Below are 224,214 nucleotides of genomic sequence, written 5' to 3'. Positions count from 1 at the left end.
GACTGACACGTTTCTCGTGCTCAAGCCTGTTGAAGAGAGAGCCGCCCCGGACAGGGCGGAGCTCTTGAAGGCGCTGCGCAACGTGCTCGCCGACTTTCCGGGCATCTCGCTCAGCTTCACCCAACCCATCGACATGCGGGTGCAGGAGATGATCAGCGGCGTGCGTGGCGATGTCGCTGTGAAGGTCTTCGGTAGCGACGTCGGCCGGCTCAACGAGATTGCGACGAAACTGTCCGAGATCCTCACCAGCATCGAGGGTGCGGAAGACGTCTACACGACGCTCAACGAGGGTGCGCAATACTACACGGTCGTCGTGAACCGGATGGAGGCCGGCCGTCTCGGTCTGACGGTGGACACCATTGCCAATGCGCTGCGGACTCAGATCGAGGGGCGGACGATCGGCACCGCGCTCGAGGAGGGCCGTCGCACGCCCATTCTGGTCCGGGGAAGCGAGACGACGCGGGAGGCGCCCACATTGCTCGCGAGCCTGCCACTCACGCTCGCCTCCGGGCAGCACGTCGCGCTGTCCCAGGTCGCGCGCATCCAGCGCGTCGACGGCCCGGTGAAGATCGACCGCGAGGACGGCAACCGGATGAGCGTCGTTCGCGCCAATGTGCGCGGCCGCGACATGGTCGGCTTCGTCGAGGCGGCCCAACGGAAGGTCGCCGCCGACCTTTCGCTGCCGAAGGGCTATCGGCTCACCTGGGGCGGACAGTTCGAAAACCAGCAACGCGCTGCCGCGCGCCTTTCGATTGTCGTGCCCGTCGCCATCGGTCTCATCTTCGTGTTGCTGTTCACGACCTTCGCTTCCGTCCGGCAGGCCTTGCTCGTGCTCGTGAACATCCCGTTCGCGCTGATCGGAGGCGTGTTTGCCCTCGTCTCGACCGGCGAATATCTGTCGGTTCCGGCCTCTGTCGGATTCATCGCCCTGCTCGGAATCGCGGTCCTGAACGGCGTCGTGCTGGTTTCGTATTTCAATCAGTTGAGGGCGCATGGCGTCGGCGAGGACCAGATCGTGGTCGACGGTGCCAGGCGGCGGCTCCGCCCGGTGCTGATGACCGCCAGCATCACCGCATTGGGCCTGATCCCGCTCTTGTTCGCTTCCGGTCCGGGATCGGAGATCCAGCGGCCGCTGGCGATCGTGGTGATCGGAGGATTGCTGTCGTCCACGCTGCTTACGCTCATCCTGCTCCCCATCCTCTATCGCCGGTTCGGCGGCACTGTGAAGGAGTCAAAATGACCAGCGAATATGTGTGCCTGTCGTTGATCCTGGCGCGAAAGCTGCGCGAGGAGCTGCTCGACTTTCTCAGCGAGCAGCCGGGCCAGACGTCCGGCTTCACGGTCTCCGATGCCGCGGGACACGGCTCAGGCGTGCAGTTGCCGACGGCCGCCGAACGCGTAAAGGGCCACGCCGATCAGGTGCATGTCCAGATCGTTCTGCCAGGAGCGGACGCCAGGCGCCTGGTCGATCAGCTCCGTCATTCGTTCGCGGGCTGCAATCTCGTATATTGGATTGCTCCGGTGGCCGAGTTCGGAACCATCGCGTAGTCCGGAGCAACCTCTACCCCGCCGCTTCATCAAACTGCGTGCTGGCTCCGAGCCATTGCTCTTCCGCGCGCCTTCGACAGCTGCCCGGCCGCTGGCCGTTTGTCACGCACGTCATAGGGATCAACCGGACTTGATCTGGATCATGGAGCTTGGCCGTCCGGCAGTGCAGGCTGGGATGGTCCCGCCAGATAAGGGACCGCTTTGACGACAAGAACTCCAGAGGATCATCCAGGGACCATTGATGTGAGCAACCTCGCCAAGATTGAACGCGATCCGAACTACCAGGAGCTCGTGCGCCGACGTTCGTCGCTGGGCTGGATGCTGTCGGCGGTTATGCTTGTTGTCTATTTCGGCTTCATCCTGCTGGTCGCCTACGCTCCCAAGTTCCTCGGGATACCGCTGGGCAGCGGCGTGACGACGATCGGCATTCCAATCGGACTGTCCGTCATCGTGCTCGCCTTCCTGCTGACGGGTATCTATGTCCGCCAGGCGAATTCCAGTTACGACGTGCTCATCCGCAAGATTGTCGAGGAGAACCGCTCGTGAAGAAATTCTCATGGCTCCTGGCGATCCTGCTCGCAGGCCTGCCCACCATCGCGCTCGCCGCAGGCAGCATCGACGGCGGCGTTAAGCAGGCGACCAACTGGTCGGCGATCGGTATGTTCGTCGGGTTCGTTGGCCTGACGCTCGTCATCACCTATTGGGCCGCCAAGAGGACCGCATCGGCCGCGGATTTCTACTCGGCCGGCGGCGGAATTACGGGCTTCCAGAACGGACTTGCGATCGCAGGCGACTACATGTCGGCGGCATCCTTTCTCGGCATATCGGGCCTCGTCTATACTTCGGGCTACGACGGCTTGATCTACTCCGTCGGCTGGCTGGTGGGATGGCCGATCGTCACCTTTCTGATCGCCGAACAATTGCGCAACCTCGGAAAGTTCACCTTTGCCGACGTGACCTCGTTTCGGCTCGGGCAGACCGAGATCCGTATCCTGGCGGCGTGCGGCTCGCTGGTGACGGTTGCGTTCTATCTCATCGCGCAGATGGTCGGTGCCGGTAAGCTGATCCAGCTGTTGTTCGGTCTCGACTACTGGATCGCGGTCGTCCTGGTTGGCGGCCTGATGATGATCTACGTGACGTTCGGCGGGATGAAGGCGACGACCTGGGTGCAGATCATCAAGGCGGTGCTGTTGCTCTCAGGCGCAACGTTCATGGCCGGAGCCGTCCTCTACAAGTACGGGTTCAGCCCGGAAGCGCTGTTCACCAAGGCAACAGAGGTGCATCCCAAGAAACTCGCGATCATGGAGCCCGGCAGCCTGATTTCCAATCCGCTCTCGGCCATCTCGCTCGGCCTGGCGCTGATGTTCGGAACGGCGGGCCTGCCTCACATCCTGATGCGCTTCTTCACCGTGAAGGACGCTCAGGCGGCCCGCAAGTCCGTGTTCTACGCCACGGGTTTCATCGGCTATTTCTACATCCTGACCTTCATCATCGGCTTTGGCGCGATCACGCTGGTTTCGACCGACGCGATGTTTCTCGATGGGAGCATTCTCGAGAAGACCAAGAGCGGAATCGCGGCGATCAAGGGCGGCTCCAACATGGCGGCGATTCATCTCGCGAACGCCGTCGGCGGCAATCTGTTCCTTGGCTTCATTTCGGCCGTTGCCTTTGCCACGATCCTGGCCGTCGTGTCAGGCTTGGCTCTGGCCGGGGCATCATCCATCAGCCACGATCTCTACGGCATGGTGATCAAGGGCGGCAACGCAAACGAGCAGGACGAGATCCGGGTCTCGAAGATTGCGACACTGGTGCTCGGCGTGCTTGCGATCTTCCTGGGCATCGTGTTCGAGAACCAGAACGTCGCCTTCATGGTGGGCCTTGCTTTCGCCATCGCGGCATCCTGCAATTTCCCCGTGCTGGTGATGTCGATCTTCTGGAAAGGCCTGACGACGCGGGGAGCCGTGTTCGGCGGCTTCCTTGGCCTGTTCAGCGCGGTTGTGGGCGTGGTCCTCTCGCCGGCAGTCTGGGAGGCGACGCTTGGCTTTGCCAAGGGGTCGGCTCCCATCAAGCTGGACAATCCGGCGCTGTTCTCGATGGCGCTCGCCTTTGCGGGGATCTGGCTGGTCTCGATCCTGGACCGCAGCAAGCGTGCCGCGGCCGATCGCGATGGCTTTGACGCGCAATATGTCCGATCGCAGACCGGTATCGGTGCTGCTTCGGCCACGGCTCACTAGGCGAGGATCTGCGGGACGTCGCTTCGGTACCGACCGGCTCATTTGGGCCGGCCGGTGCTGCGCTTTCGATGATCAGTCGTCGGATCCTCGGATGGTCCGTATCTTCGAAAGGCCGAAATGCCCAAGGCGTTCGATATCACCAACCCGCCGTTCGATCGTCTGATGCCGGGCGAGGCCGAGACGTTGCGGGCCGCGCTGGACATCGGGTACTTCAGTCCGGGCGAAGCGATCATCGGGCGGGACGCCCCGGCGGAGGCGCTCTATGTCGTGATCAAGGGCATCGTCGAGGAGCGGAACGAAGCCGACCTGCTGGCATTGCTCGGTCCCAAGGACACGTTCGACAGTCGCGCGCTCGTTCACGACCATAGCGGCCACCAGTTCATCGCCCGCGACGAGACGCTTTGCTACGTGATCCCCCGGAAGGTCGCGCTCGGTCTGATCAAGGCGAACCCGCGCTTTGCGGCTTTTTTCTACCGGGAGATATCCCAGAAGCTGGACGAACTCGCCAACGACGAGGAGACGGGACGTTACGGCTCGTTGATGCACGCCAAGGTCGGCGAACTGTTCCTGCATCCGCCGGTGTTTCTGGCTGCCAGTGATACGATCGAGGCCGCCGGGCATCTGATGCGCGAGATCAACAGCAATGCGCTGTTTGTCCGGGACGGTGAGCGGATCGGCATCGTGACCGGCATGAACCTGTCCAAAGCGGTGGTGCTGCGGCGCCAGTCCATCCAGACGCCGGTCGGCGAGCTCGCGAATTTCGACATCGTGTCGCTGCGCCGTGACGATTTCGTCTCCTCGGCCCTCCTGCTCATGACCAAGCACAACAAGCGGCGGCTTGCCGTGCGCGACGGCGAAGAGCTCGTCGGAATTCTGGAGGAGATCGATCTGCTGGGGTTCTTGGCGGGAAGCGCTCAAGTCATTGCCGGCCGCATCGATCGAGCCTCGAGTCAGCAGGACCTCGCCACCGCGGCGCGGGAGATCGAGACGCAAACGCGCGTGCTGCGACGGCAAGGGGTCAAGGTAGAGGTCATTGCGGAGATCGTCTCCGACCTCAATCGACGCCTGCTGTCTCGATTGTTCGAAATGGTCGCGCCGGCCGAGCTGCGCACCAGCAGCTGCCTGATCGTGATGGGAAGCGAAGGGCGGGGCGAGCAGACCATCCGTACCGACCAGGACAACGGCCTTATCCTCGCAGGTCCGATGCAGGGCGAAATCCTGGAGGCGTTCCGTCAGGAATTCTTCGTCGCTCTGCAGAGCTTCGGCTTTCCGCCCTGTCCGGGCGATATCATGGTGCGCAATCCGCTATGGTCCCGGCCGCTTTCGGAGTATCGCGCGGATTTGCGCCGCTGGATCGTGCTTCCCGATCAGGCCGGGCACATGAATGTGGCCATCGTCTACGATGCGCAGGCGATCGCGGGCAATGAGCAGCTCCTGAACGACGCCAAGACGGCGCTGATCGACATGACCCGGGGCGAGCAGGCGTTCATGGCACACTTCGCGCGCGCCGTTGACGCGTTCGAAACGCCGATCGGCCTCTTCAACAACCTGATCACGTCGGAGGGCACCGGCGATGCGCTGGATCTCAAGAAGGGCGGCATCTTTCCCATCGTGCACGGCGTTCGCAGCCTGGCGCTCGAGCAGGGCCTGCGCGAGACCTCCACCGACAAGCGGATTTCCCGGCTCTGTGATCTCGGCGTGCTGCAACGGGACTTTGGACGCGACTTGAAACAAGCCTTCCGATTCCTGCTGATGCTTCGGCTCGACGGGCAACTGGCCGCATCCGCGGGCGCATCGGGAACTCTGGTAAGACCGGCGCACTTGTCCAGCATGGAACGTCATCTATTGCGTGACGCGCTCCAGGTGGTGAAGAAGTTTCGGGAAATTGTCGGTCATCATTTCAAGCTCGGCATGTTCTAGAATGCTGCCCCGTGCGATCAAACGACTGTTGCACCAGGCGACCCTGAGCGATCAATCGTATCGCTTCATGTTCGATCGCGCTCCGGACGACGAGTTTGTCGTCATCGATTGCGAGACCACCGGTCTGAATGTGCGAACGGACAACGTCGTCGCCATTGCCGCAATCAAGATCCGCGGCAACCGGATTTTGACCAGCGCGCGCTTCGAAGCCATCGTCCATCCCGACAGCGAACTGGAGGCGGAGGCGATCAAGATTCACCGCTTGCGCCGGTCCGACGTCGAAGCGTCGCCGATCGTCTGGAAGGTGCTGCCAGGCTTTCTGCATTTCATCGGGCCGCGCCCGCTGATCGGCTATTATGTCGACTTCGACATCGCCATGCTGGACAAGTACATCCTGCCGCTGGTGGGAATCGAACTGCCCAACGAACGCATCGAAGTGTCGCGGCTTTACTACGAACGCAAATACGGCAACGCGCCGCCGAATACCGAGGTCGATCTGTCGTTCGCCGCGATCCTCCACGACCTCTGCATTCCGCCTCTTGGGCAGCACGATGCTTTCAACGACGCATTGATGACTGCAATGATGTTCCTGCAGTTGCGCGACTTGAGCAGGCGCGGCGTCCGTATCGCGCGCCAACGTGCCAGCCCCGTTTTCAATCAGTTCGGGGGATAACCGGGCCCGGCGCAGCGGAGCAGATTGTCCAGTGGCCACAGATGGAAACGTGCAGGTATTTTAATACCTGTACTGTGCATGGGGTTGTTCTTCAGATTTTGATGGAGCCTTGGCCGGCCGAGCCCGGACCGACGTTCCGCGGTCGCAAGACTAGCCCGCGGCCTCGTCGAATTGTGTGCTCGCCTCGAGCCACTGCTCTTCCGCGCGCGCCAGCGCATCCGCTGCGTTTGCGCGCGCCTTCGACAGCTGCGCGGCCTGCTTGGGATCGCGGGTAAAGATGTCGGGCAGGGCGAGCGCCGTGTCGATCTTGGTGATGATGTCGCTGACGCGGGCGATCTCGGCTTCGGCTTCGGTAATGCGCTTCCTGAGCGAGCCGCGATTGTCCGACTTCGGGCGCTGCGGCTTCTCGGCTGCCGTACTGCGCTCGCGCGGGGCAGGTTCGCTGTTGCGCGCCGACAGGACCAGGCGGCGGTATTCGTCAAGGTCGCCGTCGTAATTGGTGACGGTGCGGTCGGCGACGATCCAGAGCCGGTCGGCGCAGGCCTCGATCAGATAGCGGTCATGCGAGACCATGATCACCGCGCCGGGGAATTCGTTGATGGCTTCCGCAAGCGCAGCGCGGCTGTCGATGTCGAGATGGTTGGTCGGCTCGTCCAGGATGATCATGTTGGGGCCGAAGAAGGTCGCAATGCCGAGCAACAGCCGCGCCTTCTCGCCGCCCGACAGTTTTGCCACCTTGGTGTCGGCCGCCTTGCCGGAGAAGCCGATCGCGCCGGCGCGTGCCCGCACTTTCGCTTCCGGCGCATCGCCCATCAGCTTGCGGACGTGATCGTAGGCGGAGGCGTCCTCGTTCAGCTCGTCGAGCTGATGCTGCGCGAAATAGGCGATCGAGAGCTTGTCGGCGCGCGTGACCTTGCCCGAGAACGGCGCGAGGCGGCCGGCGAGCAGCTTCACCAGCGTCGACTTGCCGTTGCCGTTGGCGCCGAGAAGGGCGATGCGGTCGTCATTGTCGATGCGCAAGGTGACGCGGCCGAGCACCGGCGTCGCCGGATCGTAGCCGACCGAGGCGTTGTCGACGGCGATGATCGGCGGCGACAGGATTTTTTCCGGCGCGGGGAAGCTGATCTCGCGCACGTCTTCGGTGACCAGCGCGGTGATCGGCTTCAGCCGCTCCAGCATCTTGACGCGTGATTGGGCCTGGCGCGCTTTCGAGGCCTTGGCCTTGAAGCGGTCGACGAAGGCTTGCAGGCGGGCGCGTTCGGCCTCCTGGCGCTTGACCGCCTTCGCATCGAGCAGCTCGCGCGCGGCGCGCTGCTCCTCGAAGGAGGAGTAGGTGCCCTTGTAGAGCGTGAGCTTGCCGCGCTCCAGATGCAGGATCTGGTCGACCGAGCTTTCGAGGAGGTCGCGGTCGTGGCTGATCACGATCACCGTGCGCGGATAGTGCGCCAAGTGGTCTTCCAGCCACAGCGTGCCTTCGAGATCGAGATAGTTGGTGGGCTCGTCGAGCAGCAACAGGTCGGGGGCCGCGAACAGCGTCGCGGCGAGCGCGACGCGCATGCGCCAGCCGCCGGAAAACTCGGCGCAGGGACGGAGCTGATCGGCGGCGGAGAAGCCGAGGCCGGACAGGATCGCGGCGGCGCGGCTCGGCGCCGAATGCGCGTCGATGTCGACCAGCCGGGTCTGGATCTCGGCGATCCGGTGCGGATCGGTGGCGCTCTCGGCTTCGTGAAGCAGCGCGTCGCGTTCCAGATCGGCCTTGAGCACGACGGAGATCAGGCTCTCGGGGCCGTTCGGTGCCTCCTGCGCGAGGCTGCCCACGCGCCAGCGTGGGGGCAGGGTCACCGCGCCGTGCTCGGCCGCGAGCTCGCCGCGGATCACCTTGAACAGCGTCGACTTGCCGGTGCCGTTGCGTCCGACCATGCCGACGCGCGATCCGGGCGTGATCTGCACGGAACTCTGGTCAATCAAAAGGCGTCCGGCGAGGCGGATGGAAAGGTCGGTGATGGATAGCATGCGGCCTTGTCACCGCAGCCGGGATCAAACGCAACCCGTTTTTGCGCAGCCCGTTCTATGTCTACGGCCTGTCAGTGAGCGCCGCCTTCGCGGTCGCGCTTCTTCAGCTCGTCGAGGAGCTGTTCGAGATGCGTGGGCAGCCGGGGGTCGGGGCGGAGTCTCTGCTGAAGCCGTTCCCCCACGGCATCGCAAATCGAGCGGCTGGTGCGCCGGTCGATTTGTTCGCTGTCATTGGCGAAAGGGCCCGTCATCACGAGGTTCCATGTTGCAGAGTAACGACACGGTACCAAGTCGTTGGCCTCCAAATGGTTTCGCCGGTCGTGGGGAATGCCGGACATTCTCGTGAAAATTGTATGAATTCGTCGTGCCTGCTCAAATGCGAGGCCCCGGCGGGGGGATCGCCGGGGCCTCTCTTGGAAGGTGCCGTGGGGGGCCGGCACCCTGAGTTAAGGTGCTGTCGGGCTCAGTAGCAGCGGTTGATCAGCCGCCAGCGGGGTCCCCAGGGGGTCGGGACCAGCCGGCGCACATAGCAGCCGCCATAACCGTAGGAGACGGGGGCATAGAAGCGCGGGCCGCCCCAGCCATAGCCGTGATGCCAGCCGCCGCCGTGCCAGCCCCAGCCGCCGCCATGCCAGTGAGCAGAGGCCGAGGTCGGTGCCAGCGCGGCACCCAGCGCGACCGCAGCGACAGCGGCAAGCGAAAGTTTCCTCAACATGGTGATCTCCTCAAAACTGCCGGCGCGGGGTATCGCGTCGATGGAAAGGCCGCCGAAACGGTCTGCCTGATGATCAGGCTTTGGTTTCGATAGACCCAACCTTACGCCGGCGAAGCTGAACCAAAGCCTGAATGGGGGCTTCAGATTGGGTTCATCTCGATGAAATCTCGGTAATCCATCGCTGGATCCGCCGGGGCGGCCTGCGGCGAAGCGCCCGGGAGGCGGGTTTTGGCGATCGCTTGCCGTCTGGCGAAGGCGCCGATATAAGCCCCGCAACTCCGAACCACCGCATTTCTTCTCAAGGACAAGATCATGGCCATCGAACGCACTTTCTCGATCATCAAGCCCGATGCGACCGCGCGTAACCTGACCGGTGCGGTTAACGCCGTGATCGAGAAGGCGGGCCTGCGAATCGTCGCGCAGAAGCGCATCCGCATGACCAAGGAACAGGCCGAGACCTTCTATGCCGTCCACAAGGCGCGTCCGTTCTTCGGCGAGCTCGTCGAGTTCATGACCTCGGGCCCGGTGGTCGTCCAGGTGCTCGAAGGCGAGAACGCCGTCGCCAAGTACCGCGACGCGATGGGCGCGACCGATCCGTCAAAGGCGGCCGAAGGCACCATTCGCAAGCTCTACGCAAAGTCGATCGGCGAGAACTCCGCACACGGTTCGGATGCACCGGAGACCGCCGCGATCGAGATCGCGCAGTTCTTCTCGGGCAACGAGATCGTCGGCTGATCATTCAGCCGATAAGTTAAAGCGACGGGGCGAAAGGACTCATTGTGAACTGGCTCTGGCAGATCTTCGATCCCGCTACGATCGGGGCATTCTTCACCCAGTTCCGCAATGAGATGGCCGAGCCGACCTTCTGGATTGCGGTCGGCAAGATCATCTGGATCAACATCCTGCTCTCCGGCGACAACGCGCTGGTGATCGCGCTCGCCTGCCGCGGCCTCAAGCCGCGGCACCGTCTGTGGGGCATGATCCTGGGCGCCGGCGCGGCGGTGCTGCTGCGGATCATCTTCACCGGCATCGTCGCAAGCCTGATGGAGCTGCCGTATCTCAAGCTCGTCGGTGGTCTCGCGCTGATCGTGATCGCGGCCAAGCTCCTGGTGCCTGAAAACGAGGACGAGGACGGCGTCGAGTCGGCCTCGCATCTATGGCAGGCGGTGCAGATCGTCGTCGTCGCCGACATCGTCATGAGCCTGGACAACGTCATTGCGGTCGCCGCCGCGGCCAATGGCAGCGTGCCGCTGTTGATCCTCGGCCTTGCCATCAGCGTTCCCCTGATCGTCGCCGGTGCGGCGCTGATCATGGCGCTGCTCGCCAAGCTCCCGGTCCTGGTGTGGGCTGGTGCCGCGCTGCTCGGCTGGATCGCGGGCGAGGTGATCGCGACCGATCCCGGCGTCGCACCGAAGCTGCACACGCTGTTCGACGGTCCGTTCGGTGCCTCGCTGGACAACATGCTCGGTGCACTGCGCATCCCGGCCCAATTCGGCCATGGCGGTGGAGGCGGCGAATATTTCTGCGCGGCGCTCGGCGTCATCGTCGTGCTGGTCGCCGGCACCATCTGGCGCCGGCGCAGCCTGAGCCAGGCGGCGCTGGAATCCTCCGAGCGCCACGCCAAGGCGTCGGCAGAGTAAACTTTTCCGAGGGACGCATATCTCACCTCTCCCGCAGGGAGAGGTGAACTACCGACGCACGATCGAGCCGGCCCGGTTGACCAGGCGGGCGAGCTGGCGGAAGCGGCTACCGACGCGGTCGGCGACGATGTCGCCGAGACGATGCTCGAACACCAGCATCAATTTGCGGCCCTGGCTGCGGAAATGCGTGGCGGGCAGCACGCCCGGCCGCGCCGCCGAGATCAGATGCGCGACGCGGAATGCCGCGCCGAGCAGGCGGGCGCGGTCGAGCTGGGCCGGCGTCAGCAACTCCTGCATGGTGGCCGGCGGTTGGTTTTCCTCGCTCAGGCCCGCATAGCGATAGAACACGGACAGGCCCACGAAGGCGCGCTCGGTGTGGGTGATCGCGCCGAAATTGCCGTTGACGACGAGGCTCAGCGTCTGCTCGCCGCGGTGATCGGGATGCACGCGCCAGCCGATGTCGGAGAGCAGGCACGCGGTGTGGCGCAAGCGGCGGTCTTCTTCCGTCTCGCGCAGCTTCACGACGCGCGCCAGGCGATCGGTCCAGGCGATCAGCTCGCGGGCGTGCTTGGCCGAGCGCGACAGCAGCTGGTTGAGCTCTTCGGCTGCGCAGATCAGCCCGTCCTTGTTGCGCTCGGTTTCCGTCAGCTTCTCGTGCAGCAGGCCTTCGCGTACGCCGAAGGTCGAGAACACGATGGTCTTGGGCTTTGCCACGCGGATGATGTGCTCGAGCACCAGCGCCGCGTAGGTGAGGAGCGGGCGCCGCGCATCGGCAACGATCTCGATATCGGCGAGCATGTCGGCGGCCGCCAGACGGCGAAGGCGACGCGAAAAGTCGAGCGCCTCGGCTGCGGAGATGGAATAGCCGTGCATCACCTGGAGCGGATAGCCGCTCTGGATGATGTGGATGCGCGCGAGCGCGCGCCAGGTGCCGCCGACGGCGTAGAATGTACGGCCGCTCCCCGCCTTGAGCTGCGGCACCTCGTCGAGCTCCTCGCGCACGATACGGTCGGCGCGCTTGAGCGATTTGTGGGCGAGGTCCTGGAGCGCGAGCCCGCCGAGCGGCAGCGTCACGCCGCTGCGCACGCTGTTCCTGCGCACGTCGATCAGTTCGAGCGAGCCGCCGCCGAGGTCGCCGACGATGCCGTCGGGGTGGTGGATGCCGGAAATCACGCCGAGCGCCGACAGCCGCGCCTCGCGCGGGCCCGACAGGATCTCGATCTTCACTGCGCAGATGCGCTCGGCCTTGGCGATGAAGTCGGGGCCGTTGGAGGCATCGCGGCAGGCGGCGGTCGCGATCGCGAACACGCGTCCGACCTGCATCACGCGGCACAGCGCGCGGAATCGCTTCAGCGAGGTCAGCGCCTTGTCGACGGCGTCGGGCGCGAGCAGGCCCGTGCTTTGCACCTCGCGCCCGAGGCCGCACAGCGTCTTCTCGTTGAAGATCGGAATGAGGCTCCGCGCCAGTCCCTCGTAGACGACGAGGCGGACCGAGTTGGAACCGATGTCGATGACCGCGACGCTCGAGCCGCGCTTGCGCGGCCGAGTCACGTCGACGCCCGATCAGGATGGATGGCGTTCGTTCCGGCGCGTGAGACGACGCGGCGAGGATTCCTTGAGCGACTTTCCACGGCCAGACAGACTCGGATTTGTCATGAAGTAGTTGTGGACGTTGAAAGGCTCCTCGCCCTTCGCGGTCTTCATACGCGTTGAGGACCCATCCGGCAACAATTGCCAGCTCTGCTCATTGTCCTTGAGATTCGCGACCATGATCTGTTCGAGAACCTGCTGATGCACCGTGGGATTTTGCAGCGGACACAGCACCTCGACGCGGCGGTCGAGGTTGCGCGGCATCATGTCGGCCGAGGAGATATACACAGCCGCTTTCGTGCTCGGCAGCCCCTGGCCCATGCCGAAGCAGTAGATTCGGCCGTGTTCCAGGAAGCGCCCGATGATCGACTTGACGCGGATGTTCTCCGACAGGCCAGGGATACCGGGCCTGAGGCAACAGATACCGCGCACCACGAGTTCGACCTGAACGCCGGCCTGTGAGGCCTCATACAGCGCGTCGATGATGTCTGGGTCGACCAGCGCATTCATCTTCATCCAGACCGCGCCGGGGCGGCCGTGCCGCGCATGCGCGGTCTCGCCCTGGATGTGCTCGATGATGCGCTTGCGCAGGGTCAGCGGCGACACCGCCATCTTTTCCAGATCGCTCGGCGCGGCATAGCCGGTGATGAAGTTGAAGACGCGCGCGGCGTCGCGGCCGATGGTCGGCTCGGAGGTGAAGTAGGAGAGGTCGGTGTAGATGCGCGCGGTGACCGGGTGGTAGTTGCCGGTGCCGGTGTGGACGTAGGTCGTGAGGCTGCCGCCCTCGCGGCGCACCACCATCGAGAGTTTTGCGTGCGTCTTCAGTTCGAGGAAGCCATAGACGACCTGCACGCCTGCGCGCTCGAGGTCGCGCGCCCAGCGGATGTTGGCCTCCTCGTCGAAGCGCGCCTTGAGCTCGATCAGCGCGGTGACGGACTTGCCGGCCTCGGCGGCTTCGGCGAGCGCGCGCACGATCGGCGAGTTATTGGAGGTGCGGTAGAGCGTCTGCTTGATCGCGACGACATCGGGGTCGCGCGTTGCCTGCTGGAGGAACTGCACCACCACGTCGAAGGATTCGTAGGGGTGATGGACGACAAGGTCCTTCTGCCGGATCGCGGCAAAGATGTCGCCGCCATGCTCGCGCACGCGCTCGGGATGGCGCGGCACGTAAGGCGTGAATTCGAGGTCGGGCCGGTCGAGGCGGGTGAGCTGCGAGAGCTCATTCATGGCGAGCACGCCGTCGACCAGGAATACTTCGTCGTCGGCGGCGGAGAGGGCATGCTGCACGAAGTTGCGCAGCTGCTCCGGCATCTTGGCGTCGATCTCGAGCCGGATCACCGATCCGCGGCGGCGGCGCTTCAGCGCGGTCTCGAACAGGCGGACGAGATCCTCGGCCTCTTCCTCGATTTCGAGCTCGGAGTCGCGGAGGATGCGGAAGGCGCCCTGGCCATGCAGATTGTAGCCGGGGAACAGTCGGTTGATGAACAGGGCGGTCGCCTGCTCCAGCGAGATCAGCCGCATCGTGCCCTCGGACGGCAGGCGGATGAAGCGGTCGATCTTGCCGGGCATGCGGATCAGCGCGTTCATCTGCTTGCCGTCGGCGGCGCGCGTGAGCTGGAGCGCGATGGTGAAACCGAGGCTCGGGATGAACGGGAAGGGATGGGCCGGGTCGATCGCGAGCGGCGTCAGCAGCGGGAACACGTTGTTGAGGAAGTAGTCCTCGATCCAGGTCCGCTCCGCCTTGGTGACCTCCTTGCCGTCCACCAGCACGATGCCGACATCGGCCAGCGTGGCGCGCAGGTCGCGCCAGATCGCCTGCTGGTCTGAAGCAAGCTGGGAGACCGTGCGGTTGATCAGCGCGAGCTGCTCGGACGGCGTCAGGCCGTCGGGGCTACGCTCGGCAATGCCCTCGCGCACCTGGGCCTTGATGCCGGCGACGCGGACCATGAAGAATTCGTCGAGGTTGTTCGCGGAAATCGACAGGAATCGCACCCGCTCCAGCACGGGATGGCTGGGATTGACCGATTCCTCCAGGACGCGGCGGTTGAAATGCAGCCAGGACAGCTCGCGGTTGATGAATCGCTCGGGGCTCGAGGCGATCGCCGGCAGGCTTTCCGTCTCCGGGACTTTTTCTTTTATTTCAACAGCTTGCGCGGAGTCCATGAGAAGTCGGTCCATCCAGTTTGCCCCAATTTGCGACTGACGCGCAAAACCGCCGGGAGCATGTGTTAGGGCGATGACGTTTCGATGACATTGATGTTCCGCCGTTCCGCGCCGTCAAGCGGCGTTGGGGCGGGGTCAGGCGTCGCGGAGCAGCTCGGCGGCCAACGCCCGGGTCACGGGGCGGCCGAGCCGCAGAGCCTCGCTGTCGAGCAGTTCGACGGCCTGCCGGGCGGCGGCCGAGGATCGCTCCAGGCGGGTGGCGAGGTAGCTGACCACGCTCTCGTCCACGGTGAGCTGGCGGTCGGCACAGAATTTGACGATCAGGCCGCGGAAGAGCTGGTCGTCGGGGGGCAGCAGCATAACCACCGGCACGGCGCGCAGCCGCGAGCGCAGGTCGTTGAGCTCGATGTCCAGCGCAGCCGGCACATCGCGCCCCGTGAACAGGACGTAGGCGCCGTCCTCACGGGCGAGGTTCATCAGGTGGAAGAGGGCGCGCTCGTCAAAATCCTTGGCCTTGAGATCCTCGACCACCAGCGCGCCGGTGGCGAGCGCGCCGGGAACGCCTGCGGCGGACAACGCATTGGCCGTGGTCGAGCGGGCGCCGGCTTCCTCGGCCCAGATCGCGGCGAGATGGCTCTTGCCGCTGCCTTCGGGGCCGGCCAGCCACATGATCCGGTTCGGCCATTCCGGCCAGCCGTCGATCAAGGCGAGGCCGGCAGCGTTGGCGGGGCCTTCGAGGAAATTGTCCCGACTGAGGCTCTCCGCGTGTGGCAGCGAGAACGCCAATTGTCGGGGGTGAACGCGGCCTGCCACGCTTGCTTTGCTCCATGCCGGACGGCCGGCTTCGCTTGAAAGATTCGACTTGATCGGGCGTGAGTTGGCCTTTTGCGGGGCCGGTTCGCGCTCATTTGGCCTCGATCGTGCTCATGTGCCGCACCCACTCGACGAGATAGAGCGACACGGAGGAGAGCGTGAAGATCGTGACGAGGCCCATCAGGATAATATCATAGGGCGCCGGCTTGAAACCGAAGGCAAGCGCGGCCAGCACCAGCGCTGCGAATGCCACCTGGGCGACCGTGTTGAGCTTCGACACTTTCGACGGCTTCATCTCGACGGGCCGGTCGAACAGCCAGGACACGATCACGGCGGCGACAATCATGATGTCGCGGGATACCACCAGGATCACGATCCAGCGCGGAATCGCGCCCCAGATGCCGAGCGACATATAGATCGAGACCAGCAGCGCCTTGTCCGCGAGCGGATCGAGCAAGGCCCCGAGCTCGCTTGCCATGTTGAAGCGCTTGGCGAGGAAGCCGTCCACGGCATCGCTGATCCCGGCGATCAGGAAGACGGCGAACGCCACCTCCATTTGGCTCGACACGATGGCCCAGACGATGATCGGGACCAGCATGATGCGGCCCAAAGTGATGATGTTCGGAATACTCACGCGGCGCTTCCCGGCACCCGGCCTGACCTCGAATCCGCCCCGTTTGAAGGCTGAACCCGTTGATATCTACATAGTATGGCGCCGAGCGCCATGCGAGCCATTGCGCGTCCCCGGAATTCGACGTAACCAGCCGCAACCCCACTGGAAATCGGGCATGACCGACCGCAAAAACGGCCTCACCTACGCCGATTCAGGCGTCGATATCGACGCGGGCAACCGCCTAGTCGATCTGATCAAGCCGATGGTGCGCGCCACCGCGCGGCCCGGCGCCGACGCCGAGATCGGCGGCTTCGGCGGCCTGTTCGACCTCAAGGCGGCCGGTTTCAGGGATCCCGTCCTGGTCGCCGCCACCGACGGCGTCGGAACCAAGGTCAAGATCGCGATCGAAACCGGCCTGCATGGCGGCATCGGCATCGATCTGGTCGCCATGAGCGTCAACGACCTCGTGGTGCAGGGCGCCGAGCCGCTGTTCTTCCTCGACTATTTCGCCTGCGGCAAGCTCGATCCGGAGGCGACCGCCTCGATCGTCGCCGGCGTCGCCGATGGCTGCCGGGAATCCGGCTGTGCCCTGATCGGCGGCGAGACCGCCGAGATGCCAGGCCTCTACAAGGACGGCGACTATGACCTCGGCGGCTTTGCAGTCGGCGCCGCCGAGCGCGGTACGCTGTTGCCGCGCAAGGACATCGCCGCCGGAGACGCCGTGATCGGTCTTGCCTCGTCGGGCGTGCACTCCAACGGCTTCTCGCTGGTGCGCAAGATCGTCGAGCAGTCCGGCCTCGGCTTCGAGGCGCCGGCGCCGTTCGCGCCTGTCATGACGCTCGGCGGCGCGCTGCTGACGCCGACGAAGCTCTACGTCAAATCCTGCCTGCGCGCGATCCGAGAGACCGGCGCGGTGAAGGGGCTCGCCCACATCACCGGCGGCGGCTTCACCGACAACATTCCGCGCGTGCTGCCCAAGAACCTTGGCGTCGGCATCGATCTGGCGCGGCTGCCCGTGCTACCGGTGTTCAAATGGCTGGCCGCGCTGGCCGGGATCGCCGAGCTCGAAATGCTGCGCACCTTCAACTGCGGCATCGGCATGATCGCGATCGTCGAGCCGGACAAGGTCGACCGGGTCGTGCAGGTCTTCACCGAAGCAGGCGAGAGCGTGGCGCAGCTCGGCACCGTGATCCCCGCCGAGGGCGAGCATCGCGTCGTCTACAATGGCCATCTCGATCTGGCGCCGTGATGAAGCGCCGCGTCGCCATTCTGATTTCCGGCCGCGGCTCCAACATGGTCGCGCTGATCAAGGCAGCCAGCGCGCGGGATTTTCCGGCGGAAATTTCCCTCGTCATCTCGAACAAGGCCGATGCACCGGGGCTCGAACGGGCCAGGGCGAGCGGCGTGAACACGCTGGTGATCGAGAGCAAGCCGTTCGGCAAGGATCGCGCCGGCTTCGAGGCGGTGCTGCAGGCCGCGCTCGATCAGCACGGCATCGAGCTGATCTGTCTTGGCGGCTTCATGCGCCTGTTCACGGCCGAATTCACCAAGGCCTGGTACGGGCGGATGCTCAACATCCATCCCTCGCTGCTGCCGTCCTTCCCCGGCCTCGACCCGCACGGTCAGGCCCTGCGCGCCGGCGTGAAACTGTCTGGCGCGACGGTGCACTTCGTGATCCCCGAGACCGATGCCGGCCCGATCGTGATGCAGGGCGCGGTTCCCGTCAGCGACCACGATACAGCGGACACGCTGTCGGAACGCATCCTCGAAGTCGAGCACCGCATCTATCCGGCCGCGCTGCGGCTATTGGCGACCGGCAAGGTCCAGATCGAGGGCGATGTCTGCAAGACGGCGGGCAGCGGACCGTCGGAGAATTTCCTGGTTTCGCCCGTGGCGAGCTGAGGCGCCGTCGCGTTTCGTCGTCACAAACAAAATCCCCCGGCAGAGCCGGGGGCATCGTCGTGATGTCTCGCGTGTGGAACGAGAGATCAGGAGACCTTGAGGTTCTCCGCGGATGATTTTCCGCGGTTCTCCACGAGGTCGTATTCAACCACCTGGTTTTCGTTGAGGGTGGAGAGTCCAGCACGCTCGACGGCGGAGATGTGGACGAACACGTCCTTGTCGCTGCCGTTCGGTTTGATGAACCCATAGCCCTTGGTCGGGTTGAACCACTTGACGGTGCCCTTTTGTGGCATCGTTCGTCTCCTCCGCTAGATACAAAAAAGACGCGGCCGCTTTTCGCGTGCCACGCCACAAACGGGCTTCCGGAAGTCTGTTCGAGTCTTGAGTCTCAATGTCGCGAAACGCACAGCCGAGCGCCAATTCCGATTGTGTCGGATATTGCAACACGAAAATCGCGCGTTAGCAAGCCATGCGCGAATTTCAAGGCCGGGCCGGGAGTGCCCGTCTGCAATTTCCGACCTGTGGCCGCGGAACCACAATCGGGAGCAATCACCCCCGTCTCAAGGCGCCAGCCGGTTGACCCTCCGTAACAGTTCGGCGCAAATCGCAGCATGCGTGCGCCGCTCGTGTTGCATTTTTGCGCGCCGCCATTTGCTTCGGGATTTGTCGTCATGCGCTGCACATCGCAGCCCTCCGGGACACGGCAGACGATCGGGCTGAACCGCGTCCGCCGGGGCGCGGCAGCGATCGCGATGTTGGTTGCGCTCGTCGTGGCGATTTTGGCGGCGACGCCCGGCTACGCGCAGACCCCGACGCCAACGCCGACCCCAACCCCAACGCCCACGCCGTCGCCGACGCCAATTCCGATGCCTACCTCGACCAATTACGACCAGTCGGTCGGTAACAGCACGCTCAATCTCGGGTCGGGGTTTCTGGAGCGGCTCGGCAACCAGGCGTCGGGTGGTTTCAACCGGGCGTTCCGGACCAATCCGGGCGGCGGCGGCGCGTCCGCAAGCACGGAAGATCCCCGTTACCGCACCTGGTTCGAGGGCTACGGTATTTCGGTCCGCACCGACGCGCAGGGGGATTTCGTCGGCGACAAGCGCAAGACGTTTGGCGGCGTCGCCGGCTTCGGCGCGCGACTCGCGCCTGGCGTCAATCTCGGCTTCTCCGTCGATCAGAGCCACACCGATATCGACGTGCCGCTCGCGCTCCAGTCGGCGACGCTCGATTTGACCCAGGTCGGTTTCAACGGCTCGATCGACAAAGGCCCGTGGACCTGGGCGTTCGCGGTGGTGCACGGTTTCGGCAAGGTCCGTTCCAGCAGGGATACCGGCTTTGGCGTTGCCTCCGCCGGCTATCGCGCCGCGGTCGACGGCGCACTGACCGAGATCAGCTACTACTGGACCAAGGATCAGATGCGCGTCGTGCCCAAGGGTGCGCTCGAATATGTCCGCGCCACCAGTGCGGCATTCCAGGAGGCTGGCGGCCTCGATCCGCTCAACGTCGGCTCGACGGCGCTCTCGCGCGCGCGTGTCATGATCGGGGCCGAGGTCGGGCGCTACTTCATCTTCGACCAGAAGATTCTGGATCTCTCAGCGTACGGCAAGTTCGTTGACAATTTTTACCAGAACCTCGGCTCGGTCCAGGTCAGCCTCGGGACCCAGAGCATCGTCGTCCCCGGCATCGGTGAGAGCCGCTACGGCATGGATGCCGGCGCCTCAGCCTCGCTCAGCCTGACCAACACCGCGCGGCTCTACGTCAATTACGACGGCAAGTTCCGCAACGAGCTCACCTCGCACCAGGGCACGGTCGGCTTCGAGTATCGGTGGTGAGGCACAGCTCGCCTGCGCCTATGTCGGCGTCGTCGCGACATAGCCTTTCAATCCAAAGCCTTCGCGCGCGGCCGTCATCATCGGCACCAGCGCATTCGGATGGATGAATTCGTCGCGGAAGCAGGGATAAGTCTTGGGGTCGAAGATCTTCTTCAGCCAGTCGACCACGATCTTGTGGCGCTCGGAATCGCGAAACTCCTTGTGATAGGTGAGCCATAGGTCGGCGTGGTGGCTCACGCCGAGATCGACGGCAATGAACGGTGCGCCGAGCGCGATCGACACCGTCGGCAGGAAGCCGATGCCGGCGCCGCGCTCAACCGCATAGAGTACGCCGACCGAGGAGTTGGTCTTGATTCCGACGATGCCCTCGAGCGTCTCCAGCCCGAGCACGCGGGCATAGGCGGTGTCGTCGACCTGCGGAGCACTCTGCTTGATGATGCGGTGGTTCTTCAATTCGGCGAGCGTCGCCGGCAGGCCGTAGAGGCTTTCGTACTCCTTGGAGACGAAGGGATAAATGTGCAGACGGCCGAGCTTTGCGACGATCAGATCGGGGTTGGTCGGCGGCTCGAGCTGGATCGCGATATCGGACTCGAGCCGCGCGACGTCGGCCTGCTCCATCGCGCAGCGCAGATCGACGGTGATCTTGCGATAGGTTTTCTGGAAATCGATCAGCCGCGGCAGGATCCAGAAATTGCCGGGACCTTCCGTCACTGCGACGCGCACGGTGCCCGACGTGTCGTTCGACGAGCGCGAGGCGCGCCGGAAGACGTTGAAGGCATGACGCTCCATATGCGCGACGTCGGCAATCATTGCCGTGCCTTCGTCGCTGAGCGTGAGCCCGCTCTGGTCGCGCAGGAACAGCTTGCAGTCGATGCTCTCTTCGAGCCGGTCGATCCGGCGCATCAGCGTCGTCGAGGTGAGGCCGAGCTCTTCGGCGGCGTTGCGGAAACTTTTATATTTTGCGCACGCTAGAAATAGCTTCAAATCGTCCCAGGACGCGTCCAGGGCTTCTTCACGGTGCTGCGTCATCGCAGCACCCCGGTGCAATAACTGCTGCATACTCCTGGTCCCCAACCGCTAAGCTCGACATAGCGGGGCACGAAAGCCGCAGACGATAGAAGGGCGATCAGGCTATGGAAAGGGGCTCCTTTGCCGCAAGGCATGATTTCGACGCGCTGCCGCTCAGTCCGGATGTCGACGTCCGTTGCGCGCAATTTTCTGAAATTGCGGCACTTTCCGAGATGGCGCGCCGGCTGGTGCCCGGCGTGCAGCTCGGAACCGCGGAGCTTGCAAAATACTTCACCTTCGATCCTCAGAGCATCCTGACGTTCAGCCGGAACGGCAAGCTGCTCGGTGGCATGGCCTTCCTGTTCCTGAGCGACCGCGGGCACGATGCCTTGTTGCTCGACGAGATTTGCCTCACCGCGCCGGAGACGCACTATCTGGCTTCCGCGAAGGAGGAGGTTGCTGCCATCTACATCTGGGCGGTCGCGGCGACGGGCCGTGGCATCGCTGGTCTCGGCAAGGCCGCGGCGCACCTCCGACAGCCAAGATTTCGCGGCGCGGATTGCTATGCGCAGCCTTCAACCGTGGCCGGACGCGACATCATGAGGGCGACCGGCTTCGAGCCTGTCCCGAGTTTCCAACCCGACCTGTGGTGCTACGAGCGCCCATGGCACCGGCGGCCGATGCGCATGCCGGGCGCGATCATCCAAGCAAGGAGTTTTGCAGATGCACGGCACTAGGATTCCCCCGGCGAAGCCCGACTCCCGCGCCATCACCATCCGCCTTGCGCGCAATCCCAACGATCTCATGCTGGTCACCGCCATCCGCTCGGCGGTCTATCTCGCCGAGCAGGATTGTCCGTTCGAGGAGGAGTTCGACGGCAACGACATGGTAGCCGCGCATTTCATCGGCTTTGTCGGCAGCGAGCCTGCGGGCTGCCTGCGGGTGCGCTTCTTCGGCGATTTCGCCAAGGTCGAGCGGCTCGCGGTGCGACACCAATATCGGCGATCGCGCGTCTCGTTCAAGCTGGTGCAGGCGAGCGTCGACTATGTGAAGCGCAAAGGGTTTCGCAAGATCTACGGCCAGGCGCAGGACCGGCTGGTCGATTTCTGGGCCCATTTCGGCGCCAAGCCGCTCGGCCACAATCGCAAGATCACCTTCTCGGATTTTTCCTACACGGAAATGCTGCTGGAGATCGAGCCGGGTCCGGACGCCATCACGCTGGACAGCGATCCCTATGTCATCATCCGTCCCGAGGGCGATTGGGACCGGCCGGGCGTGCTTGACGCCTCGGCGGGGCGGGCGGTGACCTCGCCGCTGCGGGATCTCGCGCTCGCCGATCACTGAAACTGGTGCAGCTCTGCGCAAGATAATGCTGACTTCCAACACCGATGATCCGCCGATCCTGGTTTGTGCGGATCTCCAGGTCGAATATCTGACCCCAGGGCGTCGCCACGTCATCCTCGACGGCGAGGCGGCCACTGCGCGCTGCCTGGAACTCCTGATGCTGTGGCGCGACAATCTCTGGCCCGTGATGCATCTGAAGCGTATCGCCCAGGCGGCCTGGTTCAATCCGGCATCCAGGCTGACCGATTGGATCGCCGAGACCAAGCCGCGGCCCGGCGAGATGACGTTCGAGCACCCGCTGCCCTCGGCCTACAGCTCGGCGCGGTTTGTGGACTACATGTCCAATATCCGCAATGTGCGCTGCGTCTTGGTCGGCTTCTCCCTGGACGAGACCATCCTCGCCACCGCCGTTGACGGGTTTCACCGCAGCCATCGTTATCAGGTGGTGGCCGACGCCGTGGCCTGCCGCCAGCCGGGCGCGGGCGATGCCGCCGCCTACAAGCATGCGGTAGTGAATGTCATCGGTAACTTTGCTACGATCCAGTCCAGCGCCGAACTGATCAGAACCAGCGGCGCCGTTGCGGTATAGGCGGCCGCGATCGGCGGATGGATGGGGTGGGACATTGTCACGGGGAGACGAGCTCAAGGAGCTGGCAAGCGACCTGTCGCGTGCCGTCGAGACGGCGCGCCGCGTCGGCTTGCCCACGACCGTCTATCTGCTCTCGATGGCGCTCGTGGAGGTGCGGGAAGCCGCTGCTGCCGCCGACGATGGTGATGATGATGACAGCGCGGCCTGAGAGCTGTTCCGTGTGCGGCTTTGTGCAACGCTGCTGAGCGCCTGCTGCCGACGAATTGGCGTTGCAAGTTCTGCGTTGTCGCAATAGCCAAGAGATGACGCTGGCCGCGCCGGCGATGTGACGACCTTGAGGATCTTTCGCAAATGTCCATGCTGCCGAATTCGCAAGAGGCCCGGGATGTGGCCTACCAGCTCCATCCCTACACCAACGCGCGCGCCCATCAGCAGGCCGGTCCCCTGGTGATCGAGCGCGGCGAGGGCCCTTACGTCTTCGACGCATCGGGCAAGCGCTATTTCGAGGCGATGGCCGGCCTGTGGAGCGTCGGGCTCGGCTTCAATGAGAAGCGCCTGGTCGAGGCTGCGCACAAGCAGATGCTGGCGCTGCCGTTCTACCACACGTTCTCCGCCAAATCGCATGGGCCCTCGATCGATCTCGCCGAGAAGCTGGTGGCGCTCGCGCCGGTGCCGATGAGCAAGGTGTTCTTCACCAATTCCGGCTCGGAGGCGAACGACACCGTCCTGAAGCTGATCGCCTATCGCTCCAATGCGCTCGGCCAGCCGCAGCGCAAGAAGGTGATCAGCCGGATGCGCGCCTATCACGGCGTCACCATCGCGTCGGCCAGCCTCACGGGCCTGCCGAACAACCACCGCTCGTTCGACCTGCCGCTGCCGAACATCCTGCACACGGGCTCGCCGCACTTCTACAAGGACGGCGCGCCGGGCGAGAGCGAGGAGGCGTTTGCCACGCGCCGGGCCGAGGAGCTCGACGCGCTGATCCAGAAGGAAGGGCCGGATACGATCGCAGCCTTCTTCGGCGAGCCGGTGATGGGAGCGGGCGGCGTCATCGTGCCGCCGGCGACCTATTGGGACAAGATCCAGGCGGTCCTGAAGAAGTACGACATCCTGCTGGTCGCCGACGAGGTGATCTGCGGCTTCGGCCGCACCGGCAAGATGTTCGGCTGCGAGACCTATGGCATCAAGCCGGACGCGATCGTTGTCTCCAAGCAGATCACCTCGAGCTATTTCCCGCTGTCGGCGATCCTGATGAACGACCGCATGTTCGAGCCGATCGCGGATGAGAGCAACAAGATCGGCGTGCTCGGCCACGGTTTCACCGCGGGCGGCCATCCGGTCGGCTCGGCGATTGCGCTGGAGAACCTTAAGATCATCGAGGAACGCGGCCTGGTCGCGCATGCCGCCGAGCTTGGCGGCTACATGCAGGGCAAGCTGCGTGAGCTTGCCGGCCACCCGCTGGTCGGCGAGGTCCGCGGCGTCGGCATGATCGCGGCGCTCGAGCTGGTGCTCGACAAGCAGCGCAAGACGGCAGCGGCGACACCCGGCGCCGTCGGCGGCATTGCCAGCCGCATGCTCCAGGAACGCGGTGTGATCTCCCGCAACATGCTCGATGCCATCGCCATCTGCCCGCCGCTGATCGTCAACAAGACCCAGATCGACGAGCTGGTGGCGGCGATATCGGGCGTGCTGGAGGATATGAAGGCGGAGGTGGCGAAGCTGACGCCGGCGTAAGGTCGAGCGTTTCAGTGTGGCCGGAGCAGCCGACCACATTCACCGGTGTCGTCCTGGCGAAAGCCAGGACCCATACCGCGTGATCCATCGATTTGTGGCGGTTGGAGCACCGAACGCAGAGTCTTCGCCAAACTCCGCCATGGAGTAATGGGTCCTGGCTTTCGCCAGGACGACGACGGAGGGAGAGCGGGGCGCGCTTACGCCCGCTCGACCCCGATCACGCGACCCTTCTCGATCGCCAGCGCCAGCTCGCCGCGTTTCAGCTTCAGCGCGGCATCGCCGAACAGCTCGCGGCGCCAGCCGCGCAGGGCGGGGACGTCGGCCTCGTCACTGGCTGCGATCTCCTCGAGATCGTCGACAGTCGCGATCACCTTGCTTGCGACCGCATGGCGCTCCGCAGTCATCCGCAGCAGGACCTTCAAAAGCTCGACGATGGCCGCGCCGTTGGAATTGTTGCGCGGCTTCTCCAGCTTCGGCAGCGTCGAGAAATCCCGCGCCAGGCCGCGCTCGACCGCGGCGACGATGTCCGCGCCCCATTTGGATTTCTCGAACCCCTTCGGCACCGAGCGCAGATGGGCGAGCTTTTCCAGCGTGTTGGGCGCATGGGTGGCGATGTCGCTGACGGCCTCGTCGCGCAGCACGCGGCCGCGCGGCACGTCGCGGCTTTGCGCCTCCTGCTCGCGCCAGGCCGCGACCTCCATCAGCACCGCGAGGTCCTTCGGCTTGCGCACCCGCGTCTTCAGCCGCTCCCAGGCGCGCTCGGGGTGGAAGTCGTAGGTGCGGGGCGAGGTCAGGACCTCCATCTCGATGGAGACCCATTCGCTGCGGCGGCGCTTCTTCAGGTCGGCATCGAGCGCCGCGAATACGTCGCGCAGATGGGTGACGTCGGACACCGCGTAGTGCATCTGCTCCTTGGTCAGCGGGCGGCGCGACCAGTCGGTGAAGCGGTGGGTCTTGTCCGGGCGGTGGCCGGTGACCTTCTCGACCAGCTGGTCGTAGGCGATGCTGTCGCCATAGCCGAGCACCATGGCCGCGACCTGGGTGTCGAACACCGGATGCGGGATGATGTTGGCCTGGTGCCAGATGATCTCGATGTCCTGCCGGGCGGCGTGGAACACCTTCAGCACGGCCTCGTTGCCCATCAGCTCGAAGAACGGCTTGAGGTCGATGCCCACGGCCAGGGTGTCGATGACGATCGCTTCCTCGGGGCTGGCCATCTGCACCACGCACAGCAGCGGGTAATAGGTGGTCTCGCGCAGGAACTCGGTATCGACAGTAATGACGGGGTGCTTGGCCAGTCGGCTGCAGGCAGCCGCAAGGTCAGCGGTGGTGGTAATCAAATCCATGAACGGCCCATGACACTTGATATCAGCCGTTCTGCCGAAAGCGCTGTGATGTCAAGGGGCTCGAAGCGAATTCGAGCCTTGCAATTGGGCCGGAATCGCTCCTTCCGACGAAATTCCTATTCGTAACGGACCCTTTGCGAGGGTTTTCGGGCGCAGGGCAGCGCCACCACGACTACGCACATGGCGACCAGCGCCAGTCCCAGGAACTCGAAAACCAACAGATCCACGGCAAAATCCCCCGACAGAACGTTAGACTTGTCGGGAGCGTGTTGACGGTCTGTTAATTCCAATGGTTACCGGCGGTGCGGGCGGCCGGATGGTGGACAGCGGGTTAATGGCGCGGACGACCACCATCACGGCATCAGTTTCGGCAAGGCGGCGGCGAGGGCGTCCACGGCGGCGCGGACCTTGAGCGGCATCCGCGGCGAACGTGGCCACAGGGCGTGGCAGTCGTACAGGAATTCCGGCTGGCCCCCGAAGAGACCGACCAGCGCGCCGTTGTTGAGGCGTTCGCGGACCAGCCAGCAGGGTAGCCAGGCGAGTCCCATGCCCTGTGCCGCGGCGTCCGCGATCGCCTCGAGATCGTCGAGCCTGAGCCTGCCGGCGGGCATGATCTCGCGCGGAGGCTGACCGTCCCGCGGAAACAGCCAAGGCCGGACCCGCCCGGAGCGGCGATAGATGATCGCCTGGTGGGCGGCGAGATCGTCGATCGATTTCGGTTTGCCATGGGCGCGCAAATAGGATCGCGCGCCGCACACCACCATTCGCTGGCGAGCGATGCGCCGCGTAATCAGGCCGGACTGGTTATCGAGATCACCGGTCCGGATCGCAAGATCGTAGCCGCCCTCGACGATGTCAGCGATCGGGTCGCCGAAGGAGAGGTCGAGCTCGAGATGCGAATGTTTGCGCGCCAGCTTCATCAACAAGGGCGCGATGCAGTGCCGCCCCAGCAGCGCGGGCATTGTCACGCGCAGCCTGCCGCGCGGCTCGGACAATTCGTCGGCAACTACGGCGTCAGCCGCTTCAGCCGCGCTGAGCACGGCACGGCAGCGCTCGTAATAGGCTTGCCCTGCGTCGGTCAGGCTCTGGCGCCGCGTGGTACGGTTGAGGAGGCGGGCGCCGAGGCGCTGTTCGAGGAAGCGCACATGCTTGCCGACCATCGGCCCCGACATCTCCAGCGCGTCGGCGGCGGCTGCGAACGAGCCGAGATCGACGGCCTTGACGAACACGGCCATGCTGGTCAGGCGGTCCATATTGAAAACTCCTGGTTTCGACTGTTCGCTTGTTTGGGTGATTTATCCGCTTCCACGGGACCGCCATAGCTCCATTCAGTTCAACTGATTTGGAGTATATCCCATGACCCGCATCGTTCGCTTTCACCGGCACGGCGGTCCCGAAGTGCTGTGCATCGAGACCGCCAGCGTTCCACTGCCGGCAAAGGGCGAGGTTCAGATCCGGGTCAGGGCGCTCGGTCTCAACCGCGCGGAGGCGCTGCTGCGGAGGGGCACGTATATCGAGGCCGCGAAATTTCCGTCCGGCCTGGGTCTGGAGGCGGCCGGCATCGTCGAGGCGGTCGGCGAGGGCGTGGCCGGCTTTGCGCCTGATGACACCGTGAGCATCGTGCCGCCGCTGTCGATGGTGCGATGGCCGGCCTATGCCGAGCTCGCGACGTTTCCGGCCGAGCTCGTCGTGAAGCATCCGCCCGAGCTTGGCTTCGAGGTCGCGGCTGCGATGTGGATGCAATATCTGACGGCCTACGGCGCGCTGGTCGATATCGCCGGACTTGGGCGCGGGGACGTCGTCGCCATCACGGCGGCATCGAGCAGCGTCGGGCTTGCGGCCATTCAGATCGCGAACCGGATCGGCGCTGTCCCGGTTGCACTAACGCGGACCTCGACCAAGCGGCGCGCCTTGCGCGATGCCGGCGCCGCGCACGTGATCGCCTCGGACGAGGAGGACATCGGAGCGCGGCTCGCGGAGATCGCCGGTTCAAACGGCGTCCGCGTGGTGTTTGACGCCGTCGGCGGTCCCGCATTCGAGCCGCTGACCGCGGCGATGTCGCCGGGCGGCATTCTGATCGAGTATGGAGGGCTGAGCCCCGAGCCGACGCCGTTCCCGCTCTTCAACGTGTTGACCAAGAGTCTGGTCCTGCGCGGCTACCTCGTGCACGAGATCATCCGCGATCCCGTGCGCCTTGCGAAGGCCAAGGCATTCATTCTTGATGGGCTGTCGGACGGCACGCTGAAGCCGATCATCGCCAGGACATTCCGGTTCGAGGAGATCGTCGAGGCGCATCGCTTCCTGGAGTCGAACGATCAGTTCGGCAAGATCGTGGTGACGATCTAAACGCGCGCATCTCGCGAAACGCATTCGGCGCCCCGCATGACGGAGCGCCGAACTTCGTTTGGACGTTAGCGTCGGCCTTACGGCAGCTTCAGCGACGTCTCGGCATTGTAGGGCTTCAGCGTCTCATCCGCGGCCTTCTGGGCGGCGGCGAGCGCCTCCTTCGGCTGCTTCTTGCCGTTCAGGACCAGCATCACCTCGTCCTCCAGCGTCTTGCGGACCGGGACGGTCTTGTAGGTCGCGAACCAGGGCTTTGCGACGTCGAGCTGCTCGACGGCGGTCTTGGCGTCCGGGTTCTTGTTCAGGAAGTCGACCATGTCAGGCGTCTTGTAGGCGGCCATGTTGGGGGCGAAATAGCCGGTGGCGCGGCTCCACCAGGCGCTCTTCTCGGGTGAGGTCATCCACTTGATCAGCGTCCAGGCCGCCTTCTGCTTGTCGGCTTCGAGACCGGACGGAACGATCAGCGAGGCGCCGCCGATCGGCACGGCGTTGCGGACGTTGCGCGGGATGAAAGCGACCTTGTAGTTGAACTTGGCGTTGTCGCGCACATAGGTCAGCGAGCCCGTGGACAGCATCATCATCGCGGCGTTGCCGGAGATGAAGGAGGTGCTGACGGCAGGACCGGGCGTCGCCCCAGGCGCGTGGACCTTGTGCTTGTAGACGAGGTCGTTCCACCAGGTCAGCGCGCCGAGCATCGAGGGCGTGTCGTAATAGACCTCGCCGCCGAACTCCTCGTTGTAGTAGCGCCCGCCATTGGTCATGGTGAGCGTTTCCATCATCCAGCCGCAATAGTCATAGGCGCAGGGGATTGCGATGCCCCATTGGGTCACCTTGTCGCCCTCGCGCTTGGTGAGCTTCTTGGCCCAGTCGGTCAGCTCCGCCCAGGTCTGCGGCGGCTTGTTCGGATCAAGGCCCGCTTCCTTGGCCTTGTCGGCGTTGATGTAGAGCAGCGGCGTCGAATTGTGGAAAGGCACGCCATAGACCGAGCGGTTGATCACCGCGTTGCCCTGCAGTGCCGGGAAGAACTGGCCGAGGAACTGGTCCTTGGTCTTGCCGTCGGCGGCGATCAGGCCGTCGAGATTGGTGAGCTCGTTCTCGATCTGCATGTCGAGCAGGAAGTTCGCCGACATGATCACGGCGGACGGCGGCTTGCCGGCCTTGATGGCCGCGCGCGTCTTGATCAGCGTGTCGTCATAGGAGCCGGTGTAGACCGCGGTCGCCTTGACCTCGGGATGGGTCTCGTTGAACTCCTTGATCAAGGTGCCCATGTCGCGGGCGAGCTTGCCGTCGACGGGGACGGGGAAGAACAGGTCGATCTCGGTCAGACCTTCGCCGGCGAGCGCGGGAAAGGCGAGGGCGCCTGCCATAGTGCCTGCCATGGCGAGGCCGAGCATGAGCCTGCGGGAAAACAGCATCGGAAAATCTCCTATTTGATGCCTGAGGTGACGAAAGAGCTGATGAAGCGCCTCTGGAAGATCAGGAAGGTGACGAGCAGCGGCGCGATTACCATCAGTGTACCGGCGGCGATGGTGCCCCAGGCCTGGGTGCCTTCGGCCGTTGCGGTGAAGACGGAGAGGCCGACGGTGAGCGGCCGCTTGTCCGGCGAATTGATCACCATCAGCGGCCACAGGAAGTCGTTCCAGTGGCTGGTGACCGAGATGATGGCGAAGGCGGAGAAGCTCGGCATCGACAGCGGCACGTAGATGTGGCGAATGCGCTGGAACAGGCTGGCGCCGTCGATCAGCGCGGCATCTTCCAGCTCGGTCGGGATCGCCTCGAACGCCTGCCGCATCAGGAAGGTGCCGAAGGCGGAGGCGAAGAACGGCATCATCACGCCGGTGAGCGTGTCATAGAGGCCGAGCTGCGCCACGAGCGTCAGGTTCGGCACGATCAAGAGCACCGGCACCAGCATCAGCTGCATCAGGAACAGATAGAAGATCAGCGTCTTGCCGGCGAAGGCGAGGCGCGCAAAGGCAAAGCCCGCCAGCGTGATCGTGACGAGCTGCACCAGCAGGATGCCGGTGCAGATGATCGTGGTGTTGAGGGCGTAGCGCGGGAAATCGCCGATCTCCCAGGCATCCCTGACATTGTCGAGCGTCGGCTTCAGGCTCGGCATCAGCTCGGCCATGGCGTTGATGCCGTCCGAGGCGGGGCGCAGTGTCGCAACGCCCATCCAGAGGAAGGGGATGAGCCAGATGATCGCGAGCAGCACGGTCAGCACGAAGCCGAGCTTCGGCGTGATCTCGCGGCGCGTGGCGAGCGGGGCGTCCTTGAGCAGCCAGTCGATCAGCTTCACGGCCCGCCCTCCCGGTTCGCCATCGTCCGGAACGAGAGCGCGGTGAGGCCCATCAGCACGGCGAGCGTCAGCAGCGTGGCCGCCGAGGCCTTGCCGATGTCGTAGTGCTCGACGGCCTGCTGGTAGATGTAGAACAGCACGAGATTGGTCGCGTTGGACGGTCCGCCCTTGGTCATGACGAAGACGTGGTCGACCTGTGTCACCGCATTGAGCGTTGCGATGACAGTGACGAACAGGAAGGTTGGCTTGAGCTCCGGCAGGATGATGTGGCGCAGGCGCTGGTACGGACCGGCGCCGTCCAGATGGGCGGCTTCCATCACGTCCTCAGGCACCGCTTGGAGGCCGGCGAGGAAGAACAGCATGTAGTAGCCGGCGTTCTTCCAGATGGTGATGACCATGATGGCGTAAAGCGCGATGTCGGAATCGCCGAGCCAGTTCGGCAGCACCGGCAGCAGGCGGCCGATGTAATAGTCGAGCAGGCCGACATTCGGCAGGAAGATGAACAGGAACAGCGCGGATGCCGCGACCATCGGGATCAGCACCGGCAGGAACAGCGCGGCACGCAGCACGCTGTTGAAGGCATTGGTGCGCGACAGCGCCAGCGCAAACAAGAGCGCCAGGCCGATGCTGGGGATCGCCGTGCCGACGGCGTAGACGAGATTGTTGACGATCGCCCCGGTGAAGGCGGGATCGGCGAGCACCGCGTTGATGTTCTCAAACCCGACGAAGCGGACCGGCGCCTTGGGCGTGGCGCGCTGATACAGCGCGTCGATCATCACGCGTCCCATCGCGCCGTAGGTGAACAGCGCGAGGAAGATCAGCGAGGGCAGCAGCAGGAGATAGGCCGGCAGCGAGGTTTTGAAGCGGGCGGAGAACCGCCTCAGGAGAAGCAGGCGCGGCGGCGCAGTTGCCGCGACCGGGAGAGTCGCGGGTTCAGCGAGGCTCATCTCACCGCGCCGGGATGTTGAGCGCATAGCCGCGGCCGTCCACTCCTGCCGGTGGCTCGAAGGGGAAGCGCAGACTTTCGTCGAGGAAGTCGTGGCTGTGCACGACCAGGTTCTCGCCGTCGATCAGCACCACGCCATAGGCCGGCGGCTCGTGGCTGGCGAGATGCTCGGCGGCGGCAGCGTCAAGCTCGAACCAGACCTGGTGGTTGGTGCCGCGCAGCGTCGAGAACGGAATCTTGCCGTAGCTGCCGAAGATCGGCCGGTGGACATGGCCGAAGAAGAGGTGGCGGATGCGCGAGCGATAGGGAGCGATGACTTCCGCGAATTCGGGGCTCTGCTTCAGCGATATCTCGTCCATCGCGTGGACGCCGACCGGGAAGGGCGGATGGTGCATGAAGACGACGAACGGCATGTCGGCCGGTGCGGCGGCCAGCGTGCTTGCGAGCCAGCCGAGACGCTTGGCGCACATTTCGCCGGCGTGGCTGGTCTCGTCCAGCGTATCCAGGAAGACGAACAGGCCGTGCTCGGTGATGCGCGTGCCCTGCACGAAGCCGTTGGAATCGCGCGGTGCGGCCTTCAGGCCGTCGAGGCAAGCTACGCGTTTGTCGTGGTTGCCGACCATGGCGATGTACGGGATTTTCAGCGCAGCCATCGCGTCAGCGAAATTGGCGTAGGATTCAGGCTCGCCCCAATGGGTGAGGTCGCCGGTCACGACGGCAAATGCGGCGTCGGACTGGTGCTTGTTGATGTCGGCGATCGCCGCGTCCAGCCGGGCGCGCGGATCGAGCCCATAGAGCTTCAGCCCGGGGTTCGCGAGATGCGTGTCGGTGATGTGAATGAATTTGAAGGGCATGGCGCGCTTTGTCGGGACTTGTTGGAGGATGGGCGCCTCCGGCAAGATGGCGCTGACAGGCCGTTAGAGCGCGAGTGTTTCAGTTTGATGACAGCGGTTCCCGCGGGCAGGACGTGTCCACAACGTCCACCGGAGAGGAATGGATTCGCACAAGGCGCAATCCATGCCGTGAATCAATTAGAGATGGTGATGCGGGGCGTGCGAGCTTTCACGTCCCGCAGAACGTCTGCAACACCCGCTGGTCCGGTAGCGGCGGATCGGCATAAGCCGCATAGTCCGGCTGGTCCTCGTACGGCTTGGCCAGCACCTTCACCAATTCCTCGAACAGCGCGTAGTTGTCATCGTTGACCGCGGCCTGGATCACGGCCTCGACGCGGTGGTTGCGCGGGATGAAGAGCGGGTTGACGGCGTTCATGGCGGTCTGCCGCTCGGCGGCGGATTGCGGCTCGGCCGCGAGACGCTCGCGCCAGCGCCGGGCCCATTCATCGAAGGCTGCGGGGTCCATGAACTCTGCGCGGGCGTCGTCCGCGGCCGGATCGCCTGCGGCGTCACCCAGCCTGCGGAAGGTCAGGGTGAAGTCGGCCTGGTTCTTCGCCATGGCGTCGAGCAGGTCCTGGATCAGGGCCTCGTCGCCGTCGCGCTCCGTGAACAGGCCGACCTTCTTGCGCAGGCCCGCCTGATAGGCCTTGCTGAATGTCTCGGGGAATGCGCCGAGAATGTCCTGTGCCTGCTCGACCGCCTTCTCCTGCTCTTCGCCGAACAGCGGCAGCAGGCACTCGGCCAGCCGGGTCAGATTCCACAGCGCGATGCGCGGCTGGTTGGCGTAGGCGTAGCGGCCCATCTCGTCGATCGAGGAGAAGACCTGCGCGGGATTGTAGGCATCCATGAAGGCGCAGGGGCCGTAATCGATGGTCTCGCCCGAGATCGAAGAATTGTCGGTGTTCATCACGCCGTGGATGAAGCCGACCAGCAGCCAGCGCGCGACGAGCTCGGCCTGGCGCGCGACGACGCCGGCAAGCAGCGCGTGATAGGGCCGCTCGGTACCGAGCAGCTCGGGATAGTGACGGGCGATGACGTGATCGGCGAGCCGGCGGATCGCGTCGGTATCGCGGCGGACGGCAAAGAACTGGAAGGTGCCGACGCGGATGTGGCTCGCGGCGACGCGGGTCAGCACCGCGCCAGGCAGCGCGGTCTCGCGGATGACGTGCTCGCCGGTGACGACGGCGGCAAGCGAGCGTGTGGTCGGAATGCCCAACGCGTACATCGCTTCGCTGACGATGTATTCGCGCAAGACGGGCCCGAGCGCAGCGCGGCCGTCGCCGCGGCGGGAGAACGGGGTGGGACCGCTTCCCTTGAGCTGGATGTCGCGGCGGACGCCGTCCCGGTCGATGACCTCGCCGAGCAGGATCGCCCGGCCGTCGCCGAGCTGGGGCACGAACTGCCCGAATTGGTGGCCGGCATAGGCCATGGCGATGGGGTCGGCTCCATCAGGAACCGTCTTGCCCGCCAGGATCTCGGCGCCCTCAGGGGTCTCCAGCATATTCGGGTCGAGGCCGAGCTGGACCGCCAGCGGCCGGTTCAGCTTGATGAGCCGGGGGGCTGCGACCGGGGTCGGCGCGACCCGGGCAAAGAAGCTGTCCGGCAGCGCCGAATAGGAGTTCTGGAAGGGGAAATGGACGGTCATGGAGGTAAAGATAGGCGGGGAACGCCTGATGGCAAAGGCTTGAGCCCAGATCGGCCAAAAATGGGCCTTCCGGGCCCCAAACAGGCCGTTCCCTTGGTTGCCGCCTTGGGCCTCGTCGGGTAAACCCTGCCGCAACTTTCGGACCGGCCACCTCAGTCGTCCGATTCGCTTCCTCAGACATCAATTTGGGACGACCATGCATCGCTACCGGTCACATACATGCGGCGCGCTCCGCGAGAGCAACATCGGCGAGACGATCCGCCTCTCGGGCTGGGTCCATCGCGTTCGCGACCATGGCGGCGTGCTGTTCATCGACCTGCGCGACCATTACGGCCTGACCCAGTGCGTGGTCGACCCGGACTCGCCAGCGTTCTCGCTGGCCGAAAAGCTGCGCTCGGAATTCGTGATCAAGATGGACGGCAAGGTCCGCCGCCGCCCTGAAGGCACCGACAACGACGATTTGCCGACCGGCAAGATCGAGATCTACGTCAGCGAGATCGAGGTGCTGGGTCCGGCTGGCGACCTGCCGCTGCCGGTGTTCGGCGACCAGGAATATCCTGAGGATATCAGGCTCAAATATCGCTTCCTGGATCTGCGTCGCGAAAAACTGCACCAGAACATCATGACGCGCGTCGAAATCATCAAGTCGATGCGTCGGCGCATGGAGGGGCAGGGCTTCTTCGAGTTCAACACCCCGATCCTGACCGCGTCCTCGCCGGAAGGCGCGCGCGACTTCCTGGTGCCCTCGCGCATCCATCCCGGCAAGTTCTACGCGCTGCCGCAGGCGCCGCAGCAGTACAAGCAATTGCTGATGATGTCGGGCTTCGACCGCTACTTCCAGATCGCGCCGTGCTTCCGCGACGAGGACCCGCGCGCCGACCGCTTGCCGGGCGAGTTCTACCAGCTCGACGTCGAGATGAGCTTTGTCACGCAGGAAGACGTGTTCGCGGCGATGGAGCCTGTCATCACCGGCGTGTTCGAGGAGTTCGCCAAGGGCAAGCCGGTTAGCAAGAACTGGCGCCGCATCCCGTTCGCCGAGGCGCTGCGCAAATACGGCAGCGACAAGCCGGACCTGCGCAACCCCATCGAGATGCAGGACGTCTCCGAACACTTCCGCGGCTCCGGCTTCAAGGTGTTCGCGCGCATGCTCGAAGACCCCAAGAACCAGGTCTGGGCGATCCCGGCGCCGGGCGGCGGCAGCCGCGCCTTCTGCGACCGCATGAATTCGTGGGCGCAAGGTGAAGGCCAGCCCGGTCTCGGCTACATCATGTGGCGCGAGGGCGGCGAGGGTGCTGGTCCCTTGGCGAACAACATCGGGCCTGAGCGCACCGCTGCGATCCGCGCGCAGATCGGCGTCAAAGAAGGCGATGCCGCCTTCTTCGTCGCCGGCGATCCCGACAAGTTCTGGAAGTTCTCAGGCCTTGCCCGCAACAAGGTCGGCGAGGAATTGAACCTCACCGACAAGGAGCGGTTCGAGCTCGCCTGGATCGTCGATTTCCCGATGTACGAGTACAACGAGGACGACAAGAAGGTCGACTTCTCGCACAACCCGTTCTCGATGCCGCAGGGCGGCCTCGAGGCGCTGAAGGGCCAGGATCCGCTGACCATCAAGGCGTTCCAGTACGACATCACCTGCAATGGCTACGAGATCGCCTCGGGCGGCATCCGCAACCACGTGCCGGAAGCGATGGTGAAGGCGTTCGAGATCGCCGGCTATGGCGAGCAGGAAGTGGTTGACCGCTTCGGCGGCATGTACCGCGCGTTCCAGTACGGCGCGCCGCCGCATGGCGGCATGGCCGCGGGCGTCGACCGCATCGTGATGCTGCTGTGCGGCACCACCAATTTGCGCGAGATCTCGCTGTTCCCGATGAACCAGCAGGCCATGGACCTCCTGATGGGCGCACCGTCGGAAGCCACCACCAAGCAGCTCCGCGAGCTGCATGTGCGAGTGAACCTGCCGCAGAAGTGAATGCGTACCCCGGACGCAGCGCAGCGCTTCTTCAGCGGTGCGCTGAAGAGCCGGGGCCCAGACTTCACGGACGGTGACCCTGGGTCCCGGCTCTGCGTCGCGTCATTTCATGCCGCGCCGCGTCCGGGACACGAGACCGCCGAGCGAACGCTCGGCCTACAGCCCCGTCGACGCCTCGATGCGGAATTGTGCCAGCGCGACGATCGGCTCGCTGTTCAGGGCGCCGAGCAGCTGAAGCATCGGCACCTTGCCGAGCGGCGTCAGCTTGATGGTGAGCGTTTGCCCTGACGTCTCGACGAAGCCGGCGATGGCATCGACCGCGGTCTTGGCATCGGGATTGGCGGCCGCGATCTTCTCGCCCTGTGCCCGGATCATCTCGACGATGGCGCCGCGCGCCGCGTCGCGGCTGACATTCTGCATGCGGGAGAACTGCGCCACGAGCAGATCGACGACGCCGCTGTCGCGCAGGGAGAGCTCGATCGCGCCGGCTTCGATCTGCCCGGCCTGGCTCATGGCTTGCACCGGGTCGGCCGTGAACACGCCGCGCGGCACGTTGGCGAGTGCGAGGCGGGCCTGCGCCTTGGCGAGGTTGCCGAGGTCGATGGTGGCCGGCGCGAGCGCCAGCGCGCCCGAGGACTCCGTCCAGGCCGCGCCGAGATCGAGGTTGATTGCCAGTTTGTCGATGCCGGCCATCGTCAACGGCAGCTGAGCGGGATTGGTCGGATCAGTCGGGGCGACCATTTTCACGACCAGACTGACCTTGCTCGGGATCGACCCGACCAGCTGGCCCCAGTTCAGGCTGATCGTGTCGATGGTGACGAGCTGCCGCGTGTTCTTGTAGGGCGAGACCACGCCCTTGATCTCGGCGCCTTCGAGCACCCGGAACAGGCCCAGCATCTGATCGGGCGAGGGCGCCTGCCCGGGAGTGGTAAGGCTCGCGGCCCAACGAAACAGGTTCGCCAGGCTGAGCGATTTGAGCGCGAAGCGCTCCATCTTCACTTGCCCTTGCGGCGTCGGCGCATCCAGGCCTTCGAGCGCGAACTCGCCCTCCTGGTATCTGATCGCCCTGAGCCGGGGCGTTCCTTGCGGGGTCGTCATCGACACGGTGCCGATCTCGATCTTGCCGACGCGAAGCCCGTCATAGAGGCCGGCGAGCTTCTCCATCATCTCGCGCGATTGCGCCGGGGTCGGCTGAACGGAGCCGTCCGTCGGCAGCAGTGCCAGAATCTCGGCCGGCCGGAATTTGGACGGCTGGACCGCGATATCGGCGATCGCGATGCCATCGACCTGCATCCGCACGCCCTGCGTCGACGTCGCCACATAAGTGCCGCTCGACATGTGTCCGTAAACGCGATGGTAGCTGTCGTCGTTCGCCTTCTGCGGATCGAGGGCGGCGGCGATTGCGGTCGAGTCGAAATCATTGATGATGAGGTCGGACATCTCGCCGGTCAGCTTGTCCGCCTTGCCGGCCTGCTCCACGTTGATCGTGAAGGTGGCGCGATCGGCCTTCATCGCGTCGATCTTGCCCTTGCCGAGCTTCTGGATCGCGAGACCCGAATAGACGATCTCGCCGCTGCCGGCGGCGCCTTTGCCGGCATCGAAGGCGATGGTGAGGGTCGGGGCCGTGATTGAAGACGCGGTCACGCTCGCATACTGATCGAGCACAAATCGGTACAAATCGATCAGGGAGCCTGACGCCGGCGCATTCTGGGCGCGAGCAGGGCCCGCGTAATCCCGCATGATCAATTGCGGGACCTTGTAGGAGGCTTTCAGCTTCCCGGGGCCGACTTCGTCCAGCGCGACCTCGAAACCGGAGATCTCGATGCTGTCGGCTGCAAAGCGGGTCTCATCGGTCTGGCGGAGGCCCACGCCCTTGATGCCGGTGATCTTGACGTGCGCCTGTGGCTGCCCGGCGGGATCGACTGCGATGTCCTCGATGGTCAGCGTCCGGCTCGTCACGTCGAACGCCACCTTGCCGTGGCTTGCCTTGCCGCCCTGGCTGCGGATCCGGTCGAAGACGGCCTCGATCTCCGCGGTGGCGCGATGTCTGGCATAGAGGTTGAAGCCGAACCATCCGCCCGCGGCGAGCACGGCGAGTGCGATCAGGCCGATCAGGATCCGCTTCATTCTCAGCTCCAGTTGCTCGTTTTGCACTGCGCAACCTGCCATATTCGCAAAGCGCGGGGCGGTCCAGGGAAAGCTATGGTTTTCAAATATTTGACCGTGCGGCCTGTTGATGGGGGCGGAATCGGATGTTGCCACCGGGGCGCCGGCCGTGCTTCATCCCGTTTCCATGACCCGGAATACCGCGACCCGCGACAGACCGGTCAGGACAACGTAGTTTGAGGCCGGTAACGCGAGGCAAGAGACCGCATGTCGTCCTATTCTGATGACCTCCACCAGGCGGCGCTCGCCTATCATCGTCTGCCGCGCCCCGGCAAGCTCGAGATCCAGGCGACCAAGCCGCTTGCCAACCAGCGCGACCTCGCGCTTGCCTATTCTCCGGGCGTTGCGGCTGCCTGCACCGAGATCGCCAAGAACCCGGCCGAGGCGGCGACGCTGACCACCCGCGCCAACCTGGTCGCCGTGGTCTCGAACGGCACCGCGGTGCTCGGCCTCGGCAATATCGGCCCGCTGGCCTCCAAGCCCGTGATGGAGGGCAAGGCGGTCCTGTTCAAGAAGTTTGCCGGCATCGACGTGTTCGATATCGAGATCGCCGCCGACACCATCGACCGGGTGGTCGAGACCGTGGCGGCGCTCGAGCCGACTTTCGGCGGCATCAATCTCGAGGACATCCGCGGGCCGGAGTGCTTCGAGATCGAGGCGCGGCTGAAGGAGCGCATGAAGATCCCGGTCTTCCATGACGACCAGCACGGCACCGCCATCATCGTCGCCGCCGCCATCACCAACGGCCTCAGGCTGAACGGCAAGAAGCTGTCGGACGTCAAGATCGTGGCGTCAGGGGCAGGTGCTGCCGCGATTGCGACGCTCAATCTTCTGGTGTCGATGGGCGCGCAGCGCAAGAACATCTGGGTCTGCGACATCGACGGCCTCGTGCATGAGGGCCGCAACACCTCGATGGACCGCTGGAAGGCGGTCTATGCGCAGAAGACCGACAAGCGCACGCTCGCCGACGTCATCGGCGGCGCGGACATCTTCATCGGGCTGTCGGCACCGGGCGTCCTCAAGCCTGAGATGGCCAAGGCGATGAGCGACAAGCCGCTCATCATGGCGCTCGCCAATCCGACGCCCGAAATCATGCCGGAGGAAGCGCGGAAGGTGCGCCCCGACGCCATGATCTGCACCGGCCGCTCGGACTATCCGAACCAGGTCAACAACGTCCTGTGCTTTCCCTTCATCTTCCGCGGCGCGCTCGACGTCGGTGCCAGCGCCATCAACGAGGAGATGAAGCACGCCGCGGTCGAAGCCATCGCGCAGCTCGCGCGCGAGGCGCCGTCGGATGCGGTGGCGCAAGGGGTCGACACCGGCGAGATGGGAGGCTTCGGTCCGGGCTCGCTGATTCCGAGCCCGTTCGATCCACGGCTGATCCTGCGCGTGGCGCCGGCGGTTGCGAAGGCCGCGATCGAGTCGGGCGTCGCGACGCGCCCCATCACCAATTTCGACGAATATGCCGCGCAGCTCATGCGCTTCGCCTTCCGCTCCGGCCTCGTCATGAAGCCGATGTTCGCCAAGGCCAAGACCCAGCCGGTGCGCGTGATCTATGCCGAAGGCGAGGACGAGCGCGTGTTGCGCGCCACGCAGGTGGTGCTGGAGGAGAAGCTGGCGACGCCGATCCTGGTCGGTCGTCCGTCCGTGGTGGAGGCGCGCATCAAGCGCTTCGGCCTGTCGATCAAGGCCGGCAAGGATTTCGACCTCGTCAACCCCGAGGACGATCCGCGCTACCGATCCTACGTGCAGTCCTATGTCGAGGTCGCCGGCCGCCGCGGCGTGACGCCGGATGCGGCGCGCACGGTGGTACGCACCAACAACACGGTCATCGCCGCGCTCGCGGTGACGCGCGGGGAGGCGGATGCCATGCTCTGCGGCGTCGAGGGCCGCTACATGAGCCATCTGCGCCATGTCCGCGAGATCGTCGGCTTCTCGGCAGGGATCAGCGACTATGCGGCGCTGGCGCTGCTGATCACCAGCAAGGGCGCGTTCTTCATCGCCGATACGCAGGTTCGCCCCAATCCGAGCGCGGAAGAACTCGCCGAGATCGCCTCGCTCGCGGCGGTCCACGTCCAGCGCTTCAACATCAAGCCGAAGATCGCCTTCGTTTCGCATTCCGATTTCGGCAGCTACGACACCGAGTCCTCGCGCAAGATGCGCCGGGCGACCCAGCTTCTGAAGGAGAAGCATCCGGAGATCGAGGCCGACGGCGAGATGCAGGGCGACACGGCACTTTCGGCCGCTGCGCGCAAGATGGTGCTGCCGCACTCCAACCTCGAGGGCGAGGCCAACATCATGATCATGCCGACGCTCGACACCGCCAACGTCGCCTATCAGATGATCAAGTCGCTCGCGGATGCACTGCCCGTCGGCCCGATCCTGATCGGCCCGGCGCGCCCGGCGCATATCCTCACCCCCTCGGTGACCGCGCGCGGCATCCTCAACATGACTGCGGTCGCCGTCGTGGAAGCGCAGGAGCGCGCGGCGCGGCAGCAGCCGACGTTGTTTACCTGAGGCGGGACCTCTTCGCCTCTCCCCGCTTGCGGGGAGAGGCCGGATCGCATCGTCAGATGCGATCCGGGTGAGGGGGACTCTCCGCGAGTCCAATTCTCACCGCCCCCGTGGAGGCTCCCCTCACCCCAACCCTCTCAGCGCGAGCGAAGCTCGTCGCGGCCCCGCATCCGCCTTCGCCAAGGCTTCGGCGGACAAGAGCGGGGCGAGGGAGCACACCTCCGGCGCATCCGCCCTTCAATCTTTTCAAAACAGTTCTCCATTTCCCCGTTTGTAAACCGGCCAACGACTCTTCATAATCGCTCAGGACTTTCGTCCAAGTTCCGATCTTAGAAAGCCTGAGCCAAGAGGCCGATCATGCCAGCGTTCGTGACTTTCGGGCGAATTCTGTTCGCCGTGCTGTTCATCTACACGGGCGCGACGAAACTGTTCGCCATCCAGGCGACCGCCGATTTCATTGCCACCAAGGTCGTGGTGCCTGACATCATCGCGCCTTACGCCAAGCAGATCGAGACGGCGACCGCCATGACGACGCCGCAGCTGCTGGCGATCGCGGTCGGCGCGCTCGAGATCATCGCCGGCTTGATGATCGCGCTGAACTTCGGGGCGCGGTTCTTCGCCATGCTGCTGATCGTCTACGTCGCGGTCGCTACCGTGCTGTTCTACGACTTCTGGAATCTGGCGGCGCCCGACAACGCAAAGATGCTGGTCGATGCGCTGAAGAATCTCTCGATCATCGGTGCGCTCTGCATGATCATCGGCTATGGCCGCGCCACGCGGCCGGTCGAGGCGGCTTACGGGGACGTGTAGGGCGTTTTTGCAGGGAGCGTTGTTGCAGTGCACCTACACCCGACGCCACGGTGTCACCGTGACGTCATGCGCCGCGTCAAGCACATAGGGCGCGCCCGGCTTCATCCCGTGTGACGCCAGCACCTCGTGCGGGGTCCGCTCGGGCACGCCGACAAAACAACCTTCGCCGCCGGGCAGGCGCAGATGCGGGGCTTCCGACAGCCAGAACGTGTCGTAACGATCCATGAACATGTCGAAGACGACGGGACCGCCGATGACCGCGACCATGCCGGAGGCGACATCGGCGAAGGCGCAGGCCTCCTCGAAGCTGGCGTGATCAGGATTCCACAATGTCGCGTTCGGCATCTCCGGATCGACGGTGAGGGCCTTGATCTTGCGGGTCGTGATCAGCCGCTTGCGCTTCGGAGAGTTCGGCTGCTGCTCATGTGAGTGCCGGCCGTGCACGATCAGCGCGGCGCGATCGAGCGCCTGCTCGAAGAACAGCTTGTCGCCTTCGAACTTCAGGCTGTCAGGCATGATATGGCTCGCGTCGGCGAGCATGCCGTCCGCGGAGACGATGACGTAGCCTTCGATACGGAAAGACAATTGCCGGCTATTCCGAAACGGTCGTCACCACGGAATTGACCGGGCGCTGGCTCACCGTCGGCAGCTTGACGTCCTTGAGCAGCTCCTGGTCGTATTCGGGCAGCGAAGACGCCGGGAACTTGGCGCGCATCGCCACCACCTTGTAGCCGCCTGCCTTCAGGCGCTTGAGGAGCTCGGGCAGGGCTTCTGCCGTATGCTTCTGGAAGTCGTGCATCAGGACGATGCCCTTGCCCTTGCTGTCGAGCTTCTTCATCACGGTCTCGATCACCTTCTCGGGCTTCGAGGCCTTGAAGTCGAAGGAGTCGATGTCGCAGGAGAAGATCGCCGTGTTGCGGTTGCCGAGATAGGTGACCATCTCCGGCGGATGCTGGAGCGCCGGGAAGCGGAAGAACGGCGAGGGCGAGATGCCGCCGAGCGCCCACTTTACCGCCGAAAGGCCCTTCTCGATTTCTTCCTTGCGCTGCGCTTCCGTGAGCTTCTTGTTGTTGAGATTGGCGTGCGACCAAGTGTGGGTGCCCACGGTGTGGCCCGCCGCGTAGACCTGCTTCAGGATCTCCGGCTCGTAGGTCGCGTGCTTGCCGATCGAGAAGAAGATGCCGGTGGTGCATTCATCGGCGAGCGCCTTCAGCACGGCGGGCGTGTTCTTCGGCCAGGGGCCGTCGTCGAAGGTCAACACCACCTCCTTGTCGCGCAGGAAGTCGAGCTCCTTGAAGTGCTCGAAGCCGAAGCCTGGACCGCCTGTCGTGTCGATCTCGACGGTGCGGGCGACCCCGAGCGCGTCGGGTGTGTTGCAGGCCGCGCGTGCGGGCTGCGGCGCCTGCTTGGGCGGTGGCGGATTGACGAAGCCCGCTGGCGCGGCAGCCGCTGCGGGGGCCGGTGCTGCGGCGGGCGCCGCCGCGGCCGGCGTCGCCGCCGTTGCGGCGGCGGGCTTCGCGGCCGGGGCCTGCGACCATGCCGCGCCGGTCATGCCTAAAGACATCGCGCTTGCCAAAATCAGTCCTGCCGCCACACGCATGGTGTTGTCCTCGAGATTGATCCCGTTGTTCCGCCGTGGCTTTTCGCCTCCGGCAAAACCATCCTGCCCCAAACGATCTTAGCCTAGATGGTGGGCCATCGCCATTGCAACGGCTGTTTGGCATCCCGCCACAATTGTGCCCAACCGGATGGGGCGCGTTGCATCAAGTGTCGGCCAGCGTCTTGGCAATCGCCGTCTTGATTCGCGTATCGGTCGGCTCGATGTTGGAGGCAAACACCTCGGCGATATAGCCGTCACGCCCGATCAGGTATTTGTGGAAGTTCCAACGCGGAACATCCTTCGGGCGCGCGTCGGCCGCCCATTTGTAGAACGGATGCGCCCTCGCGCCGATCACTGTGGCCTTGGCCGCGATCGGGAAGGTAACGCCGTATTGGTGGTGCGCGGTCTCCGTGATCTCGCTCGTTCCGCCCGGCTCCTGGCCGCCGAAATCGTTGGAGGGCACGCCGATCACGGTGAGCCCGCGCTCGCCAAACTCGCTCCAGAGCTCTTGCAGCCCCGCGTATTGGGGCGTGTAGCCGCAGAGCGAGGCGGTGTTGACCACCAGCAGCGGTTTGCCGGTGAAAGCGGCGAGGCGGATGTCGTCGCCGGACAACGCGGGAAAGGAGAAGGCGTAGGCCGAGATCCGGCTCATGCCGCCACCGGCGACCGCGCGCGTCACCGGCGCGACGGCGCCTGCAAGCGCCGCGATGAGCATGGTCCTTCGGTTCATCATGACGGCGTCCCCCGAAATGATCCGGGATGCATGTTACTCCGCCGCTGCGATCGGCCTCGTCAACACCGCGTTATCGGGAGCGGCGAAGCGCCTGGAGCCATTTCCGTTCCGATGGATCGGGCGCTCGAAAACGCTCTAGTAGAGCCGGACGATGAAATCAGTGCCTTCGCCGGTTTCGCCCTGGTTGATGCCCTGGTCGGAGACGATGACCGAGCCGCCCGAGGTCAGCATCTCGTTGATCTTCGCCATGGTGTCGGCGGGGATCGCGATGCGGTCGAGCGCCTCAGCCGGGGTGTCCGGCGTGACCACCGGCTTTGCGGCGACGGGGATCACGGCGGCGCCACGCTGGCGGCGCGTCACGCGGCTGTCATCCTCGCGCGCGGCGGCGCGAGCGGAGACCGGCAGCGACACCACCGACCAATGCAATGCATTGGCGTCGGTCTTGTCGACTTCGGCGGTGAAGACGTGCGTGCCGAGCGGCCGGTCGCTCGCGGCGATCGTGACCGGCACCTCGAACAGCGGCGCGAAATTCTGCCGCACGTAGAGCTTGGAATCCTTGCGGCTGATGAAGACGGCGATCTGGCCGGCCCGCTTGGGCGCTTCCGGCTTCGCACCCGGCGCAGGATCGGCAACGCGGCTCTCGTCCTTCTTGGCGTCCGGCGCGGGTGCCGTAGTCGTCACGGCGGCATCAGGCTTCCTTGCGGCGTCGGCCGCGTCAGTCTTGACGGGCTCGGACTTGACGGCCTCGACCTTGTCGGCGGGCCTGTCGTCGGAGGCCGTGGTCGCTTTGGGTGCCTCGGCGGAATCGGTCGGCTTCGCATCAGCGTTTGCCGGCCTGGCCGCGTCAGACGCTTCGGCGGATTTCGTTGCGTCAAGCTTGTCGGCCGGTGCGGCCGCTTCCGCGCGGGCCGGCGCATTGCCCGTCGTCATGTCCGACATCACGGTGTGGCCGACCGACGAGCGCAGCTCGAGCACGCTCTCGGCGCTGGCGGTCTTGGTCTCGGGCGGTTTGGCTTCAGTGGTCTTGGTTGGTGCGCCCTTGTCGGCCTTGTCGCCGATGTTGGTCTGAGGCTCGACGTTGGCCGCGGGCTGCGGCGGCACGCGCACGGAGGCGAGCAGCGGGTGCTGGAAGCTGTGCGGCGTCATCTCGCCGGGCGAGACGATGACGCGTGCACCCATCTTGGTCCAATTCCACATCTTCACCGCGAACGCCATCGGCATGCGGATGCAGCCATGCGAGGCCGGATAACCCGGCAGCACGCCGGCATGCATGGCGACACCGGACCAGGTGATCCGCTGCATGTACGGCATCGGCGCGCCGCTATAGATGTTGGAGTGGTGGAATTTGTGCTTCTGGATGACGCTGAACACACCCATCGGCGTCGAGTGGCCCTTCATGCCTGTCGACACCGGGGATTCCGCGAACACGCCGTTGGTGTCGTAGACCGTCACCTTCTGCCGGTCGATCGAGACGACGATGACGAGCGGCCCTTGCGGCTTGGTGCCGACTTCCTTCTCGGCAACCGCGTCCTTCTTGCCGGCCGCGCCGCGCTTCTGCGGCTTCTGGCGCGGGACTTCGAGATGCCGATCCTGACGGGAGGCGTAGGACCCGTCGGAATAATCCGTCCAGTAGTAAAATGCTGCGTCCGCCTGGCTTGCCGTACCGATCGCACCAGCCGTCGCCAAAATGGCGACCTGCCACAGCCGCGCCGGCTTGGCAGAAGAACCGGACCCCTTCACGCTATTCATCCTCGAATCCATAATCCAAATCAGACATTAGTCTCGTAGAGGGGATACGCGTTCACCAGCAAGGCAGTTCTGCCATCAGCTACATTTGTCCAAGACGTAGCAAAAAAGCCTCACGGAGCGGTAAACGGCGGCCGCCCCTCGCGGCCAGTCGCCTTCCTGTCTGGCTGTCTCATCCCTACATTGCGGGTACTTGTTACCGGAGAACTTCATGTCATCTCGTTTCCCCGGTCTTTCGGGCATCCGCTTGAAAGGCCTTGCTTTATTCCTCCTGGCTCTGGTCGTGCCGGTGGCTTCCGCCCAAGCTGCAGACGAGCCGGATCTGATCTTCCGCCGCTCGACCGTCTTCAAATGGGTCAGCCCGAATGACAAGCTCGCGACCTACGGCCTCGATGATCCCGAGGTGGAAGGTGTCGCCTGTCACTTCACCGTGCCGGAGAAGGGTGGTTTCAAGGGCTGGCTCGGCCTTGCCGAGGAGGTCTCGGACATCTCGCTCGCCTGCCGCCAGGTCGGGCCCATCAAGTTCAAGGACAAGATGGAACAAGGCGACGACATGTTCCGCAGGCGACGCTCGCTGTTCTTCAAGAAGATGCAGATCGTGCGCGGCTGCGACGCCAAGCGCAACGTGCTGGTCTACATGGTCTATTCGGACAAGCTGATCGAGGGATCGCCGAAGAACTCGACCTCGACCGTGCCGATCATGCCGTGGGGACCGGCGGACGCCAACGTCCAGAAGTGCGGCGAATTCTTCACTCAGTGACGCCGTTTGCGTTCACTCAGTGACGCGTTTGCGTTCACTCGGTGGCGACAGCACGGCTGACGCGCGGTTTTGCGAGATGCGAGCCGGTCAGCCGCACGAACATCTGCGGCGCGGCCTCAAAGCCGCGGCTCGATTGCAGCGCCATTTCGCTCGTCGAAGTGACGGGGCCGCGAACAGGTCGTTGATCTCCGCGGTCCGTCCGCTGCTCCGCCTCGCGCGTCGTTGCGCGTTTTCCCGCCATCATGATGGCCATCCCTCACGTGATCGCGCCCGGTGATCCGGGCGTCTCGGTTTCGATGGCTTGGGTCGCAGGCGAAGCGCCCCCGGTTCGACAGGGCCCAACCTTCGTTTGGCTTCTCTTCAGCAGAAAAACGTAAAATGCGTATGAAGCGTGCAAGGCGCGCGCGTGACAGCGCGCCCCCGGCGCATGTTCGTGCTGGAACAAGGACTTGCCGGGTTACGTTGAGTTGCGGCGCAACCTGACTGAAATGATTGGCATTTTCCGAGAATTGTTTCGTCGCATCGGACCGGACGAAACAATTCTCACGGAGATGAAACCATTTTCCGCCTTTGGCGCATCACGCGCGAAACCACCCATGGTTATCAGCTTCACAACGACGGCGGTGCACCGCCGGCGACGGAATTGAGGGACAAGACCATGCGCGCGCTCAGCTTCATCCTTGCTTTCGGTTTTGTCCTCGCCGGTTCCTCGTTCGCAGGCGCGCCAGACGGCAATCTGCCGGGTATCGGCACCTTCCAGTACAGCGGCTCGCCGGTCATTACCCCGGCGCCGCAGCCGATCGTGGTCGCCGCGCGCTTCTGATCGCCAACAAGAAAATCAGCCGTTAAAGGCCATCATGAATCTTCGCATTTGCGCCGCAGCGCTCATTTCCCTTCTGACGATCAGTTCCGTCCAGGCGCAAGTGCGCTCTCCCTCCAGATTGCCTGATCCCCGCACCGAGTTCGTGCGGCAGTGCGCGCCGCGCATGCTCGGGCGCTGGGAGCATCCGGAGGAAGTCTGCGGCTGTCTGCATGACCATGCCGCCGCGGTCGTCGAGGACCGCGATTTGCGCGAGGCGCTGCTGCGCGGCATCAGCGAGACCGGCGTTCCGACGATCGAGACCGATTGGGTGCCGACGTCCAAGCAGGGCGAGATCGGCCCGACCTTCACCAAGATCGCCAAGCCCACCTTGCAGTGTATGTTCGATCCGGCGAAGTAGCCTCTCCGATTATCATTTCGATTTCGGCCCGTGCCGCGGCACGCAGGAACTCGTTTGCGCGATCCCCTTGTCGGTCATCTTCGCGCCGCGGACCTCCTTGACCTGTCCGGCCGGGCAGGTTCCGTCATCCACCAGCACGCGTTGGCCAAGTTTCAGATCCACGATGTCCTGCTCGCGCCCGACGGTGCCTGCGCGCGCCGTCGAGGCAAGCGCGATGGCGATCAGGAGCGAGAGGCAGGCTGCGCGGCGGAGTGACATGATGAGGGCTCCCGGAATCGATGCCGCAATGTAGGGAGCGGTCGCCGATTCTGATAGCAAAGCTTCGTCACGCGCGCCGGGCCGATCTGCTCACGCGCAACGCCGCACGCGATTCCCGCGCGAGCCGTTCCGCGGATGCCACGAGCTTCGGAACCGCATGCCCGGAAAATCCCAGCACGAAGCCGGGCAGGGGGCGTGTGCGTGAATAGGTGTCGGCCAACAGCCAGCCTTCGGCGCCGGCGGCCAGCTTCGCCTCGGCCGCGACCGACAGATCGACCGACGGATCGAACCTTGCGACAAGATGCAGGCCCTGCGACGGCACCGGCACGGACAGCACACCATCGGATCTGGTCTCCAGCGTCTCGGCCAGCGCATCGCGAGCCTCGCGATAGAGCTTTCGCACCCGCTTCAGGTTCGCCGCAAAGGCGCCGGAGTTGAGCATGTCGGCCACCGCGCCTTCCATCAGCGTGCCGGGAAAGCGGTCGAGCGCGGTGCGCGCGGCCGTCACGTCGGCGATCAGACGCTCGGGCAGGGCGCAATAGCCGATGCGCAGGCCCGGAAACAGCGTCTTGGCGAACGTGCCCATGTAGATCACGCGCTGGAGATGATCGATGCCGGCAAGCGACATCAGCGGCGCGCCGTCATAGCGGAACTCGCTGTCGTAATCGTCCTCCAGCACGAAGGCGCCGGCCTGCTTGGCCCAGTCGAGCAGTTCGAGCCGGCGCGGCATCGACATCTGCACGCCCAGCGGAAACTGGTGCGACGGCGTCACATAGGCCGCGCGCGCGGACGGCGCCGCCGTGCGGCCCTTGGCGATGCGCATCCCGTGCTCGTCGACGGGGACGGGCACGGCGCGATAACCGCAATGCGCGATGGTCTTGCGCGCGGCGGGGTAACCTGGGTCCTCGCACCAGACCTGGTCGCCCGCCTTCAGGATCGCACTCAGCACGATGCGCAGGGCATGCAGCGTGCCCGACGTCAGCATGATCTGGTCGGGGTCGCAGCGCAGGCCGCGCGCCGACAATAGACGATCGGCGATCGCCGCACGCAGCTCGCGGCTGCCGCGGGGATCGCCATAGTGAAGATGCTCGGACCCGAACGCGCGCATGCGCCGGCCGACAAAGGCGCGGAAGCGCTGCACGGCGCGTTCGTCGATATGGGTGCAGCCGAGCGAGAACGCGCCTTGCTGCGGTGCTTCGACGATCACCTTCGGCTTCTTAGGCTCGGCGGCGCGCGCTGGAATCCGCGCGGCGACGAAGGTGCCGGAGCCGACGGTGGCATCGGCAAAGCCGTCGGCGATCAGGCGTTCATAGGCGGTGACGACGGCGTTGCGTCGGAAGCCCGTTTGCTTGGCCAATGTGCGCGACGGCGGCAGCGGCTCGCCGGGCTTGACGAGGCCGGAGACGATCATCTCGCACAGCGCCTGGTAGAGCCTGTGCGCCGCCGATGCGCCGGCGGTGATGTGCGCCCCGGTGAGGTCGAGCGGCAGTTCGGGCTTCGACGGAGAAGGGGGCTTGGCGGGCGAGGGCGAATTGGTCGAGATTTTTTGCATGGAATTGGCACTATCGCAGACCAAATCGGCCGCTACAACTGCCCTGGAACTGTTCCATTCCCGACAGGAGCGGCCGTGAGCCAGACCGAGACTTCAAATTCCTATCCGACCTCAGCGCGCAACCAGGTGAAGCGTCGTCACGACCGCGGCTTCTACGATCACGACACGGTTCATCGCATCCTGGATTCCTCGATGCTCTGTCATGTGTCCTATGTCATCGACGGCCAGCCCTATTGCACGCCGACCTTCTTCTGGCGCGAGGGGACGAAGCTCTATTGGCACGGCTCGAGCGCCAGCCGCATGCTGCGCAACCAGACCAGGGGCGAGCGCGTCTGCCTCACGGTCGCCCATCTCGACAGCCTCGTGCTGGCGCGCTGCGGCTTCAACCACTCCGCCGACTATCGCGCGGTGATGGCGTTCGGCACCGCCTATCTCGTCACCGACCCCGAGGAGAAGGAGCGGGCGGTAATCGCCATGGTCGACCGATTTTTCCCGGACCGCACAGCGAGCCTGCGGGCGAGCAACACGCAGGAGATCAAGGCGACCTCCTTCATCGCCATGGAGATCGAGGAGGCCTCGGCAAAAATCCGCGCCAAGGGTGTTGCGGACGACGACGAGGACTATGCGTTGCCGATCTACGCCGAGCGCATTCCCGTGCGCACCGTGCTCGGCGCGCCGGAGCCGTGTCCGCGCCTGCTCGAGGGTGTGACGCGCCCCGCGACGCTCGATGGCTATTCGGAAGGCCGCCTGCTCGAAGATGCATTGCGGGATGCATATTTTGTGGAGTACCCGAACGGCTGAAATCGGCTAGCTTGCGCGCTCCTTGGGACCATTCGAATGCCTGGAGTTGCCTGATGAATGCCGAAACGCAGCAGAGGATTGTTGACGCCGTCGATGCCGGCTTCGAAGCCCAGCTTGCGACCACCCGTGATTTCGTTGCGATCCCCTCGACCCGCGGGGCCGAGGGGCCGTGCCAGGACATGATCGGCGACCTCCTGCGCGCGCGCGGCTACGAGGTCGACGACTGGCACATCAATGTCGACGATTTGAAGGATCTGCGCGGCTTCGGTCCGATCGAGCATGATTTTTCCAAGGCGCGCTCGGTGGTGGGCACCTACCGTCCGCAAACGGGCGGCGGCAAATCGCTGATCCTCCAGGGCCACTGCGACGTCGTGCCGGCGGGTCCGCTGGAGTTGTGGGACACACCACCGTTTTCGCCTGTCATCAAGGACGGCAAGATGTTCGGCCGCGGCGCCTGCGACATGAAGTCGGGCACGATCGGCGCGCTCTATGCACTCGATGCCATCAAGGCCGCCGGCCTCAAGCCGACGGGGCGGATCCACTTCCAGTCCGTCATCGAGGAGGAGAGCACCGGTGTCGGCGCGCTCTCGACGCTCCAGCGCGGCTATCGCGCGGACGCCTGCTTCATTCCGGAGCCGACCGGCGGCAAGATGGTGCGCTCGCAGGTCGGCGTGATCTGGTTTCGCCTGCGCGTGAAGGGCCATCCGACCCATGTCGCGTTCGCCGGCTCCGGCTCCAATGCGATCATGGCGGCCTATCATCTGGTCCATGCGCTGCAAAAGCTCGAGATCGAATGGAACGAGCGGGCCAAGGCCGATCGCCATTTTGGGACGATCAACCATCCCATTAACTTCAACCCCGGCATCATCAAGGGCGGCGACTGGGCCTCCAGCGTCCCGGCCTGGTGCGACGTCGATTGCCGCATCGCGATCCTGCCGGGCTGGTCGGTGGCCGATCACCAGAAGGAGATCATGGCCTGCGTCACTGCTGCCTCGCGCAACCACCGCTTCCTCGCCAACAACCCGCCGGAGGTCGAATGGTCGGGCTTTTTGTCGGAAGGCTATGAGCTGACCGACGCGGCAGCGCCCGAGGCGGCATTCGGCAAGGCCTTCAACAAGGTCTATGGCGGCGCAGTCGAGGACCTCGTCTTCACCGCGCTCACCGACACCCGCTTCTACGGCCTCAATCACGGTATCCCGAGCCTCTGCTTCGGCGCCAGCGGCGGCGAGATGCACGGCTTCAACGAATACGTTGATCTGGAGTCGCTGAAGAAGACGACCAAGGCCATGGCGCTGTTCATCGCGGAGTGGTGCGGGGTGGAGAAGGCGTAGGTCACTCTCCGACGTCATTGCGAACAAAACGTTTGGTCATTCCGGGGCGCCTAAAGGGCGAACCCGGAATCTCGAGGTTCCGGGTTCGATGCTTTGCATCGCCCCGGAATGACGAGTGGAGAGGCTAGCGGTGCCTCATCCAGATACTTTAAGCTTAAAATAAAGACTAGGATGCGGCCGTTCCCGGTGGCAGACTGGCGGCCGCCTTGAGTCCGTCGAGGGAGTAACGATGCGCGATTGGGACGACGCTTACGCCAATTCGGCCCATATCCCGGGCTCGGACAAGATGCCGGCGCAGTGGGCGGAGCGGGCGGCGGCCTACCGCGCCGGGCTGAAGGAGTTTCGCGCCGACATCACCTATGGCGCCGGTGAACGCCAGCGCTTCGACCTGGTCCTGCCCGACGGCGACAGCAAGGGCCTCGTCGTCTTCGTCCATGGCGGCTACTGGATGCGCTTCGACAAGTCGGCGTGGACCGATCTTGCCGAAGGCGCGCGGCACCAGGGCTGGACCGTGGCGCTGCCGAGCTACACGCTGACGCCGGCTGCGCGCGTCTCCGACATCACCGCTGAGATCACCGCCGCGATTGCGACAGCGGCCTCGCTTGTCGCAGGTCCCATCCGCCTTGCCGGCCACTCGGCCGGCGGCCATCTCGTCACGCGCATGCTGTGCGATGACAGCCGGCTGGAGCCCGCCGTCTACAACCGCATTGCCGGCACGCTCTCGATCAGCGGGCTGCACGACTTGCGTCCGCTGCTCAAGACCAAGATGAACGAGACGCTGCGCATGACCATGGAGGAGGCGACGCTCGAAAGCGCGGCGCTGCATCTGCCGCGCGGGCATTCGCCTGTGACCGCCTGGGTCGGCGGCGGCGAGCGGCCCGAATTCATCCGCCAGTCCGATCTACTGGCCAATGTCTGGACCGGCTTCGACGTGCCGACGCGCCTCGTCGTCGAGCCGGCGCTGAACCATTTCACCGTGATCGACGGGCTCAAGGATCCGTCGTCGCAGATTACCGCGCGCCTGATCGGCCTCGACTGAGCCGGGCCGGAATGATCGATCGGGAGGGCCAGCCATGACGTCCAGCGATTACGATCCTGCAAGCGAAGGCGCCGAGACCGACTTCTCCCGGCGCATGTCCTATGGCGATTATCTGGCGCTGGATGCGATCCTCGGCGCGCAGCATCCGCTGTCGGAAGCGCATGACGAGATGCTGTTCATCATCCAGCATCAGACCACGGAGCTGTGGATGCGGCTCGCCATTCACGAGCTCAGCGCCGCGCGCCGTGCCATCGCCAGGGACGAGGTGCAGCCCGCGATGAAGATGCTGGCGCGGATGTCGCGCATCTTCGAGCAGCTCAATAACGCCTGGGACGTGCTGCGCACGATGACGCCGAGCGAATACACGCGCTTCCGCTCGCAGCTCGGCCAGTCCTCGGGCTTCCAGTCGCGGCAGTACCGGCTGATCGAATATCTGCTTGGCAACCGCAACCACGCCATGCTGAAGCCGCACGCGCACGATGCCGAGGTGACGAAGCTACTCGAGGCCGAGCTCGCGACGCCGAGCCTCTATGACGAGGTGCTGCGGCTGGCCGACCGCAACGGACTCACGATGCCGGCCGCGGTACTGTCGCGCGACGTCCGCGAGACCCACAGCTTCAACGAGGGCGTGCTGCAGGCCTGGCGTGTCGTCTATGAAGCGCCGGAGACGCACTGGATGCTGTACGAGCTCGCCGAGAAGCTGGTCGACTTCGAGGACTATTTCCGGCGCTGGCGCTTCAACCACGTGACGACGGTCGAGCGGGTCATCGGCTTCAAGCGCGGCACCGGCGGCACCGGCGGCGTCAGCTATCTCAAGCGCATGCTGGAGGTCGAGCTGTTCCCCGAACTTTGGCGCGTCCGCACCATCCTCTAGAGATGTCCATGACCAAGTCGAAGCTTCGCGTCTATGACGACACCAGGGCGATGTTCCATCTGCCTGACGGCGTGATCTATCTCGACGGCAATTCACTCGGCGCGCTGCCGCTGGGCGTTGCCGAGCGCGTCAGCCGCGTCATCACCACCGAGTGGGGCGACGAGCTGATCCGAGCCTGGAACACCGCGGGCTGGTATGCCCAGCCGCGCCATGTCGGCGATCGCATCGCCCGGCTGATCGGCGCGGAAGCCGGCTCCGTGATGGTCGGCGACACGCTGTCGCTGAAGGTCTACCAGGCGCTTGCGGCCGCGCTCGACATGAGCGCATCGCGCAAGGTCGTCCTGTCCGACACCGGCAATTTCCCGACCGACCTTTACATGGCCGAAGGCCTGATCGCGACGCTCGGGCGCGGGCATCAATTGCGACTGGTCGCGCCGGAGGAGATCGAGGCTGCGTTGTCGGAGGAGATCGCGGTCCTCTACGTCACCGAGGTCGATTACCGCACCGGCCGCCGGCACGACATGGCGAAGCTGACGGCGAAAGCCCATGCGCTCGGCATCGTCACGGTCTGGGATCTCGCCCATTCGGCCGGCGCACTGCCGGTCGATCTTGCAGGGTCAGGTGCCGATTTCGCCGCGGGGTGCACCTACAAATACATCAACGCCGGCCCCGGCGCGCCAGCCTTCCTTTACGTCGCGCCGCGCCACGCCGACAGTGCGCGCGCCGCGCTGTCGGGCTGGATGGGCCACGCGAAGCCGTTCGCGTTTGAACTCGCCTATGTCGCCGCCGGCGGCATCGAGCGCATGCGCGTCGGCACCCCGCCGGTGCTGGCGATGGCGGCGCTGGAGGCTTCGCTCGACATATGGGACCGCGTCGATATCGCCGAGGTCCGCGCGCGCTCGCTGGCACTCGGCGATCTCCTGATCGCGGAAGTCGGGCGCCGCTGTCCGTCCCTAGAGCTGGTGACCCCGCGCGCGCATGAGCGCCGCGGCTCGCAAGTTTCCTTCGCCTTCGATGGCGGCTACGCCGCCATGCAGGCCCTGATCGCCCGCGGCGTCATCGGCGATTTCCGCGCTCCCGACATCATGCGCTTCGGCATCACGCCGCTGTATATCGGCGAGAGCGAAGTGATGAGGGCGGCTGAGATCATCGAGGAGGTGATCGCAGGCGAGGTATGGCGCCGGCCGGAATATCAGGTCGTGAACGCGGTGACGTGAGGACGGTGCCCGCCCATCCGTCATCGCGAGGAGCCCTTGCGACGAAGCAATCCAGGATCCTTCCGCAGAGACGCTCTGGATTGCTTCGCTTCGCTCGCAATGACGCAGGAGAGATCAGGAGCGCTCGCCCCACAGCGCCTGCACGATCGCATCGAGCCCGTCGGTGAGCGCGGCCGGCCCCGGCTGGAGAATGATCGGTGACTTAATCTCGACGATGCGGTTGTCCCGCACGGCCGGAATTTCATCCCACCCCTCGCGCGCGCGGATGCGGGCAGGCACAACCTTCTTGCCGCACCATGATGCGAGGATCACGTCGGGGGCGGCCTGACGCACGTCGTCCGCCGAGACGATCCGATCCTTGGCCGCCTGCCGATGCCGTAGCTCCGGAAACACGTCCGCGCCGCCGGCGATCTCGATCAGCTCGGACACCCAGCCGATGCCTGATATCAACGGGTCGTCCCACTCCTCGAAATAGACCTTTGGCTGCGGCGAGGGACGGGGCGTTGCGGCGATCGCGGCGAGACGTAGCTCGAATCCTTGGGCGAGTTCCTGGGCGCGCTTGGCGGCGCCGACCAGCGCGCCCAGCGTCCGGATCATCGCCATGATTCCCGCAACGTCGCGCTGGTTGAAGACGTGGATGTCGAGGCCGGCGCGCACGAGATCGGCGACGATGCCGGCCTGGAGATCGGAGAAGGCGAGCACGAGATCCGGTTCCAGCGCCAGAACCTTCGGGATGTCCGCCGACACGAAGGCCGATACCCGCGGCTTCTCGCGCCGCACTTGCGGCGGGCGCACGGCGTAGCCGGAGACGCCGACGATGCGGTCCTGCTCGCCGAGCAGATAGAGCGTTTCGACCGTCTCTTCGGTCAGGCAGACGATGCGGCGGGGAGGGAAGTGACGCATGGGAGCAGCATATGCACAAATGCGGGCGCCGATGTCAGCATGGCCATGACCTCGGACGTCATTGCTTTGCCGCGCGAAGCAATTCACGCTGGGACAACAACGAATTGGGAGGAAGTCCGATGACGCCGCTCGAGAAACTTAAAGCGATGAAGATGCCGTTCGCCGAGCTCAAGGGCGTCGAATTCGTCGAGGCCGAGAAGGACCGCGTGGTGGCGCGGATGACCGTCCGCCCCGATCTCTGCACCCTCCACCACACCATCCACGGCGGTGCGGTGATGGCGCTGGCCGATTCCGTCGGCGCGGCGGCGACCGTCATCAACCTGCCCGAGGACGCCAAGGGGACGACCACGCTGGAGAGCAAGACCAATTTCATCGGGGGCGCCAAGGAGGGAACCACGCTCATCGCCACCGCCACCCCCGTCCACCGGGGCCGGCGGACCCAGGTCTGGACCACCCGTTTGGAAACCGAGGACGGCAAGCTGGTCGCGGTGGTGACCCAGACGCAGCTGGTCCTCGTATAACTACGGACCTTTGATTTTGTTAACGAAATAGTCGCTCCCGATGCCCTTAACTTGGGCAGGTTCCAGTCTTGAAAATTATGGTGCGATGCACAACATAGGGAGCCTAGGGATTCGAACGCCTCCTCGAGGGACACCAAGAGGAGTTTTGACGTGGTACTTGAAGAGACGCTCCGCACCGCCCCAGGCTATGTGCGGACCCTGATCCAGCAGGAAGAATTGCCGCTGCTGCGCGACCATCTGCTGAGGCTCGATGCCGAAAGCCGGCATGATCGTTTCAACGGTTTTCTCGACGACAGCTTCATCGAGCGTTACGCCGCCCGCTGTGCCGAAGACGGCACCGTGATCGTCGCCTATATCGTCGACGGCGTGGTCCGCGGTGCGGCCGAGCTGCATCCGCCGGAGCACGATTCGCTGCCCGAAGTCGCCTTCAGCGTGGAGGCCTCCGCACGCCGCCAGGGCGTCGGCACCGTGCTGTTCCGCCGCCTGATCGCGGAAGCGCGCTGGAGAGGCTACAAGCGCCTGCGCATCACCACCGGCGCGGAGAATCACGCGATGCGGGCGCTCGCCAGGAAGTTCGGCGCCCATCTCGCCTTCCACCATGGCGAATCGACCGGCACGATCGATCTCGCCAAGACGCCGGAAGCCGAGCTGGCCGACCTCGCGGCCGCGCCGTTCACGGCCGGGCGCGCGCTTCTCAGCTTCAACTCGACCTGCTGGAAGATCATCTCCAGCATGTACGGCAATCGCGCCGCCTGAATCAAAAAGCGGACCGGCAAAACCGGTCCGCTCTTGTATTGGGGAGCGTGGATGGGGCGCTCAGGTGCCGGTGCGTGTACCGGTGCCGAAGCGGCGGACGACGCGGCGCTCGACCACCACCGAGCGCTGTGCGCCCTGTTCGCCGGCGATCACGCGCGTGGCGGTGATGCGGCTGTTGGTGCGGGCCTGCTTCTTCACCTCGGCCTGGACGACATCGAGCGGCATCCCCATCAGAGCTGCGGCGATCTCGGCCTGCTGCTCCTGGTCGTCGGTGATGCCGACGGCGGCGAAGATCGCCTCGTCCAGGGTGGGCGGATCGTGACGCACGCGCCGCGTGCCGTACTTGGTATTCCAGTCTGCGCTCATGGGGGCCTCGTTTCGATCCGGGATACCTAGTGCCGCCTATGTTGCATTGCAATATGAATTTGGTGTGGCAGCTCAGCTATTCACGGCTTGCATCGATCCCGTGTCAGGACGGTGACGGAGCACCGGCGTCGATCTCGATCCGTTGCTGCGGCCAGCGCTTCAGCGCGGAGTGTCCGGCGGCGGTCAGCCCGTAGATTCCCCGCTCGGTGCGTTCGAACCAGCCATACACATTGTTAAGCAAGATCTTGCCGGCATCCGGACAGCGCTCGCGCAGCTCGCCCACGCGCCGTGGGCCGTCGGCGAGCGCCGCGGCGCAGGCCAGTGCCTGCTGCCGATAGGCGGTCATGATCGGCGCGCGGGTGCTGCCGCCGAGCGCCGGATCGCCCTGGCGGCGCTGATGCTCGGCAACGAGGCGCGAGCGCTTCTTCGGCTCGCGTCGCGGCGCCGCGGTCGGCGGCTTCACCAGCACCTCGACCTGGCCGCGGTCGGTGACCCCCAGCATACCGAAGCCGAGGCGGCGGCAGAGATTGCGATAGCGCGAGTCGCTCTCGCGGCCCTTGCCGCGCACCGACATCTTTGCCGCAATCCAGACCTCGTCGCTGGCCGGCGCGCGGTCGACCGCCTGGAGGATCAGCTCGAGATTGAAGGCAAGCTTGAGCTCGCCGATCACCACCACCGGCGGGTCGCCGGCGCTGAGGCCGACCAGATCGCAGCCGCCGATCTCGCCCTTGACCGTGAAGCCGAGCTCTTCGAGGAAGCGTTTGACGGGCAGGTAGAGCGCGGTTTCCACAGGTGTTCCGATCGGAGAATCAATTGTGGACAGTCTAGAGCGTTCAGGGCTCCGATTGAATCAGAGCCGGCACTCATCAGACGACCGGATCGGACTTCGACTACACCCGCCCGCCCACCGGGATCAGCGCGCCGGTGACGCCGCTCGCGGCGTCGCTGGCGAGGAACAGGATGACCTCGGCAAGCTCCTGCGGCGTCACCCATTTGGTGAAGTCCGCCTTCGGCATGTCGGCGCGGTTGGCCGTGGTGTCGATGATCGACGGCAGCACCGCGTTCACCGTCACCTTGCCCTTCCACTCGCTGGCCAGCGCCTCGGTGAGGCGATGCACGCCGGCTTTCGACGCCGCATAGGGACCCATGCCATTGCCGGCCTGGAGCGCGCCCATGGCGCCGATGTTGATGATGCGTCCGGCGCTGGATGCGGCGAGATGCGGCAGCGCCGCGCGGGAGGCGTTGAGCGCGGTCAGCACGTTGAGTGCATACATGCGCTGCCACGTCTTGGTGTCGCCGTCGCCGACGGTCTCGAAGGCAAAGCCGCCGGCGATGTTGATCAGCGCATCGAGCCGGCCAAAGTGCTTCGCGGCAGCATCAACCGCGGTCTTCGCCTGCGCCGCGTCGGACAGATCGACGCCGCCGATCTCGATGCGCTCGGGCGTCGCTGGTACTTGCGAGGGCGCGTAATCGATGCCGGCGATCCGTGCGCCGCGAGACTGCGCGATCTCCGCAACCACTTTACCGAGAGCGCCGAGCGCGCCGGTGACGATCAGAACCTTGCCTTGCATTGTCGTTCTCCCGGCGCGGCCGCCTACGATTGCAGATAGCGCGCCTTCAGTGCGGTCCGCTCTGCTGTGCCGACCTTGAGCCCGTCGCGCAAGTAGGTTTCGAGGTCGCCATAGTCGCTGCCGACGGCTTCGAAAGCCGCCGCAAGGTACGAGGCCTCGACGGAGCCGATCGCGTCGAGCACGTCGGCGGGAAGATCGGAGGCGTTTGACGCATCGCGCCGGTAGTGCCGGTTGGTCAGGAGGTAGTCCTCGGCAATGACGTCGTCGGAAACGCCGAGCGCATGCAGGATCAGCGCGCTGGCAAAGCCGGTGCGGTCCTTGCCGGCGGTGCAGTGGATCACGAGCGGGGCGCGGTCTTCCAGCAGATGGCCGAACAGCGCGCGAAAGCTGTGCGTGTTGTAGCGGACATAGTTGCGATAGGACTCGCGCATCAGCTCCAGCGCAACCGGCGCCGTCAATGTGCCCCGGGCGAGCTCGGCGCGCAGCGCGGCAACAACCGTCGGCTCGATCGGCAGCGAGTGCACGGTGATCTCGTTCACGACGCAGACACCGGCCGCGCGCTCCTCCAGCCCGCGAAAGTCGAACGCGCTCCTGACGCCGAGCGCGCGGACGATTTCGATGTCATCGGCGGTGAGCTGACCGAGATGGTTGGAGCGGAAGATGTGCCGCCAGCGCGTGGTGCGGCCATCGATGGTCGGATAGCCACCAAGATCGCGGAAATTGCTGGCGCCTTGCAAGGCGAGGTGGCGGGCAGGGGGCTCTGACATCGGATATGCTTTTGTTATGTTGCCGGCGGATCATTACAGGGGGCGATCATGAACCGGCACAAGGCCATTGTCTTGGCGAGCACCATGCTGGCGAGCGGAATCTTCGGCATGCGGCTGGCCGGTGCACAGACGTTCCAGACCTACCGCTGCGCCGATGGTACGCAGTTCATCGTCGGGTTTTATGACGCGGACAAGCGCGCCTTCCTCCAGATCGACGGCGAACCCGTCACGCTCGCCAAGCGGCTGACGGTCTCGGGCGCACGCTATTCGGGGGCGGGGGTCACGCTGAGGATAGGCAAGACGGGAGCGACCACCGTCAAGCATCTGAAGCGGCCGGTCACGGCCTGCGCAATGGTCGAAAAGCCCGGGCTCTAGCCGCGCTGCCATCAAGAATCAAAAAGGGTCGAAACCTCATTGTTTCGACCCTCTTCAAACTGCTGCCGGTCGCTCCAGGGAGCGTCGCGGGATTGAACCAAACGCAGGCATTAGCGATCCCATTTCGGCTTGGCTTCGTCGACGGCCTCCTGATGGTACCAGCTTCCGCTGCAGATCGTCTCGTTCACAGGAAGCGAGAGACGGTCGGCAGGAAGGCGGGCCTCACCGTAGCGGCGACCTCCGAGAGCCGCGCGGCCCCCGGCGGGGAATTGATAGATCTTTGCAGATCCCTCACTCAGACCATTGTTCATCATTGCGGTATCTCCTCGGGTCGAAGCGCTTGGCCTCCATGGTGCGCCCGACTCGTTCGATTGTGGTTACTGGAATCCCCATATCGGCCGCGCGCCCCGAAATGCAAAGTGCTGAAAAGGAAATCAGTTTCAGCTTATTTTCTAGGCAGCGTGCATTCTGCATCCTCCAAGGCACCAGCTTGGTGACTAACGCTTGGGCCATTGCGAAGGTTGCCGGCGATGGGGCGAAGACTTTGCGAAAATTGCCGGACGTTGATGCGCGTTTCATCGGCAACCTCCGGCACCGGCCGGCCTGCTCCAGAATCAGGCGTTTTCCGCGGGATTTTTGCAGTGCAGCTTCACGCAAAGGTGCGCCGCTATGACGCACGCCGCCGGGGACGACCGGCCGCTCGCGGGGGGGGGGGGGGGGCGGCCGCGGTGGAAAACCGCCCCCAATGCGGCCATTTGGCACGCAAAATGCTTGTAAACGGTCGGCCGATGGTGGCCGGGTACAAACGTGGGGGGCCCCCGGGCCCCCAACCTTTCGCATCATCTACAGAGAGGCTCAATGACCAAGTATAAGCTCGAGTACATCTGGCTCGACGGATATACGCCGACTCCGAACTTGCGCGGCAAAACTCAGATCAAGGAATTCGCGTCGTTCCCGACGCTCGAGCAGCTTCCGCTCTGGGGCTTCGATGGCTCCTCCACCCAGCAGGCCGAAGGCCACAGCTCTGATTGCGTGCTGAAGCCAGTCGCCGTCTTCCCGGACGCCGCGCGCACCAACGGCGTGCTCGTGATGTGCGAAGTCATGATGCCCGATGGCAAGACCCCGCACGCCTCCAACAAGCGCGCCACCATTCTCGACGACGCCGGCGCCTGGTTCGGCTTCGAGCAGGAATACTTCTTCTACAAGGACGGCCGTCCGCTCGGCTTCCCGACCTCCGGTTATCCGGCGCCGCAGGGCCCGTACTACACCGGCGTCGGCTTCTCGAACGTCGGCGACGTCGCCCGCAAGATCGTCGAAGAGCATCTCGACCTCTGCCTCGCGGCCGGCATCAACCATGAAGGCATCAACGCGGAAGTCGCGAAGGGCCAGTGGGAATTCCAGATCTTCGGCAAGGGCTCCAAGAAGGCCGCTGACGAAATGTGGATGGCCCGCTACCTGATGCTGCGCCTGACCGAGAAGTACGGCATCGACATCGAGTTCCACTGCAAGCCGCTTGGCGACACCGACTGGAACGGCTCCGGCATGCACGCCAACTTCTCGACCGAGTACATGCGCACGGTCGGCGGCAAGGAGTACTTCGAGGCGCTGATGGCTGCCTTCGACAAGAACCTGATGGACCACATCGCCGTCTACGGCCCGGACAACGACAAGCGTCTGACCGGCAAGCACGAGACCGCGCCGTGGAACAAGTTCAGCTACGGCGTGGCCGACCGCGGCGCTTCGATCCGCGTGCCGCACTCCTTCGTCAACAACGGCTACAAGGGCTATCTGGAAGACCGTCGCCCGAACTCGCAGGGCGACCCATACCAGATCGCTTCGCAGATCCTGAAGACGATCTCGTCCGTGCCGACCGAGAAGAAGGCGGTCGCCTAAGATCCTCCCGGCCCGGGCGAGGGGGCTGGCCCGGGTTGGCATTCAATCCGCCGGAGCTGAAAGGCTCCGGCGGATTTTTTGCATTTTGATGACGGCCGTTCCTGTGGTCCGCCGGCTGTGATGAGGTGAATTTTGTCCATCGTCATCGAAAGCGGGATAGACTGTGCCCGGATGTGCGCAGGGCCGGGGACGGCTGGTGTTTGAGGGTTTCTACAAGGTGCGGTTTCAGCTCGGCGACGCCGTTGGCCGGAGCGTGATGCATGCCGGCAATGGCAAGATGCTCGGCGGCAATTCGGCCTTCGCCCATATCGGCACCTACGAGAAGACCGATGACGGCGTCGACATCGTCATCAAGACCGTCCGCCACAACCCCGATCCGAACTACCGCGCCATGGCCGGCACCGATGACGCGACCTTGCTGGCGAAAGGCCGGGCCGACGGCGATCTCTATCGCTTCAAGGGCGAGCTGAAGGAGCTGCCGGGCGTGCCGTTCCAGTCGGTGATGACGCCGATCACGGAGGACGAGGTGCCGATCGCCGGCGGCGTCGGCGAGGGCGGCATCGCCGATGGCCTCTATTCGATCCACCTGCGCATGCTCGACGGCGTCGACGGCGGCCTCACCGGAGTGATGCTGCTCAACCAGGGTCGCATTCTCGGCGGCGATGCCGCGTTCTACTATCTCGGCAGCTACACCGCCGCGAACGGCCGCTGGAAGGGCCAGATCCTCAATCAGGAGCACACGCCGGCCAAGGACGATCCGATCTTCGGCGGCCACGAGGTCGGCATCGGCTTCTCCGGCAGCTACGACGCGGAGCAGGCGGTGCTGGAGGCAACCGCGCTTGCCGGCAAGCGCAGCCTGCGCCTGACCGCAGCGCTCAAGCTGATGCACCGCGCCTGATCTCATCCGGGAAGACACATGGAAAAGACCATCCGCATGCTTTCGACGCTCGGCCTGATGGGCGCGATGCGCAGCCTGTCGTCCGCGTTCGAGACCGCTAGCGGCATCCACGTCGATGCCGACTTCGCGCCGACCCTGGCGCTGCTCAAGCGGCTGCGCGACGGCGAGGCCGCCGATCTCGTCATCCTCACGCGCGAGGGGCTCGACGAGATGATCGGCGAGGGCCGCGTCGTCGCGGAGAGCGCGGCCGATCTCGCGCGCTCCTTCGTCGGCATTGCCGTGCGGGCAGGGCAGGCGCATCCCGACATTGCCACCGAAGCTGCGCTGCGCAAGACGCTGCTTGCGGCGCGGTCCGTCGCCTATTCGCGGCTGGGCGCCAGCGGCGTCTACTTCGCCCAGCTGATCGTCCGGATGGGGATCGCAGCCGAGATCAACGCCAAGGCCACCATCGTCGAACAGGGCTTTACCGCCGAGCGGCTCGTCAACGGCGAGGCGGACCTCGCCGTGCAGCAGATCAGCGAGCTGAAGCAGGTTGCCGGCATCGAGGTCGTCGGCCCGGTCCCGCACGATTTGCAGACACCGGCCGTGTTCTCCGCCGGCCGCCTGGCGAACGCGAAACAGGCCGACGCCGCGGACCGGTTGCTGCGCTACCTGGCATCGCCGGAGGTCGTGTCCGTTCTCCGTCAATCCGGACTCGAGCCTTGAATTTGCCGGGCCGGGAACGCAACGTGGTGCTCATGCGGACCTATCTTCTTGCCATTTTCCTTGCGCTTGCCGCGCCCCTCGCGGCGCATGCGCAGTCGGCCGACCTCGTCCTTTGCGACCGGGTCGCAGCCGATCCCAGCGATCCCGACAAGCCGGCCGACGTGAAGGGCGTGCCGGAGGTCGCTGCCTCCGACGTCGCGACCGCCATCAAGTTCTGCAGGCAGGCCGCGCCATCCTCGCGGCGCGCGATGTTCGAGCTCGGCCGCGCCTATGCCGCCGGCCGTCAGATGGCGGAGGCGATCGCCGCCTGGCGCAAGGCCGCCGACAAGGGATCGAGCGCGGCCATGGTCGAGCTCGGTGTGCTCTACGGCACGGGATCAGGAGTCGCGAAAGATGAGGCGCAGGCGCGAAAGCTGTTCGAGAAGGCGGCGCAGGCCGGCAATCCCCGCGGCGTCAGCAATCTTGCCGCGCTCGGCGGCGCCGGTGGCGCCGCGCCGGCCGATCCCGCGCAGGCTCGCGCGCTGCTGGGCAAGGCCGCCGAGACCAACGCGGAGGCGCAGTATCAGCTCGGCCTGATGCTCTCCGAAGGCACGGGCGGTGCGAAGGACGACGTCGCGGCGCGCGCGCTGTTCGAGAAGGCGGCCGCGCAAAACCATCCCGGCGCGCTGGAGCGGATGGGCGCCTTCGCGCAGGAAGGTCGCGGCGGGCCGAAGGACAAGGACGCCGCGAAAGCCTATTACGAGCGCGCTGCAGCGCTCGGCGACGAGGACGCCAAGGCCGCGCTGGAGCGGCTGCGCTGCCCCTACGCGATCAAGGACAAGCAGGGCAAGCTCGTCACCACGCTGTGCTTCTAAAGCGCGCGATGAGATCGCGCTTTAGAATTATTGTTTGAGCATGATCCTTTCGGAAAACCGCTGCCCACTTTTCCGGATCATGCTGTAGCTCACTTCATGTAGTAGGCGAGATTGTTGCGGGCGTCGCGATAGGTCGTCTCGAGAAAATCGGGATATTCCGCGGCGGCCTGCGCCACGGCGCGTACGACGCAGTCCCAGAAATCACCGTCCCATTTGAAATGGGCCTCGGCCGCGCCCTCGAATTTGACGGCGGTGATGATGGCCTGCCTGATCGCGTTGTCGTCGGCGCGAGGATGAGCTCGCTTCACATAGCCGAACATCGACCCCTCATGGGCATGGTCGCGGTCGTAACGATATTTCTCGGCCATCTGCTGCGGCGAGAGGGTGCGATTGATGCGGACCTCCTCGGCGGTCGGGCGCCCCTCGATCGAATCCAGTCGGTAGCGCCAGCGCCAGAGTTCGAACGCGGCATCGAGCAGCGGTTGCTTCGCCGCGCTGGTGATGAAGGCCTCGATCTGCTCTTCGGCGGATGGTTCGGTCCGGTTCATGCCCCTTTGTCGTGCGCGTGCGCCGACGGGTTCGACGCCGCCCTTGATCGAGCGCAAGGCTCCCGGGCACCGCGCCAGCGTACACTTGCTTCTCACGAGAAATGGAGACCTGCGATGAGGCTTCGGGGGTGGATGCTGGCGCTGGCCGGCTTTGGCGCGCTAACCGCCGTGGCAACGGCGCAGGACCTCAAATCGCCATCCTCGGACCAGTATGTGCCGCGCCTCGGCGACATCATGGGCGCCGCGCAGACGCGTCACCAGAAACTCTGGCTGGCCGGCAAGGCCCAGAACTGGGAGCTCGCGGCCTATGAGCTGCGCCAGCTCAAGGCCAGCCTGGTCGAGGCCGCCGTATTCTATTCAGGCATTCCCGTCGGTAATGTCACGACCTTGGAGCCATCGCTGCAATCGATGTCCGACGCGCTCACGGCGAAGGACGGCCGCAAATTCGCAAAGGCCTTTGGCGATTTGACGGAGGGCTGCAACACCTGCCACCGGTCGATGAAGCGCAACTTCGTCGTCATGAAGGTTCCTTCCGACCAGGCGCCATTCGCCAATCAGCAGTTTGCGCCGCCATCCAAGCCGTGACGGAACGGATTTCGCGCGCAGCGGGTTGAATCCGAAAACCCGACAGGAGGCGTGATCATGATCCGCAAACTGGCATCCGGCGAGTATCGCCTTTACTCACGCAAGGTGAATCCGAAGACCGGCAAGCGTCGCAACCTCGGCACCTTCAAGAGCCGCGCGGCGGCCGAGAAGCACGAGCGCGAGGTGCAATATTTCAAGCGTCACTAGCGCGGGGCGAGGCGGCCGGGACCACGCAGAACAAAAAAGTCGAAAAACAACCCCATGCACAGTAGCCGGGGCACTGAAATCGCAACGAAATCACGGATTGCGGATTTGGCGAATCTCGGTTGACCCGTCGGGCAAAACAGGGGCATGATGGCATCATGCAGCGGAGGGTCCGGCGAGCGGCCCTGCGCGCAAAAGCCGGATGGCCTTGGTGCGGCGGCGGTGCTAGGTAGCCTTCCGATTCCTTTCCGATTTTGCGGGTTCATTGCGTTGCTGGACGGACTCTACAAGGTTGAATACGGCGTCAACGATGCGTTCGGCCGCAGCATCATGTGCCTGCATGACGGCAAGATGCTGGGCGGCAATTCGGGCTTCGCGCATCTTGGCACCTATGTCGAGCGCGACGGCGAGATCATCGCCGAGGTCATCACCGAGCGGCATAATCTGGATCCGAACTACAAGCCGCTGATGGGCGCCGACGTCGCCTCGATCGGGGCACGCGGGAGGCTGCACGGCAACCAGATCCGTCTGGAGGGCGGCGCGGACACCATGCCGGGCGCAAAATTCTGGGCCAATCTCACCCGGCTCGACGACGAGGCGGTGCCTCCGAGCGGCGCGGTCGGCCCTTGCGGCATCGTCAACGGGCTCTATGGGATGAGCCTGCGCGCGCTTGACGGTGTCGATGCCGGACTCTCCGGCGTGATGCTGCTGATCGACGGCCGCATCCTCGGCGGCGATGCGTTCTTCTACTATCTCGGCTCCTATTCATCGGCCGACGGCCGCTGGAAGGGTGAGATGCTCAACCAGGAGCACACGCCGGCGAAAGGCGAAAATCCGGTGTTCGGCGGCTATGAGGTCGGGATTGGCTTCTCCGGGACTTGCACGGCGGATAGCGGCGAGCTCGAAGGCATCGCGCTCGCCGGCAAGCGCAGCCTGCGCCTTGCGGCCTCGCTCAAGCTGATGCGGCGGGCCTAGGGCGTGTCCTCATAAATTCGTCGCGTCCGCTTTGCTGTTGGAAGGCGACGTTGAATCCGATACGTCTGGATGTCGGCCGTGGGCCAACAGCGACATCACGCCCTTCGTCGATCACAAGGGCATGCGTTGCGCATCAAGTTCGTTATGGGTCAACTCAGGCTCATCCGCCTCGCGCGTCGCGTACCGCCTGCGCGACTTTCGTCGCCTGCGACACTCGTCCGATCTTTGCGCCTGCAATGGTCTTTCTTCGGCGTGTGCCTGCCTTCGGCACCATGCCTTCGTTCGCGGTGGCTCCGGCTGGGGGATAAATCGTGAAGTTCGCCGCTCGATGCAGCGCGAGAGCCTTTCGAGCCGCTTCGACATGCGCGGTCCGAGCTGCCAGGTTGTGAAGACGCCGAAGCTCGTTGTTCAACCGCTTCAGCGCCGCGGCGAAGACTTGCTTGCGTTCTGATGCATGCTCGGCGGTTCCTGGAAAGCTGGCTCCGCGAGCCTCGGCTTTTCCGCGCCCCTGTCGCTGCCTTTGTCGGCCGAGCGTTCGCTCCTTATTGCGCATCTTGCGCAAGCGGGGTCGCATGGCCTCAAGCTCAGCGATTTCGACGTCATAGATGGCAGGATGGTGCGTGAGGCGGATCGTCTCATATTCTTCGTGGCTGAGGAGGCTGCGTTCGAACTTGCAGGGGACCGACATTCTCATCCCTCCATTTGATTCCTTGAAATTCAGGCAGAACGGGACTCATCCAGGTCGACGATTTTCTCAATAATCAAGCCGCACCCACCAACAATTATCGGCCCGGTGCGCCCGCGGCGCTCAACTACTGTCTGCCCTGCCGCGAGCGTCCGAATGCATGGCGCGGATTGACCCCGCAGGACGCATGTGTGCCGGAGGCAGCCGTCCTGCACTGCTGGAGAGTCGAGAACTGGCAGTTGCCGGGATGGCCCCAGCGGCGGCCTTGTAGGCAGTAGCGATCTGCGACCGCGGGCGAGAGTGATCCGACTGTGACCAAGATCAAAATGGTGGAGACCGCAGCAAACAGAATACGGCACATCGGAGTCCTCCTGTACTCGTTGGGTGAGTGCTCACCTGTGCTCCACTGGGTTGGAAAGGCACCGGGACCAAGGTCGACTGTAGCTTCAGCGTTCCGGATGATCATCCGATCAAACCCTTAGAGTTCGCAGTGGATTTCCCGAGATCCTGCGTCGGTGCGGAGTTTTCATGCCGGAGGGCCGGTTGGGGTCAAAAGCGCCGTTTGGAAGGTCGGCCAGTTGCTTTCTCTCTACCCTGATAAGCGAACAATTTCGGCGCTAGCTGCGGAGATCTGCTATTTGATCACCTCGTCGGCGCTTGCACTCGACATCTGCGTCGCAGGGGAATGAAAGCAGCCCGCTCCGCATTGGGGCAAAGCCGGACATCAACCGGCGGACATTCAATTGTGCTCAATTTGCCCGCCAACTCGCTGAGCCGAGAGTAGCCTCAAGAGAGGCTTCAATGATCCTTCCCGTAAGGGATGCCTGCCAGATCACGAACAGGGCATCGCGGCGGGACTAAAATGCCTCGCGCTGACCATGATTTCGAGCGTATATTTGCCAAATCTGGGCGATGGCAGGGCAGTTGCAGTGACGGCTCAGTCCCACAAGACCGCAGAAGAGGAGTACGAGGAGCAAGTTCGCATCCTCGTCCGTATCGTTTCATGCTGCACATTGGGGCTTTTCGCTTTCGCTGCGGGCCTGCTGATTGGGACCTTTCTGTTCTCGTGATCGAAGATGAATGACCGGCCTCCGGGCGCGGTTCTGTTTGGCTTGGGCTTCACGAAAGTTACAAGTCTCGCTTTGCCATGGATTTCGCATGATCACGTGCATGCCGTTGGACGACAACGGCTTGATCCATGTCGTGAAGTGTCAGCTATCGCAACATGCATCCTTCGAAGGGGCGACATTGCCGGGCTGCAATATCCTAACTCAGCCTCAATGTCCTTGAGGGTCAAAAAGCCGACATCGGGCCAACGGCCGTAGTACGTCGGCTATGGGTCATAAGCCGGCGATGATGACCAAGCGGGGCGACGTCCGCTTTATCTTCGGAAGCCGACGGTCATGAGTACTCGCCCTAGCGCCTCGTCACGGAGCCGGACACGCCGCCCCGGTCTTCACCCAGGCATCGACCAGCGCGCCGGCAAGCGCAGCCTGCGGCTGGCGGCTTCGGCTCAAGCTGATGCGGCGGGCGTAGGGCGGGTACTCATAAATTCGTCGCGTCTGCTTTGCTGTTGGAAGGCGACGTTGTCGGCGATGGGCCACTTGCAGACATGGCGACAGCGCGCTTGCTCGAGGTCAATCGGATACGTGTACTTGCGAATTGCCCGATTGCGCGTAGCCTCCGTCGGCGCGTCGAGAGGCTCGGTAGCGGCCTGGCGAATGTCCGTGATGCCGGTGAAACAGCTTCGAAAACGCCGCCGCTGTCTCGTAACCAACCCGGCTGGCAATCCGCGCGATGGGCTCATCGCTTGTTTCGAGCAGAAACGCCGCCTCCGCCATTCGGCGTTCGATCACATAACGGTGCATGGACTGGCCGACGAGCCTGGTAAAGCGCGCCGAAAATGCCGAGCGGCCAAGCCCGACGCGACGGCCAAGGTCGCTCAGCGTCCAGAGCTGCTCCGGACTTTCGTGAATTAGCTTCAGCGCCGGTCCGATATGGGGATCAGAAATGGCCCCGATCCAGCCGCCTTGTCCGGGACTGAGAGACGCGATCCAGCTTCGCAGCACCTCGACAAAGAGCACTTCCGTCAGTCGTGAAAGCGCGACGCCTTGGCCAGGACGCTCGAGCGCGGACTCGCTCATCATGCGGCGCAGGATTGCTTCAAGCCAACCACGGTCCGCCGTCGGCTTCAGCAAGAGCACGGGTGGAAGCAACTCCAGCACGCTGCCAAACATCGGCCGCGACACCGTGAAATTGCCGCAGAGCATGGTCGAGAGCGGCTTTGCACGGCTGCCGTGACGAAGGAATCCGAGGCGTGGCGACGACCGTTCGATATCCGCGATGCGCAAAGGCTCGGCCCGGCGATCCGAATAAAACACATGGGGCTCGCCGCGCGTGATCACGACAAAATCGCCCTCGGTCATCTGGATTTCCTCTCCCTGTTCGAGCGCGAGGGTCGCCGAACCCTGGCTGAGATAGTGAAACAGGGCGTAGGGGCGCGCCGGCAACTCAAGATGCCAGGGATGGCCGAGCTCGAAGTGGAAGAGCAACGTCCCGCCGAGACGAACCCGATCGAGCACCTGGGTGAGGATGTCCATGCGGTCCAGATTAGACCGGTGGACGATCGGACACAACATGCGGACGATTGATCCCTATCGTCCGAAATGCCCGCGGAATAGATCATGCCGCAGCGGGCCGACGGTAGGTGCGGCAACCATTTCGCCGACGGCGGATGGAAGAACCGCGACCTTGCAGGAAACGCCTGTCCATCCCCCCGGACTGATTTCGTCCGACATGCCAACAGGAACATTCAATGCGAAATATCCTTCTCTCAGCCGCCACTGTACTCCTGGCCGGATCGACGTTGGTCGGCTCCGCCCAATCCGCCGAACTGCCCAAGGGAGCAGCGCACAACATCGTGCTCGTGCACGGCGCTTTCGTGGACCAGACGAGCTGGCAGCCGGTTGCCGATATTCTCACGAAGAAAGGCTACAACGTCACGCTCGTGGAAAATCCGCTCACCTCGCTCGTCGCTGACGTCGATGTCACCAAGCAGGCGCTGGCGAAACAGGACGGCAGGACCGTTCTGGTCGGCCACTCCTGGGGCGGTATGGTGATCACGCAAGCCGGCAACGATCCCAAGGTTTCGGCGCTGGTCTATGTGTCCGCCTTCGCGCCGGAGGTCGGCGAATCCCTGGCGTCGCTGGCAAAGGCCGGCCCGCCGACCGAAGGCGGCAACGCGATCCATCCCGACGCGAAGGGCAATCTGTACATCGATCCCAAGATTTTTCCGTCGGCCGTCGCGGCTGACCTTCCTCCGGAGATCGCTGAGCACCTGGCCAACTCGCAGCTTCCGTTGAATCACGTTGCGTTCGAAGCCCCCGTCAGCATTGCGGCCTGGCACGACAAGCCGACGTTCGATGTCATCACCACGAAGGACAAAGTCATCGCGCCCGAGGCCCAGAAATTCTTCGCGACAAGGATGAAGGCTCAGACGACGGAAGTCGCCGGCAGCCATGCCTCGCTTGTCGTGCATGCGAAGGTGGTCGCTGAGGTGATCGAAAAGGCCGCGCTCGTGAAGTGACGGTACGACTCCCGGCGCAGTCGCGCCGGGAGCGCCCACGCTCGCAGAGCGCCTGCAAGGGCGGCTTCTCCGGGACCTGCACGGCGGATAGCGGCGAGCTCGAAGGCATCGCGCTCGCCGGCAAGCGCAGCTTGCGACTGGCGGCCTCGCTCAAGCTGATGCGAAGGGCCTGAGGGGCCGCATGTGCCTCGCGAAGCTCGCAATAAAAACGTGCGAATTTGCAAAGACGCCAAGATGTGACTGACTGTCACATGGAAGAAGCGCTCGCGGCACTGCGATGATTTGAAAGCAGTGCGTCAACTGCTGCCCACTGCCGATTGACGCGCAGGATTGCGAGGCGAGCGGCTATTCCTGTGCACGAAAGCTCAAGGAAAGGCCTGTTATGGTCATGAGCATCGACTCTGCCGAAAGTTCCGATGCGGAAGTATTCTTCGGTCGCTTCCAACTGGACAAGCGTCGTCGGCAACTCCTGAAGGATGGAGTTGAAGTTCGGATCGGCTCGCGCGGTTTCGACATACTGATTGCGCTGACCGAGCGCGCCGGCGAACTCGTCAGCAAACGCGACCTCCTATTCTCCGTGTGGCGTGACGTTGTCGTCGACGAGGCCGTCTTGAGAGTGCACGTGGCCTCCCTTCGCCGGGCCTTGGGCGAAGGTCAGGATGGCGCGCGCTACATCGTCACTGTTTCCGGTCGGGGCTATAGTTTTGTGGCTCCGATCGAGCGCAAACGTGGCAATGGGCTTGCATCTTCTGGATACGTTCCGCCCCCCAGGCATGGACGCCAATTCCCGTCGATCCCCAGATTGTTCGTTGGACGGGACGAAGTCGTCGACGACCTCTGTACGCTCATCGTGAAGCAGCGTTTTGTCAGCGTCGTTGGAGCTGGCGGTATCGGCAAGACTACCGTGGCCGGGGCTATCATTCGCCGGCTACAAGCCGAATTTGGCGATGAAGGCGCCGTTTTTGTCGATTTGGGCGCGGTTGACGAACCTGGCCTAGTCGCTGGGGCGGTTCTCTCCGCGGTCGGCTGCCCGCTCGGAGGAGCCGAGCCCCTTGCGGAACTTCTGGGGTTCGTTGCCGGTAAGCGAATTCTAATCGTGCTGGATAGTTGCGAACATCTTCTCGATGCGGCCTCGCATTTGGCCAGCCAACTGTTTCAGTGTACTTCCGGCGTTTGTCTGCTTGTCACGTCGAGGGAAGCATTGAACGTCGAGGGCGAGATTGTGCACCTTCTCAGCCCTCTTGCTTGCCCAATCGACGACGTTCCGAGCGCCGCGGATGCCATGGCGACCCCGGCAGTGAGGCTGTTTATGGATAGAGCCTCATCCGCTGGTTTCGAGGGGGCGCTGAATGACGCTGATGCGCCGGTCGTTTCTGAAATATGTCGCCGTACCGATGGCATCGCGCTGGCGATCGAACTGGTCGCCAGCCGAGTGGGGACCTATGGCCTTCGGGGTGTTGCGGGTCTGCTGGCCAGCCATATGGAGCTGTCACTGACAGGCCAGCGAAACGCTGTCCCACGACACCGCACGCTCCAGGCGATGCTCGATTGGAGCTTCAGGTTGCTTGCCGAAAGCGAACAGCGTGTTCTTTCCCATCTTTCCATATTTGTCGGTCTGTTCACGATTGAGGCTGCCTGCTCCGTTGCCGGAAGTGGGGAGCGAAAAAGCGCCGAAGTCGAGATCGCGATTGCGAGGTTGGTGGACAAATCGCTCGTCTGGGTTCATCTGGTCGGTGATACCGTGTTCTATCGTTTACCCGATGTGACGCGCACGTATGCTGCGGCCAAGCTCGTGGAAATCGGGGAGGCTGAACTGGTTTCCCTGCGCCACGCGCTCTATTTCGGTGCTTTTTTCAAGGCAATCGCGCTCGAGCAGGGGGCTTACGCTGACATCGGACGTTATTCGCCTCACATCGGAAACGTGCGGAAGGCACTCGAGTGGAGCTTCTCAAAAGAGGATCGCTCGATCGGCATCGAGCTTGCCGCAGATTCCGCTCCTTTGTTTCTCGGTCTGTGGTTGCTGGTCGAGTGCCGGCGTTGGTCGGGGTTGGCACTGAAAGCGATTGCGAATTTCGGCCGACTCTCGCATCGAGAGGCACGCTTGCAGGAGGCATATGCAGTCTCGTCACTGCATACCTTGGGTAATACGACCGAAGTTCAGGCCGCCATACGGCGCGGGCTGGCACTTCACGAGGCGAGCGAAGAAGCATTGCCACAGCTGCGACTGTTGGCCGGACTCAACCTTTTCCTCACAAGGCTCGGCGACTTTGAAGGAGCATTGGCTGCAGCGACGAGATGCAGAACTGTAGCCGAGCTAAGCGGTTCATTGAGCGACAGAATTATCGCCGAGTGGATGCTGGCGGCGGCTTGCCACCTCGCTGGCGATCAAGTCGCCGCGGTGGCGCATTGCAAGTGCGGTTTCGAGCTGGAGACGTCAATTGGTCGGCTCGACATCAATCTGTTTGGATATGATCACCGTCTGCGCGCCGAGATCGCACTGGCACGTTCTCTATGGTTGCTGGGCTCCCGCAAGCAAGCTCGCAAGCAGGCGCTTGAGGCGATGAACGAGGCAGCTCGGTTGGCCCCGGCGGCGAACTATTGCATGGCGGTGGTCCACTCCGTCCCGGCGCTGCTGTGGAGCGGGAACACCGGTGACGTTGCCGACCATGTCGATCGTGCAATCTCACTGGCTGAGAAGCATTCTCTCCGAGGTCATGCAGCAGCCGCTCAGGCTCTGAGGGGAGAGTGGCTTTTCATGAGCGGGAGGCCCGCCGACGGCGTCGAGGCGCTGCGCCAGGCGCTGAGAGGGCTCCACCGTGAGCAACTTCACATGGTCATACCGGCGGCATCCCGCGCGCTCGCCGATGGACTTGCTCGAAGCGGAAGGTATGACGAGGCGCGCGAGACCATTCAATCGGCAATTCTATTTGCGGAGCGGATGCGCCAGACGTTCTGGATGCCGGAATTGCTACGCACGCAGGCGCAAATCATCCTGACGAGCCCAAATCCCGACCGCAAGGCAGCAGAGCTGGCGCTTCGGCGATCGATGGATAGTGCAAGAAGCCAACGAGCATCAGGGTGGGAGCTGAAGGCCGCTGTTCCGCTGGCGCGGTCAATGAAAAATCGAGGCAGAGGAGCTGATGCGCACGCGCTGCTTCAACGGGTCTTCGAGGCACGTCCAGAAGTATCGAGGTCGACTGCCCGTCCCTTGCATTGAGCGCTTCGGGTGCAAGATGTCGATCTGGCCAGTCTCCAGGTGACCCGGCAGACGTCAGAATTTTTCATTTTCTAACAGCTTCTAACGCGCGCCGCGCTTCGGAGCGGCGGTAGCGTCAATCTCCCGGATTGGGGTTATCAGGAGAGCGTGATGAAGCAGCGGGGAAGAATTGCGTTGGTCACCGGCGGAAGCCGAGGCCTCGGGCGAAACACGGTGCTCAATCTCGCACGGCGAGGCGTCGATGTCATGTTCACCTACCATTCGGCCGTCGCCGAGGCCGAAATGGTCACGCGAGAGGTCGAGCAAATGGGGCGCAGAGCGAGGGCCTTGCAACTCGACGTCGGACGAACGAGTACATTCGAAACCTTCGTCTCGCAAGTTCGAGAGGCACTGGGCGAAATTGGCGCGATCCGTTTCGACTATCTCGTCAACAATGCCGGTATTTCCCACCATAATTCACTTGAGAAGACGACCGAAGCAGAGCTCGACGACATATACCGAGTGAACTTCAAAGGCGTCTTCTTTCTCACCCAAAAATTGCTTCCATTGATGAATGACGGTGGCCGGATCGTGAACCTCTCGAGCGGGCTCGCACGGATCATCATTCCCGGAAGCGGTCCCTACGGCGCGCTGAAGGCCGCAATCGATGTGTTGACCCGCTACCAGGCAAAGGAATTCGCCCCTCGCGGGATTGCCGTCAACGCGGTGGCTCCAGGTGCGGTACAGACAGATTTCAGCGGAGGGATGGTCCGGGACAATCCGGAACTTAACAAGCAGGTTGCCGGGATGACGGCCCTTGGCCGGGCTGGCGTTCCCGATGACATCGGCCCGATGATCGCATCGTTGCTGTCTGACGATAATCGCTGGGTCAATGCGCAGCGGATCGAGGTTTCTGGAGGCATGGCGATTTAGCCTGCCAGGAGGCGCAGACGGTCGCCCCGACCGGCTCCTGCTGCGGTCCCGGCCCTGCCATGCAATATTTAGCCGCTGGCAACCGGTGCCTCCGGGCCCTGCCGGGCTTCCCCTGGGAGCCGGCATGGCCTATGACGCTGCAACGCAAAATTCCCCCCAAAAAGACCTCATGATCCGCCTCGACAACGTCAGCAAGCAAGCCGGCCACCAGATCCTGTTCATTGAAGCCTCCGCCGCCCTCAACAAGGGCGAGAAGATCGGTCTCGTCGGGCCGAACGGCGCCGGCAAGACCACCCTGTTCCGGATGATCGCCGGCGAGGAACTGCCCGACGAGGGACAGGTCTCGACCGATCGCGGCATCACCATCGGCTATTTCAACCAGGACGTCGGCGAGATGTCCGGCCGCAGCGCCGTGGCCGAGGTCATGAATGGCGCTGGTCCCGTCAGCGAGGTCGCAGCCGAGCTGCGCCAGCTCGAGGCTGACATGGCCGACCCCGACAAGGCCGACCAGATGGACGAGATCATCGCGCGTTATGGCGAGGTGCAGCACGCCTTCGAGGAGCTCGACGGCTACGCGCTCGACGGCCGTGCGCGCGAGGCGCTGTCCGGTCTCGGCTTCAGCCAGGAGATGATGGACGGCGACGTCGGCAAGCTCTCGGGCGGCTGGAAGATGCGCGTGGCGCTCGCTCGCATCCTCTTGATGCGCCCCGACGTCATGCTGCTGGACGAGCCGAGCAACCATCTCGATCTGGAAAGCCTGATCTGGCTGGAAAAATTCCTGCACGATTACGAAGGCACGTTGCTGATGACCTCGCATGACCGCGAGTTCATCAACCGTGTGATCTCCAAGGTGATCGAGATCGATTCCGGCTCGCTCACGACCTATACCGGCGACTACGAGTTCTACGAGCAGCAGCGCGCGCTGAACGAGAAGCAGCAGCAGGCGCAGTTCGAGCGCCAGCAGGCGATGCTCGCCAAGGAGATCAAGTTCATCGAGCGCTTCAAGGCGCGTGCCTCGCATGCCGCGCAGGTGCAGAGCCGGGTGAAGAAGCTCGACAAGATCGAGCGGGTCGAGCCGCCGCGCCGCCGCCAGAGCATCGCGTTCGATTTTCCGCCGGCACCGCGCTCGGGCGAGGACGTCGTGGCGCTCAAGAGCGTCCACAAGGGCTATGGCAGCAAGCGCATCTATGACGGCCTCGATTTCATGATCCGCCGCAGGGAACGCTGGTGCGTGATGGGCGTCAACGGCGCCGGCAAGTCGACGCTGCTCAAGCTCGTCGCGGGTGCGAGCGAGCCGGACCAGGGGACGGTGGCGGTCGGCGGCAGCGTCAAGATGGGCTATTTCGCCCAGCACGCGATGGACCTGCTCGACGGCGAGCGCACCGTGTTCCAGTCGCTGGAGGACGCGTTTCCGACCGCGGGGCAGGGCTCGTTGCGCGCGCTCGCCGGCTGCTTCGGCTTCTCCGGCGACGACGTCGAGAAGCGCTGCCGCGTGCTCTCGGGCGGCGAGAAGGCGCGCCTCGTGATGGCGAAGATGCTGTTCGATCCGCCGAACTTCCTGGTGCTGGACGAGCCGACCAACCATCTCGACCTCGCCACCAAGGAGATGCTGATCACGGCGCTGTCGGATTTCGAAGGCACCATGCTGTTCGTCTCGCACGACCGGCATTTCCTGGCGACGCTGTCGAACCGCGTGCTCGAGCTGACGCCCGAGGGCATCCACCAGTTTGGCGGCGGCTACACCGAATATGTCGCGAGGACTGGGCAGGAAGCGCCGGGGTTGCGGAGCTAGTCTTTGCTCTTGCCGGCGATCGCCTCGATCTCGTTGGTCCAGATCCCGTCGGAATAGCCTTGCGGGAGCCGGGCGAACAACTCCGGCGTATCGATGCCGGAGGAGAACTCGCCGCCGGTGTAAGGGCCGAGCACGAAGACCGCGCTGTTGGCGCCGTTCATCCGAGCGAGGAAGCGATCCGGCCAACCCCATAGCCAGGGCGCGACATTGATCGGGACCAGCACCATCGCGTCGCGGCAGGCGGCCGGCATCAGGCCGGTCCAGCCATAGCCGATATAGCCGAGCAGGCAGCTCCGGATCGCTCCGCGTGATATCGTGCGGACCTCCGGAGTGAGGCGACGGATCACCTCGATCGGCTCGTCACCGCCGTAGACCATGATCATCCGCCGTCGCTCGGCCGGCAGCGCGTTCAGCACGGCCGCGAGCTTCTCGCCCTCGTTGGCGTCGCGGCTCTTCACGTTGACGACGAGCCGCCGGTCTGGGAAGGCGGCAAACACGTCCGAGAGCGTCGGCATCATCCCGATGCCCTTGCCGCGAAACGGGAATGTCCTGCCGCCGTCGGCGGTGTAGCCATAGCCGATGTCGAGCGTTTTCAGCTCTGTCATGCTCTGCTCGCGCGTGACGCCCTGGCCGTCGGTGCGGCAGTCGAGCGTCCAGTCGTGGAATACGGCGAACTCGCCGTCGGTGGTCGGGTGCACGTCGAGCTCGACCACGTCGGCGCCGGCCTCGAAGCTGGCTCGCATCGAGCGGAGGGTATTTTCGAGATAGTCGTGCGTCGGCGGCAACATCCGCGCAGCGGTGCAGGTGTCGTTCTTCACGTCGCGCTCGTCGAAGCGCTGCGCCATGCCGCGATGGGCGAGTAACACCGGCTTGCCGTCGCGGTGAGGCGCCAGAAGACTGGTGTTGTTGATGTAGACGCCGGCGGCGGCGGCGATCAGGACTGCCGTCGCAAATCCGAGTTTCCTGCGCACTGTTTCTTCCCCAATTCCGAGATGATCGTCGGTGGCGTTTGGGGTTGATTTGCGGCGATCGTCACGCATAGGTGCCGGACGCGTTGCGCGGCTTGAACGGTCTTGTGCTGACCGCTACGCTCTCTGCAAAAAAGGGAGCAAAGCAACCATGAAGCAACTCCGGATCGGCGACATCACCATCGACGCGGTGATCGAGCGGGAAGGGCCCTGGCGGCGGCCTCAGGACTTTTTCCCGGCTTACGATGAGGGCGTATTCAGGCGCCATCTGCCGACCATGGAGCCGGAGGTGTTCGACGCCGCGCGCGGCATGATGGTCATCACCTATCAGACGTTCGTCGTGCGCACGCCGCGCTACACGATCCTGGTGGATACCTGTACCGGCGAGGACAAGGGGCATCCGCCGCCGTTCGACTTTCCCGGCAAGGAGCGCTGGCGCAACGAACTGTTCGCGCTCGGCATCTCTTTCGAACAAATCGACTACGTCTTCTGCACGCACCTTCACATCGATCACACCGGCTGGAATACGACCCTGCGCGACGGCCGCTGGGTGCCGACGTTCCCGAATGCGAAATACGTCTTCCACAAGGGTGAGTATGCGGCCTGGGAGGCCGAGAACGCCAAGGGCAGCAACCCGCCCGGCACCGTCTTCCGCGACAATTGCCTGCCGATCGTCGAGGCCGGGCAGGCGCTGCTGGTGGACGATGATTACGCGCTCGATGACACCGTGACGCTGACGCCGACGCCGGGGCATTCGCCCTGCCATTGCTGCGTCAACATCTTCTCGAAGGGCCAGCGCGCGGTGGTCGCGGGCGATCTCATGCATCACCAGATCCAGTGCCGTGAGCCGGACTGGTCGGCGATGCCGGATTGGGATGCGAAACAGTCGGCGGTCTCGCGGCGAAAGTTCTTCGCCTCCGTCGCCGACACCGACACGCTGATCCTGCCGATCCATTTTCCGGCGCCGACGGTCGGGCTGATCAAGCCGCTGGACGGGGCGTTCGACTACCGGTTCAAGCGGGAGTGATGGCGGCGAAACTCGTAAGCGCGTAGGCAGGTCTCGTGTCCCGGACGCGGTGCGGCGCGCAGTGACGCTCCGCTGAGCCGGGACCCATCTCTCGGAATGCACGTGAAAGCGTGGGCCCCGGCTCTGCAGCGCATCGCTGAAGAAGCGCTGCGCTGCGTCCGGGGCACGAGAGTGTCGCAGCCCGCGTTACGCGCTGACTTCGCACTTCTTCATGAAGCTGTTCTTGGCGGCACCGGCCAGCGGCTTGCCGTCGGCGCTGACGGCCTTGGGCGTGCAGGCGTCGGCCTTGCACTTCTTCAGGAACGAGGTCTTGGCCGCTCCCGCCAAGGGCTTGCCGTCCTTGCCGACGGCCTTGCTCTCGCAGGTGTCCTCCGCGAAGGCCGAGCCTGCTGCAAAGGTGGCGACGATCGCAGCCAGGAAAATACGCTTCAGCATGGGTGTCTCCCTAAACCAGAAATGGTGCGGAGATTGGAGCCGGGAATCGTGGCGCAATCAAGCAGGATCGGCGCGTGCCGGGCGCGGGCGCTGATATTTTCGCAGCGCGTGATGAATGCATTTCGCCTTGACGCGCGCGGCTCCGGGCCGGCCTTCGGATTCGCGCCCGCCGCTTGCTGCACTGCGCGCTGACCGCGCGGCCGAGACCTGTTAGGCTGACCCCATTCCAGCAGGAACGGAGCGTTGCCATGGATGCCGTGACGAGCCCGCAGACCGCCGACCAGCATTCTCATCTGGTTCAACCCGCGACAATGGAATGGCAGAAGACGCGCTTTCCCGGCTGCGAGGCCAAGACCTTGCTGTTCGATCGCGGCACGGGCCTGATGACGGCGTTGATGCGCTTCGCGCCGGGATCGGTGCTGCCCGATCACGAGCATGTCGGCATCGAGCAGAGCTACGTCATTGAAGGCGCTCTCGTCGACAAGGAGGGCCCAGCCAAGGGCATCGCCTGCAAGGCCGGCGAATTCATCTGGCGCGAGGCGGGCAGCCGCCACGCCGCCTGGTGTCCGGACGGGGCCTTGATCCTTGCGATCTTCCAGGTGCCGAACAAGTTCTTTGAAGCCGACGGCCGCGTCGTCGATGCCGCCGGTCAGGATTGGGACGAAACGTGGGGCCACACGGCGGCCCAGCGGGGGCGGAGCGTCTAGTCGGTCCTCATATGCCGCGCGCGAGCAGCGCCTTGAAGTCGGCGCGCGCACGCTGCGCCTCGGCCCGCGCGACGTCCGAGGCGTCGCCGAGACCAAAATAGCCGTGGATCAAGCCTGGGCCCTCATGGTGCTTGACGCGCACGCCGGCGGCCTCCAGCGCCCGTGCATAGGCGGCACCCTCGTCGCGCAGGGGATCGAACGAGGCGGTGGCAACGATCGCGGGTGCGAGGCCGGCAAGCGAAGCCGCGCGCAGCGGCGAGACGCGCCAGTCGGCGCCGTGGCCGGGATCGGCGAGATAATGGCCGCAGAACCATTCCATCACGGCGCGGGAGAGGAAGTAGCCGTCGGCATTCTCGGCGCGCGAGGGAAAGCGCGCGTTCTCGCGCGCATCGGCATAGTGGCCTGCGACGTCGGTCACGGGATAAACCAGCAGCTGCGCGGCGAGCTTGATGCCGGCATCGCGGCAGGCGATCGCGGTGGCGGCTGCGAGATTGCCGCCGGCGCTGTCGCCGGCAACGCCGAGGCGCTTTGCGTCGCCGCCAAATTCCGCGACGCGGTTGAAGATGTCGCGCGCCGCGGCAAAGGCATCCTCGAAGGCGCCGGGAAAGCGCGTCTCCGGCGGGCGACGATAGTCGACGGAGACGACGACCGCGCCGGTCTCGATCGCAAGGTTGCGTGCCTGCCGGTCATGGGTCTCGAGATCGCCCGCGACCCAGCCGCCGCCGTGAAAAAACACCACGGTCGGCGCGGGATCGGAGCCGATACGGTAGAGGCGCGCATCGAGCGGGCCAGCGCCGCCTTTCACCTTGATATCCTGCACCGTATCGACCGGTGGCGGCGGCACGGCCGCGCGCGCGGCAGCCAGTGCGCGCAAGGAATCACGGGCGCTCTGTGGCGTCATCGTGGTCGGATCGCGCAGCGGCAGCAGCGGAATGATCTGGGCGATGACGGGATCGAGCGGTGCGGCCATTGCGGGTCCTTCCACGGTTCTTGGTCTTGCTTGCGGATTAGCATAGATTTTTCGCGCCGCATCGGCAACTGCCGGACGGGTCTGCGCCAGGGAGGTTGAGGTTGGAATTCGAAACGTTGGTCCAGTCGCGCCGCAGCGTGCGCGGCTTCAAGAACAAGCCGGTGGCACGCACGGTGATCGAAGCGATCATCGAGAGCGCCAAGCGCGCGCCGTCGTCGATGAACACCCAGCCCTGGCACGTTCATGTGCTGACAGGCAGCCCGCTGGAAGAGCTGCGCCGCCGCAACATGGAAGAGATGGTCGGCGGCGCCAAGGTGAAGCGCGACATCATCAGCCATGGCGAGTACCAGGGCGTGCATCGCACCCGGCAGGTCGACATCGCAAAGAAGTTGTTCGGCGCGATGGGGATCGCACGCGACGACAAGCCGATGCGACAGGACTGGGTGCTGCGCGGCTTCCGCCAGTTCGACGCGCCGGTCTCGCTGGTCTTGACCTATGACCGCGTGCTCGATCCCGGCGCGGTCTGCCATTTCGATCTCGGCGCGCTCTGCTACGGCATCGTGCTCGCAGCCTGGGACCGCGGGCTCGGTTCGGTGATCAACGGGCAGGGCATCATGCGCTCCGACATCGTGCGCGAGGTTGCGAAGATTCCAGAGGACGAGGTGATCATGACCTGCGTCGCGATGGGATATCCCGACGACGGCTTTGCCGCCAACGCGGTGCGCTCGGATCGCGAGGCGAACAGCGACTTCGTCCGCTTCGTCGGATTCGCCGAGTAGTGCACGCGGGCGCGGATGTGTCGGCGCCACGGAATCGTGCCGATGTCCGTTGCAATGCCGCCGGCGCGAGGGCGCCGCGCGGATTTGATCTGGATCAAATGCACCGATGCGATCGGTATCATGAGCCCGCGAAACGATGCGACGCCGTAATCCTACGGTGCGCATTCACAGCACAAACGCGCCTGCGCCGCGCGCTTCCTAACCGAATGGCAATTTCGAATCCGTAGTTCACTCCTTTGAGACGCGTCGCGCGTCGAACAAGGATATTGCCATGCTCTCGTTGTTTTCCCAGGCAAGTCACAAGCAGCCCGCGCCGTCGATCGTTGCGGAGGTACGGGAAGAGGCTCCGGCGGTTCGTGAGGCCTGCGCGATTCGGGTGCTGGAGAGCGACGACCGGCTGCAAAATATTTCCGAGGGCGACTTCGTCGTAGAGGGCGCGCGGTCGCCGCTGGTTCTCGCGTTCATCTCGCCCCACTGCGACTTCGCGCGCGTTGCATCGTCGTTGCAGAGGCTGGCGGGGTCGACGCCGGTGATCGCGATGTCGACCGCGGGCGAGCTGTGCTCGGCGGGCCAGTCGCTCTACAAGCCGACGGGGTCGAACTGGTCGTCCGTCGTCGTGCAGGTTCTTCCGGCCGATCTGTTTCAGTCCGTCAGCATCCACAGCGTCCGCCTCCACAACGACGACATCCGCAAGGGGGAGCCGTCCAGGGCCCATGACGCGCGCATCGAAGCGATCACGCGCGAGGTCGCCGCGATAAGGACGCCCTTCGCGATCGACGTGCGCGATACGATCGCTTTCGCGCTCGTGGACGGCGTGTCGGCGTCGGAGAGCTACTTCATGGAGGCCGTGTACAGGAGCGGCAAGTTTCCGTGCGGTTTCGTCGGAGGATCCGCCGGCGGCAAGCTCGACTTCCAGCATACCCATCTCTACGACGGCAGGCAGGTGCTCGAGAACCATGCGCTGATCGTCTTCATGAAGCTGGCGCCGGGCCGCGCCTACGGTATCTTCAAGACGCAGAACTTCAAGAAGACCGGAAAATCCTTCGTCGTGATGGACGCCGATCCGGATCGTCGCACCGCTTCGGGCGTCATGGAAGGGAGCGAGATCAAGCCGTTCGCCTCCGTGGTGGCGAAGGCGCTGAACACGATTCCGGCGAACCTCATGTCGATGATGACGAAGCACTCCTTCGGCATCGAGGTCGGCGGAGACCTGTTCGTGCGCTCGGTCGCGGGCATCGATGCGGACAGCGGCGTCGTGTCGTTCTTCTGCGACGTCAATTCGGGCGACAGACTCGAGTTGCTGGAAGCCACCGATTTCGTGGACCAGACGCGGCGCGACCTCGAGGCCTTCCTGCGCGACAAGCCGCCGGCGATCGGCGCGATCCTCAACGACTGCATCCTGCGCCGCCTGAACAACGAGAGCCAGCTCCGCAACATGAGCGGCATGTGGCCGATGCCGGTCGCGGGTTTTTCCACCTTCGGGGAGCTGTTCGGGATCAACATCAACCAGACGCTGACCGCGATCGTGTTTTTCGACGTCAGGGAAAAGCCGCTGAACGATCCGTTCATCGAGACGTTCCCGATCCACTACGCGCATTTCGTCGAATATTTCACGCGCACCCATCTCAACCGCATGGTCATGCTGAACCGGATCAAGGACGACATCGTGCATCGTCTGACGGAATATCTCAGCGCCAGCGCCACGCTGAGCGGGAAGGTCGAGGGCGCGCTGCGCCAGACGGCTTCGATCAACGCGATCGTGGAGGAGATCCGCTCGGTCATCGTGGCGAGCGCACAATCGGCGGCGCGGGCGACCGACACGACGGCATTGTCGCAGGAGTTCGCCGGCCTCACTCAGGCCATGAACGGGCTGCGGGACATCCTGAAGATCATCGACACGATCGCGGGCCAGACCAACCTGCTGGCGCTCAACGCGACCATCGAATCGGCGCGCGCGGGCGAAGCGGGACGGGGCTTCTCGGTGGTGGCGACCGAGGTGAAGAAGCTCGCGCAGGACACTAAAACCAGCCTCACGCGTACCCACGCCTCGATCGGAGGCATGGAAACATCGCTCGAGTCGCTCGGAGCCAATATCAACGACACCCGGGGCCAGCTGATCCAGACCCAGGAAGGCTACAACAGCATCGTGACGCAGATCGAGGAGATGTTCAAGAATCTTCAGATGATCAACACCGTGCTATCGGACCTCGAGAGCTTCGTGCGCGACCGCAACGGGGCGTTGACCAGCGCCATGAGCGACATCGAGACGCTCAAGCGGATTGGGTAGGGCACAGAGCCTGCCGCTTCGCAAATTTCGGTGACGACCGTTCAGATCGCACTTGCATTCTCTTCGCGCCAGCAGGAACAATGTGCCTCGTGAGAGGTTTGTTGCTGGCGCGAGGGAATAGGCATGCGGCGGCTGGCTAGCCTGATTCTAAGGTTCTTCGGCCCGCGAGTGCGGCGCCCGATCGACGATGATCCAAGTCTTCCTTTCTCAGCCGACGAGTTCGGCCGATTGATCCGCAGCGGCAAACGAGAAGACATGAAGCTGCTGGCCGAGGGCCTCGCCTGCCGCTCCATCCCCCGCCGCGCCAAATACCGGGCGACGCACTAGCGTTCGGCAGCAATTGTCGGCTGCAATGATCGCATGGAGGCGCTCGCCGGTTTTCCGGGCTATCGCGTCAGCGCGACCTGCTTGAACGAGGCGACCAGCGCCTTCTCCAGCTTTCCAGTCATCCCACAGAGAATATTGTAGGCTTCCACGCGTGGCATCGTCGGCTTGTAGTGGCGATGCTCGATCAGCGCTGCGAAGATGTCCGATATCGTGAGGATCCGCACGATATCGCCGATGCTCTCGGCGCAGAGCGCATCCGGATACCCGCTGCCGTCGAGATATTCGTGATGATGACGCACGGCATCGAGGATTTCAGGCGAAATCCCCTCGTGCCCTTTCAGAAACTCATAGCCCGCGGTCGGATGCGTTTCGATCAGAGCGCGCTCCTCGGCGTCGAGGCGGCCCGGCTTGTCGAGGATGGCGAGCGGGATCTGAGCCTTGCCGATGTCGTGGAACATGGCGGCCGAGTAGAGGCGTTCCAGATCGGCCCTGCCGACGCCGAGGCTGAGGCCGAAGTCGATGGCGACGCCGGTCACGAGCAGGCAGTGCTGATAGGTGCCCTCGTGGTGGCGCCGCACCGTCGTGAGCCATTCCGACAGGCCGTGCTGGGTGATACGATCGGCAATCTGGCGACCGGCTTTCCTGGTGCCGGCGACATCAAGCGGCTCGCCGAGCGTGACGGCCGTGAACATCGACGCGATGGCGGTTGCCGCGGCTGCTGCCGCATTGTCCAGCTGCGTTGTGCCGCTTGAGGAAGCAGACACAGGCTCGGCCGGATCAGCCAGCGCTGCCAGCAGCTTGATCCTGTTGATCGCCCCGGGGAGAACGAGCGTGGCGCCGAGCGCGTAGGCTTGCGATACAGTTGTGTGAGAGGAGTGCTCGACTAGGAAGATCCGCTTCGTGGCCTTCGCCAGCTTGGCAGCCCGCTTCTTGATAGCCGCGATGCTTTCGATGTCACGCAACTCGGCGCGGACGACGATTGCGAAGGGAACTTGCGACAGCTTGGGCGCGGCGTCGAGCCGTTCGCCGGCGACCGCAAATTGCCGCTCGAGCATCGAGCAGACGCCCCACAATTTGTCGGAGGAATCGGCCAGAACATGCACGAACGGGCGTATCGCATCCGGCTCTCGAATGCCGCCGTCGCCTTTGACGGGGCGGGATATGGTTCGCGCGTTCTGCACGGTGCACCTGTTTCTACCGGGAGTTCAAAGAAATCGATGATCCCTGGGCCTATTTGCTTTGAACGGAAGTCTGCGCGGCGGCCGCCGCTGCGCTGGCCGGTCTTTTCTTGCCGTCTGAGGTGATGAAGTGTACGCCGGCCATGGTGCCGTCGATCCAGACCAGCTCGCAGCGACGGTAGGCTAGTCCCGTCGACGACAGCAGCATGAAGAATTCCTTGGCCTGAAGAACGTCCAGCGTGCCCTCGACCTCGAGCTTGGCGCCCGTTTGCGAGACGTCGAGCAGGACGCAACTGCGTCGCCAGGTCCCGTCCGAACCCATCAGGTTGACAGGCTGCTTGTGATCCATCCGTACGCGAAGCGCCTTGCGACCGTCGAACCTCATCGGCTAACCCCCATTTTTGTACAGCGATTTCTCCCATCGCTGGTGTTGGCACCTGCCGCGATTTCCCCCCACCGCACCGTCCATTGGCTGGTCGACAAGAGGAGCGTTTCGAAGATCTGCTGCGCGCGTTCGCGCTCGGCAAAGGAGAGACGTGCACCGCCTCGGTTGCTCAGGATCGCGAGCGTGGTCGCCCAGTTCAGGCGCGAAGCGCGGCAGGCCATGACAAGGGCCTCGCAGTCGTCATCGATCATGACATGCTCAACGATCTCGATCGGGGCTCCCGAGAGCACGGAGAGCGCCGTGAACAGGTTGGCGGTCTCGCCGCGGATCGCAAAGCGGTTCACTGTCGAATCGTTGAGCTTGCCGACCCGGTTGAGGGCGACGATTTCCGGCCTTGCGCTCGCATAGTCGGCCGAGCAAGGCCGCTTTGGAGCAATGAGGGCGGCGGCGACGCCCGGTGCGGCGCCCTGTCCCGGTGCGGCAACGGCGCTGGGCTTGGCCAAGGCCTTGCCTGGCGAGATGGAGAGCAGCCTGCGCACGACCAGATCTGGTGTACCGGGCCGCAGCGCCAGCGCCTTCGTGATCGCGTCATCCGCCGAGCCATTCTCGACGAGTGCAGTATAGGCCGCGTCGGAGAACCGGGCTCCCGGGTTCCTTAGCAGCGCAAGGCAGACCGTGCGGCCGCCGCGTATGACCAGCACCTCGGCTACAGCCGCTTCGACGCGCGCGCGAGACGCGATTGCAAGTCGATGGCTTTCGCCGCAGGACGTTGCGACCGTCTCGAGGTCAGCGGCGGACAGCGCCTGCGATTTGAGCAGGATCGGACATGCGACGGCGGAGTCCTCGTGCGAGGCGAGGTGCCTCAATGTCTCTTGCGGCGCAACAGGCAGCTCGGCGAGCGCTCGGCTGAGCTGAATCAGCGAATCCGGAGCGACCCGGTTTGCCAGTCGGAGGAGGACACCGTCGACGACGTTGACGAGCAGCTCCTGAGGCCGGTCGCGGCTGGCTGTGAGCAGATGGACAATGCCTGACAGGATACGCCCGCAGCGCTCGGGCGAGCAGGCCGCGATCGCCTCTTCCAACTCCAAAAGAATATCTGCAGGCGAATTTGCCATCACGGCAGGGCCTGAATCTCAAAAAAAACGAATGAACGAGTTCTATTGCGCCTTAAAGTTGTTAATTTGGATTTTAGACTTTGACCCTTCAGGTATCAGCGCACCGCCCGCTTTACCGGAAACGCTATCGAAATTTGGCAGGACGCCAACCGTCAACTTGTCCTTTGAATTGGACCCTCGCCAACTGATCGAGACAGACTAGGATGATTTTTTCGGTCTAACGGGGCAACAGAAAGGGGGGAATTCAGGTCCGCGCTTTCACCCCGGACACGCGTATTTTTCCTGACGCGGTTTTCATTTTGCCATGACCAGCGATGATGATGCGCCAACACTGGCGCCAAAGATATTTCGCTTTTCCGACGTCGATGAGTTTCGCAACGCGATCCGCGGTCTGAACTTCGAGTTCACACCGTTTGTGCGAAGGATCGCGGCTGAGCAGATCATCCTGCAATTGCCAGGCTGCGACGTGAACGTGACGCGCGCTTTTCCGCGGGTTGTGGACGCTGAACTCATCGCGGATTGCACGGCGGTTGGTTTTGCGATGGACGACCTCGACGTTCCCATTCGCTTCAACGGTGCGCAACGCGACCGCGCGGTCGTCGTCATCGGCAGCGGCGGCGCGGCCTACAACACCATCGAGGAAGTGCAGCGGCAAATCGCCTCGGTCGTCTTCCGACCAGAGGTCAAGAACCGCGGCTGGCCCGAGACGCGTTCCAATTTCAAGATCTTTGAGACCAGCACATTGGCGTTGAATGGGGTGCGGAACGTGGTCAGGGAGGTGGTGGCCGCCGCGTCCGAGCCCATCGATCCCACTGAGGCGCCGCTGAAGGCGGCGGCGATGAAGGAGTCCCTGTTCGGCGCGGTCGACGCCGTCTTCGCCAACTTGGTTTCGGCGCGATGGACGGTGAGGCCGAACGACGAGCGGCAGTTCAAGATCTTTCAGGACATCCGCGCGCTGTTGTCCGGCGATCTCGCCCAGCCCATCTACAGCGAGGAGATCGCGCGCGAGCTCGGCCTTTCCGTCCGCACCTTGCATGATGTCGTCCGCCGCTATCGCGGCATGAGCCTGCACCGTTACCTGCGCCTGCGGCGGCTGTGGTTGGTCCGCCAGCGGCTATTGGCGGGCGCCGATAGCGTCAAGGCCGTCGCGCTGGCCTTCGGCTTCTGGCATCTCAGCGATTTCTCCAGAAGCTATCGCGACCGGTTCGGCGAGGCGCCGTCGGAAACGCTGGAGCGCGGACGCAGGCGCTAGCACGACAAATGGGTTGGGGCCGGACTCCGGTTTTGTGCTAGCCTTCAGCCATGAGCAATCGCATCCTCGTCCTCTACGGTTCCTACCGTTCCGACCGCATGGGCATCCGCCTTGCGAATTTTGTCATCAATCGCCTGCGCGAGCGCGGCGAGGATGTCGAGTTCATCGACGCCAAGGCGATCGGCCTGCCGATGCTCGACCGCATGTACAAGGAATATCCCAAGGGCGCCGCGCCCGAGGCGCTGGAGAAGCTGGCCGGGCAGATCCGCGGCGCGGACGGTTTTGTCTTCGTCACCGGCGAATACAATTGGGGCATTCAGCCCGGATTGAAGAACCTGACCGACCATTTCCTCGAAGAGTGGTTCTGGCGTCCGGCCGCGATCGTCAGCTACTCCGCCGGCCGCCTGTCCGGCGCGCGCGCCTCGACCGCCTGGCACGGCACGCTGTCGGAAATGGGCATGGTGGTGGTGTCGAGCACCATCGGCGTCGGCCCGATCGCGCAGACGCTGTCGGCGGATTCCGAGCCGATCGGCGAGGGCGGCAAGGCGCTGGAGCGTTCGTTCCCGCGCTTTGCCGACGACCTCGCCTGGTGGATCGAGGCGGCCAAGGCGCAGCGGGCGCGCAAGGCGCCGCCTTATTGAGTTTGCGCGAGCGGCAGCGTCAGGCGGCCCTGACCTCGCCGAGGAAGTGGTCGAACTGTCCGGCGAGATCGCGCGACTGCGTCGAGAGCTGCTCGGCCGCGCCCAGCACTTCCCGTGCGGCCGCTCCCGTGTCGTCGGCGGCGCGCTGCACGCCTGAGATGTTGGTGTTCACTTCCTGGGTGCCGCGGGCGGCTTCCTGCACGCTGCGGGCGATCTCCTTGGTCGCCGAGCCCTGTTCCTCGATCGCCGCGGCAATCGCGGTGCCGATCTGGTCGATCTCGGCGATGACGTCGGCGACGTTGCGGATCGCGGCGACGGTCTCGTCGCTCGCAGACTGGATCGCCGTGATCTGCTCGGAGATTTCGGTCGTGGCCTTGGCGGTCTGGCCGGCCAGCGACTTCACTTCGGATGCGACCACGGCAAAGCCGCGGCCGGCGTCGCCGGCGCGGGCGGCCTCGATGGTCGCGTTCAGCGCCAGCAGATTGGTCTGCTCGGCGATGCTCTGGATCAGGGTGACGACGTCGCCGATCTTCTGCGCGCCCTCGGCGAGCGTACGTGCCGTGTCGCCGGTGCGGCGGGCGTTGTCGACGGCGCGGGCCGCGATCTCGGTGCTTTGTGCGACCTGACGGCCGATCTCGGAGATCGAGGAGGTCAACTCCTCGGTCGCGCTCGCGACCGTCTGCACGTTGGTGGAGGTCTGCTCGGAGGCCGCGGCGACGACCGCGGCCTGGCTGTTGGTCTGGGCCGCGGTCGCGGTCATCGACTGCGCCGTGCTTTCCATGGTGGAGGAGGCTTTCGAAAGCCCGCCGACGAGCTCGGTGACCTTGGCTTCGAACGCGCGGGTGAGCTCGTCGAGCGCCTGCGCGCGGCGCATCTTGCCGTCGTTCTCGGCCTGCTTCTCGGCGGCGAGCCGGTCGGCCCGGATCATGTTGTCCTTGAACACCTGCACGGCCGCGGCCATCGCCCCGATCTCGTCGGAGCGCTCGGCGCCGGGGATCTCCTCGGCAACGTTGCCTTCGGCAAGCCGCGACATCCGCGTGGTCAGGCCGACGATGGGCGCGCAGACGCGGCGGCGCACCGTCACGACGAGGCCGATGCTGGCGATCAGCACGGCGACAAGGCCGAGGAGCGCGACGGTGAAGCTGGTGCGTGCAGGCGAGGAGGCGCCCGCCAGGATCTGCTCCGCATTGTCGTAAAGCGCGTCGCGGACCTCGATGATGGTGCCGAGGCCGCGCTGCGTCGCGGCGTAATAGGTGTCCATGTCGTGTTCGTACTTGCCGCTGATCGCACCGTCCTTCACCAGCTTGAGCTCGCGGCCGAACTCCTCGATATAGACCGCGTTGAACTTCTCCAGCGCAGCGGCGACGTTCGCCGGCGTTGCCGGATTGCCGCGCAATTCCAGCAGCGCCATCACGATCTGGTCGTTGCGGCCCTGCGAGCGGCTGATCTCGGCCTTCTCGGTGTCCGTCGCCGGTTTCTTGCCCCCGACGAGGTTCTTGTGCAGGCTGGAGTTGAAGCCGCCGACGTCGCGCAGCGTCATCGCGATGTTGGCGTAGCTCGCCTGCCGGTAGGCGTCGCCGTTGAGGATCGCCATGCGGCGGACCTGCTCGTTGAGCAGCGCGGTCACGGCGCCGTTGAGCACGGCGTTGTCGGCGACGATCTTCTTGGCGGCGTCCTTGCGCGCCTCCGCCGGTCCCGCGAGCGCCTTGTCGATGGCCTCGCGCAGCGCGGTGAATTTCGAATTGATGCCGTCGATGTTGTTGCCGGTGGTGGCGCCGTCGTCGAACGGGCCGGGAAGGTCCTTGCGTAGCGCGTTCATCCGGTCGCGGGCGCCGTCGGTCTGCTTGCGCAGCTTGTCCTGCTCTGCGAGCAGCGCCGGGTCCACCGTCGCCGGTCCATAGAGGATGTTGGTCGAAAAGCCGCGCTCGGGGTTGAGATAGCGCGGGATGTCGCCGACGGCGCGGACGATCGCGAGCCGCCCCTGTGCTTCGGTGATCCGCTCCATCGTCTGGTACTTCGTCACGGCGACGTAGACGGCGAGGCCGCCGCCGACGGTCGAGAGCGAGACGATGGCGGTGGTCAGGAGCGTTCCGATTTTCATGTTCTGTCCGGCAATTGGCGCGGGGAGAATTATTTTCCACGGACGATAGGTCGCCCGTGTTAATCCCGGGTTTACGCTGCTTGCCGCCGCGCGAGCTCAGCTGGACGGCTGATCGAGCTTTGCGAGGATCTCCAGCGTCGCGCCGTCGCGCTCGCCGGCGAAATACCGGGCGAGCGCCTCACTGAAAATGGGATCATCGGACACGGCGCCGAACAGCGTCATCGAGGAGCGGAATTTGGCGTCGTCAGGCGCGCCGAGGATCGCGTTGATGGTCCGCCCCTGAACGGCGAGCACGAGCCTGGTGCACGCGATCAGGCGCGGGCCAAGGACAGGGTGGGCGAGATAGGCCTCGGCCTCCGCGCGCGAGCCGATGGCGTAGCGCTGAGTCATGGCGCTGAAGCCGAGGCCGGCGACCTGCGGGAAAATGAACCACATCCAGTGGCTCTGCTTCCGGCCCCGGGACAGCTCCCCGGTCACGGTGGGATAGACCGGGTTTTGGGCCTGGACGAACCGGTCTAGATCGAAAGGAGCGGTCATTGGATACCTTGGGGGTGCCTTGACGGCCGTGATTATGCCTAACTTTTGGCTCCCAATGTGGTAGCTGGTATAGAGAGTCTCCGGGTGGGGGTGGGTCTCCCCGGGGGTCGATTTGGGGATCTGATGGTTTCCGACACCGCAAGAGCCGAGAGGCTGTTGTCGCGCCGCCGTATCGGGCGGGCCGAGACGATTCTGCTGTCTCTGGCCGCTGTTGCGCTGTCGCTCGGTGCCGCCGCCTGGGTCGCCGATATGGGCGATTCGACCCCGCTGGTTTCCGCCGCGCTACCGCCGGCCAATGCCCCTTCCTTCGAGGACCGTTTTGCTTCGGCATCTGGCAGCGCGCCCGCCCGCGAGCTCGGCCTGCGGACGCTGGAGCGCTCTGCCCTGAATGCGGTCCAGCTCAAGCTGCGCGATGCCAAGGCGATGCTGGCTCAGAAACTCCAGGGCGACGACTGGCGCTCGACCCTGACCGAAGATGACCGGACGGCGGTTGACGAGAGGCGGCCCTCGGAGCGTGCCGACGCGGTCCCGATGCCGCGTTCGCGGCCGGTGCAGGCGGACTTCTCGGCCCAGATCGCGTCCAGCCAGGCCTATGCCGACACCACCCCCAGGGTCGACAACCGCAACTTCTTCGAAAAATTCACCGACAAGATCAAGCTGGCCTCGCTGACCCCCGGCGATGGCCTGTTCAGCAAGGCGCCGGATCTCGCCGCCCTCGGCTATGATTCGCGCACGGCGGTCTACGACATCTCGGCCAAGGCGCTTTACCTGCCGAGCGGCCTCGCGCTGGAAGCGCATTCGGGCATGGGCGCGCTGATGGACGACCCCCAGCATGTGGATCAGCGCATGGTGGGCGCGACCCCGCCCGCGACCTACGATCTGAAGCCGCGCGAAAAGCTGTTCCACGGCATCCGCGCGCTGCGCTTGACGCCCGCCGAGGGCACCAGCGCGCTCGGCCGCGTCGGCCTTCTCACCCACAGCTACATGCTCGGGCCGCGTGGCGATTCCAACGGCTGCGTCTCGATCAAGGACTATGAGCGCTTCCTCAAGGCCTACGACAACGGCGAGTTCAACCGCCTGGTCGTGGTGCCGAGCCTGAGAGGATCGGCGACCGCGTCACAGCGCGGCAGCACCGACTCCTGATATTTGCCTGCCGCGGCGGGGCTGCCGTTTCCCCTTCGTTAAGCCGTCCTTGTCCAGAAGCAGCCCATGAGTGATCCCCAGAATTCCGAGACCCCGCTGCGTACGACGTTCAAGATCAAGCTGAACGGTGACACGCTGGCGATCGCGACCGTCGGCCAGGCCTATCAATTCCTCACCAACTTCAAGTCGGTCGAGTGGATGGAATTCCGCTCGCTGCACGAGGAAGCCATCTCGGCCCTGGAAGGCGCCGCCGGCAACGCCATGCTCGCGGTGCAGGCGACCAACGCCGTGCGCGCGCTGTTCGTCAGCGCGAAGCTGCTCTGAGACAGCCGTTACTCCCCTCCAATCGTCGAACCCGCTCCCGAATGCCTGCGACGAAGGCGTGGCGCGCTTCTGCGCCGAGGAACGGGATCGCATGAATATCGCAGTCTTCATTGCCGGCGTTGATCGCGCCCGCGCGGAGCAACCGACGCTCGCAGCGCTCGAGGCATTCGAAAAATCCATCGGCTGCCGCTTGCCGGACGAGTATCGCCAGTTCCTGCTGGCCTGCGCCGGCGGCTATTTCCAGGGCTCTGCCGAGTTCAACTGGCCGCAAGGGCACTGGGCCGGCGCGGTCCAGGAGGTGCTGGGATTGCGGCGCGATGAATGCTCGCTGGTCCAGACGCGTCAGACTCCGCAATGGCCGACCGTCGATGAACTCCTCTGGATCATGAGCGACCACGGCGGCAACCCGATCTGCATGACGATCGACAAGGCGCATTTCGGCAAGATCTGGTTCATCGATCACGAGATCGCCGAATACGAGAAGCCCTGGACGCTTGCCGAGGCGATGTCGAACGAATGGGGTTACGTGCTGCCGCTCGCACCGACATTCGGCGATTTCGTCGCCGGATTGTATGAGCAGGCTGACGCCTCGTGAGAATCTGCTCGGGTCCCGGCTCTGCAGCGCATCGCGCTCGACGATGCTTCGCATCGCGAGGGAGACGCTGCGCTGCGTCCGGGGCACGAGAGGAAGCAGGACGATCAGTGCCTGCCGTCGCCATGCCCATCGTCGTCATCATGGAAGTCGTGGTCGCCGCCCGGCCTGAAGCCGGGGTCGATGCAGGCGAAATTGCCGGCATCGTTGGTCATGCCGCTGCCCTTGTAGGCTGCAATCTTCGGATAGACGCATAGCGGCCTCGTGCCGCTGGCCGGGAAGTTCATGGCTATGCGCGGATCAAAAAGTCCGCCGGTCGGGTAGGGCGAGGTGGCGTTGGTATTGGTCGCGACAATGCGTTCAGGCGCGATGCCTTTCTCGACCCAGTCGGTGATGGCCTTGACCTCGTTCTGCGCGAAGCTCGCGGTGGCCGCACCGCCGCCGCAATGGGCCATGTTCGGCACCATGAACAGCCGCGCGAAGTCGGTCGCGCGCCCGTTCATGCAACTGTCCATGTTGCGATACCAGCGGGCGATGGCAGCACCGGAGAAAATGCCGTCATTGACGGAGGAGGAGACGATCAGCTTGCCGCCGCGCGCCCTGAACGGCCGCAGGTCGGTCGAGACCGCGGCCATGAAGTCCATGCTGCTTTCAGGATAGGCTTGCGTCTTCGCGAAGATCTTCGGCGCGTCGGTGTCGAAGTTGAAGCGGAACACGAAGGCTTCCTGGCCGTTCGGCCCGTTGACGGGCGTGACGACGGGCGGGGTCTGGAAGATCATCGGGATCGCGCCTGCGCCGAGCGTCAGGTTGATCGCGGTGTTGACGTTCGGCACCGGCGCGGTGACGACGTTCCAGAGTTGCCAGCCGGCGCCGGGCGCGGTGGGCGGCGTCCAGATGCCGGCATCCCAGAACCAGTTCGAATACAGCCGTTGGCCGCGGGAATTGACCGGCCCGGCATAGATCTTCTTCAGCGCGTCCACCTGCGCGCCGGTCAGGCACGTGCCGCCATGCGGCGTGCTGCCGTGCGAGCCGGTGCCGCAGGTGTAGCTGGCGAGCGCCGGATACACCTTCTTCGCCGTGCAGGCGTGATAATTGTCGACGATGCCGTCGACCAGCCCGTCGAGCGCGTCGCAGGCGCTCAGGATCGCGGCCGAGGCCACCTGGAGATCCTGCACCGGAAACGTGTCGGGAATGAAGGGCTGTCCGTTGACGTCCTTGCTGGTGGCGAGCGTGCCGAGCACCTGCTCGTTCCAGGCTTCCGCAAGGGCCGCCTGTGGCAGGTTGAAGCCGGGATTTTGCGAGATCACACCGTCGAACAGCCAGGGGAAGCGCTGCGACGCCATCATGGCGTCACGTCCGCCGTTCGAGCAGCCCGTGATGTAGGAATAGACGGTGTCGAGGCCGTAGTAATAGGAGATGATCTGCTTCGAGATCGTCGCGGTCTTTTCGATGCCGTTGTAGCCGTAGTCCCTGCGCGCCTGGGCGTCGATCGCGAAATGCGCGGAGCCACCGGCATTGGCATCGTCGTCCTGATGTCCGCCGACCGGATTGCTGGCGTTGTCTTCATGCCCGCCGTCGTCGGCGGCCACGGCCCAGCCCTGACCGAGTTCGACGCCGGCGGCGCCCTGCGGATCGGCCTGGAGGCTGCCGTCGGTGCCGCCGCCGCCCATCATCTCGAAACGGCCATGCCAGGTATCGGGCAGATTGAGCGCGAAGCCGATCCCGTAAGTGAAATGATCGGGGTCCTGCGTCGAGACGCGCTTGTTGATGATGCCGATCACGTTGCAGTAGCCCGCCTTCTGGGTCGCGCTCAGGATCTGCGTGTTCGGCAGCGTGAGGCCGGTGAGGGCCGTGCAGGACGCGCGCGGGGCAACACCACTCGGCGGCAGGCCGTGGGCCATTGCCTGCGGGCCGAGAGCCGTCCAACCGGCAACAATGGTCGAGGCGAGAAGTAATCGTTTCATGTCATGCCCTCCAGCTTGATGATTGTCGAAAGCAGCGGTCGTCCACGCGACATCGTGCGGCGCCGGCCGTTGCGGCAGGCGTCGTCAAGGCTGCAAGCGATGTCGCTGTCGGTCGGGACGTCCTGGTCGTCGGGAGGCCGGGGAGCTTCGCGATGCGGATCGCAGCGCGCGGAACGCAATGCGCCGACGGCCGCAATCGTGTCGCCGCGATGCGCGATGGCATGCGGATCGTCGCCGTTCCCTGATGCAGGCACCGACGTTAGCTCCCCTGAAGCCTGCTCGTGTGACGGCAGGTTTTCTTGATCCTTAGGCAAGCGATGTTGCCGTGTCAACATGACGCAACACGCGAGTCCGCGGTGCAACCTGTCGTAGAAGCTGCATCGGCAAGGCGCGACGCCGCGCGGCTTCTCGATCCCGGTCCGCTGCGATAGACTTGGCGTTCGAATCCCGGACCACCGGGCGGATGCCGCCGCGCCGGCTTGTGAAAGATGGTCGTCGATGGAGAAGGCTGGCGTCAGGAAGCGATCCCCGAAGGGAGCGTCGCGCAGGGCGCAGGTTGCAAAGCCGGCGCGATCCGCCTCGCGTGCCGCGCCGGCCGGAAAGCCCGCCCGGCCAAAGCTGCTTGCCTCGGACGATCTGTCCCGTTCACTCGGCTATCGCATCCGGCGGGCCCAGCTCTGGGTGTTCAGGGATGTCAGCCGGCGGCTGGCCGCCTTCGACATCAGTCCGGCGCAGTTCTCCGTGTTGTCGGTGATCGAAGCCAATCCCGGCGTCAATCAGCTTGCCATCGCGCAATCCCTGTCGATCGAGCGGGCGGGGCTCGGGCGGCTGGTGGATCATCTGGAGCGGCGCGGGCTGGTGCAGCGTTCGGCCTCCGCCGTCAACCGCCGCTACTACGTGCTGTATGTGACCCAGACCGGCGCCGCGCTCCTCGGCCGCTTGCGGCCGTCGATCGCCGAAAGCGAGAAGACCCTCGCCGCCAGGATCGGGCCGCGCGCGTACAAGGAATTGCAGCGAGCGCTGTCGATCTTCCTCCAGGACACTTGATCCGGAACACCTTGAACTCGGCGACGGGAACGGGCAAACGGTCTGCGAAGACCGTGGCCCAGGCCATCCATTTGAAGCCTTGCTTTAGGGAGAGACCCCATCATGAAACGCCGTACATTCCTCCAGGGTGGCGCGGTCGCCGGCGCGACGACGCTGGTTGCTGCACCCGCGATTGCGCAAGGCGCGCCCGAGATCAAATGGCGCCTGACCTCGAGCTTCCCGAAATCGCTCGACACGATCTACGGCACGGCGCAGACCTTCGCGAAATACGTCGCTGACGCCACCGACAACAAATTTCAGATCCAGACCTTTGCGGCCGGCGAGCTCGTCCCCGGTTTGCAGGCGCTCGACGCCGTCAGCGCGGCCTCCGTCGAGATGGCGCAGACGCCGCTCTACTTCTACATCGGCAAGGAGCCGGCGCTGGCCTATGCCACCGGCGCGCCGTTCGGCATGAACCATCGCCATCAGGAGTCCTGGTGGTATTTCGGCGGCGGCGCCGATCTCGCCAACGAGGCGCTGAAGCCGTTCAAGGCGCATGCGATCCTCTGCGGCAACTCCGGCACCCAGATGGGCGGCTGGTTCCGCAAGGAGATCAAGACCGTCGACGATCTCAAGGGTCTCAAATTCCGCATCGCCGGCATGGGCGGCCATGTGCTGGCGCGCCTCGGCATCGTGCCGCAGCAGCTCGCCGGCGGCGACGTCTATTCGGCCCTGGAGAAGGGCTCGATCGACGCCGCCGAATTCGTCGGTCCCTATGACGACGAGAAGCTCGGCTTCCAGAAGGTGGCCAAATACTACTACTTCCCCGGCTGGTGGGAAGGCGGCGCCATGCTGCACATGATCGTCAATGACGAGAAGTGGGCTTCGCTGCCCAAGCACTACCAGGCCATCGTCAACCAGGCCGCCTCTGCGGCCGGCGCCTGGATGCTCGAGAAGTACGACAGCGTGAACCCGGCGGCGCTGAAGCGGCTGATCGCCAACGGCGCCGAGCTGAAGGCGTTCCCGCAGCCGGTGCTGGAGGCTTGCTACAACGCGACTCAGGAGCACCTGAACGAGCTCGCTGCCAAGAGCGACCTGTTCAAGCGGACCAAGGAGAGCCACGACGCGTATATGAAGGAGCTGCTGTTCTACACGCAGATCGCGGAAAACTTCTACGACAACTATTTGCTCAGCAAGATGCGCAACAAGACCTGATTGCAGCAAGAGGGCGCGGTGTTTTCAGGCGTGATCCGAAGGACACTGTCATTCCGGGGCGCGCCTCTTGGCGGGAGCTATGATGCGCAATTGCGCATCTGAGAATCCATTTCACCGCGTGTCTTGCCGCCCGATGGATTCCGGGCTCGCGACTTCGTCGCGCCCCGGAATGACGGCGGAGGGAGCGGTTTACGCCGCGCCCAGCCCGAGCTTTGCGTAGATGCGCCGCGCATAGGCACCGAACGCATCCGTCGTCTTGAGCGGAAGGTCGCGCGGGAAGGGCAGGTCGATCGGGAAGTAATCGGCCATCTTCGCCGGGCCCGCGGTCAGCACGGCGCAATGCGAGGACAGGAACACCGCTTCCTGGATCGAATGCGTGACGAAGATGATGGTCTTGCCGCTCTCGCGCCAGATCCGCAGCATCTCCAGGTTCATCTGCTCGCGCGTCAAGGCGTCCAGCGCGCCGAACGGCTCGTCCATCAGGATTAGCTTGGGATCGTGGATGAAGGCCCGCGCGATGGCGGTGCGCTGCTGCATGCCGCCTGACAGCTGCTGCGGATATTTCTGCTCGTAGCCGGTAAGCCCGACGAGGTTGAGCAAGTCGCGCGCCCGCTCGCGCGCGGCTTTCATCGGTAGCCCCACGATCTCGGCCGGCAGCAGCACGTTGTCCAGGATCGTGCGCCATTTCAGCAGCAGCGCCTGCTGGAATACCATGCCGATGTCGCGGGTCGGATCGAACGGGCTCCTGGCGCTGCCGATCTTCACGGTGCCGCCGTCGGCGCCGTGCAGGCCCGCCAGAATCTTCATCACCGTGGTCTTGCCGCAGCCGGACGGGCCGACCAGCGAGACCAGCTCGCCTTCCTTCACGTCCATGGTGACGTCGGAGACGGCGAGAAACTCCGCGCCGCCGCTGCGGTAAATTTTCCGGACGCCGCGCAGGCTGATGAAGGGCTCTTCCGTCATGCCAGCCATTTGCTGAGGTTGGCGGCCACGAAGTCATCGTCGCTGAGGTCGGCGTGCTCGCGGCAGACGCGGTCGATCTCCTCCTTTTGGCCGGGGCTGAGGCCCTCGGCCGGATCGAGGCACCACAGCCCCTGCATCAGGCCCTGGCGCCGCAGGATCTCGTGGCAGCCGGCGATGCAGCCGTGGAAATTGTTGGCGACGTCGAAGAAGGCGCTGTTGCAATCGGTGACGCGGGCATCGAGCGCGAGCAGGTCGGCCGGCACGCTGTCCTTGTGCCGCGCCGCCTTGCAGCGCTCGAATTGCCCGATCGCGCTCGCCGTCCAGACCGACCAATGGCCGAGCAGTCCGCCCTTGAAATAGGTGCGCGTGGTGACGCCGTTGTCGCGCAGGTCGAACGGCAGCATGAGATCGAGCAGGATATGGTCATCATTGCCGGTGTAGAGCGCGACGCGGTCGAGCGCACCCGCGGCTGCGACGCCGCGCAGCACGTCGAGCGTGCGGTAGCGGTTGAACGGCGCGATCTTGATCGCGATCACATTGTCGATCGAGGCAAAGCGTTGCCAGAATTGGCTCGACAGGATGACGCCGCCGACGGCCGGCTGGAGATAGAAGCCGACCAACGGAATTTCGGCGGCGACCGCGGTGCAGTGCGCGATAATCTCGTCCTCGGAGGCGCTCTTCATCGCGGCGAGGCTGAGCAGGCCGGCGTGATAGCCGATGTCGCGCGCGGTGCGCGCTTCAGTGGTTGCCTGCCTGGTCGGACCGGCAAGTCCCGCGACCATCGCCAGCGGACGCCTGGTCCAGCTCGCCGCGGTCTCGGCGGCGAGCTCCAGCACGGGACGGTAGAGGCCGACGTCGCGGATCGCGAACTGCGTCGTATGCACGCCGACCGCAAGGCCGCCGGCGCCGGCGTCGATGTAGTAGCGCGTCAGCGCGCGCTGATGCGTCTTGTCGAGCTTTCGCTCGGCGGTGAGCGCAAGAGGGTGCGCCGGCAGCACGGTGCCGTCGGCGATCAGCTTGCGAACGTCGGCATTGATCTGGCTGTGGTGCATGATGTCCTATCCAAATTCAGGGCCGGCGACGGCGAATGGCATTTCCTCGCCCGCGGCGGTGGCGGGGCCGAAGCGCATGCGCTGGAACGGGCGTTCGACGGTCCAGCCCGAAGCGGTCAATCCCTCCAGGAACGCGCCTTGCGAGGCGACAGCGTCGAGCAGGAGGGGGCGGGTCTCGGATCGCGCGATCGCCTGGACCAGGGCCAGCGCTTCGACGGCATGATCTGCGAACAAGGGACCGATGTGGCGCGCGGTTCTGCCGTCGCGGACCAGCGCGATGCATCCGTTCGCTGCGACGATACGCGAGGTGGAGCGCTGTGCGAAGGCGGTCAGGAGGGCGGTCCGGTCGAAACCGGTGACCCGCCGGTCCCGTGCACAAAGCGCGTCGAGCGTCGCGGCCGCAGGCGCCCGCGCGGACGCTTGCGTTGAATTGACCAATTTCAGCCGGCGCAATTGCAGGGTCGGTGTGAAGCCGAGCGGCCCGTATACGGCGGCACCATCGGGGGTCGCGTCGAGCCAGCTGGTCAGGCCGTTCCTGCGCGCCGTCTCCAGACAGGCGTCGACGAGGCGCGTTGCAAGGCCACGGCGGCGATGCGTGTCTGATACCAGCACCATGCTGATCCAGGCGTTGCTGCCGGAATACGGCAGCAGTGCCGCCGTCGCGACCAGCCGCATGCCATCGCGAATGCCGAACACGACGCCGTCGCGCAGGAAGATGCGCCAGTCCTCCTCGGTCTGGTTCCAGTGCGCTTCGACCGACAGCACGAGCCCGGCGATCGCATCGTCCGCGCCGAGCTTGATGATGGGCGGATCGTCAATAGCGGCCATCGCGCACCTCGTATTTGGTGGGCTTGCCGAGGCTCGGCATGGCGCGGGACACCCAGTCCGCGGTCCAGGCGATCAACTGCTCGGTGTCGACGACCGGCAGACCGAACAGCTCGACCGCCTGCGAGGTATCGGTCAGCCACGCCGTCGGCTCTTCCTCGCCGGTCAGCACCGGGGCGCGGCCGAAGCGAGCGCCGAATTTCGCGGCGAGATCGCGCACGGCGAGAATCTCATGGCCGCTGACATTGATCGGCGAGGTCGGCGCCGTGCAATGGGCAAGGCACCGCAGCGCCTGCGCGGACGCATCGCCCTGCCAGATGAAATTGACGTGGCCGAGGCTGACGTCGATCGGCGTGCCCGTCAGCACCTTCGTGGCGATGTCGTGCAGCACGCCATAGCGCATGTCGATCGCGTAATTGAGCCGGAACAGCCGGCCCGGCGTCGAAAACTTGCGCGAAAAATACTCGAACATGCGCTCGCGGCCGACGCAGGACTGGGCGTATTCGCCGGGCGGATTTGGCGCCATGTCCTCGGTCGCGCCTTTGCCGTCGACCGGCGCGAAGGGATAGACGCAGCCGGTCGAGAACGCCACGATCCGCGACGACGGGAAGGCCTGCGCGACGAGGGCCGGGACATGCGCGTTCATCGCCCATGTCAGCGACAGATCGCCCTCGGCGCCGAACTTGCGGCCGGCCATGAAGACGATGTTGGGCGCCCTCGGCAGCGCGTTGATCGCGGCCTCGTCGAGCAGGTCGCAATTGATCGTCTCGACGCCGCGCCGATGCAGCCAGTCCTTGACGCCCGCCTCGCTGAAGCGCGCGACGCCGATGACGCGGCGATCCGGCGCGGCGGCTTTGGCGAGCCCCGCCAGCGTCGGGCCCATCTTCCCGGCGACGCCGAGGATCATGATGTCGCCCTCGACCTTGTTGAGGTCGTCGATCAGCGCCTGGGTCGGCCGGCACAGGAGATCGTCGAGCGCGGCGATGTCAGGAATGGTCTTCGGCAGCGTCTGGCGGGTGAGGAGCATCGGTCGGTCCTTGGTCAGTCAGGTTTTCCGTTTTCAGGTCTGCCGTTATCAAGTCTGTCTTGCATCGCCGACCACGAACATGCGCTCGAGGGCGAGCACGAGGCCGTAGAGGGCGACGCCGAGCAGCGTCAGCAGCACCACGGCCATCACCATCGCTGGGGTGTCGAGCGAGGACTGCACCTGGATCATGAGGTAGCCGAGCCCGCGCTCGGAGGCGATGAACTCGCCGACGATGGCGCCGGCGACCGCCAGGATGGCGCCGACCTTCATGCCGGAGAACACGTAGGGCAGCGATCCCGGCAGCTGGATCTTGCGGAACAGCGTCCAGCGCGAGCCGCGCAGCGATTTGACGAGATCGAGCAGATCCGGTTCGACCTCGCGCAGGCCGCGGGCGGTGGTGAGCAGGATCGGGAAGAAGCAGATGCTGAAGGCGATCAGGATGTTCGGCACGATGCCGTAGGAGAACCAGACGATCAGAAGCGGGCCGAGCGCGACCTTCGGGATCATGTTCAGCGTCACGAACAGCGGCAGCAGCACCATGCTGACCAGCGGCGCCCAGCTGAAGATCACCGCGAGGGTGATGCCGACGAATGCGCCGAGTGCGAAGCCGCCGAGGATCTCGATCGCCGTCACCAGCGTGTTGGAGCCCCAGGCGTAGCTCGCGGTTCCCAGTGTCTGCACGGTCGCGAGCGGCGAGGGCAGGATGAATTTCGGCACGTGGAAGGCATCGACCGCGACCTGCCACAGCACGAGCACGGCGAGGTGCACGATCAGGATGATCGCAAAGCTGCGGGCCGGGCCTGCTCCGTCACCTGCCACCTTTCGCTCCCCGTTGCTCGTGGCCTCTCCGCCACGACGGCAAGCCTAACCGTCCCCGGGGCAAGTTTCAACCATCTGGTTGATTATGGCCGGAGCGACTGGAGCACCAGGTCGACGACATGCCTGCGCCGGGCACGGCGCTGGGCGCGGCTCGACAGGTCCTTGCCGAAGATCGCCGAGAGCGTCGGCGTGTTGGAGAAGAAGAAGTAGCTGAGGCCCGCGATGGAGATGTAAAGCTGGACGGGGTCGATCCCTTTCCGGAAAAGTCCGCAACGCACGCCCTCATGGAGGATGTGGGAGACGCTTTTCACCAGCGGGGAATGCATCGCCTCCAGCCGCGTGGACCCGCGGACATGACGGGCACCGCCGCGGTTCTCGTCGTTCAGAAGCACGATGAAATCAGGGTTTGCCGCCAGGTGGTCGAACGAGGCTTCGATCAGCCGGCGGATCGCCTTGTCGGGCGGCAGGCCTTCCAGATTGAGCCTGCGCTCCTGCTCGCGGATGTCCTCATAGACCCATTCGAGCACGGCGAGGTAGAGCGCGTCCTTGTCGCCGAAGTAGTGGTAGACGAGCTGCTTGTTGACGCCGGCGCGCTCGGCGATCTCGTCGACGCGGGCGCCCGCAAGGCCGTGCCGGGCGAACTCCAGGCGCGCCGCGGTCAGCAGCTTCTTGCGGGTGGCGACCGGGTCGCGCCGCTGCGGCACGGTGTCGCCAGATCGTTTTGCGGGCATTTCCAACCAAACAGTTGACAAGTGGAGGGCGGGCTTGTTGCATTGGTAGCCTCACATGGGGAGAGCGACAAGCCGGGTCGCGGCAATGAGGAGACAAGCGATGAAGCGTTTGCAGGCGGCGGTTGTGACCCTGATGCTCGGCTTGCCGGGCGTGCCCGCGAACGCGGGCGAGGCGGTGAACCTGATCCTGAACTGGACGCCCACGGCCGACCATTCGCCCTATTATTACGCGAAGGCGCAGGGCTGGTACGAGAAGGCCGGCATCGACCTCACCATCGAGACCGGCAAGGGCTCCGGCGTCTCCGCCGCCAAGGTCGGCTCGGGCGGCTCGCCGTTCGGCGTCGCCGACCTCGCCACCATGCTGGTGGCCAAGAGCAAGGGCGCCGACACGGTCGCGGTGATGAGCGTCTACGCCAACACCGGCCAGACCTTCTACTGGCTGAAGAGCTACGGCGTGAACGGGGTGAAGGATTTCGCCGGCCACAAGATCGGCAATCCGCCCGGGGACGCCTCGCGCGTGATGTGGCCGGCCTTCGCCAAGGCTGCAGGCCTTGCGTCTGATGCGGTCGGCTTCGTCAATATCGGGCCCACCGCAAAGGTCGCGGCGCTGAAGAGCCACACCGTCGACATCATCAGCGACTTCTACAATGAGCACGATGTGAAGGCGATCGAGTTCGGCCAGGACCTCGGCTATGTCAACTGGAAGGACATCGGGCTCAACCCTTACGGTAACTCGCTGATCGTCAACGGTGCTTACTTGCAGAAGAACCCGAAGGTGGTCGAGGATTTCGTTCGCGTCACGCAGAAGGCCTTTGCAGCCTGCGTCGCCGACGTCACGCCGTGCCTGAAGGCGCTGCTCGACCAGGTCTCCGGCCTCGACAAGGAGAACCAGGAGCGCCAGTGGGAGCGCATCAAGTTCCTGATGACGGACGAGTTCACGACGACGAAGAGCCTCGGCTGGATCGACGGCGAGCGGATGAAGAAGGACTACGAACTGGTCCAGACCTATCTCGGCATGGAGAAGCCGTTCGACGTGACGACGGCGTTCACGACCAAGATGCTGGATCCCGCCATCAAGATGGATGCGAGCAAGGTGAAGAAGTAGGGGGTAGGGGGGCTTCCGTATCGTCGTCCTGGCGAAAGCCAGGACCTCCGCGCGAGCGCTCGCGCTCGTCGCGATTACCCCAAGACGTTGTTTGGCGAAGACTCGTCGTTCGGTACTCCCACCGTCCGTAATCGATGGATTCCGCGGTATGGGTCCTGGCCTTCGCCAGGACGACACCGGAGGTCACGGCGGCTGTCCCGTGCGGACGAGCCGCCCAAGACCCACACCCAACTCACGTAACCCCGCGGAGAAATTAACCAGTCGTTAACCACATCCGCCGCATCGTTAACCATTCAATAACAGGGAACGAGTCGGCCGATGGAGGCTGCAGCAAAAGTCCAACGCCAAATGGTGCGCCTGCGCGGGCGCTCCTACGTGGCCTTCGTGTTCGTGCCGACGGTTCCGATCCTGGACTGGCTCCAGGAGATCGACGCCACCATCGCCCGTTCGCCGGGCTTCTTCGCCGGCCGGCCCGTGGTGATCGACCTGTCCTCGGTCGATCTCAGCCAGTCCGGCATCAATCATCTGCTCACCAGCCTTCAGGACCGCAACATCCGCGTGCTCGGGATCGAGGGCGTGGAGGAGGGCCGGCTGACCCCCATGATGCCGCCGCTGCTCTCGGGCGGGCGCAGCTGCGTGGTCGAGCCGAGCGCGCCGAAGAAGGTCGAGAAGGCGGAGGCCAAGCCAACCTCGCTCCTGCTCGAAAACCCCGTGCGCTCGGGCCAGACCGTGATCTTCCCCGAAGGCGACGTCACCATTCTCGGCTCCGTCGGCTCCGGCGCCGAGGTCGTCGCCGGCGGCTCCATCCACGTCTACGGCGCGCTGCGCGGCCGGGCCATGGCGGGGGTTAACGGGCACACGAGCGCCCGCATCTATTGCCAGAAGATCGAGGCCGAACTGCTTGCAATTGATGGGTTTTACCAGACTGCGGACGACATCGATGCCGCCTTGCGCGGCAAGCCGGCGCAGGCCTGGCTGCAGGGGAATACCATGCGAATTACAGCACTGAACTGACCAGCAAAGGAGACATTTCAGATGAGTAAGGTACTGGTCGTGACATCAGGCAAGGGCGGGGTCGGCAAGACCACGACGACCGCCGCGCTGGGGGCTGCCCTGGCGCAGCGCGGCGACAAGGTCGTCGTCGTCGATTTCGACGTCGGCCTGCGCAATCTCGATCTCGTCATGGGCGCCGAACGCCGCGTGGTGTTCGACCTCATCAACGTGGTGCAGGGCGTCGCAAAACTGCCGCAGGCGCTGATCCGCGACAAGCGGCTGGAGAATCTCTGGCTGCTGCCGGCCTCGCAAACCCGCGACAAGGACGCGTTGACGGAAGAGGGCGTTGGCAAGGTCATCGACGATTTGCGCGGCCGCTTCGACTGGGTGATCTGCGACAGCCCGGCCGGCATCGAGCGCGGCGCCTCCATGGCGATGCGCTTTGCCGACGAGGCCGTGATCGTCACCAATCCGGAAGTGTCCTCGGTGCGCGATTCCGATCGCATCATCGGCATGCTCGATTCCAAGACGGTGCGGGCCGAGAAGGGCGAGCGGGTCGAGAAGCACATTCTCATCACCCGCTATGATGCCTCCCGCGCGGCGCGCGGCGAGATGTTGACCATCGACGACATCCTCGAAATCCTGGCAACGCCCTTGCTCGGCATCATTCCCGAGAGCCAGGACGTGTTGAAGGCCTCCAACGTCGGCACGCCGGTGACGCTGTCGAACGCGGACGGCGCACCCGCACGGGCCTATATCGATGCGGCGAGGCGGCTGTGCGGCGAGACCGTCGCCATGCAGGTGCCGTCGGAGCGCAAGGGCTTCATGGATCGTCTGCTGCGACGGAGGGCTGCATGAGCATGGGTCTGCTCCGACTTCTCCGCGGCAACAAGGCTTCTGCACCCGTCGCACGCGAACGGCTGCAGATTCTGCTCGCGCATGAACGCGGAATGCGCGGCCAGCCCGACCTGCTCGGCGTGCTGCGTGAGGAAATTCTCGCCGTCGTGTCCAAGCACGTCACGCTGGATCCGACCAAGGTAATCGTGCGGCTCGAGCGCGGCGACGAGGTGTCGACCCTGGAGGTCGATATCGAGGTGCCAAACGATCTCGAGCGCAAGCGCGTGGCGGTCGCGTAGGGGACGCGGCCGACGACATCAGGTTTTGGGGTGGGTGAGAAGGCGGTCCGCCGGGCATGGCGGGCCGCCTTTTATCGTTGCTGCGGGTGATCGGAACGAGACCCGCGACTTGATCGTTGTAGGAAATCCGCGGCTCCACCAAGCGTGCATCGCGGTTTCATCACACGGGAGAGCACCCATGATGTCGGAGCTCCAGGTCCACACCGTCGCACGCCAGATGCTCGAACGGCACGGCTTTGCTGCGATTGCGAAGGCCGCCGAGCAGGCCCAGGCCTGCGAGGGCCGCGGCGAGGCCGATGAGGCCAAGGAATGGCGTCACATCGCGGATGCCATGAAGGTCATACGTGGGCCGCACCAGAGCTGACCACGGGGAACGGGAACAGTCAGCGCTCCTCGTGATCGGTTCCCTGTGCCGGGGCGCGATGTTGCGTTTGCGGCTGGCCGCGCTCGTTCGTTTCCTTGCAGGAAAGCTGCTCCCACGAACCGTCGGGCGCCTGCTGATAGGCGCTACAGGACGACGAGGAGGTCGATTTGTCCTCGCCCTTCTGGGCGTCGGTATTCTTCGCAAAGGCCGGGGTGGTCAGCACGGCACTGATCGCGAGGGCGCCGGCGAAGACGAAATGAACCATTCGCATACGGATCTCCTGTTCGAAGCGGCCCGCATGCTGGCGAGGATTGTGACGATTATTGGCCGCGGCGGCGGTTCCGCCGCGGTGTGCTTAACGCTCTAGCCGCCCTTGCTGCGGATCAGGCCGGCGAGGTTGGTCTTCTGGGCCTCGCACCAGCCGGGCATGCCAAGGCGGCGCTGGTCCATATCGGTCGCCTGCGTCGCCACCGCGACCTCGGCCATCAGCTCGTCGTCCTGCTTCTCGCCCATCTTGCCGCCGGTGTGCATCCAGGCGATCGCCTTGCGCACCTTCTCGGTGGTGCCGTCGGGCAGCTGCATCTGCTGCGCCTTCTGCACGAGGTCCTGATAGACGAGATCCGTGTTGGGGCACTCGACCTTGGCGGCGAAGGCCTGCAAGACCATCGTCACATAGGTCGAACGTGGCGGCGCGTCGCCCGCCTGTGCCGGCGCGGCAAGCAGCAAAAGGCCCGTCATCAGAAAACCATAGCGCATCCTTGGTACCTCCTCGATTTTTTTGGGAGGCTAGCGTCCGGCGCGCCGCTCCGCAATGGCGCCGGGACGCAATTGTCGCGTCTCCGTGCGGTGCGCTAGATTGGCTGCTCCCGGACCCGGAGAGCGACATGAGCCTGTTCAGCGCGCCGTTCGATCCCGCAACCGACACGGCGCTCGTCACCGGCGCGGGCAACGGCATCGGCCGCGCGATCGCGCAGGCGCTGGTCGGCGAGGGCGTCCGGACCGTGTTCGCCGACGTGAGTGCGGAGCGGGTCAGTGCCGCGATCGGCGCGAGCGAGAGGCCTGGACACGCGGTGCCCTGGGTCGGCGATCTCGCGAGGCTCGATGCCTGCGATGCGCTGCTTGCCGCCTCACACGCCGCGCTGGGCGAGGTGACGCATTTCGTGCATAGCGCTTCGCCGCCGCGACGCGAGGCCGATCATGCGCTCGCGGTGGATCGCAGGACCTGGCAGGAGATGCACGCCGTCAACCTCGATGCGGGTTTTCATCTGGCGCGCGAGATCGCCAAGCGGCTGATCGCGGCGAAGCGGCCCGGCTCGTTCCTGTTCCTCACCTCGCTGCATGCGGGCACGCCGCGTAACCTGCCGCATTACTCGACGGCGAAGGCGGGGATGGCGATGCTGGTGAAGGAGCTCGCGAAGACGTTCGGGCGCCACGACATTCGCGTCAACGCGCTGGTGCCCGGTGCGATCGCTGCCGGCGGTTTCGTCGCGGATGCCTCGCTGGCGCGGCACATCCCGCTCGGGCGTCTGGGCGAGGCGAAAGACCTCGCACCGATGGCGCTCGCGGTGCTGTCGAACAAGCTCTCCGCTTACGTCACCGGCGCGGCCTTCGTCGTCGACGGCGGATTGTCGCTGACGAACTGGTTCGAGGCGCCGGTGCTGGAGTAGCCTAGCGCTGCCAGGCCGGCACGGGATCGAGCGGCGTGCGATAGAGCTCGTTGTGATCGCGGTCGGTGACGCGCACCGCGCAACCCTTTTGCTGAAGCTCCGGCTTCACCTGCGACAGCTCGTTGGCCAGTTGGTGGGCGCGATCGGAGGCGACCTCGATATCCTCGAGGATGATTCCGCCCTGGTTCTTGAACTCTTCACCAACCACAAGATCGAAGTAGTAGTAAGGCATCCGAATTCCCCGGTGTTACGACCCAAGTCTCGACGACAAGTCTGGAAAACAAGTCTTCAACGGAAGTCTCAACACATCCCGGATGGTACCACTGAGTCGATCTTTATCGAATGAATGAAGCGCGCAATCTCTGTGCTTATGGCGCAGAAATGATGTGCAGCATGCAGGCGCGTTAAGATTTTATTAAATATGTCAGCGTGATCATGAGGCATGGAATTGCAACAGAACCGGGCTCCGGGAACCGGCAGTTGCAAGAGAAGGCCGTCGGCATAGATCCCGACGGCCTTTTCTCTCTTGGCCTATTCGTTCGTCGTAAGACGATCGAAGCATCGATCTCCGTAGTGGCCCGGACTTAACGCATCGCATCGAGTCGGACAGCTTGCAGCGACGCTGCGTTACCGATGCTGTGCGATCGCCCGGCGTTGGTCTAGAGCCTTTCCCGTTCCGATGGAATCGGAACGGGAAAGGCTCTAGATTCTTGTTTTGACGCGTTTTCTTTACGCGAACCGGTATCCACTTCGCTCGAAAACGCTCTAGCGCAGCGGCATTGGCGGACGCACGACGGGTCCATCGTCATCGGCAACGGCTTGTGTCGTGGCGGCCGGCGCGACCGGCGGTGGGACCGCGGCAGCCTGTGACGGCGGCGGCGGAGACGCGACCGGTGCGGGCGAATACGCCGGCATGTAGGTCTGCGTCACGGCCGGCTTCGGCTTGCGAACCGGTGGAGCCGGAGGCCGCGGCGGTAGCGCGGAAACGCGCGCGCGTGGATCGACCGGCATCGTCGCAGCCATCGGCTTCGGTGCGGACGGCTTCGCCATCTCGCGCGCCATCTGCTCCTGTCCGGCCTTCAACTCGGCGATGTTGGCCTTGAGTTGCTCGATCTGCTGCGCCATTGCGGCAAGATCCCGCGTCATCGATTGCACCGACTGAGCTGTTTCGGACGGCGCTGCTGCGGGCACGGCCGCAGACGCCGACTGAGTCGCTGCCGGCGTCGGGGATTGGTCGGCTGTTTGATCGGTTGCAGCTTCCGCCGCGGGCGGGGCGGACTGCGCAGCGGCGACCGGCGCCGGCTGTGACGTCGAAGGCATCAGCGACGCCAATACGGGTTTCCAGTCGGCGAGCATTTGCCTCGCCACGTCGCCGTGTTTCTCCCAGGCGATGGTGGCAGCCGCGCTGCCGCCCGCGAACAGAAACGTGACGAAAGCGCCGCGCAGCCACTTGCCGGCGGCGGATCGCTTCTGCCGGCCGTGACCGTCGCCGGCCGTTACGCGCACCGCGGTGTCGACCGAGGGCATCGCCGGCTGCGGCTCCACAACAGGACTGAACTTCGGCTCCGGATTGATTCTGGGCCCGGGCGCGAATTTCGGCTCCGGACGCGGCGTGATGTCAGGCGCCAGCGCGGGGGCAGCGCCGACGGGGCGCGAGGCCAGCACGATATCCGGCGAGATCTGAACCGCGTCGTGCGGATCGTTGTCCTTGACCGTGTCCTTCACGATCTCATCGACGATTTGCTTGCTGTTCAGCATCGCGAGCATCGCAGCTCCTTTGAAGCCTTCGTCGTCCGCATTGGCGCGAGCCGATCTGTTGAGGTGAGCCCCATCCCAAGTCTGATGACGCACGAGTCCAGCCGGGTTTGACCAAAGCAAGGCGAGGGGATGGAGATGATGCGACGGTCTTCTGCCGTTTGTGGTGATGGAACTCCGCCGGAAAAACACGCGGACGTGTTCCGCATTGCCTTGTTTTCAGCACGATTTGGGCAATATCTGACGCTGCTGGGGGTGCTGCTATCCGCTATCGGGGGGGCCGGCGGTGCCAAGATCTGTTCTCGCTCTTTTCGTTGTTGCCATGCTGCCGCTCGGCGGCTGCATGCAGACGACGCTTTCGCCATCCACGGATGCGAGCATGACGCCGCGCGACCGGCAGTTGCTCGCGCATACGCCATACGCTCAGGCGAACGTGCCCGAGCAATATCTCCGTCATATCGTCGATTACCAGCGCAAGGAGCAGCCGGGCACGATCCTGGTCGATACCGATGCGCGCTACCTCTATTTCGTGCTGCCCGAGGGCAAGGCGATCCGCTACGGCGTCGCGGTCGGCGAGGAGGCCATGGCCTTCTCGGGCGTCGCGCGCGTCGGCCGTTTGGCGGAATGGCCGGATTGGGTTCCGACAGCGGACATCCAGGCGCGGCTTGGACCGTATCCGGCGCGCGTCGCCGGCGGTCCCGCCAATCCGCTGGGCGCCCGCGGCATCTATCTCTTTGTCGGCAACAAGGACACGCTCTACCGCATCCACGGCACCAACCAGCCCGAATATATCGGGCAGGCGATCTCGTCAGGCTGTATCCGGATGCGCAACGAGGACGTGATCGATCTCTACGACCGGGTGAAGCTCAATTCGATGGTCGTGGTGCTGCCGCCCGGGCAGAACGCGCAGGTCGAGACGGGCACGCGCTGGCGCGGGTGACCAGCGCGTCACGGCGCTGCCGCTCGGGCCCTACTCCCCGGGCCGTGCGATGCGCCATTGCAGCGTCGTGGCGTTGCCGTTGGCATCGCCCGGCGCCTTGTCGGCGGGTGACGTGTAGAGCGGGCGATAGCGGTATGCCCACATCCTGCTGCCGTCGTTGCGGCTGATCACGGTGAAGTCGCCGACGGCCTTGGCGTCGGCCGTTGCGGCGAGCGGAACCCAGCTTTCGGTGCACTTACCGTTGCAGTTCGACGTCTTGCCGGTGGTGTCGCGCTCGTAATAATAGAGCGTCATGCCCTTGGGATCGACGAGCTTGGGACCCTGCTTGGTGATGACCACCTTCGCCGGCGCGGTCGTCGCCTCGGGCTTGGGCGGAGGAGGGGTATCGCCGCCGCCATGGCCGTTTGCGAGCGCATGGCCGGTCGAGAGCGCGATGGCCGCGGCCGCAATGAGGAACCTGAACATCCGAAACTCCCGAACGGCAAAGTTAATCGCGCGTTAAGCGCCGAATGGGGCCGACGGTAGCAGCCGAAGGTTAGTTCCTGGTTTCGCGGCGCTGCGACAATTACGGGCATGAATGCGGCTTAGGCCTGCACATCGCGGAGCGGGGCGCGGCTGAGCTCGTTGCCGGCAGCGATCGCCTTGCGCATCAGACGCATCAGCTCCTCGCCTTCCCTGGCGCTGAGGCCGCGCAGCATGATGCGCTGTGCGGACTCGACCGCAGGCGTGATCTTGCGCAGCGTGCGCCGGCCTTCGTCGGTGACCTCGAGCTCGCGGGCGCGGCGGTCGCGGCTCGAGGCGCGGCGCTCCGCCAGGCCCTTCTGCACGAGGCGATCGATCACGCCGGTGATGGTGGTGCGGTCATAGGCGATCAACCCTGCGAGCGTCACCTGGTCGAGCCCCGGATTGGCCTTGATGGTCGCGAGCGCGGCGTATTGCACCGGCGTGAGGTCGAAGCCGGCATCCCCGACCTCGGCCAGGAAGACCGCGACCGCGATCTGCTGGAAGCGGCGCGCCAGATGACCGGGCATGTCGTTGTTGTCTTTCACCGAATTCTCCTGAGGTCACAGGGAGGGCGGGATCCGTTGACAAGTATACTGATAGTCAGCATACTGAGCAATATCGAAGAAGACGTTGACGGGAGAGGTGCTCATGCAATTCCATCTCAATGGATTTCAGCCGGGCGACCCTGAAATCGCCGATCCCGCTGAACGCGTTCAGGCCCCCGGTGCAGCGGGCGGCGTGCCCGACGAGGTCGACGTCCTCATCGTCGGCTGTGGGCCCGCAGGCCTGACGCTCGCGGCCCAGCTTGCCCAATTTCCTGACATCAAGACCTGCATCGTCGAGCAGAAGCCGGGCCGGCTGTCGGTCGGCCAGGCCGACGGCGTCGCCTGCCGCACCATGGAGATGTTCCACGCTTTTGGCTTTAGCGAGCGCGTGCTGAAGGAAGCCTATTGGGTCAACGAGACGACGTTCTGGAAGCCGGACGAACGGCGGCCCGAGACCATCGTCCGCAGCGGCCGGGTGCAGGACGTGGAGGACGGGCTGTCGGAATTCCCGCACGTTATCCTCAACCAGGCGCGCATCCATGACGGCTTTCTCGACGTCATGCGCAAATCGCCGGCCAAGCTCGAGCCCTATTACAGCCGCCGCTTGCTCGACCTCCAGGTCGATCCGGCCGCGGGGCCTGCCGACCATGCCGTGACCGTGCGCCTCGAACGCGTCGACGCCGAAAACGAGGGCAAGGTCGAGACGATCAGGGCGCGCTATGTCGTCGGCTGCGACGGCGCGCGCAGCACCGTGCGCAAGTCGATCGGCCGCGAACTGCACGGCGATTCCGCCAACCACGCCTGGGGCGTGATGGACGTGCTGGCGGTGACCGATTTTCCGGACATCCGCTTCAAGGCCCTGATCCAGTCGGCGAAGGACGGCAGCCTGCTGATCATTCCGCGCGAAGGCGGCTACATGGTGCGCATCTATGTCGAGCTCGCCAAGCTCGACGTCGGCGAGCGCGTCGCCAGCCGCAACATCACCGCCGATGACGTGATCGCCAAGGCGCAGCGGATCCTGAAACCGCATACGCTTGACGTGAAGGAGATCGCCTGGTGGTCGGTCTACGAGATCGGCCAGCGCCTGACCGACAAGTTCGACGACGTGCCGGAAGCCGAGACCGCGACCCGCCTGCCGCGCATCTTCATCGCCGGCGATGCCTGCCATACCCACAGCCCGAAGGCGGGGCAGGGTATGAACGTCTCGATGCAGGATGCCTTCAATCTCGGCTGGAAGCTCGCCGCCGTGCTCCGCAAGCAGAGTGCGCCAAGCCTGCTGCATTCCTATTCCGCGGAGCGCCAGGCGGTCGCGAAAGAGCTGATCGACTTCGACCGCGAATGGTCGGGGATTCTGGCCTCTGCGGCCAAGGCCGGTGGCGCCGATGCCGCCATGACGCAGGACTATTTTGTCCGGCACGGCCGCTATACGGCCGGCACCGCGACGCATTACACGCCCTCGGTCCTCACGGGGGCTTTGTCCCATCAGCATCTTGCGGAAGGCCTCGTGATCGGCAAGCGCTTCCATTCCGCGCCGGTGATCCGGCTGGCGGACGCAAAGCCCGTTCATCTCGGCCACGCGGCGCAGGCCGACGGACGCTTCCGCATCTATGCATTTTCCGGCGCGGAGAATCCGGCGGCGGCCGGCTCCGCCATTCGTGCGTTGTGCAATTTTCTCACCGAGGCAGGGGAATCGCCGGTGAGGCGATACACCCCCGGAGGCGCCGACATCGACGCCGTGATCGATCTGCGCGCGGTGTTTCAGCAAGATCATCGCGAGCTTGCGATCGAGGCGATGCCACCGCTGCTGCTGCCGCGCAAAGGCCGCTACGGTTTGCTTGACTACGAAAAGATGTTCTGTCCGGATTTCAAGAGCGGTCACGATGTGTTTGCGATGCGCGGCATCGATCGGAAGGCCGGTTGCATGGTCGTCGTGCGGCCGGATCAATACGTCGCGAACGTGCTGCCGCTCGACGATCTTGCCGGGCTCGCGTCGTACTTCGACGGGTTCATGCTGCCGGTGAATTGACGTTCGCCGTGTTGCGCTCGTCGTACCGATGAACGGCGGATGAATATTGAACTCCGCGCGCATTCAATCTTTCGGCTGATGCGGCAGCTCTAGGAGGAACGCTCGTTCCTTCTGCGCGTTCCGACTCGCAGAGGAGGAATACGCCATGAGACTCAGAAGCATTTTGGTTGCAGCACTGCTACTCGCCCCGACGGCCGCGCTGGCCGCGCCGGGCATCGTCACCGTTTCGACCGGCTTGCGCGCCGGACCGGGGTCGGGATTCCCCGTGGTCGATCGCATCCCCGAGGGCGCCCGCGTCAACATCCATGGCTGCCTGCGCGGCAATGCCTGGTGCGACGTGAGCTTCTCCGACGATCGCGGCTGGGTGTCGTCGCAATATCTCGAATATCTCTACCGCAATCACTACGTCTATCTCCCCGACTATGTCGACGAGATCGACGTGCCCGTCGTGCCCTTCGTGCTGAGCTCGTACTGGTCGAGCTATTATCAGGGGCGGCCCTGGTATCGCCGCCATGCCTACTGGAATAGTTACTGGAGCTCGCACGAGCGCTTCGCGACGCGGATGACGATTGATCCGAGTGCGGCCCGTATCGGCCGTGCGGCGACACGCGATGCGGCGATCGCACTGGGGCGCAATGGCGCGAATACAAAGGGCGCCGCCGCGATCTCCGGACGCGATGCCGTGACGGCACGGCATGACGCAGCCATCGCCAAGCGCGACGCTGCGGTTGCGGCCGACCGGACTCGCGTCGGGCGAAGCGATCGCCTGGTGAATGCGCGGACGACCGTGCAGCAGAACCGCAACCCGCGCGACGCGCAGGCGCGCATGATGCACGAGCATGCGGCGAGCCGCGCCGCAACGCGTGCGCAGCCGATGGCGCGAGCTCATGAAGCTCCGCGCGTGTCGGCCGCGCCTGCGGCCCGGCCCGCGACGCCGCATGTGGCGCAGCCGAACGTCAGCCATGGCGCGCCGATGAATGCCCATGCGCAGATGCCGGCGCCGCGCGCGGCAGCACCTGCGATGCCGCATCCGGGCGGCGGTGCTCAGCACATCAACGCCACTCCGCGTGGTGGCGCGCCGGCCGGCGGTCCCGGTGGCGGTCACGAGAAGCACTAACGTCATTGCGAAAGCCCGGCCCTCGCGCCGGGCTTTCTGTTAGTCGGGTTCCCTGCGCGTACAATTTAAGAAAGTTCTTCGCGGGCAGATTTCATCGATCGTAATATGTCTACCCAAAGCTGTAAGCATCCACTCGGGGCAGCGGGGCACGGGAGGATGACGATGAGACAGAGCCAGGCGGAGACGCGCCGCCAAAATGTCGCGAAGCGGTCCATGACGAAAGAGGTCAAGCAGTTGACCGGCTTGATCGCCACACTGCGCGATTCGCTCGAAAGCATCCACAAGCAGCGGGCGAACGCCAAACTCTCCGGCGCCGAGATGGGTCTTCTCGACGAACGGCGCAACAATCTGCTGCTTACGATCGCGGCCCTGGACGATCGCCTGTCGGCGGTGCAGGGGCTGATCGATCTCGGCCGTCCGCACATCATCCGCGTCCATTAGCGGAGTTCGGAGGTGGCGCGATCGGTTCCGTTGCTGATGTGACGGGCCGGCCCCCAGCTGCCGAACGCGGCACGCGTTCGATCCGGTCACCCGGCTGCGGGTGCGCCGGTGCGATGCTGCCTGCGGATGGCACCAAATTGCCACGCTCCCGGCGAATTGCCGCCAAAGCCCGCTGCCACGAGGAAGCGGGTGCAGGGGCAACGCAAGGGGACACGCATTGGCCTACAAAATGATCGCAGAACGCGACAACGAGAAGTACAGTTTCGCCCGCGAGAGCCGCCTGCTCATCGTGGCGAAGGCAAGGGTGTGGGCGAGCGAGGGATGGCGGGTCGTCATCACCGACCAGGACGGCAAGGCCTACGCGCCGCCCGAATTCGATCAATTGCTGGCGGCGTGACCGCAAGACGGGGCTAGGGGACGACATTTGACTTCGCACTTTCGGCCAGGGCGCGACCTGATCGCGCCCCTGATGATTCTCGCAGCCGCCGCCGCACTGACGGCGACGGTCGCATCCGCTCAAAATCTCGATGCCGGCAAGTCGGCCGAAAAGCTGTTTGCCGATGGTTGCGCGACCTGCCACCGGAGCCCGCGCGGTCTTGCCAAGGGGCGCTTCAGCCTGACGCTGTCATGGTTCCTGAAGGACCACTACGCGACCAGCTCTGACTCCGCCAAGGCGCTCGCCGCGTATCTGGAGTCCGTCGATGCGCCGCCACCGCGAGCCGCGGCCAAGCCCGGCGCAAAATCCTCCCGATCCGCGCCGCGTCCGCCCAAGCCAGTGACAAGCCAGTAGCCAGCGCCGACAAAAAGGTCGCTATCCGCGCCGATAGGTCTCCGCGATCAGCCGGCCGTGCACGGCGCGCAGTTCGGCGTTCATGCGCGTCTGTCCGGTCGTGACATAGGACAGCCAGGCGCCGTCGGCGGCGAGGCGCACGACATGGAGCTCCGGCGTGCCGTCGGTCGCGCGATGCCGCTTCAGGCGTGCCTTCATCCAGTCGTTCCAGAGCCGGCGCAGTGACGGATCGGTGACGACCACCATGCTCAGCGCCGCCCAGGGCGTGGTGAAGCCGAACGCCTTGCCGATGAACACCGCATTGACATAGGCGCGGGTAAAGCTGCCGCGCGGCTTGGGATCGGTTTCGATTGCGGCGTCGATCTCGGCATCGACGCGGGCGAGCAGATCGGCGAACAGGCCCTCGATCAGCGCCTGCTTGCTGCCGAAGTGATGAAACAGGCCGCCCTTGGTGACGCCGGCCGCCGCCGCCACGGCCTGCACCGTGATGCCGGAGACGCCATGGTCCGTGGCAATGGCCGCAGCGTGGTCGAGCAGGGCGCGCCGCACCTGCTCGGGCTGCTTGGCGCGGCTATAGGCGCTGGCCGGCATCAGTGCACCGTCGTCTCCGAGAACAGGTTGATGATGACGACGCCGGATACGATCAACCCGATGCCGACGAACGCCGCGGCGTCGAGCATCTGGCGGAATAGCACGAAGGAGACGGTGGCGGTCAGGATGATGCCGACCCCGCCCCAGATCGCATAGGCGATGCTCAGGGGGATCACCCGGATCGCGACCGACAGCGCGTAGAACGAGGCGACGTAGAACAGGACCATGGCGAGCGTCGGCCACGGCCGCGTGAACTGTGCGGATTGCTGCAGGAAGGCGGACGCGATGACCTCGGAGACGATGGCGAGGGCAAGCGCGGTGTAGGCATTGAAGGCGGAGGTCATGGCGGGCTCGGGCGTAGCGCAGGAAAGATACCGCGCGGTAGGTATGTTTAGCACGTGGAACATCGCTCTGCCGGTAGCTGCTATCACATGTGAGTGACGAGGGTGCGACACGGACGCGGACGTGATGTTCCGCGGTCTGTCGCCGATGACGCGCAGCCGCCGCGCGATGAATCGCGCAGCGGCTCAATGGCATCGCGGCGGCTCGACGTGGCGTCAGTTGATCCGCACGGAGAGTTCGACATCCTCGGCAAAGGCCGTGGAGATGTAGCCGCTGCCGGGCATGCGCACGCGCGCGAGATAGTCGGGGCTGTCGTCGGCATTGTCGGCGACGATGATCGCGCCCGGCTTGAGATGGCCCTCGACCAGATCCAGGATCTCAGGGTAGAGCGCCTTGGCGCCGTCGAGCAGCACGAGATCGATCGTGTCAGGGAGATCGGCCTTGAGCGTCTTCAGCGCATCCCCTTCGCGGATTTCGACGAGATCGAGCAGCCCGCCGGCCGAGAGGTTGTCGCGTGCCCGCGCTGCCTTGGACGGCTCGAACTCGCTGGTGATGAGACGGCCGCCGCCATTATCGCGCAGGCCCGCGGCGAGGTGCAGGGTCGAGATGCCGAAGGAGGTGCCGAACTCGACGATCGTTCTGGCGCGGGAGCTGCGCGCCAGCATGTAGAGCAGGGCGCCGGTCTCGCGGGATACCGCGAGCGGGACGTCCTTCAGGCGTCCGTAGAGGTCGGCGTAATCGGTCTTGCTTCGCATCATCCGCGCCCGGTCGGCGTCGGACAAATCGGCGACGGCTGCGAGCGTTGCGCCCCGTGTTGCCTCGGCCTCGAGGAACAGGCGGTCCAGCAGCGGCGCAAGCGATGTGATGGTTGGGGTGGTCATTCGTTGCCTCCAGGGTTCGCGAAGAAGCGCGTGCTTGCGCGAAGACTGAAATACGACTAATTCGTCGCATTTCCTATTCGCATTCCCCAGGCGCGCCATGGCCGATCGTCGAAGCCGTTCAATTTCCTCGCGAAAGCAGCCGCAACAGGCCCGCTCCACGGGGCTTGTGGCGGCCATTCTGGATGCGGCTGTTCAGGTCCTGGCGAAGGAGGGCGCGCAGCGTTTCACGACGGCGCGGGTGGCCGAGCGGGCCGGGGTGAGCGTCGGATCGCTCTATCAATATTTTCCGAACAAGGCGGCGATCCTGTTCCGCCTCCAGCGCGACGAGTGGCAACGCACGAGCGAGCTCTTGCGCGGCATCCTCGCGGACCGGGCAAAGCCGCCGCCGGCGCGGCTGCGCGCGCTGGTCCACGCTTTCATTCGCTCCGAGTGCGAGGAGGCTGCGATCCGCACGGCGCTCAGCGACGCCGCGCCGCTCTATCGCGATGCGCCCGAGGCACACGATGCGCGGGCCGCCGGCAAGGGCATCGTCGCGGCCTTCATGCGGGAGGCGCTGCCCAAGGCATCGGATGCGACGCGCGCTGTCGCCGGCGAACTAATCACGACGACGCTGAGCGAGGTCGGCAAGCGCTTCTCGGAGACGCCGCGCAGCGCGGCGGAGATCGCGCGCCATGCCGAGGGGCTCGCCGACATGTTCTGCGCCTATCTCGGCGAGCTGGCACGACGCCGAGATCAATGCTGACATCCGCGTTTGCAGCCCAATATCGTTTCGGATTTCGCCGGATGATGAGGTAGCCTCGCATCATCCTTCGTCCAGCCGTCGAGCGCCGCGCCATGCATGTCCTCCGTCCCCAATTCCGCATCGAGAAGCAGCGCGCGCTGGAATTCGCTGGGCAACGCGGCTTCGGCGTGATCGTGGCGGCGGATGAGCGCGGCCCGCGCGCCTCGCACGTCCCGTTCGTGCTGGATCAGCGCGACGGGCAAGCTATCGTGCAGGTCCATCTCGCGGCCAGAAATCCGCTCGTGCCGCTTGCGGATGGTACCAGGCGTTTCCTGCTGATCGTTGCCGGCGACGATGCCTACATCTCCAACGACTGGTATTCCTCGCGCGACAACGTCTCGACCTGGCTCTACGAGGCGGTGCACCTGTCGGGCGTGGCGCATCTGCGCGGGCTCGACGAGAACCGCGGGCACGGCGATGCGCTGCTCGCGGTCGCCGAGGCGCGGTTGCCGAAGCAGCCCTGGGACCTCGCGCAGATGGAGCCGGACAAGCGCGAGAGCATGTTGGCTGCGATCCGCGTCATCGATCTCGTGGTGGACCAAATCGAGGGGCAGGCCAAGCTTAACCAGCACAAGAGCGATGCGGACCATGTCGCGGTCGCCGACCACCTGGCGAGGTCGGAGGAGACCGTGCACCGGCGGCTGGCGCGGAAAATGCAGGCGCTGCGGCCGGAGCTTGGGTATGAGATGCCCTAGACTTGTCGCCCGGATGGAGTGCAGCGAAATCCGGGGGCTAACCGCGCGGCGCCAGTCCCGGGTTACGCTGCGCTCCATCCGGGCTGCGCTTGCTACCCTTGCCTCGCTCGGCATTTGACCTTACGGACCGCCCTATGCTCGTCATCTCCATTCAAAGCCAGGTGGTCCACGGCCATGTCGGCAACAGCGCGGCCGCCTATGCCATGCAGGCGGAGGGCGTGAACGTCGCGGCGGTGCCGACGACGTTGCTGTCGAACCATCCACGCTATCCGAGCCTGCGCGGGCGGGTGCTGGAGACCGAGCTCGTCGCCGATCTCCTGAAAGGCGTGGAGGAGCGCGATCTCGTCGACGAGGCCGCGGTGCTCGTCACCGGCTATCTCGGCTCGCCCGGCAATGCCGCCGTTGTCGCCGATTTCGTCGAGCGCGCCTTGAACCGCAATTCCAAGCTCGTCTATCTCTGCGATCCCGTGATCGGGGACGACGGCCGCGTCTATGTCGCCGACGGCATTCTGGACGTGGTGCGGCACCGCCTGCTGCCGGCGGCGAACCTGACCACGCCGAACCAGTTCGAGCTCGAGCTGCTCTCGGGCATCACGATCGCGGACGCTCAGGACTTGCGTGCGGCGTGCGCAGCGCTGGCGGGGACCGGCCGCATCGACGTCGTCGCCACCGGTTGCACACTCGCGGATACGCCGGACGGGCAGGTGGAGACGATCCTCTGCGCCGACGGGCAATTGTCGCGCTTTGCGACGCCGCGCCTGCCGATCCGCCCCTATGGCACCGGCGATCTCCTCTCCGGCCTGATCGCGGCGCATCTCGCCAAGGGAAAGGCGATGGAGGCGGCGGTGCGGCTCGCGGTCGAGACCATCTTTGCCGTGCTGGTGCGTACGCAGGAAGCGGGATCAGCCGAGATGCGTCTCGTGCCGCTGCCGACGCGGAAGCCGTAACGGTTCAGGTCGCCCGCTTGCCGGCCGATTGCGCCGACTTCTGCGGCTTCGCCTTCTCACGCGCGGCCTGTGCCTTTGGCGGCTTGGCGCTGGCCATGGCCCGCATCTTCTTCGGCCTGGCGTTGGCGGCTTCCCTGCGGTCTGCCGAGCCACGCTTCGAGACATATTCCGCGCCGTCGACCGGGCCGACATGCGGCGGATCGCGGCCGAGATAGGGCCGGCCGATGCCGAGCGCCTTGCCGTTGGCATCGACCCATTTCCACAGCACCTCGGTCGAGACCCAGCGCTGCGCGCGGTTGTTGCCGGCGGTCGAGACGATGTCGGCGGCCATGCCGTGGCCGTAGCCGCCGCGCGTGCTGCCGCCATGATAGGAGCGGTCTGAGGCGGCCTTCAGGCCGCTCGCGATCGACTGGCGATAGTCGTCGCGGAACGCGCTGGTGATCCCCGGCGAGAGGCCGGCGGCTTCCGCCGCGAGCAGCGTGCGGAACAGCTTGCGCTTAAAACTCTTGTCCATGCCGCCGATGACGTAATCCATCATCGACATGCCGGCGTGCTCGGCCGCCTTCGGATCCTTCCAGCCGAAGTCCTCGTCGACCAGCTTCGTGAAGCTGCGCATCACTGTGACCATCTTGCCCCTGCGCTTGACGGTGACGGCGCGGCGCTCCTCGACCTTGATCGAATCCTCCTTGGGAGTGCGCTGGTAGAGCGCCCAGAGATAGCGGTCGATGCACGCATCCATCACGAAGCATTCGTCGAGCACGGCAACGGTGTCGGCGGACGGCGAGGCCTTGCTCTCGGTTGCGGCCGGCCCGGTCGCGATCGCCGCGGGCGACAGCGCGTCGGTCGCCACGATCTCGGTGGGATCGGCGGATGCGAGCTTGACGGGCTCCTGCACCGGTACGGCCTCGCTGACGACGGGCGCCGGCTCGGGCAAGATCTGCGGCGCGGGCGACGTGCTCGGCAAGATCAGCGCGGGATCGGCCGAGGCGAGCTTGATGGCGGGGGCGGGCACTTCGAGCACTGCTGCTTCAGCGCTTGCCGGCTCAGGGGCTTGAGCCACCGCTGCGGCGATGTCGGCGGTCAGGGCGATGCCATCTTCGATGGTCGCAGCGCGCGGGACGTCGGCGAGGTCGAGGCGGCCGAGATCCTTTGCGCGTGAGACGGTTGCTGCATTGGCGCCGCTGTTCTCGATGAGGGCAGGGGCATAGGCGGACAGAGAGAGCGCCAGCCAGCCGGCCATGACGGCCGAGGGGCATGCGACTGCCACCAGAAGAGACCGCCGATCGTCCATGATCCCTGCCTCCAAACGGTTCTGTTCGAACGCGTCTCGTCGAACAGTCTTGCACAGAAAGGCACGCAGCGCGTCGATTGTTCGGAGGACGGTGTGGCGGCGCAATGGCGCAAATGGCTGAAAACGGGCTTTTCCGGCGGGTGTTGCGAAGATGCAACGCGAGTTCCATTGTGGCTTCGTGGGGCTTTGGAGCGGGAAATGGCCTGCAAATGCTGCGTTCATTGTCGTCAAATTGAGCCGGCTGAATTTACTCAATCTTGGATTGAGGTCTGGCATCTCTCTCGCACCGGTAACGTCCGGTATTCGCTGGGAAGGACACGAGTTTTGAAATTGAAATGCCTGTTGGCCGACTTTGCCGCCGATGAATCCGGCGCCACCGCGATCGAATACGGCCTGATCGCAGCGGGGATCGCGCTTGCGATCATCGAGATCATCTACGCGCTCGGCACCAATCTCGTTGCGAAGCTGCAATCGCTGGCGACCGCGCTGAAATAAAATCATCCGTCATGCTGAGGCGCGAGGCGTGCGGGCGGCCGACCCGCGCTTCGTGACGATCATGATGCGCCCCCTCTCACAGGGCCGGGTAGGCTCGTCTGTGCGCATCGTCTGGACGCGGTGTTTTCGCTGCAACCTTGCGGCGGCTTGCGCGTTGGTGCGGCCATGACGCATTCCTCGCTTCGTCCCATGGACGCCTTCGACCCCACCGAGCCCGCCATCCTGCACGATCTTCTCTCCGACAGGATCATCACCTGGACCGCCGAACAGGCGGATGATTATCGGCGGGCCAGCCGGCCGCGCGACGATGGAACCGTGGCCTGGAAGGCCTATGTCTTCGACGGCTGGGGCAATGTGCTCGGTGGCTGAGCAGCGCCTATAAAGGCGCCATGTCGCGGCCGGCGGGGATTCGGCCAAGGCCTTGTGCGCATTAAACATATCGCCATGCGCCAAGCGCGTTGTTGCAATGCAGCGGCGCATGTCGCAATGCAGCAAATCAGGTTTAGATGAGCTCCGAAACTTCCTCCTGGAGCATCATCAATGAACAAGAAGACTCTGTCGATCGCAGTCGCCGCCCTCACGATCGCGGGCTCGACTGCCACCTTCGCCGCCGAGCTGCCGGCCTATGAGGCCAACGGTTTCCCGGTCTCCCCGTTGCAGGTTCGCGTGCTCGGTGCCGCGCATGTCGAGCAGCAGGCCTTGGCGCCCGCCACCAGCGTGACGGCGCTTCAGGCCAGCGTTCTGTCGCCGCGCAAGCTGAAGACCGCGACCGTGGGCAGCGCCCGCTAAGCTTCATGCGACAGGCACGGTGCGTGCGCATCGTGCCGCTGTCGCGTGCATGAATTCGCAACCGTCGGGTTTCAGAATTTTCCGCGTCACGTTGGAACCGCGCTCCTGCAGGAGCGCGGTTTTTCTTTGCGGGCGGGACCAGCGCGTTTTCGTCGTGCGTGCGCGGATCGAGAAGCCGGCGCCGCAAAAGAATCGCGCGATGGTTCATTGTGTACGGCGGTTCAAGACGAGTGTGATCTCCTTAATACTTGTTTCGGAGATCGCGGCGCCTGATGCGCGCGCCGCATATTGAGCGGCCAATTCTGGAATCATACTGGAGGCCGTTTCATGCCCGTTGCGCAAAAAGCCGTTGTTGCCGGCACCTCGCCGCGTGAGTTCATCATCAGGCATCTTGCGCTGTTCGCGGCCGCCGCGTTGTTCGTGTTCGTGCTGAGCCTGACCTACGGCCTCGATCTCAGCCCCGGGTTTTTCTGATAGTCGCGATTTGGCGACACCCCGGTGCCTGGAAGACGTGTTCATCGCGTGACGCCGAGCGTATCGCCACCGTGGCCGCATCCGCGAGGTGCGCGAATACATGGACGCGCGCAAGGGATGGCGGATGGTGTTCGGTGAGGCTGCTGCGGGAATCTTCGCCTCTCCGCCGCGTGCCAGACCTGCGGCCGCGTGGGTTGAGCGGATGAATGCGCTGACATAAGCCTTGCCGATGGATCAGCGGACGAGCGGCGCTGACGCTCTCATTCAGAAGAACGACGCGGCACCGGCGCTTCTCGGCGTCGTCTGCGGCCTGTCGGCGGCGCTGTTCTGGGCGCTCGGCTTTGCCGGCACGCGGCACGGGCTGAAGGTCGGCTTCACGCCGGTCGATCTGCTGGTGCATCGCTACGTCTGGTCGGGCATCGTGTTCCTGCCGCTGGTAGCCCGCGCCGGGATCTCCGATCTCTGCGGTATCGGCTGGGGCAGGGGCCTTGCGCTGATGGTGCTTGGCGGCCCCGTGATGTCGCTGATCTCCTACACCGGCTTCCTGTTCGTGCCGCTCGGCCATGGCAGCGTGATCCAGCCGTCCTCCGCGACGCTCGGCGGCCTGCTGCTCGCCGCCATGTTCCTCAAAGAGAAGATCTCCGCCTCGCGCCTTGCCGGTGCCATCGTCATCGTCGGCGGTCTCGGCGTGATCGGCGCCGAATCGATCGGCCATATCGGCGCCGACGGCGTGCAGGGCGATCTGATCTTCGTGCTGACCGGATTGATGTTCGCGGGCTTTGGCGCGCTGCTGCGCCACTGGCGCGTTTCCGCCGTGTCGGCGGCGCTCGTCATCAACGTGCTGTCGCTGCTATTGCTGCCGGCCTATCTCCTGACCGGCGGGCCCGCCCGCGTCGCTGCGATCGGCGTGACGGAGAATGCGATCCAGGCGCTGGCGCAGGGCGTGCTCGCGGGTCCTGCCGCGCTCTATCTTTTTGCCGTCTCGGTCCAGCGGCTCGGCGTCGCCCGCGCGGCGGTGTTCCCGGCCTGCGTGCCGGCGCTGACGCTGCTCACCGGCTGGCTCCTGCTCGGCGAGCCGCCGACGATGTTGCAGACTGCGGGCCTCGTGACGGTGCTGTGCGGGTTTTATCTGGCGCAACGGCAGCGGTGAACGCGTCTGCACAAGCCGAATGGAGCGCAAGCGAAATCCGGGGCAGGATGTGCGGCACTATCCCGGATTGCGCGATGCTCCATTCGGGCTACGCTTCCGGGCACGCCGTAACGTGACGAGCCCGCCATGACCTTGCTGCTCAACATCGATGTTCCCGACGTCGCCGCCGCCACGAATTTCTATACCGAAGCGTTCGGGCTGACGGTCGGCCGCCGCTTCGGCGCCGACTTCGTCGAGCTGTTGGGCTGGCCGGCGCCGGTGTACCTGCTGACCAAGCAGGCCGGCACGTTGGGCGCCGGCAGCGACCGCCGCCGCTACGAGCGGCACTGGACGCCGCTGCATGTCGACGTCGTCGTTGACGATGTCGATGCCGCCGTCGCGCGCGCGGTGCGCGCCGGTGCCGTGCTCGAGGCGCCCGCGCGCGATGCGCCGTATGGACGGATCGCGATGCTGGCCGATCCGTTCGGGCACGGGTTTTGTTTGCTGGCGTTCAGCGCGAAGGGATATGACGCGCTGCTGGGCGCGTAGCGCTAGGCCTTCTTCACGAACTCCGACTTCAAATTCATCGCGCCGATGCCGTCGATCTTGCAGGCGATGTTGTGGCCGTCGGTGGCATCCTGGAGTCGGATGTTGCGGACCTTGGTGCCGCCCTTGACGACCGAGGATGAGCCCTTGACCTTGAGGTCCTTCATCACGATGACGCTGTCGCCATCAGTCAGCAGATTGCCATGGGCATCGCGCACGCCCGCCTCCTGCGGCGCATCCGCCGCAGCGCCGGCCGTAGCGCTCCATTCATGGGCGCATTCCGGGCAGACCCAGAGATCGCGGTCCTGATAGGCGTGCTCCGACTGGCAGTTCGGGCATTTCATGGCGTCGGGCATGGCAGGTCTCGTCTCGGGTGGCGTTGCGCGGCGCACCGTAGGGGCGGAACCGGAGAATGCAAGGGAAAGCTGGGGCGTGCGCGGGCAGGCGGCTGCCTGCCGGTGCGATGTCACCGAAACAGCGCGACGAAGATGACGTAGAGCCAGCCCAGGATGCCGTGGATGATCGCCCACAGGATCGAATGGTTGTTTGTGTAGGAGATCGCGATGGCGAGCGCCGAGCCGAAGCCGACGCCGTATTTCGCGCCCTCGACGCGGACGCCGTAATAGCGGTTGCCGTTCATGGTGATATCTCCCCGATCGTGGAATGGGCGCAAGCGTATGCGATGTCCGTCATCTTCGCGATGGGCATCGCGTCACCCATCCCGTGAGTCCATGATTCCGTCAATGCCGGCCGCTGTGACTTGAGGTGCATCAACCCCATTGCGCGAGCCGCTCACTATCCTTCTCGAGGAAGATCTGCGGAGGGCGCGATGGACGATCTGATCAGACGAAAGATCCAGACCTTGCTGGACCAGCACCGTACCATGCGGATCGCGACGCTGCGGCCGGACGGCTGGCCGCAGGTGACCACCGTCGGCTACGCGAACGAAGGCTTCACCATCTATTTCCTGTGCGGCATCGACAGCCAGAAGGCGCAAAACCTGTCGCGAGACGATCGGGTCTCGCTTGCGATCGATGACGACCCGGCGCAGGTGATGGAGATCACCGGCGTGTCCATGGCGGCGCGGGCCCGAATCCTGACCGATCCGGCCGAAGCCGAGAAGGCGATCGGCCTGCTGATGGCACGCTATCCGGAACAGAAGGCCACCGGCCTCGCCGTGCCGAAACCGTCCGAGGTTCGCCTGATCGCGCTGACGCCGACGGTGATCTCGCTGCTCGACTATTCCAAGGGATTTGGCCACACCGACCTTGTGGCGTGCTGAGGGAGCTGCCCTGCCGCGATCCGCTCTCTTGATGCAGGTCAACCTGGTCCGCTCGCACCGACCTACGCTTCGAGTTACGCAGCAAGGGCGAGGTGAAACCATGTCGCGCAGCGTTCGAATCTATATCGGCCTCGGCATCCTGATCCTGTTGTCGTTGCTGTTTCTGTTCAGCGTCGTCCACACGGCCGCGGGGGCATCGAGGCCTTCCTCACGCACGGCAGAGGAAGGACATCGCCTGGCGCAGGCGTGGTGCCAGACGTGCCACGCCGTGGAGCCGCACATGGCCGGATTCTTCGACCTGGCTCCGAGCTTCCAGGCCATCGCCGATCGGAAAGGAACGACCGCGCTGTCGCTCAAGGTGTTCTGGCGGACCAGCCACCAGAACATGCCCAATCTGGTGATCTCGCCGGAGCAGGCCGAGGCGCTGTCGAGCTACATTCTGAGCCTGAGAGGCGATTGAGCGCGCTCCCGGCAAAAATGTCGAAAACAACCCCATGCACAGTAGAAATTGCCAGCGATTTCAATGGTTCTGAAATACCGAAGTGAATTTGACCCGTCGGGCAAGACAGGGTATGATGGCACGGTCGGCAGGTGCAACGGCTGAGGGCTCGCAGCCCGCCGCGAACCGCTCACGGGTCCACGAGCCCGCCACGCGAACCGCAACTAGGACAGGTTGAGCGCCGATGACATCGATCATCGCTGCGTGCCGCGCCCGAAATTGGGAAAAAATGGCAGAGCTGAGGCTGTCAACGGCAGATCGGGTTAGGAGGCCGCTTACCCACGGAATACACTGATCGCCGTTTGGGGTTCGGGGTCATGTATTGGGAGGGACTGATCATGGCAAGTGTTGAACAATTGCGCAGACGGGACGGGGTGAACCTGGTCCAACTCGAGGCGGACATTGCATCGGTCCGCGCGGGAAGCTCGATCGCTTCAATTGCTCTTCCTGATTACGTCGAGCACACCGAGGGGGTCACGCGGGTCGGCGCGCTCAGTGCAGAGGCGGTGGTTCGCGACTATGAGTCCGCTGCAAAGGAGATCGAGGCCATGGGCGCCGAGCTGATCGACGCCGCGCAAAAATGCGAGGCGCTGACAGCCCAGGTCCACGATGCCATTGCCTTCATGCGCGAAACGGCGGCGGGGTATCGTGAAGAGGGGCGGAAGATCTTCAAGCGCATCGAGGAATGCGCGCTGTTCACGGAAGACGTCCGCAGGACATGCGAAGAGGTCAAGCGTCGCATGAAGGACGTCTCGGTCGGCGAGGCCCCCGATCCGGATGAGGAGCTTGCAATGCCAGAGCGCGAGCTGACCGGGATCGCGGCCAAGGTGTCGGTGTGCGAGGTCCGGTGAGGCGGGCGTAGAGCGTCGTTCGCAGGATGGGTCGAGCGCCTGCGCTCGCCCGTCCTGCGAGCCGCCGCTCAGCCGCCCTAACGGCCTACCAATCCGGATCGCCGTAAGGGTCGGCCATATAGGGCGGCGGCATCCAGGGGCCGCGCGGCGGCGGCCTGGGCCGCCGAGGTGCGGCCGCCTGCATGTGCGGCCGTGCAGGCGCGGCCGTATCGTTGTTCACCACGCTCCGCACGACGGGTTTCGCGGCCGCAGGCGTGGACGAAGCCGTCAGTTGCGTTTGCAGCGCCTGGACCTGCGCGGCGAGGCGCGCATTGTCGGCCGCATCCTTCTCCCGCGCCGCCTTGAGCTGTTGAATGGTGTCGGCCTGCTCGCGCTGCGTCTGCTCGTTGCGGCTTTTCAGCTGCTCGAGCTTACCGTTGATGTTCGCAAGCTCGCTCGTGATGGTCTTGAGCGATTGCGCAAGATCGGACGATGACTGGTCAGGCGGTGTGGCGCCAGGACTTGGAACGCCAGGAGTTGGAGCACCAGGTGTTGGAGCGCCTTGCGTTTCCTTGCCGGGCGGCGGTGCGGGCACCGGACTTGGTTCATCCGCCGCCGCCAGATGCAGTGCCGTCGGCCGCGCCGGAGTTTCAACCGCGGCCGTTTGCCGGGGCTGACTGGCCGGCGGAGCCCATCGCGCCATGATCGACTTGCTGATCGACCTGGCCTCATCGCGGTATTGCGAAGCGAAGGCGGCACCGAGAATGCCGATCGCCAGCACGAGGCCAACCAAAGCGCGCAGCATGGTCCGATCTCCTTTCAGGCCTTGATCGCGAACGTTGCGATCCGGCGCCTTGTCCTTAGGGGGCTCGGCTGCTGTCGTACCGGCGCTGGCTTGCGAGGTCCGCAGGGCCTCGCCGCCGTGTTCCATTCCGGAAACCAGCCGGTCCAGCCGCGCAAGGTCTTCATTGGCGCTCTTGATCTGGTCGTAGGCCCGCGCCAGTCCGCCATCGGCGCGCACCTCGCCCGGCTTGTGGGCATCGGGCTTCTGGACATCAGGTTTGGGGTCGTTCGCTTCAGGCATCGATGCGCGCTCCATCCGGTCGGGCGTTCATGGGAGTGCGGCAGTCCGATCGTCGGAAGGATAGGCCTCACATTTGTCCAACACAACGCGCGTGCGAAGGAGAAATTATGGCGGGCCACGGTTGCTGAAACAGCCGTGCTCCCCCAGGAATCCCTGCGACGTGCTATGCTGTCGGGGGAGGAAGCGCCATGAGGGTCCCCACCGCGATACTCGCCCTGCTTCTTTCAAGTCCGGCCGCCGCCCAGGAGTGCCAGACATGCGCGATGGCCGACGCCTGCATGAAGGAGTACGTCAAGACGACGTCGGAGGCGCAAAGGGCGACCAGGCAGGGCATCCGGGATTGGAAGCAGAATCTGGACAAAAAGGCCTCTGCAGAACTGTCCAGCAGGGGCATACTCGCATTGCAAGACGCCATGGAGGCACAAGTTCGGACGGAGCTGGAGCGCCTGAAGGAGTGCCTGGCGAAGATCAGGTAGGGCGGGGGCGCAAAGGAGGATCCGATGAAATCGCTTCTGCTGCTCACCGCGAGCGGTCCGCTGCTCATTCTCACCTCGCACCAATCCCTGAACGACCAAAAGCTCCTTGGGGTGCTCAGGCAAAAAGGTATTGGCAAGTTCGTCGCGTTCGAGGTTCCCTTGTCGCTCGCCAGGGAGCGCTACGGCGGGCACTTTCACGCGGTCGAAAGCAATCTGCACGAGACCGATGATTTGAGAGTGCTCGACTTCAACGGCCAGCGGGTCTTTCAGCTCTTTCATTTCGAAGAGCTCGGTTCACCGATGCTGATCGAATCCTCGTGATCCGGTTTTGTCTCGCGGCATGATCCGCTTCGAAAGGTCCATCGTCCCGTTGCGGCGGCGAAAGCGATGGGTTGAGCAGGGCTGTTGTCACGATGAACAACCGTTCAGGGGAACGGGCGCTGGTTCATTTCGTTGCATTAGGAGGGCATGTTGAGAGGAGGACGACATGAAAGCAAAGATCATTGCGCTCTCTGCTGCCGTTGTCATGGCGACAGCACCAGCCGTGTTTGCTCAGGGTGTGTCGAGCAAGGCGCCAGGTCAGGAGATGCAGCAAATGGGGTCCAAGACAGGCGAGCCGGGCGCTTCCAGCTACGCTCCCGGACATAAGAAGCGTCACGCGATGCGCCACGCGAAGGCCTCGAAGACCACCAGCCCCGCCGCGACGAACGCCGCTCCAGGCCAAACGACCGGCGCGAGCACGCGGCCGACCACCGGCACGAGCACAAAGCGAGCGTACTGAAGTCCAGAGGGGACTGAAGTCCAGGCACTGACGGGACCCAACGGCACGTCGAACGTGGGACAGGTTGGGCCCCCCGGCGAAACCCGTCATGCCGAATGATGGGTATCGCTTCCGCCTTCGCTCGCGGAGCTTCGGCGGGACAAGTCCGGCTTCGCTGGCCGGGCGAGCAGTGGAGCGCGGCTTGTTTCGCAACCTGCCAGGCGCCGCAGGTTGTGAAACCCACCTCTTCAGGCCTCGTGAGCGGCAGCCGAAATCCGCCAGGGCCGAGAGCGTCATTCATGCAGGTCGAGAGCGAATTCGCTTGCCTTGCCTTGAGTCCTTTTGCACTCTCGTCGCAAGGAGACCAACGCATGAAGAAAATAGCCGTCGTGTGCGCTCTCGGAACGGCGCTGGTGCTGTGCAACCTCGGGATATCAGGCGCTGAAGCCCGGGCGCGGAAGGCGCAAGTCGTTCGTGCACCGCAAGAGAGGCTCATCGTCACGGCGCCCGTCCTGAGGCCAACGCCGTGGGATTACAATGTCATTCCCCGCTATCGTTATCGCCCCGAAGACGACCGGGTCGATCCCTACGGCCCGCCGATGGTGTCGTCGTATGTTCGCTATGAGGGATGGCGGTGGCCGTACTGGTGGTGAATAGTTCGCAGTTCGTAGGATGGGTAGAGCGAAGCGAAACCCATCAATAGCCGTCGTGGAATGATGGGTTTCGCAAGGGCTCTACCCATCCTACGGACTAACCGTCTACGGACTAACCGTCGCCATCCGCCGCCAGCCGCAGAAACTGCCGCTTCATCGCATTGACCCTCGCGACATAGCCCGCGACGAGGTGATCGCCGCAGCGCGCGCCGGCCACCATCTGAAACTTGCGGCGCGCAAAGGCGGTGGCGGGACCCGCGCCGCAGAGATGGATGAAGGCGGCCAGATCCTGCTTCTGCTGTGCGGTTGCCTTCACATCGCCCGCGAGGCTGAGGACCATGGCCACCTGGCGATCCAGATACGCCGACGCCAGCTCGATGGCGTGGCTCGGGATCGCGCGGATGTAGAGGAAGGTAGAACCGCAGCCGGTCTCCGTGACCGTGTTGCCGCGGACACAGAACCGCGCGGCTTCAGCCAGGGCCGGATCGGTCATCTGGAAGAGGCCGACGGCGCTGGAGGCGGGCCGGTAGATCGCGAGTGGATTGAGGCTCAATCGCCAGCGCCAGTAAGTGCGCGCCACCGGATTGCCAGAACTCTCGACCTGCGCCAGCGCGGCCAGCAATTCGGGCGTGATCGTCGCGGTGGAATAGGTGCGGAAGAGCGGCCCGTATTGCCGCCAGGTCCCGGCCGGCTGCTTGTCGAGGGCGTCGCCGACAAGGACAAACAGCTCGGTCGGCTTGCGGATGACGTGATAGGCGATGTTCAGAATCGCGATAGCCGCAAGCAAGATCGCCGCGATGCCGGCGATCCGAACCGTGCGCGGTGCGCGCGCGAACGTCTTGCGCACCCACCGAGTGCCCCGCCGGAGGCTGCGAAGGCGGGGGACGAGGCGACTGCTTTTTCTTGGCATGGGTCTTGTGGGGAGCGGGTAGGACGGGTTGAGCCTTGCGTCGCGCAAGTCAGGTACATAGCCGAAATCGGTGTGGTTCTCGCTGATGCCGATGAAGGTAAGCGTGACAGCTTCACTGTCCCGTCATGACCTCGGCAGCCAGATCGCGGCCCGCATTGTTCTAAATCAACAAACCCATTCATTGGCGACTTACGTTGACGAACCGTTCCAGTCCAGGAGGGAGTGTGGTCATGTCGCGCCGAACCATCGTTTCACTTACCGCATCCGTCATCATTGGCATCGCCTGCATCGTGACCGTTTCGACGGACGCCTTCGCGTATCGAAGAGGCGTTGGGGTTGGTCGCGCTGGTGTTTATCACGGCGGTGTCTATCGCGGTGGCGTCTATCGTGGTGCAGCCGTGCGCCGTGGAGTTGCCGTGGGCGTCGGAGCTGCTGCGGTTGGTGCTGCTGCTTACGGGGCTTACGGAGCCTACGGTGGCTATCGCCGCTGCGGCTACGAACCTTACCCCCCTTGCTACTAGCCGGTCTTGGCGCAGCGGCCACCGAGTAACCGGTTGCGCCGGGCTTGGTGGCGGTGACAGTGCATTCAATCTAAGTTGATGGGCCGGTTAAGTGCACTGTCACTGTAGTCGCAGAAATTCTGGAGCCGACAATCAATAGCGGCCGCCGTTGCCCTTTTGCTGCGTGATCCAGTCCGACAATGTTTTCCGTGTCGATTCCGCAGTCCGGTCCAGTGATGCCTTCGGATTGCCGCGGACGCCTTTCGCCGGACGGGGGCGTGGCGCTTCCGTTGCGTTGACGCCCTTCAAGGCAGCAGTCGATGCCTCTGCGGCTTCCTTCTCGAGGCGCAGCTTTTTCAATCGCGCCATCTTGATGCGCTCTGCCTCGACTTCGGGTCCTTCGGACAGCCGCGGCTTGTGTTGAGCAAGCTCGGCCGGGACCAGGACACCGATAATGGTTGTCTCACCGAGCGCCTTGCAGGCTTCGAGCCGATGCAGTCCCTCGACCAGAACGAGGCGGTCTCCGTCGAGCCGAACGGAAATGGGGGCCTGTTGTCCGATGTCCAGAATACTTTCCGCGATCTCCCCGACGATCTCGGGCTTGATAGCTTTCTTCTGCTTCGTGGGAACGAAGATCTTCTCGATCGGGAAGCTCTCCGGTTTGGGCATAACTTGACTCCGCTTCTACCGGGCCCGTCGGAACCCATGCCGGTGGGTTGGGAGTTTAGGAGGGAAGAGCTCGACCGCAAAGGCTATTTCGGCGGTAGAGCATTGATGAGCATCGAAGCCGGAACCAATCTGCGATTACGGCGACAGTACACTTAATTGACGCCGCCCACCAAGCGCGAGCCGAAGCCGCAGATCGGCGGGACGGAGCGAGTGAATTTAGTGCACTGTCACCGTAATTTGGATCACGTAGGATGGGTAGAGCGTAGCGAAACCCATCGATTGCCGCGATCGAATGATGGGTTTCGCAAGTGCTCAACCCATCCTACGAGCTAACCGCAGCGCGCCCCAAAAAAGTCATACCGCAATTGTGAATTGCTCCACAGACGGCGGCCGTCCAGTCTGTTTATCTGCCGCCAACCGGCCCCTCGTGCGCGCGTTTGGCCTTGCGCATCTGGCGCCTTCGTTCTTCGAAATTTCTGGGTGATCGCTATGGGCGTTTTTTATCGCACGGCCATGCTTTGCAGCTGGTTCATCGAGTCCACCATGAGCGGGTGTACCGAGAGATTTCGCGTGCGCTGAACAAGGCGCACAGAAATTTTCCCGAGGCCCCGCCGGTGACGGACGGGGCTTTTTCATGTTCGCAATCTGCCCATTCCGCCCGGCGGAGCCTTCGCGAGAAGGAGGCAGGGTCATGTGGGAGTATTTTGGACCCGATTTCGCTTTCGACGTGGTGAAAGGAATGGTCGCCGGAATAGCCTCAATGGCATTTCAGGTCGTGGCACCACGAACCTTTCGTGCCGCAAAGCAGTTTCGCGCGCGCTGGGTTGCGAGGAAGGCGGCGAGGCGAGCTGCGAGACGGGCACGCTGCAATGCGGTGGCCAATGATGAGCGGTGAGGAGCGAGTGGCCCGGATGGAGGTTGTGGGGCATCCGGGCTACGCTTGCGGGAACCTCACGCAGATGGAGCCGGCAAAACGCGAGTCAGCGCAAGAGCGATCCGACGCATTAAGCGGATGAGGTTGCTGAAATGAGAAGGGCGGCCTTTCGGCCGCCCTTTGCATATGTCCGGATCTAACGATCCTCGAGACGTTCTACCCCCTCACGAACACCCCGTCGTGCTTGCGCAGTTGTATTACTAGTGCTCAAACATTCGTGTGTATGTAGAGACACTTAGGTCTCGGCATATTTCTCCACGATATTCCGACCTCAGGTAAGTCGGAATATCACTTCGACGAGATCCAGGACGTCAAAATCACGAAGGACATGCTGGATCTCGCCAAGCACATCGTGAGCCAAAAGTCCGGACGCTTCGAGCCTGAGAAGTTCGAGGACCAGTACGAAATCGCTTTGATCGATCTCATCAAACAAAAACGCGCTGGTAAGCCGATCGTGCCGAAGGAGCGGCCGAAGGGTGAGAACGTGGTCGACCTGATGGAGGCGCTGCGCAGAAGTGTCGGGCGCGAGGCCGCGCCGGCGAAAGGCGCCAAGCTCGCCAAAAAGCCGCGCAAGGCGTCGAGCGGGCAGAAGGAAATGCTGATGCCGATCGAGGGCAAGAAGCCCAAGGTGGCGGCGGCTAAGAAGCCTGCGGCCAAGTCGCAGCGGAAGTCGGCGTAGTGCTCCTTGAGTGAACAACCCGCCAGATGCGCGCTAACTCCTAGTCCTCCTTCGAGAGACACTCGGGGCAAGCGTCGCCAATGCCGTCGAGGGCATGGCGAACCTCCGCGATGGCCGTCTGGGGCGACACGCCGGTCGGCGGATCCTGGCGGACGATATCGAACGCGCGCTCATGCGCATGTGGATCGGCCCGATCTTGCATCCAGCCGTGCGTCTCGCACTCGCGGATAGCGCCGGCTTCGTTCAACACGGAGATCGCCCAGCCGCGCAGCGTCCGGATCGTCGGTGGTCTTGTCTCCTTCGTCATCAGCACCGAAATGGCTCCTGCGGGGACGAAGCCTTTACATTCCTCCCTCAGTCCGAGCGGCTAGCACAGCCAGCGATTCAAGATCGCAAGAGCTGGCGCTTTTCCACCTGTTCCGCTGGCCTGTGCAAAAGCTAGGCGGCCAGCGCAGGGTCTTCCTTCTCGCTCCTTGCGACGATCTTGAGTGCGCCGTTCGGCAGCGGGCGTTGCAGCGCCTTGGCCTCTTCCCAGGGAGCGCGCAGCCATCGAGCTTAATGAAGTCTGGTTGGGTCAAACTGCGACCTGGCGGGGAGGGCAGGTTATGGCGCAAAGCGGACACTCATTATCCGCCTCGATCGCATTGGCAAGACCTAGCTCAAATTGAGCCCATGATGGATTGAGCGGAAGCTAAAATTTTTCGGGAAGCGGTGACGGCCTTTTCCTCCGGCGTCTCATTATCAAAGGCCAGTGGTCGGATCGACGTGCTCCAGTCGATTGATGCGATGCCGATGGTGCCGCCCGCTTCCTACCGGCGCGACTCAATCGGACGCGAGGCGGGCCGCTATGAAGTGGGTCACCTTGGGCTCGCCCGCAGCGCCAAACTCGCGGATAGCATCCTGAACGACCTTGTCTGCGTTCGTCACGCGCTGATGCTGTCGGAGATGCTCAAGCCAAGAGGCCACCATGAACGTTTCCAGGAAGCGCCCGCTCGCCGCGGCATCCTCAAAGACGTCCCACGAATAGGCGCCGTCCCGCTGGCGTTGCTGGCCCAGGTCTCGGATTGCGGCGAGGAAACCGTCACGCTTCTCCGGATTGATCTGATATTCGACCGTGATCAGTACCGGCCCGCGGTCGGCATCCGCGTCGACCGCCAGCACGGGGGCCGGCCAATGCATGGAGGGCGCGAGGTCCACCCCCTGGCCGCCCTGCAGCTTCCAGCGCCAGGTCAGCGCGATACCCGCTACCGCTCCGGCGGCCGCGATGAAGTGCGCCGCGGGCAGGCCGAATGCCGAGGCAAGCTGCCCCCACAGCGCGCTGCCGGCGGTCATCGCGCCGAAGAACACGGTCACGAACATGGCAAGCCCCCGCCCGCGCACCCAATCGGGCAGGGACATCTGAACCGAGACGTTGAGGCTCGCGAGAACGGCGATCCATGACATGCCTGCGAGGAGGCAGGCCGCGAAGCCGATCGCGGAATAACGTGCGACACCGAGCAGGACCAGGCAGGCGGCCGTGCCGAGCGTGCCGGCCGAGACGAGCCGGTCGGGTCCTAGAACCGCCTTCAGCCATGGCAGCGCAAATGCGCCGCCGACGGCACCGATGCCGATCGCGCCGAGCAGAATGCCGTAGAGTTCGGGACCGCCCGCGATCTGATTGCGCGCGACGAGCGGGAGCAGAGCCCAATATGCGCTGGCGAAGAAGAAGAACGCCACCGCTCGTATGAGAGTCGCGCGCAGATCGAGGTTGTATCGCGCATGCCGAAAGCCGATCACGAGGGCTCCGGTCAGGCGTTCCGGCGGAAGGCTGCTTCCTTGCGATGTCGGTGGGCGCCACCAGAGCAGGGCGCCGATCACGGCGAAGTTGCTCAATGCGTTGATCCAGAACGGCGCCGCGATGCCTAGTACGCCGATCACGATGCCACCGAGCGCCGGTCCGATTGCCCTGCTGATATTGACACCGACGCCGTTGGTCGCCACTGCCGCAGCCAGGTCTTGCTTCGGGACGAGCTGCGGCACGATTGATTGCCATGCGGGCGCGGTGAAAGCCGAGCCCGCACCGAGGAGGAATGTGAACAACAGCAGGATCGACGGATTGATCAGGTCGAGCCAGACCAGAACCGCGCTCACCGTCGCGACGACGGTGAGCAGGATTTCCGATCCGATGAGAAAGCGGCGCCTGTCGACGGTATCCGCCAGCGCGCCGGCCGGTAGCGCGAACAGGAACATCGGAAGGCTGCTCGCGACCTGGACCAGGGAGACCGTGAGTGGATCCGGATTGAGGCTCGTCATCAGCCATCCGGATGCCGCGTTGTACATCCAGGTGCCGACATTGGCGACGACGGTCGCGATCCAAACCACCGTAAACGCCTTGTGTCGGAACGCGATCCAGGGCGACGCGCTCTGCGTTTGATTTTCGTCAATCTTTGTCATGTGCTTTGCTGTGGCAAATCGCATCCTTTCGCTCTGGCGCAACGAAGGATCGCAAGGTGCAGGGGATCGGCTGGAAGCGAGGCTGCACCACCTAGGGCGAAGGATGGATCATGTCTCGCGCATATGCGAGGCCAATTCCGTACCCGCCGCCATGGGTTTCCACGATAGATCGAGCTCCGTCGTAAGTTTCCCGACGCGTCCAGTCCCGCTGAAATTCCAGAAGAACCTGGATCCATGACGTCATATGTGCGCCTGCGTCGCTCATGCGTCGCAAGGCGAGATCATGACTCACGGGAGTGAGACCACCGCACGCGTCGCCAACCACAAAAACGTCAAAGCCCTCCTGAAGCGCTGAAAGTACCAGAAACGAGACGCAGGCTTCGGTCAGAAGGCCAGAAACGATCAGCCTTCGCTTGCCTGTTTGAAGGACCGCTGTTCGAGCCGCGTCGTCTTCCCACAAGTTCATATTCCGGCGCTCGATGGGGTGGATATCCGGAAGAACCTCCCGAATTGCCGCCATTAACGGACCGCTGTAGACCTTGGAGGCCGACGTTGATGCGACAATCGGTAACCCAAACACCTTGGCGGTCCGCGCGAGCGCAATCGTGTTGTTGAGAAGCGCCTGACGGTCGATCGATCCGACGCCGAATGCGAGGCCCGCCTGCTGATCGATCAGCAGGAGAGCACAATCGCTGGGTTGCAGTAGGGTCTTACTGTCGCTCATGACTTGAACCTCACTCTCCGAGTTGCGCTGTTGAGTTCTCGGGGGTCCCAAGTTCGTCGAACAGACGGCAGTCGGGCAGCGTATATGAACAGGTCTCGCAGTTCTTGAACAATTGGACTGCACGGTTCAGGCAGCAAGCCCTTCCCTGTATTGGCCAGCAGTCGCGAGCCCGGCCGGTCCGGTCGATCGCAGTCGGCAGGGTTTCTCTTAAAGAGAATCCCGATACACTTTGGGCGTGCACCCGACCAGTTGCAGGAAGACTCTGTTGAAGTGGCTCTGGTCTGAAAACCCGCAAGCCAGGGCCGCTTCGCTAAGGGATATCGCCTTATCCCTTAGCAGCTTCCTCGCCACGTCCACCCGCCGCATCGACAGCCATCTCCGCGGTGTCACGCCGGTCGAGCGCGCGAATGACTTCGAGAAGGAGGCGGTGGGCATGTGACAGGTCTTTGCGATCTCAGCGATGGTGATACGACCGTCCAGGCTCGCATCGAGCAGTTCCTCGACTCTCCTCAGTTGCCAGGGCGCGAGGACGCCCGCCGGCTTTCGCCCCGCCAGTGGCGTGGGACCATAGGCCCCCGCGACGTAGGCCATGATGGAAACCGCAGTTTGATCCAACCCGAGCGTATCGACCTCATTCGGGCGTTCAAGCATCGGGATCAAGAGCTTCGCAAGCATCGGTATCACGGGATCGTCCACGCTTTGCCCGAGACGGGGCGATAGCGAACGAGGTGCAGGTAACCCGTCTTCCTCGGCAATTCTTGCGATCGACTGCTTCGGGATACAGAGGTGGAGACTGTCGAGAGGGCTTTCGATGTACGCCCGCGTGTCGCATTCAAGATCGTAGAACTCGAGGGCCCCCTTGCGATGGACCGGGTTGTTGATCCCTTTTCCATCGAGCCATAGCGCTGATTTCGGACAATCAAGCAGTTGCCAGACGACGACAAAAGTCTCCTCCGGCGGTATTGGATCGGTCATCCCGAGGCCTTCGGTGTCGCGCGATATGCGCACCGCCGAAAAACTGCCGACGTTCTCGATGCTGCGCAGCACGAGGCTCGGGCTTTCGAGCCGGAAATGTTGCGGCGCGTTGACGAGGTAGGATTGGGACGTCACGACACCCAGTTCTTTTCCGAGGCGAAAGATGCGAGCGGCTTATCGTGTCGATGGATTCGGCGCCACTCCGCCGGCGTGGCTCCCGTTATGTCATGGAAGACGCGGGTAAGATGACTTTGGCTGGCGAAACCCGTGGCAGCCGCCACGTCGGCAAGTGCCACGCCGTCAAGTATGAGCGATTTCGCCTTATCGATGCGCAGCTTGAGTTGCCATCTATAAGGCGGCAGCCCGGTAGACGCCTTGAATGCACGGACGAAATGGCTCTCGGAGAGCCCAACACGCTGTGCAAGTTCGGACATCGTGACGTCTGCGGATAAGTTTCCGATCAGGAAATCCTGAGCCTTGCGCAACCGCTCGCGAGAGAGCCCGCCGACAGCGAAGGTGGACCCAAGTTCGGCAAAACGGGCAATCATCGCCAATGCAATGGCCGATACAAACCTTCTTCCATGGGTTCCTACTTCGAGAGCGTGAGCCAGCCGAGCGGAGCACTGGAGGATCGCCGGATCCTCGGTCATCCACCTAGGGCCGGATTTCTCCAGGTTCGATCTGACAAGACCAGGTGCCGAAGAGAGATCGAACTGGATCATGAGGCGACGATGCAGCGTGATCGGTCCGAACCACTCCCAGGCCGAAACGCCGGCCGGCACCAGGCTGGCGTGGGCGCCTCCATGTGCAACTTCTGACTGACGCCGAGACGATCCGATCTGGGTTCGCCCCCCGACCTCCTCAAGGGAGACGTGCACGATGGTGCGCCCGCTCGTTAGCTCCACGACGCCCTCCTGTTCGCCGCGACGCGAAGTGAGGGTGGCGGTCATCCCGTAGCAAGAATATTCCAGTGTCCCACTGGGGTCGGTGGGGTGACGGGCCTCGGCCGGCATATGAGCTTTTCCATGGAACCGCCTGTCGCGGCACGCTAGGGCATTATTCCGGCGAGCGAAACTATACCAGTGTTTAGTGGAACCGGCGACGCTTCACTGCCCTCCAGCCCAGTGCTTGAGTTGGGTGAGAGGCGCGGAGGTCCTGCCGCACAGAGGTGTCCCGGAAGCCGCTTCCGGGTGGGCCCGGAGACGTTGTCGCGACAAAATCCGTCCAAAACTATCGAATTCTTTCAATACGTTCGCAAGGTCGAGTGCGAGCATTTGGTGGTCTTGACGCCTTACGGCTTCGCGACCATATCCGGACGGTCGAGGGCGCCGATGCTCTTCACCAACCCCCCGGTAACGCATCGTTCGCCTGGAGAACTGTGTCGCCCATGACCGCCCCGCATGACCAGTCCCAGGCGCCATCGGCCCTGAGGAATCACGCAGACGTTCCTGTGTGGAAGCGTCCGTTCGTCCCGACGAGGCGGGAAGGCGCGACGGTGAAAAGCCTCCATTCCCGATCCTGGAACGGGCTCACTGCCAGCGTGACCGAACTTGTCTGCGCCAAGTCGTACTGCGCAGACCTGTGTTACGATTGCGCCCGGCTGTCGATCATGCTCGACCTCGACGGCAACGTTCCGGAAATGCGTAGCGAGAAGAGTCGGAGCGGCCCGGATCCGGCGAATACCATCCACAACATGAACTTTACGCCCGCCAAGACGGAAATGTGGGCAATCTGGAACAAGACGCGCTACACGCGCCACATCTCGTTCACGTTCGCAGATGACGCGCTCAAGCAGTTGGTGGACGAGGAAGTGAGCCCGTCCGCACTCGCTCCGCGTCCGTTGTTCTACGATCCCGCGCTTTTTCATATCGCACGGCTCTTCGAAGCCGAGGTCGGTCGGGGAGAAGACTCTCCGCGGCTGTACGGAGACAGTTTGTCGGTGGCGTTGCTCCTGCGCCTCGCGGCCGCCGGAGATGCGTACCGTACTCCGGCCAGGGGCGGGCTGCCGCCCCGGCGCCTGCGGATGGTCACCGACTATCTGCAAGAACATCTTGCAGACAACGTCGGTTTGCTCGAACTCGCGAACATCGCTCAGCTGTCGCGGTCGCATTTCTGCCGGGCTTTCCGAGTGTCCACCGGTCTGTCGCCTCACCAATGGCTGGTCATCGCGCGCATAGAGAAGGCGAAGGAACTGCTGGTATCGGATAAGCTTCCGATCGCTGACATCGCGGTCCTCACGGGATTTTCCGACCAGGCGCATCTGAGCCGGCATTTCAGCCGGATCGTCGGTTCGAGCCCCGGCGCGTGGCGCCGCCAGGTAGCCCCCTAGTCCGGATCGTTCGAGCAAGCGCTTCGCCGACTGCAAGCCCTGTCCCGGCAGGGCCACGCTCCGGAGCCTATCAGCGGAAGAGCGCCGAAAGGAAAATCCGGGCCATGAGTTCGTCCCGCTTGCGGATGGCTCGGCTGCGCGGCACCCACTCGCAAATCACGCGAGCTCCCGCTTCCACCAGGCATTTCTCGATCTGGAGCGCGGCTCCGTTTGCCGATCCAGCGCCTTTTGGCGACGCCAGCAGCACGTCCATCTCTTCAAGGCTCGTCGCCGGCGACCGCATGATGCGAGTCGGATTGATGATGACGGCAGCGCTTATCGCATCTGCATGGCACGCGATCAGATCGAGCGCAGCGTCCGCTCCTTCGGCGTGACCGACCACGACCACCGGCACCAGAGTGAGCTCGTGCGTGTGCACTGCATTCCGAATCGACAGGGCTAGACCATCTGCAAAATCTCTCGATTGAGTCTCGCCGCTGCCGATGAAGTGAGGGATTGGCGCTGCTAGAATTCCCGAGCCGGCGCTGGCGGATCTGCAGAAATTCAACAAGCCAAAGGGTCTGTCTGCCCGTCCTGGGATGGCCAGCAGCAAGGGCGCGCTTTCGTCGCTCCCAGGATGGAACCGGCAAATAGTTTCCAATCGCTCCAAGGACACGCCTCTCGCGCAATTCGATGTCGTCTGGTGCCCGGACAGTCGTCTCCGTCCCGCACAAATGGCTACATCCACTGTGGGGTATTTGGTCGTGGCTGTATCGTGCAAATTGAGAAAGACAGGCGGAACGTGAGCCGTTCGTCCAAAATTCGCATCGTTCGGTAGCGACCGCCGGTCGCATCCCGTAATATCACTTCGCTCCAAGAGCATACGCCCTCGTTCCAGTCGAGGCGGCCGCAGCGGAGTTGCACATGTATTCCCGATAGCAAGCATACGCCGTTCGCGGCGATTGCATGGACGACTCGGGCGCACCCGGTTTCGTCGCTCCGCATCGCACCCAGTTTCCACCAGCCCGCTCGCATGAGCGATCCATGACGACATGAAGGAGATCAAAATGTCGAAACTCGAAATGCTCACCCCCGACAACAGCGCCATCGCACTGATCGACTATCAGCCGGCGATGTTCCAGGGCGTTCAGTCGCATGACCGTCTGGTCACGATCAATAACGTCCAGATCCTCGCAAAGGCCGCCAAACTGTTCAAAATCCCGACCGTGCTGACCACGGTGGCTAGGGATTCGTTTTCCGGACCGTTCATTCCGGAAGTCACCTCGCTGTTTCCGAAGCACGATGTCATCGACCGCACGTCCATGAATTCCTGGCTCGATGCAAACTTCCGAAAGGCGGTGGCCGCCACCGGTCGCAAGAAATTTGTGCTGGCCGGTCTCTGGACCGAGGCCTGCGTGATCTTTCCGACCTTGGACATGCTGAAGGAAGGTTATGAGATCTACATTGCCGCCGATGCTTGCGGCGACCTTTCGCTCGAAGCCCATAACCGCGCTGTGGAGCGCGCCATCCAGGCGGGAGCGGTCCCCATCACCTCATCGCAGTACGCCTACGAGCTTCAGCAGGACTGGGCGCGCACCGAGACCTACGAAGGCATGATGGACATCCAGCGTGCGCATTCGCCGTACGGAATTCAGATCCGGTTCTCGAAGTGGGCGCTGGGCGAACACGCATCGGAGGCGGGACCCAAGTAAGGGCCCGGCTTGCTCATGAAGATTTATCTCCTGTCGCTCGGCGCGGGCGTTCTCGTCGGGGTGATCTACAGTCTCCTCAACGTCCGCTCGCCCGCGCCCCCTCTGGTGGCCCTGGTCGGCCTCCTCGGCATTCTCGCCGGCGAGCAGATTGTCCCGGTCGCCAAGCAGATGGTTGCGGGTCACGGCCTTGCCGCCGCATGGCGGCAGGCGAAGTGCGCGCCTCACATGTTCGGCATGCTGCCTGGGCGGCATGCCGACGAGGCTAAGGAAACCACTAACGTCGCGGAGAAAGCATCATGAACGCTCCCGATACTATCTTCCACCGTGGCCTCTTCACCACGCTCGACCGTTCCAACCCGACCGCAAGCGCGGTCGCCATCAAGGATGGCGTCTTCACCGCGGTCGGCCACGACAGCGAGGTCATGAAGCTGGCCGGGCCTTCGACCAAGGTCATCGATCTGAAAGGGCGCCGCGTCCTGCCGGGGTTGATCGACAATCACCTTCACATCATCCGCGGCGGGCTCAACTTCAACATGGAGCTCCGCTGGGACGGGGTGCGCTCGCTGGCCGACGCGATGGACATGTTGAAGCGGCAGGTCGCCGTCACGCCGCCGCCGCAATGGGTGAGGGTGGTCGGCGGATTCACCGAACACCAGTTCGCGGAGAAGCGGCTGCCGACGATCGACGAACTCAATGCCGTCGCGCCCGACACGCCGGTCTTCCTGCTGCACCTCTATGATAGGGCCATACTGAACGGCGCCGCCCTTCGTGCGGTTGGCTATGCGAAGGATACGCCTGAACCGCCGGGCGGCGAGATCATGCGAGACGCCAATGGCAATCCGACGGGCTTGCTGCTGGCGAAACCGAACGCCAACATTCTCTACGCGACCCTTGCCAAGGGACCGAAGCTTCCCTTCGATTATCAGGTCAATTCGACCCGTCATTTCATGCGCGAGTTGAACCGGCTGGGCGTCACCGGTGCCATCGACGCCGGCGGAGGATTCCAGAATTATCCGGAAGACTACGCCGTTATCCAGAAGCTGAACGAAGAGGGCCTCCTGACGATACGGCTGGCCTATAACCTCTTCACCCAGAAGCCCAAGGGCGAGAAGGAGGACTTCCTCAACTGGACGAAGACCTCGAAGTACAAGCAGGGCGACGATTATTTCCGGCACAACGGCGCCGGCGAGATGCTGGTGTTTTCGGCGGCCGACTTCGAGGACTTCCGGGTCGCTCGTCCGGACATGCCTCCGGAGATGGAAGGCGAGCTCGAGGAGGTCGTCCGGGTCCTCGTTCAAAACAAATGGCCCTGGCGGCTCCACGCGACCTACGACGAGACGATCTCGCGGGCGCTGGACGTGTTCGAGCGGGTCAACCAGGACATGCCCCTGGAAGGGCTGCACTGGTTCTTCGATCATGCCGAGACGATCTCGGACCAGTCGATCGACCGCATCGCGGCGCTCGGCGGCGGCATCGCCGTGCAGCACCGGATGGCCTATCAAGGCGAATACTTCGTCGAGCGGTACGGGGCGGGGGCTGCCGAGGCGACGCCGCCGGTCAAGAAGATCATTGACAAGGGCGTCAAGGTGTCGGCCGGTACCGATGCGACCCGCGTTGCTTCCTACAACCCGTGGGTCTCTTTGTCCTGGCTCGTCACCGGCCGAACCGTCGGCGGATTGCGGATCACGCCCCAGCGCAACTGTCTGGATCGCGAGACGGCGCTGCGGATGTGGACCGAGAACGTGACGTGGTTCTCGAACGAAGAGGGCAACAAGGGTCGGATCGAGGTCGGCCAACTCGCCGACCTCGTCGTGCCGGACCGCGACTACTTCTCCTGCAGCGAGGCCGAGATCGCCGATACGACTTCGCTGCTGACCATGGTCGGAGGGAGGATCGTGTTCGGCGCGGGAGACTTCTCCAAGCTGGAGAGCGTCACGCCACCGCCCGCCATGCCGGACTGGTCGCCGGTCCGCCGCTTCGGCGGATACGCGGCCTGGGCTGACGACAAGGCCAAAGCAAACGAAGGCAACCTCGCCATGAAGGCCATGCAGATGTGCGGCTGCGCCAACTCCTGCGGCGTACACGGCCACAATCACGCTGCGGCTTTGTCGAGCCGGCTCCCTGTCTCCGACCTGAGGAGCTTCTGGGGCGCCCTCGGGTGCGCCTGCTGGGCGGTCTGACATGGGGTCCAAGACATCACCGAAATGGATCTCGGCGATCCTTCGCTGGCCGCTTCTCTGGCATGCGGCCAGGCTGGCCTTGGTGTCCGCCTATATCCTCGGCGGCTTTACCAAACTGCTTGACCTGGCGGGTGCCGCGGCCGAGCAGGAGCACTTCGGCCTTTATCCGGGATGGCTGTGGGCGTCAGCCGCCATCTTGGTCGAACTCTTCGGGTCTCTGCTCGTCGTCATCAACCGCTGGGTTTGGCTTGGCGCCGGCGGCCTCGGCATCCTCACGTTCGTGGCGATGCTGACCGCGAACGCGTTCTGGACCATGGGTGGCCATGAGAGATTCATGGCCACGAATGCTTTCTTCGAACATCTCGGATTGATCGCAGGCCTCGTCATCGTAACGATTCTTTCCGAGGAAGCCGTCACTCGCCCGAAGTCCGGAGCGGGATCCCAAGCCATTCAAGGAGTTTCTCGATGAAACCGACAAGAATATTGGCTCTGTTCGCGCTCGCGGCGGCTGTCGCGACGAGTACGCCGGCCATCGCAAAGGACGCAACGAAGCCCAGGGACGCGGCGGTTGCCGTTGCCCCTCAGTACGACACCACCCACGTCTACGTGACGCCCGACGACGTGGACAAGTTCGCCGCGAGTTTCTTGGCGACCTTCGGCGGCAAGAGCACAAAGCAGGTGGTGGCGACCGTGACGCCGACGCCGAGCAGCACCACGTCGCAACTGCTTCAGACGCCCGCAGGCACTGTATCGCTTTTCGGCTTCAAGACGCCGATCCCGTACCCGTTCGGCGCCGAGCGGAACGGCTACTTGGTCGCAGACATGGATGAGGCGATCAAAGCGGCGCGCGCTGCGGGCGCCGACGTGATCGTCTCCACTTTCCCGGATCCCATCGGGCGCGATGCCGTGGTCCAGTGGCCGGGCGGGGTTAACATGCAACTCTACTGGCACACGACGAAGCCCGACTATGCCCCGTTCGAGCGGATTCCGGAGAATCGCGTGTACGTCTCGCCTGACAAGGCCGCCGCCTTTACGCGGGGTTTCCTTGCGTTTTCGCGCGGGAAGATTGTCTCGGATGACGCGAAGGCGCCGGGCGTCGAGATCGGCCGGACTGACGCGACCTACAAGCGCATCCGGATCGAGTCCGCGTTCGGGAAGATGGTCGTACTGGTCACGGACGGTCATCTGCCCTATCCCTATGGGCGTGAGACGACGGGCTATGAAGTGGCCGATCTTGCCGCTACGCTTGCCAAGGCGAAGGAAACGGGCGCTACGGTACTCGTCGAACCCTACACGTCAGACGGCCGCTCTGCGGCGTTCGTCATGTTCCCGGGCGGCTACATCGCCGAGATCCACTCGCTCGCGGAGAAGAGCGCCGCGCGGGCAGCGGGCAAGTAAGGAGTGATGAGCTTGATGCCAGATCGGGCCCGTCTGCGCGGATTCTGGATCGTCCTGTCGATTGCGGCCTTCGGCGCCGGCGTCGACAGCGCGTTCGCGGATGATGGGGACGCCACGCTCCCGAAACGCCCCGCGATTCAGGCGAACCGTTGGGCGGAGGATTGGTCGGTTCTCGCCGATCCGAGACTGCGGACCGAGCCGTTCGACGAGCTCAAGTACATTCCGCTTTGGGCCACCGACCCGAAAAGTTACATTTCGCTGGGCGCTACGCTGCGGGAGCGTTTCGAGTACAACAACGCAGCGGGCTTCGGCACCGGCAACACGCCGGCGGACAGTTATCTCTTACAGCGTCTGCAGGTCCATGCCGATGTTCACTTCAACGAGAATTGGCGCGCCTTCATTCAACTCGAGGACGATCGTTCCTTCCATAAGTTCAACGTCACATCCGTCGACCAGGACCGACTAGACCTTCGTCTCGCCTTCCTCGAGTACGTCAACACGTTTTCGGGCGGGACCTTGAAGGCGCGCATAGGACGACAGGACTTCGCCTTCGACCTTCAGCGCTTCGTATCGTCGCGGGATGGTCCCAACGTCAGACAATCATTCGATGCGATCTGGGCCGACTGGGAAACCGGCGTCTGGCGCTTCATCGGTTTCGTCAGCCGTCCGGTGCAATACTTTGATGGGCGCCCCTTCGACGATACATCGAACGACAACTTCCGGTTCAGCACGTTGAGGGTCGAGCGCAAGGTGTTCGGCGATAATGAGCTGTCCGGCTATTATTCGCTCTACGAACGGAGCAATGCCAGATACCTCGACGCTTCTGGCGACGAGCACCGGCATGTCTTCGATGCCCGCTTCGCGGGCAATGCCCAACACTTCGATTGGGACCTCGAGGCCATGGGACAGGTGGGCCAGGTCGGTACGAAGGACATTCGCGCTTGGGCCGTAGGTGCGCGGACGGGATATACGTTCGCGAACGCGCCGTGGCAGCCTCGCCTGGGTGTCCAGTTCGATGCTGCCTCCGGAGACCGCCGTCCCGCGGACGGAACGCTGGGTACGTTCAACCCGCTCTTCCCGAACGGCTATTACTTCACGCTGGCCGGTTACACGGGTTACGTGAACCTGATGCACCTCAAGCCGTCCATAACCGTCAGTCCGGCGGACCGGCTGAAGGTGATGGCAGCGATCGGCTTGCAATGGCGCGAAACGACCGCCGATGCGATCTACGTCCAGCCCAACGTGCCGATCGTGGGGACCGCCGGCAAGGGAAGCAATTGGACGGGAGCGTACGGACAGTTCCGCGTCGACTACGCCTTCAACGACCATCTGACTGGAGCCATCGAAGCGGTGCATTTCGACGTCGGGGACACCATCATCCGCGCCGGCGGACACACCAGCAACTACGTCGGCGTCCAGCTTCAATACGGTTGGTGACATGCCTCGCAATATACTTTTGCTTCCGCTCCTGATGAGCCTGAATGCGGGCCTCGTTGATACCGCGGGCTTTCTCGCGCTCCAGGGGCTGTTCACGGCGCATGTCACCGGCAACTTCGTTACCTTCGGCGCGGCCATCGTGTTGGGAACATCCGGTGCCTTGGCGAAGCTGCTCGCCCTCCCAGTCTTTTGCCTTGTGGTGATCACCACTCGAATATTCAGTTTCTCTCTGCCTGCAATCGGCTTGCCGATCTTTCGTTCGATGCTGGCAATCAAGGTGTTACTTCTTGCGATAGGCGGTGCGTGTGCCGCTTACTTCGGCCCCTTCGTCCAAGGCGATAGCTGGCAGGCGATCATCACCGGCATGATCCTGGTCGCAGCGATGGCCATTCAGAACGCCGCGCACCGTATCCACATGGGCACGGAGCCTCCCAGCACCTTGATGACGGGCACGACCACCCAGATCATGATCGACGTCGCCGACGTCCTGCGCGGCGCGCCAGCGTCGGTATTGACTGTCGCGAAGCCGCGGCTCGGCAAGATGGCGGCGAGTGTGACTGCCTTTGCGCTGGGTTGCGCCGCCGGCGCCTGTCTCTACGCGAAGTTCGGGACGTGGTGTTTCGTCCTCCCGCCGCTGATCGCTTTCCCAGCCGTGTTCTTGGCTGCCGCCGAGCCGAAGTGACGCGGCAGGAGTGATCGGGAATGAAGCACCTGGCAAAAGCTTGGCCCGGTCGACGTACGTCCACCGGGCACTTGCAATGTCGGAGGTCACTCGTCAGGAGGCCGTCGCATGACGCTTCGCTTCAGCCAGCCACGCGCGGGCGAGCGCGGCATCGATCTGAGAAAGCGATGACCCCGCCGGAACGATTCGATGGTCTACCCCTTGGCTCCCGCTGTCGACAGCATGGCAGCCAGCGCATCTGTGTTGTCGGCAGTAAACGCGAGGGAATAGAAATGGGTTCCGAGACTTCCGATCCGTCGCCTCGATCCTATCCCCCGTCGGTCTCGTTCGTGCGAAGAGCCGGCCCGGTCGCCGTCGCCCCCGGCATCGCGGACACTTTCGCCCAGATCGAACAATGGCTGCTCGAAGAGGCCTCCGCCGAGCGGCAGATGATTGACCTCCTCGTCAAGCTGATCCGACAGATGAAGGCCGCCGGGTCTTCGGTCGATCGACTTACCCTGCATATAGGCACGCTCCATCCCCAGCTTGTCGGATTCGCATGGGTCTGGAACGCCGACGATGGCTTCTGCGACGAGGTGCGGGTAGCTGACGCCGCGGTCGATTCCGACGCCTACAGACTCAATCCGCTGCAGCGGATCGTCGAAACCGCCGAGTCCATCCGGCGAGAGCCGACTGAGCCGTCGTCGCAGGCGGAATTTCCCATCATGATCGAGCTCGCCGCCGCCGGCATGACCGACTACGTGGCGATTCCCTTGTCCGGTCTGGACACCCGTAATGTGATCACCATCGCGACGAAAGCGCGCGGCGGCTTCGCCGAGGCGGAGATAGATTCCTTGACCCGCCTCTTCAAGCTATTCGCGTTGCATGTGCAACGGCACAGCGAGTTGAAGATCTCCGAAAATGCGCTGGGCGCCTACCTTGGTTACGGCGCCGCCGCGAAGGTTCTCGAAGGTGCAATCAAGCGCGGCGCGGGAGACTCGATCCGCGCCGTGATTTGGATCTCGGATCTCAGAAATTTCACGAAGATGTCGGACGTTCTGGCCCCGGCCGACATGCTGGTGCTGCTCAACGCCTATTTCGAAGCGATGGCGAGCGCCGTGGCCGCTCACGGCGGCGAAATTCTCAAGTTCATCGGCGACGGCATGCTCGCGGTCTTTCCGGAGACGGTTGGCGTTGCCGAAGCGTCGCGCGCGGCCGTCTCGGCGGCAAGGGAGGCGATTGCCAGACTCGAAGCCTCCAATCGGGCCATCCGTGTCGCGTCCGACGCCGAAGACCACGCCTCGCTGCGGGCGGGCATCGTCCTTCACGAAGGTGAGGTCTTTTTCGGCAACATAGGCGCCCCGGATCGCTTGGACTTCACGGTCATCGGCGCGGCCGTCAACGAGGCCTGCCGCGTGGAAGCGCTGACCAAGACGATAGGCAGAGACCTCCTCCTGACGGAAGCCGTTGCCCGGCATCTCTCTCATGATGTCGAGCATCTCGGTGAGCACCAGTTGCGGGGCGTTTCCGCCCGAATGTCTGTGTACGGAATGGCGGGATGAGGACTTGACCCGCCCGGCGGCCAGCTTCTCTTCCACCTCGTCAGCCGGCTCTATGAGCGCGCCTCCGTCATCGTGACCACCAATCTCGCCTTCGGCGAATGGCCGAGCGTGTTCGGCGACGCCAAAATGACCACGAGCCGACAGGTGATGGACGACGTCTCCACCGACCCGCTCGTCCAGGCTCCCCGATCAATAGGCAGGGGTCGGCCTATTTATTGTCCTTTGGCGGCGGAGGTTTTACCCCGCTGCCGGTGGTCGGCGGCGCGGGGCGGTTTCCACCCGGTCCTTGATATCCACCTTGAACCTTATGGCCTGTAGCGGGCTGATGACCGCGGTTCTCGGGTTTGTAGCCCTCTTGCAAATTTTGCGGGCCACCCGGCTTCTTGTTATTTGACATCAATTTGCTCCTTTGAAGGGTGCCAGATTTCGACGAATTTGATTTCTCGGCCGGGGATCAGGATCCCCACTCGTTCCGGGCGTTCTTTCCACCCCTGTTCGGCCTCCCAATCCCATTCTTCCTCGAGATAGAGATCGCGCTCACCGCCATCAGACGATGAAAAAGAATTCGTGCCGTAATAGCCCGCGACCGTTCGTTCGTCTGTCAGGGTTACCATGACGAAGCAGCCGCTTTTCAGGTTCGAAAAGCACCAATCCCAAGCCGTCGGGACCACATGAACCAGCGAGAGGTCGAACCGAGCAGCAATTCTCGCGAAGTAATGCCTTTGTGCTGCTACGCCGAGAGCAATGCCGAAAACCGCCGGGCCGACGATCGTTAGTGCAATCCAAGCGGCGTCTCGATAGAGGCGGTAGTGAATCGTATCTATCAGCGGATGGATAAGAACGATGAACACGGAATAGTAGATCGTCGACAAAACAACGATCTCGAAAATATTGTCCTTGGCAGAGGGAATTCGACCGGTCAGAAATTGTGCGCGAACGTAAGTTGCTATGATGCCTGGGACGACGAACGCAAAGAACAGCTGTAAACTGAAGACGTCTTTCAAATCACCCACGGGATTTCTTCGCTGCTATTCGTTGAGGTCAGTATCGTGGCGACTCGGTCGTCGCACCCGCGAAAATAATGACGATCGGGTCATATCGAATTTAGGTTGTCAAGACCGCGGCCGCTTTTCCCAAACGAGTCCAACAGCCCTCCGATCATCGGCATAGGGACGCTGCAAGGCCTCCTGCATGGTCTCCGGCTGACCGACGATGACGACCTGCTGGCGAGCGCGCGTGACCGCAGTGTAGAGCCAGGACGGATCGAGCAACCGGCTCGGCGGCAGGGCGACGATGACGTGGTCCGCTTCCGAGCCCTGGGCACGATGGCATGTGAGGGCGTAGCCGAGCGATAAGTCGACCAGGTCCTCGGCGGGGAAGACGTGCTCGTCTCCGTCGAAGATGGCTGTGATCTGCTGTTCCGTCCGGTCGATCCGCTGCACGGTACCCATGGAGCCGTTGAACAGGCCTCGCTTGTAGCAATTGCGCCGATGGACGATTGGCTCACCAGGCGAGAACAGGTCGCCCAGCGGCCCCCGAAGCTCCTGCAGGTCTTTCCTGCGCAGATATTCGTCGTGCAGGCGACGGTTGAGGCCGGCGACACCGCACGGGCCATCGTTGATCGGTGTGACGATCATGACGTCACGACCGTCACGCAGTTCATCCCAGATCGAGACAACCTTCTCGGCGATCTCGTCGCGTCCCGACGCGCAGGCAAGCATGACGCCGGCATGAGGTCCGACATAAGCGCTGAGCCGAGGCATCTCACGCCGTCTGATCTGAGCTGCGATACCCGGAATGGACGTGGTCACGGCCTGGCGGTGCACCGTGGTGAGCGTGGAGGTAACGGCAGGATCCTCGACGAACCGGTGAAACAACAGCCCGAATCCAACGGGAGGAAGTTGCCGTTCATCGCCGACGAGCAGGAGCCGGGCGCCTTGCGGCATCCGGCGGAGCAGTCCGTACAGCGACGGCAGGTCCACCATCGAGGCTTCATCGAGGATGACCAGCGTGTCGGGAGTCAACTGCGCCAGCTCGCGCAGCTTGGTCTCCAGCTCCGCCCGCTCGGTCTGATCAAGTTCGCTGGCGAGCTGACTCTCGACCGCCTCTCGCTCATCCAACTCGCGGAGCGTCCGGAAGATGGTGCGTGCGAGCCGCCCGGTCGACCGGGACAGCCGCAGGGCAGCCTTGCCGGCCAAAGCCGCCAGCAGCAACTGGCCGCCGGCCCGCTCCCAGAGGTCGCAGATCGTCCGGGTGACGAAGGTCTTGCCGGTGCCGGCACCGCCACGGAGGCACGAGAAACCGGCATACAGGCTCCTACGGACGGCCTCGGCCTGATCCAGGGCGCATCCCGGCGCCCGGAGGAGCCCGGAAGGCGAGGCGATGACCGCCTTCCGCTCGATCGCAAGCTCGAGTGCGCGGTCCAACGCTCGGGAAGAGAGTGACCCGCCGAGCTTGCCGGCGAGCCGCTCGCGGAAATCGTCCCGCGCGATCGCGGTCGAACCGGAACCGACCAGGTCCTTCACTACGGCATCCGCAGCGCCCACGAGACGATGAGGATGGTTTACGGGATCGGCTTCACCTGTCTCGTTCAGGAGCCGCAGGCCGAGGCCATCGACGCGCTTCCAATTGAGCAGCGGGACGAGGCAATAGGGGTTTGCCTGCAGCGCGCGCGGAGCGGCGGCGCCGAGCAGCGTGTGCACACGGCGGGCTAGTGCCAACTCGGTCACGCCCACGGCCGCGAGCCATTCGACCAGCCTGGCTTCGCCGGCCATGGCTTTCCAGGCGGAAACGAGCGCGGCGGCGAGCCGCGGGCCCAGTATAGGGCGGCCCGGGTCCATCACCGCCGCGAGGGCCGCGACGTCGCCGGTGTCGAGTGCTTCGGGCAGGCGGTCCTCGAAATGCTGCCACAGCCTGCGGGCGCGCGCCGGCCCGATGCCGGCGACGCAGCTCGCGAGATAGTCGACCATCAGCTTGCCGCTGGGCAGGGCGCGCACCGCGCGGCTGGCTGAGATCTGCGGTCCCCACTGGGTGTCGGAGAGGTCGCCTTCCACGGACCAGAGCTCACCGACCGAGGGCATGCCCAGCATGGCCGCGTTTGCGGCCTTCACCCGGACGGAAGAACCGTCGGCCAGGCGGCCGGCGAAGATCGTGCCGAAGTCACGCCGCGAGACGATGCTGTCGATCACGATGTCGGTCATGCTGGGGCTCTGAACACGAGGCCCGTCTCCTCGATTAGCTCGAGGCGAGCCTTCAGCCGCGCGTTCTCGTCGCGCAGTGAGACGACCAGAGCCTCGCGCTCGGCGAGCGCCTTGCGCAGCTCAGAGATCGTATCCGCATCCCGGCCGAGCCGCTTGCGGACGCCGGCGTCGGCAACGTCGTCAAGCAGGCGTGAGCCGATCGGCTTCACGCCTTGCACGTGGGCGAGGGCGTTCACGGGACCTGCGAGCTCTGGCTTACGGAAAAAGTGCTGCTCGAGAGTCTCGCGGAGACCGAGATCACGTACGAGCTGGCGCACATTGACCTTGCCTTCCGGCGTGAGGGGCAGGGTGGGTGCACGATCAGCCTTAGGCTGCGCGGACCAGGCGAGCTCAAGCCGCTCGAGGTGGGGCTCGAGCTTTTCGAGGATCGACGGCACCACCGAGCGGGGATTCACTTCCGCTGCTCCGGTTTCAAGGAAACGACTGTCTTGCCGGCGAGCTGTTTCAGAAGCTCGGTGTTTCTCTTCTCCAACTCGCCGATTTTACGGGTGGCATCCGCCAGCTCGGCCATGACGCGGGTGAGCTGAAGCTCGGCTTCGTGATAGTTCTGCCTGATCTCGTCGATCTGCTTGTTCGCCACCTTGACGCGCGAGTTGACCTCGCGCCGGACGGAGGGCGCGCCGGAGGCGATCTGACCTTTGACGCGTTTGATCCAGGCATTCACCTCGTACTTGAGCGCCTCGATCTTCGGCGTTTTCTTCTGGAGATAGGCCGGGCTCTTGCCGGCCCGACGCAGCAGTTCGTCAACGGTGAGCTTACCTTCGTTGTAGGGATAGATGCCGTCGTTGGCGTCGATTTCACCCTCGATCTTCCCCATCATCTCCTCGAGCGAGATTTTGCTCTCGAGATGCTTTTCCTTTGCATACGCAGCACCTGCCTGCGCGATCCTGCGCTGGCCAACGCGCCTGTCCGTGCTCATCGGCCAGCCTCCCAGATGCTTTGAATTTCGGGATGATCGTTGAGCACGCGCGAACGGACGTCGTCCCAGCGCTCAAGGTTAGCCAGGATCTGCCCGTCGAGATTGGCGACAACCATATCGTTGTCAGCACGTTCGCGCTCGATAATGAGCGCTCGCAGCGTTTCCTCGCAGCCCTGTTTCGCGCGCGTGGTTTCCAGGCGATGCTCGCAAGTAGTGCGGCAGGCGCCGGGATCCGGGGCACCCCGCTCCCTAGTGCAAGGTCCAGCCTGGCCGAGCCCCTTGGTGCAGATGACGCCGGGGCGGACCATCAACCAATACCGTCCGTTGAAAGTGAGCACCTCGGCGGTTTCGCGCAGCGTCGCGGTCTCGAACACTTCTTCGCCGCGGCGCATGCCGGCTGCGGCTAGTCCCGCCTGCAGGGGCATGGCGGCAGGGCCACCGGCCTCGCCTTCGATGGTTTCGGCCAGAGCCTCTTCCGCCATGACGAAGGAGGTCTCTTTGGCAACCTTCATTGCATCCTCGATGATGCGCGGATCGGACAGCATATAGCGCAAGGTCATTTCGAGATCGCGGTGGCCGAACAGGTCGAGCAGGACCTGCGGCGCACCGACTACCGAAAGGGCGACCAGGCGGGCGACGGTGTGCCGCCAGCGGTGCACATGGGCACGGTCTCTGCCGGTGAGCCCGGACAGTCCGAGGTGATCTACGGCCTGGACGAAAGGTTCGGTGAGATTGAGCAGCCGTTTGCCGAGCTTCTCGCCGTCGCCGAGAATGACCCAGAGGTGTGATTGCCCGGCAGGGCGAACGACGCGGCAGATCTTCTGCTGCAGCTCAATTGCCCGTACGGCCGCCGGATGCAATGGCCAGTCCCGCTTCTTGCCGCCGATCTGATCGACGAGCTTGAAGGTGACGGAGTGAAGACGATCGTCCGAGCCCTGGTTTTCGTTATCTTCCGCGGCCGCGAGCTCGCTCGCACGAGCTCCGGTGCAGAAGTCGATCATCCCGAAGTTCATCGCCTGTAGCGTGCTGACCATGCGGTTGATGTCGCGCGCGCTACGTGGCGGCCACTGGTTTGAACGTCCATCGCGATGGTCCACCTCGAACGGAAGCTGTGTGATCGGCTGGTTCTTTGCATCGATCCAGCGGACGCGCTCGATGGCGGATCGCCGCAAGGCGATCACCGACGGATGAGCCGACGAGCGACCCTGCGCAGCCTCACTGGCTGCGATTTGGCGCAGTTCGGCCCAAAGTGGGATCAACTGGTCGGCCAGGCTGTTCTGGACCCAGAGCGATCGACGAATGAATTCGGTGACGAAGCTGTCCGAGAACGGCTGCCAGCTACGCTGCTCTGTCTTTTCGACAGGTGCAGGGGCGGTCCGGCCATGCCGATTCCGCTCGATCGTCGGGCCATCGTGCCCATCCGCGAACTCGCCGTCGGCATAGAGACGTGGCCAATCAGAGATGCGGCCGCGTATTCCGGCGTCAACGAGAATGCGGAAGAGGGCCCGCATAGCGTCTCGCCCCTTCTTCCTCGGCGCCAGGGCGGGAAGCACCTCCTGGAGGATGTTGGTAATGGTGAAACCACCAAAAACCGAGCCATCCTCCGTCGGAAGGTTGGTGAATTGCCACTCCGCAAGTCGCAGGAGCAGATTGGCGCTATCGATCCAAGGCCCCGGCTTATATTTTCTGACACCGGTATCGGTCATCCGGGGAAGCCAGAGTGCCAACAGCGCACGGCGGATTGCCTCGTCGCGCCGCTCGGCCGCGGAAGGATCGGCCGGCACGCCAGCATCGGATGGACAAACTGTCCGCTTTGACAGCCGGCTCACGGCCGTAGGTGGCACCCAATTCTCCGGGACGACGAGCTCCTCATCTCCGAGTCGACAGCCCTCAAAGATCTCGTGTTCACGCAATTCGCCCCACGGCTTTGCCGCGAGCTCGGAGAAGTTTCCGAGCGTCGGAAGGGTCTTGTTACGCCATTCAAGGGCGCGCTCCGCAGGATCAATAGATCGGGTACGTGTCATGCGCCTTGACCTCTCCCGTCTGGAGCTTGTGAGACCATTCCCGGATGGTGGCGGCGACCTCGGTTTGATCGAAGCTCTTGAGCGTCTCCTCGATCGAGGCGAGTTCGTCCTCCAAGCTCGATCCGCTCCACGCGGCGTATGGAATGGTGCGCTGAATGTGGATTAGCTCGGCACACGCGCGGGCGAGGGGGCCGAGGCTCTCCCTGAACACGACGCCATGCTGGCAGCCGGTGCAGCGCTGCACTCGGCAGAGGGCACCGGTCTTGTGATCAGGCGCGATCTGTCGCGGCGGATTGGTCGGATCGAGGCATCCGAGGCCAAGTCGGGTCCGCTGCCTGAAATCCTGAAGCCGACGCTCCTGCTCGGCGGTGATGGTCCCGTTGGCGACCAACAGGCGCAGCCGCGTGGGATCGACCACGCCGCCGGTAGAGATTTCAGCGAAGACAGTATCCTGCACCTTTCGGACCTGTTTCTCGCTGAACTCTCGATATCGCCTGGATTTCAGGTAGTGCCTGAGCGTGCGTATATTTGCGTGCTGGCTGGCAAGTTGGGTGAGCAAGACGTGATAGCCCGATTGGACATAGGCGTAACCTATCCAAGCGTCCCGCGCGTCGGAGGTCCCGATCTTCTCGAGCGAGGGATAGCGCTCGAGGAGTCCGTGGGTGGCGACGACAGTGCGGGCAATGGGGCCGAGGTGAGCGGAGTCGGCATGACCAAATGCTGACACCTCGCCGATCTTGTTGACCGTGTGGTAAAGCCACGGGCTTCGCACCAACGCCTCAAGCTCGGCGATCTTCCCGGATTTTGCGACCGTAGGCGAGAGGGCATAGTCGTTACGAGCAAGATCCAACCGATAGCTGAGGGTGGCGCGCAACACCTTCGTGCGTTCGATCATATATCGAACGATCCGGTAGGGATGCCATTCGGGCTTCATCATGGACAGCGTGAACTGATGGCGGTCGGCGCGCGCCTTGAAGGCGTGAATGACCGCAAACTGATCGCTGTGAGGATGTGCCTGGGACCAGGCATCGTCTTCACTGACGTCCAATCCGAGCGCGGTCGAGAGATTCCAGCCGGTGCCGAGCAGAAAGAGCCAAAGGAAGACCGCAGTGTCCTGATAGCTCGGGTAGAACCAGCGGAGAGCGCCGACGATGCCTTCACGGCCTCGTTCGCTCATGTTTGGTGCTAAATAAGTGGGACCTTTCCAGCCACTCTGGGCCAACCCACGATAAGCACCGTGAATCTTGAACTCTCGCTTGTCGTGAAGGCGCTCCCGCGTCAACTCATTCACTATCCAAGCACGGTTTTCGGGCAAGGCCCATTCCCGAACGAGGGTTGTGTCCCCGCGGGGGCTGGTGCCACGAGACGCGAGGTCCTCGCCCTCTTTGAACATCCGCTTGATGCATCGTGCCTCGTGCTTGAACGCATTAAAGAGATGGCGAATCGCTTCCTTATCGACCGGCTCCGCAGTGGACACAGAATCGGTCTGTCGCGCCGGCCAGAACAAAGGCGGCAGGCCACGAAAGCGGCGCAAAGCATCTAGAGTCGTCTTGCACCGGCTGTACAGTTTCGATGTCTCACTCGCGAGCCATTCCAGCATCATGGGGCCTTGAGCGTCGGTCACGTCCCCAACACAGTTTATCTCGACGCCGTGCTTGACCTCGACTGCGTCGAAGAACCTGAAGAGAGTACGCACGACGTGTCGCATACTCCTGGACGCCTCGGGTGCTGGCCGCTGGAGCTGAAACAGTTCGGCGATCTCCATCGCGAACAACGGACGGCCACGGAAATCTCCGGCCCAAGCGTGCTTGGATCTCGCCGGAACATGTTCCAGGTTTCCGCCGACCGAGAATTCGCTCAGGTCGACGTCGTATACGACGCCGCTTTGAGCCTTGATGGTCAGCTTCAGCAGCCCAGCGTTGAAGGGGACAACGTTCATACTGTTTACGTCTCCTCATCGTCCGCCAGAAAGCGGTGCCAGCCATTGGCCATCACCGCGAGACCGACCGCGGTGGCGAGCCATTTGAGATAGATTTGCGTGGTGGTCTCGTCGACGTGGCCGAACTGCCGCTGTAACATCTTCAGCCACTCGGTCCCGCGGTTGTGGACCCAGTTCACCCCCATGCCAGCAACAGTCGATTTGTGTGCGCGCGCCTCCGCTTCGAGCGCGTAGAGGACAAAGAAGCAGGCGAAGGCGTGGCGGCCCTTGTGAGGAGACCAGACTTTCGGCCGCGGTAAAACGTTGGCGAAGCACCTCTGGATCGTGTGCCTTCTGATTGGTGTGCCGGCGTGTTCGCCGGCGTCGGAGACGAAGAGCTTGTCGGTGCGTTTTCCCGTCCGTTTGTAAAATGCAAAGACGTACTTGTTACGGGGACCATCGATCCAGGTGCGGACCGCTCTCGCAAAATCCAAAGGAACGCGGATAGTCCTCGGGCGCCCCCCTTTGGTGCCGTGCTCGAGAAGCATCGGCACGAACACGTCGCCACGATATGCCGCCTCTTCGATGTCTTCGGCCGACGGCCAAGAGGATACTCGCAAGGCTTCCGCCTCGCCGAGCCGTGCACCGGTCTCAAGAATGAAGCGGCAGGTGATGTTTTTTGCGTAGCCACGACGATTTCGCACCGCAGCGAGCCACTTGCGAACCTCATCCGGCGCCGGGAGCTTGAACGCCTCGACCTGGCTTTCAGGTCGGGCTTCCTTCAGCCGTCCAGACCTGACGGTTGTCGTGCGCATGTTGCCGCCGATCAGCTTACGCTGAACCGCATATTTCACGGTGAACTCAGCCCGCAACCCTCGCTGCGCGGACCACGTTAGGAAGTGCGTAGCATCGTCAGCTCGAGCGTTTGACGTGTTGCACGCCAAAGAGTCGCCCGCAGCTGACCACTCTCCGGAGTCCTGGGCGTCTTGATATACGAGAACATCGTTGTAGGTAGCGGTCTGCCAAGCGATGTTCCGCGACTCACACCACCGGATCCAGTTGCCTAGATTGTCGGCCATGGTTTTGAGCGTTCGAGGGCGAGGGCGATCACCAAAGCCCCCAGAGGGCCGCCAGTCCAATTCCGCGCGCTCGCGAAGATAGCGGTTATATTCCCGGCAATAACGCTGACGGCTGTCGAAGATTACCGGCACGTGGGCAACGGACGCGAAGCCGAGTTTCGCGATCCTGTCAGCGTTCGGTTGGAAAACCTTGACCATGCCGCATTGGCGGCCGGCACCGCGCGCCCTGGGAGGGCGCGTGTTGGACCTGGTGCGCTTCGGAATCGGACGGTGTGCGCCTCGGGCTGAGGCTCCATCACAATTGATCTGAAACGCTCCGGTCTTTGCCGGATCCGCGCCCCCTGTACTTGAACCTGGTCGCAACATCACGCCCAAACCTCAACCAGAAGTTAGCGTTCCTCGCCGGCATGCCGGCGTGGTAATCGAATCCTTGAAGTCCGCGCGGCTACATCCTCGGTGCCGTGGGGAAGCCGTCTTCCAAAAGATCGTGGAGCGGACCAATGCTCTGAACGTGGTCGTCGACAAATGGCTCGGTCCACCTCTCGTGGACGAGCTTCACTACCGCGGCATTGAGTTCGGCGGACACCTCACGCCGGATCAGCGACATCTCTTCGACATCAAGGGCCATGAAGCGAAGCATGCAGAAGGCCCGCGGCTCGAGGACCGCGACCGCGGCGGCCCGCCCGTTGCGATCGACCAGCATCGAATGCATCACCGGCAGGTCGAGACCCCACTGCACCGCCTCCGCCCCGTACGCCGAATTCTCCGCATATTGGTCGATCAAGCCGCCAAGGGTCGACGCCGTGTAGAGCCGGAGGCTTAGGCCTTCTTCGGTCCGGAGTTCGACCGCCGCTTTGTCGGCGCTGAGCTGGGCGCGCTGCACCTCAATCTTGGCTCGTCTCAGCACTCCTACGAGCTCGTTGATCACGTCCGTCGGGTGTACGCCGGCGACCAGAAGGTCCATGCCGCCGTCGGGCAGCATCTCGCGCGGCAGGAGCGCGGCCATCTCGCATTCGTAAGCGTAGACGGCGGCCTCACCGATGATGGTGACGTGGTCGATCAGTCCGGACATGCCTATGGCGCGCGCCGCAGCGCCGACTTCCTCCGGGGCGCGGGTGAGCCGCAGCGCCCGCGCCATTCTGGTCTGCTCGGCGATTGTCGGCCGCAGGGCCGCGATCTGGCGATCCAGCTCGGCCCGTTCTTTGATGAAACGCTCGTAGATCCCCTCGGTCTCGGGCGACCGGCGGCCGATCGAGGCTGCCTTCTGCTCGCCAGTGAGAGGATCCCGCCGGTACCGGGTCAGGTATTCAAACTTTTTGACCTTCAGCCACTGCATGCCGCCGCCGAACTCCTCCCGCGAGCGGGCGAGCGCGGCAAACTCGAGCGTGGTGGAGCGCATGGTCTCCGCCAGCCGCCGCTGTTCCCTGGTCATCGGGGTATACATTGAGCGATTGTAGCCTGTGGACGGACGGCTTGATTGTGATATAAACTATCACAGTAATCACGAAGAGTCTAGAGTCGGCCCCGATATGGCCGATCCGGAAGGCGCGATGGCGTGCTGTGAGGCGACCGAGCGCGGCCTATCTTTGAGACTTGGAGGCCGGTTTCAGGGAGCGCTGCCGGCCGATCTCGGCGATCGTCTGGCCGGACTTGATCGCGACGAGCTCAAGCAAGTCCTTCGCCGAAGCGCTACCGCGGCATCCGTCGATGAGGCCATCACGATTCCAGTTGGCACCGAAATTGGCCGCTAAGGGGGTGGGTCAGCCGCAGCGAGGTTAGGTTCTTCCAAACAAAAACCCCGCCGGCGACGGCGGGGTTTTTTCTTCTTTAAGTCGGAATACGAAATCGAGGGACCTCACTATCGATACGAAATGCCGAAGGAGGCCCACTCCAAATAAGTCGGAATATCAACTACAGCCGGTGGTCGAACCGCAAGTATCGCACTTCATGCAGGTGCCATTCCGCACCAGCGTGAAGTTGCCGCACTCCGAGCACATCTCGCCTTCGTAGCCCTTGGCCTTGGCTTCCGCGCGGCGCTCGGCCTTGGAGGGCACCAGGGTCTGCGCGGTGCCGGACTTGCTCCACTGGAGGGCTTCGAGCTTCTCCGTCGGAGAGAGGTCGTGGCTCACTTCCTGCTTCAGCGCGACCGCGCCTTCCAGGACGTCGCCGACCCGGGCGCTCGCGCCGTGGGAGGCCAGCGCCGTGACCTTGCTGCCGCCTGATGGCGCGCTGTCGTTGCCTTGCGCGACCGCGGTGGAGCCGCCGCGCATCACGACGAGGTTGTCGGTGCGGGAGCGGGTGAGGCCGCGCGACACGAGCTTGGAGGCGTGGTGGCCCTCGTCCGGCTCCTTGCCTTCCTCGACGCCCTTGCCGAGCGCGTCGAAGTTCGACTCGGTCGGATCGACATGGGCGAGGTCGAAGCGCGACATGTAGCTCACCGCGAGCTCGCGGAAGACGTAGTCGAGGATCGAGGTCGCGTACTTGATGCTGTCGTTGCCCTGCACGGGGCCCGCCGGCTCGAAGCGGGTGAAGGTGAAGGCGTCGACATATTCGTCGAGCGGCACGCCGTACTGGAGGCCCAGCGACACGGCGATGGCGAAGTTGTTGATGAAGGAGCGGAGCGCCGCGCCTTCCTTGTGCATGTCGATGAAGATCTCGCCGAGACGGCCGTCGTCATACTCGCCGGTGCGGAGATAGACCTTGTGCCCGCCGACGACCGCCTTCTGGGTGTAGCCCTTGCGGCGATCCGGCATCTTCTCGCGCTCGCGCATCACGATGATGCGCTCGACCAGCTTCTCGACGATCTTCTCCGAGACCTGGGCGGTGCGCGCCGCCATCGGCTTCTCGTAGAGCGATTCCACCGCATCGTCCTCGTCCTCATCGTCGGCGATGAGCTGCGAGTTGAGCGGCTGGGACAGCTTGGAGCCGTCGCGATAGAGCGCGTTGGCCTTCAGCGCGAGCTTCCACGACAGCATGTAGGCGGACTTGCAGTCCTCCACCGTGGCGTCGTTCGGCATGTTGATGGTCTTGGAGATCGCACCCGAGATGAAGGGCTGCGCCGCCGCCATCATGCGGATGTGGCTCTCGACCGACAGATAGCGCTTGCCGATCTTGCCGCAGGGATTGGCGCAGTCGAACACCGGATAGTGCTCGGCCTTGAGGTGCGGGGCACCTTCCACCGTCATCGCGCCGCAGATGTGGACGTTGGCCGCCTCGATCTCGCGCTTGGTGAAGCCGACGGCCTGGAGCAGGTCGAAGCCGGGGGCTGCGATCGCCTCGGCGCCGATGCCGAGCTGGTCGCGGATGAAGTCCTCGCCAAAGGTCCACTTGTTGAAGGCGAACTTGATGTCGAAGGCGGTCGGCAGGGCCTTCTCGACCTTGGCGATGGCCTCGTCAGTGAAGCCCTTGGCCTTCAGCGTCGAGGCGTTGATGCCGGGCGCGTTGGACAGCGAGCCGTGGCCGACGGCGTAGGCCTCGATCTCCGCGATCTCGCTCTCGCGATAGCCGAGCGCGCGCAGCGCTGCGGGGACCGCGCGGTTGATGATCTTGAAGTAGCCGCCGCCGGCGAGCTTCTTGAATTTCACCAGCGCGAAGTCGGGCTCGATGCCGGTGGTGTCGCAATCCATGACGAGGCCGATCGTGCCGGTCGGCGCGATGACCGTGGTCTGGGCGTTGCGATAGCCGTGCTTCTCGCCGAGCTCGAGCGCCGCATCCCAGGCCGCCTGCGCGTGGCTGACGAGGTCTGCCTGCGGGCAGGAGACGAGGTCGAGCGGCACCGGGTTGACGCTGAGCGCCTCGTAGCCGTTGGACTGGCCGTGGGCGGCGCGGCGGTGGTTGCGGATCACGCGCAGCATGTGCGCGGCGTTCTTCTTGTAGCCGGGGAAGGTGCCGAGCTCGGCGGCGATCTCCGCCGAGGTCTTGTAGGTGATGCCGGTCATCACAGCGGTCAGCGCGCCGCAGAGCGCACGGCCTTCCTTGCTGTCATAGGGCAGGCCCATGGTCATGAGCAGGCCGCCGATGTTGGCGTAGCCGAGGCCGAGCGTGCGGAACTCGTAGGAGAGCTCGGCGATCGCCTTGGACGGGAACTGCGCCATCATCACCGAGATTTCGAGCACGACGGTCCAGAGCCGGCAGAGATGCTCGTAGCCCTCGACGTCGAAATGCTTGGTGGCGACGTTGTAGAAGGTCAGCAGGTTGGCGGAGGCGAGGTTGCACGCCGTGTCGTCCAGGAACATGTATTCCGAGCACGGATTGGAGGCGCGGATGTCGCCGGACGCCTTGCAGGTGTGCCAGTCGTTCATGGTGGTGTTGAAGTGCAGGCCCGGGTCGGCCGACGCCCAGGCGGCGTAGCCGATCTTCTCCCAGAGGTCGCGCGCCTTCAGCGTCTTCGTCACCTTCTTGGAGGTGCGGGCGTTGAGATTCCAGTCGCCGTCCGTTTCCACGGCCCGCAGGAAATCGTCCTTCAGCGAGACCGAGTTGTTGGAGTTCTGGCCGGAGACGGTGAGATAGGCTTCCGAATCCCAGTCGGTGTCGTAGACGTCGAACTGGATGTCCTTGTAGCCCTGCTTGGCGAACTGGATGACGCGCTTGATGTAGTTGTCGGGCACGAGGCTGCGGCGCGCGAGCTTGATCTCGCGGCGGAGGGCAGGGTTCTTCTCGGGGTCGAAGCAGTCGTCGCCCGAACCTTCGCAGTTCACGCAGGCCTTCAGCACCGCCTTGAGGTGCTTCTGGTTGATCTTGGAGCCGGTGACGAGAGCTGCGACCTTCTGCTCCTCCTTCACCTTCCAGTCGATATAGGTCTCGATGTCGGGGTGATCGACGTCGACGACGACCATCTTGGCCGCGCGGCGCGTGGTGCCGCCCGACTTGATCGCGCCGGCGGCGCGGTCGCCGATCTTGAGGAAGCTCATCAGGCCGGACGAGCGGCCGCCGCCGGAGAGCTTCTCGCCTTCGCCGCGCAGGCGCGAGAAGTTGGAGCCGGTGCCGGAGCCGTATTTGAACAGGCGCGCCTCGCGGACCCAGAGGTCCATGATGCCGCCCTCGTTGACGAGGTCGTCACCGACGCCCTGGATGAAGCAGGCGTGCGGCTGCGGATGCTCGTAGGCCGATTTGGACTTGGTCAGCTTGCCGGTGAAGGGGTCGACGTAATAGTGGCCCTGGCCGGGGCCGTCGATGCCATAGGCCCAGTGCAGGCCGGTGTTGAACCATTGCGGCGAGTTCGGCGCGACCATCTGCATGGCGAGCATGTAGCGGAGCTCGTCATAGAAGGCCTGGGCGTCCTCGTCGTTGGTGAAATAGCCGCCCTTCCAGCCCCAATAGGTCCAGCAGCCGGCGAGGCGGTCGAACACCTGCTTGGCGCTGAGCTCGCTGACATAGCGCTCCTTCTCGGGCAGCTGGCTAAGAGCTTCAGTGTCGGGCACGGAGCGCCACAGGAAGGAGGGGACGGATTCCTCCTCGACCTTCTTCAGGCGCGCGGCAACGCCGGCCTTGCGGAAGTATTTCTGGGCGAGGACGTCGGAGGCGACCTGCGACCACTCGGTCGGCACCTCGACATTATCAAGCTTGAACACGACCGAGCCGTCGGGATTGCGAATCTCCGACGTGGTCAGCCGGAAATCGATCCCGGCGTAAGGTGACTGTCCCGTGGTGGTGTGTCGCCGCTCAATCCGCATGGTCTTGCCCCGTCCTTATCTTTGACCGAACCGCCTCCGTTCAGGCAGCCGGGTCGACATTTCGCTTCGCGATTCCTCCCGGGCCGTCCGGCCTTAAGGCTTCGCAGTTCAGCCGGTGGATCCGGCCCAGTTTCTCCCGGCGCGGTTTCTCGATGCGTGCATCGATCACCCGCCGGCATGTCCACACTCATCCGCCCCAACGGGATGCGCGCGACATGCGTTCAACGCCCCACAACGTCACAACTTCTATCGATGCCATCCGAGCCTGTTGCCGGCCCGTTCTGGCGCCCGAAAAGTCCGCTTACCGCGGGCAGACAAGCCCTCATCCCGCTGCCTTTGGCTGGCTTGGCGGAGTGACGATTTGCGAGACCCTTTGGGGGAGTGCCGGCGGGACGCAAACTCACTCGCGCCGAACGGACCGAAAGCTAGGACTCTCCGTTGCGCCCGTCAAGAACTAGTGCGAGTTCCTGAATCAAATACTAAATATGGTGGATTGCGGGGGATAACAGGGGGCAAGCCCGCGCCTGTTGTGGAGGCAAGTATCAGTGAGTCCTCAGGGATTCCCAACTGAAAAAATTTGTGTCCCGTCGTGATCGGAACCCTTCACCCCGCTCTTCACAGGGCAGGTATATTTTTGGCCGGCGGGGTTGCGCCAGCAGGACTCACGTAGCCTTACGGAAGGTGAGGGCAGGCATGCCCGCCGAGGTGGTGGTGGGGGGCGCGAATCCGCGCCAAGCTGACCTCGATTTTGCCGGGTACCCCACATGCTTGATTCGACTCGGCCGGTGCTGCGACCGCGCATCGCCCCGGCCGGCCTGATGTTCCTTGCCATCACCTCGATCGGTTGGGGTTTCAACTGGCCGGTGACGAAATTCCTGCTCGCCGAGCTGCCGCCGCTGACCTTGCGCGGGGTGACCGGCGTGCTCGGGGCTGGTCTGCTGGCCGCGCTCGCCCTGGTCCGTGGCGACAGCCTGAAGGTGGCGCGCGAGATCTGGCCGCGGCTGCTGACCGCCGCCGTCCTCAACGTCACCGGCTGGATGGTGCTGATGGGCCTGGCGCTGCTCTGGCTGCCCGCCAGCGAGGCCGCGCTGATCGCCTACACCATGCCGGTCTGGGCCTCGATCATCGCCTGGCCGGTGCTGGGCGAGCGGCCGACCGTTCTGCGCACGCTGGGGCTGGTGATGGCCTTCGTGGGCCTCGCCTCGATCATGGGCGGCAACGGCATTGCCGCCAGCACGGAGAAGCTGCCAGGCATCATCATGGCGCTGTTCGGCGCGCTCGGCTTTGCCCTGGGCACCGTGTTCTCGAAAAAGTACCCGATCCGCCTGCCGCCGATCACGGCCGCGGCCTGGCAGATCGGGATCGGCTGCCTGCCGATCTCGATAGTCGGTCTGCTGATCGAGACCTCGCATCTGGAGCTGGTGACGCCGGTCGGCTGGTGGCTCCTGGTCTATTCGACCGTGGTGCAGTTCTGCATCGCCTATGTGAGCTGGTTCGCCGCGCTGGCCCGCCTGCCGGCCTCGGTTGCCGCGATCGGGACCATGGCCGTACCGGTCATCGGCGTCGTGGCCTCGGCGATCGCACTGCACGAGCCGCTCGGGCCAGGGCAGATCGCGGCGCTGGTCTTCACGCTCGGTGCCGTGGTGCTGGCGACGCGCTAGATTCTTGTTTGACGCGTTTTCTTTACGCGAACCGGTATCCACTTCGCTTGAAAACGCTTTAGACCGCCATCCCGCCGCCGCCCAGCGCCTTCCGGATCATCTCGGCGAGCTGGTTGCGGCGGTAGGGTTTGGTCAGCAGCAGCACGCCGTCGTCGAGCTTGCCGTGGTGGACGATGGCGTTGTCGGTGTAGCCGGAGGTGTAGAGCACCTTCAGTCCCGGCCGCCGCCTGGCCACTTCCTCGGCGAGCTCGCGCCCGCTCATGCCGCCGGGGATGACGACGTCGGTGAAGAGGAGATCGAAGGCCTGCCCGGCCTCGATCGCCTGCAGCGCGGCGCGGCTGTCGGGCGCGGCAACCGTCTGGTAGCCGAGGCTCTGCAATTGCGCGGTGACGAAGTTGCGCACCAGTGGATCGTCCTCGACCACGAAAATGATCTCGGCACCGCCTTCGGCCTGAGGCGCGACGGTCGCGGCCACTTCCGCCATGCCTTCGCCCGGCGGCAGATAGAGCTTGATCGTGGTGCCGTGGCCTTCCTCGCTGTAGATCTTGATGTGTCCGCCGGACTGCTTGACGAAGCCGTAGACCATGGAGAGGCCGAGGCCACTTCCCTTGCCGACCTCCTTGGTGGTGAAGAACGGCTCGAACGCCTTCTCCTGGATGTCCAGCGGCATGCCGGTGCCGGTGTCGCTGACCGCTAGCATGACGTAGGGGCCGGGCACCACGTCCGCATTGGCCTGCGCATAGGCCCCGTCCAGCACGACGCGGTGGGTCTCCAGCAGCAGCTTGCCGCCGTTCGGCATGGCGTCGCGGGCGTTGATCGCCATGTTGAGCACGGCATTGGTGAGCCGGGACGGATCGATGTGCGCGGTCATCGGCCCCTGTTCCAGCACGGTCTCGATCTGGATCTGCTCGCCGAGGGTGGGGCGCAGGAGTTTTGCGATGTCCGTGATCGCGGCGTTGATCTCGACGTTGCGCGGCTGGAGCGGCTGCCGGCGTGCGAAGGCGAGCAGGTGCTGGATCAGCTCGGCGCAGCGCTCGGCGGCATCGTCGATCAGGCGCGCCACGCGCTGGAGCTGGGGCTGCTCCTTCAGGCTCGCCACCAGCGTCTCGGTATTTCCCGAGATCACCGTCAGCATGTTGTTGAAGTCGTGCGCGACGCCGCCGGTCAGCTTGCCGATCGCATCCAGCTTCTGCGACTGCTGCAATTGCCGCTCGGTCTCGCGCGAGGTGGTCGCATCGTGATAGACCAGCACGGCGCCCGAGATTTCGCCTTGTCCGTCCCGCATCGGACGGCCGCTGATCATGAGGTGGCGCACCTGATTGCCGCTGTGCGGGCGGACGATCATCTCCAGGTCTTCGAACTCCTCGCCGTGCAGCACACGCACGGAAGGCAGCTCCTCGGCCTTCATCGGCGTGACGCCGTCGCCATGAAAGACGTCCGACAGCACCCGCAGACTGCTCAGGTTCATGCCGGTGCGGTGCAGCAGCATGCGCTCCGCGGCCGGATTGGACAGAAGAACGTTGCTGTCGACGTCGATGACCAGCACCGCCTCCGCCATGCTGCGAAAAGTGCTCTGGAGCACGTTGACGGACAGGCGGAGCTCGTCATGCGCGGTGACCAGATGTTCGGTGCGTTCGGCCACCGCCGCCTCGAGTTGCTCCTTGGCGGCGGTGGTCTCCAGCAGCGTGCTCTTGAGCGCGCCCTCGGTGCGCCGGCTCTCGCGCATCACCATCACCACCAGCAGCAGGATCACGAGCGCGCCGGCGACATCGATGCCGAGCAGCACGATGCCGGTGCGACGCGAATCCTGGGAGCGCGCGGCGAGCAATCGTTCTTGCTCTGCGCTCAGACGGTCGAGATTGCCCATCACCGTGTCCATCAGGCCGCGGCCCTCGGCCTTGCCGTTGAGCGCGGCAATGCCGGCCTGGTCATTCATGGCGCGCAGGCGCATCGCCTCGGCAGCGATCTCGACCCGGCGCAGCGCCAGCGGCTCGGTGCCCTCCAGCAGCGTGACCTGATCGGGGTTGTCGCCCACGCCGCGCTTGAGGTCGGCGAGTGCCGGCGCGATCTGGGCATGCACCGCCTGGAATTCGTCGCTGAAGGCCGGGCTGCGATAGATCTCGTAGCCGCGCGCGGCGCTCTCGGCGCGGCGCATCAGGACGCGCAGATCGGAGATCTTCTTCTGGACCTGGACGGTACGGCTGACCCACGCCGAGTCGGACCGCGACTTGACGTCGAGGCCGATCGAGGCGGCGGTGATGATCAGGAGGATTGCAAGTCCAGCACCGAGAATGACGCGCTGCGTTGGAATCAAGGGGCTTCTTTCTTGTCCTTCGGCTGTGCGCTCTCGCCCGCGAGACATTCCCGGATTGTCGTCAGCAGCGCTTCCGGCGTGAACGGCTTGCGCAGGCAACGCGTTGCGCCGAGCTCCAGCGCCATGCGGAGGAAATCGGGAGAGGGCGAGGCCGACGATGCAAAGGCGTAACCGGACATCGCGATCAGCGGGATCGCCGGCGCGCGCTCGTGAAAGATGCGGATGGATTCGAAGCCGCGCATATGCGGCATGAAGATGTCGACCAGCATCACGTGATACGTCTGCGCTTCCAGCGCAGCCAGTCCCGCTTCACCGCCGTCGGCTAGCGTAACGTCGAAGCCCTGACGTTGGAGAAGGACCTCGATGGTCGCGCCGACCATCGGATCGTCATCTACCACGAGAATACGCGGCATGACCTTTCCCAGTAGATCGAAGTCCCCGCATTGGTGATATCCGCGAATCGTGGGTCGGGTCAATTTTGGATTGGATCAGGGTAGATATGCACGGTGCGGTGAATAAAGGTCCGTTTGCGTCGACTTGTACATATCGTCGCGGGAACAGGTGCACGCGCAACTGGTGAAAGCGGAGCACACGCGAAAACGGCGCCGCATCACTGCGACGCCGTTTCTGTCAAGCATTGTAGTTGCGGTTACGGGCAGGGATGACGCAGGCCGTCATAACCGAGATAGGTGCCCGACGCCGGGTCGTAGGAGCGGTAGCGCTGCGCGCAGTAGCCCGCGGAATCGCCGCCGCTGTCGGGAACGACCGCCACCGACGGCTCGTCGTAGTAGCTGTCGTCGCCGTAGTAGTAGGGATCGTTGTAATACCCGCCGCCATAATAGGCGTATGAGCCGAGGCCGCCGATAGCAGCACCTGCCGCGAAACCGGGCCAGAACCCGCCGCGATGATGATGACGCCAGCCGCCGTTCCAATTGCCGCCACCGCCCTGCCAGTTGCTGCCGGCGGCTGCGAAGTTGCGGCCACCGCCACCGCTGAACGACGGAGCAGTGCCGAGGCCGGGACGCGCCACTGCACCAGCCGCAAAATTGCCGCCGCCACCGCCGATCCGTGGACCGGCGCTGAAGCCGCCCCCGCCCATTCGGGCGCCGCCGCCACCGCCGCCGAAGTGAGCGCCGCCGCCACCGCCGAAGTGAGCACCGCCCCCGCCGCCGAAATGGCCACCGCCACGGCCCTGCGCGAAGCTCGGTGTCGCCATCGGAAGGACCAGCGCCAGGGCTGCCGCCGCGCCTAAAACTCTCAGACTGTTCATGTTCAAACTCCTTTTCCAGGGAGCAAACCCCTTGAAAGGGCGAAGGTTCCTGGATTCACGCGGGTGTGCGCGTGTGAAGGGGAGATTTTCACGCGGTCGCTGTACCCGGCATGAACGGATCGCGTCAGCTTTGCGGCGGCGCTGCCGCGCTCCGACGTTCGCGTGGGGCACGGCCGCAGCCGCCGAACTGGACATTTCCGTGACCGGATGGCATCAGGACCCGACGAAGCAGGGCCCTTGCCGCATGAAACAGTTCTTCCTCAAGTTTTTCACCTGGTGGAGTGGCCAGACGTTTGGCACCCAGCTCTGGACCAAGCGATACGGCGAGCTGGTCGGTCAGGACGAGCAGGGCAATCTCTATTATCGCACCCGCGGCGGGGCGATCGACCCGACGCTCGGCTTCGAGCGGCGCTGGGTGATCTATAACGGCTATGCGGAAGCGAGCCGGATCCCGCCGTCCTGGCACGGCTGGATCCATCACGTCGTCGACGTGCCGCCGACGCAGGACAACTACCAGCCGCGCGAGTGGGAAAAGCCGCACCAGCCGAATCTCACGGGCACGGCCAACGCCTACCGCCCCTCGGGCTCGACGCTCGCCGGCGGCAAGCGGCCGAAGGCGACCGGCGACTATCAGCCCTGGACCCCTGGCTAGGCTTCCAGCCTTCGTCGAATCGTCATCTTCGGATTGGATGCAGGCGCATCCGGCTGATCCAGCTGTGGACAACGGGAACAGCGGGGATGCCGGCTGCGCGGCCGTTGTGTTCGCGCCGGCGATGCGGCTCAATGGTCCCATCTTACGGAGATGGGAGACCATCGCGTTCGGTTCGGGCAACAGTTCGCGACTGTCCCGAAATGCAGCGGCCGCCGACCAGGACTCGGTCGGGAGATAGGCCCCCGGTCTGGAAGTTCCGAAATCGCCCGATGAAATGTGCAGCCGCCGTAAGACAGGAAAGGCCGCTTGGGAAACCGAGCGGCCTTTTTCTGTTGGGATGAGTTGCGCGTCCGGGACACGAGACTGATTGCGTGGAATCAGATGACCCGTTCAGCCGCGCGTTTGACCGCCTCGAGGCGGCGGGCCTGATTTGCGGCGCCGCGCTCTCTCAGCAGGGCCAGCACCTCGGCGGGCGCGGTGTCGGGCGAGCCGGACGTGAACGGCGGGGCGGGGTTGTATTCGATCTGGAGCTGGATCGCTTCCGCCGTGGTGCGGTCGACCAGGATCGACACCAGCGTCAGCGCGAAATCGATCCCGGCGGTGACGCCGCCGCCGGTGACGCGGTTGCGGTCGATGCAGACGCGCGTCTTGGTCGGCGTTGCGCCGAACTGGCCGAGCATCTCCATCGCGCTCCAATGGGTGGCGGCGCGGTAGCCCTTGAGCAGGCCGGCGGCGCCGAGCACCAGCGCCCCCGTGCAGACCGAGGTGACGTACCTGGCGCCTTCGGCCTGCCTGCGCAGGAAATCCAGCACCTCTTCGTCATTGAGCAGATCGTTGGTGCCGCCGCCGCCGGGCACGCAGATCACGTCGAGCTGCGGGCAGTCGGCGAATGTCGTGGTGGGCGTCAATGTCAGCACGGAATCGCTCGGCACCGGCTCGATCCGCTTCCAGATCAGATGCAGCTTGGCGCCGGGAACGGCGGAGAACACCTGCAAGGGGCCGGTGAAGTCGAGCTGGGTGACGCGCGGAAACACCAGAAGTCCGATCTGGAGCGGGGACGACATTGGGAGATCCTCCAATCATGGGCTTGACGCGGGCACACTGGCATGATGCCCTTCTGTCCAAAATGGCATAATTCCCTCAATTTCGGACATAACCATGATCGGCATTCTGATCTTCCCGGATTTCCAGTTGCTCGATGCGGCGGGCCCGATCTCGGTGTTCGAGGTCGCAGCACGCTGCGCCGGCAAGCCGCTTGCGCTGCGGGTGCTGGCGATGAATGCGGGGCCGGTGCGCAGCTCCTCGGGCGTCGAGATGATGGCGCGTGATTTCAAATCGGCGAACGCCATCACGACACTCGTCATCGCGGGCGGTGCGGGTGTGGCGGATGCCGCGCGCTGCGAGGTCACGCGTGCCTTCGTGCAGCGGCTGGCGCGGCGCGGCGTTCGGGTCGCCAGCGTCTGCTCGGGCGCCTATGTACTCGCCGAAGCGGGTCTGCTCGACGGACGCCGCGCCACCACGCATTGGGGCCGCACACGCGATTTCGTCGCGCGCTATCCCAAGGTGAAGTTCGAGCCGGACCAGATCTTTACCCGCGACGGCAATGTGTGGACGTCGGCAGGCATCACGGCGGGCATCGACCTCGCGCTGGCGATGGTCACGGAGGACCATGGCGAGGAGATCGCGCAGGCGGCCGCGCGCCAGCTCGTGCTCTATCATCGCCGCAGCGGCGGCCAGTCGCAATTCTCATCGCTGCTGGAGTTGAAGGCGCCGAACGGCCGGTTCGGTGCGCTGTTGTCCTGGGCCCGCGAAAATCTCGACGCGCCGCTCACGGTGGAAGAGCTCGCCGATCGCGCCGGCATGAGTGCGCGGCACTTTGCCCGCGCCTTTGCCGCCGAGACCGGCACGACGCCGTCGAAGGCGATCGAGCGGCTGCGGATCGAGGTCGCGCGCGAGCGCGTGCAATCCTCGCGCGAGGCGATCGAGCTCGTTGCGGAGGCGACCGGATTCCGCGACCCCGAACGGATGCGGCGCGCCTTCATCCGCGCGTTCGGCCAGCCGCCCCAGGCGTTGCGGCGCGCGGCGCGGGCGGGGTAGGTGGTGTGCTCGTAAATGTGCCGCGCGCGTGCGTGATAGCGAGGTCCGCGTTGCCACGAAAGCGGACGTCGACAATGCGCAAAGCGAATGTCCGCCTTCAGATGGGCAGGAGTACGATTTCCGAATACAGCCTGTCGAGCTCGCCGTCGGCGATCAACGGGGAACGGAAGCACGTGATCATCGGGAGCATCATGCCTCGTGGTGGGACCGGAAAGATTCGCGCCTCCGCGACGAGCGCCACCGTTCGCTGCCGGCGCAAGATCGCCAGCTTGACGCGCTCGAGATGCCGCAACAACAGAACCGGCGCACTACAATGCAGAATGTCCGAATAGGGGATTTTGAGCGGCAGAAACCGTGCCAGTCGTCCCAATCGACTTGCTGCAAGACGCTGATCGCGGCGCTTCACCACGAGATAGGCGTAATCAGGCCCGTCGACGACGATGAGCTGCAGGCAATCATACGCCGCGTGATCGTCGAAGATTTGCCTTTGGTGGCTGGTCAGTCTCTCGCGGACCACGGCCGGATCGAAGCTGATCATCGGCCGGGTCGAGCCGAACAAGGTCGCGGCCTGTAGCAATGGCGGTATGGCGATGCGCTGCGAGTCCAGCGGTTTGAAACGCTGTGCGATGAGGGCGGCCCAAGACGACGGCTGTGGAGTGAAGCACGTGTATGTGGCGTTCGCGTCATCCAGCATTGATGCGAGCAGCGCCATGCCCCAGCCGCGGTACTGCGCGCGTACAACCCAAGAGGACAGATTGCAGACGAGGACTGCCTCCTCGTTCACCTGCCGCCGGGCAGCAACTGCCCCAATGAATCCAACCAAGGCGTTGCCGTCGAAAAGCATGAAGCCGCGGGTGTGATCCGACCAGCCATGATCGAACAGACGGCGCCATCTCGTGGCATCGATGCCCGCCCCGCGAAACGATTCCTCAAGAAAGCGGCAGACCGGCTCCACGTCCTCCGGACCGAGGGCACGGACGTGCAGGCCCGACCGGCCAAGCTGCTGGGCCGTCATTGCCTCCGCGCCGGAGAGGACCGCGATCAGGCCTTCGATCGACGGCGCCCGCAGAAAGGCCGAAAGTGGCACCGGATGCCCTGCATAGCTCTCGATCTCCAGGAGCAGGCTGACTATGGCCAGCGAGTCCGCGCCGAGGTCCAGAAGATTATCGGACCAGCCGATGGGAGCCAGGTCCAGCACGCGCTGGCAGATCGCCTGCAGGTCTTTCCGCAGCTGCTCAACGTCTGGGAGCACTCCACAGACCGGGGTCGGCTCCCGAGACACACTGGCGGTCGGAGGCGCTCGCAGAACCGGATGGTTGGCGATGGCCTCAAGGCATTCGGCATTCTGCAGGGCGTCGCGATTCCGTACAGGGCGGCCGTTCACCGCATCCCGCGCTGCGATTTCGGACCGCTTGCCGTTAAAGGTGACAGGAAGCGCGTCGACCTGTGCGATACGCGCCGGCACGAAGGCCGGCGAGCCGCAGCGTGCAAGCTCGGAGCGGATGTGCTTGGCGAGAGCGCTGTCGAGCACCACGCCTTCGCGCAACACGAGCAACAAAACCATGCGTGTGCCGCCTGGCTCGTCTTCCGCTTGTTGCTCGACCGCCATCGCCTCGACGATCCCGCCGACGTCATCGAGGATGCGGTAGATCTCCGCGGTCCCTATGCGGATGCCGCGCACGTTGAGGACGCCGTCTGAACGACCATGCAAGCGCCAGCCCCCATGAGGCGTGGCCTCGATCAGATCGCCATGGGTCCAATAGCCGGGGTTCTGAGCAAAGTAGGCGGCGTGGAAGCGGGTGCCGTCGGCATCGCCGTGAAAGCCGAGGGGCCGCGAGGGGAAGGGGTTGGCGCAGACCAATTCGCCTATCTCCGCCTGCGGATCGTCAGGCGGCGGCAGCGAGCGGACATCGAGGCCGAGGCTGCGGCACTGTGCCTCGCCGCGATGGACCGGCAGATTCGGATTGCCAAGGACGAAGCAGCCGATGATGTCCGTGCCGCCTGAGATCGACTGCAGCGGCATCGACGACTTCACTTTGCTGCTGACCCAGTCGTACTGGCGGGGATAGAGGATCGAGCCGGTCGAGAGCATGGTGCGCAGGGCAGAAAGGTCGAGCACCCGCCCCGGGGAGAAACCCTTCTCCTCGCAGAAGTGCAGATAGGCGGGATTGGTGCCGAACACGGTCACACGTTCCTCGGCAACAATCCGCCAGAACGTGTCCGCCGCTGCGAGCGGCCCGTCGTAGAGGACAATCTCGACGCCGGACGCCAGCGCCGAGAGCTGCCAGTTCCACATCATCCAACCGCAGGAGGTTTGGAAGAACAGCCTGTCGCCGTGGCTGAGATCACAGTGCAACCGGTGCTCCTTCAGATGCTCCAGTAGGGTGCCCCCGGCGCCGTGCTGAATGCATTTTGGCGGGCCCGTGGTGCCCGAAGAGAACATCGTGAACAGCAGATGGTTGAACGGGTGACGAGGCCAGCTTGGCCCAATCTCGCCACCATCATCATCACCGAGCAGATCGGCAAGCCTGTGCAGAGGTGCCGTCCCCTCACCGACGTCCAGCGAGCCATCGTCCAGCGCAATGATCGCCGCGAGGCTCGGCAGGCCGGCCGCCGTTTCGAGGACGCGCTCGGCGACCGGAATTCCCGCATCCCATCGCTCCGCTCGAAGGCAGCCGAAGAGCACCACGGCCTCGAGAGGGGCGAACCGCGCCAGGATCGCGGGCACGCCCATCTCCGGCGCGCAGCTGGCAAAAGTCCCGCCAATCGCGGCGGTCGCCAGACAGGCAATGACCGCCTCGGCATTGTTGCGTGCGATTGCCACGACGTGGTCGCCGCGGCGCACACCGAGCCGCTGCAACGACTTTGCCAATCGATCAACCGCGACGCGCAACGCGCCACGCGTGAACCGGTCGCGGCTGCCGTCAGCGTGGCAGGCTGTCAGGACCGGCTGGCCGGGACTGCCGGCGAGGAGGCACTCGGCGTAGTTGAGACGAAGATCCGGGAAGAAGCGCGCGGTCTCGCAGGCATCGCCGACGCAGACGGGCTCGGCTGCACCGTCCCGCGGCACGTCGGACCACTCAAGGAAGAGACGCCAGAAGCTGTGGAAATCCTCCACCGAGAAGCGGTCCATCGCAGCGTGATCGCTCAGCTGCTGCCCCGTTCGGGCCTCACACCATTGGCCGAAAGCAGTGAGCTGAGAATGTGCGATGCCATGAGCATCGGGACGGAACACGACTTCCTCCAAACCCGCCTCTGGGTGGCACGCGACGACCAAGCCGCAGGCAACGTTGGATAGCGTTCGCATCGCTCGGGGAGAATCATCCTCCGGGGTTATGTGGCGGATTGACGCATGTTGGCGGGAGTACCCCGCCTGAGCGCCAGCGAGCGTAAGCCGCCACTCCTCCAGCCACTTTGGGGTCGTCTCCTTGATGGCCGCTGTGGGGCACAGGGTGTGAAGTTCCGAGAGTGGGACCGCCTGTCCCGTTCACCCTCGAAAGCAGACATCCCCGGATTTATGAGCACATGCCTAGGTCGGGTTATCTGCAGCTGCCCGGCCGGAGGTACCGGCGTGTGCCGTCAGCCGGCGCGCGATCGGCGTCAGGAGGTAGGGCGCAAGATGAATTGGAAACTGCGTGAGCGCGAAGTAGAGCCAGGTTGTGGCCGGCAGTGCGCCCGCGGTCGCGGCCAGCATCAGCCCGAGATTGCGCTGTGACACCATCAGGCCGATCGCGAAGGCGCGCTCATAGCCGACGCGGCGGAAGATCAGCGTCGTGACGGTGAGCAGGGTGAAATAGACCGCGAAGGCGAGCAGCGCGACACCGATCGTGAACAGGGGGGCGGCGAGGAAGTCGGTTGCGACGTCGCCCATCACCGCCGAGGCGAACACCAGCAGGATGACGATGTTGATGCCGTCGATCGGACGCTTGTGGCGCTGGATCGTCTCGGTGCCGAACAAGCGGCGGATGACGGTCGCGGCCAGCAGCGATGCCGCGAGGATGCCGAGCAGCTTCAGGCCGAGCGTGAGCGGCGAGATGCTGAGCATGCCGCCGAGGAAGAGGCTCGCGAACAACGAGGCCGTGAAAGGCACCAGCGCGGTGGCGGTCACCAGCGCGACCAGGGGAAGCGTCGCATCGAGACCCATGAGCGCTGCGAGCGCCGGGGCGGCCATCATCGGCGAGGCCATGCCCTGCAGCATCAGCGCGAGGAAGAGGCCGGGCGAGCTTCTGTCGAGCCCGCTTACATGTGCGAGCAGCCCGACGATCAGCGGCACGCCGATCGTGGTCCAGGCCGTGGCGGCCGCGACCAGGGCCGGCCGGCGCAGATGTCCGTAGAGCGCCGCCAGGTCGACCCGCATGAAGGAGATGCAGAGCAGAAGGAAGATCGCTTCGGTGACGTAGGGGCGCAGCAGCGCGCCGAGCGGCGGCACCGCAACCGCGATGAAGGCGATGGCCGCCACGGCGCCCGTGCCCTGGTCGCCGAGCCATGTCAGCCCGCGCAGGGGAATGGCGAAGATCGTTTGAAGATTGGAAGCCATGCGCGGCGTCGTCAGCCCAATCCCTTCAACCACGCGCCGATCTCGCTGACCGCGACATTGGCCTCTCGCAACAACTTGCCCATGGTGAAGAAGCCATGGAATTGGCCGGGAAAGTGCTTGTAGGTCACGCTGACGCCGGCCTGCTTCAGGCGCGCGGCATATTCGTCGCCTTCGTCGCGCAGGGGATCGGCGCCGGCGGTCAGCACATAGGCCGGCGGCAGGCCGGCAAGGTTTTCCGCGCGCGCCGGCGAGGCGCGCCAGTCGTGGATGTCGGCGGCGCCGTTGAGGTAATGGTCACGGAACCACCGGATCACCGAATGGGTCAGCAGCACGCTGGTCTCGGGCTCGCTGTGGGAGCCGTGCGTCATGGCGAAATCGACGGCCGGGTAGATGAGGATCTGGCCGGCGATCGCAGGGCCGCTGTCATCGCGCGCAGCGAGCGCGACGACCGCGGCGAGATTGCCGCCGGCGCTGTCGCCGCCGATCGAGAGACGGGAGGCGTCGATGCCGAGCTCGCACGCATTCGCGGCAACCCATTTGGTCGCGGCGATCGCATCATCGGCCGCGGCGGGAAATTTGTGCTCGGGCGCGAGGCGGTAGTCGACCGAGATCACGATCAGCGCGGCTTCGACGGCAAGCTGGCGGCAGACGACGTCATGGGAGTCGAGATCGCCGATCACCCAGCCGCCGCCATGGAAGAACACCAGCGCCGGCGACAGGCCGTCGTGCCGGCGCGGGTCGTTCGGCACATAGATGCGGGCCGGGATGGTGCCGTGCGGCGCCGGGATCGCCAGCGGAGCAACGCGGGCAAGTTCGGGCGGCTCGGGGTTGGTGGCAAAGCGCGCCTGGGCGTAATAGGCGCGCGCTTCCGCTGCGGTCAGGGTCTCGTAGGCGGGGCGGCCGGCCTCCTGGAAGGCCATGTAGACGGCGGCGGCATCGGGATCGAGCACAACGGGCATGGGGGGCGACCTTGGGGCTTCTGTTTATCGTTGGACGGCATGTTCGGGGGGCGGGACCTGCCTCGGCCCCCAGGGAAGGGTCGTCCGACTATCCCATTCGGCCGGTGGTCTGGCCAGCCGGGGCCGGGCAGGGCAGGGATGCCGCCCTTTCCCCGCCGTATTCGGCGTGTTAACCGGATGGCCTGCGAGCGGCGGTATCCCCTGTAGAATGTCCAGCAAGCCCGATTCGCTGTTGAAGCCGCGCGAGAAGATGGTTCGAACCCTTACCCTGACAGGTCTTGCGGCGCTTCTTGCCGCCACTGCGCTCACGGCTGCGACGCCCTCACAGGCGCAGATCGGCACGATCTTCTCCGATCCGCCGCCGCTGCGGCCGCCCGGCAGCATTCCGCGCGGACAGCCGCAGCCGCAGGTGCCCGACGACGACGAGGAGGTCCCCGAGCTGCCGCCGCAGGGCCGCGTGCTGCCATCGCGTCCGATGGCGCCGCCGCCCGGACGTCAGGGCAATGTCATGCCGGGGCCGGTCGAGACCCAGCCTTTGGCGCCGCCGCCAGGCTCCACCGTCGCTCCGCCGAACCAGCCGCCGCCCGTGGCGGTCACGCCGCCAGGCGCCCCCCAGCCGGGCGCGCCCGGTCAGCGCCAGCCCCAGCAGAAGGGCGGGCCGGGCGGTGCCGTGCCGCAGACGCCGGCGAGCCTGCAGCCGGGCGACGAGGTCGTGACCGAGCCGCCGGCCCAGAAGATCGTGAACAAGAAGGCGACCTTCTCCGGCCTCGACAAGATCACCGGACGCATCATCAATTTCGACGAGGATATCGGCGAGACCGTCCAGTTCGGCGCGCTGCGCGTCAAGACCGATGCCTGCTACACTAGGCCGGCGACGGAAGCCGCCAACACCGACGCCTTCGTCGAAGTCGACGAGATCACCTTGCAGGGCGAGGTGAAGCGGATTTTTTCGGGCTGGATGTACGCGGCAAGCCCCGGCCTGCACGGCGTCGAGCATCCGATCTACGACATCTGGCTGACCGACTGCAAAGAGCCGCAGCAGACCATTGCGACGGCTGCACCGGATCCCGCGACCAAGCCGGCTGCGCCGCCGCCGCCCGCGCAGAAGAAGGCCGCGCCCAAGCAGGCCGTGCAGCAGCGTCCGCCGCAGCCATTGCCGCCGATCCAGCAGCAGCAACCGGCACCGCCGCCGCCCCCGCCACCGGAGCAGCGGCCAGGCCTGTTCGGTATCCCCGGATTCGGCCGCTAAGCCGGCTATCGACTATTGCCGCGAGGCGATGATCTCGAGCGCGCGAGCGCCCGGGATCGCCTCGCCGGGCGAGAGCTTGAGGAAATCGCCGGGCTCGCCCGCCAGCGCCTTGTCGAGCAGCGCGGTGTAGCGCCGCCGCGGAATCTCGACCGCACCGAAGTTCTTCAGATGCTCGGTGACATATTGCGTGTCGAGCAGCTCGAAACCGCCATGGATGAGCCGCGCGACCAGGTGCACCAGCGCGACCTTCGAGGCATCGCGCGCGGTGTGAAACATGCTCTCGCCGAAGAAGGCGCGTCCCAGGCTCACGCCGTAGAGCCCACCGACGAGGTCGTCGCCCTGCCAGGCCTCGACGCTGTGGCAATGGCCGAGCTCGAACAGGCCACTATAGAGGTCGCGGATGCGCTTGTTGATCCAGGTGTCCTCGCGCCCGGCCTGCGGCGCGGCGCAGCCGGCAATCGTGGCCTTGAACGCGGTGTTGACGGTCACGCGAAACCCATCCGAGCGCACGGTGCGCGCGAGCCGCGAGGCCACGCGGAAGCCGCCGAGCGGGATGACGCCGCGCAATTCCGGCTCGACCCAGAACAGGGTCGGATCGTCGGCGCTCTCGGCCATCGGAAAGATGCCGCAGGCATAGGCGCGCAGCAGCACGGCCGGCGTAATTTCAGACGAAGCGGAGTCGCGCGAAGTCATGGTGCAACAATAGCAGGATCGCAATGCGGTTGCGATGGGGGCGCGGGTCAGCTCGCGGCGGCGCTGTTGCTCTTGCCGGGCGCGACGGGTATGCGGGGGAACCTCAAAAAGATGCGGGTTCCGCTGTGGGCGGGATCGCGCTCGACCGAGGCGTCGAGCTTGGTGGCCATGGCCGCAACGATGCGCTGGCCCATGCCGGTGGAGCGCGGATCGGCCTTGACGTTGTCGCCGACGCCGTCATCGGCAATCGCCAGCAGCAGATTCTCGCCCTGCAGGGTCAGCTCGACATGGATCGGGCCGGCCCCGTCGGGATAGGCGTATTTCACCGCGTTCATCACCAGCTCGTTGACGATGATGCCGACGGCGACCGCGCGGTCCGGATCGATCTCGATCGGCTCGGCCTTCAGCGTCAGGCGCGACATCCGGTTACCTTCGGCCGAACGGCGCAGGTCCTCGAGCAGCGAGTCCAGGTACTGGTTCAGGACGACGCTCTTGAGGTCCTGCGAGGTGTAGAGGCGGCGGTGCACCTGCGCGACCGCGGCGACGCGGCCCATCGCGTTGGTCAGCGCGGCCTTGACCTCTTCCTGCCCGGCTGAGCTCGCCTGAAGATGCAGCAGCGAGGCGATGATCTGGAGCGAATTGCCGACGCGGTGATTGACCTCACGCAGCAGCATCTCGCGCTCGGCGGCGAGCGCGGCATAGCGGTCGCGCGAGGCGTGGATCTCGGCTTCGGCCTCCTCGCGCGCATTCTGCAATTCGGCCTGGCGCAGCGCGCCCTCCGCCGCGACGTGAAGCAGGGGGATGAAGTCGCCCTTGACGTCCTTGACGAGGTAGTCGGCCGCGCCCGCCTTCAGCGCGGTGACCGCGATGCTGGAATCCTGCGAGGCGGTGACGAACACCACGGGTGGGGCGCCCGGGATCGCCATGATCTGCTCCAGCGTCTCGAGGCCGTCGAGACCCGGCATGTACTGGTCGAGCGCAACGACGTCGATGCCGCTTTCGATGCTGTCCTGGGCGCCGGCGCGGCGGATGTGCTCGAGGCCTTCCTCGCCGCTCGCGGCATGAACGACCCTGTAGCCGCGCCGCGTCAGGCCGCGGTCGACCAGGCGCGCGAGCGCGTCGTCGTCGTCGATATACAGCAGTGTCGGCGTTCTCTGGTTCATGTGGCGGCGGGCGGGACCTGGATGACCGAGAAGAACAGCCCGAGTTGCCGGATGGCGTTGGCGAAATTCTCGTAGTTGACGGGTTTGGTGATGTAGACGTTGCAGCCGAGCTCGTAGCAGCGCTTGATCTCCTGGGAGTCGTCTGTGGTCGTGAGGACGACTACGGGCGATGCCTTGAGATGACTGTTTTCCTTGATCTGCTTCAAAATGTCGATCCCGCTCATGTCGGGCAGGTTGAGGTCGAGCAGGATCAGGAGGGCATTTCCCTTCTGGGAAAGCCCGCTGCCGTCGGCGCCGAACAGGTGTCTCATCGCGTCGGTGCCGTTGCCGAACGGGATGATCTCGTTGTTGACGCCGGAGCGACGGATGTTGCGCTCGATCAGCCGGGCGTGCCCCTCGTCGTCCTCGATCATGATGATGGTAACAGGCTGCGTCATCGATCTACGTTCCGGTTGCTGGCGTTCCAGACGACAGGCAGCGTGATCGTGAATGTGCTGCCCGCGTTCAGTTCCGACGATACCGACATGGTGCCGCCGAGACGGCGCACAAGTGCACGCACATGTGCAAGACCTATGCCCTGTCCGGGCTTGTCCTGGGTTCCCGCGCGCCGGAACAGGTCGAAGATCCGCTGATGATCTTTTGGATCGATGCCGCGGCCGTTGTCGCTGATCTCGAAGATAGCGTAGCCGAGCTTGGTGCGCCCGCGAATTCTGATCTCTCCGGGCTCCCCGCTCTTGAGATATTTGATCGCGTTGTCGATCAGATTGGAGAAGATCTGCTCCAGCGCAAGGCGGTCGCTGACGATATTCGGCAGGGGCGCGATGTGGATCTCGGCCTGCGCTTCCACCGCCTGATGCGCCAGTGTCGACACGATGGCCTCGACAAACTCGCGGATGTCGATCTTCTCCGGCTGGAATTCGCGCCGACCCTCGCGGGTGAGGTTGAGGATCGCCGAGATCAGCCGGTCCATCTTGGCGATCGACGATTTGATGAAGCCGAGCGCCTCGGAAAAGTCCGCTGAAAGCTGCTGGTCGGGGCCTTCGAGCGCGATCTCGCCGGGGGCCAGGGGTGGCCCGTCGGCCGGGACGCGGGTAAGGCTGCCGATGCGGCGGAAAATGTCGCCGCCGAGTTCTTCGAGTTCGCTGGTGAAGCCCATGATGTTGACGAGCGGCGAGCGCAAATCGTGGCTGACGATATAGGCAAAGCGCTGGATTTCGTTGTTGGCCTCGCGCAGGTCTGCCGTACGCTCGTCGACGACGGTCTCCAGGTTGACGTTGGCATCGCGCAGGCGCATTTCGGCCTCGTCACGGGCGCGGGCCGAGCGCCGCACCAGCCAGATCGAGATCAGGGCCAGCACCACGACGAGGCCGGAGCCGATGCCGGTCATCGACGCGGCCAGCGTCTGGCTCTGGTCGGAGTTGGCGGTGCGAATCCGGAACAGTCGTTCCTCTTCGCGGGTCATCGCGTTGGCCAGGTTGCTGATCGTGGTTGTAGTGTTGCCGGCGGCGGCCTCGCGGATCAGCGCCGTGGCCTTGTCGGGTTGGCCCTGCTTCACGAAATTCATCTCGCGCGAGAACTGGTCGAGCCGGGTCTCAATCGCCGCGCTCAGCTTCTCGATGCTGTCGCGTTGCGCCGGATTGTCGCCGATCTGCCGCGTGAGCTTGTCGAGCGCCGGAATGATCGCTGCAACGGCCTTCTCGTGATCCGACTGGAAATCCGGTCCCTGCGTCAGGAGAAAGCCGCGGGCGCTGCTCTCGGCGCGTCGGACTTCGAGCAGCAGGGTGTTGATCTGGTTCTCCACCTCGATGGTGTGGACGACCGATTTGCTGTCTTCCCGCGCCTTGTTGACCAGATAGACGGAGCCGGCGCTGATCACGGTCAGCACCAGAAGGCCCGCAGCGAACAGCAGGATCTGCCAAAATGCGCGCCGCCGCTGCGCCTCAGCGGTCACGACGGTCTCGCCCTGTTACGCCGGTGGAGTTCAAAACGCCCCCTTGGAACTGCCCAACCGTCCAGAACGCGATTGGGGCGAGAGGGTTCCACGGGGCGGGAAGACTATTTCGCAGCGGGTTCCGCCTTGCCGGCCAGGTACTGCTCCAGCCAGTGGATGTGGTAGTCGCCGTTGATGATGTCGTCTTCGCGCACCAGCGCGCGGAACAGCGGCAGCGTGGTCTCGATGCCTTCGACCACCATTTCGTCCAGCGCCCGGCGCAGCCGCATCAGGCATTCGGCGCGCGTCTTGCCGTGCACGATCAGCTTGCCGACGAGCGAGTCGTAATAAGGCGGGATCGTGTAGCCTTGGTAGACGGCGGAATCGATCCGGACGCCGAGGCCCCCGGGCGGATGATATTGCAGGATCCGGCCGGGCGAGGGGCGGAAGGTCACCGGATTTTCGGCGTTGATGCGGCATTCGATCGCGTGGCCGATGACCTGGACTTCCTCCTGCCTCGCCGGCAGCTCGCCGCCGGCGGCGATGCGGATCTGCTCCAGCACGAGGTCGATGTCGGTGATGCTCTCGGTGACGGGATGCTCGACCTGGATGCGGGTGTTCATCTCGATGAAGTAGAACTCGCCGTCCTCGAACAGGAACTCGATGGTGCCGACGCCGAGATATTTCATCTCGCGCATTGCCTTCGCACAGGTCTCGCCGATCTTGGCGCGCGCGGCGGCGGAGAGGACGGGCGAGGGGCCTTCCTCCCAGACCTTCTGGTGGCGGCGCTGCAGCGAGCAATCGCGCTCACCGAGATGGATCGCGCCGCCGCGGCCGTCGCCGAGGATCTGGATCTCGATATGGCGCGGCTTCTGGAGATATTTTTCGAGGTAGACGGACGCATCGCCGAAGGCGGATTTGGCCTCATTGGCCGCCGTCGACAGCGCCATCAGGAGGTCGGCCTCGCTGTGCGCGACCTTCATGCCGCGGCCACCGCCGCCCGCCGCCGCCTTCACCAGCACCGGGAAGCCGATCTTCCTGGCGATCCCCAGCGCATCGTCGTCGGGACCGACCGCGCCGTCGGAGCCGGGCACCACGGGGATGCCGAGTTTCTTGGCGGTCTTCTTGGCCTCGATCTTGTCGCCCATCAGGCGGATATGCTCGGCCTTGGGGCCGATGAAATGCAGATTGTGCTCGGAGAGGATTTCCGCGAAGCGCGCGTTCTCGGACAGGAAGCCGTAGCCGGGATGCACGGCGTCCGCCCCGGTGATCTCGCAGGCCGCGAGCAGCGCGGGCACATTGAGATAGCTGTCCTTGGACGGCGGCGGTCCGATGCACACGCTCTCATCCGACAGGCGCACATGCATGGCGTCGGCGTCGGCGGTGGAGTGCACGGCGACGGTCGCGATCCCGAGCTCCTTGCAGGCCCTGAGGATGCGAAGGGCGATCTCGCCGCGATTGGCTATGAGGATCTTGTCGAACATGGTGTCCTTAAGGGACTGGCGCGCGAAATGCGACGGGGGCAGCTGAGCTGCCCTGGCCGTTACTCAATGATGACGAGCGGCTCACCGAACTCGACCGGCTGGCCGTCCTCGACCAGGATCTGCGTCACCGTGCCGGCGCGCAACGAGGGGATCTGGTTCATGGTCTTCATGGCTTCGATGATCAGCAGCGTCTGACCGACCGAGACCTTGCTGCCGACCTCGATGAACGGCTTGGCGCCGGGCTCCGGCGCCCAGTAGGCGGTGCCGACCATCGGCGAGGTGACGGCGCCGGGATGCTTCGACAGGTCGGCCGCCGCGGCAACAGCGGGCGCGGCCGTGGCCACCGGCAGGCCGGCGGCAGCGACCGGCATCGGCATGGTCGCGGCAACGCTGATGTTGCGGGCGACGCGCAGGCGCAGGCCCGCGCGCTCGATCTCGATCTCGGTGAGGCTGGTCTCATCGAGCAGCAGGGCGAGCTCGCGGACGAGCGCGGAATCCTCGCTGGAAAACTTTGCGGCTGCTTTGTCGTCTGGCTGGCGCGCCATGTTCTTGATCCGAATGTTCTGTGTGGGGAGGGAGCGTCAGGCTTTGGGCTTGAGGCCGAGCTTGGCGGCAAGGCCCTGGATGGCGAGGCGGTAGCCCTCGATGCCGAAACCGCAGAGCGAGGCGAAGGCCGCGCGCGCGGTGTAGGAGTGATGACGGAAGCTCTCGCGGGCGTGGATGTTGGTCACGTGCACTTCGACCGTCGGGATCTGCACAGCGAGCAGCGCATCGTGCAGGGCGATCGAGGTGTGCGAATAGCCGCCGGCATTGATGATGATGCCCTTCATCTTACGCGCATGCGCTTCGTGGATGAAGTCGATCAACTCGCCCTCGCGGTTGGATTGACGGCAGTCGGCCTTGAGACCGAATGATGCCGCCGTCTCCCGGCACAGCGCCTCGACGTCGGCCAAGGTCGCGTGACCATACTTTTCGGGCTCGCGCGTCCCCAACATGTTGAGGTTCGGCCCGTTGAGAACGAGGATCGTGTCGGTTGCTGGTTCGGCCATTCCAATCCCGTAAGAGGTGTTTCGGCGTGGCGGGGTTATAGGTAACAAAGCGCCCTAGGGGAAGCCTTGAAGGACCTCCCAGAGGCCTTCAGGCACCTCATCCGGGGTGCAAAAACCTGTGCGGAAGCTACGGAAATTGCTTGTTAACCAGTCAAAAGCATGGCTGTCGGCCGAACGCAAAGGGGCGGGCATCGCTGCCCGCCCCTGAGGTTGCCGTCATCCGGCCTTAGACGTCGAGGATCGCGACGATCTCATAGGTATTCGGATCGATGATCACGATCTGCTCGCGGACCAGCACGTAGCGGTAGCTGCGCCACTCCGGATAGATCGACACGACGCGGGACGGCAGGGCATGCAGCTCGATACCCTCGCGCGGCACGCGGGTGCCGACCGCGATCGAGAAGTTCACGTTGGTCACGGGGGCCACGCGCTCCTCGCGGATCACGGACGTGATCTGGGTCCGCTGCTCGGTCGAGAGCTTGGCGGCAGCGCCGGCCTGGCCGACCGTCGTCGAGGACGAGGTCGAACTCTTGCCCTCGGCCTTCATGTCGGTCGAGGTGCCCGAGCCTGGGCGGTTCTCGGCGTTGCTCTTGGTGGACGTGCCGGCCTTGTTGTCCTCAGCCTTCATGTCCTTGTGGTCCTTGGTGCCGGACTTGGTCGTATCCTGGCTCATGCTCTTGGACTTGTCCTGCTGCGACTTGTCCATCTGACCCTGCGCGCGTTCGTCGGTACGCTGGCCCTTGGTCGCGCCGGCCTTGTCCTCGGCGGCGTTCTTGTGCATCGCGCCGCCCGGGCGCTCGTCCTTCATCGCCCCGGACGCCTTGTCTTCCGCGGCCGCACCCGGCTTCGAGGCGCTGGCGCCGCCAGCCTGACCAACGGTGCCCTTTTCCTTCGTCACGGAGTCCTTGCCCGTGGCGCCGCGCTCGGCCGCACCGCCCGACGGCTGTGTTTGCTGCGCGGGCTGCGCGCCGGCGCCGCCGCTCTCGCGGTTCATGGTGCCCTGTGCGTTCGCCAGTCCGGTGCCGGCGACGAGTGCAAGCGCGGCAACAGAGATCATAAAGCGGTTCAACATTTAGATTCTCCTCACGTGTTTATTTGCGTCATTGCCCGCGCCAACAACGAAAGGAGATATCGGTTGTTCCGGAACATCGGCGGTTCCGCGGCATTTGTTTGTTGAACGCCGGATGAATGATTGTGCCGGATCGCGCCATTGTTTGGCGCAGCAAAAAGGCCGGCTTTTCAGCCGGCCTCGTTGCGTGCGTGAGTTGTGAAGCGCGTGATCAGCAGGTTGCCTTGCCGCAGCGGGCAACGCCGATCTTCTCCTTGAGGCCTTCGAGACCGATGGCGCCAATCACGATCTGCTTGCCGATCACGTAGCTCGGCGTGCCGTTCATGCCCATCGCCTCGGCGAGCTTGAAGTTCTCCTCGATGGTGGCGCGCACCTCGGGGCTGGCGAGATCCTTCTCGATTTTCGCGGTGTCGAGTCCGGCCTCCTTGGCCGCCTGCAGCGCGCGTGCCTTGTCGGCCGCGCCGCGGCCGCCGAGCAGCTTCTGGTGGAAGTCGAGATATTTCTTGCCGGTGGGATCCTGCATGCGCACGGCGACGGCGACCTGGGCGGCCTCGACGGAGCCCTGGCTCAGCACGGGAAACTCCTTCAGTACGACCTTCAGCTTCGGATCGCTCTTCATGAGATCGAGCATGTCGCCCATCGCGCGTTTGCAGTAGCCGCAATTGTAGTCGAAGAACTCGACGAAGGTGACGTCGCCCTCCTTGTTGCCGAGCACGACCTGGCGCGGCGAGTTGAAGATCGCGTCCGCGTTCTGCGCGATGCTGGCCTCGTGCTTCTGGGTTTCCGCCGCGGCCTGGCGCTTGCTGAGCTCGGTCATCGCCTCCTCGAGCACCTCGGGATGGGTGACGAGGTAGTTCTTGATGATCGCCTCGATGTCGGTGCGCTGGGCATCGGAGAAGCTGTCGGCCGACGCGGGCGCGGCTGCGCCGAACATGGCGAGCGCAAACAGCGCGGGAGCAAGCAGACGCAGCGAAGGCATAGGCAAATCCTCTTATCCAAAGCAGGTTTCGGAAAACGTCCCGGCGGGCTCAAGGCTCGGTGTCGTGACGTCGTGGTGTCTGGCGTCGTTCTGGCTAGTTGCGCGGCGGCTTGGCTGCCACGATGTCGTCGGCCTTGACCCATCCGGGCGTGCCGACGGCGAAACGGGTTTTCGCGCGCGTGGCGAGCTCGCGGGCGGTCTTGTTGTCGCCGCGCAAGTAGGCGGCCTGCGCCGACGCGAGATCCGCCTCGGCATAATCTCCCTTCCGGCCATAGGCCATCGCGAGCTGGGTATAGCCGAGCGGCGCCTCGGGCTCCCGCGCCACCGCGGCGCGGAGAATCCGAACGGCATCGTCGGTGTAGGCCTTATTATCGGTTCCAACCAGAGCCTGCCCAAGTAACATCTCGATGAGGGGCGAGTTGCTCGATAGCGCGACGGCCTTGCGCAGGGCAGGGATCGCCTCGGCCGGCTTGCCGCTCTCGAGCAGGGCCTGGCCGCGCACCTCGTAGAAGTACGGGTTGTTCGGCTGGACCTGGATCAGTGCGTCGATCTGGGCGAGCGCGCTGCGCAGATCGCCGTGCAGATAGGTGCTGATGGCGCGGGCGTAGCGTGCCGGCAAGCTGTCGTTGGTCTGGGGATAGCGACGGTACACCGTCTCCGGCCGCTCCATGAAGGCGGAGATCTTGGCGCGCACCATATCGTGGCGGAGCTGGAGTGCGGGATCGTCCTTCTTGTCCCAATAGGGGCTGGAGCTGGCGAACTCCTGGAGCGAGGCGACGCGTTCGGCGGGCATCGGGTGCGACTGGAGATAGGGATCGGCGCCGCGCGCTGCGAACAGGCTCTCGCTGGTGAAGCGCTTGAAGGTCTCGTACATGCCCTTCGGCGACTGCTGGGTCGCGGTCAGGAATTTCACGCCGGCGCGGTCGGCGTTCTCCTCCTGCTGGCGCTGATAGGACAACAGCGTGCGGCGGATTATCTCCTGCGGTCCGGCGATCGCGGCCGCGCCGGCATTGGCGAGGCCGTTGTTGCCGGCGTTGCCGCCGCGGGCGCTGCCTGCGGCGATCGCGCCGGCGCCGAGCAGCATCGCGATGATCATCTGGGTCTGCGCGCTGGCGAGCTGCTCACGCAGCTTGGACAGATGGCCGCCGGCCAGATGCCCCGTCTCGTGCGCGAGCACGCCGATGATCTGGTTCGGCGTTTCCGATTGGAGGATCGCGCCGTAATTGACGAAGATGCGGCGGCCGTCCGCGACGAACGCGTTGAACGAGCCGTCGTTGATGATCACCATCTGGATGTTCTGCTTCTCCAGACCGGCGGCGCGCAGGATCGGGCGGGTATATTCGCGCAGCAACTGCTCGGTCTCGGTGTCGCGCAGGACCGGCGGGCCCTTCTGCTGTGCCTGCGCCGCCGGGAGCGGCAGCAAAGCGATCGCCGCGGCGGTGACGACGGCGGTGAGGGCGGAGGCCTTTTTGCGCAATGCGATCTGGAGCAACATCAAGCGGTCTTGGTCAAGCGGTCTTGGCAAGAGATCTTGGCAAGCAGTTTCGTGATTGGTTTTGGCGATTGGCGGCGGACCGGATACGCGATATGGCCTATGAGCCTTACCCCTTATGAGCCGTACAATGCGGCCAGTCTGGGGCGCAAGCGCCCCGTTTCCCGGACCGGACGGGCCGGTCCGCCAGCGAAATAGCAGAAATCGATGCACGATGCGACATTGAGGAACCGGTTGGGGCAGTGGCTCGAGCCCTCCCGCCGTAGCGATGTTCCCCCGTTCATGGTCATGGACGTGATGGCCGCGGCGGCCCGAATCGAGGCCGCCGGGGGCCATGTCATCCATATGGAGGTCGGCCAGCCCGCGGCCGGCGCGCCGAAGACCGCGATTGCGGCCGCTCACGCGGCGCTCGAGGCGGGACGGATCGATTATACCTCCGCGCTCGGCATTCCCAGCCTGCGCGAGCGCATCGCGCGGCACTATCGCGATGCCCATGGCTGTGACGTCAGCGCCGAGCGGATCGTGGTGACGACGGGCTCCTCGGGCGGCTTCATCCTCGCCTTCCTGTCGATGTTCGAGCCTGGCGACCGCGTCGCCGTGACGGTGCCGGGCTATCCGCCGTACCGCCACATCCTCACCGCGCTCGGCTGCGAGCCGGTGCTGATCGAGACCACGAACGAGACGCGTCACGCGCTCACCGGCGAGGCGCTGCTTGCCGCCCATCGCAAGGCGCCGCTGAAGGGCGTGCTGGTCGGCAGCCCCGCCAATCCGACGGGAACGATGATGTCCCGCGAGGCGCTCTCCGGCCTGATCGCGGCGGCCGAAGACGCCAAGATCCGCTTCATCTCGGACGAGATCTATCACGGGCTCGACTATGCGTTTCCGGCGGTGACGGCGGCGGCGCTGTCGGACCACGCACTCGTGATCAACTCGTTCTCGAAGTATTTTTGCATGACGGGCTGGCGCGTCGGCTGGATGGTCGTGCCGGAGCTCCTGGTGCGGCCGATCGAGCGGCTGCAGCAGAACCTGTCGATCTCGGTGCCGTCGCTGTCGCAGATCGCGGCCGAGGCCGCCTTCGACGGCACGGCCGAAATGGGGGAGATCAAGCACGGCTATCAGGAAAACCGGCGCATCCTGATCGAGGGATTGCCCAAGGCCGGCCTCACCAGGTTCCTGCCGGCCGACGGCGCCTTCTATCTCTATGCCGATGTCTCGGACTTCACCTCCGACAGTTTCGAGTTCGCCAAGCAGATGCTGGAACAGGCCCATGTCGCGGCAACGCCGGGCCTCGATTTCGATCCCATCCATGGCCGCTCGTTCATCCGGTTCTCTTATGCGCGTTCGGCGGCGGAGATGCGGGAGGCAGTTGACCGGATCGCTCACTGGCTTAAATAGCCGCCAGTTTTCGCCCACCTCCGGAGTTCATCTTGACTGACCGATCCGTCCCGTTCGCTGCTGCACCGCATTCTCCTCTCGCCGCATTGATGTGGCCAACCCGGCCGGGTGAAACCGTGGGTGCACTGCGCGCCTTCGTACTGGTCGCACTCGGCACGGCGCTGCTGGCGCTGTCGGCCAAGGTGAACCTGCCGCTGCCTTACGTGCCCATGACATTGCAGACGCTGGTGGTGCTGATGATCGGTGCCGCCTATGGCTGGCGCCTTGGCAGCGCAACCATGATCGCCTACCTCGCCGAGGGCGCGCTAGGCCTGCCGGTATTCGCAGGTCCCGTGGGTGGAATTGCGCCGCTGGTCGGCCCGACCGCCGGCTATCTGTTCGGCTTCATCGCTGCGGCCTTCGTGACCGGCTGGCTCGCCGAGCGCGGCTGGGATCGCAGCGTGGTGCTGCTGTTTGCCGCGATGGCCGTCGGCCATATCGTCATTCTGGCCGCCGGGTTCGGCTGGCTGGCCTTTGGCCTCGGCCTTGGCGCGTCCAAGGCCTGGCAGGTCGGCCTGGCGCCGTTCATCGCGGCCTCGCTGGTCAAGAACGCGCTGGGCGCGACGCTGATGCCGGCGGCTCGCCGGATTGTCGATCGCCGCGGGTAAAGCGCGCAAGTACGAGCAGTTCCAATTGACAGGGCCGGCCAAGTTGATCTTGGCTGGCCCGGCGTTTCGAGGGGGAGTGAAACAATGACAACGACAACGATGGCGGGGACGCCGGTCGCGCCGGCCGCTGCCAAGCCGTGGTACAAGGTTCTTTACGTCCAAGTGCTGATCGCCATCGTGCTCGGCGCCATCGTCGGCTGGCTCTGGCCGACGGTTGCCACCAACGACTGGATCAAGGCGCTCGGCGACGGCTTCATCAAGCTGATCAAGATGGTGATCGCCCCGATCATCTTCTGCACCGTTGTCTCGGGCATCGCCCACATCCAGGACGCCAAGAAGGTCGGACGCATCGGCGTCAAGGCGCTGGTCTATTTCGAGGTCGTCTCGACCTTCGCCCTGGTGATCGGACTCATTATCGGCAACCTGGTGAGGCCGGGCGCGGGCTTCGGCAATGCGGCGGCAAACGAGGCGGCCGTTGCGACCTACGCCAAGCAGGCAGCCGGCCAGAAGTCCGTCGACTTCGTGCTGCACATCATTCCGGACACCGTGGTCGGCGCCTTCGCCCAAGGCGAGATCCTCCAGGTGCTGCTGTTCTCGGTGCTGTTCGGCTTCGCGATCATGAGCCTCGGTGAGCGCGGCCACACGATCCGCTCGTTCATCGACGATGCCGCGCATGCGGTGTTCGGCGTCATCTCCATCGTGATGCGCGCGGCGCCGATCGGTGCGTTCGGCGCGATGGCCTACACCATCGGCAAGTTCGGCACCGGTGCGATCCTCAATTTGATCGGGCTGATCGCGACCTTCTACGTCACGGCCGCGCTGTTCGTGTTCGTCGTGCTCGGCATCATCGCGCGCCTGGCCGGCTTCTCGATCTTCAAGTTCCTGGCCTACATCAAGGACGAGCTCCTGATCGTGCTCGGCACCTCGTCGTCGGAAAGCGCGCTGCCATCCTTGATGGAGAAGCTGGAACGGCTCGGCTGCTCCAAGTCGGTGGTCGGCCTCGTGGTGCCCACGGGCTACTCGTTCAATCTGGACGGTACCAACATCTACATGACGCTGGCGACGCTGTTCATCGCGCAGGCACTCGGTTTCGATCTCTCCTTCGGTCAGCAGCTCACGATCCTGGTCGTGGCGATGCTGACGTCGAAGGGCGCCTCCGGCATCACCGGCGCGGGCTTCATCACGCTGGCCGCGACGCTTGCCGTGGTCGACCCGCGCCTTGTGCCGGGCATGGCGATCGTGCTCGGCATCGACAAGTTCATGAGCGAATGCCGCGCGCTGACCAATCTCTGCGGCAACGGCGTGGCCTGCGTGATCGTCGCCTGGTGGGAGGGTGAGCTCGACCGCGACAAGCTCAACGCGGGGCTGAGCCGGCAGATCGATCCGACCGACATGGAAACGGCGATCACGACGGACTGATCTGCAGGCTGCCGACGGCGGCGCTGAGCGCCGTCAGGCCTGGAAATAATAGGGCTGGTCGAGATCCTCGATCAGCCCTTTTTCTTGCGGCGCCCAGCCGAGCAGGGCGCGCGTCTTCGCGCTCGAGGCCGGAACGTCGATGGCGGCAAATCGCGCGAACCAGCCGAAATGCTGCTCGGCTTCATCAGCGGATTTCGAGACCACGGGCACGCCGAGCCGTTTGCCGATCACCTCCGCGATCACCTTGAACGGCACGCCGTCCTCGGCGATCGCGTGATAGCGGCGAGCGGATGTACCGTGCTCCAGCGCGAGCCGATAGACGCGTGCGGCGTCGACGCGATGGGCGGCTGGCCAACGGTTCATGCCGTCGCCGATATAGGCTGCGGCTCCTTTCTCGCGAGCAATCGCGATCAGGCGCGGCACAAAACCGTGATCACCCTCGCCATGGGTCGTGGGCGGCAACCGCACGATTCCGGCGCGGACGCCGCGTTCCCTGAGATCCTCGGCGGTCGCTTCCGAGACGCGCGGAAAGTGGCGGGCCGCCGCATCGTCCTCGGTCGCGAGCCGCCCGGGCGCAAGCAATGCCACGCCTGACGTGACGATGAGTGGACGCTCGGAGCCCTTCAGCTCCTCGCCGAGTGCGAGGATGGCGCGGCGGTCGAGCTCGCAATTGTCGGCGAATTTCGAGAAGTCGTGATTGAAGGCGAGGTGGAGCACGCCATCGGAGGCGGCCGCACCGCCGCGCAGGGAGGTGTGGTCCTCCAGCGAGCCGCGATGGACCTCGGCTCCCAACGCGGTGACGGCGGCCGCTCCTTCATCCGTTCGGGCAAGACCGGTGACGCTGTGGCCGGCGGCGATCAGGTCCCGAACGACGGCGGAGCCGACGAAGCCGGTGGCGCCAGTGACGAATACACGCATGAGCGGTCTCCAGGGATCGGAAGAGGGTTGGTGGAGAGGACCATCTGCGCTAGGGTTATCCGGGTAAAGTAGTGACCTTATCGGGGTATAATAGCTAACAGGATGAGCGAAACCGCTTCGGCCGAAAACCTGCTCGGGGCCTATCTGAAGGATCGCCGCACCCGCCTGGATGCGGCCGCGTTCGGCCTCAGTGGCAGCCGCAGGCGTACGCCCGGGCTGCGGCGCGAGGAGGTGGCGCAGCGCGCCAATATCAGTCCGACCTGGTACACCTGGCTTGAGCAGGGCCGCGGCGGCGCGCCATCGGCCGACGTGCTCGACCGCATCGCCCGCGCCCTGATGCTGACCGATGTCGAGCGCGAGCATCTGTTCCTGATCGGCCTCGGCCGCCCGCCCGAGGTGCGCTACCAGGCGAGCGACGGCGTCTCACCGCGGCTGCAGCGCGTGCTGGATGCACTCGCATTCAGCCCGGCGCTGGTGCGGACCGCGACCTGGGATGTCGTCGCCTGGAATCGGGCCGCGACCGCCGTGCTGACGGACTATGGCGCGATCCCGCCGGGACAGCGCAACATTCTGCGCTTCATCTTCTGCGATCCGCGCGTGCGTGCCGCGCAGTACGATTGGGACAGTGTGGCCCGCTTCGTGGTGGCGGCGTTTCGGGCGGACGCCGCCCGCGCGGGCGCGGTCTCGCATGTCGCCGATTTCGTCGACGAGCTCTGCCGCACCAGTCCCGAGTTCGCGGCGCTCTGGCGCGACAACGACGTGCGCCATCATGGCGATGGCACCAAGCGGCTGCGGCATCCCGTTCACGGCACCATGTCGTTCGAATATTCGAGCTTCAATGTCGAGGGCCGCTCCGATCTCAGCATGATCGTCTACAATCCGGCGACGCCTGAGGATGCCGACCGCATCAGGACGCTGCTGGCCGAGCGCGCCGACTGATGGAATTTGCCGCTTCGCGTTTAACCTGCATCTGGCCCGCTGCTGCGCATCTCAGCCGCGCTCGCCCTGCGCGCCGCAACGCCGGCAGCTAGAACCGCTCCGGCCGGTACGGCGTCGGATCGATTGCCGGCGTCTCGCCGCTCATCATCTCGGCGAGCAGGCGCCCGGTCGCAGGGCCAAGCGTAAAGCCCTGGTGGCCGTGGCCGAAATTCATCCAGAGGCCGGGGTGAAGCGGGGCGGGGCCGAGCACCGGCAGCATGTCGGGCGTGCAGGGGCGGGTGCCGAACCACGGATCGGGCTCGACGCGTTTGCCGAGGTCGATCAGCTCCCGCGCGGAGGCTTCGGCGCTGGCGAGCTGCACCGGCGTTGCAAGCGCGTCGGGGCTCGTGAGCTCCGCGCCCGTGGTGATGCGGATGCCCTTGGCCATCGGCCCCATGGCGTAGCCACCGGCCTTGTCGATCAGCGGCAGGTCGAGCGAAGCGCCGCCGCTGTAGTGCATGTGGTAGCCGCGCTTGCGCACCAGCGGAATGCGATAGCCGAATTTGTACAACAGATCGGGCGACCACGGCCCGAGTGTCACGACGGCCGTCGCGGCATCGATGCGTCCCTGATCGGTATCGACTGACCAGCCGGCTGCAGTCTGCTGCAGCGACTGCGCATCACCGAGCACGATCCTGCCGCCGAGGCGCTCGAACAGCTCGGCATAGGCTGTCACCAGCGCGCCGGGATCGGACACGGTCCAGGTGTCGAGCCAATGGATCGCGCCCGGAAGATCGTCGCGCAGGACCGGCTCGGCCTTGGCGAGCTCGCTGCCCGAGAGCACACGAAAGTTCACGCCGAACTCGTGCTGGTCTTCCTCGGCGGCCTTGATCGAGAGATCCAATGCAGCGGCGTCGCGATACAGCGCCCGGTATCCGGCGCGGCGAATGAGATTGTCGGCGTGGGCCTCGCGAATGAGAATGTCGTGCTCCGCCGTCGCATAGGCGATCAGCCGGGCCCAGGCGTCGATCGCCTCACGATGCCGCTTCGGCGCCGAATGCCACCAGTAGCGGAGCAGGGGCTCGATATGGAGATGCAGCGACGACAGGCTGTAGCGCACGTCGTTGGTGCGGCCGGTCGCGATCTTCAGGAGCGAGGCGAGGTCGCGCGGCATCGGATAGGGGCGGACAGCTTCCGCCTGGATCATCCCGGCATTGCCGTAGCTGGTCTCGCGGCCCGGCTCCCTGCGGTCGACGAGCGTGACGGTCCAGCCGCGCTGCCGCAGGTGCAGCGCCGCGCTCACGCCGATCATGCCGCCGCCGAGAACGATCGCGCTTTGCATGGGCAGAATGCTCCTGTCAGGCCGGTTGTGCTACGAGCTTCGGCTGCGCCGTGCTGATGGTTGCCGCGACCACGACGGACAACGCCGTCATCGCCACCAGGAAGCCGAAGGCGGCATCGAACGATCCGGTTCCGGTCACGATGAAGCCGATCGCGACGGGGGCGACGAAGCCCGCGCTCTGGCCGCCGAGATTGACCATGCCGACGCCCGATCCGATCTGGTCGTCGCGGAGCAGTTTGGTCGGAAGCGCAATCACCGAGGCCAGCACGAAGGATTTGAAGAAGTAGACCAGCGACTGGAACGCGATCAGCATCGTGATCGTCTCCGACTTGTACATGGCGTAGAGGAAGATGCCGGTCAATGCGGAGCTGCCGATCAGCAGGTATTTTTCGCGCTCGGAGAAGAACGTCGTCATCACCCAGCCGCCCATCGCGGTCGCGATCGTCGCCATCACGAACGGGATCGGCGCCAGGACGCCGACGGTCTTGAGGTCGAGCCCGCGCTGCTGGAGCAGGTAGAGCGGCATCCAGGAATCCAGGCCCTTGTTGACGCAGCTGAGACCAAACCACACCACCATCAACTGCCACAGCAGCGGATTCTTCATGAGCTCGCGCATCGGCGCGCGGCTTTCGGCCTTCACTGGCGCGCCTGCATCGGCCTTGCCCGGGCGTCCCAGATAGGGGACGAAGACGAAATAGACCACCGCGAAGACGATGCCCGCGATGCCGATGGCGTTGAAGGCATGGCGCCAGCCGAGCCAGAGGATCAGCGGCGCCATGATCAGCGGCGCGACCATGCTGCCGGCATAGTTCGACGACAGCAGCAGCCCCGACATCTTCGGCCGGCTGTCCTTCTTGAACACTTCGGCGATGGCGCGGATGCTCGCCGGCGGAAAGCCGCCCTCGGCGATGCCGAAGATGAAGCGGATCGCGATCAGCGAGATCAGCGACCAGGCAAGGCTCGTGAACGCCGTGAACAGCGACCACATCACGATGGTGACGATCACCACATATTTCGAGCCGAAGCGGTCGGAGAGCCATCCGCCCGGCACCTGCATCGCGGCATAACCGAGGAAGAATGCGCTGATGACGATGCCGAGATCGGCGGCCTGCAGATTGAAGTCCTTGCCGATCTGCGCCAGCGCCAGCGAGATCGCCGCGCGGTCGATGTAGGAGATGCAGTAGGCGATGTAGAGCAGGACGAAGGCAATGACGCTGGTTTTCCTCGGCAGTTCCGTCATGCTCGTCTCCGTTGCGCCGGCGGTGCATCCAGGGCTGGTGTCGGGTTATTCCCAGGTGAGGAAACCGGGCGCGGCCGACAGCGGCGGCGCTGCGGCGAGCCGCGCCAGGTCGGGCACCGGCCGGCACAATTGCGCATCGCCCGCGAACGCGGCCTCGATGCTCGCGGCGACCGAAAGCACGACGGCGTCGCCGCCGCGCGGGCCGACGATCTGGAGACCGAACGGCAGGCCGGCTTCATCGAGGCCGAGCGGAATGCTGATCGCGGGGTGGCCGGGAAGCGTCACGGCATAAGCGAGCGCGAGCCAGTGGAAATAGGATTTGGTCGGCACGCCGTCGATCTCGGCGGGATAGAGCTCCGACCAGGGGCGCGGGCTCAGCGTAATGGTCGGGCTGATCAGCACATCGCAAGTTTCAAAGAAGGTCTGGTAGGCGCGATAGATCCGCGTCTGCGTCGTGGCGGCGCGCCCATGATCCTCGAGCGTGTAGCTCAGGCCTTCCTCGACATTGGCGCGGACATTCGGGCCGAGCATTTCGGGACGCTCTTTGTAGTTCTTCCCGTGCATCGCCAGGAACAGGCCGGCGCGCAGAACCGCGAACGCGTCGTCGGCGCCGGAGCAATCCGGCGTCGCCTCGCGGCAGTCGGCGAACAGCGGCGCGAGCCTCGCCACACGATCGCGGAATACGCGACGGATGGCCTGCTCGGTCGGGGCGAAGCCAAAGTCCTCCGTGAAGGCGAGGCGCAGCTTGCCAAGGTCCGCGGGACGCGGTGCAGCCCAGCGTTCGGCGCGACTGCGCACCGGCTCGCCGGGCAGCGTATAGGCCAGGGGATCGCGGACATCGTCGCTCGCCATCACCGACAGCATCAGCGCGGTGTCGGCGACATTGCGCGCCATCGGTCCGTCGGTCGACAGGTTCGACCAGCCGAAGGCGCGCTTCTCGCTGGCCACGAGACCGTAGGACGGACGCATGCCGACGATGCCGGAGAAGCCTGCCGGATTGCGCAAGGAGCCGCCGGTGTCCGAGCCCGAGGCGAGCGGCGCCATGCCACAGGCGAGCGCCACCGCCGAGCCACCGGAGGAGCCGGCTGCCGAGCGCATGGGATCGAAGGGATTGCCGGTTGCGCCGAACACCGGATTGCGGGTGTTGCCGCCGGCCGCCCATTCCGGCGTGTTGGTCTTGCCGAAGATGATGGCGCCGGCTGCGCGCAGCCGCGCGACCGAGCCCTGGTCGGCGACCGGTACATTGTCGCGCAACAGGGGGCTGCCATAGGTGGAGCGCAGCCCGGCAGTGTCCTGGGTGTCCTTGATCAGGACGGGAAGGCCGTGCAGGGCGCCGCGATCCTCGCCGCGAAGGATGGCCGCTTCGGCCTTTTTCGCGGCGGTACGTGCGCCCGGCTCGTCCAGCGTCACGACGGCATTCACGGCAGGATTGATGGTGGCGATGCGCGACAGGCAAGCCTCCAGCAGCTCGACGGGCGAGATCGCCCGCGCGGCCAGCAGGCGGCGCAGCTCAACGGCGCTGGAATCGCAAAGTCCGGACAATGCCAATCCCCTTTCAGATTATGAAAACAATTTAGCATATCGGAAAGTGAAGGCGACGCACCAATAATCGTCAAAGCGGGGCATTTCGTGCCCAAATGCTGGCGCTGCTGCCCAACGGGTCGTCAAATAGGCCCCTCAAGGGGCGTCTTGGCCGAAAAGATTAGACGGATAGGCCAACAATATTTCCATCGCCGTGGTAGGATTGCTGCATGAGCGAGATAACGACGCCCGAAGGTGCCAATTCCCAGCTCGGCCAATGCCTCAAGGCGGCCCGTCAGGCCCGCGGCCTGACGCTCAAGCAGGTCGCGGAGCGCACCGGCATGGCGCTGTCGACCCTGTCCAAGGTCGAGAACGGCCTGATGTCGCTGACCTACGACAAGCTGCTCCAGCTCACCTCCGGCCTGAAGATGGAGATCGCCGAGCTGTTCAATCCGGCGGTCGCGGCGCCTGTGCAGGGCCGGCCGGTCACCGCGCGGCGGAGCATCAGCCGGGCCGGGCAGGGGCAGGTGATCACCACGAAATTCTACACCTACACCTATCAATGCACCGATCTGATCGGCAAACGCATGGTGCCGATCGTGGCCGAGGTTCGTGCGCGCTCGCTGGAGGAGTTTGGCCCGCTGTTGCGCCATGGCGGCGAGGAGTATTTCCTGGTGACGAGCGGACGCGTCGCCGTCCACACCGAGTTTTACGCGCCTGAGATCCTCGGTGAGGGCGACGGCATCTATCTCGACAGCACCATGGGCCACGCCTACCTCAACGCTGGCGAGGCGCCTTCTGCAAAAGGCGTCTGCCTGTGCACCAGCGAGGCGCCCGATCTCTACGACCAGCTCCGCCAGATCGCCTCGCGCGATGTGGCGCCGCTCGGTAATGACGAGCTGCCGCCATAGCGGATTGGCTAGCGGTGAAACGAAAAACGCCCGGCTTGGCCGGGCGTTTTTTATTCTATGTCCGACTTTATTCGCCGCCGCCGAAACGGCGGGACCACCAGCCGGCGCGGCGTGGGGCGGCCGGCGTTTCGCTTGCCGCTTCCGGTGCGGGCGCAGGTGCCGGCGCGGGCGGCGCGACCGGCTCGCTCGCCTGCGCAACAGGCGTTGCGGGCTCGCTTGGGCTGCTCGACAGGAAGCTCACCTTTTCCCGGACGGTGGAGCGCCGCCGCGCGGCCTTCTCGTCAGCGGGCTCTTCTTCCGCCGTTACGACAGCAGGAGCTGGCTCCGGCTGAGCCGGCACCTCGGCCTGCACTTCGGCACGCGGCTCAGGCGGCGCGATTTGCGGCTCGGCGGTGTGCTCGGCCTGCGCGATCGAAGGCGCAGCCTCGCCGCCAAAGCCGTCGAAATCGGCCACCGCTTCGGTAGCTTCCGATGGTGATTGGGTGCCGAGCTCGTCGCCGATGGAGCCGGCAAGACCTTCCTCGCCGCCCCCACGCCGACGGCGTCCGCCTCTGCGGCCACGCCGGCGCCGGCGCTCACCGCCGCCCTGCTGCTCGCCACGGGCTGCCTGTTCCTCGCCTTCCTCGCCGTCCTGCTCGGACTCGGCGTCCTCTTCGGACTCGCCAGCGACCATTGCCGGCTCGGGAAGCGTGGGCGCGCTATCCTCGCGCAACTCGCCGTCGCGCTGGCCACCGCGGCCGCGCCGACGACGGCGGCGCTTGCGGCGCTGACCGTCCTGCTCGGGGGCCGCCTCGCCGGCAGCCTGCTCTTCAGTGAGACCTTCGGTCTCCTCGGACTCGATCTCGGATTCCAGCTCCGGATCGAACTCCTCGTCGTCATAGGCCTCTTCAACCACCGGGGGCGGGCTTGCCGCGGCCTGCGCCGCGAGCAGCGCCTTGGCGGCTTCGAGCGTATGCACCTGCTCGCCGCGATCGATGAGGTAGGCCTGCGGTCCGCTGACGCTCGGGTCGGCGATGACCGCCAGGGTGACCTTGAAGCCGTTTTCGAGGTCGCGCAGATGGCCGCGCTTGTGGTTCAGCACGTAGAGCGCGACGTCGGTGCGGGTACGGACCACGAGATTGTGGGTCGCGCCCTTCATCAGGATCTCTTCGAGGCCGCGCAGCAGCTGGAGCGCAACCGAGGACACCGAGCGGACATGGCCGGTGCCGCCGCAATGCGGGCAGGGATCGGTCGAGGATTCCAGCACGCTGGCACGGATGCGCTGGCGCGACATCTCGAGCAGGCCGAAATGCGAGATGCGTCCGACCTGGATGCGTGCGCGGTCCTGCCTGAGGCAATCGGACAGCTTGCGCTCGACCGCCCGGTTGTTGCGCTTCTCGTCCATGTCGATGAAGTCGATGACGATCAGGCCGGCGAGGTCGCGCAGGCGGAGCTGGCGGGCGACCTCTTCGGCCGCTTCCAGATTGGTCTTGAGCGCGGTGTCCTCGATATGGTGCTCGCGCGTCGATCGCCCGGAGTTGACGTCGATCGAGACCAGCGCCTCGGTCTGGTTGATCACGATGTAGCCGCCGGAGCGCAGCTGCACGGTCGGCGAGAACATCGCGTCCAACTGGCTTTCGACGCCCATGCGCGAGAATAGCGGCTGGCCGTCGCGATACTGCTTCACCGCGCTGACGTTGGCGGGCATCAGCATCTTCATGAAGTCGCGCGCTTCGCGGTAGCCGGATTCGCCGGCAACCGAGATCTCGTCGATCTCCTTGTTGTAGAGGTCGCGCAGCGAGCGCTTGATCAGCGAGCCTTCCTCATAGACGAGGGTCGGGGCCTGCGACTTCAGCGTCAGGTCGCGCACCGTCTCCCACATCCGGATCAGGTATTCGAAGTCGCGCTTGATCTCGGGCTTGGTGCGGGCGGCGCCGGCTGTGCGCAGGATGATGCCCATGCCCTCGGGCACGTCGAGATCCTGCACCACTTCCTTCAGACGCGAGCGGTCCTGGGCGCTGGTGATCTTGCGGCTGATGCCGCCGCCGCGCGCGGTGTTCGGCATCAGCACGGCGTAGCGGCCGGCGAGCGACAGATAGGTCGTCAGCGCCGCGCCCTTGTTGCCGCGCTCTTCCTTGACGACCTGCACCAGCATCACCTGGCGGCGCTTGATGACTTCCTGGATCTTGTACTGGCGGCGCGGACGGAAGGTGCGCTCCGGCACTTCCTCCATCACGTCGTCGCCGCCGACGGATTCGACGACTTCCTCTTCGGCTTCCTCGCCGTCGTCATCCTCGTCGTCGTCGTCCTCGGCCGCCGCGTCAGCGTCGTGATGCGGAGCTTCGGTGCTTTCGCCGGCAGCGTACACGGCATCAGCCGGTTCAGCGGCGGCGGTTACGGCTTCGGCCAGAGCCTCTGCGTGCGCTTCGGAGGTCGCCTCCTGCGGTTCGGCAACGGCCTCGGTCGCGACCACCGGTTCGGCGCCAAAGGCCGCGACAGGCGCGGGCGTCTCGTCGGCATGATCGTGGTCGTGATGATCGTGCCCGCCGTCATGACCATGGTCGTCATGATCGTGAGCGTGATCGGGATGATGGTCGTCGTGCGCGTGTTCATGGTGATCATGATCGTGGTGATCATGTTCGTGGTGGTCATGGGCATCGTGCTCGCCGTGATGCTCCGCGTCGGCGTGCAGATGCTCGCCCTCTTGCGGAGCGCCCTCGGCGTGCTCAGGCAGGATCTGGCCCTCGACCGGCTGCGCCGCGGGATCGGCGCTGGCGTCGAGGCCTTCGACGATGTCGCTGCGGACGCGTTCGCCGTGACCGCGGCGGCGGGCGTTGCGGTGACGCGAGCGGCGGCGGCCGTGCGAGCGGTTCTCGCTCTCTTCCTCGGCTTCGCGATGGGCCTGTTCCTCGGCCTCGATCAGCGCCTGCCGGTCGGCAACCGGGATCTGGTAGTAGTCGGGATGGATTTCGCTGAAGGCGAGGAAGCCGTGGCGGTTGCCGCCATATTCGACGAACGCGGCCTGGAGCGAGGGTTCGACCCTGGTGACCTTGGCGAGGTAGATATTCCCGCGCAGTTGCTTGCGTTGCGCGGTCTCGAAATCAAACTCTTCGACGCGATTGCCGCGGACCACGACGACCCGGGTCTCCTCCGGGTGGGTGGCATCGATCAACATCTTGTTGGGCATGTCTTAACTCTTGACGGCGGCGGGCGCGATTCACCGTGGGCGCGTATCGCGCCGCCGGGAGACGCGACGGTCCACCTGATTCGGGGGTGAGGGGAAGGCCGAAACGCCGTCTCTCGCGCCTTGCCGGACCGGAAGCCTCAGGGCCGTGGCGGCGCGCGGGATTATCACTCCGCAGCGTCGCGAATGGTCCTTCAGAATTCGTCGGCACAGTCTGGCGCATCAAGCGTCGGCCCGTATGAAACATTGGGCGGCGGGGCCGCCCCTCAATCAGTTGCTGCTGGCCAGGCATGGCGCGAGCGCGCTCGCCTTGGGGATCACGAACCGCTCCCTTGGGATCAAGGGACCGGGTAATGGGTTACGTCGCTGTCCGAACCGTCCCGGAAAAGTGGTACCCGGGAACCGTCCGCCGCCGGGGCTTGGCCCGCTCCACCTCGCTGCCGCGCACCGCGCTGGTCTTAGAGGAGAACGGAAAACGCTGGAATTCCCAAACCTTGAGAGTTCCGGCGCTGCACCGGGAGGCTGAATGCGACACAACCGAAAATATCGGCCGTCAGCATTCCGTACATACGAGGAATGGGCCATCCGTGCAAGGGAGCGTCGCACGGCGGTCACAGTCAGCGAGTTTCGCGCGCCTGTCATTAAGGATCGATTAACCCTGTGGTTCTATTGCGTTAAACAAGCTGCTCGGAGGCACGAAATCGGTGGCGAGCCGCGCAAAACAAAGAGTCCTGCTGGGATGCGTGCTTCTATGCGCCGCGGCATTGCCATGTGCTGATTCCTCCCGCCTGAGCGCCGCGGAAAGCCAGCCGCACCCCTCTGTTGCGGTAGCGAATTTTCCAATCGCCTCGGCCGCCCGGCTGGCTGGCGACGGCAAGCAGACCCGCTTCATCCTCGACATCGACCGGACCGTCAGCTTCCGCGCCGTCACGCTCGCCGACCCGTACCGAGTGGTGGTGGACGTGCCCCAGGTCAATTTTCAGCTGCCCGCGGGGACCGGGTCCGGCGGGCGGGGACTGGTCAAGGCCTTCCGCTACGGGCTCGTCATGCCCGGCGGCTCGCGAATCGTGTTCGACCTGACGGGGCCGGCCAAGATCGCCAATTCCTACGTGCTGGAGGCGGCCAACGGCCAGCCGGCCCGGCTCGTGCTCGAGCTGGAGGAGGTCGACCGCGCCGCCTTCGTGCAATCGCTCGCCCCGGAAAACCGGCCCGAGCTGCGGCCCGCGATCGCCGATGCGCCGCCCGCCACGGTGCCCGCGCCGGCGGGCCCGGAAACGGCGCAGCAGAAGGCCGATGGCCGGCCGATCGTCGTGATCGATCCCGGCCATGGCGGCATCGACAACGGCACGCAGTCGAGCGGCGAGAGCGAGAAGAACCTGGTGCTGGCCTTTGGCCTGGCGCTGCGCGACCGGCTGGAAAAGGCCGGCAAATACCGTGTCGTGATGACGCGCAACGACGACACGTTCATCCCGCTCAATGACCGGGTCAAGGTCGCCCGCAACATCAAGGCGGCGCTGTTCGTCTCGATTCATGCCGATGCGCTGCCGCGCGCCGAGGGGGATGCCCAGGGCGCCACCATCTATACGCTGTCCGACAAGGCGTCCGACGCCGAGGCCCAGCGTCTGGCGGACGCGGAAAACCGCGCGGACGCGATCGCCGGCTTCAATCTCGCGGAGGAGCCGACCGACGTCGCGGACATCCTGATCGATCTGACGCAGCGGGAAACCCGCACGTTTTCAAACCGTTTTGCGCATGTGCTGATGGGCGAAATGAAGTCGACGGTGCGGATGCACAAGCATCCGCTGAAATCGGCCGGTTTCCGGGTGCTGAAGGCACCCGACGTGCCGTCGGTGCTGGTCGAGATCGGTTATGTCTCCAATAAGGGCGATCTCGAGCATCTGGTCTCCGAGGGCTGGCGGTCCCGTGCCGTGGGCGCGATGGCGCAAGCCATCGACGGGTTCCTGGCCAAGCGGCTGGCGACCGCCGGATCGTCGAATTGACGACCGGGGGATCGTCGAATTGAGAGAATTGAGGAAGGGTTTTTCCGTCCCGCCGCAAAAGCCCTAGTTTGGCCACAGCGGGCGATTTATAAAAACGCCGCAGGGGGTTCCGGAATCGGCGAGAATCCCATTCGGCGAGCGTCTTAGGTCCGGCCCTGACGTAATTGAGTAGGCCGGTGAATGCGCGACGTGAGGTTGGCGCCTGTTTTTGAGCGCCAAGGGGCTGATACTGGGCTGATCCAGAGTTTGAACGGATAAACAGATAATGCGCTTGCTGGTGCGGTTCATGGGCTTCCTGTTCGCCGCGGGAACGGTGGTGTTCCTTGTCGGTGTCGGGGCCGTGGCAGGCCTGATCTGGCATTTCTCCAAGGACTTGCCGGACTACTCTCAGCTTCAGGATTACGAGCCGCCGGTGATGACGCGTGTGCACGCGGTCGACGGTTCGCTGCTCGGCGAGTACGCCAAGGAGCGACGGCTGTATCTGCCGATCCAGGCCGTGCCCAAGCTCGTGATCAACGCCTTCCTCGCGGCCGAGGACAAGAATTTCTACGAGCATGGCGGCATCGACTACACCGGCATGGCGCGCGCAGGTCTGGTCTATATCCAGAACTACGGCTCCAACCGGCGTCCGCAGGGCGCTTCCACCATCACCCAGCAGGTCGCCAAGAACTTCCTTCTGACCAACGAGGTCTCCTTCGCCCGCAAGATCAAGGAAGCCTTGCTGGCGATGCGGATCGAGAAGACCTACTCGAAGGACAAGATCCTCGAGCTGTATCTGAACGAGATCTATCTGGGCCTCGGTGCCTACGGCATCGCGGCCGCCTCGCTGGTCTATTTCGACAAGTCGGTGAACGAGCTGACGGTGGCGGAAGCCTCCTATCTGGCGGCGCTGCCGAAGATGCCGGCGACCCTGCATCCGGTGCGTAACCGCGACCGCGCCATCGAGCGCCGCAACTACGTGATCGACCGCCTCCAGGAGAACGGCTGGATCAAGCAGGCCGACGCCGACAAGGCGCGCAAGGAGCCGCTGGCCGTCACCAACCGGTCCAACGGCGCCCACACCTTCGCCGGTGAATATTTCGCCGAGGAAGTCCGCCGCGACATCTTCGAGCGCTACGGCGAGAAGAAGCTTTACGAGGGCGGTCTGTCTGTCCGCACCACGCTCGATCCGAAGATCCAGGTGATGGCGCGCAAGACCATGGTCGCCGGCCTCGTCAACTATGACGAGCAGCAGGGCTATCGCGGCGCCATGAGCAAGCTCGATATTTCGGGCGATTGGGGCGTGAAGCTCGCCGAGATCAAGTCGCTCTCCGACATCTCGCCGTGGCGCATGGCGGTGGTGCTGGAGACCAGCGACCAGTCGGCGCGCATCGGCTTCCAGCCGAGCCGCGAGCTCGGCGGCGCCGTCAGCAAGCAGCGCGAAACCGGCCTGATCACGCTCGACGGCATCAAATGGGCTAGGGCGGCGACCGGCCCTGCGAGGGGCAGGGCGGCAACGGCGGTGTCGCAGGTGCTCCAGCCCGGCGACGTGATCTACGCTGATCCGCTCTACAAGGACGGCAATCCGGTCGAGGGACAGTACCGGCTGCGCCAGATCCCCGAAGTGTCCGGCGCGATGGTGGTGATGGACCCCTGGACCGGCCGCGTGCTCGCGATGGTCGGCGGCTTCTCGTTCGACCAGAGCCAGTTCAACCGCGCCACCCAGGCCTACCGGCAGCCGGGTTCGTCGTTCAAGCCGATCGTCTATTCGGCCGCGCTCGACAACGGCTATACGCCCTCGACAGTGGTGCTCGACGCGCCGATCGAAATCGACCAGGGCCAGGGCGCCGGCGTATGGCGGCCGGAAAACTTCTCCTCGGGCAAGTTCCAGGGGCCGGTGACGCTGCGCAACGCGCTGCGGCAGTCGCTCAACACCGTGACGGTGCGCCTCGCGCAGGACATCGGCATGCCGCTGATCGGCGAATATGCCCGCCGCTTCGGCGTCTACGACGAGCTGCCGAACTATCTCTCCTACGCGCTCGGCGCCGGCGAGACGACGGCGATGCGCATGGTCACGGCCTACTCGATGCTCGCCAATGGCGGTCGCCGCGTGAAGCCGACCCTGATCGACCGTATCCAGGATCGCTACGGCCGCACCATCTTCAAGCACGACCAGCGCGAATGCCGCGGCTGCGACGCGCCGGGCGGCTGGAAGAACCAGAACGAACCGCAGCTGATCGACCGCCGCGAGCAGGTGCTGGATTCCATGACCGCCTACCAGATCACCGAGCTGATGGAGGGCGTGGTCCAGGCCGGTACCGCGACCGTGGTCAAGGAGGTCGGCAAGCCGATCGCCGGCAAGACCGGCACGACCAACGAGGCCAAGGACGCCTGGTTCGTCGGCTTCTCGCCCGACGTCGCCGTCGCGATCTATATGGGCTACGACAAGCCGCGTGCGCTCGGCAAAGGCAACGCTGCGACCGGCGGCCATCTGGCCGCTCCCATCGCGCGCGATTTCCTCAAGCTCGCGCTCGCCGACAAGCCCGCCGTTCCGTTCAAGGTGCCGGCCGGCATCAAGCTCGTGCGCGTCGTCGCCAAGACCGGCATGCGCGCCGGCCCGGGTGAGACCGGCGGCACCATCCTCGAAGCCTTCAAGCCGGGCACGGCGCCGCCGGACAATTATTCGGTCATCGGCGTTGCCGACGCCGACGGACGCGGTGGCGTGCCGGCGTCGCAGCAGCAGCAGCCGGATTCCGGCTTCTTCATGCGGCCGGGCACCGGCGGGCTGTACTAAGGCTTAGGACAAGGCAGACGTTTGTCGCGGCGGCGGTTGCGCTTTGCAGCCGCCGCCGCTACATCCCGATCTTGAATTGCACGCGGAACCAATTCCGCGAGACACGAGAACGACATGCGCGCCGAAATCGAACGGTTGGTAGAAGAGATCAAGCAGTCAGTCGGGCTGCTGAGGAGGCATCTTTGACGTCGAGAAATCGACGGCGCGCCTCGCTGAGCTGAACAAGCTCGCAGAAGATCCCAACCTCTGGAACGATCCCCAGAAGGCCCAGAAGCTGATGCAGGAGCGGACCTCGCTGGAGGATTCGCTGTCGGGCATCGGCAAGGTCGAGCAGGAGCTCGAAGACGACATCGGCATGATCGAGCTCGGCGAAGCCGAGGGCGATGACGGCGTCGTGGCCGAAGCCGAAGCTGCGCTGAAGGCCCTGAAGAAGGAAGTCGCGCGGCGCGAGCTCGAGGCGCTGCTGTCGGGCGAAGCCGACCGCTTCGATTCCTATCTCGAGGTCCACGCCGGCGCCGGCGGCACCGAAAGCCAGGACTGGGCGCAGATGCTGCTGCGCATGTACACGCGCTGGGCGGAGACGCACGGCTTCAAGGTCGAGTATCTCGAAGAGTCCGAGGGCGAAGAAGCCGGCATCAAGTCGGCGACGATCCAGGTCTCAGGCCACAACGCCTATGGCTGGCTGAAGACCGAGGCGGGCGTGCATCGGCTGGTGCGCATCTCGCCGTTCGATTCCAACGCGCGGCGGCACACGTCGTTCTCCAGCGTGCAGGTGTTCCCGGTCATCGACGACAGCATCAAGATCGACATCAAGGAATCCGACGTCCGCGTCGATACCATGCGGTCGGGCGGCGCCGGCGGCCAGCACGTCAACAAGACCGAATCCGCGGTGCGCCTGACGCATATCCCGACCGGTGTCGCGGTGGTCTGCCAGGCCGGCCGCTCGCAGCACAAGAACCGGGCGCAGGCCTGGGACATGCTGCGCGCGCGGTTGTACGAAATGGAGTTGAAGAAGCGCGAGGAGAAGGCCGCCGCCGACCAGGCCGCCAAGACCGATATCGGCTGGGGCCACCAGATCCGCTCCTACGTGCTGCAGCCCTATCAGATGGTGAAGGATCTGCGCACGGGCGTGCAGACCTCCGACACCTCGGGCGTGCTCAACGGCGAACTCGACGACTTCATGGCCGCGACGCTGGCGCAGCGCGCCTTCGGAACCGCCGGCGCTGACATCGAGGATGTGGACTAGCCATGCCCCGCGTCGCCTTCATCGGGCTTGGACGGATGGGCCATGGCATGGCCGGCCGCTATCTCGATGCCGGCTTCACGGTGACGCTGTGGAATCGCAGCAAGACAAAAGCGGAAGACCTGATCGCGCGCGGCGCGCATTGGGCGACCTCGCCTGAGGATGCCGCGATCGATGCCGATGCGGTCGTGACCATGGTCGCCGACGACGAGGCCTCGCGCGCGGTCTGGCTGGGGCCGAAGGGCGCGGCCAAGACGGCCAAGGCCGGCACCATCGCGATCGAATGCTCCACCGTCTCCTATGACCACGCGCGCGAGATGGGCCGCGAACTCAACGCGCGCGGGCTGATCTACATCGATTGTCCCGTGACGGGATTGCCGGATGCCGCGGCCGCCGGAAAGCTGACCTTGCTGGTCGGGGCTGATGCCGCCGACCTCGAACGCGCGCGGCCCTATCTCGAACCGATCGGCTCGACCATCCGCCATTTCGGCGCGGTCGGCTCCGGCACGGTCTACAAGCTCATCAACAATCTGATGGGCGCGATCCAGATTGCCGGACTCGCCGAAGGGCTCGCGATCGCCGAGCAGGCCGGGCTCGACATGACCCTGGTGCTGGAATCGATTCAGGCCGGCGTTGCTGCGAGCCCGCAGGTCCAGCGTCATTCCAAGCGCATGGTCGCCCGCGACTTCAGCGGCGCGACCTTCACCTCGGCGCTGCGGCACAAGGATGCCGCCTACGCCGTGAAGCTCGCCGAGAGCCTGCTCGCCGACAAGCCGCTGGTGGCGCGCGCGGCGGTCGAATCCTATGCGCGGGCGAAAGCTGCGATGCCTGATGACGACGAAGGCAAGATGATCGAGCTGGTGTCGCGGCCGAAGAAGCCGTCTTAGCCGGCCGCATCAATATGGGGCAGCCTCGTTCAGAACGCGGTCTCGGCATTGCCCTCGTCATCGCCGCTGCGATTGCCTGGAGCACCGCGCCGTTCTTCACCCGGCTGCTGCCGTTCGATCCCTGGACCATTCTGTTCTGGCGCGGTGTGTTCGCAGGCAGTCTGATCAGCGTGTTTCTCGTCGCGATGCAGGGCCGCGCCGCCCTGTGGCAATTGGTCGTGCCGGGGAGGGGCAGCCTGCTCGTCGCGTCACTGTCTGCGCTCGGCATGATCTCGTTCATTCCCGCTCTTCAGATGACCAACGTCATGAACGTCGCGGTGCTGATCGCCACCCAGCCCTTCGTCGCCGCCGCGCTGGCATGGCTGTGGCTCGGCGAAGCCGCGACGTGGCGCACGCTGATTGCGAGCCTGATTGCCTTCGCCGGAGTCGTCATCACGGTCGGCGGCGTGCAGGCCGGTGCCGATCTCGGTGGTCTTGCACTGAGTTGCCTCATGGTGCTCGCAATCTCCTCCATGACAGTTGTGATCCGACGTCATCGCCAGACATCGATGGTGGCGGCGGCAGCATTGTCGAATTTCATGGGCAGTCTTGTCAGCCTCCCGTTCGCCCATGACATCGCCCACGTCGGCGGCAACGACCTCGCAATCCTCGCAATGTTCGGCTGCCTTCAGGTCGCGCTCGGCCTGACGTTCTACATGCTCGGCTTACGCCTGCTGCCGTCGGGGCAGGCCTCCCTGATCGCGACGCTGGAAACACCGCTGATGCCGTTCTGGATCTGGGTGGCTTTCCGGGAGGTGCCCGCCGTGCATGCGCTCATTGGTGGCGCCCTGGTGATCGGGGCGGTGGTTGCCGATATCGCGGGGGATGCACGCAAACGCCGATCCTCCTGAGCGGCGTCAACTCGGGAATCGGGTGGCAAAGGGCGTCGCGCCATACTAGGCGGAGGTCAACTGCCGATGTGAGACGCCATGCCCCCGAACGACAACCGGATCGATGCGCGAGACTGGTCGCTGCTCGCCGTGCTCTCGATCCTCTGGGGCGGCTCGTTCTTCTTCAACAGCGCGGGCTTGCGGGAATTGCCGCCGCTCACCCTGGTGTTCCTGCGCGTCGCGCTGGGTGCGGCCGTTCTTTTGCCGCTGCTCCATGTTCAAGGCATCAGCTTTCCCAAGGGCACGTTGGGCTGGAAGCCATTCTTCGTGATCGGGCTGCTCAACAACGTCATCCCGTTCTCGCTGATCGTGATCGGCCAGACCATCATTCCCAGCGGGCTGGCCTCCATCCTGAATGCCACCACGCCGCTGTTCACGGTGACCGTCATGGCGATGGCGGGCGAGGAAGCCCTGCAGATGCGGCGGGTCGCCGGCGTGGTTCTGGGCGTCGTCGGCGTGGTCATCCTGCGCGGATGGGGCATCGAGACGCGGCCGGGGCAGGGGTTCGGCATTCTGCTCTGCCTCGGTGGCGCGTGCAGCTATGGCTTTGCGGCGCTGGCGGCGCGGCGGTTGTTGAAGGACTCAGCTCCGCTGGGAACGGCGACTTTTCAACTGATGGCGTCCACGGTGATGATGGCGGTCGTCGCCGCCGTCATGGAACAGCCATGGCATCTGCCGGCGCCGGGCCTTACAACCTGGCTCGCGGTGCTTGGACTTGCCGGCTTGTCGACGGCGCTCGCCTACATCGTCTTCTTTCAGATCCTGCGCCGTTCGGGCGCGACCAATGTCATGCTGGTGACGCTGCTCATTCCCGTCACCGCCATTCTGTTGGGATGGCTGGTGCTGGGCGAGCCGATCTCCATGCGCGAGATCGCGGGCGCCATCGTCATTGGCAGCGCGTTGCTCGTGATCGACGGGCGCGCTCTAAGGATGTTGCAGCGCGTCGCGTAAGTTCCTGCTCTACCGTTTCACCTCGCGGAAAATCGCGGCGCTTGCCAGCGGCAAGCCACCTTGCGACACTCTCCGCAAAACAAGACTACAAAATACAGGGGAGAGAACGATGCCGGGTCGTCGCAAGAACCTTGCTGCCCTCGCCATGCTTGCTGCCGTAGTGCTGGCCGCGACACCGGCCTCGGCGCAGAAGAAATACGACCCCGGCGCCAGCGACACCGACATCAAGATCGGCAACATCATGCCCTATAGCGGGCCTGCCTCGTCCTATGGCGTGATCGGAAAGACTGAGGCCGCGTTCTTCAGGATGATCAACGACCAGGGCGGCATCAACGGCCGCAAGATCAACTTCATCAGCTATGACGACGCCTATTCGCCGCCGAAGGCGATCGAGCAGGCGCGCAAGCTGGTCGAGAGCGACGAGGTTTTGTTGATCTTCCAGCCGCTCGGCACACCCTCGAACTCCGCGATCATGAAATATATGAACGCCAAGAAGGTGCCGCAGCTCTTCGTCGCGTCCGGCGGCACCAAGTTCGGCGATCCCAGGAACTTTCCCTGGACGATGGGCTTCCAGCCGAATTACCAGAGCGAGGGCCGGATCTACGCCAAATACATCCGCGATAACTTTCCGAACGGCAAGATCGCGGTGTTCTGGCAGAACGACGACGCCGGCAAGGACCAGTTCAAGGGTCTGAAGGACGGGCTCGGCGACAAGGCCGGCATGATCATCGCCGACAAGTCCTATGAGGTCAGCGATCCCTCGATCGACTCGCAGATCGTCGCGCTGCATGATTCCGGCGCGGATATCTTCTTCTCGTGGGCGGCGCCGAAAGGGTCGGCGCAGGCGATCCGCAAGGTCGGCGAGCTCGGCTGGAAGCCAAAATTCTTCCTGGCCAACACCGCGACCTCGGTTGCCTCAGTGCTCAAGCCCGCCGGGCTCGACTATTCCAAGGATATCATCTCGACCGTCTATCTGAAGGACCCGACCGATCCGACTTGGGACAAGGACCCGGCGGTGGTGAAGTGGCGCGAATTCATGGACAAATATTATCCCGATGGCGACAAGGCCAACTCCAACAACATCTACGGCTACGTGCAGGCCGAGGCGATGGCGCAGGTCCTGAAGCAGTGCGGCGACAATCTCACCCGCGAGAACGTCATGAAGCAGGCCGCGAACCTGAAGGATTTCCACACCGACCTGATGCTGCCGGGCATCATGGTCAACACCTCGCCCGATGATTACTTCCCGATCGAGCAGATGCAGTTGATGCGCTTCAACGGGCAGGCCTGGGAGCTGTTCGGCGACGTCATCACCGGCGAAGTCGGCCACGAGCGCAGTCCATAGTCACGGCTGGCTGCGGGCCTGAACCTTTAGGACCATGCCCCCGGCCACGCCGACGCCCAGCACGTACATCCATCCCTCGTGGAAATCGAACAGATGCGAGTTCAATAGCGAGCTCGCGATGTTCTGCGCGACGACCACAAGGCCGATCCAGGCGGCAAGACCCTCGCCCAGGAACAGGCGAAGCTGCGCGATCCACATCGCGTAGAGCAGGGCGACGCCCAAGAGGCCCCATTGCACCGCGACGTTGAGGGTCTGGTTGTGCGGATTGCTGACGATCTCCGCGTCGAGGCTGCTCTCGCCCGTGGCGGCGCGTTCGAACTGGCGCTTGATCGCGCCGGTGCCATGGCCGATCAGAGGGGCTTCGGTAAAGGCATGAAGTGACTTGCGCCAATAGGTCAGCCGCTGGGCGGTCGAGGCGCGGCTGATGTCCTCATGGCCGTGGCGGTATTCGACGGCGATGTCGGTGATGCGCTGGCGCAGATAGGACGAGGTCGTCCAGGCGAGCGCGCTCGCGGCGACCGCGCCCGCGAGCAGGACCAGCGCTGCCCGCCGGCTCAGATGCTTCCAGGCGAACAGGGCCAGCAGCACCGGGATGTAGAGCAGCGCCGTGCGGGCCGAGGCCACGAACACCATGTTGGTCGCGTACAGCAGGATCAATGCGAGGCAGGCGGTCGCCGCGATCGCGCGTCCGCCGCGCCAAAACGTCAGCGCCGGCAGCGCGAGCGTAAAGGCGCAGAGCGTGAATTCCTGGCTCTGGTCGATGTAGTTCTTGACGGGAACGCCTGATGACGCCGTCGCGGCGATCTTCCAGGCGGGATTGAGCAGCACGACCCAGGAGAACACCGCCAGCAGCGCGCAGGAGGCGAGAAAAGCAAGGCAAACCTGGAAGCCGCGCTCGGACCGGCTGAAATGGTAGAGCAGCGGCGGAATCAGCACGAGCTTTGCGACCGGCTTGATCGCATGCAGCCGGTCCGGCCAGGCGCCGTCCGACCACAGCACGCCGAGGAGTGCGAGCAGCAGGAGCGCGAACGGCAGGGCAAACGCCGGCCGCGTGAGCTCGTACGCATAGTCGCGCCAGTCGATGGTCGGGGTGACCGCCAGCAGCCACAGCCCGACGAAGATCGAAGGTGCCGTTGTGGACCACGGCAGCGATGCCGCGATCAGGATGACGAGCACATCTGCCGCCCGGAGCAGCGCGGCCGAGTTGCGCCAGCTCTGCCATCCTTTCCGGCCGCCTTGCCGATCGGCAGGCCCGGACCACGCAGCGGATTCGGCCGTCATCCGTACGATGCGAGCGGTGCGGCGACGAGGCTTTCCGTGCGCATCTCGCGCCCGAGGAAATCGCGGGCCTGGGTCTCATAGCCAAAGCGTTCGGCAAGCTCGTGGCGCCTCGCGCGGATCTTGCCGCGCCACTCCTCCTGCCGCGTCAGCACGCGGGTGACGGAGGCGGCGATCGAGTCGGTCGAGAACGGGTCGAAATAATCGGCGAGCTCGCCCGCGACTTCGCGGAACACTGCGAGATCCGAGCACAGCACCGGCGTGTTCGCGGCCAGCGCCTCGATGATCGGCACGCCAAAGCCTTCGGCAAGGCTCGGCATGATCAGGCCATGCGCCTCCGCGATCAGGGCGGCCTTCTCGTGCTCGTCGACATAGCCGGCGAAGCGGACGTTCGGCGGGAGGTTGCGCATCCGGCTGATCTCGCCGGCATAGCCGATCACGACGAGATCGGCCTGGGGCACACCACGGAAGGCACGGATGACGGCGGCGACGTTCTTGCGCGGCTCGTTCGAGACGATGACGACGAAGCTCGGCCGCCCCGGACGCCCCGACGGGGCTGGGAGGTGCAGGACATCCGGGGCGTCGAACCGGGTGCGGGGATACACGACCCGCGCCGGTAGGTGCGCAAATTGCGGCAACAGTTCCCTGAACCGCATCATGCTGTAGTTCGAAACGAAGGCGAGCTCGTCGGCCTGGCGCAGGCTGGTGCGGATTCGCGCCAGGAACTGCCGCGTGGCGATGTCGCTGAGCTTGAGATCGGTGAGCGGCAACAGGTCGTGGACGACGCAGATCACCTTGGCGTCTGGCCTGCGCTTGATCGTCACGCGGGTCGGGGTGTCCACGACGATCACGTCGTAGTCGCGCGCATCTATCCGCGGCGGCGGCAGCAGGAAGAAGGCCGAGGAATCCTGATAGTTGAAGAATCCGGGCTCGAGCTGAAAGTCGCCGAACAGTTCGAGGTGGCTCAGATCCGGCGGAATGTATTCGAGCGCGGCGGGCCGGTTCTCGATCAGTCGCGCGTTCAGGCTGCGCAGGCCGATCGCGCGCAGGAGGCAGAGCATGTTGTCCCGCGACAGCAACATGCCGCCCCTTTGGCGGAGCCAGTCGAATTTGCGGCGCGTGCCGCTGAGCGTCACCGGCCCGCTCACGTTGATCTCGTCAAGGAAGCGATAAAGCGCCAGCAGCTCGATGTTGCGCGCCTGCGCCGCGAACAGCTTTGTGCGTCGCTCGCGCCGGCACAGTTTGCGGTAGCGCTTCGAGGTCTCGACCAACAGCGTGAGTTCGTGGCCCTCCGAGGCGAGCGAACGCACCAACTCCCGGGTGAAATGGAAGATGCCGCGCTTGTGGTTTGGTTGTCCGAGCGACTCGGAGACGACCAGGATGTTCTGTTTCATGCGCGTTTCTCGCGGAGCTCGAAAGAGTGCGTTGCCGGCGGCTCGACCGTGACGGTCGAGGCGATGCGGCCGTGATCGAGGTTGATGATGCTGGTGCAGGTGCGGCGCAGCAGCGGCTGGTCGTGCGAGGCGATGATTACGATCGCCGCCTGCGACACCATGTGCAGCAGCCGCTCCTGTGCTTTCTCCGCAAAGTGCTCGTCGACCACGCTGAGCCATTCGTCGAGCAGCAGGATGTCGGCCGGAAAGGCCGTCGCGGTCGCAAACAACACCCGCATCAGCATTCCCGAGGAGAACATCCGCAGCGGCAGCCGCTGCATGCGCGCCTCGAGCTCGGTGAAAGCCCAGATATCGTCGATCACGGCGCGGGTCGGCTTGCGGCCGCTGATCCGCAGCAGCAGCGCGATGTTGTCCTCGGCCACGAAATCCAGGTTGACCCCGGCGTTGAGGCCGAGCAGGGGCACGACGTTGCCCTGGAGCGAGACGCTGCCGCTGCTCGGCGGATAGACGCCGGCGATCAGTCGCAGGAGCGTCGACTTGCCGGAGCCGTTGGGACCGGCAAGCCCGATGCGGCTGCCTGCTTCGGCCTTGATCGTGACATTGTCGACGGCGCGGATGATCCGCATCTCGCCCGGCTCGCGGATGATGTGCCCGAGCAGCCGCCGCTTCAGCGAGAAGTCGTAGGCGCCGTAGAGCGGATAGTCGAGACAGACGTTGCGAAGGTTGATCGAGACCATGCGTCAGATCCAGAATGCGGCTTTGCGCAGGTGGACCAGCGTCAGCACGCTCGCAAAGACCAGGAGCGCCAGCGCGACGAGGACGTAGACGATGCTGACCGGATCGACAGCGCCGCCCGCCAGCGGCTCGCGCCACACCGCGAACAGATGCGTCACCGGATTGAGCCGCATCACCGTCGAGCGGTGGTTGATCATGTCCGACGACCAGATCACGGGCGAAGCGAGAAAGGCGAGCATCAGGGTGGATTCGATGATCGGCTTGAGGTCGCGATAGCGCGTCGCCATGGCGCCGAGAACGAGGCTCAGGGCGAAGGTGCAGGCCACGAACAGCAGCAGACCGGGCAGTGCCGCCAGCGCGTGAGAGAGGTCGTGGGGCGAGAGGAGGAGCCACAGCACCAGCGGAACACAGGCGTTGTGGAGTGCGAACAGCGCCTGGCGGAAGGTGCATTGCAGGAGGAAGATGACGGGCGGCAGCGCGCGGTCGCGGATCAGGCTCGCGGAGTTCTGGAGCGCCGTAGTCGCATCGAGTACCACGCCGTTAAGGAAGGTCCAGGCCGTCATCGACAGCGCCAGCATCGGCAGGCGTGTCATCATGTTGCCATTCGACATCTGGCCGATCACCGAGCCGAGCACGGCGACCACGATCGCCATCTGCAGTGACATCCAGAACGGGCCGAGCAGCGAGCGGACGTAGCGGTGCCGCATGTCGGACCAGGCCAGCGCCGCCGCGATCCGGACCGTGTCCAGCCAGCCGGTCGCTTGCGGCGGCTCGGAGATTGCCGATCGCTCCTCGCTCGGGGCGGCGACAGCGTCGCGGTAGACGGTCTCCATGCCCTGCTTGAAGGCCGTGGCCGAATAGCGGGTGAGGGCGCGCGTGCGCGCCGCAAGTCCCATGCTGCGGCGGCGCTCGGGGTCGCGGATCAGGGTGTCGATCGCCTCACCCAGTTTCTCGGCATCGCCGGGCGGAACGGTGATCGCCTCCATGCCGTGGCGGGCGACGTGCGGCACCGCCGTGTCGAGCGCCGTGTTCACGACCGGCCGGCCGGCGGCCATGGCCTCGAGCTGGACAAGGCCGAAGGTCTCGGCATTGGTCACCGACGGCATCACGAAGACGTCGGCCAGGCACATCAGCTTGATGCGTTCGCAATCGTCCACCGAGCCGAGCAGGCGGACGCGGTCACCGAGGCCGAGCTCCTGGATCAGTTGCTCGAGCCGCGGCCGTTCGACACCTTCACCGATGATCCAGGTTTCGAAATTGTGTGCCGCCGCGGCGCGGATCAGCACGTCGAAGCCCTTGTAGGGCACCAGCCGGCCGCAGGCGAGCACAAGCCGGCCGCGATCATTGACATGGTGCGGCTCGATCTTCGGCCAGTCGTAACCCGTGATGTCGATGCCGAACGGCACGACATGGTATTTGTCCTCGAATTCGCGCAGCAGCGGCGTGTTGTCGACCAGCACGCGGTCCGAGACGATGATCGCCTTGGCGCGACGCAGTGTTCGCCGCATCAGGGGGTCGATGAACCAGCGCAGGCCGGCATGGGTGACGATGTCGGCGTGCCAATGCACCACCAGGGGCCGCTTGGCGCCGAATCCGAAGGCGAAGACGAGGTCGGCGAGCGGGAAGGGGGCGTGAAGCGCGAGCAGGTCGTGCTCGGCGATCTTGCGCCATAGCCGCCAGGGATAGGTGGGAGCCGCGGGCAGCGACAGCACGTTGCCGAACGAGCGGACGCGCTCGACCGGAATGTCGTTGACGACGATCTCGCGCCGCTCGGCCGATTGCGAACAGACCAGCACGGCGGAGGCGAAAGCGTCCTTCAGGCTGGCGCAGATGTCGCGGATCACCGTGAGCGTGCCGCCGAACAGGTCGGGATAGTAGATCTTGAAGATGTGCAGCACCGACGGACGGCGCGGGGACTCGCTGATGTGATGCATGGCAGCGGTCAGCCTGCGAGTAGCGCGGCAACGAACGGTGCGGCCAGCACCGAGATGAAGATGACGCCGCGCAGAAGCGCCGGCAGCATCGGTTCGATGACGCCGCGCCCCCGATCGGGGGCCGGCATAGCACGCAGCGAAATGAAATTGCGGACCAAGCGGTCAGCCATGGGTGTGAGTCCCTTTACGTCGCGCCCTCAGTGGCGTCTCGTATATGTGGGAAAATTTACCACGTCAATCGGAGAGTGGAGAAAAGTGGGATTGTGTCCCACGTGATGCATCGGTACAATTCAGACATGAATGCCAAGTCCGGGTCCAAGGCGGCTGACAGGTCGAGCGCGCCACAGCCGAATGCTGCGGGGAAGCTGCACGCCCCGCTGGCGCGGCTGCTGCGCCCGCTCGTGCGACTGTGCATCCGCAGCGGCATGACCTTTCCGGCGTTGGCGCAATTGCTTCGCGAGCTTTTCGTCAACGTCGCCGAGCACGATTTCGCGCTCGAGGGAAAGGAGCAGACCGACAGCCGGGTCAGCCTGCTCACCGGCATCCATCGCAAGGAGGTGGCGCGGCTGCGTGGCGCAGGCGCGCCGGTGCACGAAGCCCCGGCGGCGGTGTCGCTGACCAGCGCCGTGATCGCGCGCTGGCTCGCCGCGCCGGAGTTCACCGACGCGAAAGGCGAGCCGCTCGCGCTGCCGCGTACGGCCGAGGGCGATGCGCCGTCGTTCGAGCAGCTCGTCGCCTCCGTCACCAAGGACGTGCGCCCGCGTGCGGTGCTCGACGAATGGGTCGACCGCAAGCTCATCACCATCAACGAGGCTGACGAGATCGAGCTGGTCGAGGCCGCCTTCGTTCCGAGCGGCGAGGACGACAGCAAATGGCACTATCTCGGCCGCAACCTGCACGACCACATCGCGGCCGCCGCGCAGAACGTCTCAGGCGCCGCGCCGCGCTTCCTCGAACGCGCAGTGCACTACAACAACATCTCGCCGAAGCTGGCGCGGCGCCTCGAGGCGCGCTCGCGCGAACTCGCCATGGACGCGCTGAAGACCGCCAACCGCGAAGCCAACCGCGCGCTCGCCAAGGACAAGGGCGGCGACGCCCGCTGGAATTTCGGCATCTACATCTATTGCGAGGACGCCGACGAAGAGGGCGAGGCCAAGGAAAACGCTAAGGAAAGCGCCAAGGATAGCGGCAAAGAAGGCGGTTCTTCATGAGCCGGGCGCCGCTCATCTCCCGCCGTCTGCTGCTGACGGGATTCTGGCTCGCCGGCACGGCCATTGCCCACGCGCAGGTCAGGCGCGGCACCGATCAGGGCATCGGCGGCACCGGGATCACGCGAGGCGATGATCACGGCATCGGCGGCACCGGCATCGTCGGCGTGATCCAGCGCTTCGGCAGTATCTACGTCAATGGCGAGCGCATCACCTATGCGAGCGACGTTCCGGTCCGAATCGACGGCGAGGCGGCCAGCGCCAATTCGCTGCGCATCGGCCAGCTTGCGCGCGTGGTCGCGACCCGTCGGGCTGACGGCACGCTGGTCACGCGCAGCATCGCGATCGCGAGCGAGGTCTCGGGTCCGATCGAACAGGTGAAGGGCAACGAGCTGACGGTGCTCGGTCAGAAGATCGTCACCAGCGGCAAGGAGAGCAAGCTCCATGCGGGCGCGCAGGTCGCGGTCTACGGCTTGCGCCGTACCGACGGCGTGATCGTCGCAAGCCTGGTCGAGCCGCGACGCGATGCGGCTGCGCGCGTCACGGGCCTGGTCGAGCGCGGCCCTGACGGTCTGCATATCGGCGGGCTGAGGCTGAACGGTGTCGATCCCTTGCTCGTCGGCCACCGCGTCCAGATCGAAGGCAGCGCAAACCAGGGCGCGATGCAGGCCGCGCGCACCCGTATCGATGATTTTTCGGATCTCGTCGGCGCAAGCCGCCTGTCGATCGAGGCCTATGTGCAGCGGATGGGCGCAAACCTCCAGCTCGGCTCCGGGCTCGTCGCCCGTGACGGCTCGCGTTTCGGGCCCGCGGCCGGCGAAGCCCGCATGGTGGTCAACGGCTCGTTCGATCGCGCGCGCGGCCTTCAGGTCGACTCCGCACAGGCTGTCGGCCAATTCCCGGGATCGCCGACGCAGGGGCCGGGTGGTGCCGGCAATCCCAACCGGTCGCCCGGCGGCTCTATCATGCATCCGGATCGCGGCACCGTGACTCCGGGCGGCGGCCAGCCCGGCGCCCCCGGTGCGCCTGCGCCGGGATCGAGCCCCGGTCCGGCGCCCGGCTCTGCACCGACGGGACCGAGCGGTCCGTCGGGCCCCGGCGGTCTTGGCTCGCCCACTGGTCCCATGGGCCCCGGCGGGTCCATGGGACCTGGCGGTGGAATGGGTGGTGGCGGCTTCGGTGGTCCCGGAGGCGGGATGGGCGGTGGCCGGCGCTAAAGGAACCCAGGTGGAGCGCATGGTGCGGCGAGCCTTGCTTCATCATAGGGCGGCGCGCGGCTCGCCGTTCGTTCCGAGTCCGGCCGCATCGAGTTTCACCGCGTCGTCGCCCGTCGCCGCGGAATGGTCGGCCGCAAGCAGAATGTAGAACGCCGGCACCACGAACAGGGTGAACAACGTTCCAATCGAAAGTCCCGAGGCGATGACCAGCCCCATGTTGAAGCGTGAGGCTGCGCCCGCACCGGTAGCGGTGATCAATGGCATCACGCCGATCACCATGGCCGCTGTCGTCATCAGGATCGGGCGCAGCCGGATCGCGGTTGCTTCGATGACCGCGTCGCGCTTGGAGCGGCCGGCGTGCTGCAGCTCGTTGGCGAACTCGACGATGAGAATGCCGTGCTTGCTGATCAGCCCCATCAGCGTCACGAGGCCGACCTCGGTGTAGATATTGAGGCTCGCGCCCTTGATGCCCAGCATGATGAAGATCAGCGCGCCCGCGATCGACATCGGTACCGAGACCAGAATGATCAGGGGATCGCGGAAACTCTCGAACTGCGCCGACAGCGCCAGGAAGATGATGATCAGGGCAAACCCGAAGGTGGCGGCGAATCCGGATGATTCCTGGATGAACTGGCGTGACTGACCGCCATAGTCGATGGTGTAGCCCTTGGGCAGGGTCCGGTCCGCGATCTCCTTCAGCGTCGCGAGCGCTTCGCCGGTGATCACACCGGGCATGGCCACGCCGGAAATGGTGGCGGCATTGACCTGCTGGAAGTGGTTCAACGATTGCGGAACGGTGGTCGTCTTGAGCGACGCCACCGTCGACAGCGGAACAGACGTGCCGTCCGAGGTTTTGATGTAGTAGTTCAGCACCTGATCGGCGTTCAGTCGCTGGCGCTGCTCGACCTGGGGAATGACCTTGTAGGAGCGGCCGTCCAGGCCGAAATAGTTGACATACCCGCCGCCCAGCATGTTGCCGAGCGCGCCGCCGACGTCACTGAGCTTCAACCCGAGCTGAGCGGTCTTTTCGCGATCGATCAGCACCGTGGTTTGCGGCTGGTCCACCTTCAGGTCGTTGTCGAGGAAGATGAACTTGCCGCTCTTCAGGGCCTCGGCGGTGAACGCTTTCGCGACGCCATCGAGCCGCTCGAACGGGTCCGTGGTCTGGATCACGAACTGGATCGGAAGGCCGCTCGCTCCGGGCAGCGGCGGCAGCTGGAACGCCACGATCTTGGCGCCGGCAACGCCCGCCATCTCCTGCTGAAGCACCGGCTGTAGTTCGGCCGCAGTCTTGTCGCGCTTGTCCCAGGGCTTGAGCACCCAGCCCGCGATCGAGCTGCCCGTGAGATCGAGCTGGAACACGCCGGCGGTTTCAGCATAGGCGGAGATGCGCCGGTAGACCTCGGCGGAATACAGCAACTTCTGCTGTAACGTCGCATTCGGCGCGAGCGTCGACTGCATCAGGATCGCACCCTGATCCTCCTCCGGCGCCAACTCGTTCTTTGAGTTCGAATAAAGCCAGTAGATGCTGCTCAAGACCAGGGCAGCGAATACGACCGTGACCGGAATTGTTGTCAGGCTGCCGGCAAGCAGGCGCCGATATCGATGCTGCAACGCCTCCATGCGTGCATCGATGAAGCCGACGATGCGGTCGTTGAGCGTCGGCTTGCCGGTGTTCGCCGGCTTCAGGATGAAGGCGCAGCACATCGGCGTCAGCGTCAACGCAATGACGGCCGACACGGCAACGGCACCGGCAAGGGTGAAGGCGAACTCGGTGAACAGCGCACCGGTCAAGCCGCCCTGGAAGCCGATCGGCACGTAGACCGCGATCAGCACGATGGTCATGGCCACGATCGGACCCGCAAGCTCGCGCGCGGCCATGATCGCCGCCTGCAACGGCTTCGTACCCTCGGCCAGATGCCGGTTGACGTTCTCGACGACGATGATGGCGTCGTCGACCACGAGGCCGATCGCGAGCACCAGCGCCAGCAGCGTCAGGAGGTTGATCGAGAAGCCTAGCGCCAGCAGCATCGTGAAGGTGCCGACCAGCGACAGCGGTATGGCGATCACCGGAATCAGCACCGAACGCCACGATCCGAGAAACAGGAAGACGACCACGGTGACGATCAGAAGCGCTTCGAGCAGGGTATGGATCACCTCGTCGATCGAGCTGTTCACGAAATCGGTGGAGTCGTAGATGATCTCGGAGTTCAGCCCCTCCGGCTGCTGCGCCTTGATGTCGGGATAGACGGCGCGGACGCCTTTGATGACGTCGAGAAGGTTGGCGTTTGGCGCCACCTGGATGCCGATATAGACCGCGCGCTTGCCGTTGAAGCCGACCGACGAGTCGTAATCCTCGGAGCCCAGCGTAACGTTCGCCACGTCGGACAGCTTGACGTTGGAAGCGCCGGCCTGCTTGACGACGAGGTCGCGAAACTCCTGCAACGACTTCAGGTTGGTCGCGGCCGTCAAATTGACCTGCACCATCTGGCCCTTGGTGGTGCCGAGCCCGGCGATGTAGTCGTTGCTGGACAGCGCGGTCGATACGTCGGATGCGGTCAGCCCGTAGGCGGCAAGCTTGATCGGATCGAGCCAGGCGCGCAGCGCGAAGGTCTTGTTGCCGAGCAGCTCCGCGGTCTGCACGCCGGATACGGCCTGCAGCTTGGGCTGCACCACGCGGATCAGGTAGTCGGTGATCTGGTTCGGCGCCAGCACGTCGCTGCTGAAGCCGAGATACATGGCGTCGATGGTCTGGCCGACCTTGACCGTCAGCACCGGCTGCTGGACGCCGCTCGGCAGCTGATTGAGCACCGAGTTCACCTTGGTGTTGATCTCGGTCAGCGCCTTGCCGGAGTCGAAGTTCAGCCGCAGGTTGACGGTGATGGTGGAGGTGCTGGGCTGGCTGGTCGACGTCATGTAGTCGATGCCATTGGCCTGGGCGATGGCGTTTTCCAGCGGCGTGGTGATGAACCCGGCAACGACCGCCGGATCGGCGCCGTAGTACGTCGTCGTCACGGTGACGATCGCGTTCTGGGTTCGCGGATATTGCAGGATCGGCAGCGAGGTCATCGACTTCAGACCCAGCACCAGGATCATCAGGCTGACGACGATCGCAAGCACCGGCCGGCGAATGAAGATGTCGGTAAAGGACACGTTCTCGTTCCTCACTGATCGGCAGGTGCCGGATTGGGATCGTTCGCCAGGGGAATGGAGTTGTCGACTTTCAGCAGGGTGCCGTTGCGCAGCTTGACCTGGCCCGCGGTGACGACGGTTGCGCCCTGATCGAGACCCGAGATCACCGCCACCTGATCGCCACGGGTGGCGCCGGTCTTGATGAAGGTCTGGCGGGCTATCAAACCCTGCTTGTCCGGTGCGTCGCTCTTGACGGCGAGGAATACCGACTCTCCATAGGTGTTGTAGACGATGGCGGTCTGCGGCAGCGTGAGATAGCTCGTGGGGTGTCCGACACG

The 224,214-nt window shown here is 64.7% G+C and carries 222 protein-coding genes and 3 pseudogenes (2 of these 225 only partly in view); 114 read left to right on the top strand and 111 right to left on the bottom strand.

What is annotated here, in order from left to right; all coding sequences use genetic code 11:
* The 6 genes from AB5K84_RS26535 to AB5K84_RS26510 all read left to right on the top strand — a co-directional run.
* Window positions 1-1,240, top strand: partial view of an efflux RND transporter permease subunit gene (locus AB5K84_RS26535; protein WP_011086886.1) — the final stretch only. The gene continues 1,835 nt to the left of window position 1, outside the view; the window shows 1,240 of its 3,075 coding nt (coding positions 1,836-3,075); its start codon lies off the left edge, out of view; the stop codon is at window positions 1,238-1,240.
* Entirely contained in the window at window positions 1,237-1,548 is a 312-nt protein-coding gene (locus AB5K84_RS26530; RefSeq protein WP_011086887.1) for a DUF3240 family protein, read from the top strand. The genes AB5K84_RS26535 and AB5K84_RS26530 overlap by 4 nt, the downstream gene beginning before the upstream one ends.
* Window positions 1,549-1,791: 243 nt before the next feature.
* On the top strand, window positions 1,792-2,094 hold the full coding sequence (locus tag AB5K84_RS26525) for a DUF485 domain-containing protein (RefSeq protein WP_028171101.1): 303 nt from the start codon (window positions 1,792-1,794) through the stop codon (window positions 2,092-2,094).
* Window positions 2,091-3,782, top strand: coding sequence for a cation acetate symporter (locus AB5K84_RS26520; protein WP_011086889.1), 1,692 nt, complete (start codon window positions 2,091-2,093; stop codon window positions 3,780-3,782). The genes AB5K84_RS26525 and AB5K84_RS26520 overlap by 4 nt, the downstream gene beginning before the upstream one ends.
* Window positions 3,783-3,899: 117 nt before the next feature.
* Window positions 3,900-5,702 carry a putative nucleotidyltransferase substrate binding domain-containing protein gene (locus AB5K84_RS26515; protein WP_011086890.1) on the top strand — a complete coding sequence of 601 codons (1,803 nt, stop codon included), beginning with the start codon at window positions 3,900-3,902 and terminating at the stop codon, window positions 5,700-5,702.
* 1 nt (window position 5,703) lies between these two features.
* The gene (locus tag AB5K84_RS26510) at window positions 5,704-6,375 is read left to right on the top strand and encodes a 3'-5' exonuclease (RefSeq protein WP_011086891.1); all 672 of its coding nucleotides are present in this window, start codon (window positions 5,704-5,706) and stop codon (window positions 6,373-6,375) included.
* A gap of 150 nt (window positions 6,376-6,525) precedes the next feature.
* Here the strand turns inward: AB5K84_RS26510 and AB5K84_RS26505 are convergent, their stop codons facing one another.
* From AB5K84_RS26505 to AB5K84_RS26495, 3 genes are all read right to left on the bottom strand, one after another.
* A complete protein-coding gene (locus AB5K84_RS26505) occupies window positions 6,526-8,388 on the bottom strand; it encodes an ABC-F family ATP-binding cassette domain-containing protein (protein WP_011086892.1) in 1,863 nt (620 codons plus the stop codon).
* Between the two features lie 71 nt (window positions 8,389-8,459).
* The gene (locus tag AB5K84_RS26500) at window positions 8,460-8,639 is read right to left on the bottom strand and encodes a hypothetical protein (protein ID WP_028171105.1); all 180 of its coding nucleotides are present in this window, start codon (window positions 8,637-8,639) and stop codon (window positions 8,460-8,462) included.
* Window positions 8,640-8,851: 212 nt separating this feature from the next.
* A complete protein-coding gene (locus AB5K84_RS26495) occupies window positions 8,852-9,103 on the bottom strand; it encodes a hypothetical protein (RefSeq protein WP_027576269.1) in 252 nt (83 codons plus the stop codon).
* Window positions 9,104-9,415: 312 nt separating this feature from the next.
* Between AB5K84_RS26495 and ndk the strand changes: the two genes are divergently transcribed.
* Window positions 9,416-9,838 carry a nucleoside-diphosphate kinase gene (gene ndk, locus AB5K84_RS26490; RefSeq protein WP_011086893.1) on the top strand — a complete coding sequence of 141 codons (423 nt, stop codon included), beginning with the start codon at window positions 9,416-9,418 and terminating at the stop codon, window positions 9,836-9,838.
* A gap of 44 nt (window positions 9,839-9,882) precedes the next feature.
* Window positions 9,883-10,743, top strand: coding sequence for a TerC family protein (locus tag AB5K84_RS26485; RefSeq protein ID WP_011086894.1), 861 nt, complete (start codon window positions 9,883-9,885; stop codon window positions 10,741-10,743).
* Window positions 10,744-10,791: 48 nt separating this feature from the next.
* Here the strand turns inward: AB5K84_RS26485 and ppx are convergent, their stop codons facing one another.
* From ppx to AB5K84_RS26465, 4 genes are all read right to left on the bottom strand, one after another.
* Window positions 10,792-12,294, bottom strand: a complete 1,503-nt coding sequence (gene ppx / locus AB5K84_RS26480) for an exopolyphosphatase (protein WP_011086895.1) — start codon at window positions 12,292-12,294, stop codon at window positions 10,792-10,794.
* A 12-nt stretch (window positions 12,295-12,306) separates the two neighbouring features.
* Entirely contained in the window at window positions 12,307-14,496 is a 2,190-nt protein-coding gene (locus AB5K84_RS26475; protein ID WP_028171108.1) for an RNA degradosome polyphosphate kinase, read from the bottom strand.
* 135 nt (window positions 14,497-14,631) lie between these two features.
* Window positions 14,632-15,309 carry a DnaA ATPase domain-containing protein gene (locus tag AB5K84_RS26470; protein WP_011086897.1) on the bottom strand — a complete coding sequence of 226 codons (678 nt, stop codon included), beginning with the start codon at window positions 15,307-15,309 and terminating at the stop codon, window positions 14,632-14,634.
* 91 nt (window positions 15,310-15,400) lie between these two features.
* Window positions 15,401-15,943, bottom strand: a complete 543-nt coding sequence (locus tag AB5K84_RS26465) for a CDP-alcohol phosphatidyltransferase family protein (protein WP_011086898.1) — start codon at window positions 15,941-15,943, stop codon at window positions 15,401-15,403.
* 154 nt (window positions 15,944-16,097) lie between these two features.
* On the opposite strand from AB5K84_RS26465, the gene purM reads away from it, so the two are divergent.
* Both purM and purN read left to right on the top strand, forming a co-directional pair.
* Window positions 16,098-17,171, top strand: a complete 1,074-nt coding sequence (gene purM, locus AB5K84_RS26460; RefSeq protein WP_011086899.1) for a phosphoribosylformylglycinamidine cyclo-ligase — start codon at window positions 16,098-16,100, stop codon at window positions 17,169-17,171.
* Window positions 17,171-17,824: a phosphoribosylglycinamide formyltransferase gene (purN, locus tag AB5K84_RS26455; protein ID WP_028171111.1), complete on the top strand. Its 654-nt coding sequence runs from the start codon at window positions 17,171-17,173 to the stop codon at window positions 17,822-17,824. Before purM ends, purN begins: the two co-directional genes overlap by 1 nt.
* Window positions 17,825-17,910: 86 nt before the next feature.
* On the opposite strand, the gene AB5K84_RS26450 is transcribed toward purN, so the two are convergent.
* On the bottom strand, window positions 17,911-18,117 hold the full coding sequence (locus AB5K84_RS26450; protein WP_008129967.1) for a cold-shock protein: 207 nt from the start codon (window positions 18,115-18,117) through the stop codon (window positions 17,911-17,913).
* 378 nt (window positions 18,118-18,495) lie between these two features.
* Here AB5K84_RS26450 and AB5K84_RS26445 point away from each other — a divergent pair, with 378 nt between their 5' ends.
* Window positions 18,496-19,659 (top strand): autotransporter outer membrane beta-barrel domain-containing protein, encoded by a 1,164-nt coding sequence (locus tag AB5K84_RS26445; RefSeq protein WP_038966791.1) that lies wholly within the window; start codon window positions 18,496-18,498, stop codon window positions 19,657-19,659.
* Window positions 19,660-19,677: 18 nt separating this feature from the next.
* Here the strand turns inward: AB5K84_RS26445 and AB5K84_RS26440 are convergent, their stop codons facing one another.
* Window positions 19,678-20,718 (bottom strand): LysR family transcriptional regulator, encoded by a 1,041-nt coding sequence (locus AB5K84_RS26440; RefSeq protein ID WP_011086903.1) that lies wholly within the window; start codon window positions 20,716-20,718, stop codon window positions 19,678-19,680.
* 74 nt (window positions 20,719-20,792) lie between these two features.
* Between AB5K84_RS26440 and AB5K84_RS26435 the strand changes: the two genes are divergently transcribed.
* From AB5K84_RS26435 to AB5K84_RS26415, 5 genes are all read left to right on the top strand, one after another.
* Complete coding sequence (locus tag AB5K84_RS26435) at window positions 20,793-21,404, top strand: hypothetical protein (RefSeq protein ID WP_011086904.1); 612 nt, start codon at window positions 20,793-20,795, stop codon at window positions 21,402-21,404.
* Complete coding sequence (locus tag AB5K84_RS26430; protein ID WP_011086905.1) at window positions 21,391-22,011, top strand: GNAT family N-acetyltransferase; 621 nt, start codon at window positions 21,391-21,393, stop codon at window positions 22,009-22,011. The genes AB5K84_RS26435 and AB5K84_RS26430 overlap by 14 nt, the downstream gene beginning before the upstream one ends.
* A gap of 25 nt (window positions 22,012-22,036) precedes the next feature.
* Window positions 22,037-22,600: an isochorismatase family protein gene (locus AB5K84_RS26425; RefSeq protein WP_011086906.1), complete on the top strand. Its 564-nt coding sequence runs from the start codon at window positions 22,037-22,039 to the stop codon at window positions 22,598-22,600.
* Window positions 22,601-22,634: 34 nt separating this feature from the next.
* On the top strand, window positions 22,635-22,808 hold the full coding sequence (locus tag AB5K84_RS26420; RefSeq protein WP_165448152.1) for a hypothetical protein: 174 nt from the start codon (window positions 22,635-22,637) through the stop codon (window positions 22,806-22,808).
* Between the two features lie 143 nt (window positions 22,809-22,951).
* Window positions 22,952-24,334 carry an aspartate aminotransferase family protein gene (locus AB5K84_RS26415; protein ID WP_011086907.1) on the top strand — a complete coding sequence of 461 codons (1,383 nt, stop codon included), beginning with the start codon at window positions 22,952-22,954 and terminating at the stop codon, window positions 24,332-24,334.
* A 197-nt stretch (window positions 24,335-24,531) separates the two neighbouring features.
* On the opposite strand, the gene rnd is transcribed toward AB5K84_RS26415, so the two are convergent.
* Both rnd and AB5K84_RS26405 read right to left on the bottom strand, forming a co-directional pair.
* Window positions 24,532-25,680, bottom strand: a complete 1,149-nt coding sequence (rnd, locus tag AB5K84_RS26410) for a ribonuclease D (RefSeq protein ID WP_011086908.1) — start codon at window positions 25,678-25,680, stop codon at window positions 24,532-24,534.
* 353 nt (window positions 25,681-26,033) lie between these two features.
* Window positions 26,034-26,933, bottom strand: coding sequence for a LysR family transcriptional regulator (locus AB5K84_RS26405; RefSeq protein ID WP_011086909.1), 900 nt, complete (start codon window positions 26,931-26,933; stop codon window positions 26,034-26,036).
* Between the two features lie 103 nt (window positions 26,934-27,036).
* On the opposite strand from AB5K84_RS26405, the gene AB5K84_RS26400 reads away from it, so the two are divergent.
* Window positions 27,037-28,026: a zinc-dependent alcohol dehydrogenase family protein gene (locus tag AB5K84_RS26400; protein WP_011086910.1), complete on the top strand. Its 990-nt coding sequence runs from the start codon at window positions 27,037-27,039 to the stop codon at window positions 28,024-28,026.
* A 77-nt stretch (window positions 28,027-28,103) separates the two neighbouring features.
* On the opposite strand, the gene AB5K84_RS26395 is transcribed toward AB5K84_RS26400, so the two are convergent.
* The 5 genes from AB5K84_RS26395 to AB5K84_RS26375 all read right to left on the bottom strand — a co-directional run bounded on the left by AB5K84_RS26395 (window position 28,104) and on the right by AB5K84_RS26375 (window position 33,803).
* Window positions 28,104-29,438 (bottom strand): ABC transporter substrate-binding protein, encoded by a 1,335-nt coding sequence (locus tag AB5K84_RS26395; protein ID WP_011086911.1) that lies wholly within the window; start codon window positions 29,436-29,438, stop codon window positions 28,104-28,106.
* 11 nt (window positions 29,439-29,449) lie between these two features.
* The gene (locus AB5K84_RS26390; protein ID WP_011086912.1) at window positions 29,450-30,319 is read right to left on the bottom strand and encodes a carbohydrate ABC transporter permease; all 870 of its coding nucleotides are present in this window, start codon (window positions 30,317-30,319) and stop codon (window positions 29,450-29,452) included.
* Complete coding sequence (locus AB5K84_RS26385) at window positions 30,316-31,266, bottom strand: carbohydrate ABC transporter permease (RefSeq protein ID WP_028171120.1); 951 nt, start codon at window positions 31,264-31,266, stop codon at window positions 30,316-30,318. Before AB5K84_RS26385 ends, AB5K84_RS26390 begins: the two co-directional genes overlap by 4 nt.
* A gap of 1 nt (window position 31,267) precedes the next feature.
* On the bottom strand, window positions 31,268-32,119 hold the full coding sequence (locus AB5K84_RS26380) for a phosphodiesterase (protein WP_011086914.1): 852 nt from the start codon (window positions 32,117-32,119) through the stop codon (window positions 31,268-31,270).
* Between the two features lie 208 nt (window positions 32,120-32,327).
* Complete coding sequence (locus AB5K84_RS26375; RefSeq protein ID WP_011086915.1) at window positions 32,328-33,803, bottom strand: protein adenylyltransferase SelO; 1,476 nt, start codon at window positions 33,801-33,803, stop codon at window positions 32,328-32,330.
* Between the two features lie 196 nt (window positions 33,804-33,999).
* Between AB5K84_RS26375 and aspS the strand changes: the two genes are divergently transcribed.
* Window positions 34,000-35,772, top strand: coding sequence for an aspartate--tRNA ligase (aspS, locus tag AB5K84_RS26370; RefSeq protein WP_038966786.1), 1,773 nt, complete (start codon window positions 34,000-34,002; stop codon window positions 35,770-35,772).
* Between the two features lie 156 nt (window positions 35,773-35,928).
* Here aspS and AB5K84_RS26365 read toward each other — a convergent pair whose 3' ends face one another.
* On the bottom strand, window positions 35,929-37,899 hold the full coding sequence (locus tag AB5K84_RS26365; protein ID WP_038966787.1) for a hypothetical protein: 1,971 nt from the start codon (window positions 37,897-37,899) through the stop codon (window positions 35,929-35,931).
* 246 nt (window positions 37,900-38,145) lie between these two features.
* Between AB5K84_RS26365 and AB5K84_RS26360 the strand changes: the two genes are divergently transcribed.
* Both AB5K84_RS26360 and AB5K84_RS26355 read left to right on the top strand, forming a co-directional pair.
* A complete protein-coding gene (locus AB5K84_RS26360) occupies window positions 38,146-40,455 on the top strand; it encodes an NADP-dependent malic enzyme (protein ID WP_011086918.1) in 2,310 nt (769 codons plus the stop codon).
* A gap of 354 nt (window positions 40,456-40,809) precedes the next feature.
* The gene (locus AB5K84_RS26355) at window positions 40,810-41,262 is read left to right on the top strand and encodes a DoxX family membrane protein (RefSeq protein WP_011086919.1); all 453 of its coding nucleotides are present in this window, start codon (window positions 40,810-40,812) and stop codon (window positions 41,260-41,262) included.
* Between the two features lie 33 nt (window positions 41,263-41,295).
* Here the strand turns inward: AB5K84_RS26355 and AB5K84_RS26350 are convergent, their stop codons facing one another.
* The 4 genes from AB5K84_RS26350 to AB5K84_RS26335 all read right to left on the bottom strand — a co-directional run bounded on the left by AB5K84_RS26350 (window position 41,296) and on the right by AB5K84_RS26335 (window position 45,344).
* Window positions 41,296-41,847, bottom strand: coding sequence for a dihydrofolate reductase (locus tag AB5K84_RS26350; RefSeq protein WP_038966788.1), 552 nt, complete (start codon window positions 41,845-41,847; stop codon window positions 41,296-41,298).
* A 7-nt stretch (window positions 41,848-41,854) separates the two neighbouring features.
* Entirely contained in the window at window positions 41,855-42,862 is a 1,008-nt protein-coding gene (locus tag AB5K84_RS26345) for a polysaccharide deacetylase family protein (RefSeq protein ID WP_011086921.1), read from the bottom strand.
* A 163-nt stretch (window positions 42,863-43,025) separates the two neighbouring features.
* Entirely contained in the window at window positions 43,026-43,595 is a 570-nt protein-coding gene (locus AB5K84_RS26340) for a glutathione peroxidase (RefSeq protein ID WP_011086922.1), read from the bottom strand.
* Between the two features lie 135 nt (window positions 43,596-43,730).
* Window positions 43,731-45,344 carry a L,D-transpeptidase family protein gene (locus AB5K84_RS26335; RefSeq protein WP_038966795.1) on the bottom strand — a complete coding sequence of 538 codons (1,614 nt, stop codon included), beginning with the start codon at window positions 45,342-45,344 and terminating at the stop codon, window positions 43,731-43,733.
* 208 nt (window positions 45,345-45,552) lie between these two features.
* Between AB5K84_RS26335 and AB5K84_RS26330 the strand changes: the two genes are divergently transcribed.
* Window positions 45,553-46,101 carry a CreA family protein gene (locus tag AB5K84_RS26330; RefSeq protein WP_011086924.1) on the top strand — a complete coding sequence of 183 codons (549 nt, stop codon included), beginning with the start codon at window positions 45,553-45,555 and terminating at the stop codon, window positions 46,099-46,101.
* A 34-nt stretch (window positions 46,102-46,135) separates the two neighbouring features.
* Here AB5K84_RS26330 and AB5K84_RS26325 read toward each other — a convergent pair whose 3' ends face one another.
* Window positions 46,136-46,345: a hypothetical protein gene (locus AB5K84_RS26325; RefSeq protein WP_038966796.1), complete on the bottom strand. Its 210-nt coding sequence runs from the start codon at window positions 46,343-46,345 to the stop codon at window positions 46,136-46,138.
* A 414-nt stretch (window positions 46,346-46,759) separates the two neighbouring features.
* On the opposite strand from AB5K84_RS26325, the gene AB5K84_RS26320 reads away from it, so the two are divergent.
* A complete protein-coding gene (locus AB5K84_RS26320) occupies window positions 46,760-46,924 on the top strand; it encodes a hypothetical protein (protein WP_165448153.1) in 165 nt (54 codons plus the stop codon).
* Window positions 46,925-46,958: 34 nt separating this feature from the next.
* Window positions 46,959-47,321 (top strand): hypothetical protein, encoded by a 363-nt coding sequence (locus AB5K84_RS26315; RefSeq protein WP_038966792.1) that lies wholly within the window; start codon window positions 46,959-46,961, stop codon window positions 47,319-47,321.
* 12 nt (window positions 47,322-47,333) lie between these two features.
* Here AB5K84_RS26315 and AB5K84_RS26310 read toward each other — a convergent pair whose 3' ends face one another.
* Both AB5K84_RS26310 and pdxR read right to left on the bottom strand, forming a co-directional pair.
* On the bottom strand, window positions 47,334-47,579 hold the full coding sequence (locus AB5K84_RS26310) for a DUF6719 family protein (RefSeq protein WP_011086926.1): 246 nt from the start codon (window positions 47,577-47,579) through the stop codon (window positions 47,334-47,336).
* A 67-nt stretch (window positions 47,580-47,646) separates the two neighbouring features.
* Window positions 47,647-49,131, bottom strand: a complete 1,485-nt coding sequence (gene pdxR / locus AB5K84_RS26305; RefSeq protein ID WP_011086927.1) for a MocR-like pyridoxine biosynthesis transcription factor PdxR — start codon at window positions 49,129-49,131, stop codon at window positions 47,647-47,649.
* A 75-nt stretch (window positions 49,132-49,206) separates the two neighbouring features.
* On the opposite strand from pdxR, the gene AB5K84_RS26300 reads away from it, so the two are divergent.
* The 5 genes from AB5K84_RS26300 (at window position 49,207) to kynU (ending at window position 54,393) form a co-directional block, all read left to right on the top strand.
* Window positions 49,207-49,932, top strand: a complete 726-nt coding sequence (locus AB5K84_RS26300; protein ID WP_011086928.1) for a pyridoxamine 5'-phosphate oxidase family protein — start codon at window positions 49,207-49,209, stop codon at window positions 49,930-49,932.
* Between the two features lie 53 nt (window positions 49,933-49,985).
* A complete protein-coding gene (locus tag AB5K84_RS26295; RefSeq protein WP_011086929.1) occupies window positions 49,986-51,263 on the top strand; it encodes an ArgE/DapE family deacylase in 1,278 nt (425 codons plus the stop codon).
* A gap of 229 nt (window positions 51,264-51,492) precedes the next feature.
* Complete coding sequence (locus AB5K84_RS26290; protein WP_011086930.1) at window positions 51,493-52,302, top strand: alpha/beta hydrolase; 810 nt, start codon at window positions 51,493-51,495, stop codon at window positions 52,300-52,302.
* A 34-nt stretch (window positions 52,303-52,336) separates the two neighbouring features.
* Window positions 52,337-53,176, top strand: a complete 840-nt coding sequence (kynA, locus tag AB5K84_RS26285; protein WP_011086931.1) for a tryptophan 2,3-dioxygenase — start codon at window positions 52,337-52,339, stop codon at window positions 53,174-53,176.
* Window positions 53,177-53,178: 2 nt separating this feature from the next.
* Entirely contained in the window at window positions 53,179-54,393 is a 1,215-nt protein-coding gene (gene kynU / locus AB5K84_RS26280; protein ID WP_011086932.1) for a kynureninase, read from the top strand.
* Window positions 54,394-54,507: 114 nt separating this feature from the next.
* Here kynU and AB5K84_RS26275 read toward each other — a convergent pair whose 3' ends face one another.
* Window positions 54,508-55,296 (bottom strand): cobalamin-binding protein, encoded by a 789-nt coding sequence (locus AB5K84_RS26275; RefSeq protein ID WP_011086933.1) that lies wholly within the window; start codon window positions 55,294-55,296, stop codon window positions 54,508-54,510.
* A gap of 119 nt (window positions 55,297-55,415) precedes the next feature.
* Here AB5K84_RS26275 and AB5K84_RS26270 point away from each other — a divergent pair, with 119 nt between their 5' ends.
* Entirely contained in the window at window positions 55,416-55,817 is a 402-nt protein-coding gene (locus AB5K84_RS26270) for a PaaI family thioesterase (RefSeq protein WP_038966793.1), read from the top strand.
* Between the two features lie 150 nt (window positions 55,818-55,967).
* Complete coding sequence (locus tag AB5K84_RS26265; protein ID WP_011086935.1) at window positions 55,968-56,573, top strand: GNAT family N-acetyltransferase; 606 nt, start codon at window positions 55,968-55,970, stop codon at window positions 56,571-56,573.
* Between the two features lie 60 nt (window positions 56,574-56,633).
* Here AB5K84_RS26265 and AB5K84_RS26260 read toward each other — a convergent pair whose 3' ends face one another.
* The 4 genes from AB5K84_RS26260 to AB5K84_RS26245 all read right to left on the bottom strand — a co-directional run bounded on the left by AB5K84_RS26260 (window position 56,634) and on the right by AB5K84_RS26245 (window position 59,277).
* Window positions 56,634-56,939 carry a hypothetical protein gene (locus tag AB5K84_RS26260; protein ID WP_028171140.1) on the bottom strand — a complete coding sequence of 102 codons (306 nt, stop codon included), beginning with the start codon at window positions 56,937-56,939 and terminating at the stop codon, window positions 56,634-56,636.
* A gap of 103 nt (window positions 56,940-57,042) precedes the next feature.
* Window positions 57,043-57,729 (bottom strand): DUF2161 domain-containing phosphodiesterase, encoded by a 687-nt coding sequence (locus tag AB5K84_RS26255; RefSeq protein WP_011086936.1) that lies wholly within the window; start codon window positions 57,727-57,729, stop codon window positions 57,043-57,045.
* Window positions 57,730-57,829: 100 nt separating this feature from the next.
* Complete coding sequence (locus tag AB5K84_RS26250) at window positions 57,830-58,510, bottom strand: SDR family oxidoreductase (RefSeq protein ID WP_011086937.1); 681 nt, start codon at window positions 58,508-58,510, stop codon at window positions 57,830-57,832.
* A 23-nt stretch (window positions 58,511-58,533) separates the two neighbouring features.
* Window positions 58,534-59,277: a tyrosine-protein phosphatase gene (locus tag AB5K84_RS26245; RefSeq protein ID WP_011086938.1), complete on the bottom strand. Its 744-nt coding sequence runs from the start codon at window positions 59,275-59,277 to the stop codon at window positions 58,534-58,536.
* 48 nt (window positions 59,278-59,325) lie between these two features.
* Here AB5K84_RS26245 and AB5K84_RS26240 point away from each other — a divergent pair, with 48 nt between their 5' ends.
* Window positions 59,326-59,652: an MliC family protein gene (locus tag AB5K84_RS26240; protein ID WP_028171142.1), complete on the top strand. Its 327-nt coding sequence runs from the start codon at window positions 59,326-59,328 to the stop codon at window positions 59,650-59,652.
* Between the two features lie 110 nt (window positions 59,653-59,762).
* On the opposite strand, the gene AB5K84_RS26235 is transcribed toward AB5K84_RS26240, so the two are convergent.
* Window positions 59,763-59,966, bottom strand: coding sequence for a DUF2735 domain-containing protein (locus AB5K84_RS26235; RefSeq protein WP_011086940.1), 204 nt, complete (start codon window positions 59,964-59,966; stop codon window positions 59,763-59,765).
* Entirely contained in the window at window positions 59,944-60,231 is a 288-nt protein-coding gene (locus AB5K84_RS26230) for a hypothetical protein (RefSeq protein ID WP_162185834.1), read from the bottom strand. Before AB5K84_RS26230 ends, AB5K84_RS26235 begins: the two co-directional genes overlap by 23 nt.
* A gap of 279 nt (window positions 60,232-60,510) precedes the next feature.
* On the opposite strand from AB5K84_RS26230, the gene AB5K84_RS26225 reads away from it, so the two are divergent.
* The 4 genes from AB5K84_RS26225 (at window position 60,511) to AB5K84_RS26210 (ending at window position 64,002) form a co-directional block, all read left to right on the top strand.
* Entirely contained in the window at window positions 60,511-61,545 is a 1,035-nt protein-coding gene (locus AB5K84_RS26225) for a glutamine synthetase beta-grasp domain-containing protein (RefSeq protein ID WP_011086942.1), read from the top strand.
* Window positions 61,546-61,741: 196 nt separating this feature from the next.
* A complete protein-coding gene (locus AB5K84_RS26220) occupies window positions 61,742-62,443 on the top strand; it encodes a GrlR family regulatory protein (RefSeq protein ID WP_028171143.1) in 702 nt (233 codons plus the stop codon).
* Between the two features lie 18 nt (window positions 62,444-62,461).
* Window positions 62,462-63,148: a substrate-binding domain-containing protein gene (locus tag AB5K84_RS26215; RefSeq protein ID WP_011086944.1), complete on the top strand. Its 687-nt coding sequence runs from the start codon at window positions 62,462-62,464 to the stop codon at window positions 63,146-63,148.
* A gap of 32 nt (window positions 63,149-63,180) precedes the next feature.
* Window positions 63,181-64,002 carry a tetratricopeptide repeat protein gene (locus tag AB5K84_RS26210; protein ID WP_038966805.1) on the top strand — a complete coding sequence of 274 codons (822 nt, stop codon included), beginning with the start codon at window positions 63,181-63,183 and terminating at the stop codon, window positions 64,000-64,002.
* Between the two features lie 89 nt (window positions 64,003-64,091).
* On the opposite strand, the gene AB5K84_RS26205 is transcribed toward AB5K84_RS26210, so the two are convergent.
* On the bottom strand, window positions 64,092-64,550 hold the full coding sequence (locus tag AB5K84_RS26205) for a hypothetical protein (protein WP_038966806.1): 459 nt from the start codon (window positions 64,548-64,550) through the stop codon (window positions 64,092-64,094).
* Window positions 64,551-64,664: 114 nt separating this feature from the next.
* On the opposite strand from AB5K84_RS26205, the gene AB5K84_RS26200 reads away from it, so the two are divergent.
* The 3 genes from AB5K84_RS26200 (at window position 64,665) to AB5K84_RS26190 (ending at window position 66,314) form a co-directional block, all read left to right on the top strand.
* Entirely contained in the window at window positions 64,665-65,135 is a 471-nt protein-coding gene (locus AB5K84_RS26200) for a hypothetical protein (RefSeq protein WP_011086947.1), read from the top strand.
* A gap of 57 nt (window positions 65,136-65,192) precedes the next feature.
* On the top strand, window positions 65,193-65,342 hold the full coding sequence (locus AB5K84_RS26195; protein WP_007609497.1) for a hypothetical protein: 150 nt from the start codon (window positions 65,193-65,195) through the stop codon (window positions 65,340-65,342).
* Between the two features lie 267 nt (window positions 65,343-65,609).
* On the top strand, window positions 65,610-66,314 hold the full coding sequence (locus AB5K84_RS26190; protein WP_038966798.1) for a hypothetical protein: 705 nt from the start codon (window positions 65,610-65,612) through the stop codon (window positions 66,312-66,314).
* A gap of 160 nt (window positions 66,315-66,474) precedes the next feature.
* Here AB5K84_RS26190 and AB5K84_RS26185 read toward each other — a convergent pair whose 3' ends face one another.
* The 3 genes from AB5K84_RS26185 to AB5K84_RS26175 form a co-directional block, all read right to left on the bottom strand.
* Complete coding sequence (locus tag AB5K84_RS26185) at window positions 66,475-67,002, bottom strand: hypothetical protein (protein WP_038966799.1); 528 nt, start codon at window positions 67,000-67,002, stop codon at window positions 66,475-66,477.
* 124 nt (window positions 67,003-67,126) lie between these two features.
* On the bottom strand, window positions 67,127-67,360 hold the full coding sequence (locus AB5K84_RS26180; RefSeq protein WP_074077712.1) for a DUF3551 domain-containing protein: 234 nt from the start codon (window positions 67,358-67,360) through the stop codon (window positions 67,127-67,129).
* A gap of 1,276 nt (window positions 67,361-68,636) precedes the next feature.
* Complete coding sequence (locus AB5K84_RS26175) at window positions 68,637-69,599, bottom strand: AraC family transcriptional regulator (RefSeq protein ID WP_038966800.1); 963 nt, start codon at window positions 69,597-69,599, stop codon at window positions 68,637-68,639.
* 215 nt (window positions 69,600-69,814) lie between these two features.
* Here AB5K84_RS26175 and AB5K84_RS26170 point away from each other — a divergent pair, with 215 nt between their 5' ends.
* The 5 genes from AB5K84_RS26170 to AB5K84_RS26150 all read left to right on the top strand — a co-directional run bounded on the left by AB5K84_RS26170 (window position 69,815) and on the right by AB5K84_RS26150 (window position 76,506).
* A complete protein-coding gene (locus tag AB5K84_RS26170) occupies window positions 69,815-70,585 on the top strand; it encodes an alpha/beta hydrolase (RefSeq protein ID WP_011086954.1) in 771 nt (256 codons plus the stop codon).
* On the top strand, window positions 70,582-70,758 hold the full coding sequence (locus tag AB5K84_RS26165; protein ID WP_157839415.1) for a hypothetical protein: 177 nt from the start codon (window positions 70,582-70,584) through the stop codon (window positions 70,756-70,758). Before AB5K84_RS26170 ends, AB5K84_RS26165 begins: the two co-directional genes overlap by 4 nt.
* A 215-nt stretch (window positions 70,759-70,973) precedes the next feature.
* Entirely contained in the window at window positions 70,974-73,802 is a 2,829-nt protein-coding gene (locus AB5K84_RS26160) for an ATP-binding protein (RefSeq protein WP_038966807.1), read from the top strand.
* 150 nt (window positions 73,803-73,952) lie between these two features.
* Window positions 73,953-74,714: an SDR family NAD(P)-dependent oxidoreductase gene (locus tag AB5K84_RS26155; protein WP_038966801.1), complete on the top strand. Its 762-nt coding sequence runs from the start codon at window positions 73,953-73,955 to the stop codon at window positions 74,712-74,714.
* A 169-nt stretch (window positions 74,715-74,883) separates the two neighbouring features.
* The gene (locus AB5K84_RS26150; RefSeq protein WP_011086957.1) at window positions 74,884-76,506 is read left to right on the top strand and encodes an ABC-F family ATP-binding cassette domain-containing protein; all 1,623 of its coding nucleotides are present in this window, start codon (window positions 74,884-74,886) and stop codon (window positions 76,504-76,506) included.
* Here AB5K84_RS26150 and AB5K84_RS26145 read toward each other — a convergent pair.
* Window positions 76,503-77,477 (bottom strand): glycerophosphodiester phosphodiesterase family protein, encoded by a 975-nt coding sequence (locus AB5K84_RS26145; RefSeq protein ID WP_038966802.1) that lies wholly within the window; start codon window positions 77,475-77,477, stop codon window positions 76,503-76,505. The genes AB5K84_RS26150 and AB5K84_RS26145 overlap by 4 nt on opposite strands.
* Window positions 77,478-77,625: 148 nt before the next feature.
* Here AB5K84_RS26145 and AB5K84_RS26140 point away from each other — a divergent pair, with 148 nt between their 5' ends.
* Window positions 77,626-78,501: an MBL fold metallo-hydrolase gene (locus tag AB5K84_RS26140; protein ID WP_011086959.1), complete on the top strand. Its 876-nt coding sequence runs from the start codon at window positions 77,626-77,628 to the stop codon at window positions 78,499-78,501.
* Window positions 78,502-78,687: 186 nt separating this feature from the next.
* Here the strand turns inward: AB5K84_RS26140 and AB5K84_RS26135 are convergent, their stop codons facing one another.
* Window positions 78,688-78,936, bottom strand: a complete 249-nt coding sequence (locus AB5K84_RS26135; RefSeq protein ID WP_011086960.1) for a hypothetical protein — start codon at window positions 78,934-78,936, stop codon at window positions 78,688-78,690.
* Window positions 78,937-79,184: 248 nt separating this feature from the next.
* On the opposite strand from AB5K84_RS26135, the gene AB5K84_RS26130 reads away from it, so the two are divergent.
* Window positions 79,185-79,643, top strand: a complete 459-nt coding sequence (locus AB5K84_RS26130) for a cupin domain-containing protein (protein ID WP_011086961.1) — start codon at window positions 79,185-79,187, stop codon at window positions 79,641-79,643.
* 7 nt (window positions 79,644-79,650) lie between these two features.
* Here AB5K84_RS26130 and AB5K84_RS26125 read toward each other — a convergent pair whose 3' ends face one another.
* A complete protein-coding gene (locus AB5K84_RS26125) occupies window positions 79,651-80,613 on the bottom strand; it encodes an alpha/beta hydrolase (protein ID WP_038966803.1) in 963 nt (320 codons plus the stop codon).
* A gap of 101 nt (window positions 80,614-80,714) precedes the next feature.
* Between AB5K84_RS26125 and AB5K84_RS26120 the strand changes: the two genes are divergently transcribed.
* The 3 genes from AB5K84_RS26120 to AB5K84_RS26110 all read left to right on the top strand — a co-directional run bounded on the left by AB5K84_RS26120 (window position 80,715) and on the right by AB5K84_RS26110 (window position 84,006).
* Window positions 80,715-81,392, top strand: coding sequence for a nitroreductase (locus AB5K84_RS26120; RefSeq protein ID WP_038966804.1), 678 nt, complete (start codon window positions 80,715-80,717; stop codon window positions 81,390-81,392).
* Window positions 81,393-81,663: 271 nt separating this feature from the next.
* Window positions 81,664-83,679: an FIST N-terminal domain-containing protein gene (locus tag AB5K84_RS26115; protein ID WP_011086964.1), complete on the top strand. Its 2,016-nt coding sequence runs from the start codon at window positions 81,664-81,666 to the stop codon at window positions 83,677-83,679.
* A 123-nt stretch (window positions 83,680-83,802) separates the two neighbouring features.
* Entirely contained in the window at window positions 83,803-84,006 is a 204-nt protein-coding gene (locus AB5K84_RS26110) for a hypothetical protein (RefSeq protein WP_028171162.1), read from the top strand.
* Between the two features lie 59 nt (window positions 84,007-84,065).
* Here the strand turns inward: AB5K84_RS26110 and AB5K84_RS26105 are convergent, their stop codons facing one another.
* Genes AB5K84_RS26105 through AB5K84_RS26095 form a run of 3 tightly spaced genes read right to left on the bottom strand, consistent with a single transcriptional unit; the run spans window position 84,066 to window position 86,687 of the window.
* A complete protein-coding gene (locus AB5K84_RS26105) occupies window positions 84,066-85,187 on the bottom strand; it encodes an HD-GYP domain-containing protein (RefSeq protein ID WP_011086965.1) in 1,122 nt (373 codons plus the stop codon).
* A gap of 49 nt (window positions 85,188-85,236) precedes the next feature.
* Window positions 85,237-85,569, bottom strand: coding sequence for a PilZ domain-containing protein (locus AB5K84_RS26100; RefSeq protein WP_011086966.1), 333 nt, complete (start codon window positions 85,567-85,569; stop codon window positions 85,237-85,239).
* Window positions 85,566-86,687 carry a DUF2336 domain-containing protein gene (locus tag AB5K84_RS26095; protein WP_011086967.1) on the bottom strand — a complete coding sequence of 374 codons (1,122 nt, stop codon included), beginning with the start codon at window positions 86,685-86,687 and terminating at the stop codon, window positions 85,566-85,568. Before AB5K84_RS26095 ends, AB5K84_RS26100 begins: the two co-directional genes overlap by 4 nt.
* Window positions 86,688-86,988: 301 nt before the next feature.
* Between AB5K84_RS26095 and AB5K84_RS26090 the strand changes: the two genes are divergently transcribed.
* A complete protein-coding gene (locus AB5K84_RS26090) occupies window positions 86,989-87,936 on the top strand; it encodes a helix-turn-helix domain-containing protein (protein ID WP_011086968.1) in 948 nt (315 codons plus the stop codon).
* Window positions 87,937-87,986: 50 nt separating this feature from the next.
* Window positions 87,987-88,577: an NADPH-dependent FMN reductase gene (locus AB5K84_RS26085; protein WP_038966812.1), complete on the top strand. Its 591-nt coding sequence runs from the start codon at window positions 87,987-87,989 to the stop codon at window positions 88,575-88,577.
* Between the two features lie 19 nt (window positions 88,578-88,596).
* On the opposite strand, the gene AB5K84_RS26080 is transcribed toward AB5K84_RS26085, so the two are convergent.
* Together AB5K84_RS26080 and AB5K84_RS26075 are read right to left on the bottom strand one after the other, a co-directional pair.
* The gene (locus AB5K84_RS26080) at window positions 88,597-90,678 is read right to left on the bottom strand and encodes a methyl-accepting chemotaxis protein (RefSeq protein WP_011086969.1); all 2,082 of its coding nucleotides are present in this window, start codon (window positions 90,676-90,678) and stop codon (window positions 88,597-88,599) included.
* A 96-nt stretch (window positions 90,679-90,774) separates the two neighbouring features.
* A complete protein-coding gene (locus AB5K84_RS26075) occupies window positions 90,775-91,215 on the bottom strand; it encodes a DUF1810 domain-containing protein (RefSeq protein ID WP_011086970.1) in 441 nt (146 codons plus the stop codon).
* 192 nt (window positions 91,216-91,407) lie between these two features.
* Between AB5K84_RS26075 and AB5K84_RS26070 the strand changes: the two genes are divergently transcribed.
* The 3 genes from AB5K84_RS26070 to AB5K84_RS26060 all read left to right on the top strand — a co-directional run bounded on the left by AB5K84_RS26070 (window position 91,408) and on the right by AB5K84_RS26060 (window position 93,277).
* Window positions 91,408-92,358: a DUF2778 domain-containing protein gene (locus AB5K84_RS26070; protein ID WP_028171170.1), complete on the top strand. Its 951-nt coding sequence runs from the start codon at window positions 91,408-91,410 to the stop codon at window positions 92,356-92,358.
* A 66-nt stretch (window positions 92,359-92,424) separates the two neighbouring features.
* On the top strand, window positions 92,425-92,682 hold the full coding sequence (locus tag AB5K84_RS26065) for a hypothetical protein (RefSeq protein WP_038966815.1): 258 nt from the start codon (window positions 92,425-92,427) through the stop codon (window positions 92,680-92,682).
* Window positions 92,683-92,773: 91 nt separating this feature from the next.
* Window positions 92,774-93,277: an SMI1/KNR4 family protein gene (locus AB5K84_RS26060; protein WP_162494087.1), complete on the top strand. Its 504-nt coding sequence runs from the start codon at window positions 92,774-92,776 to the stop codon at window positions 93,275-93,277.
* A 104-nt stretch (window positions 93,278-93,381) separates the two neighbouring features.
* Here the strand turns inward: AB5K84_RS26060 and AB5K84_RS26055 are convergent, their stop codons facing one another.
* Together AB5K84_RS26055 and AB5K84_RS26050 are read right to left on the bottom strand one after the other, a co-directional pair.
* Window positions 93,382-95,238 carry a tannase/feruloyl esterase family alpha/beta hydrolase gene (locus AB5K84_RS26055; RefSeq protein WP_038966816.1) on the bottom strand — a complete coding sequence of 619 codons (1,857 nt, stop codon included), beginning with the start codon at window positions 95,236-95,238 and terminating at the stop codon, window positions 93,382-93,384.
* Window positions 95,235-95,492: a hypothetical protein gene (locus AB5K84_RS26050; protein WP_028171174.1), complete on the bottom strand. Its 258-nt coding sequence runs from the start codon at window positions 95,490-95,492 to the stop codon at window positions 95,235-95,237. Before AB5K84_RS26050 ends, AB5K84_RS26055 begins: the two co-directional genes overlap by 4 nt.
* Before the next feature lie 244 nt (window positions 95,493-95,736).
* On the opposite strand from AB5K84_RS26050, the gene AB5K84_RS26045 reads away from it, so the two are divergent.
* Complete coding sequence (locus AB5K84_RS26045; protein ID WP_011086975.1) at window positions 95,737-96,285, top strand: MarR family winged helix-turn-helix transcriptional regulator; 549 nt, start codon at window positions 95,737-95,739, stop codon at window positions 96,283-96,285.
* Window positions 96,286-96,387: 102 nt separating this feature from the next.
* Entirely contained in the window at window positions 96,388-97,479 is a 1,092-nt protein-coding gene (locus AB5K84_RS26040) for a TRAP transporter substrate-binding protein (protein ID WP_011086976.1), read from the top strand.
* Window positions 97,480-97,668: 189 nt separating this feature from the next.
* Here the strand turns inward: AB5K84_RS26040 and AB5K84_RS26035 are convergent, their stop codons facing one another.
* The 6 genes from AB5K84_RS26035 to AB5K84_RS26010 form a co-directional block, all read right to left on the bottom strand.
* Window positions 97,669-98,451: an ABC transporter ATP-binding protein gene (locus tag AB5K84_RS26035; RefSeq protein WP_011086977.1), complete on the bottom strand. Its 783-nt coding sequence runs from the start codon at window positions 98,449-98,451 to the stop codon at window positions 97,669-97,671.
* On the bottom strand, window positions 98,439-99,494 hold the full coding sequence (locus tag AB5K84_RS26030) for a dihydrodipicolinate synthase family protein (protein WP_011086978.1): 1,056 nt from the start codon (window positions 99,492-99,494) through the stop codon (window positions 98,439-98,441). Before AB5K84_RS26030 ends, AB5K84_RS26035 begins: the two co-directional genes overlap by 13 nt.
* Window positions 99,495-99,500: 6 nt before the next feature.
* Complete coding sequence (locus tag AB5K84_RS26025; RefSeq protein ID WP_011086979.1) at window positions 99,501-100,322, bottom strand: GNAT family N-acetyltransferase; 822 nt, start codon at window positions 100,320-100,322, stop codon at window positions 99,501-99,503.
* The gene (locus AB5K84_RS26020) at window positions 100,309-101,346 is read right to left on the bottom strand and encodes an NAD-dependent epimerase/dehydratase family protein (RefSeq protein WP_011086980.1); all 1,038 of its coding nucleotides are present in this window, start codon (window positions 101,344-101,346) and stop codon (window positions 100,309-100,311) included. Before AB5K84_RS26020 ends, AB5K84_RS26025 begins: the two co-directional genes overlap by 14 nt.
* Before the next feature lie 48 nt (window positions 101,347-101,394).
* Window positions 101,395-102,165, bottom strand: a complete 771-nt coding sequence (locus AB5K84_RS26015) for an ABC transporter permease (protein WP_011086981.1) — start codon at window positions 102,163-102,165, stop codon at window positions 101,395-101,397.
* An 83-nt stretch (window positions 102,166-102,248) separates the two neighbouring features.
* The gene (locus AB5K84_RS26010; RefSeq protein WP_011086982.1) at window positions 102,249-102,896 is read right to left on the bottom strand and encodes a TetR/AcrR family transcriptional regulator; all 648 of its coding nucleotides are present in this window, start codon (window positions 102,894-102,896) and stop codon (window positions 102,249-102,251) included.
* Window positions 102,897-102,996: 100 nt separating this feature from the next.
* Here AB5K84_RS26010 and AB5K84_RS26005 point away from each other — a divergent pair, with 100 nt between their 5' ends.
* The 5 genes from AB5K84_RS26005 to AB5K84_RS25985 all read left to right on the top strand — a co-directional run bounded on the left by AB5K84_RS26005 (window position 102,997) and on the right by AB5K84_RS25985 (window position 106,494).
* Complete coding sequence (locus tag AB5K84_RS26005; protein ID WP_038966817.1) at window positions 102,997-104,001, top strand: ABC transporter substrate-binding protein; 1,005 nt, start codon at window positions 102,997-102,999, stop codon at window positions 103,999-104,001.
* Window positions 104,002-104,319: 318 nt separating this feature from the next.
* The gene (gene minC, locus AB5K84_RS26000) at window positions 104,320-105,015 is read left to right on the top strand and encodes a septum site-determining protein MinC (RefSeq protein WP_011086984.1); all 696 of its coding nucleotides are present in this window, start codon (window positions 104,320-104,322) and stop codon (window positions 105,013-105,015) included.
* Window positions 105,016-105,036: 21 nt separating this feature from the next.
* Window positions 105,037-105,852, top strand: coding sequence for a septum site-determining protein MinD (gene minD, locus AB5K84_RS25995; protein ID WP_011086985.1), 816 nt, complete (start codon window positions 105,037-105,039; stop codon window positions 105,850-105,852).
* Window positions 105,849-106,130, top strand: a complete 282-nt coding sequence (gene minE, locus AB5K84_RS25990) for a cell division topological specificity factor MinE (RefSeq protein ID WP_011086986.1) — start codon at window positions 105,849-105,851, stop codon at window positions 106,128-106,130. The genes minD and minE overlap by 4 nt, the downstream gene beginning before the upstream one ends.
* Before the next feature lie 178 nt (window positions 106,131-106,308).
* Window positions 106,309-106,494, top strand: a complete 186-nt coding sequence (locus tag AB5K84_RS25985) for a hypothetical protein (RefSeq protein ID WP_038966818.1) — start codon at window positions 106,309-106,311, stop codon at window positions 106,492-106,494.
* A 19-nt stretch (window positions 106,495-106,513) separates the two neighbouring features.
* On the opposite strand, the gene AB5K84_RS25980 is transcribed toward AB5K84_RS25985, so the two are convergent.
* Entirely contained in the window at window positions 106,514-106,765 is a 252-nt protein-coding gene (locus AB5K84_RS25980) for a hypothetical protein (RefSeq protein ID WP_038966819.1), read from the bottom strand.
* Window positions 106,766-106,857: 92 nt separating this feature from the next.
* The gene (locus AB5K84_RS25975; protein ID WP_011086989.1) at window positions 106,858-107,250 is read right to left on the bottom strand and encodes a hypothetical protein; all 393 of its coding nucleotides are present in this window, start codon (window positions 107,248-107,250) and stop codon (window positions 106,858-106,860) included.
* Window positions 107,251-107,378: 128 nt separating this feature from the next.
* On the opposite strand from AB5K84_RS25975, the gene AB5K84_RS25970 reads away from it, so the two are divergent.
* A complete protein-coding gene (locus AB5K84_RS25970; RefSeq protein WP_028171186.1) occupies window positions 107,379-108,161 on the top strand; it encodes an SDR family NAD(P)-dependent oxidoreductase in 783 nt (260 codons plus the stop codon).
* A 1-nt stretch (window position 108,162) separates the two neighbouring features.
* On the opposite strand, the gene AB5K84_RS25965 is transcribed toward AB5K84_RS25970, so the two are convergent.
* Complete coding sequence (locus tag AB5K84_RS25965; RefSeq protein ID WP_028171187.1) at window positions 108,163-108,393, bottom strand: DUF6894 family protein; 231 nt, start codon at window positions 108,391-108,393, stop codon at window positions 108,163-108,165.
* Between the two features lie 533 nt (window positions 108,394-108,926).
* On the bottom strand, window positions 108,927-109,928 hold the full coding sequence (locus AB5K84_RS25960; RefSeq protein ID WP_038966820.1) for a hypothetical protein: 1,002 nt from the start codon (window positions 109,926-109,928) through the stop codon (window positions 108,927-108,929).
* Window positions 109,929-110,202: 274 nt separating this feature from the next.
* Between AB5K84_RS25960 and AB5K84_RS25955 the strand changes: the two genes are divergently transcribed.
* Window positions 110,203-110,856, top strand: a complete 654-nt coding sequence (locus AB5K84_RS25955; RefSeq protein ID WP_011086992.1) for a L,D-transpeptidase — start codon at window positions 110,203-110,205, stop codon at window positions 110,854-110,856.
* 30 nt (window positions 110,857-110,886) lie between these two features.
* Here AB5K84_RS25955 and AB5K84_RS25950 read toward each other — a convergent pair whose 3' ends face one another.
* Both AB5K84_RS25950 and AB5K84_RS25945 read right to left on the bottom strand, forming a co-directional pair.
* Window positions 110,887-111,321, bottom strand: a complete 435-nt coding sequence (locus AB5K84_RS25950; protein ID WP_011086993.1) for a COG4315 family predicted lipoprotein — start codon at window positions 111,319-111,321, stop codon at window positions 110,887-110,889.
* 119 nt (window positions 111,322-111,440) lie between these two features.
* A complete protein-coding gene (locus tag AB5K84_RS25945) occupies window positions 111,441-111,905 on the bottom strand; it encodes a MarR family winged helix-turn-helix transcriptional regulator (RefSeq protein WP_011086994.1) in 465 nt (154 codons plus the stop codon).
* A gap of 103 nt (window positions 111,906-112,008) precedes the next feature.
* On the opposite strand from AB5K84_RS25945, the gene AB5K84_RS25940 reads away from it, so the two are divergent.
* The 5 genes from AB5K84_RS25940 (at window position 112,009) to AB5K84_RS25920 (ending at window position 116,279) form a co-directional block, all read left to right on the top strand.
* The gene (locus AB5K84_RS25940) at window positions 112,009-113,931 is read left to right on the top strand and encodes an FAD-binding monooxygenase (protein ID WP_038966821.1); all 1,923 of its coding nucleotides are present in this window, start codon (window positions 112,009-112,011) and stop codon (window positions 113,929-113,931) included.
* Window positions 113,932-114,076: 145 nt separating this feature from the next.
* Window positions 114,077-115,048, top strand: coding sequence for an SH3 domain-containing protein (locus tag AB5K84_RS25935; RefSeq protein WP_011086996.1), 972 nt, complete (start codon window positions 114,077-114,079; stop codon window positions 115,046-115,048).
* Between the two features lie 162 nt (window positions 115,049-115,210).
* On the top strand, window positions 115,211-115,489 hold the full coding sequence (locus AB5K84_RS25930; protein WP_038966825.1) for a hypothetical protein: 279 nt from the start codon (window positions 115,211-115,213) through the stop codon (window positions 115,487-115,489).
* A 229-nt stretch (window positions 115,490-115,718) separates the two neighbouring features.
* Window positions 115,719-115,886: a hypothetical protein gene (locus tag AB5K84_RS25925; RefSeq protein WP_178372734.1), complete on the top strand. Its 168-nt coding sequence runs from the start codon at window positions 115,719-115,721 to the stop codon at window positions 115,884-115,886.
* A gap of 72 nt (window positions 115,887-115,958) precedes the next feature.
* Window positions 115,959-116,279 (top strand): hypothetical protein, encoded by a 321-nt coding sequence (locus tag AB5K84_RS25920; RefSeq protein WP_011086999.1) that lies wholly within the window; start codon window positions 115,959-115,961, stop codon window positions 116,277-116,279.
* A gap of 21 nt (window positions 116,280-116,300) precedes the next feature.
* Here AB5K84_RS25920 and AB5K84_RS25915 read toward each other — a convergent pair whose 3' ends face one another.
* From AB5K84_RS25915 to AB5K84_RS25905, 3 genes are all read right to left on the bottom strand, one after another.
* Window positions 116,301-116,870, bottom strand: a complete 570-nt coding sequence (locus tag AB5K84_RS25915) for a TetR/AcrR family transcriptional regulator (RefSeq protein ID WP_011087000.1) — start codon at window positions 116,868-116,870, stop codon at window positions 116,301-116,303.
* Window positions 116,870-117,214, bottom strand: a complete 345-nt coding sequence (locus AB5K84_RS25910) for a DMT family transporter (protein ID WP_011087001.1) — start codon at window positions 117,212-117,214, stop codon at window positions 116,870-116,872. The genes AB5K84_RS25915 and AB5K84_RS25910 overlap by 1 nt, the downstream gene beginning before the upstream one ends.
* Window positions 117,215-117,427: 213 nt before the next feature.
* On the bottom strand, window positions 117,428-118,093 hold the full coding sequence (locus AB5K84_RS25905) for an O-methyltransferase (RefSeq protein WP_011087002.1): 666 nt from the start codon (window positions 118,091-118,093) through the stop codon (window positions 117,428-117,430).
* 97 nt (window positions 118,094-118,190) lie between these two features.
* On the opposite strand from AB5K84_RS25905, the gene AB5K84_RS25900 reads away from it, so the two are divergent.
* The 3 genes from AB5K84_RS25900 (at window position 118,191) to pdxY (ending at window position 120,516) form a co-directional block, all read left to right on the top strand.
* Window positions 118,191-118,835, top strand: a complete 645-nt coding sequence (locus tag AB5K84_RS25900) for a TetR family transcriptional regulator (protein WP_011087003.1) — start codon at window positions 118,191-118,193, stop codon at window positions 118,833-118,835.
* A gap of 92 nt (window positions 118,836-118,927) precedes the next feature.
* Entirely contained in the window at window positions 118,928-119,569 is a 642-nt protein-coding gene (locus AB5K84_RS25895; protein WP_011087004.1) for an FMN-binding negative transcriptional regulator, read from the top strand.
* Between the two features lie 134 nt (window positions 119,570-119,703).
* Window positions 119,704-120,516 (top strand): pyridoxal kinase, encoded by an 813-nt coding sequence (gene pdxY / locus AB5K84_RS25890; RefSeq protein WP_038966822.1) that lies wholly within the window; start codon window positions 119,704-119,706, stop codon window positions 120,514-120,516.
* A 4-nt stretch (window positions 120,517-120,520) separates the two neighbouring features.
* Here the strand turns inward: pdxY and AB5K84_RS25885 are convergent, their stop codons facing one another.
* On the bottom strand, window positions 120,521-121,807 hold the full coding sequence (locus AB5K84_RS25885) for a hypothetical protein (RefSeq protein WP_038966823.1): 1,287 nt from the start codon (window positions 121,805-121,807) through the stop codon (window positions 120,521-120,523).
* Window positions 121,808-122,137: 330 nt separating this feature from the next.
* On the opposite strand from AB5K84_RS25885, the gene AB5K84_RS25880 reads away from it, so the two are divergent.
* From AB5K84_RS25880 to AB5K84_RS25855, 6 genes are all read left to right on the top strand, one after another.
* Entirely contained in the window at window positions 122,138-122,302 is a 165-nt protein-coding gene (locus AB5K84_RS25880; protein WP_027542544.1) for a Flp family type IVb pilin, read from the top strand.
* Window positions 122,303-122,467: 165 nt separating this feature from the next.
* Window positions 122,468-122,671, top strand: a complete 204-nt coding sequence (locus AB5K84_RS25875; protein ID WP_028171201.1) for a hypothetical protein — start codon at window positions 122,468-122,470, stop codon at window positions 122,669-122,671.
* 171 nt (window positions 122,672-122,842) lie between these two features.
* Complete coding sequence (locus tag AB5K84_RS25870) at window positions 122,843-123,091, top strand: hypothetical protein (protein WP_011087009.1); 249 nt, start codon at window positions 122,843-122,845, stop codon at window positions 123,089-123,091.
* A 327-nt stretch (window positions 123,092-123,418) separates the two neighbouring features.
* A complete protein-coding gene (locus AB5K84_RS25865; protein WP_165448154.1) occupies window positions 123,419-123,565 on the top strand; it encodes a hypothetical protein in 147 nt (48 codons plus the stop codon).
* Window positions 123,566-123,794: 229 nt separating this feature from the next.
* Complete coding sequence (locus AB5K84_RS25860) at window positions 123,795-124,715, top strand: DMT family transporter (RefSeq protein ID WP_028171205.1); 921 nt, start codon at window positions 123,795-123,797, stop codon at window positions 124,713-124,715.
* A gap of 126 nt (window positions 124,716-124,841) precedes the next feature.
* Window positions 124,842-125,243: a VOC family protein gene (locus AB5K84_RS25855; protein ID WP_011087011.1), complete on the top strand. Its 402-nt coding sequence runs from the start codon at window positions 124,842-124,844 to the stop codon at window positions 125,241-125,243.
* Between the two features lie 2 nt (window positions 125,244-125,245).
* Here the strand turns inward: AB5K84_RS25855 and AB5K84_RS25850 are convergent, their stop codons facing one another.
* Both AB5K84_RS25850 and AB5K84_RS25845 read right to left on the bottom strand, forming a co-directional pair.
* Window positions 125,246-125,596, bottom strand: coding sequence for a zinc ribbon domain-containing protein YjdM (locus tag AB5K84_RS25850; protein WP_038966826.1), 351 nt, complete (start codon window positions 125,594-125,596; stop codon window positions 125,246-125,248).
* Window positions 125,597-125,706: 110 nt separating this feature from the next.
* The gene (locus tag AB5K84_RS25845; RefSeq protein WP_018644642.1) at window positions 125,707-125,880 is read right to left on the bottom strand and encodes a hypothetical protein; all 174 of its coding nucleotides are present in this window, start codon (window positions 125,878-125,880) and stop codon (window positions 125,707-125,709) included.
* 189 nt (window positions 125,881-126,069) lie between these two features.
* On the opposite strand from AB5K84_RS25845, the gene AB5K84_RS25840 reads away from it, so the two are divergent.
* The 3 genes from AB5K84_RS25840 (at window position 126,070) to AB5K84_RS25830 (ending at window position 127,872) form a co-directional block, all read left to right on the top strand.
* The gene (locus tag AB5K84_RS25840) at window positions 126,070-126,522 is read left to right on the top strand and encodes a pyridoxamine 5'-phosphate oxidase family protein (RefSeq protein WP_011087013.1); all 453 of its coding nucleotides are present in this window, start codon (window positions 126,070-126,072) and stop codon (window positions 126,520-126,522) included.
* Between the two features lie 100 nt (window positions 126,523-126,622).
* Entirely contained in the window at window positions 126,623-126,982 is a 360-nt protein-coding gene (locus tag AB5K84_RS25835; RefSeq protein WP_038966827.1) for a c-type cytochrome, read from the top strand.
* Window positions 126,983-127,359: 377 nt separating this feature from the next.
* Window positions 127,360-127,872, top strand: a complete 513-nt coding sequence (locus AB5K84_RS25830) for a hypothetical protein (RefSeq protein WP_028171210.1) — start codon at window positions 127,360-127,362, stop codon at window positions 127,870-127,872.
* Between the two features lie 85 nt (window positions 127,873-127,957).
* On the opposite strand, the gene AB5K84_RS25825 is transcribed toward AB5K84_RS25830, so the two are convergent.
* The gene (locus AB5K84_RS25825) at window positions 127,958-128,935 is read right to left on the bottom strand and encodes a hypothetical protein (protein ID WP_162494088.1); all 978 of its coding nucleotides are present in this window, start codon (window positions 128,933-128,935) and stop codon (window positions 127,958-127,960) included.
* A 188-nt stretch (window positions 128,936-129,123) separates the two neighbouring features.
* On the opposite strand from AB5K84_RS25825, the gene AB5K84_RS25820 reads away from it, so the two are divergent.
* From AB5K84_RS25820 to AB5K84_RS25805, 4 genes are all read left to right on the top strand, one after another.
* Window positions 129,124-129,411, top strand: coding sequence for a hypothetical protein (locus AB5K84_RS25820; RefSeq protein WP_011087017.1), 288 nt, complete (start codon window positions 129,124-129,126; stop codon window positions 129,409-129,411).
* A gap of 24 nt (window positions 129,412-129,435) precedes the next feature.
* On the top strand, window positions 129,436-129,732 hold the full coding sequence (locus AB5K84_RS25815; protein WP_028171212.1) for a hypothetical protein: 297 nt from the start codon (window positions 129,436-129,438) through the stop codon (window positions 129,730-129,732).
* A 166-nt stretch (window positions 129,733-129,898) separates the two neighbouring features.
* Window positions 129,899-130,192: a hypothetical protein gene (locus tag AB5K84_RS25810; RefSeq protein WP_133415016.1), complete on the top strand. Its 294-nt coding sequence runs from the start codon at window positions 129,899-129,901 to the stop codon at window positions 130,190-130,192.
* A 350-nt stretch (window positions 130,193-130,542) separates the two neighbouring features.
* Window positions 130,543-130,824 carry a hypothetical protein gene (locus AB5K84_RS25805; protein WP_063921618.1) on the top strand — a complete coding sequence of 94 codons (282 nt, stop codon included), beginning with the start codon at window positions 130,543-130,545 and terminating at the stop codon, window positions 130,822-130,824.
* Between the two features lie 112 nt (window positions 130,825-130,936).
* Here AB5K84_RS25805 and AB5K84_RS25800 read toward each other — a convergent pair whose 3' ends face one another.
* Both AB5K84_RS25800 and AB5K84_RS25795 read right to left on the bottom strand, forming a co-directional pair.
* The gene (locus AB5K84_RS25800) at window positions 130,937-131,734 is read right to left on the bottom strand and encodes a transglycosylase SLT domain-containing protein (protein WP_011087019.1); all 798 of its coding nucleotides are present in this window, start codon (window positions 131,732-131,734) and stop codon (window positions 130,937-130,939) included.
* 653 nt (window positions 131,735-132,387) lie between these two features.
* Window positions 132,388-132,903: a ParB N-terminal domain-containing protein gene (locus tag AB5K84_RS25795; RefSeq protein ID WP_011087020.1), complete on the bottom strand. Its 516-nt coding sequence runs from the start codon at window positions 132,901-132,903 to the stop codon at window positions 132,388-132,390.
* Window positions 132,904-134,126: 1,223 nt separating this feature from the next.
* On the opposite strand from AB5K84_RS25795, the pseudogene AB5K84_RS25790 reads away from it, so the two are divergent.
* Window positions 134,127-134,516: pseudogene (locus AB5K84_RS25790) on the top strand (Ku protein); the annotation flags it as partial.
* Window positions 134,517-134,556: 40 nt separating this feature from the next.
* Here AB5K84_RS25790 and AB5K84_RS25785 read toward each other — a convergent pair.
* The 6 genes and pseudogenes from AB5K84_RS25785 to AB5K84_RS25760 form a co-directional block, all read right to left on the bottom strand.
* Entirely contained in the window at window positions 134,557-134,829 is a 273-nt protein-coding gene (locus AB5K84_RS25785; RefSeq protein ID WP_038966829.1) for a hypothetical protein, read from the bottom strand.
* Between the two features lie 125 nt (window positions 134,830-134,954).
* Window positions 134,955-135,065, bottom strand: a pseudogene (locus AB5K84_RS25780) (SOS response-associated peptidase); the annotation flags it as partial.
* A 273-nt stretch (window positions 135,066-135,338) separates the two neighbouring features.
* Entirely contained in the window at window positions 135,339-136,949 is a 1,611-nt protein-coding gene (locus AB5K84_RS25775) for an MFS transporter (protein WP_038966830.1), read from the bottom strand.
* Window positions 136,950-137,040: 91 nt separating this feature from the next.
* A complete protein-coding gene (locus AB5K84_RS25770; RefSeq protein WP_038966831.1) occupies window positions 137,041-137,673 on the bottom strand; it encodes a hydrolase in 633 nt (210 codons plus the stop codon).
* A gap of 207 nt (window positions 137,674-137,880) precedes the next feature.
* On the bottom strand, window positions 137,881-138,783 hold the full coding sequence (locus AB5K84_RS25765) for a helix-turn-helix transcriptional regulator (RefSeq protein WP_011087026.1): 903 nt from the start codon (window positions 138,781-138,783) through the stop codon (window positions 137,881-137,883).
* Complete coding sequence (locus AB5K84_RS25760; protein ID WP_063921456.1) at window positions 138,780-139,598, bottom strand: helix-turn-helix domain-containing protein; 819 nt, start codon at window positions 139,596-139,598, stop codon at window positions 138,780-138,782. The genes AB5K84_RS25765 and AB5K84_RS25760 overlap by 4 nt, the downstream gene beginning before the upstream one ends.
* Window positions 139,599-140,143: 545 nt before the next feature.
* On the opposite strand from AB5K84_RS25760, the gene AB5K84_RS25755 reads away from it, so the two are divergent.
* Window positions 140,144-140,977, top strand: coding sequence for a helix-turn-helix domain-containing protein (locus tag AB5K84_RS25755; protein WP_171463759.1), 834 nt, complete (start codon window positions 140,144-140,146; stop codon window positions 140,975-140,977).
* 70 nt (window positions 140,978-141,047) lie between these two features.
* On the opposite strand, the gene AB5K84_RS25750 is transcribed toward AB5K84_RS25755, so the two are convergent.
* Window positions 141,048-141,569, bottom strand: coding sequence for a hypothetical protein (locus tag AB5K84_RS25750; protein WP_441232694.1), 522 nt, complete (start codon window positions 141,567-141,569; stop codon window positions 141,048-141,050).
* 454 nt (window positions 141,570-142,023) lie between these two features.
* On the opposite strand from AB5K84_RS25750, the gene AB5K84_RS25745 reads away from it, so the two are divergent.
* From AB5K84_RS25745 to AB5K84_RS25705, 9 genes and pseudogenes are all read left to right on the top strand, one after another.
* Window positions 142,024-142,668 (top strand): hydrolase, encoded by a 645-nt coding sequence (locus tag AB5K84_RS25745; protein WP_038966840.1) that lies wholly within the window; start codon window positions 142,024-142,026, stop codon window positions 142,666-142,668.
* A 15-nt stretch (window positions 142,669-142,683) separates the two neighbouring features.
* A complete protein-coding gene (locus AB5K84_RS25740; protein ID WP_038966833.1) occupies window positions 142,684-142,968 on the top strand; it encodes a XapX domain-containing protein in 285 nt (94 codons plus the stop codon).
* A complete protein-coding gene (locus AB5K84_RS25735; protein ID WP_011087032.1) occupies window positions 142,965-144,848 on the top strand; it encodes an amidohydrolase in 1,884 nt (627 codons plus the stop codon). Before AB5K84_RS25740 ends, AB5K84_RS25735 begins: the two co-directional genes overlap by 4 nt.
* 1 nt (window position 144,849) lies before the next feature.
* Window positions 144,850-145,317: a DoxX family protein gene (locus tag AB5K84_RS25730; RefSeq protein ID WP_011087033.1), complete on the top strand. Its 468-nt coding sequence runs from the start codon at window positions 144,850-144,852 to the stop codon at window positions 145,315-145,317.
* A complete protein-coding gene (locus tag AB5K84_RS25725) occupies window positions 145,314-146,246 on the top strand; it encodes a hypothetical protein (protein WP_011087034.1) in 933 nt (310 codons plus the stop codon). The genes AB5K84_RS25730 and AB5K84_RS25725 overlap by 4 nt, the downstream gene beginning before the upstream one ends.
* A 15-nt stretch (window positions 146,247-146,261) precedes the next feature.
* Window positions 146,262-147,683: an alginate export family protein gene (locus AB5K84_RS25720; protein ID WP_038966841.1), complete on the top strand. Its 1,422-nt coding sequence runs from the start codon at window positions 146,262-146,264 to the stop codon at window positions 147,681-147,683.
* A 1-nt stretch (window position 147,684) separates the two neighbouring features.
* Window positions 147,685-148,365 carry a YoaK family protein gene (locus AB5K84_RS25715; RefSeq protein WP_011087036.1) on the top strand — a complete coding sequence of 227 codons (681 nt, stop codon included), beginning with the start codon at window positions 147,685-147,687 and terminating at the stop codon, window positions 148,363-148,365.
* 272 nt (window positions 148,366-148,637) lie between these two features.
* On the top strand, window positions 148,638-149,906 hold the full coding sequence (locus AB5K84_RS25710) for an adenylate/guanylate cyclase domain-containing protein (RefSeq protein WP_038966835.1): 1,269 nt from the start codon (window positions 148,638-148,640) through the stop codon (window positions 149,904-149,906).
* A 15-nt stretch (window positions 149,907-149,921) separates the two neighbouring features.
* Window positions 149,922-150,044 (top strand): annotated as a pseudogene (locus AB5K84_RS25705) (ATP-binding protein); the annotation flags it as partial.
* A gap of 248 nt (window positions 150,045-150,292) precedes the next feature.
* Here the strand turns inward: AB5K84_RS25705 and AB5K84_RS25700 are convergent.
* The 8 genes from AB5K84_RS25700 to AB5K84_RS25665 all read right to left on the bottom strand — a co-directional run bounded on the left by AB5K84_RS25700 (window position 150,293) and on the right by AB5K84_RS25665 (window position 160,550).
* A complete protein-coding gene (locus AB5K84_RS25700; RefSeq protein ID WP_011087038.1) occupies window positions 150,293-150,919 on the bottom strand; it encodes a DUF6338 family protein in 627 nt (208 codons plus the stop codon).
* Between the two features lie 99 nt (window positions 150,920-151,018).
* A complete protein-coding gene (locus AB5K84_RS25695; protein WP_441232693.1) occupies window positions 151,019-153,106 on the bottom strand; it encodes an AAA family ATPase in 2,088 nt (695 codons plus the stop codon).
* A complete protein-coding gene (locus tag AB5K84_RS25690; protein WP_011087040.1) occupies window positions 153,103-153,561 on the bottom strand; it encodes a hypothetical protein in 459 nt (152 codons plus the stop codon). Before AB5K84_RS25690 ends, AB5K84_RS25695 begins: the two co-directional genes overlap by 4 nt.
* On the bottom strand, window positions 153,558-154,085 hold the full coding sequence (locus AB5K84_RS25685) for a hypothetical protein (RefSeq protein WP_011087041.1): 528 nt from the start codon (window positions 154,083-154,085) through the stop codon (window positions 153,558-153,560). The genes AB5K84_RS25690 and AB5K84_RS25685 overlap by 4 nt, the downstream gene beginning before the upstream one ends.
* On the bottom strand, window positions 154,082-156,109 hold the full coding sequence (locus AB5K84_RS25680) for a tyrosine-type recombinase/integrase (protein WP_011087042.1): 2,028 nt from the start codon (window positions 156,107-156,109) through the stop codon (window positions 154,082-154,084). Before AB5K84_RS25680 ends, AB5K84_RS25685 begins: the two co-directional genes overlap by 4 nt.
* Window positions 156,087-158,048: a hypothetical protein gene (locus AB5K84_RS25675; protein ID WP_011087043.1), complete on the bottom strand. Its 1,962-nt coding sequence runs from the start codon at window positions 158,046-158,048 to the stop codon at window positions 156,087-156,089. The genes AB5K84_RS25680 and AB5K84_RS25675 overlap by 23 nt, the downstream gene beginning before the upstream one ends.
* Window positions 158,049-158,053: 5 nt before the next feature.
* Window positions 158,054-159,304, bottom strand: a complete 1,251-nt coding sequence (locus AB5K84_RS25670) for a site-specific integrase (protein WP_236842248.1) — start codon at window positions 159,302-159,304, stop codon at window positions 158,054-158,056.
* Between the two features lie 247 nt (window positions 159,305-159,551).
* Window positions 159,552-160,550, bottom strand: coding sequence for a GSU2403 family nucleotidyltransferase fold protein (locus AB5K84_RS25665; RefSeq protein WP_011087045.1), 999 nt, complete (start codon window positions 160,548-160,550; stop codon window positions 159,552-159,554).
* Window positions 160,551-160,635: 85 nt separating this feature from the next.
* Here AB5K84_RS25665 and AB5K84_RS25660 point away from each other — a divergent pair, with 85 nt between their 5' ends.
* Window positions 160,636-160,857 carry a hypothetical protein gene (locus tag AB5K84_RS25660; protein ID WP_162494091.1) on the top strand — a complete coding sequence of 74 codons (222 nt, stop codon included), beginning with the start codon at window positions 160,636-160,638 and terminating at the stop codon, window positions 160,855-160,857.
* A 156-nt stretch (window positions 160,858-161,013) separates the two neighbouring features.
* Here AB5K84_RS25660 and AB5K84_RS25655 read toward each other — a convergent pair whose 3' ends face one another.
* On the bottom strand, window positions 161,014-164,778 hold the full coding sequence (locus AB5K84_RS25655) for a vitamin B12-dependent ribonucleotide reductase (protein WP_011087047.1): 3,765 nt from the start codon (window positions 164,776-164,778) through the stop codon (window positions 161,014-161,016).
* Between the two features lie 764 nt (window positions 164,779-165,542).
* Between AB5K84_RS25655 and AB5K84_RS25650 the strand changes: the two genes are divergently transcribed.
* Window positions 165,543-166,439 carry a DMT family transporter gene (locus AB5K84_RS25650; RefSeq protein WP_011087048.1) on the top strand — a complete coding sequence of 299 codons (897 nt, stop codon included), beginning with the start codon at window positions 165,543-165,545 and terminating at the stop codon, window positions 166,437-166,439.
* 58 nt (window positions 166,440-166,497) lie between these two features.
* On the opposite strand, the gene AB5K84_RS25645 is transcribed toward AB5K84_RS25650, so the two are convergent.
* From AB5K84_RS25645 to AB5K84_RS25635, 3 genes are all read right to left on the bottom strand, one after another.
* The gene (locus AB5K84_RS25645; RefSeq protein ID WP_038966842.1) at window positions 166,498-168,753 is read right to left on the bottom strand and encodes a CHASE3 domain-containing protein; all 2,256 of its coding nucleotides are present in this window, start codon (window positions 168,751-168,753) and stop codon (window positions 166,498-166,500) included.
* The gene (locus AB5K84_RS25640) at window positions 168,750-169,166 is read right to left on the bottom strand and encodes a response regulator (RefSeq protein ID WP_011087050.1); all 417 of its coding nucleotides are present in this window, start codon (window positions 169,164-169,166) and stop codon (window positions 168,750-168,752) included. Before AB5K84_RS25640 ends, AB5K84_RS25645 begins: the two co-directional genes overlap by 4 nt.
* A 236-nt stretch (window positions 169,167-169,402) precedes the next feature.
* The gene (locus tag AB5K84_RS25635; RefSeq protein WP_028171220.1) at window positions 169,403-170,023 is read right to left on the bottom strand and encodes a BA14K family protein; all 621 of its coding nucleotides are present in this window, start codon (window positions 170,021-170,023) and stop codon (window positions 169,403-169,405) included.
* Window positions 170,024-170,267: 244 nt separating this feature from the next.
* On the opposite strand from AB5K84_RS25635, the gene AB5K84_RS25630 reads away from it, so the two are divergent.
* Window positions 170,268-170,675, top strand: coding sequence for an NADH:ubiquinone oxidoreductase subunit NDUFA12 (locus AB5K84_RS25630; RefSeq protein ID WP_011087052.1), 408 nt, complete (start codon window positions 170,268-170,270; stop codon window positions 170,673-170,675).
* Window positions 170,676-171,052: 377 nt separating this feature from the next.
* Here the strand turns inward: AB5K84_RS25630 and AB5K84_RS25625 are convergent, their stop codons facing one another.
* Window positions 171,053-171,739, bottom strand: a complete 687-nt coding sequence (locus tag AB5K84_RS25625) for a DJ-1/PfpI family protein (RefSeq protein ID WP_011087053.1) — start codon at window positions 171,737-171,739, stop codon at window positions 171,053-171,055.
* A gap of 94 nt (window positions 171,740-171,833) precedes the next feature.
* On the opposite strand from AB5K84_RS25625, the gene AB5K84_RS25620 reads away from it, so the two are divergent.
* Entirely contained in the window at window positions 171,834-172,772 is a 939-nt protein-coding gene (locus AB5K84_RS25620; RefSeq protein WP_011087054.1) for a GlxA family transcriptional regulator, read from the top strand.
* 97 nt (window positions 172,773-172,869) lie between these two features.
* On the opposite strand, the gene AB5K84_RS25615 is transcribed toward AB5K84_RS25620, so the two are convergent.
* The 3 genes from AB5K84_RS25615 to AB5K84_RS25605 all read right to left on the bottom strand — a co-directional run bounded on the left by AB5K84_RS25615 (window position 172,870) and on the right by AB5K84_RS25605 (window position 178,268).
* Complete coding sequence (locus tag AB5K84_RS25615) at window positions 172,870-176,007, bottom strand: acetoacetate--CoA ligase (protein WP_162494092.1); 3,138 nt, start codon at window positions 176,005-176,007, stop codon at window positions 172,870-172,872.
* 294 nt (window positions 176,008-176,301) lie between these two features.
* Window positions 176,302-177,309 carry a Na+-dependent transporter gene (locus AB5K84_RS25610; protein WP_038966848.1) on the bottom strand — a complete coding sequence of 336 codons (1,008 nt, stop codon included), beginning with the start codon at window positions 177,307-177,309 and terminating at the stop codon, window positions 176,302-176,304.
* An 11-nt stretch (window positions 177,310-177,320) separates the two neighbouring features.
* Window positions 177,321-178,268 (bottom strand): alpha/beta hydrolase, encoded by a 948-nt coding sequence (locus AB5K84_RS25605; RefSeq protein WP_011087057.1) that lies wholly within the window; start codon window positions 178,266-178,268, stop codon window positions 177,321-177,323.
* 208 nt (window positions 178,269-178,476) lie between these two features.
* Here AB5K84_RS25605 and AB5K84_RS25600 point away from each other — a divergent pair, with 208 nt between their 5' ends.
* Window positions 178,477-179,517: a DUF2155 domain-containing protein gene (locus tag AB5K84_RS25600; RefSeq protein ID WP_038966849.1), complete on the top strand. Its 1,041-nt coding sequence runs from the start codon at window positions 178,477-178,479 to the stop codon at window positions 179,515-179,517.
* 12 nt (window positions 179,518-179,529) lie between these two features.
* On the opposite strand, the gene aat is transcribed toward AB5K84_RS25600, so the two are convergent.
* From aat to AB5K84_RS25550, 10 genes are all read right to left on the bottom strand, one after another.
* A complete protein-coding gene (gene aat, locus AB5K84_RS25595; protein ID WP_011087059.1) occupies window positions 179,530-180,210 on the bottom strand; it encodes a leucyl/phenylalanyl-tRNA--protein transferase in 681 nt (226 codons plus the stop codon).
* A 47-nt stretch (window positions 180,211-180,257) separates the two neighbouring features.
* Window positions 180,258-181,373 (bottom strand): sensor histidine kinase, encoded by a 1,116-nt coding sequence (locus tag AB5K84_RS25590; protein ID WP_011087060.1) that lies wholly within the window; start codon window positions 181,371-181,373, stop codon window positions 180,258-180,260.
* The gene (locus AB5K84_RS25585; protein ID WP_011087061.1) at window positions 181,370-181,810 is read right to left on the bottom strand and encodes a response regulator; all 441 of its coding nucleotides are present in this window, start codon (window positions 181,808-181,810) and stop codon (window positions 181,370-181,372) included. The genes AB5K84_RS25590 and AB5K84_RS25585 overlap by 4 nt, the downstream gene beginning before the upstream one ends.
* Window positions 181,807-183,324: a sensor histidine kinase gene (locus AB5K84_RS25580; protein WP_011087062.1), complete on the bottom strand. Its 1,518-nt coding sequence runs from the start codon at window positions 183,322-183,324 to the stop codon at window positions 181,807-181,809. Before AB5K84_RS25580 ends, AB5K84_RS25585 begins: the two co-directional genes overlap by 4 nt.
* 104 nt (window positions 183,325-183,428) lie before the next feature.
* Complete coding sequence (accC, locus tag AB5K84_RS25575) at window positions 183,429-184,787, bottom strand: acetyl-CoA carboxylase biotin carboxylase subunit (RefSeq protein WP_011087063.1); 1,359 nt, start codon at window positions 184,785-184,787, stop codon at window positions 183,429-183,431.
* A gap of 59 nt (window positions 184,788-184,846) precedes the next feature.
* Window positions 184,847-185,332: an acetyl-CoA carboxylase biotin carboxyl carrier protein gene (accB, locus tag AB5K84_RS25570; protein ID WP_011087064.1), complete on the bottom strand. Its 486-nt coding sequence runs from the start codon at window positions 185,330-185,332 to the stop codon at window positions 184,847-184,849.
* Window positions 185,333-185,368: 36 nt separating this feature from the next.
* Window positions 185,369-185,836 (bottom strand): type II 3-dehydroquinate dehydratase, encoded by a 468-nt coding sequence (gene aroQ, locus AB5K84_RS25565; RefSeq protein WP_011087065.1) that lies wholly within the window; start codon window positions 185,834-185,836, stop codon window positions 185,369-185,371.
* A gap of 226 nt (window positions 185,837-186,062) precedes the next feature.
* A complete protein-coding gene (locus AB5K84_RS25560; protein WP_011087066.1) occupies window positions 186,063-186,908 on the bottom strand; it encodes a DUF1236 domain-containing protein in 846 nt (281 codons plus the stop codon).
* A gap of 208 nt (window positions 186,909-187,116) precedes the next feature.
* Window positions 187,117-187,884, bottom strand: coding sequence for a DsbA family protein (locus tag AB5K84_RS25555; protein ID WP_011087067.1), 768 nt, complete (start codon window positions 187,882-187,884; stop codon window positions 187,117-187,119).
* Between the two features lie 94 nt (window positions 187,885-187,978).
* On the bottom strand, window positions 187,979-189,379 hold the full coding sequence (locus AB5K84_RS25550; protein ID WP_441232692.1) for a M48 family metalloprotease: 1,401 nt from the start codon (window positions 189,377-189,379) through the stop codon (window positions 187,979-187,981).
* 204 nt (window positions 189,380-189,583) lie between these two features.
* Here AB5K84_RS25550 and AB5K84_RS25545 point away from each other — a divergent pair, with 204 nt between their 5' ends.
* The 3 genes from AB5K84_RS25545 (at window position 189,584) to AB5K84_RS25535 (ending at window position 192,837) form a co-directional block, all read left to right on the top strand.
* A complete protein-coding gene (locus AB5K84_RS25545; RefSeq protein ID WP_011087069.1) occupies window positions 189,584-190,771 on the top strand; it encodes a pyridoxal phosphate-dependent aminotransferase in 1,188 nt (395 codons plus the stop codon).
* Between the two features lie 89 nt (window positions 190,772-190,860).
* On the top strand, window positions 190,861-191,418 hold the full coding sequence (locus tag AB5K84_RS25540) for a biotin transporter BioY (protein ID WP_011087070.1): 558 nt from the start codon (window positions 190,861-190,863) through the stop codon (window positions 191,416-191,418).
* Window positions 191,419-191,502: 84 nt separating this feature from the next.
* Window positions 191,503-192,837: a dicarboxylate/amino acid:cation symporter gene (locus AB5K84_RS25535; RefSeq protein ID WP_011087071.1), complete on the top strand. Its 1,335-nt coding sequence runs from the start codon at window positions 191,503-191,505 to the stop codon at window positions 192,835-192,837.
* 33 nt (window positions 192,838-192,870) lie between these two features.
* Here AB5K84_RS25535 and AB5K84_RS25530 read toward each other — a convergent pair whose 3' ends face one another.
* Window positions 192,871-193,755 carry an SDR family oxidoreductase gene (locus tag AB5K84_RS25530; RefSeq protein ID WP_011087072.1) on the bottom strand — a complete coding sequence of 295 codons (885 nt, stop codon included), beginning with the start codon at window positions 193,753-193,755 and terminating at the stop codon, window positions 192,871-192,873.
* Window positions 193,756-193,857: 102 nt separating this feature from the next.
* Here AB5K84_RS25530 and AB5K84_RS25525 point away from each other — a divergent pair, with 102 nt between their 5' ends.
* Window positions 193,858-194,694 (top strand): helix-turn-helix transcriptional regulator, encoded by an 837-nt coding sequence (locus tag AB5K84_RS25525; protein WP_011087073.1) that lies wholly within the window; start codon window positions 193,858-193,860, stop codon window positions 194,692-194,694.
* 88 nt (window positions 194,695-194,782) lie between these two features.
* Here the strand turns inward: AB5K84_RS25525 and AB5K84_RS25520 are convergent, their stop codons facing one another.
* The 3 genes from AB5K84_RS25520 to AB5K84_RS25510 are packed head-to-tail and all read right to left on the bottom strand — an operon-like array spanning window position 194,783 to window position 198,797.
* Complete coding sequence (locus tag AB5K84_RS25520; protein WP_011087074.1) at window positions 194,783-196,015, bottom strand: NAD(P)/FAD-dependent oxidoreductase; 1,233 nt, start codon at window positions 196,013-196,015, stop codon at window positions 194,783-194,785.
* 16 nt (window positions 196,016-196,031) lie between these two features.
* Window positions 196,032-197,255: an MFS transporter gene (locus AB5K84_RS25515; protein WP_011087075.1), complete on the bottom strand. Its 1,224-nt coding sequence runs from the start codon at window positions 197,253-197,255 to the stop codon at window positions 196,032-196,034.
* A gap of 45 nt (window positions 197,256-197,300) precedes the next feature.
* Entirely contained in the window at window positions 197,301-198,797 is a 1,497-nt protein-coding gene (locus tag AB5K84_RS25510; protein ID WP_011087076.1) for an amidase, read from the bottom strand.
* A 209-nt stretch (window positions 198,798-199,006) separates the two neighbouring features.
* Between AB5K84_RS25510 and AB5K84_RS25505 the strand changes: the two genes are divergently transcribed.
* Window positions 199,007-199,687 (top strand): helix-turn-helix domain-containing protein, encoded by a 681-nt coding sequence (locus AB5K84_RS25505; RefSeq protein WP_011087077.1) that lies wholly within the window; start codon window positions 199,007-199,009, stop codon window positions 199,685-199,687.
* A 67-nt stretch (window positions 199,688-199,754) separates the two neighbouring features.
* Here AB5K84_RS25505 and AB5K84_RS25500 read toward each other — a convergent pair whose 3' ends face one another.
* Window positions 199,755-202,034: an Rne/Rng family ribonuclease gene (locus AB5K84_RS25500; protein WP_269465755.1), complete on the bottom strand. Its 2,280-nt coding sequence runs from the start codon at window positions 202,032-202,034 to the stop codon at window positions 199,755-199,757.
* Between AB5K84_RS25500 and AB5K84_RS25495 the strand changes: the two genes are divergently transcribed.
* From AB5K84_RS25495 to AB5K84_RS25460, 8 genes are all read left to right on the top strand, one after another.
* Complete coding sequence (locus AB5K84_RS25495) at window positions 201,999-202,943, top strand: hypothetical protein (RefSeq protein ID WP_269465756.1); 945 nt, start codon at window positions 201,999-202,001, stop codon at window positions 202,941-202,943. The genes AB5K84_RS25500 and AB5K84_RS25495 overlap by 36 nt on opposite strands.
* Window positions 202,944-203,554: 611 nt before the next feature.
* Entirely contained in the window at window positions 203,555-204,850 is a 1,296-nt protein-coding gene (locus AB5K84_RS25490) for an N-acetylmuramoyl-L-alanine amidase (RefSeq protein WP_011087079.1), read from the top strand.
* Window positions 204,851-205,115: 265 nt separating this feature from the next.
* On the top strand, window positions 205,116-207,623 hold the full coding sequence (locus tag AB5K84_RS25485; protein WP_011087080.1) for a penicillin-binding protein 1A: 2,508 nt from the start codon (window positions 205,116-205,118) through the stop codon (window positions 207,621-207,623).
* Window positions 207,624-207,737: 114 nt separating this feature from the next.
* Window positions 207,738-208,869 (top strand): peptide chain release factor 2 gene (prfB, locus tag AB5K84_RS25480; protein WP_097531964.1). Its coding sequence is split into 2 segments (ribosomal slippage): window positions 207,738-207,806 and window positions 207,808-208,869, totalling 1,131 coding nucleotides; the frame shifts between segments, so codons are not numbered across the junction.
* A gap of 2 nt (window positions 208,870-208,871) precedes the next feature.
* Window positions 208,872-209,753, top strand: coding sequence for an NAD(P)-dependent oxidoreductase (locus AB5K84_RS25475; protein ID WP_011087082.1), 882 nt, complete (start codon window positions 208,872-208,874; stop codon window positions 209,751-209,753).
* 14 nt (window positions 209,754-209,767) lie between these two features.
* Window positions 209,768-210,643, top strand: a complete 876-nt coding sequence (locus AB5K84_RS25470; RefSeq protein ID WP_011087083.1) for a DMT family transporter — start codon at window positions 209,768-209,770, stop codon at window positions 210,641-210,643.
* A 78-nt stretch (window positions 210,644-210,721) separates the two neighbouring features.
* Window positions 210,722-211,633: a DMT family transporter gene (locus AB5K84_RS25465; RefSeq protein ID WP_011087084.1), complete on the top strand. Its 912-nt coding sequence runs from the start codon at window positions 210,722-210,724 to the stop codon at window positions 211,631-211,633.
* Window positions 211,634-211,742: 109 nt separating this feature from the next.
* On the top strand, window positions 211,743-212,978 hold the full coding sequence (locus AB5K84_RS25460; RefSeq protein WP_011087085.1) for an ABC transporter substrate-binding protein: 1,236 nt from the start codon (window positions 211,743-211,745) through the stop codon (window positions 212,976-212,978).
* On the opposite strand, the gene AB5K84_RS25455 is transcribed toward AB5K84_RS25460, so the two are convergent.
* Genes AB5K84_RS25455 through AB5K84_RS25435 form a run of 5 tightly spaced genes read right to left on the bottom strand, consistent with a single transcriptional unit; the run spans window position 212,979 to window position 218,489 of the window.
* The gene (locus tag AB5K84_RS25455; protein WP_011087086.1) at window positions 212,979-214,259 is read right to left on the bottom strand and encodes an O-antigen ligase family protein; all 1,281 of its coding nucleotides are present in this window, start codon (window positions 214,257-214,259) and stop codon (window positions 212,979-212,981) included.
* The gene (locus tag AB5K84_RS25450; RefSeq protein WP_038966856.1) at window positions 214,256-215,650 is read right to left on the bottom strand and encodes a glycosyltransferase family 4 protein; all 1,395 of its coding nucleotides are present in this window, start codon (window positions 215,648-215,650) and stop codon (window positions 214,256-214,258) included. The genes AB5K84_RS25455 and AB5K84_RS25450 overlap by 4 nt, the downstream gene beginning before the upstream one ends.
* The gene (locus tag AB5K84_RS25445; RefSeq protein WP_011087088.1) at window positions 215,647-216,387 is read right to left on the bottom strand and encodes an ABC transporter ATP-binding protein; all 741 of its coding nucleotides are present in this window, start codon (window positions 216,385-216,387) and stop codon (window positions 215,647-215,649) included. Before AB5K84_RS25445 ends, AB5K84_RS25450 begins: the two co-directional genes overlap by 4 nt.
* 3 nt (window positions 216,388-216,390) lie before the next feature.
* Window positions 216,391-218,319, bottom strand: coding sequence for a glycosyltransferase (locus AB5K84_RS25440; RefSeq protein WP_011087089.1), 1,929 nt, complete (start codon window positions 218,317-218,319; stop codon window positions 216,391-216,393).
* A gap of 8 nt (window positions 218,320-218,327) precedes the next feature.
* Window positions 218,328-218,489: a hypothetical protein gene (locus tag AB5K84_RS25435; RefSeq protein WP_165448155.1), complete on the bottom strand. Its 162-nt coding sequence runs from the start codon at window positions 218,487-218,489 to the stop codon at window positions 218,328-218,330.
* A gap of 126 nt (window positions 218,490-218,615) precedes the next feature.
* Here AB5K84_RS25435 and AB5K84_RS25430 point away from each other — a divergent pair, with 126 nt between their 5' ends.
* Both AB5K84_RS25430 and AB5K84_RS25425 read left to right on the top strand, forming a co-directional pair.
* Window positions 218,616-219,530, top strand: a complete 915-nt coding sequence (locus tag AB5K84_RS25430; protein WP_038966857.1) for a DUF6502 family protein — start codon at window positions 218,616-218,618, stop codon at window positions 219,528-219,530.
* Window positions 219,527-220,744 (top strand): DUF5666 domain-containing protein, encoded by a 1,218-nt coding sequence (locus tag AB5K84_RS25425; protein WP_011087091.1) that lies wholly within the window; start codon window positions 219,527-219,529, stop codon window positions 220,742-220,744. The genes AB5K84_RS25430 and AB5K84_RS25425 overlap by 4 nt, the downstream gene beginning before the upstream one ends.
* Window positions 220,745-220,786: 42 nt before the next feature.
* On the opposite strand, the gene AB5K84_RS25420 is transcribed toward AB5K84_RS25425, so the two are convergent.
* Both AB5K84_RS25420 and AB5K84_RS25415 read right to left on the bottom strand, forming a co-directional pair.
* Window positions 220,787-223,897 (bottom strand): efflux RND transporter permease subunit, encoded by a 3,111-nt coding sequence (locus AB5K84_RS25420; protein WP_038966859.1) that lies wholly within the window; start codon window positions 223,895-223,897, stop codon window positions 220,787-220,789.
* Between the two features lie 11 nt (window positions 223,898-223,908).
* Window positions 223,909-224,214, bottom strand: the 3' portion of a protein-coding gene (locus AB5K84_RS25415) for an efflux RND transporter periplasmic adaptor subunit (protein ID WP_028171251.1). The gene runs 819 nt beyond the window's last position; the window shows 306 of its 1,125 coding nt (coding positions 820-1,125); its start codon lies beyond the right edge, outside the window; its stop codon occupies window positions 223,909-223,911.

This window comes from Bradyrhizobium sp. 1200_D9_N1_1 (assembly GCF_052075915.1).
Lineage (GTDB): Bacteria > Pseudomonadota > Alphaproteobacteria > Rhizobiales > Xanthobacteraceae > Bradyrhizobium > Bradyrhizobium diazoefficiens.
The sequence above is the reverse complement of the archived record's forward strand: the minus strand, read 5'-3'. Positions and strand labels throughout refer to the sequence as shown.

Coding starts and splice junctions, on each gene's coding strand:
- AB5K84_RS26530 (WP_011086887.1), top strand. CDS start 1,237: ATGACCAGCGAATATGTGTGCCTGTCGTTGATCCTGGCGCGAAAGCTG.
- AB5K84_RS26515 (WP_011086890.1), top strand. CDS start 3,900: ATGCCCAAGGCGTTCGATATCACCAACCCGCCGTTCGATCGTCTGATG.
- AB5K84_RS26510 (WP_011086891.1), top strand. CDS start 5,704: ATGCTGCCCCGTGCGATCAAACGACTGTTGCACCAGGCGACCCTGAGC.
- AB5K84_RS26505 (WP_011086892.1), bottom strand. CDS start 8,388: ATGCTATCCATCACCGACCTTTCCATCCGCCTCGCCGGACGCCTTTTG.
- AB5K84_RS26500 (WP_028171105.1), bottom strand. CDS start 8,639: ATGACGGGCCCTTTCGCCAATGACAGCGAACAAATCGACCGGCGCACC.
- AB5K84_RS26495 (WP_027576269.1), bottom strand. CDS start 9,103: ATGTTGAGGAAACTTTCGCTTGCCGCTGTCGCTGCGGTCGCGCTGGGT.
- ndk (WP_011086893.1), top strand. CDS start 9,416: ATGGCCATCGAACGCACTTTCTCGATCATCAAGCCCGATGCGACCGCG.
- AB5K84_RS26475 (WP_028171108.1), bottom strand. CDS start 14,496: ATGGACTCCGCGCAAGCTGTTGAAATAAAAGAAAAAGTCCCGGAGACG.
- purM (WP_011086899.1), top strand. CDS start 16,098: ATGACCGACCGCAAAAACGGCCTCACCTACGCCGATTCAGGCGTCGAT.
- purN (WP_028171111.1), top strand. CDS start 17,171: ATGAAGCGCCGCGTCGCCATTCTGATTTCCGGCCGCGGCTCCAACATG.
- AB5K84_RS26450 (WP_008129967.1), bottom strand. CDS start 18,117: ATGCCACAAAAGGGCACCGTCAAGTGGTTCAACCCGACCAAGGGCTAT.
- AB5K84_RS26445 (WP_038966791.1), top strand. CDS start 18,496: ATGCGCTGCACATCGCAGCCCTCCGGGACACGGCAGACGATCGGGCTG.
- AB5K84_RS26440 (WP_011086903.1), bottom strand. CDS start 20,718: ATGCAGCAGTTATTGCACCGGGGTGCTGCGATGACGCAGCACCGTGAA.
- AB5K84_RS26435 (WP_011086904.1), top strand. CDS start 20,793: ATGGAAAGGGGCTCCTTTGCCGCAAGGCATGATTTCGACGCGCTGCCG.
- AB5K84_RS26430 (WP_011086905.1), top strand. CDS start 21,391: ATGCACGGCACTAGGATTCCCCCGGCGAAGCCCGACTCCCGCGCCATC.
- AB5K84_RS26425 (WP_011086906.1), top strand. CDS start 22,037: ATGCTGACTTCCAACACCGATGATCCGCCGATCCTGGTTTGTGCGGAT.
- AB5K84_RS26415 (WP_011086907.1), top strand. CDS start 22,952: ATGTCCATGCTGCCGAATTCGCAAGAGGCCCGGGATGTGGCCTACCAG.
- rnd (WP_011086908.1), bottom strand. CDS start 25,680: ATGGATTTGATTACCACCACCGCTGACCTTGCGGCTGCCTGCAGCCGA.
- AB5K84_RS26405 (WP_011086909.1), bottom strand. CDS start 26,933: ATGGACCGCCTGACCAGCATGGCCGTGTTCGTCAAGGCCGTCGATCTC.
- AB5K84_RS26400 (WP_011086910.1), top strand. CDS start 27,037: ATGACCCGCATCGTTCGCTTTCACCGGCACGGCGGTCCCGAAGTGCTG.
- AB5K84_RS26395 (WP_011086911.1), bottom strand. CDS start 29,438: ATGCTGTTTTCCCGCAGGCTCATGCTCGGCCTCGCCATGGCAGGCACT.
- AB5K84_RS26385 (WP_028171120.1), bottom strand. CDS start 31,266: ATGAGCCTCGCTGAACCCGCGACTCTCCCGGTCGCGGCAACTGCGCCG.
- AB5K84_RS26380 (WP_011086914.1), bottom strand. CDS start 32,119: ATGCCCTTCAAATTCATTCACATCACCGACACGCATCTCGCGAACCCC.
- AB5K84_RS26375 (WP_011086915.1), bottom strand. CDS start 33,803: ATGACCGTCCATTTCCCCTTCCAGAACTCCTATTCGGCGCTGCCGGAC.
- aspS (WP_038966786.1), top strand. CDS start 34,000: ATGCATCGCTACCGGTCACATACATGCGGCGCGCTCCGCGAGAGCAAC.
- AB5K84_RS26365 (WP_038966787.1), bottom strand. CDS start 37,899: ATGAAGCGGATCCTGATCGGCCTGATCGCACTCGCCGTGCTCGCCGCG.
- AB5K84_RS26360 (WP_011086918.1), top strand. CDS start 38,146: ATGTCGTCCTATTCTGATGACCTCCACCAGGCGGCGCTCGCCTATCAT.
- AB5K84_RS26355 (WP_011086919.1), top strand. CDS start 40,810: ATGCCAGCGTTCGTGACTTTCGGGCGAATTCTGTTCGCCGTGCTGTTC.
- AB5K84_RS26345 (WP_011086921.1), bottom strand. CDS start 42,862: ATGCGTGTGGCGGCAGGACTGATTTTGGCAAGCGCGATGTCTTTAGGC.
- AB5K84_RS26340 (WP_011086922.1), bottom strand. CDS start 43,595: ATGATGAACCGAAGGACCATGCTCATCGCGGCGCTTGCAGGCGCCGTC.
- AB5K84_RS26335 (WP_038966795.1), bottom strand. CDS start 45,344: ATGAATAGCGTGAAGGGGTCCGGTTCTTCTGCCAAGCCGGCGCGGCTG.
- AB5K84_RS26330 (WP_011086924.1), top strand. CDS start 45,553: ATGTCATCTCGTTTCCCCGGTCTTTCGGGCATCCGCTTGAAAGGCCTT.
- AB5K84_RS26325 (WP_038966796.1), bottom strand. CDS start 46,345: ATGATGGCGGGAAAACGCGCAACGACGCGCGAGGCGGAGCAGCGGACG.
- AB5K84_RS26320 (WP_165448153.1), top strand. CDS start 46,760: ATGCGCGCGCTCAGCTTCATCCTTGCTTTCGGTTTTGTCCTCGCCGGT.
- AB5K84_RS26315 (WP_038966792.1), top strand. CDS start 46,959: ATGAATCTTCGCATTTGCGCCGCAGCGCTCATTTCCCTTCTGACGATC.
- AB5K84_RS26310 (WP_011086926.1), bottom strand. CDS start 47,579: ATGTCACTCCGCCGCGCAGCCTGCCTCTCGCTCCTGATCGCCATCGCG.
- pdxR (WP_011086927.1), bottom strand. CDS start 49,131: ATGCAAAAAATCTCGACCAATTCGCCCTCGCCCGCCAAGCCCCCTTCT.
- AB5K84_RS26295 (WP_011086929.1), top strand. CDS start 49,986: ATGAATGCCGAAACGCAGCAGAGGATTGTTGACGCCGTCGATGCCGGC.
- AB5K84_RS26290 (WP_011086930.1), top strand. CDS start 51,493: ATGCGCGATTGGGACGACGCTTACGCCAATTCGGCCCATATCCCGGGC.
- kynA (WP_011086931.1), top strand. CDS start 52,337: ATGACGTCCAGCGATTACGATCCTGCAAGCGAAGGCGCCGAGACCGAC.
- kynU (WP_011086932.1), top strand. CDS start 53,179: ATGTCCATGACCAAGTCGAAGCTTCGCGTCTATGACGACACCAGGGCG.
- AB5K84_RS26275 (WP_011086933.1), bottom strand. CDS start 55,296: ATGCGTCACTTCCCTCCCCGCCGCATCGTCTGCCTGACCGAAGAGACG.
- AB5K84_RS26270 (WP_038966793.1), top strand. CDS start 55,416: ATGACGCCGCTCGAGAAACTTAAAGCGATGAAGATGCCGTTCGCCGAG.
- AB5K84_RS26260 (WP_028171140.1), bottom strand. CDS start 56,939: ATGAGCGCAGACTGGAATACCAAGTACGGCACGCGGCGCGTGCGTCAC.
- AB5K84_RS26250 (WP_011086937.1), bottom strand. CDS start 58,510: ATGCAAGGCAAGGTTCTGATCGTCACCGGCGCGCTCGGCGCTCTCGGT.
- AB5K84_RS26245 (WP_011086938.1), bottom strand. CDS start 59,277: ATGTCAGAGCCCCCTGCCCGCCACCTCGCCTTGCAAGGCGCCAGCAAT.
- AB5K84_RS26240 (WP_028171142.1), top strand. CDS start 59,326: ATGAACCGGCACAAGGCCATTGTCTTGGCGAGCACCATGCTGGCGAGC.
- AB5K84_RS26235 (WP_011086940.1), bottom strand. CDS start 59,966: ATGATGAACAATGGTCTGAGTGAGGGATCTGCAAAGATCTATCAATTC.
- AB5K84_RS26230 (WP_162185834.1), bottom strand. CDS start 60,231: ATGAAACGCGCATCAACGTCCGGCAATTTTCGCAAAGTCTTCGCCCCA.
- AB5K84_RS26225 (WP_011086942.1), top strand. CDS start 60,511: ATGACCAAGTATAAGCTCGAGTACATCTGGCTCGACGGATATACGCCG.
- AB5K84_RS26215 (WP_011086944.1), top strand. CDS start 62,462: ATGGAAAAGACCATCCGCATGCTTTCGACGCTCGGCCTGATGGGCGCG.
- AB5K84_RS26210 (WP_038966805.1), top strand. CDS start 63,181: ATGCGGACCTATCTTCTTGCCATTTTCCTTGCGCTTGCCGCGCCCCTC.
- AB5K84_RS26205 (WP_038966806.1), bottom strand. CDS start 64,550: ATGAACCGGACCGAACCATCCGCCGAAGAGCAGATCGAGGCCTTCATC.
- AB5K84_RS26200 (WP_011086947.1), top strand. CDS start 64,665: ATGAGGCTTCGGGGGTGGATGCTGGCGCTGGCCGGCTTTGGCGCGCTA.
- AB5K84_RS26195 (WP_007609497.1), top strand. CDS start 65,193: ATGATCCGCAAACTGGCATCCGGCGAGTATCGCCTTTACTCACGCAAG.
- AB5K84_RS26185 (WP_038966799.1), bottom strand. CDS start 67,002: ATGTCGGTCCCCTGCAAGTTCGAACGCAGCCTCCTCAGCCACGAAGAA.
- AB5K84_RS26180 (WP_074077712.1), bottom strand. CDS start 67,360: ATGTGCCGTATTCTGTTTGCTGCGGTCTCCACCATTTTGATCTTGGTC.
- AB5K84_RS26175 (WP_038966800.1), bottom strand. CDS start 69,599: ATGGACATCCTCACCCAGGTGCTCGATCGGGTTCGTCTCGGCGGGACG.
- AB5K84_RS26170 (WP_011086954.1), top strand. CDS start 69,815: ATGCGAAATATCCTTCTCTCAGCCGCCACTGTACTCCTGGCCGGATCG.
- AB5K84_RS26160 (WP_038966807.1), top strand. CDS start 70,974: ATGAGCATCGACTCTGCCGAAAGTTCCGATGCGGAAGTATTCTTCGGT.
- AB5K84_RS26155 (WP_038966801.1), top strand. CDS start 73,953: ATGAAGCAGCGGGGAAGAATTGCGTTGGTCACCGGCGGAAGCCGAGGC.
- AB5K84_RS26150 (WP_011086957.1), top strand. CDS start 74,884: ATGATCCGCCTCGACAACGTCAGCAAGCAAGCCGGCCACCAGATCCTG.
- AB5K84_RS26140 (WP_011086959.1), top strand. CDS start 77,626: ATGAAGCAACTCCGGATCGGCGACATCACCATCGACGCGGTGATCGAG.
- AB5K84_RS26135 (WP_011086960.1), bottom strand. CDS start 78,936: ATGCTGAAGCGTATTTTCCTGGCTGCGATCGTCGCCACCTTTGCAGCA.
- AB5K84_RS26130 (WP_011086961.1), top strand. CDS start 79,185: ATGGATGCCGTGACGAGCCCGCAGACCGCCGACCAGCATTCTCATCTG.
- AB5K84_RS26125 (WP_038966803.1), bottom strand. CDS start 80,613: ATGGCCGCACCGCTCGATCCCGTCATCGCCCAGATCATTCCGCTGCTG.
- AB5K84_RS26115 (WP_011086964.1), top strand. CDS start 81,664: ATGCTCTCGTTGTTTTCCCAGGCAAGTCACAAGCAGCCCGCGCCGTCG.
- AB5K84_RS26110 (WP_028171162.1), top strand. CDS start 83,803: ATGCGGCGGCTGGCTAGCCTGATTCTAAGGTTCTTCGGCCCGCGAGTG.
- AB5K84_RS26100 (WP_011086966.1), bottom strand. CDS start 85,569: ATGAGGTTCGACGGTCGCAAGGCGCTTCGCGTACGGATGGATCACAAG.
- AB5K84_RS26090 (WP_011086968.1), top strand. CDS start 86,989: ATGACCAGCGATGATGATGCGCCAACACTGGCGCCAAAGATATTTCGC.
- AB5K84_RS26085 (WP_038966812.1), top strand. CDS start 87,987: ATGAGCAATCGCATCCTCGTCCTCTACGGTTCCTACCGTTCCGACCGC.
- AB5K84_RS26080 (WP_011086969.1), bottom strand. CDS start 90,678: ATGAAAATCGGAACGCTCCTGACCACCGCCATCGTCTCGCTCTCGACC.
- AB5K84_RS26075 (WP_011086970.1), bottom strand. CDS start 91,215: ATGACCGCTCCTTTCGATCTAGACCGGTTCGTCCAGGCCCAAAACCCG.
- AB5K84_RS26065 (WP_038966815.1), top strand. CDS start 92,425: ATGAGTGATCCCCAGAATTCCGAGACCCCGCTGCGTACGACGTTCAAG.
- AB5K84_RS26060 (WP_162494087.1), top strand. CDS start 92,774: ATGAATATCGCAGTCTTCATTGCCGGCGTTGATCGCGCCCGCGCGGAG.
- AB5K84_RS26055 (WP_038966816.1), bottom strand. CDS start 95,238: ATGAAACGATTACTTCTCGCCTCGACCATTGTTGCCGGTTGGACGGCT.
- AB5K84_RS26045 (WP_011086975.1), top strand. CDS start 95,737: ATGGAGAAGGCTGGCGTCAGGAAGCGATCCCCGAAGGGAGCGTCGCGC.
- AB5K84_RS26040 (WP_011086976.1), top strand. CDS start 96,388: ATGAAACGCCGTACATTCCTCCAGGGTGGCGCGGTCGCCGGCGCGACG.
- AB5K84_RS26035 (WP_011086977.1), bottom strand. CDS start 98,451: ATGGCTGGCATGACGGAAGAGCCCTTCATCAGCCTGCGCGGCGTCCGG.
- AB5K84_RS26030 (WP_011086978.1), bottom strand. CDS start 99,494: ATGCACCACAGCCAGATCAATGCCGACGTTCGCAAGCTGATCGCCGAC.
- AB5K84_RS26025 (WP_011086979.1), bottom strand. CDS start 100,322: ATGGCCGCTATTGACGATCCGCCCATCATCAAGCTCGGCGCGGACGAT.
- AB5K84_RS26020 (WP_011086980.1), bottom strand. CDS start 101,346: ATGCTCCTCACCCGCCAGACGCTGCCGAAGACCATTCCTGACATCGCC.
- AB5K84_RS26010 (WP_011086982.1), bottom strand. CDS start 102,896: ATGCCCGCAAAACGATCTGGCGACACCGTGCCGCAGCGGCGCGACCCG.
- AB5K84_RS26005 (WP_038966817.1), top strand. CDS start 102,997: ATGAAGCGTTTGCAGGCGGCGGTTGTGACCCTGATGCTCGGCTTGCCG.
- minC (WP_011086984.1), top strand. CDS start 104,320: ATGGAGGCTGCAGCAAAAGTCCAACGCCAAATGGTGCGCCTGCGCGGG.
- minD (WP_011086985.1), top strand. CDS start 105,037: ATGAGTAAGGTACTGGTCGTGACATCAGGCAAGGGCGGGGTCGGCAAG.
- minE (WP_011086986.1), top strand. CDS start 105,849: ATGAGCATGGGTCTGCTCCGACTTCTCCGCGGCAACAAGGCTTCTGCA.
- AB5K84_RS25985 (WP_038966818.1), top strand. CDS start 106,309: ATGATGTCGGAGCTCCAGGTCCACACCGTCGCACGCCAGATGCTCGAA.
- AB5K84_RS25980 (WP_038966819.1), bottom strand. CDS start 106,765: ATGCGAATGGTTCATTTCGTCTTCGCCGGCGCCCTCGCGATCAGTGCC.
- AB5K84_RS25975 (WP_011086989.1), bottom strand. CDS start 107,250: ATGCGCTATGGTTTTCTGATGACGGGCCTTTTGCTGCTTGCCGCGCCG.
- AB5K84_RS25970 (WP_028171186.1), top strand. CDS start 107,379: ATGAGCCTGTTCAGCGCGCCGTTCGATCCCGCAACCGACACGGCGCTC.
- AB5K84_RS25965 (WP_028171187.1), bottom strand. CDS start 108,393: ATGCCTTACTACTACTTCGATCTTGTGGTTGGTGAAGAGTTCAAGAAC.
- AB5K84_RS25960 (WP_038966820.1), bottom strand. CDS start 109,928: ATGCTCGCGATGCTGAACAGCAAGCAAATCGTCGATGAGATCGTGAAG.
- AB5K84_RS25950 (WP_011086993.1), bottom strand. CDS start 111,321: ATGTTCAGGTTCCTCATTGCGGCCGCGGCCATCGCGCTCTCGACCGGC.
- AB5K84_RS25940 (WP_038966821.1), top strand. CDS start 112,009: ATGCAATTCCATCTCAATGGATTTCAGCCGGGCGACCCTGAAATCGCC.
- AB5K84_RS25935 (WP_011086996.1), top strand. CDS start 114,077: ATGAGACTCAGAAGCATTTTGGTTGCAGCACTGCTACTCGCCCCGACG.
- AB5K84_RS25930 (WP_038966825.1), top strand. CDS start 115,211: ATGAGACAGAGCCAGGCGGAGACGCGCCGCCAAAATGTCGCGAAGCGG.
- AB5K84_RS25925 (WP_178372734.1), top strand. CDS start 115,719: ATGATCGCAGAACGCGACAACGAGAAGTACAGTTTCGCCCGCGAGAGC.
- AB5K84_RS25920 (WP_011086999.1), top strand. CDS start 115,959: ATGATTCTCGCAGCCGCCGCCGCACTGACGGCGACGGTCGCATCCGCT.
- AB5K84_RS25915 (WP_011087000.1), bottom strand. CDS start 116,870: ATGCCGGCCAGCGCCTATAGCCGCGCCAAGCAGCCCGAGCAGGTGCGG.
- AB5K84_RS25910 (WP_011087001.1), bottom strand. CDS start 117,214: ATGACCTCCGCCTTCAATGCCTACACCGCGCTTGCCCTCGCCATCGTC.
- AB5K84_RS25905 (WP_011087002.1), bottom strand. CDS start 118,093: ATGACCACCCCAACCATCACATCGCTTGCGCCGCTGCTGGACCGCCTG.
- AB5K84_RS25900 (WP_011087003.1), top strand. CDS start 118,191: ATGGCCGATCGTCGAAGCCGTTCAATTTCCTCGCGAAAGCAGCCGCAA.
- AB5K84_RS25895 (WP_011087004.1), top strand. CDS start 118,928: ATGCATGTCCTCCGTCCCCAATTCCGCATCGAGAAGCAGCGCGCGCTG.
- pdxY (WP_038966822.1), top strand. CDS start 119,704: ATGCTCGTCATCTCCATTCAAAGCCAGGTGGTCCACGGCCATGTCGGC.
- AB5K84_RS25885 (WP_038966823.1), bottom strand. CDS start 121,807: ATGGACGATCGGCGGTCTCTTCTGGTGGCAGTCGCATGCCCCTCGGCC.
- AB5K84_RS25875 (WP_028171201.1), top strand. CDS start 122,468: ATGACGCATTCCTCGCTTCGTCCCATGGACGCCTTCGACCCCACCGAG.
- AB5K84_RS25870 (WP_011087009.1), top strand. CDS start 122,843: ATGAACAAGAAGACTCTGTCGATCGCAGTCGCCGCCCTCACGATCGCG.
- AB5K84_RS25865 (WP_165448154.1), top strand. CDS start 123,419: ATGCCCGTTGCGCAAAAAGCCGTTGTTGCCGGCACCTCGCCGCGTGAG.
- AB5K84_RS25860 (WP_028171205.1), top strand. CDS start 123,795: ATGGATCAGCGGACGAGCGGCGCTGACGCTCTCATTCAGAAGAACGAC.
- AB5K84_RS25855 (WP_011087011.1), top strand. CDS start 124,842: ATGACCTTGCTGCTCAACATCGATGTTCCCGACGTCGCCGCCGCCACG.
- AB5K84_RS25850 (WP_038966826.1), bottom strand. CDS start 125,596: ATGCCCGACGCCATGAAATGCCCGAACTGCCAGTCGGAGCACGCCTAT.
- AB5K84_RS25845 (WP_018644642.1), bottom strand. CDS start 125,880: ATGAACGGCAACCGCTATTACGGCGTCCGCGTCGAGGGCGCGAAATAC.
- AB5K84_RS25840 (WP_011087013.1), top strand. CDS start 126,070: ATGGACGATCTGATCAGACGAAAGATCCAGACCTTGCTGGACCAGCAC.
- AB5K84_RS25835 (WP_038966827.1), top strand. CDS start 126,623: ATGTCGCGCAGCGTTCGAATCTATATCGGCCTCGGCATCCTGATCCTG.
- AB5K84_RS25830 (WP_028171210.1), top strand. CDS start 127,360: ATGGCAAGTGTTGAACAATTGCGCAGACGGGACGGGGTGAACCTGGTC.
- AB5K84_RS25825 (WP_162494088.1), bottom strand. CDS start 128,935: ATGCCTGAAGCGAACGACCCCAAACCTGATGTCCAGAAGCCCGATGCC.
- AB5K84_RS25820 (WP_011087017.1), top strand. CDS start 129,124: ATGAGGGTCCCCACCGCGATACTCGCCCTGCTTCTTTCAAGTCCGGCC.
- AB5K84_RS25815 (WP_028171212.1), top strand. CDS start 129,436: ATGAAATCGCTTCTGCTGCTCACCGCGAGCGGTCCGCTGCTCATTCTC.
- AB5K84_RS25810 (WP_133415016.1), top strand. CDS start 129,899: ATGAAAGCAAAGATCATTGCGCTCTCTGCTGCCGTTGTCATGGCGACA.
- AB5K84_RS25805 (WP_063921618.1), top strand. CDS start 130,543: ATGAAGAAAATAGCCGTCGTGTGCGCTCTCGGAACGGCGCTGGTGCTG.
- AB5K84_RS25800 (WP_011087019.1), bottom strand. CDS start 131,734: ATGCCAAGAAAAAGCAGTCGCCTCGTCCCCCGCCTTCGCAGCCTCCGG.
- AB5K84_RS25795 (WP_011087020.1), bottom strand. CDS start 132,903: ATGCCCAAACCGGAGAGCTTCCCGATCGAGAAGATCTTCGTTCCCACG.
- AB5K84_RS25775 (WP_038966830.1), bottom strand. CDS start 136,949: ATGACAAAGATTGACGAAAATCAAACGCAGAGCGCGTCGCCCTGGATC.
- AB5K84_RS25770 (WP_038966831.1), bottom strand. CDS start 137,673: ATGAGCGACAGTAAGACCCTACTGCAACCCAGCGATTGTGCTCTCCTG.
- AB5K84_RS25760 (WP_063921456.1), bottom strand. CDS start 139,598: ATGACCGCCACCCTCACTTCGCGTCGCGGCGAACAGGAGGGCGTCGTG.
- AB5K84_RS25745 (WP_038966840.1), top strand. CDS start 142,024: ATGTCGAAACTCGAAATGCTCACCCCCGACAACAGCGCCATCGCACTG.
- AB5K84_RS25740 (WP_038966833.1), top strand. CDS start 142,684: ATGAAGATTTATCTCCTGTCGCTCGGCGCGGGCGTTCTCGTCGGGGTG.
- AB5K84_RS25735 (WP_011087032.1), top strand. CDS start 142,965: ATGAACGCTCCCGATACTATCTTCCACCGTGGCCTCTTCACCACGCTC.
- AB5K84_RS25730 (WP_011087033.1), top strand. CDS start 144,850: ATGGGGTCCAAGACATCACCGAAATGGATCTCGGCGATCCTTCGCTGG.
- AB5K84_RS25725 (WP_011087034.1), top strand. CDS start 145,314: ATGAAACCGACAAGAATATTGGCTCTGTTCGCGCTCGCGGCGGCTGTC.
- AB5K84_RS25720 (WP_038966841.1), top strand. CDS start 146,262: ATGCCAGATCGGGCCCGTCTGCGCGGATTCTGGATCGTCCTGTCGATT.
- AB5K84_RS25715 (WP_011087036.1), top strand. CDS start 147,685: ATGCCTCGCAATATACTTTTGCTTCCGCTCCTGATGAGCCTGAATGCG.
- AB5K84_RS25710 (WP_038966835.1), top strand. CDS start 148,638: ATGGGTTCCGAGACTTCCGATCCGTCGCCTCGATCCTATCCCCCGTCG.
- AB5K84_RS25695 (WP_441232693.1), bottom strand. CDS start 153,106: ATGACCGACATCGTGATCGACAGCATCGTCTCGCGGCGTGACTTCGGC.
- AB5K84_RS25685 (WP_011087041.1), bottom strand. CDS start 154,085: ATGAGCACGGACAGGCGCGTTGGCCAGCGCAGGATCGCGCAGGCAGGT.
- AB5K84_RS25680 (WP_011087042.1), bottom strand. CDS start 156,109: ATGACACGTACCCGATCTATTGATCCTGCGGAGCGCGCCCTTGAATGG.
- AB5K84_RS25675 (WP_011087043.1), bottom strand. CDS start 158,048: ATGAACGTTGTCCCCTTCAACGCTGGGCTGCTGAAGCTGACCATCAAG.
- AB5K84_RS25670 (WP_236842248.1), bottom strand. CDS start 159,304: ATGGTCAAGGTTTTCCAACCGAACGCTGACAGGATCGCGAAACTCGGC.
- AB5K84_RS25665 (WP_011087045.1), bottom strand. CDS start 160,550: ATGTATACCCCGATGACCAGGGAACAGCGGCGGCTGGCGGAGACCATG.
- AB5K84_RS25660 (WP_162494091.1), top strand. CDS start 160,636: ATGGCCGATCCGGAAGGCGCGATGGCGTGCTGTGAGGCGACCGAGCGC.
- AB5K84_RS25655 (WP_011087047.1), bottom strand. CDS start 164,778: ATGCGGATTGAGCGGCGACACACCACCACGGGACAGTCACCTTACGCC.
- AB5K84_RS25650 (WP_011087048.1), top strand. CDS start 165,543: ATGCTTGATTCGACTCGGCCGGTGCTGCGACCGCGCATCGCCCCGGCC.
- AB5K84_RS25640 (WP_011087050.1), bottom strand. CDS start 169,166: ATGCCGCGTATTCTCGTGGTAGATGACGATCCGATGGTCGGCGCGACC.
- AB5K84_RS25635 (WP_028171220.1), bottom strand. CDS start 170,023: ATGAACAGTCTGAGAGTTTTAGGCGCGGCGGCAGCCCTGGCGCTGGTC.
- AB5K84_RS25630 (WP_011087052.1), top strand. CDS start 170,268: ATGAAACAGTTCTTCCTCAAGTTTTTCACCTGGTGGAGTGGCCAGACG.
- AB5K84_RS25625 (WP_011087053.1), bottom strand. CDS start 171,739: ATGTCGTCCCCGCTCCAGATCGGACTTCTGGTGTTTCCGCGCGTCACC.
- AB5K84_RS25620 (WP_011087054.1), top strand. CDS start 171,834: ATGATCGGCATTCTGATCTTCCCGGATTTCCAGTTGCTCGATGCGGCG.
- AB5K84_RS25610 (WP_038966848.1), bottom strand. CDS start 177,309: ATGGCTTCCAATCTTCAAACGATCTTCGCCATTCCCCTGCGCGGGCTG.
- AB5K84_RS25605 (WP_011087057.1), bottom strand. CDS start 178,268: ATGCCCGTTGTGCTCGATCCCGATGCCGCCGCCGTCTACATGGCCTTC.
- AB5K84_RS25600 (WP_038966849.1), top strand. CDS start 178,477: ATGTCCAGCAAGCCCGATTCGCTGTTGAAGCCGCGCGAGAAGATGGTT.
- aat (WP_011087059.1), bottom strand. CDS start 180,210: ATGACTTCGCGCGACTCCGCTTCGTCTGAAATTACGCCGGCCGTGCTG.
- AB5K84_RS25590 (WP_011087060.1), bottom strand. CDS start 181,373: ATGAACCAGAGAACGCCGACACTGCTGTATATCGACGACGACGACGCG.
- AB5K84_RS25585 (WP_011087061.1), bottom strand. CDS start 181,810: ATGACGCAGCCTGTTACCATCATCATGATCGAGGACGACGAGGGGCAC.
- accC (WP_011087063.1), bottom strand. CDS start 184,787: ATGTTCGACAAGATCCTCATAGCCAATCGCGGCGAGATCGCCCTTCGC.
- accB (WP_011087064.1), bottom strand. CDS start 185,332: ATGGCGCGCCAGCCAGACGACAAAGCAGCCGCAAAGTTTTCCAGCGAG.
- aroQ (WP_011087065.1), bottom strand. CDS start 185,836: ATGGCCGAACCAGCAACCGACACGATCCTCGTTCTCAACGGGCCGAAC.
- AB5K84_RS25560 (WP_011087066.1), bottom strand. CDS start 186,908: ATGTTGAACCGCTTTATGATCTCTGTTGCCGCGCTTGCACTCGTCGCC.
- AB5K84_RS25555 (WP_011087067.1), bottom strand. CDS start 187,884: ATGCCTTCGCTGCGTCTGCTTGCTCCCGCGCTGTTTGCGCTCGCCATG.
- AB5K84_RS25550 (WP_441232692.1), bottom strand. CDS start 189,379: ATGTTGCTCCAGATCGCATTGCGCAAAAAGGCCTCCGCCCTCACCGCC.
- AB5K84_RS25545 (WP_011087069.1), top strand. CDS start 189,584: ATGCACGATGCGACATTGAGGAACCGGTTGGGGCAGTGGCTCGAGCCC.
- AB5K84_RS25540 (WP_011087070.1), top strand. CDS start 190,861: ATGTGGCCAACCCGGCCGGGTGAAACCGTGGGTGCACTGCGCGCCTTC.
- AB5K84_RS25535 (WP_011087071.1), top strand. CDS start 191,503: ATGACAACGACAACGATGGCGGGGACGCCGGTCGCGCCGGCCGCTGCC.
- AB5K84_RS25530 (WP_011087072.1), bottom strand. CDS start 193,755: ATGCGTGTATTCGTCACTGGCGCCACCGGCTTCGTCGGCTCCGCCGTC.
- AB5K84_RS25525 (WP_011087073.1), top strand. CDS start 193,858: ATGAGCGAAACCGCTTCGGCCGAAAACCTGCTCGGGGCCTATCTGAAG.
- AB5K84_RS25520 (WP_011087074.1), bottom strand. CDS start 196,015: ATGCAAAGCGCGATCGTTCTCGGCGGCGGCATGATCGGCGTGAGCGCG.
- AB5K84_RS25515 (WP_011087075.1), bottom strand. CDS start 197,255: ATGACGGAACTGCCGAGGAAAACCAGCGTCATTGCCTTCGTCCTGCTC.
- AB5K84_RS25505 (WP_011087077.1), top strand. CDS start 199,007: ATGAGCGAGATAACGACGCCCGAAGGTGCCAATTCCCAGCTCGGCCAA.
- AB5K84_RS25495 (WP_269465756.1), top strand. CDS start 201,999: ATGCGGAGCTTCGGTGCTTTCGCCGGCAGCGTACACGGCATCAGCCGG.
- AB5K84_RS25485 (WP_011087080.1), top strand. CDS start 205,116: ATGCGCTTGCTGGTGCGGTTCATGGGCTTCCTGTTCGCCGCGGGAACG.
- AB5K84_RS25475 (WP_011087082.1), top strand. CDS start 208,872: ATGCCCCGCGTCGCCTTCATCGGGCTTGGACGGATGGGCCATGGCATG.
- AB5K84_RS25470 (WP_011087083.1), top strand. CDS start 209,768: ATGGGGCAGCCTCGTTCAGAACGCGGTCTCGGCATTGCCCTCGTCATC.
- AB5K84_RS25465 (WP_011087084.1), top strand. CDS start 210,722: ATGCCCCCGAACGACAACCGGATCGATGCGCGAGACTGGTCGCTGCTC.
- AB5K84_RS25460 (WP_011087085.1), top strand. CDS start 211,743: ATGCCGGGTCGTCGCAAGAACCTTGCTGCCCTCGCCATGCTTGCTGCC.
- AB5K84_RS25455 (WP_011087086.1), bottom strand. CDS start 214,259: ATGACGGCCGAATCCGCTGCGTGGTCCGGGCCTGCCGATCGGCAAGGC.
- AB5K84_RS25450 (WP_038966856.1), bottom strand. CDS start 215,650: ATGAAACAGAACATCCTGGTCGTCTCCGAGTCGCTCGGACAACCAAAC.
- AB5K84_RS25445 (WP_011087088.1), bottom strand. CDS start 216,387: ATGGTCTCGATCAACCTTCGCAACGTCTGTCTCGACTATCCGCTCTAC.
- AB5K84_RS25440 (WP_011087089.1), bottom strand. CDS start 218,319: ATGCATCACATCAGCGAGTCCCCGCGCCGTCCGTCGGTGCTGCACATC.
- AB5K84_RS25435 (WP_165448155.1), bottom strand. CDS start 218,489: ATGGCTGACCGCTTGGTCCGCAATTTCATTTCGCTGCGTGCTATGCCG.
- AB5K84_RS25430 (WP_038966857.1), top strand. CDS start 218,616: ATGAATGCCAAGTCCGGGTCCAAGGCGGCTGACAGGTCGAGCGCGCCA.
- AB5K84_RS25425 (WP_011087091.1), top strand. CDS start 219,527: ATGAGCCGGGCGCCGCTCATCTCCCGCCGTCTGCTGCTGACGGGATTC.